The organism is Motilibacter aurantiacus, from assembly GCF_011250645.1.
Lineage (GTDB): Bacteria > Actinomycetota > Actinomycetes > Motilibacterales > Motilibacteraceae > Motilibacter_A > Motilibacter_A aurantiacus.
Map to the genome: position 1 here is coordinate 15,894 of NZ_JAANNO010000008.1, position 192,938 is coordinate 208,831.

At 74.3% G+C, this 192,938-nt stretch carries 173 protein-coding genes, 1 tRNA gene and 3 pseudogenes; 96 read left to right on the plus strand and 81 right to left on the minus strand.

All coding sequences use genetic code 11. From position 1 onward, the window contains the following. Window positions 1-190: 190 nt before the first annotated feature. Window positions 191-607 carry an ATP-binding protein gene (locus G9H72_RS14490; RefSeq protein ID WP_166172309.1) on the minus strand — a complete coding sequence of 139 codons (417 nt, stop codon included), beginning with the start codon at window positions 605-607 and terminating at the stop codon, window positions 191-193. Window positions 608-724: 117 nt separating this feature from the next. On the opposite strand from G9H72_RS14490, the gene G9H72_RS14495 reads away from it, so the two are divergent. From G9H72_RS14495 to G9H72_RS14505, 3 genes are all read left to right on the plus strand, one after another. After that, window positions 725-1,018 (plus strand): putative quinol monooxygenase, encoded by a 294-nt coding sequence (locus tag G9H72_RS14495; RefSeq protein WP_166172311.1) that lies wholly within the window; start codon window positions 725-727, stop codon window positions 1,016-1,018. Between the two features lie 7 nt (window positions 1,019-1,025). Beyond that, window positions 1,026-1,229 (plus strand): hypothetical protein, encoded by a 204-nt coding sequence (locus tag G9H72_RS14500; RefSeq protein WP_166172312.1) that lies wholly within the window; start codon window positions 1,026-1,028, stop codon window positions 1,227-1,229. Window positions 1,230-1,317: 88 nt separating this feature from the next. Continuing rightward, complete coding sequence (locus tag G9H72_RS14505) at window positions 1,318-2,118, plus strand: hypothetical protein (RefSeq protein ID WP_166172314.1); 801 nt, start codon at window positions 1,318-1,320, stop codon at window positions 2,116-2,118. Between the two features lie 6 nt (window positions 2,119-2,124). Here the strand turns inward: G9H72_RS14505 and G9H72_RS14510 are convergent, their stop codons facing one another. Beyond that, window positions 2,125-2,439: a helix-turn-helix domain-containing protein gene (locus tag G9H72_RS14510; protein WP_166172316.1), complete on the minus strand. Its 315-nt coding sequence runs from the start codon at window positions 2,437-2,439 to the stop codon at window positions 2,125-2,127. Then, on the minus strand, window positions 2,436-3,011 hold the full coding sequence (locus G9H72_RS14515; protein WP_166172318.1) for a DUF6597 domain-containing transcriptional factor: 576 nt from the start codon (window positions 3,009-3,011) through the stop codon (window positions 2,436-2,438). The genes G9H72_RS14510 and G9H72_RS14515 overlap by 4 nt, the downstream gene beginning before the upstream one ends. A gap of 34 nt (window positions 3,012-3,045) precedes the next feature. On the opposite strand from G9H72_RS14515, the gene G9H72_RS14520 reads away from it, so the two are divergent. The 4 genes from G9H72_RS14520 to G9H72_RS14535 all read left to right on the plus strand — a co-directional run bounded on the left by G9H72_RS14520 (window position 3,046) and on the right by G9H72_RS14535 (window position 8,124). Next, window positions 3,046-3,534, plus strand: coding sequence for a VOC family protein (locus G9H72_RS14520; RefSeq protein WP_166172320.1), 489 nt, complete (start codon window positions 3,046-3,048; stop codon window positions 3,532-3,534). A 28-nt stretch (window positions 3,535-3,562) separates the two neighbouring features. Further along, window positions 3,563-4,381, plus strand: a complete 819-nt coding sequence (locus G9H72_RS14525; protein WP_166172322.1) for an Fpg/Nei family DNA glycosylase — start codon at window positions 3,563-3,565, stop codon at window positions 4,379-4,381. 120 nt (window positions 4,382-4,501) lie between these two features. Further along, window positions 4,502-6,937, plus strand: a complete 2,436-nt coding sequence (locus G9H72_RS14530; protein ID WP_166172324.1) for a HelD family protein — start codon at window positions 4,502-4,504, stop codon at window positions 6,935-6,937. Between the two features lie 50 nt (window positions 6,938-6,987). After that, window positions 6,988-8,124, plus strand: coding sequence for a geranylgeranyl reductase family protein (locus G9H72_RS14535; RefSeq protein WP_166172326.1), 1,137 nt, complete (start codon window positions 6,988-6,990; stop codon window positions 8,122-8,124). Between the two features lie 54 nt (window positions 8,125-8,178). Here G9H72_RS14535 and G9H72_RS14540 read toward each other — a convergent pair whose 3' ends face one another. Together G9H72_RS14540 and G9H72_RS14545 are read right to left on the minus strand one after the other, a co-directional pair. Further along, entirely contained in the window at window positions 8,179-10,005 is a 1,827-nt protein-coding gene (locus tag G9H72_RS14540) for a family 43 glycosylhydrolase (RefSeq protein ID WP_166172328.1), read from the minus strand. A 143-nt stretch (window positions 10,006-10,148) separates the two neighbouring features. Then, on the minus strand, window positions 10,149-10,892 hold the full coding sequence (locus G9H72_RS14545; RefSeq protein ID WP_166172330.1) for an ArsR/SmtB family transcription factor: 744 nt from the start codon (window positions 10,890-10,892) through the stop codon (window positions 10,149-10,151). A 115-nt stretch (window positions 10,893-11,007) separates the two neighbouring features. Here G9H72_RS14545 and G9H72_RS14550 point away from each other — a divergent pair, with 115 nt between their 5' ends. From G9H72_RS14550 to G9H72_RS14565, 4 genes are read left to right on the plus strand one after another with little or no spacing between them, the layout of a single operon-like run. After that, window positions 11,008-12,249, plus strand: coding sequence for an MFS transporter (locus G9H72_RS14550; RefSeq protein WP_166172332.1), 1,242 nt, complete (start codon window positions 11,008-11,010; stop codon window positions 12,247-12,249). Between the two features lie 4 nt (window positions 12,250-12,253). Then, window positions 12,254-13,150 carry a S1C family serine protease gene (locus tag G9H72_RS14555; RefSeq protein ID WP_166172334.1) on the plus strand — a complete coding sequence of 299 codons (897 nt, stop codon included), beginning with the start codon at window positions 12,254-12,256 and terminating at the stop codon, window positions 13,148-13,150. A 56-nt stretch (window positions 13,151-13,206) separates the two neighbouring features. Then, window positions 13,207-14,703, plus strand: coding sequence for a glucoamylase family protein (locus G9H72_RS14560; protein WP_331272318.1), 1,497 nt, complete (start codon window positions 13,207-13,209; stop codon window positions 14,701-14,703). 58 nt (window positions 14,704-14,761) lie between these two features. Then, window positions 14,762-15,601, plus strand: coding sequence for an alpha/beta hydrolase family protein (locus tag G9H72_RS14565; protein ID WP_166172336.1), 840 nt, complete (start codon window positions 14,762-14,764; stop codon window positions 15,599-15,601). A gap of 215 nt (window positions 15,602-15,816) precedes the next feature. Here G9H72_RS14565 and G9H72_RS14570 read toward each other — a convergent pair whose 3' ends face one another. The 3 genes from G9H72_RS14570 to G9H72_RS14580 are packed head-to-tail and all read right to left on the minus strand — an operon-like array spanning window position 15,817 to window position 18,112. Then, window positions 15,817-17,082: a low temperature requirement protein A gene (locus tag G9H72_RS14570; RefSeq protein WP_166172338.1), complete on the minus strand. Its 1,266-nt coding sequence runs from the start codon at window positions 17,080-17,082 to the stop codon at window positions 15,817-15,819. After that, on the minus strand, window positions 17,079-17,771 hold the full coding sequence (locus G9H72_RS14575) for an SDR family NAD(P)-dependent oxidoreductase (RefSeq protein WP_166172340.1): 693 nt from the start codon (window positions 17,769-17,771) through the stop codon (window positions 17,079-17,081). Before G9H72_RS14575 ends, G9H72_RS14570 begins: the two co-directional genes overlap by 4 nt. A 41-nt stretch (window positions 17,772-17,812) precedes the next feature. Then, window positions 17,813-18,112, minus strand: a complete 300-nt coding sequence (locus G9H72_RS14580) for a putative quinol monooxygenase (RefSeq protein WP_331272319.1) — start codon at window positions 18,110-18,112, stop codon at window positions 17,813-17,815. Window positions 18,113-18,281: 169 nt separating this feature from the next. On the opposite strand from G9H72_RS14580, the gene G9H72_RS14585 reads away from it, so the two are divergent. Further along, window positions 18,282-18,926, plus strand: coding sequence for a TetR/AcrR family transcriptional regulator (locus tag G9H72_RS14585; protein WP_166172345.1), 645 nt, complete (start codon window positions 18,282-18,284; stop codon window positions 18,924-18,926). 163 nt (window positions 18,927-19,089) lie between these two features. On the opposite strand, the gene G9H72_RS22470 is transcribed toward G9H72_RS14585, so the two are convergent. Then, on the minus strand, window positions 19,090-19,224 hold the full coding sequence (locus tag G9H72_RS22470) for a hypothetical protein (RefSeq protein WP_269205270.1): 135 nt from the start codon (window positions 19,222-19,224) through the stop codon (window positions 19,090-19,092). Between the two features lie 460 nt (window positions 19,225-19,684). Then, on the minus strand, window positions 19,685-20,176 hold the full coding sequence (locus G9H72_RS14590) for a hypothetical protein (RefSeq protein ID WP_166172347.1): 492 nt from the start codon (window positions 20,174-20,176) through the stop codon (window positions 19,685-19,687). 259 nt (window positions 20,177-20,435) lie between these two features. Here G9H72_RS14590 and G9H72_RS14595 point away from each other — a divergent pair, with 259 nt between their 5' ends. The 6 genes from G9H72_RS14595 to G9H72_RS14620 all read left to right on the plus strand — a co-directional run bounded on the left by G9H72_RS14595 (window position 20,436) and on the right by G9H72_RS14620 (window position 28,974). Continuing rightward, a complete protein-coding gene (locus G9H72_RS14595; protein WP_166172349.1) occupies window positions 20,436-22,049 on the plus strand; it encodes a Calx-beta domain-containing protein in 1,614 nt (537 codons plus the stop codon). A 531-nt stretch (window positions 22,050-22,580) separates the two neighbouring features. Then, window positions 22,581-24,161 (plus strand): alkaline phosphatase D family protein, encoded by a 1,581-nt coding sequence (locus G9H72_RS14600; RefSeq protein ID WP_331272320.1) that lies wholly within the window; start codon window positions 22,581-22,583, stop codon window positions 24,159-24,161. Between the two features lie 195 nt (window positions 24,162-24,356). Then, window positions 24,357-26,900, plus strand: coding sequence for a nitrite reductase large subunit NirB (nirB, locus tag G9H72_RS14605; protein WP_166172351.1), 2,544 nt, complete (start codon window positions 24,357-24,359; stop codon window positions 26,898-26,900). After that, window positions 26,897-27,271, plus strand: a complete 375-nt coding sequence (gene nirD, locus G9H72_RS14610) for a nitrite reductase small subunit NirD (RefSeq protein WP_166172353.1) — start codon at window positions 26,897-26,899, stop codon at window positions 27,269-27,271. The genes nirB and nirD overlap by 4 nt, the downstream gene beginning before the upstream one ends. A 5-nt stretch (window positions 27,272-27,276) precedes the next feature. Further along, window positions 27,277-27,987, plus strand: a complete 711-nt coding sequence (locus tag G9H72_RS14615) for a sirohydrochlorin chelatase (protein ID WP_166172355.1) — start codon at window positions 27,277-27,279, stop codon at window positions 27,985-27,987. A gap of 78 nt (window positions 27,988-28,065) precedes the next feature. After that, window positions 28,066-28,974, plus strand: a complete 909-nt coding sequence (locus G9H72_RS14620) for an ATP-binding protein (RefSeq protein ID WP_166172357.1) — start codon at window positions 28,066-28,068, stop codon at window positions 28,972-28,974. A 3-nt stretch (window positions 28,975-28,977) separates the two neighbouring features. Here G9H72_RS14620 and G9H72_RS14625 read toward each other — a convergent pair whose 3' ends face one another. After that, the gene (locus tag G9H72_RS14625; RefSeq protein WP_166172359.1) at window positions 28,978-31,626 is read right to left on the minus strand and encodes a SpoIIE family protein phosphatase; all 2,649 of its coding nucleotides are present in this window, start codon (window positions 31,624-31,626) and stop codon (window positions 28,978-28,980) included. A gap of 122 nt (window positions 31,627-31,748) precedes the next feature. Here G9H72_RS14625 and G9H72_RS14630 point away from each other — a divergent pair, with 122 nt between their 5' ends. The 7 genes from G9H72_RS14630 (at window position 31,749) to G9H72_RS14660 (ending at window position 36,372) form a co-directional block, all read left to right on the plus strand. Continuing rightward, window positions 31,749-32,105: a gamma-glutamylcyclotransferase family protein gene (locus tag G9H72_RS14630; RefSeq protein WP_166172361.1), complete on the plus strand. Its 357-nt coding sequence runs from the start codon at window positions 31,749-31,751 to the stop codon at window positions 32,103-32,105. A 488-nt stretch (window positions 32,106-32,593) separates the two neighbouring features. Beyond that, window positions 32,594-32,899: a D-alanyl-D-alanine carboxypeptidase family protein gene (locus G9H72_RS14635; RefSeq protein ID WP_269205274.1), complete on the plus strand. Its 306-nt coding sequence runs from the start codon at window positions 32,594-32,596 to the stop codon at window positions 32,897-32,899. Between the two features lie 60 nt (window positions 32,900-32,959). After that, on the plus strand, window positions 32,960-33,658 hold the full coding sequence (locus tag G9H72_RS14640) for an ANTAR domain-containing protein (protein ID WP_166172363.1): 699 nt from the start codon (window positions 32,960-32,962) through the stop codon (window positions 33,656-33,658). A gap of 25 nt (window positions 33,659-33,683) precedes the next feature. Beyond that, window positions 33,684-34,151, plus strand: coding sequence for a GNAT family N-acetyltransferase (locus G9H72_RS14645; RefSeq protein ID WP_166172365.1), 468 nt, complete (start codon window positions 33,684-33,686; stop codon window positions 34,149-34,151). Further along, window positions 34,148-34,924 (plus strand): putative protein N(5)-glutamine methyltransferase, encoded by a 777-nt coding sequence (locus tag G9H72_RS14650; RefSeq protein WP_166172367.1) that lies wholly within the window; start codon window positions 34,148-34,150, stop codon window positions 34,922-34,924. Before G9H72_RS14645 ends, G9H72_RS14650 begins: the two co-directional genes overlap by 4 nt. A 22-nt stretch (window positions 34,925-34,946) precedes the next feature. After that, complete coding sequence (locus G9H72_RS14655) at window positions 34,947-35,519, plus strand: DNA-3-methyladenine glycosylase I (protein ID WP_166172369.1); 573 nt, start codon at window positions 34,947-34,949, stop codon at window positions 35,517-35,519. A gap of 187 nt (window positions 35,520-35,706) precedes the next feature. Further along, entirely contained in the window at window positions 35,707-36,372 is a 666-nt protein-coding gene (locus G9H72_RS14660; RefSeq protein WP_231127056.1) for a hypothetical protein, read from the plus strand. Between the two features lies 1 nt (window position 36,373). On the opposite strand, the gene G9H72_RS14665 is transcribed toward G9H72_RS14660, so the two are convergent. Together G9H72_RS14665 and adhE are read right to left on the minus strand one after the other, a co-directional pair. Beyond that, window positions 36,374-36,841 (minus strand): pyridoxamine 5'-phosphate oxidase family protein, encoded by a 468-nt coding sequence (locus G9H72_RS14665; RefSeq protein ID WP_196791238.1) that lies wholly within the window; start codon window positions 36,839-36,841, stop codon window positions 36,374-36,376. Window positions 36,842-36,936: 95 nt separating this feature from the next. Beyond that, entirely contained in the window at window positions 36,937-39,558 is a 2,622-nt protein-coding gene (gene adhE / locus G9H72_RS14670) for a bifunctional acetaldehyde-CoA/alcohol dehydrogenase (protein WP_331272321.1), read from the minus strand. Between the two features lie 261 nt (window positions 39,559-39,819). On the opposite strand from adhE, the gene G9H72_RS14675 reads away from it, so the two are divergent. Continuing rightward, window positions 39,820-42,312, plus strand: a complete 2,493-nt coding sequence (locus G9H72_RS14675) for a bifunctional acetate--CoA ligase family protein/GNAT family N-acetyltransferase (protein ID WP_166172373.1) — start codon at window positions 39,820-39,822, stop codon at window positions 42,310-42,312. Then, entirely contained in the window at window positions 42,309-44,108 is a 1,800-nt protein-coding gene (locus tag G9H72_RS14680) for a sensor histidine kinase (RefSeq protein ID WP_166172375.1), read from the plus strand. The genes G9H72_RS14675 and G9H72_RS14680 overlap by 4 nt, the downstream gene beginning before the upstream one ends. Here G9H72_RS14680 and G9H72_RS14685 read toward each other — a convergent pair. Next, the gene (locus tag G9H72_RS14685; protein ID WP_166172377.1) at window positions 44,068-44,985 is read right to left on the minus strand and encodes a universal stress protein; all 918 of its coding nucleotides are present in this window, start codon (window positions 44,983-44,985) and stop codon (window positions 44,068-44,070) included. The two genes, G9H72_RS14680 and G9H72_RS14685, sit on opposite strands and share 41 nt — an antisense overlap. A 315-nt stretch (window positions 44,986-45,300) precedes the next feature. Here G9H72_RS14685 and G9H72_RS14690 point away from each other — a divergent pair, with 315 nt between their 5' ends. Further along, window positions 45,301-45,441, plus strand: a complete 141-nt coding sequence (locus G9H72_RS14690; protein WP_166172379.1) for a hypothetical protein — start codon at window positions 45,301-45,303, stop codon at window positions 45,439-45,441. A gap of 27 nt (window positions 45,442-45,468) precedes the next feature. Continuing rightward, the gene (locus G9H72_RS14695) at window positions 45,469-46,155 is read left to right on the plus strand and encodes a universal stress protein (RefSeq protein WP_166172381.1); all 687 of its coding nucleotides are present in this window, start codon (window positions 45,469-45,471) and stop codon (window positions 46,153-46,155) included. A gap of 46 nt (window positions 46,156-46,201) precedes the next feature. Here G9H72_RS14695 and G9H72_RS14700 read toward each other — a convergent pair whose 3' ends face one another. Both G9H72_RS14700 and G9H72_RS14705 read right to left on the minus strand, forming a co-directional pair. Beyond that, the gene (locus G9H72_RS14700; protein ID WP_166172383.1) at window positions 46,202-46,828 is read right to left on the minus strand and encodes a response regulator; all 627 of its coding nucleotides are present in this window, start codon (window positions 46,826-46,828) and stop codon (window positions 46,202-46,204) included. Window positions 46,829-46,910: 82 nt separating this feature from the next. Then, window positions 46,911-47,099, minus strand: a complete 189-nt coding sequence (locus tag G9H72_RS14705) for a hypothetical protein (RefSeq protein ID WP_166172385.1) — start codon at window positions 47,097-47,099, stop codon at window positions 46,911-46,913. 530 nt (window positions 47,100-47,629) lie between these two features. Between G9H72_RS14705 and G9H72_RS14710 the strand changes: the two genes are divergently transcribed. The 3 genes from G9H72_RS14710 (at window position 47,630) to pflA (ending at window position 51,376) form a co-directional block, all read left to right on the plus strand. Then, window positions 47,630-48,241, plus strand: coding sequence for a hypothetical protein (locus tag G9H72_RS14710; RefSeq protein WP_231127057.1), 612 nt, complete (start codon window positions 47,630-47,632; stop codon window positions 48,239-48,241). A gap of 88 nt (window positions 48,242-48,329) precedes the next feature. Continuing rightward, window positions 48,330-50,609, plus strand: a complete 2,280-nt coding sequence (gene pflB / locus G9H72_RS14715) for a formate C-acetyltransferase (protein WP_166172387.1) — start codon at window positions 48,330-48,332, stop codon at window positions 50,607-50,609. Window positions 50,610-50,611: 2 nt separating this feature from the next. Next, window positions 50,612-51,376, plus strand: a complete 765-nt coding sequence (gene pflA, locus G9H72_RS14720) for a pyruvate formate-lyase-activating protein (RefSeq protein WP_166172389.1) — start codon at window positions 50,612-50,614, stop codon at window positions 51,374-51,376. A gap of 3 nt (window positions 51,377-51,379) precedes the next feature. On the opposite strand, the gene G9H72_RS14725 is transcribed toward pflA, so the two are convergent. Together G9H72_RS14725 and G9H72_RS14730 are read right to left on the minus strand one after the other, a co-directional pair. Further along, window positions 51,380-52,522, minus strand: coding sequence for an acyltransferase family protein (locus G9H72_RS14725; protein WP_166172391.1), 1,143 nt, complete (start codon window positions 52,520-52,522; stop codon window positions 51,380-51,382). A gap of 118 nt (window positions 52,523-52,640) precedes the next feature. Beyond that, window positions 52,641-53,048, minus strand: a complete 408-nt coding sequence (locus tag G9H72_RS14730) for a RidA family protein (RefSeq protein ID WP_166172393.1) — start codon at window positions 53,046-53,048, stop codon at window positions 52,641-52,643. Window positions 53,049-53,100: 52 nt separating this feature from the next. On the opposite strand from G9H72_RS14730, the gene G9H72_RS14735 reads away from it, so the two are divergent. Further along, window positions 53,101-53,748, plus strand: a complete 648-nt coding sequence (locus G9H72_RS14735) for a TetR/AcrR family transcriptional regulator (protein WP_196791239.1) — start codon at window positions 53,101-53,103, stop codon at window positions 53,746-53,748. On the opposite strand, the gene G9H72_RS14740 is transcribed toward G9H72_RS14735, so the two are convergent. The 4 genes from G9H72_RS14740 to G9H72_RS14755 form a co-directional block, all read right to left on the minus strand. Next, window positions 53,724-54,326: a GerMN domain-containing protein gene (locus G9H72_RS14740; RefSeq protein WP_166172395.1), complete on the minus strand. Its 603-nt coding sequence runs from the start codon at window positions 54,324-54,326 to the stop codon at window positions 53,724-53,726. The two genes, G9H72_RS14735 and G9H72_RS14740, sit on opposite strands and share 25 nt — an antisense overlap. Further along, complete coding sequence (locus G9H72_RS14745) at window positions 54,323-55,723, minus strand: sensor histidine kinase (RefSeq protein WP_166172397.1); 1,401 nt, start codon at window positions 55,721-55,723, stop codon at window positions 54,323-54,325. Before G9H72_RS14745 ends, G9H72_RS14740 begins: the two co-directional genes overlap by 4 nt. Then, on the minus strand, window positions 55,710-56,426 hold the full coding sequence (locus G9H72_RS23075; protein ID WP_166172399.1) for a response regulator transcription factor: 717 nt from the start codon (window positions 56,424-56,426) through the stop codon (window positions 55,710-55,712). Before G9H72_RS23075 ends, G9H72_RS14745 begins: the two co-directional genes overlap by 14 nt. 99 nt (window positions 56,427-56,525) lie before the next feature. After that, the gene (locus G9H72_RS14755) at window positions 56,526-57,257 is read right to left on the minus strand and encodes a cellulose binding domain-containing protein (protein ID WP_166172401.1); all 732 of its coding nucleotides are present in this window, start codon (window positions 57,255-57,257) and stop codon (window positions 56,526-56,528) included. Window positions 57,258-57,425: 168 nt separating this feature from the next. Here G9H72_RS14755 and G9H72_RS14760 point away from each other — a divergent pair, with 168 nt between their 5' ends. Continuing rightward, on the plus strand, window positions 57,426-58,562 hold the full coding sequence (locus G9H72_RS14760; protein ID WP_331272323.1) for a glycerate kinase: 1,137 nt from the start codon (window positions 57,426-57,428) through the stop codon (window positions 58,560-58,562). 1 nt (window position 58,563) lies between these two features. Here G9H72_RS14760 and G9H72_RS14765 read toward each other — a convergent pair whose 3' ends face one another. Next, window positions 58,564-59,604 (minus strand): LacI family DNA-binding transcriptional regulator, encoded by a 1,041-nt coding sequence (locus tag G9H72_RS14765; protein ID WP_166172403.1) that lies wholly within the window; start codon window positions 59,602-59,604, stop codon window positions 58,564-58,566. Window positions 59,605-59,789: 185 nt separating this feature from the next. Here G9H72_RS14765 and G9H72_RS14770 point away from each other — a divergent pair, with 185 nt between their 5' ends. From G9H72_RS14770 to G9H72_RS14815, 10 genes are all read left to right on the plus strand, one after another. Continuing rightward, complete coding sequence (locus tag G9H72_RS14770; RefSeq protein ID WP_166172405.1) at window positions 59,790-60,974, plus strand: amino acid ABC transporter substrate-binding protein; 1,185 nt, start codon at window positions 59,790-59,792, stop codon at window positions 60,972-60,974. Window positions 60,975-60,981: 7 nt separating this feature from the next. Next, the gene (locus tag G9H72_RS14775) at window positions 60,982-61,869 is read left to right on the plus strand and encodes a branched-chain amino acid ABC transporter permease (RefSeq protein ID WP_166172407.1); all 888 of its coding nucleotides are present in this window, start codon (window positions 60,982-60,984) and stop codon (window positions 61,867-61,869) included. Continuing rightward, complete coding sequence (locus G9H72_RS14780; protein ID WP_166172409.1) at window positions 61,853-62,956, plus strand: branched-chain amino acid ABC transporter permease; 1,104 nt, start codon at window positions 61,853-61,855, stop codon at window positions 62,954-62,956. The genes G9H72_RS14775 and G9H72_RS14780 overlap by 17 nt, the downstream gene beginning before the upstream one ends. Then, a complete protein-coding gene (locus G9H72_RS14785) occupies window positions 62,953-63,732 on the plus strand; it encodes an ABC transporter ATP-binding protein (protein ID WP_166172411.1) in 780 nt (259 codons plus the stop codon). Before G9H72_RS14780 ends, G9H72_RS14785 begins: the two co-directional genes overlap by 4 nt. A 49-nt stretch (window positions 63,733-63,781) precedes the next feature. Then, window positions 63,782-64,474 carry an ABC transporter ATP-binding protein gene (locus G9H72_RS14790; protein WP_166172632.1) on the plus strand — a complete coding sequence of 231 codons (693 nt, stop codon included), beginning with the start codon at window positions 63,782-63,784 and terminating at the stop codon, window positions 64,472-64,474. A gap of 8 nt (window positions 64,475-64,482) precedes the next feature. Next, window positions 64,483-65,643 (plus strand): Gfo/Idh/MocA family protein, encoded by a 1,161-nt coding sequence (locus G9H72_RS14795; RefSeq protein ID WP_196791241.1) that lies wholly within the window; start codon window positions 64,483-64,485, stop codon window positions 65,641-65,643. Next, window positions 65,640-66,821 carry a DUF993 family protein gene (locus tag G9H72_RS14800; RefSeq protein ID WP_331272324.1) on the plus strand — a complete coding sequence of 394 codons (1,182 nt, stop codon included), beginning with the start codon at window positions 65,640-65,642 and terminating at the stop codon, window positions 66,819-66,821. Before G9H72_RS14795 ends, G9H72_RS14800 begins: the two co-directional genes overlap by 4 nt. Further along, entirely contained in the window at window positions 66,818-67,729 is a 912-nt protein-coding gene (locus tag G9H72_RS14805) for a sugar phosphate isomerase/epimerase family protein (RefSeq protein ID WP_331272325.1), read from the plus strand. Before G9H72_RS14800 ends, G9H72_RS14805 begins: the two co-directional genes overlap by 4 nt. 94 nt (window positions 67,730-67,823) lie before the next feature. After that, window positions 67,824-70,178 carry a PQQ-dependent sugar dehydrogenase gene (locus tag G9H72_RS14810; RefSeq protein WP_166172413.1) on the plus strand — a complete coding sequence of 785 codons (2,355 nt, stop codon included), beginning with the start codon at window positions 67,824-67,826 and terminating at the stop codon, window positions 70,176-70,178. Window position 70,179: 1 nt separating this feature from the next. Beyond that, window positions 70,180-71,142, plus strand: coding sequence for a ThuA domain-containing protein (locus G9H72_RS14815; protein WP_166172415.1), 963 nt, complete (start codon window positions 70,180-70,182; stop codon window positions 71,140-71,142). Between the two features lie 89 nt (window positions 71,143-71,231). Here G9H72_RS14815 and G9H72_RS14820 read toward each other — a convergent pair whose 3' ends face one another. From G9H72_RS14820 to ddaH, 4 genes are all read right to left on the minus strand, one after another. Beyond that, window positions 71,232-71,927: an HAD family hydrolase gene (locus G9H72_RS14820; protein ID WP_166172417.1), complete on the minus strand. Its 696-nt coding sequence runs from the start codon at window positions 71,925-71,927 to the stop codon at window positions 71,232-71,234. Window positions 71,928-72,091: 164 nt separating this feature from the next. After that, window positions 72,092-75,193: a M12 family metallo-peptidase gene (locus G9H72_RS14825; protein WP_231127059.1), complete on the minus strand. Its 3,102-nt coding sequence runs from the start codon at window positions 75,191-75,193 to the stop codon at window positions 72,092-72,094. Between the two features lie 238 nt (window positions 75,194-75,431). Beyond that, a complete protein-coding gene (rocD, locus tag G9H72_RS14830; protein WP_331272326.1) occupies window positions 75,432-76,670 on the minus strand; it encodes an ornithine--oxo-acid transaminase in 1,239 nt (412 codons plus the stop codon). Beyond that, the gene (ddaH, locus tag G9H72_RS14835; protein WP_166172640.1) at window positions 76,667-77,443 is read right to left on the minus strand and encodes a dimethylargininase; all 777 of its coding nucleotides are present in this window, start codon (window positions 77,441-77,443) and stop codon (window positions 76,667-76,669) included. Before ddaH ends, rocD begins: the two co-directional genes overlap by 4 nt. Window positions 77,444-77,722: 279 nt before the next feature. Here ddaH and G9H72_RS14840 point away from each other — a divergent pair, with 279 nt between their 5' ends. After that, window positions 77,723-78,166, plus strand: a complete 444-nt coding sequence (locus tag G9H72_RS14840; protein ID WP_331272327.1) for an Lrp/AsnC family transcriptional regulator — start codon at window positions 77,723-77,725, stop codon at window positions 78,164-78,166. 48 nt (window positions 78,167-78,214) lie between these two features. Here the strand turns inward: G9H72_RS14840 and G9H72_RS14845 are convergent, their stop codons facing one another. The 5 genes from G9H72_RS14845 to G9H72_RS14865 form a co-directional block, all read right to left on the minus strand. Then, on the minus strand, window positions 78,215-78,607 hold the full coding sequence (locus G9H72_RS14845) for a cupin domain-containing protein (protein ID WP_166172423.1): 393 nt from the start codon (window positions 78,605-78,607) through the stop codon (window positions 78,215-78,217). Window positions 78,608-78,637: 30 nt separating this feature from the next. Continuing rightward, complete coding sequence (locus G9H72_RS14850; RefSeq protein WP_331272328.1) at window positions 78,638-79,900, minus strand: MFS transporter; 1,263 nt, start codon at window positions 79,898-79,900, stop codon at window positions 78,638-78,640. A 33-nt stretch (window positions 79,901-79,933) separates the two neighbouring features. After that, window positions 79,934-81,823 carry a putative bifunctional diguanylate cyclase/phosphodiesterase gene (locus tag G9H72_RS14855; protein ID WP_166172425.1) on the minus strand — a complete coding sequence of 630 codons (1,890 nt, stop codon included), beginning with the start codon at window positions 81,821-81,823 and terminating at the stop codon, window positions 79,934-79,936. Window positions 81,824-81,887: 64 nt separating this feature from the next. Continuing rightward, window positions 81,888-82,784, minus strand: a complete 897-nt coding sequence (locus G9H72_RS14860; RefSeq protein ID WP_166172427.1) for an LLM class flavin-dependent oxidoreductase — start codon at window positions 82,782-82,784, stop codon at window positions 81,888-81,890. A 43-nt stretch (window positions 82,785-82,827) separates the two neighbouring features. After that, the gene (locus G9H72_RS14865; RefSeq protein WP_166172429.1) at window positions 82,828-83,163 is read right to left on the minus strand and encodes an STAS domain-containing protein; all 336 of its coding nucleotides are present in this window, start codon (window positions 83,161-83,163) and stop codon (window positions 82,828-82,830) included. A 233-nt stretch (window positions 83,164-83,396) separates the two neighbouring features. Between G9H72_RS14865 and G9H72_RS14870 the strand changes: the two genes are divergently transcribed. Beyond that, a complete protein-coding gene (locus G9H72_RS14870) occupies window positions 83,397-85,271 on the plus strand; it encodes a glycoside hydrolase family 15 protein (protein ID WP_166172431.1) in 1,875 nt (624 codons plus the stop codon). Window positions 85,272-85,333: 62 nt separating this feature from the next. Here G9H72_RS14870 and G9H72_RS14875 read toward each other — a convergent pair whose 3' ends face one another. Both G9H72_RS14875 and G9H72_RS14880 read right to left on the minus strand, forming a co-directional pair. Beyond that, window positions 85,334-86,059 carry a hypothetical protein gene (locus G9H72_RS14875; RefSeq protein WP_166172433.1) on the minus strand — a complete coding sequence of 242 codons (726 nt, stop codon included), beginning with the start codon at window positions 86,057-86,059 and terminating at the stop codon, window positions 85,334-85,336. Between the two features lie 437 nt (window positions 86,060-86,496). Continuing rightward, entirely contained in the window at window positions 86,497-87,195 is a 699-nt protein-coding gene (locus G9H72_RS14880) for a DedA family protein (protein ID WP_166172435.1), read from the minus strand. A 71-nt stretch (window positions 87,196-87,266) separates the two neighbouring features. Here G9H72_RS14880 and hisC point away from each other — a divergent pair, with 71 nt between their 5' ends. After that, the gene (gene hisC, locus G9H72_RS14885) at window positions 87,267-88,379 is read left to right on the plus strand and encodes a histidinol-phosphate transaminase (protein WP_166172437.1); all 1,113 of its coding nucleotides are present in this window, start codon (window positions 87,267-87,269) and stop codon (window positions 88,377-88,379) included. A 199-nt stretch (window positions 88,380-88,578) separates the two neighbouring features. Then, window positions 88,579-89,481: a hypothetical protein gene (locus G9H72_RS14890; protein WP_166172439.1), complete on the plus strand. Its 903-nt coding sequence runs from the start codon at window positions 88,579-88,581 to the stop codon at window positions 89,479-89,481. A 37-nt stretch (window positions 89,482-89,518) separates the two neighbouring features. On the opposite strand, the gene ypfJ is transcribed toward G9H72_RS14890, so the two are convergent. Next, window positions 89,519-90,409 carry a KPN_02809 family neutral zinc metallopeptidase gene (gene ypfJ / locus G9H72_RS14895; RefSeq protein ID WP_166172441.1) on the minus strand — a complete coding sequence of 297 codons (891 nt, stop codon included), beginning with the start codon at window positions 90,407-90,409 and terminating at the stop codon, window positions 89,519-89,521. Window positions 90,410-90,633: 224 nt separating this feature from the next. Here ypfJ and pdhA point away from each other — a divergent pair, with 224 nt between their 5' ends. The 8 genes from pdhA (at window position 90,634) to G9H72_RS14935 (ending at window position 100,113) form a co-directional block, all read left to right on the plus strand. After that, complete coding sequence (gene pdhA / locus G9H72_RS14900; protein ID WP_196791242.1) at window positions 90,634-91,749, plus strand: pyruvate dehydrogenase (acetyl-transferring) E1 component subunit alpha; 1,116 nt, start codon at window positions 90,634-90,636, stop codon at window positions 91,747-91,749. Between the two features lie 47 nt (window positions 91,750-91,796). Continuing rightward, window positions 91,797-92,756: an alpha-ketoacid dehydrogenase subunit beta gene (locus tag G9H72_RS14905; protein ID WP_166172646.1), complete on the plus strand. Its 960-nt coding sequence runs from the start codon at window positions 91,797-91,799 to the stop codon at window positions 92,754-92,756. Window positions 92,757-92,774: 18 nt separating this feature from the next. Further along, window positions 92,775-94,118 carry a dihydrolipoamide acetyltransferase family protein gene (locus tag G9H72_RS14910; protein ID WP_166172648.1) on the plus strand — a complete coding sequence of 448 codons (1,344 nt, stop codon included), beginning with the start codon at window positions 92,775-92,777 and terminating at the stop codon, window positions 94,116-94,118. A gap of 156 nt (window positions 94,119-94,274) precedes the next feature. Then, on the plus strand, window positions 94,275-94,553 hold the full coding sequence (locus G9H72_RS14915; RefSeq protein ID WP_166172443.1) for a hypothetical protein: 279 nt from the start codon (window positions 94,275-94,277) through the stop codon (window positions 94,551-94,553). Window positions 94,554-94,657: 104 nt separating this feature from the next. Then, window positions 94,658-95,449 carry a carbon-nitrogen family hydrolase gene (locus G9H72_RS14920; protein ID WP_166172445.1) on the plus strand — a complete coding sequence of 264 codons (792 nt, stop codon included), beginning with the start codon at window positions 94,658-94,660 and terminating at the stop codon, window positions 95,447-95,449. 196 nt (window positions 95,450-95,645) lie between these two features. After that, on the plus strand, window positions 95,646-98,156 hold the full coding sequence (locus G9H72_RS14925) for a poly(ethylene terephthalate) hydrolase family protein (protein WP_166172447.1): 2,511 nt from the start codon (window positions 95,646-95,648) through the stop codon (window positions 98,154-98,156). Window positions 98,157-98,236: 80 nt separating this feature from the next. Beyond that, on the plus strand, window positions 98,237-99,274 hold the full coding sequence (locus G9H72_RS14930; protein WP_331272330.1) for a DNA cytosine methyltransferase: 1,038 nt from the start codon (window positions 98,237-98,239) through the stop codon (window positions 99,272-99,274). A 104-nt stretch (window positions 99,275-99,378) separates the two neighbouring features. Beyond that, entirely contained in the window at window positions 99,379-100,113 is a 735-nt protein-coding gene (locus G9H72_RS14935; RefSeq protein WP_166172449.1) for an SDR family oxidoreductase, read from the plus strand. 7 nt (window positions 100,114-100,120) lie between these two features. Here G9H72_RS14935 and G9H72_RS14940 read toward each other — a convergent pair whose 3' ends face one another. Beyond that, entirely contained in the window at window positions 100,121-100,429 is a 309-nt protein-coding gene (locus G9H72_RS14940) for an STAS domain-containing protein (protein ID WP_166172451.1), read from the minus strand. A gap of 60 nt (window positions 100,430-100,489) precedes the next feature. Further along, a complete protein-coding gene (locus G9H72_RS14945; protein WP_166172453.1) occupies window positions 100,490-101,329 on the minus strand; it encodes an SDR family oxidoreductase in 840 nt (279 codons plus the stop codon). Window positions 101,330-101,476: 147 nt separating this feature from the next. Here G9H72_RS14945 and G9H72_RS14950 point away from each other — a divergent pair, with 147 nt between their 5' ends. Then, window positions 101,477-103,306 (plus strand): NHL domain-containing thioredoxin family protein, encoded by a 1,830-nt coding sequence (locus tag G9H72_RS14950; RefSeq protein WP_166172455.1) that lies wholly within the window; start codon window positions 101,477-101,479, stop codon window positions 103,304-103,306. Window positions 103,307-103,446: 140 nt separating this feature from the next. Here the strand turns inward: G9H72_RS14950 and G9H72_RS14955 are convergent, their stop codons facing one another. Next, on the minus strand, window positions 103,447-103,770 hold the full coding sequence (locus G9H72_RS14955) for a hypothetical protein (RefSeq protein ID WP_166172457.1): 324 nt from the start codon (window positions 103,768-103,770) through the stop codon (window positions 103,447-103,449). 167 nt (window positions 103,771-103,937) lie between these two features. On the opposite strand from G9H72_RS14955, the gene G9H72_RS14960 reads away from it, so the two are divergent. Continuing rightward, a complete protein-coding gene (locus G9H72_RS14960; RefSeq protein ID WP_166172459.1) occupies window positions 103,938-105,344 on the plus strand; it encodes a GGDEF domain-containing protein in 1,407 nt (468 codons plus the stop codon). Between the two features lie 22 nt (window positions 105,345-105,366). On the opposite strand, the gene G9H72_RS14965 is transcribed toward G9H72_RS14960, so the two are convergent. From G9H72_RS14965 to G9H72_RS14980, 4 genes are all read right to left on the minus strand, one after another. Further along, a complete protein-coding gene (locus G9H72_RS14965; protein WP_166172461.1) occupies window positions 105,367-106,776 on the minus strand; it encodes an NADP-dependent succinic semialdehyde dehydrogenase in 1,410 nt (469 codons plus the stop codon). 82 nt (window positions 106,777-106,858) lie between these two features. Further along, window positions 106,859-107,134 carry a DUF6458 family protein gene (locus tag G9H72_RS14970; RefSeq protein ID WP_166172463.1) on the minus strand — a complete coding sequence of 92 codons (276 nt, stop codon included), beginning with the start codon at window positions 107,132-107,134 and terminating at the stop codon, window positions 106,859-106,861. Between the two features lie 121 nt (window positions 107,135-107,255). Beyond that, window positions 107,256-107,948: a glycerophosphodiester phosphodiesterase gene (locus G9H72_RS14975; RefSeq protein ID WP_166172465.1), complete on the minus strand. Its 693-nt coding sequence runs from the start codon at window positions 107,946-107,948 to the stop codon at window positions 107,256-107,258. Next, window positions 107,945-108,931 carry a lysylphosphatidylglycerol synthase domain-containing protein gene (locus G9H72_RS14980; RefSeq protein WP_166172467.1) on the minus strand — a complete coding sequence of 329 codons (987 nt, stop codon included), beginning with the start codon at window positions 108,929-108,931 and terminating at the stop codon, window positions 107,945-107,947. Before G9H72_RS14980 ends, G9H72_RS14975 begins: the two co-directional genes overlap by 4 nt. Before the next feature lie 153 nt (window positions 108,932-109,084). Between G9H72_RS14980 and G9H72_RS14985 the strand changes: the two genes are divergently transcribed. Then, a complete protein-coding gene (locus G9H72_RS14985) occupies window positions 109,085-109,465 on the plus strand; it encodes a response regulator (RefSeq protein WP_166172469.1) in 381 nt (126 codons plus the stop codon). 3 nt (window positions 109,466-109,468) lie between these two features. Here G9H72_RS14985 and G9H72_RS14990 read toward each other — a convergent pair whose 3' ends face one another. The 6 genes from G9H72_RS14990 to G9H72_RS15015 all read right to left on the minus strand — a co-directional run bounded on the left by G9H72_RS14990 (window position 109,469) and on the right by G9H72_RS15015 (window position 121,634). Continuing rightward, on the minus strand, window positions 109,469-109,948 hold the full coding sequence (locus tag G9H72_RS14990; RefSeq protein ID WP_331272331.1) for a very short patch repair endonuclease: 480 nt from the start codon (window positions 109,946-109,948) through the stop codon (window positions 109,469-109,471). Further along, window positions 109,932-112,040 (minus strand): ATP-binding protein, encoded by a 2,109-nt coding sequence (locus G9H72_RS23080; protein WP_166172471.1) that lies wholly within the window; start codon window positions 112,038-112,040, stop codon window positions 109,932-109,934. The genes G9H72_RS14990 and G9H72_RS23080 overlap by 17 nt, the downstream gene beginning before the upstream one ends. A 150-nt stretch (window positions 112,041-112,190) precedes the next feature. After that, window positions 112,191-114,059 (minus strand): CocE/NonD family hydrolase, encoded by a 1,869-nt coding sequence (locus tag G9H72_RS15000; protein ID WP_166172473.1) that lies wholly within the window; start codon window positions 114,057-114,059, stop codon window positions 112,191-112,193. A 288-nt stretch (window positions 114,060-114,347) separates the two neighbouring features. Further along, window positions 114,348-119,171, minus strand: coding sequence for a ThuA domain-containing protein (locus G9H72_RS15005; protein ID WP_166172475.1), 4,824 nt, complete (start codon window positions 119,169-119,171; stop codon window positions 114,348-114,350). A 360-nt stretch (window positions 119,172-119,531) separates the two neighbouring features. Continuing rightward, complete coding sequence (locus tag G9H72_RS15010) at window positions 119,532-120,755, minus strand: ROK family transcriptional regulator (protein ID WP_331272332.1); 1,224 nt, start codon at window positions 120,753-120,755, stop codon at window positions 119,532-119,534. A gap of 159 nt (window positions 120,756-120,914) precedes the next feature. Continuing rightward, window positions 120,915-121,634 carry a hypothetical protein gene (locus G9H72_RS15015; protein ID WP_166172477.1) on the minus strand — a complete coding sequence of 240 codons (720 nt, stop codon included), beginning with the start codon at window positions 121,632-121,634 and terminating at the stop codon, window positions 120,915-120,917. A 180-nt stretch (window positions 121,635-121,814) separates the two neighbouring features. Here G9H72_RS15015 and G9H72_RS15020 point away from each other — a divergent pair, with 180 nt between their 5' ends. Genes G9H72_RS15020 through cydC form a run of 4 tightly spaced genes read left to right on the plus strand, consistent with a single transcriptional unit; the run spans window position 121,815 to window position 127,671 of the window. Beyond that, entirely contained in the window at window positions 121,815-123,215 is a 1,401-nt protein-coding gene (locus tag G9H72_RS15020; RefSeq protein WP_166172479.1) for a cytochrome ubiquinol oxidase subunit I, read from the plus strand. Between the two features lie 9 nt (window positions 123,216-123,224). Continuing rightward, window positions 123,225-124,283 (plus strand): cytochrome d ubiquinol oxidase subunit II, encoded by a 1,059-nt coding sequence (gene cydB / locus G9H72_RS15025; protein WP_166172481.1) that lies wholly within the window; start codon window positions 123,225-123,227, stop codon window positions 124,281-124,283. After that, complete coding sequence (cydD, locus tag G9H72_RS15030; RefSeq protein ID WP_166172483.1) at window positions 124,280-125,941, plus strand: thiol reductant ABC exporter subunit CydD; 1,662 nt, start codon at window positions 124,280-124,282, stop codon at window positions 125,939-125,941. The genes cydB and cydD overlap by 4 nt, the downstream gene beginning before the upstream one ends. Next, window positions 125,938-127,671: a thiol reductant ABC exporter subunit CydC gene (cydC, locus tag G9H72_RS15035; protein ID WP_166172485.1), complete on the plus strand. Its 1,734-nt coding sequence runs from the start codon at window positions 125,938-125,940 to the stop codon at window positions 127,669-127,671. Before cydD ends, cydC begins: the two co-directional genes overlap by 4 nt. Before the next feature lie 36 nt (window positions 127,672-127,707). Here the strand turns inward: cydC and G9H72_RS15040 are convergent, their stop codons facing one another. Further along, entirely contained in the window at window positions 127,708-130,944 is a 3,237-nt protein-coding gene (locus tag G9H72_RS15040; RefSeq protein WP_166172487.1) for a DEAD/DEAH box helicase, read from the minus strand. Between the two features lie 47 nt (window positions 130,945-130,991). Beyond that, entirely contained in the window at window positions 130,992-131,555 is a 564-nt protein-coding gene (locus tag G9H72_RS15045) for a TetR/AcrR family transcriptional regulator (protein ID WP_166172489.1), read from the minus strand. Window positions 131,556-131,696: 141 nt separating this feature from the next. Here G9H72_RS15045 and gap point away from each other — a divergent pair, with 141 nt between their 5' ends. Beyond that, the gene (gene gap / locus G9H72_RS15050; RefSeq protein WP_166172491.1) at window positions 131,697-132,704 is read left to right on the plus strand and encodes a type I glyceraldehyde-3-phosphate dehydrogenase; all 1,008 of its coding nucleotides are present in this window, start codon (window positions 131,697-131,699) and stop codon (window positions 132,702-132,704) included. A 57-nt stretch (window positions 132,705-132,761) separates the two neighbouring features. On the opposite strand, the gene G9H72_RS15055 is transcribed toward gap, so the two are convergent. Continuing rightward, window positions 132,762-133,763 carry a DUF4917 family protein gene (locus tag G9H72_RS15055; RefSeq protein ID WP_166172493.1) on the minus strand — a complete coding sequence of 334 codons (1,002 nt, stop codon included), beginning with the start codon at window positions 133,761-133,763 and terminating at the stop codon, window positions 132,762-132,764. Between the two features lie 92 nt (window positions 133,764-133,855). Between G9H72_RS15055 and G9H72_RS15060 the strand changes: the two genes are divergently transcribed. Continuing rightward, window positions 133,856-134,716 (plus strand): NAD-dependent protein deacetylase, encoded by an 861-nt coding sequence (locus G9H72_RS15060; protein ID WP_166172656.1) that lies wholly within the window; start codon window positions 133,856-133,858, stop codon window positions 134,714-134,716. Window positions 134,717-134,883: 167 nt separating this feature from the next. Here the strand turns inward: G9H72_RS15060 and G9H72_RS15065 are convergent, their stop codons facing one another. The 3 genes from G9H72_RS15065 to G9H72_RS15075 form a co-directional block, all read right to left on the minus strand. Then, complete coding sequence (locus tag G9H72_RS15065) at window positions 134,884-135,696, minus strand: rod shape-determining protein (protein WP_166172495.1); 813 nt, start codon at window positions 135,694-135,696, stop codon at window positions 134,884-134,886. Continuing rightward, a complete protein-coding gene (locus G9H72_RS15070) occupies window positions 135,693-136,484 on the minus strand; it encodes a TraR/DksA family transcriptional regulator (protein ID WP_166172497.1) in 792 nt (263 codons plus the stop codon). Before G9H72_RS15070 ends, G9H72_RS15065 begins: the two co-directional genes overlap by 4 nt. 234 nt (window positions 136,485-136,718) lie before the next feature. Then, window positions 136,719-136,792, minus strand: a tRNA-Gly gene (locus G9H72_RS15075). Between the two features lie 115 nt (window positions 136,793-136,907). On the opposite strand from G9H72_RS15075, the gene dcd reads away from it, so the two are divergent. After that, window positions 136,908-137,495, plus strand: a complete 588-nt coding sequence (dcd, locus tag G9H72_RS15080) for a dCTP deaminase (protein WP_166172499.1) — start codon at window positions 136,908-136,910, stop codon at window positions 137,493-137,495. A 6-nt stretch (window positions 137,496-137,501) separates the two neighbouring features. Here dcd and G9H72_RS23085 read toward each other — a convergent pair whose 3' ends face one another. The 3 genes from G9H72_RS23085 to G9H72_RS15095 all read right to left on the minus strand — a co-directional run bounded on the left by G9H72_RS23085 (window position 137,502) and on the right by G9H72_RS15095 (window position 141,634). Beyond that, window positions 137,502-141,005, minus strand: a complete 3,504-nt coding sequence (locus G9H72_RS23085; RefSeq protein WP_331272334.1) for a putative bifunctional diguanylate cyclase/phosphodiesterase — start codon at window positions 141,003-141,005, stop codon at window positions 137,502-137,504. Window positions 141,006-141,075: 70 nt separating this feature from the next. After that, a complete protein-coding gene (locus G9H72_RS15090) occupies window positions 141,076-141,222 on the minus strand; it encodes a hypothetical protein (protein WP_166172503.1) in 147 nt (48 codons plus the stop codon). Window positions 141,223-141,337: 115 nt separating this feature from the next. Further along, entirely contained in the window at window positions 141,338-141,634 is a 297-nt protein-coding gene (locus G9H72_RS15095; protein ID WP_166172505.1) for a DUF4235 domain-containing protein, read from the minus strand. A gap of 161 nt (window positions 141,635-141,795) precedes the next feature. On the opposite strand from G9H72_RS15095, the gene G9H72_RS15100 reads away from it, so the two are divergent. From G9H72_RS15100 to G9H72_RS15120, 5 genes are all read left to right on the plus strand, one after another. Next, complete coding sequence (locus G9H72_RS15100) at window positions 141,796-142,743, plus strand: phosphatase PAP2 family protein (RefSeq protein ID WP_166172507.1); 948 nt, start codon at window positions 141,796-141,798, stop codon at window positions 142,741-142,743. 92 nt (window positions 142,744-142,835) lie between these two features. Continuing rightward, window positions 142,836-144,698, plus strand: coding sequence for a molecular chaperone DnaK (gene dnaK / locus G9H72_RS15105; protein WP_166172509.1), 1,863 nt, complete (start codon window positions 142,836-142,838; stop codon window positions 144,696-144,698). Next, on the plus strand, window positions 144,695-145,291 hold the full coding sequence (gene grpE / locus G9H72_RS15110) for a nucleotide exchange factor GrpE (RefSeq protein WP_331272335.1): 597 nt from the start codon (window positions 144,695-144,697) through the stop codon (window positions 145,289-145,291). Before dnaK ends, grpE begins: the two co-directional genes overlap by 4 nt. Before the next feature lie 55 nt (window positions 145,292-145,346). Then, entirely contained in the window at window positions 145,347-146,510 is a 1,164-nt protein-coding gene (gene dnaJ, locus G9H72_RS15115; RefSeq protein WP_166172511.1) for a molecular chaperone DnaJ, read from the plus strand. 4 nt (window positions 146,511-146,514) lie between these two features. Continuing rightward, complete coding sequence (locus tag G9H72_RS15120; RefSeq protein WP_166172513.1) at window positions 146,515-146,967, plus strand: heat shock protein transcriptional repressor HspR; 453 nt, start codon at window positions 146,515-146,517, stop codon at window positions 146,965-146,967. Window positions 146,968-146,988: 21 nt separating this feature from the next. Here G9H72_RS15120 and G9H72_RS15125 read toward each other — a convergent pair whose 3' ends face one another. Next, entirely contained in the window at window positions 146,989-147,636 is a 648-nt protein-coding gene (locus G9H72_RS15125) for an ACT domain-containing protein (RefSeq protein WP_166172515.1), read from the minus strand. Window positions 147,637-147,778: 142 nt separating this feature from the next. Continuing rightward, on the minus strand, window positions 147,779-148,492 hold the full coding sequence (locus G9H72_RS15130) for a DUF305 domain-containing protein (protein ID WP_166172517.1): 714 nt from the start codon (window positions 148,490-148,492) through the stop codon (window positions 147,779-147,781). Between the two features lie 211 nt (window positions 148,493-148,703). Between G9H72_RS15130 and G9H72_RS15135 the strand changes: the two are divergent. The 3 genes and pseudogenes from G9H72_RS15135 to clpB all read left to right on the plus strand — a co-directional run. Beyond that, a pseudogene (locus G9H72_RS15135) lies at window positions 148,704-150,176 on the plus strand (LVIVD repeat-containing protein); the annotation flags it as partial. A 24-nt stretch (window positions 150,177-150,200) separates the two neighbouring features. Beyond that, window positions 150,201-150,461: pseudogene (locus G9H72_RS23440) on the plus strand (FIMAH domain-containing protein); the annotation flags it as partial. Between the two features lie 245 nt (window positions 150,462-150,706). Next, window positions 150,707-153,289 (plus strand): ATP-dependent chaperone ClpB, encoded by a 2,583-nt coding sequence (gene clpB, locus G9H72_RS15140; protein WP_166172521.1) that lies wholly within the window; start codon window positions 150,707-150,709, stop codon window positions 153,287-153,289. An 85-nt stretch (window positions 153,290-153,374) separates the two neighbouring features. Here clpB and G9H72_RS15145 read toward each other — a convergent pair whose 3' ends face one another. Further along, window positions 153,375-153,929 carry a tetratricopeptide repeat protein gene (locus G9H72_RS15145; protein WP_166172523.1) on the minus strand — a complete coding sequence of 185 codons (555 nt, stop codon included), beginning with the start codon at window positions 153,927-153,929 and terminating at the stop codon, window positions 153,375-153,377. An 83-nt stretch (window positions 153,930-154,012) separates the two neighbouring features. Beyond that, window positions 154,013-154,831: a hypothetical protein gene (locus G9H72_RS15150; RefSeq protein WP_166172525.1), complete on the minus strand. Its 819-nt coding sequence runs from the start codon at window positions 154,829-154,831 to the stop codon at window positions 154,013-154,015. A gap of 95 nt (window positions 154,832-154,926) precedes the next feature. Between G9H72_RS15150 and G9H72_RS15155 the strand changes: the two genes are divergently transcribed. From G9H72_RS15155 to G9H72_RS15190, 8 genes are all read left to right on the plus strand, one after another. Continuing rightward, on the plus strand, window positions 154,927-156,375 hold the full coding sequence (locus tag G9H72_RS15155; RefSeq protein ID WP_166172527.1) for an AlkA N-terminal domain-containing protein: 1,449 nt from the start codon (window positions 154,927-154,929) through the stop codon (window positions 156,373-156,375). Next, a complete protein-coding gene (locus G9H72_RS22485) occupies window positions 156,372-156,875 on the plus strand; it encodes a methylated-DNA--[protein]-cysteine S-methyltransferase (RefSeq protein WP_166172529.1) in 504 nt (167 codons plus the stop codon). The genes G9H72_RS15155 and G9H72_RS22485 overlap by 4 nt, the downstream gene beginning before the upstream one ends. 55 nt (window positions 156,876-156,930) lie before the next feature. Further along, complete coding sequence (locus tag G9H72_RS15165) at window positions 156,931-157,545, plus strand: LysE family translocator (protein WP_166172531.1); 615 nt, start codon at window positions 156,931-156,933, stop codon at window positions 157,543-157,545. Between the two features lie 108 nt (window positions 157,546-157,653). Then, window positions 157,654-158,397, plus strand: a complete 744-nt coding sequence (locus G9H72_RS15170; RefSeq protein WP_331272337.1) for an ABC transporter ATP-binding protein — start codon at window positions 157,654-157,656, stop codon at window positions 158,395-158,397. Beyond that, complete coding sequence (locus G9H72_RS15175; protein WP_166172535.1) at window positions 158,394-159,953, plus strand: histidine kinase; 1,560 nt, start codon at window positions 158,394-158,396, stop codon at window positions 159,951-159,953. Before G9H72_RS15170 ends, G9H72_RS15175 begins: the two co-directional genes overlap by 4 nt. Beyond that, window positions 159,953-162,397: an FtsX-like permease family protein gene (locus tag G9H72_RS15180; RefSeq protein ID WP_231127061.1), complete on the plus strand. Its 2,445-nt coding sequence runs from the start codon at window positions 159,953-159,955 to the stop codon at window positions 162,395-162,397. The genes G9H72_RS15175 and G9H72_RS15180 overlap by 1 nt, the downstream gene beginning before the upstream one ends. A gap of 119 nt (window positions 162,398-162,516) precedes the next feature. Further along, the gene (locus G9H72_RS15185) at window positions 162,517-162,987 is read left to right on the plus strand and encodes a hypothetical protein (RefSeq protein ID WP_166172539.1); all 471 of its coding nucleotides are present in this window, start codon (window positions 162,517-162,519) and stop codon (window positions 162,985-162,987) included. After that, complete coding sequence (locus G9H72_RS15190; RefSeq protein ID WP_166172541.1) at window positions 162,984-163,298, plus strand: transcriptional regulator; 315 nt, start codon at window positions 162,984-162,986, stop codon at window positions 163,296-163,298. The genes G9H72_RS15185 and G9H72_RS15190 overlap by 4 nt, the downstream gene beginning before the upstream one ends. A 30-nt stretch (window positions 163,299-163,328) precedes the next feature. On the opposite strand, the gene G9H72_RS15195 is transcribed toward G9H72_RS15190, so the two are convergent. The 6 genes from G9H72_RS15195 to G9H72_RS15220 all read right to left on the minus strand — a co-directional run bounded on the left by G9H72_RS15195 (window position 163,329) and on the right by G9H72_RS15220 (window position 166,682). Further along, window positions 163,329-164,021, minus strand: coding sequence for a DUF6766 family protein (locus tag G9H72_RS15195; protein ID WP_166172543.1), 693 nt, complete (start codon window positions 164,019-164,021; stop codon window positions 163,329-163,331). 83 nt (window positions 164,022-164,104) lie between these two features. After that, window positions 164,105-164,470: a hypothetical protein gene (locus G9H72_RS15200; protein ID WP_231127062.1), complete on the minus strand. Its 366-nt coding sequence runs from the start codon at window positions 164,468-164,470 to the stop codon at window positions 164,105-164,107. Window positions 164,471-164,591: 121 nt separating this feature from the next. Continuing rightward, on the minus strand, window positions 164,592-164,963 hold the full coding sequence (locus G9H72_RS15205; RefSeq protein WP_166172545.1) for a VOC family protein: 372 nt from the start codon (window positions 164,961-164,963) through the stop codon (window positions 164,592-164,594). Between the two features lie 9 nt (window positions 164,964-164,972). Further along, window positions 164,973-165,512, minus strand: coding sequence for a G/U mismatch-specific DNA glycosylase (gene mug / locus G9H72_RS15210; RefSeq protein WP_166172547.1), 540 nt, complete (start codon window positions 165,510-165,512; stop codon window positions 164,973-164,975). After that, window positions 165,509-165,922, minus strand: a complete 414-nt coding sequence (locus tag G9H72_RS15215) for a response regulator (RefSeq protein WP_166172549.1) — start codon at window positions 165,920-165,922, stop codon at window positions 165,509-165,511. Before G9H72_RS15215 ends, mug begins: the two co-directional genes overlap by 4 nt. Before the next feature lie 76 nt (window positions 165,923-165,998). After that, on the minus strand, window positions 165,999-166,682 hold the full coding sequence (locus G9H72_RS15220; RefSeq protein ID WP_166172551.1) for a response regulator transcription factor: 684 nt from the start codon (window positions 166,680-166,682) through the stop codon (window positions 165,999-166,001). Between the two features lie 179 nt (window positions 166,683-166,861). Here G9H72_RS15220 and G9H72_RS15225 point away from each other — a divergent pair, with 179 nt between their 5' ends. Then, window positions 166,862-167,617 carry a hypothetical protein gene (locus G9H72_RS15225; protein WP_166172553.1) on the plus strand — a complete coding sequence of 252 codons (756 nt, stop codon included), beginning with the start codon at window positions 166,862-166,864 and terminating at the stop codon, window positions 167,615-167,617. Here G9H72_RS15225 and G9H72_RS15230 read toward each other — a convergent pair. Together G9H72_RS15230 and G9H72_RS15235 are read right to left on the minus strand one after the other, a co-directional pair. Beyond that, entirely contained in the window at window positions 167,577-168,713 is a 1,137-nt protein-coding gene (locus tag G9H72_RS15230) for a PP2C family protein-serine/threonine phosphatase (RefSeq protein WP_166172555.1), read from the minus strand. The two genes, G9H72_RS15225 and G9H72_RS15230, sit on opposite strands and share 41 nt — an antisense overlap. Before the next feature lie 57 nt (window positions 168,714-168,770). Next, window positions 168,771-169,934: a pyridoxal phosphate-dependent aminotransferase gene (locus G9H72_RS15235; protein WP_166172557.1), complete on the minus strand. Its 1,164-nt coding sequence runs from the start codon at window positions 169,932-169,934 to the stop codon at window positions 168,771-168,773. 38 nt (window positions 169,935-169,972) lie between these two features. On the opposite strand from G9H72_RS15235, the gene G9H72_RS15240 reads away from it, so the two are divergent. The 3 genes from G9H72_RS15240 (at window position 169,973) to G9H72_RS15250 (ending at window position 171,774) form a co-directional block, all read left to right on the plus strand. Further along, entirely contained in the window at window positions 169,973-170,725 is a 753-nt protein-coding gene (locus G9H72_RS15240) for an SDR family NAD(P)-dependent oxidoreductase (protein ID WP_166172559.1), read from the plus strand. A gap of 144 nt (window positions 170,726-170,869) precedes the next feature. After that, window positions 170,870-171,406 (plus strand): orotate phosphoribosyltransferase, encoded by a 537-nt coding sequence (gene pyrE / locus G9H72_RS15245; RefSeq protein ID WP_166172561.1) that lies wholly within the window; start codon window positions 170,870-170,872, stop codon window positions 171,404-171,406. 104 nt (window positions 171,407-171,510) lie between these two features. Further along, window positions 171,511-171,774, plus strand: coding sequence for a hypothetical protein (locus tag G9H72_RS15250; protein ID WP_166172563.1), 264 nt, complete (start codon window positions 171,511-171,513; stop codon window positions 171,772-171,774). Window positions 171,775-171,835: 61 nt separating this feature from the next. Here the strand turns inward: G9H72_RS15250 and G9H72_RS15255 are convergent, their stop codons facing one another. The 3 genes from G9H72_RS15255 to G9H72_RS15265 form a co-directional block, all read right to left on the minus strand. After that, entirely contained in the window at window positions 171,836-173,557 is a 1,722-nt protein-coding gene (locus G9H72_RS15255) for a glycosyltransferase family 39 protein (RefSeq protein WP_166172565.1), read from the minus strand. Beyond that, complete coding sequence (locus G9H72_RS15260; protein ID WP_166172567.1) at window positions 173,557-174,219, minus strand: DedA family protein; 663 nt, start codon at window positions 174,217-174,219, stop codon at window positions 173,557-173,559. The genes G9H72_RS15255 and G9H72_RS15260 overlap by 1 nt, the downstream gene beginning before the upstream one ends. 77 nt (window positions 174,220-174,296) lie before the next feature. Then, window positions 174,297-174,929: a DedA family protein gene (locus tag G9H72_RS15265; RefSeq protein WP_166172569.1), complete on the minus strand. Its 633-nt coding sequence runs from the start codon at window positions 174,927-174,929 to the stop codon at window positions 174,297-174,299. A 56-nt stretch (window positions 174,930-174,985) separates the two neighbouring features. Between G9H72_RS15265 and G9H72_RS15270 the strand changes: the two genes are divergently transcribed. Together G9H72_RS15270 and G9H72_RS15275 are read left to right on the plus strand one after the other, a co-directional pair. Continuing rightward, entirely contained in the window at window positions 174,986-175,639 is a 654-nt protein-coding gene (locus G9H72_RS15270; RefSeq protein WP_166172662.1) for a TrmH family RNA methyltransferase, read from the plus strand. Continuing rightward, window positions 175,639-176,514, plus strand: a complete 876-nt coding sequence (locus G9H72_RS15275; RefSeq protein WP_231127114.1) for a nucleoside hydrolase — start codon at window positions 175,639-175,641, stop codon at window positions 176,512-176,514. Before G9H72_RS15270 ends, G9H72_RS15275 begins: the two co-directional genes overlap by 1 nt. On the opposite strand, the gene G9H72_RS15280 is transcribed toward G9H72_RS15275, so the two are convergent. Continuing rightward, window positions 176,511-177,344 carry an aldo/keto reductase gene (locus G9H72_RS15280; RefSeq protein ID WP_331272339.1) on the minus strand — a complete coding sequence of 278 codons (834 nt, stop codon included), beginning with the start codon at window positions 177,342-177,344 and terminating at the stop codon, window positions 176,511-176,513. The genes G9H72_RS15275 and G9H72_RS15280 overlap by 4 nt on opposite strands. Before the next feature lie 108 nt (window positions 177,345-177,452). Here G9H72_RS15280 and G9H72_RS15285 point away from each other — a divergent pair, with 108 nt between their 5' ends. The 5 genes from G9H72_RS15285 (at window position 177,453) to G9H72_RS15305 (ending at window position 182,991) form a co-directional block, all read left to right on the plus strand. Next, window positions 177,453-177,719 carry a hypothetical protein gene (locus tag G9H72_RS15285; protein WP_166172573.1) on the plus strand — a complete coding sequence of 89 codons (267 nt, stop codon included), beginning with the start codon at window positions 177,453-177,455 and terminating at the stop codon, window positions 177,717-177,719. A 9-nt stretch (window positions 177,720-177,728) separates the two neighbouring features. Next, window positions 177,729-178,322, plus strand: a complete 594-nt coding sequence (locus G9H72_RS15290; protein WP_166172575.1) for a hypothetical protein — start codon at window positions 177,729-177,731, stop codon at window positions 178,320-178,322. Between the two features lie 47 nt (window positions 178,323-178,369). Continuing rightward, window positions 178,370-179,737 carry an FAD-dependent oxidoreductase gene (locus G9H72_RS15295; protein WP_166172577.1) on the plus strand — a complete coding sequence of 456 codons (1,368 nt, stop codon included), beginning with the start codon at window positions 178,370-178,372 and terminating at the stop codon, window positions 179,735-179,737. Window positions 179,738-180,323: 586 nt separating this feature from the next. Continuing rightward, the gene (locus G9H72_RS21800) at window positions 180,324-182,204 is read left to right on the plus strand and encodes a protein-arginine deiminase family protein (protein WP_166172579.1); all 1,881 of its coding nucleotides are present in this window, start codon (window positions 180,324-180,326) and stop codon (window positions 182,202-182,204) included. A gap of 169 nt (window positions 182,205-182,373) precedes the next feature. Continuing rightward, window positions 182,374-182,991 carry a fasciclin domain-containing protein gene (locus G9H72_RS15305; RefSeq protein WP_166172581.1) on the plus strand — a complete coding sequence of 206 codons (618 nt, stop codon included), beginning with the start codon at window positions 182,374-182,376 and terminating at the stop codon, window positions 182,989-182,991. 51 nt (window positions 182,992-183,042) lie between these two features. On the opposite strand, the gene G9H72_RS15310 is transcribed toward G9H72_RS15305, so the two are convergent. Genes G9H72_RS15310 through G9H72_RS15320 form a run of 3 tightly spaced genes read right to left on the minus strand, consistent with a single transcriptional unit; the run spans window position 183,043 to window position 185,852 of the window. Next, on the minus strand, window positions 183,043-184,365 hold the full coding sequence (locus G9H72_RS15310) for a hypothetical protein (RefSeq protein WP_166172583.1): 1,323 nt from the start codon (window positions 184,363-184,365) through the stop codon (window positions 183,043-183,045). Beyond that, on the minus strand, window positions 184,362-184,910 hold the full coding sequence (locus G9H72_RS15315) for a sigma-70 family RNA polymerase sigma factor (RefSeq protein WP_166172585.1): 549 nt from the start codon (window positions 184,908-184,910) through the stop codon (window positions 184,362-184,364). The genes G9H72_RS15310 and G9H72_RS15315 overlap by 4 nt, the downstream gene beginning before the upstream one ends. Window positions 184,911-184,967: 57 nt before the next feature. After that, a complete protein-coding gene (locus G9H72_RS15320; RefSeq protein WP_166172587.1) occupies window positions 184,968-185,852 on the minus strand; it encodes a PfkB family carbohydrate kinase in 885 nt (294 codons plus the stop codon). A 123-nt stretch (window positions 185,853-185,975) separates the two neighbouring features. On the opposite strand from G9H72_RS15320, the gene fbaA reads away from it, so the two are divergent. Next, window positions 185,976-187,004 carry a class II fructose-bisphosphate aldolase gene (gene fbaA, locus G9H72_RS15325; protein WP_166172589.1) on the plus strand — a complete coding sequence of 343 codons (1,029 nt, stop codon included), beginning with the start codon at window positions 185,976-185,978 and terminating at the stop codon, window positions 187,002-187,004. Window positions 187,005-187,074: 70 nt separating this feature from the next. Here fbaA and G9H72_RS15330 read toward each other — a convergent pair whose 3' ends face one another. The 3 genes from G9H72_RS15330 to G9H72_RS15340 form a co-directional block, all read right to left on the minus strand. Further along, on the minus strand, window positions 187,075-187,698 hold the full coding sequence (locus tag G9H72_RS15330) for a DsbA family oxidoreductase (protein WP_166172591.1): 624 nt from the start codon (window positions 187,696-187,698) through the stop codon (window positions 187,075-187,077). Window positions 187,699-187,828: 130 nt separating this feature from the next. After that, on the minus strand, window positions 187,829-188,635 hold the full coding sequence (locus G9H72_RS15335) for a YaaA family protein (protein WP_166172593.1): 807 nt from the start codon (window positions 188,633-188,635) through the stop codon (window positions 187,829-187,831). A gap of 5 nt (window positions 188,636-188,640) precedes the next feature. Further along, the gene (locus tag G9H72_RS15340; protein WP_166172595.1) at window positions 188,641-189,675 is read right to left on the minus strand and encodes an aldo/keto reductase; all 1,035 of its coding nucleotides are present in this window, start codon (window positions 189,673-189,675) and stop codon (window positions 188,641-188,643) included. Window positions 189,676-189,814: 139 nt separating this feature from the next. On the opposite strand from G9H72_RS15340, the gene G9H72_RS15345 reads away from it, so the two are divergent. Beyond that, the gene (locus G9H72_RS15345; protein WP_331272340.1) at window positions 189,815-190,912 is read left to right on the plus strand and encodes an S-(hydroxymethyl)mycothiol dehydrogenase; all 1,098 of its coding nucleotides are present in this window, start codon (window positions 189,815-189,817) and stop codon (window positions 190,910-190,912) included. Between the two features lie 176 nt (window positions 190,913-191,088). After that, complete coding sequence (locus tag G9H72_RS15350; protein ID WP_166172666.1) at window positions 191,089-191,715, plus strand: MBL fold metallo-hydrolase; 627 nt, start codon at window positions 191,089-191,091, stop codon at window positions 191,713-191,715. Between the two features lie 9 nt (window positions 191,716-191,724). Here G9H72_RS15350 and G9H72_RS15355 read toward each other — a convergent pair whose 3' ends face one another. Both G9H72_RS15355 and G9H72_RS15360 read right to left on the minus strand, forming a co-directional pair. Next, on the minus strand, window positions 191,725-192,660 hold the full coding sequence (locus G9H72_RS15355) for a phosphatase PAP2 family protein (protein WP_166172599.1): 936 nt from the start codon (window positions 192,658-192,660) through the stop codon (window positions 191,725-191,727). 90 nt (window positions 192,661-192,750) lie between these two features. Then, a pseudogene (locus G9H72_RS15360) lies at window positions 192,751-192,938 on the minus strand (methyl-accepting chemotaxis protein); the annotation flags it as partial.

Consider the following 192,938-nt stretch of genomic DNA (forward strand, 5'->3'; position numbering starts at 1 on the left):
CGGCACCGGCGAGATCTCCGCCAGTGTGGGGTCGGTCTCGGCGAGCGCGCGTGCGACCGCCGACGGGGTCGCTCAGGCCCAGCTCGCCGCGGAGGAGCTCACCCGGATGTCGGCCGAGCTGCAGGGCCAGGTGGCCCGCTTCACCGTCTGACCCGCGTACGCGTGCCGCTCCGGCGCCCGGGCCCTCGGCTCAGGGGCCGGAGCCGTTCGCGGCGTCGAGCTCGAACCACACGTCCTTGCCGCTGTCCGCGGAGATGTCCGAGCCCCAGCGGGTGGCCAGCGTCTCCACGAGCCACAGCCCCCGGCCGCTCTCGGCCTCGGGCGCGGCCCGGCGGGGCGCGGGCAGCGGCGCCCGCCCGGCGTCGTTCACCTCGACCCGGATGAGACCCGCCCGGCGCCGGGCGGTCACCGAGATCTGGCCCCGGCCGTGGCGTACGGCGTTGCCGGTGATCTCCGAGACCAGCAGCGCCGCGACCTCGATGACCTCCGGCGGGGTGGACCAGTCGCGCAACGTGCTGGTGAGGAAGCGACGGGCCGCGCCCGCGGACGCCGGCTCGGCGGGCAGGCGCACGCCGACGGGCGTCACGTCGGGCAGGTCGCAGCTCACGCGGTCTGGGCTACCCGGCGCTGCTCGCGCCCAACGCACCGGCTCGGGCGCCCGCTGCTGTCGACCGCGTCACACCCCCGCCCGCGGCCGTGGCGCCGTCGCGGCGAGGATGGCCGCATGTTCGCGATCGCGGTCCGCTTCGACCTGCACGACACCGCCGCCGCCGAGCGGTTCGACGAGCTCGTGGCGCTGACCGTCCCCGGCATCCGGGCCGAGGAGCCCGGGACGCTCGTCTACACCCCGCACCAGGTGCGGGACGAGCCGCTCGCCCGGCTGTTCTACGAGGTCTACCGCGACGAGCAGGCCCACGCCGCCCACGAGGCCCGCCCGGCGACGGCGGCCTTCCTCGAGCAAGTCCGCGGGCTGACCCGGCAGCTGCGGGTGGAGCTCCTGGCCGACCTGCCGTCATGATGCCGTTGTGACGGCAGAAGACGAGGTCATGCGTCGCGCGATGGCCGCGGCCGAGGAGCGCCTCGCGGCCCGCGAGCACGACGTCCAGGAGCGGCTGCACGCGCTGGCCGACCGGTTCCCCGACCCCCAGCAGGCCCACGACTCGGCGAGCGCGCTGTCGGCCCGGGCCGACCGCCACCTGGCCCGTGCCGAGGAGCTGCGCGGCGCCTGAGCCGGGCGCGACCCGTTCGGGCCTACCGGGCGCGTCCTCCGGGAGCCGATGAAGGCACCCGGGGGAATCGCTCGGAGGGGGAGACGACGTGACTGCCAGCTCGTGGGACACACCGGAGCAGGCGCTGGGCCCGGCGGCGTGGGAGGCCTTGCTCGCCGCCCGGACGGTGGACCTCGCGGTGCTCGTCGAGGTGCTGGGGGACGCGCTGCTCGAGCACGTCCGCTCGCCGATGCTGCACCGCGCGGCCGACGACGCCGTGCGCCTGCGCCTCACCGCGCTGGCCGCCGGCGGGCGGCGCCGCCGTGACGCCGCTCCGGAGGAGCTGGCCGAGCTGCGCCGCCACGCCGACGCCGCGGCGCAGAAGCTGCGGACGGCGCTGGACCGGCTGACCGACGCCCGTGGGCAGGAGATGGAGCCGGCCGCCCACGCGGTGGCGGTCCTCACCGGGGGCGAGCCGGCCGCCGCATGCGTCGCCGCCCAGGCCGCCCTGCGCACCACCGAGGTGGTGTACGTGGCGCTCGACGCGATGGGCCTGCGCGGCCTCGACCCGGTCGAGGTGCTCGCCCTGGTCCGGGCCGGCATCGCCGTCCCGCGGGCGCTCACGCTGGCCGAGCTGCTGTCGAGCCGGCGCTGGTGGCCGAAGCGGCTGCGCGAGTTCGCCCTCGCGGGCGTCGCGGCGGGCGGCGACCCCACGGCCTACGTCGCGTGCATGGACGACCTGGCGTACGCCCAGCTGTCCACCTGGCAGCAGCGGGCCGCGCTAGAGCTGCTCGGCGGCCCGGGCTCGCGCTTCGGCCTGGACGGCACCGCCGCGGCCGCCGAGGTGCGCGGCATCGAGTACGTGCCCCGCCAGCGCGTGGGCGGCACCGCGCGCGGCCTGGCCGGCTGAGCGCGCTCAGGCCGGGACGGCCGCCCGCGCCCGGCGCAGGTAGAGCCCGGGCGTGACGCCCACCGCGGCGCGGAAGTCGCGGCTGAAGTGCGCCTGGTCGTTCCACCCCAGCCGCGCGGCGAGCCCCGCCAGGTCCCGGGCCTGTCCGGCGTCGATGGCGGCGACCGCGTCCTGCAGCCGGTAGCGGGCCAGCACGGCCTTGGGCGGCACCCCGACGTACGCCGCGAAGAGCCGCTGCAGGGAGCGGACGCCCAGCCCCGCCCGGGCCGCCACCGCGTCCACCCTGACCAGCCCGGGGTCGTGCACCATCTCGGCGATCACGTCCTGGAGCAGGGCGTACGCGTCGTCGGGCTCCGGGCGAGCGGGGCGAGCGCCGCGTCGAGCACGGCGGCGCGCCCGTCGTCGGTGCCCTGCGCGAGCACCTCGCGCACGAGGCGGGCGGGGTCGAGGCCGCGTACGCCCTCGAGCCGGCGCACGGAGTCGCGGTGGGGCAGCCGGCCGCTGAAGGCCGCGAACCCGCCGGGCCGGAACTTGAACGCGCTGACACCGCCCGATCCGCGCAGGTCGACGGCGAAGCGCCGGGTGACGACGCCGTGCACGAGCGCGGCCGGCAGGTCGACGCCGAACCGGCGCGCCGTGCCGGTCTCGACCGTGAGGTTGACGCAGGGGTGGCTCAGCACCTCCGCGCGGGCGGCCCGCGGGGCGGGCAGGTCCCAGGAGACGGACCAGTACTGCTCCACGTAGGGGGCGAGCGGCTCCGACACGTCCGGCACCCGGCGCAGCCCCGCGACCGCGGCGGTCTCGTCGGGCCGCAGCACGCCCTTGCGGCTGGCGGTCCGCGCCCACGGCCCGCTGCTCATCGCGGGCCGCCCGGCGGTGTCGCGTTCGTGCAAGACGGCACCGCGGGAGTCTAGGCACAGTGCGGTCATGAGCATCGAGAACGGGAAGCCCGACGGCTACACGACCCTCACGCCGTTTCTCGTCTGCGCGCCGGCGGCGAAGGCGATCGAGTTCTACCAGCAGGTGTTCGGCGCCACCGTGGTCAACCGGATGGACGCGCCCGACGGCACGGTCCCGCACGCGGAGCTGGACTTCGGGGACGGGCGGCTGCAGCTGGGGGACCCGTCGGATCAGTTCGGCCTGGAGGCGCCGACGTCCGGCCCGGCCCGGGACCGCGTCAGCGGCTCGACCTGCATCTACGTCAGTGACGTGGACGCCGTGACCGAGAAGGCGGTGGCCGCGGGCGCCGTGCTGCGCGAGCCGCCGACGACGTTCGTGACCGGCGACCGGTTCGCCTCGGTCTACGACCCGTTCGGGCACCGCTGGGCGGTCATGACGCGGGTGGAGGACGTGAGCCCGCAGGAGGCGGAGCGCCGGCTCGCGGAGTGGGCGGCGGGTGGCGGGCTGGGCGGCTGAGGCGGGGCTTCGCACCTACACTCGCCCGGTGCCGGAGCTGCCCGAGGTCGAGTCCGCGCGGGTGGCCATCGAGCGGGCGGGCCTGGGGCGGCGCATCGTCGAGGTCGACGACAGCGACAGGTACGAGTGCCGCCCGCACCTTCCCGGCGAGATCCGGGCCGCCCTGCTCGGCCGCCGGCTGACCGCCGCCCACCGGCGCGGGAAGTCGATGTGGTGCCAGACGTCCGACGCCGGCCCCGACCTCGGCATCCACCTGGGCATGAGCGGGCGCATCCTCATCAGCGGCCCGTCCTCGGGGCAAGGGGCCGGCGAGGTCGTCGAGGGCGGTGACTACGCCGGGCCCGCGACCGGCCGGCCCGCCCTCGACGTGTGGTTCCGCTTCACCCTGGCCTTCGCCGACGGAGGAACGCTGCGGCTGCTGGACAAGCGGCGGCTGGGGCGCGTGCGCCTCGACCCCGACCTGTCGGCCCTCGGGCCGGACGCGCAGTCCGTCGACCGGGCCGAGTTCCGCGCGCGGGTCGGGAAGGGGACGGCCCCGCTGAAGGCCCGGCTGCTCGACCAGTCGGTGCTCGCCGGGGTCGGCAACCTGCTGGCCGACCAGGCGCTGTGGCAGAGCCGGCTCGCCCCGCGTCGACCGGCCGGGGCCCTGACGGCGACCGAGCTGGACCGGCTGCACGACGAGCTGCGGGCCGCCATCGACGACGCGGTCCGCAACGGCGGCGTGCACACCGGCTCGGTGGTGGCGTACCGCAAGGCCGGGCGCCACTGCCCGCGCTGCGGGACGGAGATGGCCTGCGCCACGGTCGGTGGCCGCACCACGTGGTGGTGCCCGGCCGAGCAGCGCTGAGCCCCTGCTGGACACAAGAATACCGGCAGTTCGGCGGAATTCCAAAGCATTTGCTGCAATTCGCGCAATGGCGTCACACTGCGTCCTTCCCGCAATTGTCGACGCAGAGGAAGGCGCATCGTGCTCGAGGACGAGCTCGCCGCGGAGCAGGCGCACGTGGACCGGGCGTACGCGCAGCTGGACGCCGAGCGCGCCCGCGCCGACGAGCGGGCCCGCCGGTCGTCCGCCCTCCCGGCACGCAGCGGCCCGGAGCTGCTGGACCGCGACGCGGCGCTGGCCGCGGCCCGCGCCCGGCGTGCCGCCCTCGACGCGGCCGAGGAGGGGCTCTGCTTCGGCCGCATCGACACCGTCGACGGGCGCCGACACCACATCGGCCGGGTCGGCCTGCGCGACGACCGGGACGGGGAGCCCCTGTTGCTGGACTGGCGAGCCCCGGCGGCCCGGCCGTTCTACGTCGCGACCCCTGCCGCTCCGGAGGGGGTCGTGCGCCGGCGGTCCATCGGCACGCGGCGGCGGCGCGTCATCTCCGTCAACGACGAGCTGCTGGGCCCGGGCGCTGCTGGTGCCAGGGACGAAGGGCTGGTCGGCGAGGCGGCGCTGATGGCCGCGGTGACCGCCGGCCGGTCGGGGCGGATGCGCGACATCGTCGCCACGATGCAGCGCGAGCAGGACGAGGCGGTGCGCTCCGCCGACGCGGGCGCCCTCGTCGTCCAGGGCGGGCCCGGGACCGGAAAGACGGCGGTCGCCCTGCACCGGGCCGCGTACCTGCTCTACACCCGGCCCGAGCTCGCCCGCCGCGGCGTGCTCGTCGTCGGCCCGAGCGCGGCGTTCCTCTCCTACGTGAGCGACGTCCTGCCCGGGCTCGGCGAGGCCAACGCGGTGCTCGCCACCGTGGGGGACCTGTTCCCCGGCGTCACCGCATCCTCGGACGAGCGACCCGACGTGGCCGAGGTCAAGGGCCGGCCGGCCATGGCGGACGTGGTGGCCGCCGCGGTGCGCGACCGCGAGGGTGCCCCGTCGTCGGTGACGGTCGAGCACGAGGGCGACGAGCTCTGCCTGTCGGCCGGCTTCCTGGCCGCGGCCGTCGCTGCGGCGCGGGCCACCCGGCTCCCGCACAACGAGGCGCGCGCCTGCTTCGTCCGGCGTGTGGTCGCCGAGCTGGCCGAGCAGGGCGCGCAGCTGCGCCGCCGCCGGCTCGACGCCCTCGAGGAGGGGCTGGAGGCCGAGCTCGCCTGGCTCGACCGGCTCGTCGCCGAGGACCTGGCCGGCCTGCCCGTCGTCGCCGTCGAGGAGGGCCTCACGGACGAGCCGCCGGGGCCGGACGAGCTCGCCCGGCTGGGCCGCGAGCTGCTCGCCTCCCCACGGGTGCGCGCCGCCCTGGACCGGCTCTGGCCCGTCCTCACCCCCCAGCAGCTGCTCGCGAGCCTCTTCGCGGACCGCGACCGGCTCGACACCGCTGCTGCGGCGCTGCCGGCCGCGGACCGGGCGCTGCTCGCGCGGCCTGCCGGCAGCCGCTGGACCGCGGCTGACGTGCCGCTGCTCGACGAGGCCGCCGAGCTGCTCGGGGAGGACCGGGCAGCGGCCCGGGCCCGCGCGGGCCGGGAGCACGCGCGGCAGGTGGAGTACGCGCGCGAGGTCCTGCAGATCGCCGGCTCCGGGCCGCTGGACGAGGACGACCCGGCCGTGCCGATCGGCACGGTCGACGCCGAGCAGCTCGCCGAGCGCCACGCCGAGGCGGACCTGCGCACGCCGGCCGAGCGGGCGGCGGCGGACCGCACCTGGGCGTACGGGCACGTGGTCGTCGACGAGGCGCAGGAACTCTCACCGATGGCTTGGCGACTGCTGCTGCGCCGCTGTCCCACCCGCTCGTTCACCCTCGTCGGGGACATGGCGCAGGCGCACGCCCCCGGTGCCGCCGGGACGTGGCAGGAGGCGCTGACCTCGCACTTCGGCAGCCGGTGGCGAGAGCGGCGGCTCTCGGTGAACTACCGCACCCCGCGCGAGACGATGGACGTCGCGGTACGGGTCCTGGCGCTGACCGGCGCGGAGGGGCTCGCCCCGCGCTCCATCCGCAGCTCGGGCACGCCGCCGTGGCGCCGGGAGCTGCCCGCCGCCGACCTGGCGAGGGCCGCGGCGGAGTGGGCCGCGAACGGGCCACGGCGCGGGGAGGGCCGGCGGGCCGTCGTCGGGGCGGACGGGCGGCTGGCGCAGGTCGCGGCAGCGGTCGCCCGGGCGGTGCCGGGGGCGTCCTCCGGGCCGGTGCCCGACCTGCGCGCCGAGGTGGTGGTGCTGTCCGTCGCCCAGGCCAAGGGCCTCGAGTTCGACGACGTCCTGATCGTCGACCCCGCGGCGATCCTCGAGGGGCCGCGGGGCGCCAACGACCTCTACGTCGCGCTGACGCGCACGACGGGCACGGTCGGGATCCTGCACGCGCCTCCCGTGCCGCCGGTCCTCGCGCAGGTGCGCCGCGAGGCGCGAGGCCTGGTGCGGCGGCCGGCGCGGTGCACGGCACCGCGCCGGAGGGGTGCCGGCTCTGCGGAGGGCCCTGCCGGCTGACCCACCCGTCGCGCCCCGCCCCCCGCACGGCCGCCGGATAGCCTCCCCGGATGACTAGGGCCGGCACGCAGTGGGACGTCGCGGTGGTCGGCGCCGGCCCGGCGGGGGCGACGGCCGCCTGGGCGGCGGCGACGGCCGGGGCGCGGGTCGTCCTGCTCGAGCGGAGCACGCTCCCGCGCTACAAGACCTGCGGCGGCGGCATCACCGGCACCTCCCTCCGCAGCCTCCCGGCGGGCCTGCAGCTCCCGGCCAGGGACACGATCCGCGAAGCGGTGTTCGCCCATGACGGTCACCGGGAGCGCGCCCGCAGCTTCCAGGAGCCCCTGCTGCGCATGGTCTTCCGCGACGAGCTGGACGCCGCGCTGGTCGCCGCGGCCCAGGAGGCCGGCGTCGAGCTCCGGCAGCGGACGCTGGTACGCGGCGTCGAGGAGACCGCCGCGGGCCCCGTCCTGCGCACGGACGGCGGCGACGTCCTCGCCCGCGCCGTGGTCGGCGCGGACGGCAGCGCCAGCCGCATCGGCCAGCACGTCGGCGTCGTCTGCGACCAGGTCGACCTGGGGCTCGAGGTGGAGGTCGAGGCGGGGGCCCGGGCGGAGGAGTGGGCGGGCCGCGTCCACCTGGACTGGGGCCCGGTCCCGGGGTCCTACGGCTGGGTCTTCCCGAAGGGCGACACGCTGACCGTGGGCGTCATCGCAGCGCGCGGCAGGCCCGCGGAGACCCGCGACTACCTCACGGCCTACCTGCGCCGGCTCGGGCTCGCCGCCGCGCCGGTGACCCGCGACTCCGGCCACCTCACCCGGTGCCGCGCTCCCGGGTCCCCCCTGCGGCGGGGGAGCGTCCTCGTCGCCGGGGACGCCGCGGGGCTGCTCGAGCCGTGGACCCGGGAGGGCATCTCGTTCGCCCTGCGCTCGGGCCGGCTCGCGGGGGAGGCGGCGGCGCGGCTGGCGGCGGGCGAGCCGGGCCCGGCGTACGAGGGCCTGGTCGAGGCCGAGCTCGGAGCCGAGATGGCGGCGGGGCGGCGCTGCCTGCGCCTGTTCGAGCGGCGCCCGGGGCTGGTGCACGCCGCGATCTCGCGCACCGGCCGGGGCGCCGCGGCCTTCGCGCGGATCAGCCGCGGTGAGACCACCCTCGCGCGGGCGCTCGGCCACCGCGGGGTCGCGCCGGCGGTCGGCCTGCTGGCCCGCTGACGGCACCGGCCCCGCGTCCGAGGACGCGGGGCCGGCAGCCGGAGGAGCCGGCGGTCAGCGGACGTCGACCGCGTCGATCTCGGCGTAGAACGAGACCCGGGTCAGCGTGACGGTGTTCCAGCCGCGCTTGAGCCGGACCTCGTGGTCGACGGTCGACCAGTTGCCCCAGCGCGTGTGCGGCAGCTGGACGATGCCCTCGTCGCGGCCGTTGACCGTGACCCGGTCCGTGGCCTCGATGAGGTAGCCGCCACGCTCGGAGCCGTTGGAGTACGTGATGCCGAGCGTCGTGTCGCCGGACTCTGCGGCGTGCACCCGCAGCGTCACCGAGCTGTCGTCGAAGTCGAGCCCGCCCACCACGGCACCGCCGGACGCGCTGCCGTCCGTGCGCACCCGCGCCCGGTTGATGACGCCGGACTCGGCCTCGTAGCGGGTGCCCTGCGGCGCGGCGGCCGGGACGGGCACCGGCGACGGGTCGGGCAGCGCGTCGTACACGTCCACCGAGTCGATCTCGGCGAAGTAGGTGCCGCGGGTCAGGGTGACGGTGTTCCAGCCCTGGCGCAGCTGCACGCGCTGCTCGTTCAGCTGCCAGTTGCCCCAGGTGGTGTGCCAGAAGCTGACCGTGCGGGACTGGCCGTTGACGGTCAGCCGGTCCGTCGACACGACCCGCCGGTTGCCGTCGGTCGAGCCGTTGGCGAAGCGGATGCCCAGCGTCTTCGGCCCGGCCGTGTCGGCCCACACCTGCAGCGTCACCGAGCTGTCGGCGAAGTCCATGCCGCCGACCTTGGACAGGCCGGACGCGCTGGTGTCGCCGACCGCGCGCGCGTTGGCGAGGACGCCGTCCTCGGCCTGGTAGCGCCGGGACGCGGCCTCGACCGACGGGACGCCGTTCGCGTCGTAGTTCACGTAGCTGACGTACATCGCGCGGTAGGTGTAGGTCGGGTCCCAGCCGTGGAACACGATGGCCGTACGCCCGTCGCGCCGGGTGAAGACGTCCTGGCCGCCGGGGCCGCGGACGTCGCCCTGGAAGCGGTCGCTCGTGAGCAGCTCGGTCTTGGACTTGGTGTACGGCCCGGTCAGGCTGGTCGAGGTGGCGTAGCCCGTGCGGTAGTTGCCGCCGTAGAAGTCGTTGGCCGAGTAGTACAGGTAGTACGTGCCCGCGTGCTTGACGAGCGTCGGGGCCTCGACGACGGCGCCCTCCCACGGCTGGTCGTTGCGGATCAGCGGGGTCGGCGGGCCGGTGACCGTGCGGCCGTTCGCGGCCAGCGGCTGGATGTAGAGCCGTGCCGGCAGGTTGCAGCAGTTGCCGTCGGACTTCCAGAGCAGGTAGAGCTGCCCGTTCTCGGCGTAGGTTCCGGCGTCGATCGCGCCGCCCTCCGCGGCGGGGCAGACCAGCGGCCCCTCGCCGACCGGGACGAACGGCCCGTTCGGCGACGTGGCCACCGAGACGCCGATGCACTGGCGCTGCGAGGCCCGGTCCCGGGCGGTGTAGTAGAGGGCGTACCCGCCCTCGACCTTCGCCACCTCGGGCGCCCAGACGCAGCGGTCGGTGGCGCCGCCCGGGGTGAAGCTGCACTCGCCGACCCAGGCGCCGAGCGTGGGGGCGGCGTCGGGCTGCGCGGTCCAGTTGCGCAGGTTCTTCGAGGTCTGGTGCTGGACGTTCTGGCCGTCCGAGTTGGTCGCGTAGGCGTGGTAGACGCCATCGACGAGCAGGATGTCGGGGTCGGCGAAGTTGCGGTCGATCTGCGGCTCGATCGAGAGCCGCGAGCCGTCCTCGAGCTTCGGCGCAGCGGCCGCGGACTCGACGGACACGGGTGCGATCAGCCCGAGCGCGAGCACCGCGCCCCCGATCGCGGCGCGCAGGCGGCGCGGGAAGTTGGCCACTGGGTCCCTTTCGACGGTGAAAGCTCGAACCACGCCAAGACTTGGCGAGAGGCAGGGTGCGCGTTTCGAGAAGGCAGAGTCAAGAGCTTCTCGTGAACGTTCCCACCTGCGGGCACCGCGGTGGCCTGAGCGTGTGCGCTCGGCTACGGGACGGGGCGGAACCCGGGCACCAGCACGGGCAGCCGCTCCCGGCCGCGAGCCGTGATCGTCAGCTCCCGGGAGCCGGGCCGGGTGGCCACCAGCTCCTGCGCGAGCAGGCTGGACAGGACCGCGGCCCCCAGCGCGCCCCCGAGGTGGGGTACGCGGTGGCTGCGGTCGAGGCAGGCGGTCGCTGCCTTGCGCCGCCCCGCGTCCAGCCGCCCCGCGTCCAGCCGCGCCGGCTCCACGCCGAGCTCGGCCAGCGCGCTGAGGTCACCGCCGAGGGCGAGCTCGTCGCCGGCGCCGTCCGGCTGGCCCAGCGCCCCGCGGTCGACGAGCAGCCGCAGCACCGCCACCCCGAGCCGGCCGGCGAGGTGGTCGTAGCACGTGTGGGCGATGTCGGCAGGGCCGGGCGCACGGACGCCCGGGGCGGCGCCCGCGGCATGGGCGTAGGCCGCCAGGGCCTCCAGCAGCGGCGGCAGCTGGGGGCGCCCGACCCGGTAGACCGCGTGCCGGCCGCTCCGCTCGACGCTCACCAGCCCGGCGGCCCGCAGCCGCCCGAGGTGGTTGCCCAGCCGTGACGGGCTGACCGCGAGCGCGTCGGCGAGCTGGCTGAGCGTGTGCGGCCCCTCGGCCGCGAGCAGCTGCAGTGCGGTGAGCCGCAACGGGTCCGCGAGCTCGGCGGCGAGGCCGGTCATGGCGGCGAGCACCGGGTTGCCGGGGTCGTCCCAGGGCCGCTGAGTGGTCATCCTCGCCTCCTTCCCCACAGGGTAGCCACACTTCAGAGATGGCTGAATGGTGGTTGCGGGCGGCGCCGCTGCGGTCTACCGTTACCTTTCAGGATGTCCTGAAGGGTGATCGGGTATGAGGAGCAGCGCCGACGTCGCCCTCCGGCGGCTGCTGTGGGGCCGGGCGGTGTCGGCGGTCGGGGACGGGCTCTGGTTCACCGTCTGGGCGCTCTACTTCAGCCGGGTGCTGGACCTGCCCGCTGCCGTCGTCGCGCTCGGCATGGGCGTCGCGGCCGCGGCCGGGCTGCTGGCCGCCGTCCCGCTGGGCGCGCTGGGGGACCGGCACGACCCGGCCCGCGTCCTGCTCGCGGTGACGCTGGGCCGGGCCGTCGCGATGGCGGCCTACCTCCTCGTCGAGGGGGCCGTCGCGTTCGTCGCCGTCACCAGCGCCTTCGTCGGCCTGGCCAACGGCAGCAGCGCCCTGCGCACCGCCATCGTCGCGGGCCTCGTGGCCGACAACACGGCCCGCGTGCGCGCGCTGTCGGCCCAGCGCGTCGCCCAGCACGCCGGCATCGCCGCCGGAGCCGGGCTCGGCGCCCTCGTCCTCGCCGTCGACACGCCGGGGGCGTACCGGCTGGCCGTGCTGGCCACCGCGGTCAGCCAGCTGGCCCTGGCCGCCCTGACCGCGACGCTGCCGGCGGTGCCCATCGCGGGCACCCGGCCCGTGCGGGCGCGCGTGGTGCTCGCCGACCGGCCGTACCTCGCCGTCGTGGGCGTGACCGCCGTGCTGTCGCTGTGCTGGGCGATGCTCTCGGCCGGCCTGCCGCTCTGGGTCGCCGGCTCCACCGAGCTGCCGCTCGCGCTGTCCGGGGCCGTCGTCGTGCTCAGCTCGGCCGGGATCGCGGTGCTGCAACTGCCGGCGGCCCGCCTGGTGCGTACCCCCGAGCGGTCGGCCCGGGCCGCGCTGGCGTCGGCCGTGCTGCTGGCCGCCAGCTGCCTGCTGCTCGCGTCGACCGCAGGCAGGGGCGGCCTGGTCGCCGGCGGCGTGGTCGTGGTGGCGGCGGTGCTCCACGTCGCCGGCGAGGTCGGGTACGTCGCAGCCGCCTGGAGCCTGTCGGTGGCCCTCATGCGCGAGGACGCGCGCGGGGCCTACCAGGGCGCGGCCGAGTCGGCCACGGCCGCCGTGCAGGTCGTCGGGCCGGGCTTCTTCACGCTGGCCCTGAGCGAGCTGGGCGCCGGGGGCTGGGTGCTCGCGGCGGGTGTGTTCGTCCTGGCCGGCGCGTGCGTCGGGCCGGCGACCCGGCGGGCCGTGGCGTCCGCTTCGCAGCAACCCCACAGCTGCGGCGCGGGCTCCTCGCAGCTGTCGGGCCGACCGTAGAGGCATGACCGAGAGCCCTTCTGCCAGCAGCACCTCCCCCCTCCCGACCCCCACCGTCGCAGCGCCGCGAGACGGCGCGCGCCGGCGGCTCGGCGCCCTCGCCGCCGCCGGAGCGCTCTCGCTGACCGCGCTCGTCGGGGGCACGACCGGGGCCGTCCTCGTCTCCGACCTCGGGCACCGCGACACCACGGCTGCGGTCGCCTCCCCGGCCTCCGGAGCCGCTCGGGCGACGACGGTGAGCGACACCGGCACCGCGGCGTACCCGAGCCTGGCGTCGGTGGTGGCGGCGGTGTCCCCTAGCGTCGTCTCCATCACCGTGACCTCCGGCGGGTCGACGAGCGAGGGCTCGGGCGTCGTGCTCACCACGGCCGGCGACATCCTCACCAACAACCACGTCGTCGAGTCGGCCGCGCGGGGCGGCACGATCCGGGTGCAGTTCTCCGACGGCACGAGCGCGCCGGCGACGCTCGTGGGGCGGGACGCCGACAAGGACCTCGCCGTGATCTCCGCGCAGGGCGTCTCCGGCCTGACGCCGGCGACGTTCGCCGAGGCCGACGAGACCCAGGTCGGTGACGACGTCCTCGCCATCGGCAACCCGCTCGGCCTGGAGGGCTCCGTCACGTCGGGAGTAGTGTCCGCGCTCCACCGTCAGGTCGCCGACGGCGACACCGGCAACAGTGCCCTCGACGACGCGATCCAGACCGACGCCGCCATCAACCCGGGCAACTCCGGGGGCGCGCTGGTGGACACCGAGGGCAAGGTCGTCGGCATCACCACCGCGATCGCCGCGCTCTCCGAGGACTCGGGCAACATCGGCATCGGCTTCGCGATCCCCGCGGAGACCGCGCTGACGGTGGCCGAGCAGCTGATGGGCGGCACCCCGTCCACGTCGCACATCTGAGCGGCGCCGCGCCCGCCGGCAGGGCCACTGGCCATACCGGCCCGACCCAGGGCATCGTGGGTCCCACCCACACCGCCGTGGAGGACCGCATGCGCCGGATCGCCGTGCTCGTCGCCGCTCTCGCCCTGTCCGCTGCCAGCCTCGCCGGCCCGCCGGCCGCGAGCGCGGCCCCGACCGCCGAGGAGACGCTGCGCGAGTACGCGGCCGACACCTGGGCGTCGTTCGTGGCGATGACCGACGAGGAGACGGGCCTGCCGGCCGACTCCCTCGGCGTCGACGGCACGCGCAGCGTCCAGACTTCGACCACCAACATCGGCGCGTACCTCTGGAGCACGGTGGTCGCCCGGCGGCTCCGCCTCATCAGCGAGGACGAGCTCGAGCAGCGCATCGGCGTCACGCTCTCCACGCTCGAGCGGATGGAGCGGCACACCCCGAGCGGCCAGTTCTACAACTGGTACAGCATCGAGGACGGGTCGAAGCTCACGGCCTGGCCGCCGACCGGCGCGCCGCTGACGCCGATCCTCTCCTCCGTCGACAACGGCTGGCTGGCGACCGGGCTGCGGGTGGTCCGCGGCTACTCCCGCGCACTGGCCGACCGTGCGGGCGCGCTCTACGACAGCATGGACTTCGGCTTCTACTACCGGCCGGACGTCAACCGGATCCTCTTCCACTACGCGCCGGACACCGGGGACGCGCCCTGCTGCTACGACACGATCGTCAGCGAGAGCCGCATCGCCAGCTACCTCGGCATCGCCAACGGCCAGCTCCCCCAGCGCCACTACTTCGGGGCGTGGCGCACGTTCCCGGACAGCTGCGACTGGTCCTGGCAGGAGACGAAGCCGGTGGGCTTCACCCGCACCTACTTCGGCGAGACCGTCTTCGAGGGCTCGTACCCGTACGCCGGGATGCGCGTCGTCCCCGGCTGGGGCGGCAGCGCGTTCGAGGCCCTGATGCCGGCGCTGTTCGTGCCGGAGGAGAAGTGGGGCCGCAAGAGCTGGGGGCGCAACCACCCGAACACCGTGCAGGCTCAGGTCCACCACGGGATGACCGAAGCGCAGTACGGGTACTGGGGCTTCTCCCCGGCCAACGACCCGCACGGCGGCTACCGCGAGTACGGCGTCGACGCCGTCGGCCTGAGCCCGGACGGCTACACCTCCAACAACGACAGCACGCGCGTCGACAACGGCTTCGCCGGCTGCCCGAACCGCGCGACGACGTCCAACCCGCCGCCGTCGGCGTACACCCACGGGGTCGTCACCCCGCACGCGGCGTTCCTCGGGCTGCGCTGGGACCGGGAGGCCGTGCTGGACAACCTGCAGCGGCTGCGCGAGGACTTCGACGTCTACTCCGAGTGGGGCTTCGCCGACTCGGTGGACGTGCAGGACGGCACCGTCTCGCCGTTCGTCCTCTCGCTCGACCAGGGGATCATCATGGCCGCGCTCGGCAACGAGCTCGCCAACGACGTCCTGCGGCGCGCGTTCAGCGGCGACGACATGACCGAGCGGGTGCGCCCGGTCATCGCGGTGGAGGAGTTCAGCGCGACGGAGCCGTGAGCCGCGCGCGGCGCGTCGGGCGCACTAGGGTCGAGGCTCCGCGAGCAGAGGAGCCACCGTGCCCAGGACCGGCGTGGCCGCAGGAGTCCCGTACGTCGCCGAGCCGCCCGCGACCCCGCGGCCGGACGCGCCCGTCGTGCTCGTCTGGCACCTGCTGGACTCCCCGCGCACGGAGCGTGCGATGGCCGCGGCGCTGCCGCTGGACGGGCTCGACGCCTGGCGGGTCCACCTCGGCCTGCCGCTGTGCGGCTCCCGCTCCCCGGAGGGAGGGCCGGAGGCGCTCTACGCGCTCGCCGCGCAGGACATCGTGCGCAACGTCCACCGTCCGATCGCGCTCGGCGCACTGGAGGAGCTCCCGGCCGCGTACGCCGCGCTGCGCGAGCAGCTCGGGCTCGGCGCCGGGCCGGTGGCCCTGGTCGGTGGGTCCCTGGGGGCGGCCGTGGCCCAGCTGGTGCTCCTCGAGGCGGCGCCCGCGCTGGGCTCCGACGTCGCGGCGGCCGTCCTCGTCAGCCCGGTGACCCAGTTCCGCCCGGTCATCGACGTGGCGGGCCGGATGCTCGGGTTCGACTACGTGTGGGACGAGGAGACCGCGGCCTTCGCGCAGCGGCTCGACTTCGTCGCGCGGGCCACGGAGTTCCTCGACAACGGGCAGCCCCCGGTCCGGCTGCTCGTCGGCTCCGAGGACGACCTCGAGGCGTTCCTGGCCCCGGCCGAGCGGCTGCGCGACGCGCTGCAGGTGCACTACCGGGACCCCAGCAGGGTCGAGGTCGTCACCGTGCCCGGCATGGGCCATGCGCTCGCCGAGGAGCCGGGCCTGGAGCCGGCACCGCAGACCGAGGCGGCCGCGCTGGCCGACGCCCACGCGGTCGTGTGGCTGGCGCGCTTCCTCGACGCCTAGTCCTCCACGTCTTCGCAGGGGGTCGTCGCTGGTCTGCTGCTGCTGGGCCTGCCCGTCGCGCTCATCCTTGGGCGGGTCATCCGGATTTCGAGCGCCTTGGTGCTTCTTCCTGCTCAGGCGAAGACAGGTGGCGCGGCCGGGTCGCTGCATGCCGTCGTGAAGTCAGTGAGCCATTGTCAGTAACGATCATCAACTACTGGCAAAGGCTCATTGTCTTATCTCGCTGACAGCGGAGCGACGAAGCTCCTGGTGTCGACGAGCGCCTGCCCATCATGCGCGATCCGGCGGGCATCGCGTCCTGGATCCTGCTTGTCGCCGCTCACCTCGTGCGTCGTGCCTCGGTCGACCTGGTCGCGCAGCGCCACGGCGATGAGCACCGTGACGAGCGCTGCCTCAACCAGCAGTGCGGGAAGAGAGCCGCCAAGCAGACCTAGCGCCGCACACGCGGGGATCGCCACCAACCGGGTGCATCCCAAATGACGAGTGGCACGCAGGTGCAGGGCGAGCTGCGCAAGAAGGAAGAGGACCGGTCCGGCGATGACAACGATCAGCTGTGCCCTCCCCAGGGGGTCCAGCGGGTGCGCGATCACGAGTTCGTCACCAACGGCCACCAGGATGATCCCGGCGACGATCGCGACGTGGCCATACGTGTAGATGTCCCGCGCACGACCAGTACGACCCGCCTCACCGTCGAGGGATCGCTGACTGAGTTCTCGTGTGGAGGTGAAGTACAGCCACCAGAGTGCTGCCGATCCGACGAACGCGCTGATGAAGGCCGCCACGGTTCCTGCGTCCAGGTCACGTCCGGTAGTCGTCGCCCCAGTCAGGATGATCGTCTCGCCGATGGCAGCGATCACGACGAGCCCGAATCGCTCGGTGAAGTGCTCGGTGGCGATTCGCCAAGAGCCCGCCGCCAGCCGCGGTCGGCCGGGAAGCGGAAAGAGAATGCGTGGAGCGGTGTAGTCGAGGGCGAGCGCAAGCAACCACAGCCCTGCTCTCGGGCCGCCCTCGACCAGTCCGCCGGCGATCCAGAACACGCCGGCCAGCAGGAACCAGACGAGAATGCGTCCGGCCTGCTCGCGTTCGACGCTGCCGCGGTCGGCAGCCACGAACGTGAGGAAGGCGTGGCGGCCGACCTGAATCGCGAGGTAGGCGACGGCGAAGAGGAGGCCGCGCTCGCCGAAGGCCTGCGGGACAGCGATCGCCATCAGCAGGCTTCCGAGCATGAGTGCGATCAGCAGGAGGCGGACGGGATCGGTCTCCGGGTTGAGCTCGTTAGTGGCCCACGTCGTGTAGTTCCACGACCACCACACTGCGAGCAGGACGATCGCTGCCTGGCCAGCTCCCGCCCAGGTGAGGTGGCCCAGGAGGAGATGCGAGACCTGAGTGACCGCGAAGACGAACACAAGGTCGTAGAACAGCTCCAGCGTCGCGGCGCGCTGGGTTCCAGCATCGCCTCGACGCCGGAGCCGTCCGCTCACCACGGCAGGACGCCGACCCGGTCGGTCACGGTTCCGGTCGGTGTCGCCGGTCCGAGAGTGGCGATGCGCACCGCCGCCTCGGCCCCTTCTGCGACGGTCTGCCCGACGTGACCGGTGAAGTCCGTCGCCGTCTGTCCGGGGTCGACCGCGTTGAATCGGACGTCCGGAATCGTCTTCGCGTACTGCGTCGTGAGCATGGTGACTGCGCTCTTGGAAGAGCCGTACGCCGCGAGCGTGTACTGCGACTCCACCCGGGCCGGGTCGTGTGTCAGCGTGAACGACCCCATGCCGCTGGTGACGTTGACCACCGAGGGGTCGGTCCCCTTCCGGAGCAGCGGAAGGAAGGCACGTGTGACTCGAACGAGCCCGAACACGTTGGTCGCGTACACCTCGCGCAGCTGATCCGCAGTCATGTCTTCGGGAGCTGCCACCTCACCGAGGATGCCCGCGTTGTTGATGAGGATGTCCAAGTGCCCCACCTGTGCTCGTACCCTGGCCACGGCGGCCTCGACGGACCCGTCGTCCGTCACGTCCAGCGGCACGAAGTGGGCGCCGAGGCGGTCGGCCGCTTCCTGGCCGCCGGCCGCGTCACGGGCCCCGATCCAGACGGCCTGGCCCGCTTCGATCAGGCGACGGGCGACCTCGTAGCCGAGTCCGCGGTTTCCGCCGGTGATGAGAGTTGTCGTCATTCGTCTTCTAGCCTTTCTCCGGGTTCTCGTGGCTCTTCGGTTCAGGCCGTGGGGCGAAAGGGATTCAGCAAGCGGACGCCGTCCTGGATGAACCCGTCGACCAGCTCACGCATCTCCGGCACGAGCGCCGCCATCCGCGGTGCACCGGGGTGTGCCTCCAGGAGAGCGCGGCGCTCCCAGCCCTCGGAGATCACGAACGCGCCAGGCTGGCCTGCCATCTCGTGGGCCTCGTAGTCGATGTTGCCGGCGTCGTTGCGGGACGGCGTGACGGCGGCCGTGATGAACGCCTCGAGGTCGCCTTCCCGGCCGGTTTCGGCCTTCGCGTAGCAGGGGAGGGTCACGGGCCCATCGGGGGGCGCTGTCATGGGGGTCCTTCGGTCGGAGGAGATGTACGCAGCCCTCGTTACAGCTACTACCTGTAACGGAAGTGGACGCGGAGGACCCTAGCGATGCTCCCGCGTTACAGTCAAGGCCTGTAACGCAACGGGTGTGGACCACGAGGGGACGAGGATGTCCGGCAAGCGCAGCGAAGCACAGACGCCGACGAGCACCGGCGGCCGCCCACGCGACCCGGCCATCGAGGAGGCGATCATTGAATCGACGCGGATGCTGCTCGCGACGAAGGGCTACTCGTCGATGACGATCGGCGACATCGTCGCCGATGCCGGCGTGACACGACCGACGCTGTACCGGCGCTGGCCGAACAAGTACGAGCTGGTCGTCGAAGCCCTGCAACACGGGCTGCGCAAGCAACGCGAGGCGTACCCCCCCATGGACCTCGATGACCTCACCCCACGAGAAGCGGTGGTCGAGGCGGTCCGTCGAATCGACCCGCGCTTCCACAACCCTCGCGCGATGACTCTGCACGGCAACTTCATGGCCGAAGCGGAGCGCGAGCCAAGCCTGCATGCGCAGATGAGGGAGCAGGGCAACCAGCCGCGGTGCCAGGAGCTCGCCGAGGTGCTCACCGAGCTCCAACGGAGGGGCGCCGTCCACGAGGACGTGGACGTCGACATGATCGTGAGTCTGTGTTTCGGCAGCTACTTCGCCGACTTCAATCGGTACGGTCGGGAAGTGCCAGCCGACTTCGCCGAACGCGTCGTTGCCACGTTGTGGCCCGCCATCACCGCAGAGGGCGGGCCGGCGGTCGCGTGAGCCGGTGACGAACCGCATCGCGGACGTCATCCAACGCGAGCGGTGCTCCTGCTGCAGTTCGTGCGCGCCAACGCGTCGCGATCGCCGACCTGGCCATCGACAACTCCATCAGCCTCTCCACCGCCTACCGCTGCCTGCACGAGGCCCTCGATGTGGCCGCCGGTCAGGCACCGGAGCTGGCGACGTCGTCGAGCACGCTCTCGATGCCGGCCACGAGCACCTCCTGCTCGACGGCACCCTGATTCCTACCGACCGCGTCCAGCGGAACGGGGTTGGACCGCTGGTACTCGGCGCACAAACGCCACGACGGCGACGTCCAGATCGTCTGCGACCCCGGCGGCCGCCCATCGCGGGTCTCACCGGTCGAACCTGGAGCCACCCACGGCCTCACCGCAGCACGCCGCCACGTCCTACCCGCGCTTCCCCGAGCGCGGTGCAGCGCCTGCCCGTGCTGACCGACAAGGGCTACATCGGCGCCGGCGCCGGTGTTCTAGTGCCCGTTCCGCGACCTCGGAGAGGACAGGTCCTCGATCGCGCCACTCACGGGTGGAACTCCTCCCGCAACGCTGAGCGCGCCTTCGTCGAGCACGGCATCGCGCACCCCCGAAGGTTCGCTGGCGAGCCCCAGCCCGCATCACCCTCTGCCCCTGGCGCATCTCCGCCATCGTCGCCACCGCCGGTCCGCGCATCAGGCACGAGGCTGTCGCCGTTCATGCTGGTTGCTCGCCGAGAAGGAGAGGCGACGACCCTCGCGTTGCCTAGTCGAGGATCCAGGTCGAGAGTGCATTCTCCATCGCGGTGAACTGGTAGGCGCAGATCGTGAGACACATGAGGACGAGAGCGCCGAGCGTGGCGGTCTTGCCCGGTGACCGGCTCAGACGACGGCGGGCGCCGTCCTCGCGCACCGCGAGATGCAGGACCAGCGCGAGGACTCCGAGCGCCGTCAGGGGCATCAGCGGTAGCGACACGTAGCCGGCGAGCCGGCTGATGTCACTGGTGCCGGTCAGCCACTTCGGGTCGTGTCGTCCGCTCGTCAGCTCCGAGTACGGAAGCTCGTCCAGATCGTGCGCGTAGTAGGGGGCAAGCACGCCAACCACGTAGGGCAGCACGGCCAGCGCAATCACCCCGTAGAGGAGGAGGATCACGCGTGCTGTCGGCAGCTCGCCGGGAGTCGGACGGCTTGCGATGCGGCTCTGACTCTCCGATCGCTGCGCAGATCGGCGTGCCAGCTCTTCGTGCGAGCGCCTCATGTTCCCTCCTCGTCACGGTAGGAGAGACGGGACCAGCAGCCAAGGGTTCATCTGGCGAGAACTTCGGGCCTTTGCGGTTCTCCGGCGACCTCGGCTTCAGCCGGCTGGCGCGGCCGGTCCGCTCGGCGACGCCCCGCAACCTCTATGGGCATCCTGCCCGGCCAAGGTGAGCAATCGCTGCTCAGGTGCCGCGGGCCGCCCGCGGCGAGGCTTGGGCTTGCCGCCGACAGGCGGCACACCGCCTCGGAACGGAGTTCTCATGCACACCTCGCTCATCCGCCGGCGCGCCCTCGTGCTCGCGCTGCTCGGTGCGTCCGCCGCGACCGCCGTTGGTCATGCCGCGCCCGCCTCCGCCGTCGTCCCGCCCGCTAACGACCAGTTCGCCAACGCGACGGTCCTGCCGGCGTCCGACGTGTTCAGCAGCCACTGGAACGGCGACTCGACGGGCGCGGGCCTTCAAGTCGGCGAGCCCATACACGTCGGCACAGCGCCAGGGGCTTCGGTGTGGTTCCGCTACACCGCGCCCACCACCGGCCGCGTCACCCTGGTGACCACCACCGCCTGGGACAGTGCACTCGACGTCTACACCGGCGGCACCCTGACCGCGCTGAAGCAGGTGGCCTCCGATGACGATGCGACCTTCTCAGGACAGCCGTCGAAGTCGAGCCTCGTGTCCTTCACCGTAGTCAAGGGGACGACCTACTCGATCGCGCTCTCCGGCGCGAGCTCGGCCCAGGGGGCGTACTCCCTCGCGTGGCAGTCGAACGACAACTTCGCCACTGCGGCGTCCCTGCCCACTCCCACCATGGTCGCCACGACGCTGACGCAGTTCACGTACGACGCGACCGCCGAGCCGGCCGAGCCGCAGCACGCCGGCGTGGGCGGAGGGCACACGGCGTGGTACTCGTTCACCCCCTCGTACTCGGGGCAGGTGACGGTGCGCGCCGACCGCCTGACCCACTTCGCGGACGGCGTGCTCGCCGTCTACACGGGCTCCACGCTGGACGGGCTCGTGCCGACGGCGGCGAACGACGACCGCGATACCGGCAACCGCGACCCCGCCGTCTCGTTCCCCGCCTACGCCGGGACCCGCTACTACGTCGCGGTCGACGGGTACGCCGCAAGCACAGGCAAGTTCCTGCTGTCCTACGCCCAGACGCCCATCTACGCATCGATCTGGGGCGACGCCCCTGTGACGGAGGGCGACTCCGGCAGTACGCCGGCGACGGCGTACGTGAAGCTCACGCAGGCCGCGACCGTCCCGATCACCGTGCGCTGGGCGACCAGCGACGACATCGAAGCCGGCCAGGCGACAGCGGGCCAGGACTACCAGGCAGCGTCGGGCTCGGTCGTCTTCGCCCCTGGCGAGACCACCAAGCCGATCTCGCTGTCGGTGCGTGGAGACCTCAAGACCGAGCCGTCCGAGCGCTTCCGGGTGCTGCTCACGGGTGTCAGCGGAGGAGGCGCCGAGCCCTGGGGGTCGTTGAGCTACGTGAGCATCAAGGACGATGACGTCACGCCGAAGCTCACCATCACCGCTCCTGACGTCGTGGAGGGCGACCCCGGTGAGGGGAAGGTGATGCCGTTCTCGTTCACCCTGAACCAGCCGAGCAAGGTGCCCGTCTCGGTGACGTACTACACCTGGGGTGGAAGCACCGCGGTCGAGGGCGGGGACTACCTCCCGGTTGCCGGCACGCTGACCTTCGTGCCAGGACAGACGACCAAGCGCGTGGACGTCCCCATCGTCGGTGACAACACACACGAGCTCCCCGAGACCGTCGACCTGGTGGTGACCACGATCAGCGGCGCTGTCTGGCAACACCCCGGGCGGCCGTCGGGGCTCATCCTGGACGACGACATCATCTTCGGATAGCAGTCCTCGCCGAGCGGCAGGCGCCAGCTCCATGGCGCCCGCCCGCTCGGGAGAGCGCGCTCTGAGCGCTCAGCCAGCAGGTGGGCTTTCCTCGAGCACGCAAGTGTCCTGCCTGCCACGGCCATCGCCGCAGACCCGTACCGCACGTTGCGCCAAGCCGCCGCGTCGTCCGGGTCACCCGCCGGACTGACGACGTCGCCCCAGACTGCACGAGAGATACGGAGCGGCGGCATCTATGAGACAGGCGCACGCGCGGCCGGCGGCACGAGCGCGTACGCCCCGGGGTAACGACCAAGCGCCGTCGGCGTGGCGGTCGGGACGAGCGGCAGTGATCGCGTCGCGTGGCCGGCCCCCCGGACGCACGACGCCCGGACATCCGCAGGGGTGTCCGGGCGTCGTGGGCAGCTGCGAGTAGCGCCACTCTCGCTCGTGGTGACGCCCTAGGGCCGCACCAGCCCGTCCCCGACCCGTCGCCTGCCGGTCAGCTGCCGGCCACCGCGGCGTCGGCCCCCGCCGCTTGGCTGCCGCGTCGTGACGAACACTTCCCTCTCCCGTCGGAGCCTTCTCCTGGGCGGTGCGGCCGCCGGCGCCGGCGTCGCCGCGAGCGGCCTGCTGGTCCCCGGCAGCGCGCGTGCCGTGCCCCGGCCGCGGCCCGGGCGCGTCGCGTACCCGTTCCTCCTCGGCGTCGCGTCCGGCGACCCGTACCCGGACGGCGTGGTGCTCTGGACCCGGCTCGCGGTCGACCCGCTGGCCCTGGACGGCCTCGGGGGGCTGACGGCCGCGAAGTACGACGTCGAGTTCCAGGTGGCCGAGGACGAGCGCTTCACCCGCGTCGTGCGCTTCGGCACCAAGCACGCGCGGCGCGACGCGGGCTACGCCATCCACGTCGAGCTGACGGGGCTGCCCTCGGCCCACGAGTACTTCTACCGCTTCCGCATCGACGAGCACATCTCGCCCGTCGGCCGGACGCGCACCGCGCCGGCCGCAGGCTCGACCGTCACAGCGCTGACGATGGCCTTCGCCTCGTGCTCGAACTACTCCGACGGCTACTTCACCGCCTACCGCCACCTCGCCGACGAGGACGCGGACATCGTCCTGCACCTCGGGGACTACATCTACGAGGGCGCGGGCGCCGGCTTCCGGCCGCACAGCGGCGGGCGGGAGATCTTCACGCTGGCCGACTACCGCGCGCGCTACGCGCAGTACAAGAGCGACCCTGACCTGCAGGCAGCGCACGCGGCCGCCCCCTGGGTCGCCGTGCCCGACGACCACGAGGTCGAGAACAACTACGCCGACGAGATCCCCGACGTCGACCCGCCGGGGCCGGCCTTCGTGCAGCGGCGCGCCGCGGCCTACCAGGCGTACTACGAGAACATGCCGTTCCGCCGCTCGTCCACGCCCGACGGGTCGGACATGCAGCTGTTCCGCCGGCTCGGGTGGGGCGACCTCGCGACCTTCCACATGCTCGACACCCGCCAGTTCCGCAGCGACCAGGCGTGCGGCGACGGCAACCGCGCCGGCTGCACGGCCGCCTTCGACCCCGACCGCTCGATCACGGGGGAAAAGCAGGAGCGGTGGCTGCTCGACGGCCTGCACCGCACCACGACCACGTGGGACCTGCTCGGCCAGCAGGTCTTCTTCTCGCTGCGCGACCAGACGGCGGGCGCGGTGGAGTCCTTCAGCATGGACTCCTGGGACGGGTACGTCGCGTCCCGCGAGCGCATCATGCGCGGCTTCGGCGCAGCCGGGGCGGCGAACCCGGTGGTGCTGACCGGCGACGTGCACGCCAACTACGCCAGCGACATCAAGGCCGACTGGGAGGACCCGTCGTCGCGCACGCTCGGCGTCGAGCTGGTGACGACCTCCATCACGTCCGGGGGGAACGGCTCGGACCTCAGCGCGGGCAACCGGACCGCACTGGCCGAGAACCCGCACATCCGCTTCGCCAACGCCCAGCGCGGCTACGTCCGCACCCGGATCGAGCACGGCCAGCTGCGGGCGGACTACCGCGTGGTCCAGGCGGTCCGCACGCAGGGCTCGCCGATCACCACCCGGGCGTCCTTCGTGGTGGAGGCGGGCAACCCGGGCCTGCAGCCGGTCCCCGCTCGCTGACGGCCCGCCCGGCACGCCCCGCCGGAGCCCGGGAGCCCGGCGCCCGCACCGGGCTCCCGGGCTCCCGGGCCCCCGCGGGCAGCCGCCGGCCGTGCGGGGCCTCACCCCTCGGCCGCGGGCCGAATGAGGACCACGTTGCACCGGTGAAACACGACGGGAACGGCTGCGCAAACGCCTGCGCACACCCTCCTGTGCATGTCCAGTTCGACGGTCCCCCCGCAGGGCCCCGCCCACCTCGTCGTCGTCGGCAACGGCATGGTCGGCCAGCGGCTCGTCGAGTCGCTGCGCGCCCGTGACGAGGCCGGCCGCTGGCGCGTGACCGTGCTCTGCGAGGAGCCACGGCCCGCGTACGACCGGGTCGCCCTCTCCTCGTGGTTCACCGGGGCGAGCGAGGCCGAGCTCTGCCTGGTCCCCCAGGGCTTCTACGACGGCGACCCCCTGCTCGACCTGCGCGTCGGCGAGGCGGCGACCGCCGTCGACCGCGCCGCCCGCACGGTCACGACCACGCGCGGCGACACGCTCGGCTACGACGCGCTGGTGCTCGCCACCGGGTCGTACGCCTTCGTGCCCCCCGTCGAGGGCCGGGACCTGCCGGGGGCGTTCGTCTACCGCACGATCGCCGACCTCGAGGCCATGAAGGCGCACGCCGCGGGCCGCCGGGTCGGCGCCGTGGTCGGCGGTGGGCTGCTCGGGCTGGAGGCCGCCAACGCGCTGCTCGGGCTGGGGCTCGAGACCCATGTCGTGGAGTTCGCGCCGCGCCTCATGGCCGTCCAGGTCGACGAGGGCGGCGGCGCCGTCCTGCGCCGGCACATCGAGCAGCTCGGCATCACGGTCCACACCGGCACCGCGACCGCGGCCCTGGGTGCCGGGCCGGACGGGACCATCGCCCGCATGGAGTTCGCCGGCGGCGGAGGCATCGACACCGACCTGGTCGTCTTCGCCGCCGGGGTGCGCGCCCGCGACGAGCTCGCCCGCGGGTGCGGCCTCCCGGTGGGACCGCGCGGCGGGGTGGTGGTCGACGCGGGCTGCCGGACCGAGGACCCGGCGGTGTTCGCGATCGGGGAGTGCGCCTGCGTGGACGGCGGTGTCTACGGCCTGGTCGCCCCCGGGTACGCCATGGCCGAGGCCGTCGCCGACCGGCTGCTCGGCGGTGACGCCCGGTTCCCCGGGGCGGACCTGTCCACGAAGCTCAAGCTGCTCGGCGTGGACGTCGCCAGCTTCGGTGACGCGCACGGCGTGACCGAGGGCGCGCTCGAGGTCGTGCACGCCGACCAGGTCGCAGGGACGTACAAGAAGCTCGTGCTCAGCGACGACGCGCAGACCCTGCTCGGAGGCGTCCTCGTCGGCGACGCCACGGCGTACCCGTCCCTGCGCGGGCTGGTGGGCGGGCCGCTGCCCGCGACGCCCGAGGAGCTGCTCACCGGCGGCGCCGAGCTCGCCGGCCCGACAGGCAGCGCCATCGTCTGCTCCTGCGCCGGCGTCACGGCGGGTGCCGTGCAGGAGGCGATCTGCGAAGGCGGATGCGCCGATGTGCCTTCGCTGAAGTCCTGTACGCGCGCCGGTACCGGGTGCGGGAGCTGCGTGCCGCTGCTGAAGAAGATGCTCGCGGACGCGGGCGTCCAGCAGAGCCGCGGGCTGTGCGAGCACTTCGCGGAGCTGTCGCGGGCCGACCTGTTCGACATCGTGCGTGTGCGGCAGATCCGCACCTTCTCCCAGCTCGTCCGCGAGCACGGGACCGGCCGCGGCTGCGACGTCTGCAAGCCCGTTGTCGCCTCGATCCTCGCCTCGCTCGGCAACGGGCACATCCTGGCCGGCGAGCAGGCCGCGCTGCAGGACACCAACGACCACTTCCTCGCCAACATCCAGAAGGACGGCACGTACTCGGTCGTCCCGCGGATCCCCGGTGGGGAGGTCACCCCGGACAAGCTGATCGTCATCGGCGAGGTCGCCCGCGACTTCGGGCTCTACACGAAGATCACGGGAGGCCAGCGGATCGACCTCTTCGGCGCCCGCGTCGAGCAGCTGCCGGCGATCTGGCGCAGGCTCGTGGACGCCGGCTTCGAGTCCGGGCACGCCTACGGCAAGTCGCTGCGCACGGTGAAGTCGTGCGTCGGCTCGACGTGGTGCCGGTACGGCGTGCAGGACTCGGTGCGCCTTGCGATCGACCTGGAGCTGCGCTACCGCGGGCTGCGCGCTCCGCACAAGATCAAGGCCGGGGTCTCCGGCTGCGCCCGCGAGTGCGCGGAGGCGCGGAGCAAGGACGTGGGGATCATCGCGACGGAGAAGGGCTGGAACCTCTACGTCGCCGGCAACGGCGGCTTCACACCGCGCCACGCCGAGCTGCTCCTCGCGGACCTGACCACCGACGAGCTGATCAGGTACGTCGACCGCTTCCTGATGTACTACGTGCGCACCGCCGACCGGCTGCAGCGCACGGCAGCGTGGGTGGAGTCGCTCGACGGCGGAATCGACCACCTGCGGTCGGTCGTCGTCGAGGACTCGCTGGGCATCTGCGACGAGCTCGACGCCGCCATGGCCGCGCACGTCGAGGGCTACGCCGACGAGTGGCGGGCCGCACTGGACGACCCGGAGACGCTGCGCCGGTTCGCCTCGTTCGTCAACGCGCCCGGGGAGCCGGACCGCGACATCGTCTTCGTCGTCGAGCGCGACCAGCCCCGGCCCGCGCGGCCGGAGGAGCGGGTCCTCATCGGCGGCCCCCGACTGGAGGTACGGCAGTGACCGCACAGCTCGAGGCCCACGACACCGCCGCACCGGCTGCCCAGTGGCACGCCGTGTGCCCGTACGCCCAGCTGCTGCGCGAGCGGGGAGTGGCCGCCCTGGTCCCCGGCGCCGGGCAGGTGGCCGTCTTCCGGCTCGCGGACGGGAGCGTGCACGCGGTGGGGAACCGCGACCCGTTCAGCGGCGCCAACGTCATCTCGCGCGGCATCGTCGGCAGCCGCGGCGCGGTCCCCACGGTGGCCTCCCCGATGTACAAGCAGGTCTTCGACCTGACCACCGGGCGCTGCCTCGACGATGCGGGCGCGGCGCTGCCGACGTACCCCAGCCGGGTGCACGCCGGGGTGGTCTTCGTCGCGGTGCCCGCGGGCTGACGACGATGACCGCTGCCCTGCTCGACACCTGCGCCGGCGTTCCCGTCCCCGCCGGCGCGCCGGTCGTGCTCGCCGCCCACGGCACGGAGAACGCCGACGGCCTGCGCACGGTGCACGCGATCGCGGCCCGCGTGGCGGCCCGGCTGCCGCAGCGCGAGGTGCGGGTCGCGTTCCTCGACGTGGTCGGCCCCTCCGTCGCCGACACGCTCGACGAGCTGGCCGCGCCGGCGGTCGTCGTCCCGCTGCTGCTCGCCCCGGGGTACCACGTCGACGTCGACCTGCCCGCGGTCGCGGCGGCAGCCCCGGCCCCGACGCTGTGCACCCCGCCCGTCGGGCCGGACCGCCGGCTCGTCGTCGCGGCGTGCCGGCGCCTGCAGGAAGCCGGCTGGCGGCCCGGGGACGCGGTCGTGCTCGGGGCGGCCGGCTCATCCTCGCCCCGCTCCGCGGCCGCGACGGCTCGCGCGGTGGCCTGGACGGCAGAGCTCACCGGCGGCCCGGTCGTCCCGGCGTACGCGTCCGCGCAGCGCCCGACGCCCGCGGAGGCGGTCGCCCGGCTGCGCTCGGAGGGCGCGCGCCGGGTGGCGGTCGTGACGTACCTGCTCGCCGCCGGGTTCTTCGCCGGCCGGATGCGGGAGGCGGGCGCCGACCTGGTGAGCGCCCCGATCGGGGACGCTCCCGAGGTGGCCGAGACGGTGCTCGACCGACTGGCGGCGTGACGCCCGCCCGTCGCGGGTACCCCTGGACCGGCGGGCGAGACACGTCCGCGCTCCGGGTCGGCGAACGGGGGGTTCCGGGTGGCGCAGGTCCTCGCCGCCCCGATCGTGGCGCTCGACCCGGTCGGGGCACCGACGGCGTACGTCCCCCGCGCCGGTAGCGCGCCCGCGGTGCTCGCCGCGGAGCCGAACGCGTTCCTGCCCCATCGGGCACGGGCCTTCGCCTGCCGGGCCTGCCGGGCCTGGGGACTGCCGGAGCCCGCCGACGCCGCCGGGCTGGTCGCGGACGAGCTCGTGGCCAACGCCGTCGTCCACGCCCGCACCTTCGTCGAGCTGCACGTGAGCCGGCGCGGCGAGTGGCTGGTCGTCGCCGTGCACGATCGGGACCCGGCCTTCCGCCCCTCCTGGTGGGACTGCTCGGCCGAGGACGGCCACCGGGAGCCCCGTGGCGCCCGCTACGGGCTCTGCATCGTGCGCGGCACCGCCGCCCACGTCGGGGCCTACCCCCACCGCGACGGCGGGAAGGTGGTGTGGGCCGCGCTGCCCGGCGGCGACCAGCGGGCGCCGGCCATCGACCTGACGGCCCCCTCCCTCGGCGACGGCGCCGTCGTCGGCACGGCCGTCCGGCGCACGCTCTCCGTCGCCGGCCTCGGCCGCACGGCGCGCGGCTGGCGGCTCGAGCTGCAGCTCGGCTGGCGGGCGCAGGACCCCGACCGCGCCGACCTCACGCTGCGCCCCACACCGGCCCATCCCACGCTCGGGCAGCGGCACTGGCAGGCACCGCTCGAGCTGCTCGCGGCCGGGCTGACCCGGCCGGCCGCCCACGACGGCCTGCGCGTGCGCCCGGAGCCCGGCGGCGGGGTCCTGCTGGAGCTGGGCAGCGGGCCGGGCGACTCGGTCCGCGCCGCCGCCGACCGGCTGCGCGAGTTCGTCGACGCGGTGGACGCCGTGCGCTCCGGGGCGGCCCTGCACGCGCCCGCCCGGCGCTGACCGTCAGGCGTCGCGCACGGGAGGGCCGGCCTCGGCCTCCAGCCCCGGCTCCGGCGCGACGTTCGGCGGCAGCCGGTTCGGCCCCGCCTCCACCGGCCGCGGCCGGTCCTGCGGGTGCAGCCGCACCGCGACCAGCGCCACGTCGTCCTCCGGGCGCTCGGGCAGCATGCGGGCGAGCACCCGGTCGCAGAGCTCGTCGAGCGTCGGTGACTCCGTGGCCAGCTCGGCGAGGGTGTCGCGGAGCAGGGAGAGCCCGTCGTCCAGGCTCTGCCCGCGCCGCTCGACCAGCCCGTCGGTGTAGAGCAGGACGGTCGCCCGGCGGCCCAGCAGCACGTCGGACTCCTCGCGCTCGATGTCCGGCGCGATCCCGAGCAGCAGGTCCGCCTGGGCCCCGCTCAGGGTCGTGACGGAGCCGTCCGCCGCGATGACCATGGGCGGCGGGTGCCCGGCGTTGGACCAGCGCAGGTGGGTGACGCCGCGGAAGCGCTCGTCGGGCGTCTGCTCGAGGCGGGCGACGACCGCGGTCGCCGTGGTGCCGACCTGCAGCGTCTGCATCACCCGGTCCACCCGGCGCAGCACCTCCGCCGGCCCCGCGCCGGAGTCCGCCGCGATGCCGCGCAGCAGGGTGCGTACCTGGCCCATGGCGGCCGCGGCGGCCACGTCGTGGCCGATGACGTCGCCGATGACGAGCACGGTCGCGCCGTCCGGCTGCAGGAACGAGTCGTACCAGTCGCCGCCGACCTGCGCGGCCTCGGTGGCGGGCGAGTAGCGCACGACCACCTGCACGTGGTCCGGCTCGGGCGGGTCGGTGAACATCGAGACCTGCAGGCCCTCGGCCAGGTCGCGCTGCTGGCGGTAGAGCCGCGCGTTGTCCAGCGCGAGGCCGGCCCGGGAGGCGACGTCCTTGGCCGTCTCGATGTCCGACGCGCGCAGCGGGCTCCGCTCGACGCCGTTGCACAGGGTCAGCAGCCCGACCGTGCGGCCGCGCCCGCGCAGCGGCAGCACCACGGCCGACTCCGGGCGCAGGACGTCGACGAGGTCGCGGGCCTCGCCGGGCTCGAGGACGGCGCGCAGCTTGGCCGCCGCGTCGGACGGGACGCTCACGGCCCGTCCGGTCCGCAGGGCCTGGGCCAGGAACGAGCGGTCCGTGAGCGCGGTGAGCCGGGTCTGGGCGTAGCGCGCCACCACCGCACGCAGCTCGGGGTCGGCGTGCCAGGAGCCGACGTCCTGCAGGCCCTGCCAGGTGCCGGCCCGCTCGTCGTCGTCGGCCAGGGTCACGATGCACCAGTCGCCGAGGGCGGGCACGACGAGCTGGGTGAGCCGGGTGACCGCCTCGTCGGCGTCGAGCGTCTCGGCGAGCGCCGCCGTCACCTCGGCGAGGAGCTGGAGCCGCCGGCCGGTGTCGCGGGCCTGCTCGGCGGCGGTCCGCCGCTCGGTCACGTCGTGGAAGTAGACCGCGAGCCCGTCCGGGCCGGGCCACGCCCGCACCTCGTACCAGGCGTCCAGCGGCGCGGGGTAGTACGCCTCGAAGCTCGTGAGCTGCCCGCTCTCCATGGCGCCGCGGTAGTGCGTCTCGAAGTCGGAGCCGAGCGCGGCCGGGAACAGCTCCCACACGTTCCCGCCGAGCAGCTCCTCGCGCGGGCGCCCGAGCAGGGTCTCGGCCTGGGAGTTGACGTAGGTGAACCGCCAGTCCCGGTCGAGGGAGAAGAACGCGGCCGTCATGGCCTCGAGGACCCGGCGGACGCGCGCCTCGCCCTCCTGCAGGCTCGTCGTGTCGTACGCCGCCCCGAGCACGCGCACGGTCCGGCCGCGCTCGTCCTGCAGCGCCCGGCCGCGGGCGGCGACCCAGCGGGTCTCGTGGTCGGGCAGCAGGATGCGGTACTCCGCCTCGTAGCTCCCGCCGGTGGCGATCGCGGTCTCCAGCGCGTGGGTGACGCGCGGGAGGTCCTCGGGATGGAGCCGGGCGTTGAACCCCTCGATCGAGCGGTCGAAGGTCTCCCGGTCGTAGCCGAACAGCTCGATCAGCCGGTCGTCCCAGGTGAGCACGCCGGTGGTGAGGTCCCAGTCGAACGTGCCGATGCCCGCCGCGTCGATGGCGAGCTCGGACATGACCCGCGTCGCCTCGTACTCCTCGGTGAGCGCGGCGAGCTCGAGCTCGGTCCGGGCCGAGTCGGCCAGCTGCGCGAGCAGGCGCACGTCCGACGCCGACCAGTGCCGGGGCTCGGGCTCGAACACGCACAGCGCCCCGATGGCCCGCCCGTCGGTGGCGCGCACGGGCACGCCGAGGTAGGCGCCGACCACCCCCTCGCGCACGGCGGGCAGCGCGGCGACGCGCTTGTCGGCGCGGGCGTCCGTGACCACGAGCGCCTCGTCGGCCTCCACGGTGAGCGCGCACACCGCTTCGGCGAGCGGGACCTCGCTGCCGGTCGAGATGCCCGCCGGGAGCCCGACGCCGCCCCGGATGACCTGCCGGTCGGAGACCACCGACACGTGCGCGCTGGCCGCGCGCAGCAGGGACGCCGCCAGCGCCGCCAGCCGGTCCAGGGAGGAGCTCGCCGTGACGGCCGGCAGGGCCGCGCCGGCCGCGGGCCGTGGCTCACCGCCGGGAGGAGCCTGCCGCTCGTCGTCGCCGCCGGTGGGACGGTTCGCCACACAACTCCTCGGGCCTGGTCGGGCCGGGGCGAGGACCCGCGGCCCGGCCCCCAATTGTGCCCTGCGGACGGGCCTACGGGCTACTGCCCTGCGGGCGCCCGGGGGGCTCGCGGCCCGGCAGGATGGCCGGCATGACCGAGCGGCTCTTCTCCTACGGCACCCTGCAGGACCCGGCCGTGCAGCGGGCGACCTTCGGCCGCGAGCTCGCGACGGCCCCGGCGGTGCTGCCGGGCTTCCGGACCGGGCTGCTGCGCATCACCAACCCCGAGGTCGTCCGCACCAGCGGGTCGGCCGAGCACCCCGTCCTGCTGCCCAGCACCGGCCCGGCCGACGAGGTCGTCGGCAGCGTGCTGGAGCTCACGGCGGAGGAGCTCGCCGCCGCCGACGCGTACGAGGCGGCCGACTACGTGCGCGCCGCGGTGACCCTGCGCTCCGGCGACAGCGCGTGGGCCTACCTGGCGCGGGACGGGGTGGCCTGACCGGTCGGGCCCGGCGCCTCGCCGGCTCCACAGCCGGTCCGCGGCGGTCGTGTCGACCGCGCGGCCGGCGACGCCGGGCGTCGGGCCCGGACCGCCCGGGACCACGTCGACGACGCGGCCGCCGCTCGACGCCCCGTGCCGCTTCGGGCCCCTGAGGCCTACCTCCGGGCCCCTGCAGCGGCCCCCAGGTGGGGCTGGCGGTCCGGAAGAGGGACGCGCCGGAGCCGCCGAGCCGAAACGCTTCCCTCCTACAATCCCTACTGCTGTGGTCGGGGACGGGGGATATGACCGGGTCACCCGAGCGCACGTGGACCTGCTGCGCACCTGCAGCACGATCTGTCGCTGACGCCCGCCCCGTCCGGCGCGTCGCTCGAGCACCTGCCTCTTCGCGTCCCGCCGCACCACGGTGCGCCGGGCGCGCCCTCCGTGCACTACTGCACCGCGATTCCGCAATTCGCTTCCTCATGCTTCGGAGTCCCTGATGGCTGCTGACCTCCGGCTGGCGCAGCGCACGTCACCAGCGGCGGCTGTTCGACCGGGCGGTCGCGCAGTACGGGTCGCGGGAGGCGGCCAGCCGGTGGGTCCTGCCGCCGGACGACTCCGCCCACGTGCGCGGGCAGGCGGTCGACGTGGGGCCGGCGGAGGGCATGGCCTGGCTGGAGGAGCGCGGGGCGGCGTACGGGCTCTGCCGGCGCTACGCCAACGAGCCCTGGCACTTCGAGCCGCTCACCGAGCCGGGCGGGACGTGCCCGGCCCTCGAGCCGTACTCCGTCCCCTCGGGCGGCCCGGGCTGACCGGCAGGTGTCGCCCGCGCGTCCGGGGGAACCTCCGCGGGGGACCGGGAGGGAGGCGACGTGGCGTCGACGTACGAGGTGCTGCACGAGCTCGCGACGATCGTGCTCGCCGACGAGCCGCTCGCGGACGTGCTGGGACGGGTGACGGCGCTGGCGCGCGACGCGATCCCACCCGCCGAGGACGTCTCGATGACGCTCGTCGAAGGGGACCGGGCCTACACGGCCGCCCACACGGGCCAGCTCTCGCTCGACGCGGACGAGCTGCAGTACGAGAACGGCTACGGCCCCTGCATGGACGCCGGCCGGGGCGGCCTGACGCTGCTGATCTCGGACATGACCGCGGAGCAGCGCTGGCCGGCGTACACCCCCGCAGCCGCGGAGCGCGGCGTGGGCAGCTCGCTGTCGGTCCCGCTCCCCCTGCAGGCCACCGTGATCGGCGCCATCAACATCTACTCGACGAAGGCCCACTCCTTCGACGACCCGCAGGTGGCGCTCCTCGGCGAGGAGGTCGCCCGGTACGCCGCCGTGGCCGTCGCCAACGCGAAGTCCTACGCGAACGCCCGGGCCGAGGCCGCGCAGATGGCGCAGGCCATGTCGTCCCGTGCGGTGATCGAGCAGGCGAAGGGGGTCGTCATGGCCACGCGGCACGTCAGCGCGGACGACGCCTTCGCGCTGCTCATCGAGGCCTCGCAGCGGACCAACCGCAAGCTGCGTGAGATCGCGCGGGACATCACCGAGAGCGCGGCACGGCGGCGGTAGCGGTCGGTAGGGCAGGCTGCCCACCATGGCAGCAACCCTGCGCGAGGCGCTACCGGCAGACGTCCCCGAGCTCGCGGAGCTCGCCGCCCGCTTCTACGCGGAGGAGGGCTTCGGCACGTCGGCCGAGGAGCTCCGGCGTAACGCCGAGGTGCTGGTCGTCGACCCGACCGTCCACACCGTGCTCGCCCTGGACGAGGCGGGCCACCCGGTCGGCTTCGCGATGACGTGGCTCCTGTTCGGCCTCGAGCAGGGCAGGTACGTCGAGCTGGGCGACCTCTACCTGCAACCCGCAGCGCGCGGGACCGGTGCCGGGCGGGCGCTCGTGGAGGACGCACTGGCCTGGGGGGCCCGCAACGGGGCGGGGTCGGCGTACCTCCACGTCGACGACGAGGGTGCCCGTCGTCACGGCCTGCCGGCGTTCTACTCCCACCTCGGCTTCACCGACGCAGGGCGGCGGGTCTGGAGGCAGGAGCTGCCGGGCGCGGGGCGGTGACCCTGACCCCGCCCGCCGCCCTGGCCCGTCGGCTGCGGGAGGCCGGATGCGTGTTCGCGGAGGACGAGGCGGGATTGCTCCTCGCCGCCGCGGACGACGTCGCCGCGCTCGAGCGGATGGTCGAGCAGCGCGCCGCAGGCCGGCCGCTGGAGCAGATCCTCGGCTGGGCCGAGTTCCGCGGCCTGCGGGTGCGCGTGGAGCCGGGCGTGTTCGTGCCGCGGCGGCGCAGCTCGCTGCTGGTCGCGCTCGCCGCCCGCCGGCTCGCGCCCGGCGACGTCGTGGTCGACGTGTGCTGCGGGTCGGGGGCGCTCGGCCTCGCGCTGGCGGCTGCGGTGCCCGGCCTTCGGGTGTACGCCGTCGACAACGACCCCGCAGCCGTCCGCTGCGCGCGGCGCAACCTCGACGTCGTCGGTGGCACCGTCCTGCAGGGCTCGTTGCTGGGCCCGCTGCCGACGTCCCTGCGGGGGCAGGTCTCCGCCGTCGTCGCGGTCCCGCCGTACGTGCCGAGCGCCGAGATCGCGCTGATGCCGGCCGAGGCACGTGACCACGAGCCCCGTGCCGCACTGGACGGCGGCGTGGACGGGCTGGACGTGATGCGCGCGCTGGCCGCCGAGGTGGGCCCCTGGCTGGCTGCCGACGGCCACGTGCTGGTGGAGGTGGCCGCGCACCAGGCGCAGGCCGTCGCGGCGCAGCTCGGCGCGGTCGGGCTGGGGGCGGGCGTCGAGTCCGACGACGAGTCCGGCGCGACGGCCGTGGTGGCCCGCCGCCGCTGAGGCAGGTCACTAGGCTGCGGCCATGCCACGCCGCTGCGCATGGGCCGAGAGCTCGGGCCTCATGCGCGAGTACCACGACACCGAGTGGGGCGTGCCCTCGCACGACGACCGCTACCTCTTCGAGCTCCTCGTCCTGGAGGGCGCGCAGGCGGGCCTGTCGTGGTCGACGATCCTCGCCAAGCGCGAGCGCTACCGCCAGGTGCTCGACGGGTTCGACCCCGAGCGGATCGCGGCGTACGACGCGGACAAGCAGCAGGAGCTGCTGGCCGACCCGGGCATCGTCCGGAACCGGCTGAAGGTCGCGTCGTTGCCCGGCAACGCGGCGGCCTTCCTGGCGGTTGGGGAATCCCACGGCAGCTTCGCCGCGTACCTCTGGAACTGGGTGGACGGCAGGCCGGTCGTCAACGCGCCGCCCGGCCTCGGTGACGTACCGGCTCGCACGGAGCTCTCGGACCGGCTGAGCAAGGACCTCAAGAAGCGTGGCTTCCGCTTCGTCGGGAGCACGATCGTCTACGCGTACCTGCAGGCGGTCGGCGTCGTGGACGACCACGTCGTGGGGTGCGAGGCGCGTGGGGCGCAGCCCGCCGTGGGCTGACCCCGGCCCGCCGAGGCTCCGGCGGTGCCCCCGGTGACATCCCTCCACACGGTCGCGTCATGCAGAAGGTCCGAGTTCGTTGCGGTTTGGCAGCCGCCCCGCAAGGCACAAGGTAGGCGCTGCGTGATTTCGTCCGCAGCCGACAAGGCGCCCTCCACGGCGCACGTGCCTGCCCTCAGGAGGACCCATGGCCCAGCAGCACCGCACCGAGCGCGACGTCCCCCGCGTCACCACCACCGAAGGCTCCACCGGCGGCTCCTACGCTGTCGACAAGGGCCTTCCGGGCCACGCCCGCGACCGGCTCGAGGTCCAGCACGAGCGGTTCGGCGGCATCAACTGGGTGCCCGCCTTCTTCGGCTGGCTCTCGGCCAACGGCCTCGCCGTACTGCTCATCGCCCTGCTCTCGGCCGCGGGCGTAGCCGTCGGGCTGACCAAGGGGCTCCCGGGAGCTGACGAGGCCGGGGACGTCGCCTCCAGCAACGCCGGCACCATCGGGATCGGCGGCGGCATCGCCGTGCTCGTCCTGTTCGCGATCGCCTACTTCGCCGGCGGCTACGTTGCGGGCCGCATGTCGCGGTTTGACGGTGCCCGTCAGGGCGTCGCCGTCTGGGTGATCGGGCTCGTCGTCGTCGTCGCGCTGGCGCTGGCCGGAGTGGCGTTCGGCGCGAAGTACAACGTGCTCTCGCAGCTGAACCTCCCGCGCATCCCGGTCGACGAGGGCACCGCCACCACCGGTGGTGTCATCGCTCTGGTCGCGGTGCTCCTGGTCACCCTGGCCGCGGCGGTCCTCGGCGGCAAGCTGGGCGAGCGCTACCACCGCAAGGTCGACCGCGCCGCCTACTCGGTGGACTGACTCACTCCGCCGCCGCCCGCGCGCGTGCCGCGGGCGGCGGCCAGCTGCCGTCGGTGGCCCGGCGGAAGCGCCGGCCCGTGACCGTCGTCGGCACGATCCGCACGAAACGCTCCTTCGGCCCGGCCTGCCAGGGGAACAGGGGCAGCGAGAACGTCGCGCCCAGCTCCTCGAGGCTGCGCACCTCCTGCGCCCGGCCCTTGACGACCACGCTCCAGGCCACGCCCCGGCCTGCGTCGTAGCCGTCGGCCTCGTACGCGACGGCGGGCGCGACCGTCACGGCGGCGAGCTTGCTCCCCTGCGCGGTGCGGAAGACGACCGACCCGCCGTCGACCACGTGGTTGACCGGGAAGATGTCGGGCTCGCCGGCGACCGAGACCGCCAGCCGGCCCACGTCGGCCGCGCGCAGCAGCGCCCAGCACTCGTGCGCCTGCAGGGTCTCCACGCCGTCGTCCCCGTCGTTCGTCACCATGGGTCGAGGGTTGCGCGTTCCGCGTTCGCGCGCCAGGGAGGAAGGTCCCTTCCAGGCCAGCGCGGCCCGCCGCCTGTACGGGCGGGCACGCGGTGCTAGCCCGCGTACGCCGCCCGCATGATCGCCCGCATGTCCTCGAGCATCGGCATCCGCGGGTTCGCCGGCGCGCACTGGTCCTCGTACGCGTTCATCGCCTGACGGGGCAGCGCTGCCACGAACTCGCGCTCGTCGACGCCGGCCTCGCGGAACGACGCCTCGATCCCCGCCGCCGCGCGCAGCTCCTCGATCGCCCGGGCGTACGACTCGACGCCCTCCTCGGGGGTGGCCGCGGGCAGGCCGAGCGCCCGGGCGATCTCCTGGAAGCGCTGTGGCGCCCGGTAGTCCTCGTACTTCGGCCAGCCCGTGAGCTTGGCCGGCACGGTCCCGTTGTAGCGCACGACGTGCGGCAGCAGGATGGCGTTGGCGCGCCCGTGCGCGATGTGGAACGTCGCGCCCAGCGTGTGCGCCATCGCGTGCACGATCCCGAGGAAGGCGTTGCCGAACGCCATGCCGGCGATCGTGCCAGCGTTGTGCATCTTCTCCCGCGCGTCCGCGTCGTTCGCCCCGTTCTGCACAGCCCGCTCGAGGTTGGCGAAGATCAGCTTGATCGCATGCAGTGCGAGGCCGTCGGTGAAATCGCTGGCGTAGACGGAGACGTACGCCTCGGTGGCGTGGGTCAGGGCGTCGAACCCGCTGTCGGCGGTGACCTCCGCCGGCATCGAGGCCGTCAGCACGGGGTCGACGATCGCGACGCTCGGGGTCAGGGCGTAGTCGGCGAGCGGGTACTTCTTGCCCGTGGCGGTGTCCGTGATGACGGCGAAGGGCGTGACCTCTGCACCTGTTCCCGACGTCGTCGGGATGCACACGAGGCGAGCCCGCTCGCCGAGGCGGGGGAAGGTGAAGGCGCGCTTGCGGATGTCGAAGAACTTCTCCCGCATGTCGCCGAAGGCGACGTCGGGGTGCTCGTAGAGCAGCCACATGACCTTCGCGGCGTCCATGGGGGAGCCGCCGCCCAGCGCGAGGATCGTGTCGGGTGCGAACTCGCGCATGAGCGTGGCGCCCCGCTGCACCGTCTCCAGGCTCGGCTCCGGCTCGACGCTGTCGATGATCTGCAGCGCGACCGGCTCCCGCCGCCGCTGCAGCACCCGGTTCAGCCTGTCCACGAAGCCGAGCCGCGTCATCGTCGCGTCGGTCACGATCGTCACCCGGGAGATGTCTGGCATGTCGGCGAGGTAGCGGATGGCGTGCGGCTCGAAGTAGGTGCGCGCCGGGACCTTGAACCACTGCATGTTGTTGGTGCGCCGGCCGACCCGCTTGATGTTGAGCAGGTTCCCCGCCGAGACGTTGTTCGACACCGAGTTCGAGCCGTAGCTGCCGCAGCCGAGGGTCAGCGACGGGAGGAAGGCCTTGTACATGTCGCCGATCCCTCCCTGGGACGCCGGCGAGTTCCAGATGACCCGCACCGCCTTGACCCGCCTGCCGAAGGCCTCCGCGAGCTCGGCGTCCTCGGTGTGGATGACCGCGCTGTGCCCGAGGCCGTCGAACTCGACCATGGCGGCGGCCAGGTCCAGGCCGTGGGCACGGCCCTCGGCCCGCAGCACTGCGAGCACCGGGGACAGCTTCTCCCGGGTGAGCGGCTCGTCCGGGCCGACCGAGTCGACCTCGGCGAGCAGCACCGACGTGTCGGCCGGCACCGCGAAGCCGGCCATCTGCGCGATCCTCGCTGCCGGCTGGCCCACCACGTCGGCGTTGAGCCGCGCGCCGCCACAGTTCGCGCTGTGTGCGGTGGTGCCGAAGACGAGCTCCTCGAGCATCCGCTTCTCCTCGGGGCTGACCCGGTACGCGTGCAGCCGGGCGAACTCCTGCAGCGCCGCCTCGTAGATGTCCGCGTCGAGGATGACGGCCTGCTCCGACGCACACACCATCCCGTTGTCGAAGCACTTGGACAGGACGATGTCGTTGACGGCGCGGCGCAGCTTCGCCGTGCGCTCCACGTAGGCCGGGACGTTGCCCGCCCCGACCCCGAGCGCCGGCTTGCCCGCGGAGTAGGCGGCCTTGACCATGGCGTTCCCGCCGGTCGCGAGGATCACCGAGACGCCCGGATGGCGCATCAGCGCGTGGGTCGCCTCCAGCGACGGCTCCTCGACCCACTGGATGCAGTTCTCCGGGGCCCCGGCGGCGACGGCTGCTTCCCGTACCGCCAGTGCGGCGGCGGTGCTGCTGCGCTGCGCCGAGGGGTGGAACGCGAAGACGACGGGGTTGCGAGTCTTCAGCGCGATCAAGGACTTGAAGATGACGGTGGAGGTGGGGTTGGTGACGGGCGTGACGCCCGCCACGACGCCGACCGGCTCGGCGATCTCGACGATGCCGTCGATCTCGTCGCGGCGGACGACGCCGACGGTCCGGAGACCGGCGATGCTGTGCGTCACGTGCTCGCACGCGAAGATGTTCTTGACCGCCTTGTCCTCGAACACGCCGCGCCCCGTCTCCTCGACTGCCAGCAGGGCCAGCTCCGTGTGCTTGCCGAGTGCGGCCACGGAGGCCTTCGCGACGATGTGGTCGACCTGCTCCTGGGTGAAGGAGCCGTAGTCGTCGAGCGCCTTCAACGCGTTCGTCACGAGCTCGCCGACGGCCACGGTGACCGGCAGTGGGACAGTGGTGGTCGTCTGCTGCGACACAGGGGGCTCCCCCGGTAGGGCTTCATCCGGCACCGGGAAAGCTATTGAGGGCAGGAGGCGCGACGTAGGGCCCGAAGTCCCGTCCCTGCGGGCGGCATGCCGGCGTCCCGCTGGTCGCCACGATCGACGGGCCCGCCCTGCCTCGGCAGCACCGGCTGCATCGCACGGGCAGCAGGACAGGCCCTTGGTCCCTGGGCGGGCGGCCGTGCCGTCACGCACTCTCGACCGCATGGCACCCACGGACGTGCTCGGGGAACGGCGGTGACCGTGCTCACCACGCGCCCGCCGGCAGGCGGGGGGCGCGGTGTGTCGGTGGTGCGCGCCGACGGGCGCCTCGTGCGCATCCGCCCTGCCGCTCGTGCGGACCGCTCCGCGCTGCTCGCCCTGCACGCCGACGCGTCCGATCGCAGCAACTACCTGCGCTTCTTCACCGCGGGGCGCGGGGCTTCGGCCGCGTACGTCGACCTGCTGCTCGGCACCCGGGAGCCGGACGGCCAGGCGCTCGTCGCCGTCGAGGGCGACGCGCTCATCGGGGTGGCCGGTTGGGTGCGCGAGGGAGCCGACGAGGCCGAGGTCGCCCTGCTCGTCAGCGACGCCCGCCAGCGCCTCGGCATCGGCACGCTGCTGCTCGAGCACCTTGCCGCGGACGCACGCGCCCACGGGGTCCGCCGCTTCGTGGCCGAGACCCTCGCGGAGAACGTCGCGATGCTGCGGGTGTTCGACGACCTCGGCTTCGCCGTCACCCGCGAGGTCGACCAGGAGAGCGTCCACGTCACCTGCAGCGTCCTGCCGGACGAGTCGACGATCGCGGCCGTCGACGAGCGGGAGCGGAGGGCCGGGGTGCGGAGCCTGGCGCCGGTCATGGCGCCGCGCTCCGTGGTCGTCGTCGGCGCGGGACGGCGCCCGGGCTCGGTCGGCAACGAGCTGCTGCGCTGCGTCACCGAAGCAGGCTTCACAGGTGACGTGTACGCCGTGGGCCGCGCGGACGGCGACCTGCACGGTGTCCGGGTCCACCACGACGTACGGGACCTCCCGGTCGCCCCTGACCTGGCGGTCGTCGCGGTTCCCGCCCCCGCAGTGCCGGAGGCCCTGCAGGCGTGCGGGGAACGCGGTGTCCGTGCAGCCGTCATCGTGTCGGCGGGGTTCGCGGAGACCGGTGCCGACGGGGCCGAGGCCCAGGCCGAGCTCGTCGCGATCGCGCGGCACCACGGGATGCGCGTCGTCGGGCCGAACTGCCTCGGGGTGCTGAGCACCGATCCGGCCGTCCGGCTCCACGCCGTTCCCGGGCGGCTGCCGGGGCTGCAGGGCACGCTCGCGCTCGGCTCCCAGTCCGGGGCGCTGGGCTCCGCACTGCTCCACGCCGCGGCCCGTGCCGGGGTGGGGGTTTCGAGCTTCGTCTCGGTCGGCAACAAGGCCGACGTCAGCGGGAACGACCTGCTGCTCTACTGGGAGCAGGACCAACGGACCGCCGTGATCGGGCTCTACCTCGAGTCCTTCGGCAACCCGCGCAAGTTCGCCCGCATCGCGCGCCGCGTCTCCCGGCACAAGCCGGTGCTCGCCCTCAAGTCCGGGCGCACCGCCGCGGGACGGCGGGCCGGCTCCTCGCACACGGCGGCGGCCGCTGCCTCCGACGCCGTCGTCGACGCCCTCTTCCGGCAGGCGGGCGTGCTCCGCATGGACACGGTGGAGGACCTGCTCGACAGCGCTCGCGTGCTCGCCGGGCAGCCCCTCCCGCGCGGGCGCAGGGTCGCGGTCCTCGGCAACGCCGGCGGCCCGGGGGTGCTCGCCGCCGACGCGGCCTCCGCTGCCGGGCTCGCGGTCGCGGAGCTCTCGGTGGACGCGCAGTCCCGGCTGCTCGCGGACGTGCCGAAGGCCGTGTCCACGATGAACCCGGTCGACCTCGGCGCGGCCGCGTCCCCCGCCGCCGTCGCCGCCGGCCTGCGGGCGCTCCTGCGCTGCGACGAGGTCGACGCCGTGCTCGTGGTGGTCGCCGAGACGCTCGAGCACGTCACGGACGACGTCACGGCCGCGGTGGCCGCCGCGGGAGCGCAGGCCGACAAGCCCGTGCTGCTCGTGGCCCTCGCGGCCCCCGCGGGATCGATCCCCCTTCCCGATGCCGGGAGCGGAAGGTTCCTGCCCGTCTTCGGCTTCCCGGAGCCGGCCGCGCGTGCGCTCGCGACGGCCGCGGCGTACGCCGACGTCCGCAGCCGCCCGGTGGGGCGGGTGCGCGCGCCGGCTGTGCAGGCCGCGCCCGTCCGGGCGCTGGTCGCGGCGGTGCTCGAGGAGTGCCCGGACGGGCGGTGGCTGTCGCCGCCGGAGGTGGAGGAGGTGCTGGCGGCGTACGGGATCCTCGGGTGCCGGCAGCGGGAGGCGCCCGCGCCTGAGTCGTCCGTGACCGTGGGCGCCGCGCAGGACCCGCAGTTCGGCCCGGTGGTGACGGCCGGTCGCGTCGGCCGGCTCGCCGACCGGGCGTTCCGGCTGGTGCCGCTCACCCGCGAGGACGCCGCGCGCATGCTCGACGAGCTGCGGCCGCCGGGGCTGCCGGGCGATCTCGACGCGCCGGCCGTCTCCCGGCCCGCCCTCGCCGCCCTCGTCTGCCGAGTCGCCGCGCTGGTCGACGCCCATCCCGAGGTCGCGGAGCTCGACCTGGGCCGGGTGGCGCACCGCGGCAACGACCTCGTGGTGGGGGATGCCGCGCTGCGCGTGGCGCCGGCGCGGCTGCCCGACGTCGCGGTTCGCCGCCTGCAGGGATGACGGCGGCGGACGAGCCCGCGCCTAGCATCGGGCGCGTGGACGAGCCTTCTGAGCGCCGGCGGCTTCCCGCGCTGTCGACGGTGGACCTGGAGGACCTGCTCGGCGAGCTGCGTGACCGGGCGTTCGCCGTCCGGGCCGAGCAGCGGCGGATGCGGGCTCTGCTCGACGCGGTCGTCGCGGTCGGCGCCGACCTGGACCTCCGGTCGGTGCTCCAGTCGATCGTGGAGACTGCCTGCGACCTGGCGGGGGCGCGCTACGGCGCGCTCGGCGTCATCGGGCCGGACCGCAGCCTCGTCGAGTTCGTGACGCACGGCATCGACGAGGCCGAGCACCGGCTGATCGGGCCGCTGCCGCGTGGACGCGGTGTCCTCGGCCTGCTGATCGAGCGCCCGGAGCCGCTACGGCTCGACGACATCAGCCGCCACGCCGAGTCGTACGGGTTCCCGGCCAACCACCCGCCGATGAGGTCCTTCCTGGGCGTGCCGCTCCGGGTGGGGGAGGAGGTCTTCGGCAACCTCTACCTCGCCGAGAAGCTCGACGCCGACCACTTCACGCAGGTGGACGAGGAGGTGGTCGTCGCGCTGGCGGCGGCGGCCGGCACCGCGGTGGACAAGGCCCGGCTGTACGAGCTCAGCCGCCGGCGGGAGCGCTGGCTGGCCGCCGCCGCGGAGATCACGGCCGCACTGCTCAGCTCTGCGCCGCGCAACGACGCGCTGCTCCTCGTCGCCCGACGTGCCCGCGAGGTGGGTGAGATCGACGCCGCAGCCATCCTGCTGCCCCACGAGGACGGGCTTCTCGTCGAGGTGGCCGACGGGACCGGGGCCGAGGTGCTCGACGGCGCCCAGCTCGAGCTGTCCGGGGCGCTGGCCACGGTCATGGCCGGCGGGGCACCGGTCGCGGTGACGGGCGGAGCGCACGCGGGAGAGGTCCTGCGCCCCGCCGACGGCCCGCGTCCGGGCTGGCCCGACTTCGCCGACCTGCTCGTCGTCCCCATGCGGGTCGGCGGCACGACCGTCGGGGCGATGGTCCTCGGCCGGCTGCCCGGCAGTTCCGCCACTCTCGTGGCGGACAGCGAGGTGGTCATGGCGGCCGGCTTCGCCGAGCAGGCGGCGCTGGCGCTCGAGCTGGCCCGCGGCCAGGCCGACCGGGCCCGGCTCGCGGTCTACGAGGACCGCGACCGGATCGCGCGTGACCTGCACGACCTGGTGGTCCAGCGCGTCTTCGCCGTCGGGCTCTCGCTGGGGCCGTTGACGAAGGAGGACAGCCCCCTGCCTGCGCAGGAGCGGGCGCGCCGGGCCCGGCAGGCGGTCGACGACCTCGCCGCCACGTCCGCGGAGATCCGCAGCACCATCCACCGCCTGCACAGCCGGCCGGGGGAGGGCGACCTGCACGCGGACGTGGAGGCGGCGGTCGCCGCCGCCTCCAGCCTGCTCGGCTTCATGCCGCGGCTCGCCGTCGAGGGCGATCTGGACGAGGTCGACGACGAGGTCGTCGGCGACCTGCTGGCCGTCCTGCGCGAGGCGCTGTCGAACGCGGCGCGGCACGCCGGGGCCGGCGCGGTGGACGTGGTCCTGAGCGTGACACCGCCCGGCGAGGCGGGCCGGCAGTTGCGGCTGGAAGTTCTCGACGACGGGCGCGGCATCGGCCGGCCGGCGCGCGTGAGCGGGCTGGCCAACATGCGGACGCGCGCCGAGGCCCACGGCGGGGCCTTCGACGCGCGACCGCGTACGGGCCTCGGGCCCGACGGCAGAGCGGTCACGGGGACCCGGGTGGCCTGGACGGTGCCGCTTCCCTGACCGGACGGACGACCGCGACCGGGCAGTCGGCGTGCTGGACGGCGGCCGCGGACACCGAGCCGAGCAGCACCCGGGACAGGCCGTGGCGCCCGTGCGATCCCACGACGAGCAGTTGGGCGCAGGACGCTGCCGTCAGCAGAGCCTCGGCCGGGTGGCCGGCCTGCACCACGCGCTCCACCTCGACCTCCGGGTGCTTCTCCTGCCATCCGGTCAGCGCCTGCTCCAGCGACGTCCTGGCGGCCTGCTCCAGGTCCTGCGCGCTCGGGCCGACGACCGCCCAGGCGCCGTACTGGTAGGCCTCGTGCGGCTGCCACGCCTGCACCACGCGCAACGGCACGCGGCGCAGCGCCGCCTCCTCGACGGCGAAGGCGACCGCCTCCTCCGCGGACGGCGAGCCGTCCACGCCCACCACGACCGGTCCCCGGCGGACGACGCCCCTGCCACGGACGACGACGACGGGGCACCGCGCCTGCTGGGCGACGTGCTGCCCGACCGAGCCGACGAGCACCCGGGCGAGCGCCGACCGGCCGGTCGAGCCGACGACGAGCACCGTGCCGTCCCGTCCCGCCTGGAGGAGCGCGTCCACGGGATAGCCGTCGCACACCCGTGTCGTCACCGGCAGCGGCGGGTGTGCCGCTGTCAGCCGTGCGGCGAGTCGAGCCAGTCCCGTCGTGGCCGCATCCTCGAGGCGGCGCAGGTCGTCGGCGGGAAGCGCCCACGCCGCGGCCGCCGACAGCACCTGGCGGACCGGCTCGGCGTGGAGCAGGTGCAGGCCGATCCCGCGCCGGTCGGCGAGAGCGGCCGCCCACTCCGCGGCGCGCTCGCTCTCGTGGGAGAAGTCGACCCCGACGACCACGGTCCCGTGCTGATGGCTCATCCAGGCCTCCTGGACGTACGAAGCGGATAGTGCGAATGCGGTTTCAGGACGATGCGCGCGACGGGATCAGCAGCGCGCGGCCGCCTCCGTCGCCCGGGCGAGCCGATGGGCGAGGGCGACGTTGAGCGCTGCCGCCACGGTCGCCCACACGAGAAGCGCGTTTCCTGTCATGACCATCTCCTACGGTTCGACCTGAGACCCAGCGTCGCCCTGCCCGGCGTACGACGCAGGTGCCGGAGGGCAGCTCCGTGCGGGACCAAGTCCCCTGGTGCCGGGCCTGCGGTGCAGCGAGCGTGGTGGCGGAGGTGGTCGCGCATGACGTACGACGCGGTGACGAGAGCTTCGCGGACAGGCCTGGAGGCCGGTGCGCGAGCGGACCGCGTCGAGCAGGCCGGCCGGAGCGGCCGCACGCCGAACCCGGGCCAGGCCCGCGTCACCCTGTCGGCGCAGGCCTGAGAGGGATGCCTAACGGCGCTCGTGGGCGTGGACAGCTCGCACAAGGCCGAGCAGGCCGCGTACTGGGCGGCCGAGCACGTGCGGCCGTGCGGCGGAGACGTGCGGCTGCTGTCGGCACTGCCGGCCCGGGCCCGCGTCGTCGGCCCGGTGCTGGTCCCGCCCGCCTACGCCCCGCACGAGGCCGAGCAGGCGGCCCGCGAGCTGCTGCTGCCCGTGCAACGGCAGGTGGCCCGGATGGCTCCGGACGTTCCGGTGCAGCTCGCCTTCAGCCCTGCGTCTCCTGCCGATGCCTGGGCCGGGCCGCCGGCGACGCCGACATCGTGGTCCTCGGCCCCCACGCAGCAGGCGCGGTCGAGCGGCTTCTCGGGGGGCTCGGTCAGCCGTCACCTCGCCGGCCGGCTGCGCACCCCCGTCGTCGCGGGCAGGCGCGGCGGCGGACGCCGCGGCCCCGTGGTCGTCGGCATCGACGGCTCCGCCGGCTCGCGCGCGGCCGCGCTGTTCGCGGGGCAGGAGGCAGCCCTGCGCGGCGTGGGACTGGTGGCGGCCCGGGTGTGGGCGCCGAGCCGTCGAACGGACGGCGCCGATGCCGCCTTCTGCGACGAGGTCGACCTGGCCCGCGAGGCCGAGGCCCTCGTCGCCCTCGACGCCGGGACCGTGCTCGTGCGCTCGCTTCACCCGCAGCTCCCCCTCGCTCTGGTGCCGCCCGCGGCCTGAGCGGGCGGCAGCCGGGCGGCGCCGGTGCGGGGGGCGTACGCGTACGTCAGCGCTCGAGCTTGGTCGCCAGGATCGCGACCTGCGTGCGCCGCTCCATCCCGAGCTTGGCCAGCAGGCTCGTGACGTAGTTCTTGACGGTCTTCTCCGAGAGGAACATCTGCTCGGCGATCTGCCGGTTCGTCAGCCCCTCGCCGATCAGCTCCAGCACCCGGCGCTCCTGGTCGGTCAGGCCGGCGAGCCGCTTGTCCTCGCGCTTGCCCTCGCGTACCCGCGCCAGCACGCGCGCGGTGACGGCCGGGTCGAGGAGGGACTGGCCGGCACCGACCCGGCGGATCGCGTCCAGCAGGTCGTCGCCGGAGATGTCCTTGAGGACGTATCCGGCCGCGCCGGCCATGATCGCCGCGAAGATGGCCTCCTCGTCGTCGAAGGACGTCAGGATGAGGGCGCGCAGCTCCGGCAGCCGTGAGCGGGCCTCACGGCAGACGTCGACGCCCGAGCCGTCGGGCAGGCGCGCGTCGAGGACCGCGACGTCGGGCTTCAGCGCGGGCAGCCTCCGGATCGCCTCCTGAGCCGATGCGGACTCCCCGATCACCTCGATGTCGGGCTCGCCCTCGAGCAGCTCGCGGATACCGCGCCGGACGATCTCGTGGTCGTCCAGAAGGAAAACCCGCATGGTCAGCCCTCCAGGAACCCGGTTCGTCAGCTGTCGTCGAGCATAGGCGGGCGGGGCGTCGTGCCGTCCGCGCCCGAGCGCGTCAGGTGCGCCTGCGCAGGCGCAGCGGCGGTGCCAGCGCCTCGCGCGTCGGGGCGAGCGCGACCACCCCGCAGCGGTCCCGGGCGACCCAGCGCGGGTTCCCGGCGACCTGCTCCCGGTCCAGCGCGAGCCGCCCGGGTGGGGCGGCCCACCGGGTCGCCGAGAGGCGTGGTGCTGCACGTTCGGTCATCGGGCTGCTCCGCTTCGTCGGCTCGCCGTCGACGCTACGGCCGGCACGGCGCACGCCGAAGGGACCTACGTCCCGACGGTTCCGCCGCAGGTCCCTCGGCCGAGCAGGCGGTCAGGCGCCGAGGCGGTGCCCGTCCCGCGGCGGTGGGCACGGTCTCCGGCCGGAGCTGAGCACGGGCGGCGCCGGTCAGACCGACGCCGTCGTCGGACAGCTGCAGGTAGTCCAGGTAGTCCAGGTAGTCCCGCAGCAGCGACGGGCCCGTGAGGAACGAGGGCACCGACCGGCCGTCGCCGCTCCTCCTCGAGGTGCCGGGGGCGGCCCTGCTGCCGCCTCCTGCTGCTCGGCCGACGGTGCGCCCCGGCCCCTGCCGGGCAGAAGGAGGCCGACGTCCCGACCTGCGGTCGACGGGCGACGCGGTCGCAAGGGCGCTCGTGACGACAGGACGTACGTCCCCCGCGGGAGGGACGTTCCCCTCGATGGCACCCGGCCCCAGCCGAGCAACGCTGGGGTCATCGAGAGGGAGGTGCCAGATGGCCACCAAGGAGTTCGGGACGCAGGGCCGGCCCGCTGTGGACGGCATCAGCGCCGAGCGGGCAGCCGAGGCCCCGCGTGGAGCGATCGTCACGCACACGGCGACCAGGGCGCTCGCGGTCACGCGGGTCGCGACCGGGTTCGTCTTCCTGTGGGCGTTCGCCGACAAGGCGTTCGGGCTGCGGTACTCGACCGGTGCGGGCAGGGCGTGGGTCGAGGGCGGCTCGCCCACCGAGGGGTTCCTGTCGGGTGTGCACGTCGGCCCGTTCGCCGCGGCGTTCCGCGCGATGGCCGGCAACCCGGTCGTGGACTGGCTGTTCATGCTCGGGCTGCTGGGGATCGGCGTCGCGCTCGTCGCCGGCGTGGCCATGCGGGTCGCCGCCGCCTCGGGCGCGCTGATGATGGCGTTCATGTGGGCGGCGGAGTGGCCGCTGGCCCGGTTCGACGAGGCCGGCGAGCTGACCCGGTCGAGCAACCCGCTGGTGGACTACCACGTCGTCTACGCCCTCGTGCTGATCGTGCTGGCGGCCACGTACGCCGGGACCACCTGGGGCCTGGGCAAGCGGTGGGCACGGCTGCCGATCGTGCAGCGCAACCGCTGGCTCCTCTAGCTCCGGAAGGCCCAGGACGGCCTGAGGCGCCCGGCTCTCCCGGCCGGGCGCCTGACCCCCTCTCCCCGATCCAGGCAAGGAGCGCGTCATGTCCGTCACCACCAGCCGGCCGCTGGTCCCCACGCCGCTGCGCGACCCGGCGGAGCCCTGGCGGGGCTTCGCGACGGGCACCTGGCGCGAAGGCATCGACGTCCGGGACTTCGTCCAGCGCAACTACACGCCCTACACCGGGGACGGCGGCTTCCTCGCCGGCCCCACGGCCCGGACCAAGGGGATCTGGGCGACGCTGGAAGCGCTCTTCACCGAGGAGCGCAGGCGCGGCATCCACGACGCCGACGTGACCACTCCGTCGTCGATCACGAGCCACGCGCCCGGCTACATCGACCGGGACAACGAGATCGTGGTCGGCCTGCAGACCGACGCCCCGCTCAAGCGGGCCATCATGCCCAAGGGGGGCCTGCGCATGGTGGAGACCGGGCTGGCGGCCTACGGGATGGAGCTCGACCCGCTGGTGCGCGAGGTCTTCGCCAAGCACGCCAAGACGCACAACGCCGGCGTGTTCGACGCCTACACCCCCGGAATCCTGAAGGCCCGCAAGGCCGGGATCATCACCGGGCTGCCCGATGCGTACGGCCGCGGCCGCATCATCGGCGACTACCGGCGCGTCCCGCTCTACGGCGTCGACCGGCTGGTGGCGGCCAAGCGCGCGGAGAAGGCCCGCCTGGACAAGCTCGAGGCCACCGAGCCGACGATCCGGCTGCGGGAGGAGCTGTCGGAGCAGATCCGCGCGCTCGGCGAGCTCGTCGAGATGGCGCGGTCGTACGGGTACGACGTGAGCCGTCCCGCGCAGGACGCCCGCGAGGCCGTGCAGTGGCTCTACTTCGCCTACCTGGCGGCGACGAAGGAGCAGAACGGCGCGGCCATGTCGCTGGGCCGGACCTCGACCTTCCTGGACGTCTACCTGCAGCGTGACCTCGCCGAGGGCCGGCTCACCGAGACGCGGGCCCAGGAGCTGATCGACGACTTCGTCATCAAGCTGCGCATCATCCGCTTCCTGCGCACCCCGGAGTACGACGAGCTCTTCTCCGGAGACCCGACCTGGGTCACCGAGACGATCGGGGGGATCGGCGAGGACGGCCGGCCCCTGGTGACGCGGACGTCGTTCCGCTTCCTGCAGACGCTCTACAACCTGGGCCCGGCGCCGGAGCCGAACCTCACGGTGCTCTGGTCCCCGCAGCTGCCCGAGGGGTTCAAGCGGTTCTGCGCGCGGGTGTCGGTGGACACGAGCTCGATCCAGTACGAGTCCGACGAGCTGCTGCGGCCGCGGTTCGGTGACGACACGGCCATCGCGTGCTGCGTCTCCCCGATGAAGGTCGGCAAGCAGATGCAGTTCTTCGGCGCGCGGGCGAACCTCGCGAAGGCCCTGCTCTACGCCATCAACGGAGGGCGTGACGAGCTGAGCGGCGAGCAGGTCGGCCCGGCCTTCCCGCCGATCACCGACAACTACCTGTTCGCCGACGAGCTCGAGTGGCGGCTCGAGCTGATGATGGGCTGGCTGGCCCGGACGTACGTCGACGCGCTCAACACCATCCACTACATGCACGACAAGTACGCGTACGAGCGGCTGGAGATGGCGCTGCACGACGTGGACGTCGAGCGGACGATGGCGTGCGGCATCGCGGGGCTGTCGGTCGCGGCCGACTCCCTCTCGGCGGTGAGGCACGCGCGGGTGAGGGTGCTGCGTGACGAGCGCGGGCTGGCGACGGGCTTCGAGGTCGAGGGGGAGTACCCGGCGTTCGGGAACAACGACGACGCCGTCGACTCCATCGCGGTCGGGCTGGTGGAGACCTTCATGGCGAAGCTGCGCGAGCACCCGACGTACCGCGGCGCGCGGCACACCCAGTCGGTCCTGACGATCACGTCGAACGTGGTCTACGGGAAGAAGACCGGGTCCACCCCGGACGGCCGGCTGGCCGGGGAGCCTTTCGCCCCGGGCGCCAACCCGATGAACGGGCGCGACCGGCACGGCGTGGTGCCGGCGGCGATGTCGGTGGCGAAGCTGCCGTTCGCGGCGGCCGAGGACGGCATCTCCCTCACGATCACGATCGCGCCCACCGGCCTCGGCACGACGGCCGACGAGCGGGCCGAGAACCTCGCGGGGGTCCTCGACGGCTACGTCGGCACCGGCGGCTACCACATGAACGTCAACGTGCTGAAGCGCGAGACGCTGCTGGACGCGATGGAGCACCCGGAGCTCTACCCGAGCCTGACCATCCGGGTGTCGGGCTACGCCGTCAACTTCGTCCGGCTGACCCGCGAGCAGCAGCGCGACGTCATCAACCGGACCTTCCACGAGAAGCTGGTGTGAGGATGGCTGTCCGTGCCGACGCGACCCCTGTCGAGCCAGCAGTGGGCTTCGTGCACTCGTGGGACGTCGTGACCGGCGCGGACGGCCCCGGCACCCGGCTGACCTTCTTCCTCGCGGGGTGCCCCTTGCGCTGCGCCTACTGCCACAACCCGGACACCTGGCAGATGCGGCGGGGAACCCGCACCGGGGTGGCGGAGGCGATGACCCGGGTGACGTCGTACGCGCCCTTCCTGCGGGCGGCGCGCGGAGGGGTCACCGCGAGCGGTGGGGAGCCCTTGCTGCAAGCGCGTTTCGTGGAAACGCTCTTCAGGCAATGCCGTGACGCGGGCCTGCACACCGCCCTCGACACGAGCGGCTACCTCGGTGCCCGCGCCTCGGACGCGCTGCTCGCCGACACGAGCCTCGTCCTCCTCGACGTGAAGTCCTGGGACCCGGCGCTGTACCGGCAGGTCACCGGCACCGGTGAGGTCGCGCCGACGCTCGCGTTCGGGCACCGGCTCGCGGCTCTCGGTGTCCCGGTCTGGCTGCGCTACGTCTTCGTGCCCGGCCTGACCGGGGACTTCGAGGACGTCGGGCAGATCGCGGACTACGCCGCCGGCCTCGGGAACGTGGAGCGGGTCGACGTGCTGCCCTTCCACTCGATGGGCGCGGCGAAGTACGAGGCGCTCGGCATCCCCTACCCCTGCGCCGAGATGCGCCCGCCGACGGCCGAGGAGGTCGAGGCGGTCAAGGAGGTCTTCCGGGCGCGTGAGCTGGTGGCGCCGTAGCGGTCAGGGCAGGGCCTGCGGCTCCGGGGCCGCCGCAGCGGGCGCCGCTCCGGCAGGAGGCAGCGAGCGGGCGACGCGGGCCTGGCGGAGGCGCTCGACCGGTCGGTCGACGGCCACCAGCAGCGCCGCGCTCACCACCAGCGTGCCTGCGATGGTCACCAGTGCGACCGCGGTGCCGCCGTCCGGCAGGTGCGGGACGCGCAGGACGACCGTGAGCACCAACAGGTGCGAGATGTAGATCGGGTAGGAGAGCTCGCCGATGGCGCGGTCCACCCGCGAGCTCCGGAACGCCGCGAAGAGCAGCGGCACCAGGAGGACGACGGCGCTCAGGTAGGCCCAACGCTGGAAGGGCACGTCCGCCGAGCCGTACCCGAGCGTGAGCAGGATGACCGCGACGAGCGCCGCCGTGCCCTGGCGCGGCGTGACCCGGGAGCCGGAGCGCTCGTACGCCCGGTGCCCGAGCACCCCCAGCAGGAAGAACCCGAGCTCCGCCGGGAAGAAGCGGTAGTTCCACAGGTGGCTGTCCAGGCCGACGAGCGGCAGGGACGCGCGCAGCAGCAGGCTCCCGCCCACGAGGGCGACGAGCGGCGGCGTCCGCAGCCGGGCCAGCCACGGTGCGAGGGCGTAGAAGCAGAGCTCGAGGCTCAGCGACCACGCCTGCGGGACGAGGAGGAACTCGTGGCCGGCGACCTGCCCGGCCGGCGCGGCAGAGCGCGTGAGGCCCAGCAGCCCGGTGGCCGGCTCGAGGACCGACCACGTCACGATCTCCTGGCCGACGATGAAGAGGTTCGTCAGCACGAGCAGCGCCATGCTCGACGGCGAGAGGTCGCCCCCGGAGTCGGCCCATGCCCATGCGGGCGGGTCGGGACGGGTGGTGAGGGCCAGCCGGACGAGCAGCGTCCCGGCCAGGACCACGAGGTAGACCGGGAAGAGCCGGAGCAGCCGCGCGGCCAGGAAGACACGGAGGCGGTTCCACTGCCCGGGGACGGCCGCGTACTTCCGGGTCAGCACGAGCGACATGTAGAAGCCGGAGATGACGAAGAAGGCCTCGACCGCCACGTCCCCGGCCGGCAGGGCGAGCCCGGGGACCGGGTGCGTGTGACCTACGACGACCGCGAGCGCGAGCAACGTGCGGAGCAGGCCCATGGGATTCCTCGACGTGCGTGGCGGACGCGGCAGGGCCGGTACGCCGGCTCGACCGGCACCCTATGGTCAAGGAGCCACTCACTGCTGCGCTTGTGGAGATCCCGCGCGCCCCCTGCCGTCAGGGCAGCACGGCGACCGCGTCCACCTCGACGAGCAGGTCCGGCTCGCCGAGCGTGACGACACCGAGCAGGGTCACCGGCTTGGTCGGGTCGCCGCCCATCCGGGCAGCGGCCCGCGACACCCCCTCGCCCAGGGCCGCGAGCTTGTCCTCGCTCCAGTCGACGACGTAGACGGTCAGCTTCGCGACGTCGGCGAACGACCCGCCGACCGCGCGCAGGGCGGTGTCGACGTTGACGTACGCCTGCTCCACCTGAGCCGCGAGGTCCCCCTCGCCGACGCGGGAGCCGTCCGCCGCCCGGGCCACCTGCCCGGACAGGTAGACCGTGCGCGTGCCCGTCGCCACTGCCAGCTGGCGGTAGAGCTCGGGCTTCGGCAGGCCATCGGGGTTGAGCAGCTCGACGGGCATGGCGTCCTCCTCGATCGACAATCGAATAGCAACGCTATGTATAATGCCCGTCATGCCTCGTCGTCCAGACCCGCAGCTGCGGGCGGAGCTGGTCGAGCGCGCTGCACGCATGCTCACCGCCCGCGAGCCGGTGACGCTGCGGACGCTCGTGGCCGGCACGGGGGCCTCGACGATGGCGGTCTACACCCACTTCGGCGGCATGCCCGGGCTCTGGTCCGCGGTCCGCCAGGAGGGCTTCGGCCGGCTCGCATCGCGGCTGGATGGCGTCAAGCGCACCCGCGACCCCGTACGCGACCTCGCAGCGCTGGGGGCGGCGTACGCGACGAACGCACTCGAGTTCCCCCATCTCTACCGGGCGATGTTCGACGCCGCCGCCGAGCTGGAGGACTCGGGCGCCGCGGGCGCGACGTTCGGGCAGCTGGTCGGCTGCGCCGAGCGCGCCCGCACGCAGGGCCGTTTCCACGAGGCGGTCGAGCCGCGGGACGTCGCCACCCGGCAGTGGCTGTTCGGCCACGGCGTCGTCAGCCTCGTGCTGACAGGGGTGCTGCCGGCCGAGGCCCTCGCGGCGCACGTCCCACCGACGCTCGTCGCGCTGTTCGTCGCGGCGGGTGACGCCGAGGAGCAGTGCCGGGCCTCCGTACGCCGCGGCTGGGCGACGTTCGCGCCGCCTCCGCGCTACCCGCCGGCTCCGGCGGCGTAGTCCGACGCGGTGAGCGCCCGGTCCACCAGTGACCCGTCGGGCAGCGGCGCGGAGAGCGGGGAGCCGTCACGGGTGAGCACGACGCGCTCGGCGCCGCGCAGGGACGTGACCGTGAAGACGATCTGCGCGACGGCGAGCGGCCCCTGGTCCACGTCGGGGCCGCGCAGCTCGCCGGACAGGTCGACGGTCGCCACCCCCTCCCGCACGGCGCTGACCCGCAGCGCCACCCCCGGAGGGAGCGCGGTCCCGATGCCGCGCTGCAGCTGGGGCGCTGTCGGGCCGGAGGCCAGGGCGGCGAGCAACTGGTCGAGCTGGTCGAGGCCGGTCCCGCTGCGCGCCGGCGCCGCCGTCGGCTCGAGCCGCCCGTCGCGCACGAAGTAGACCGCCGGCCCGCCGGCGAGGCGCTCGCCGGACGCGGCCGGGCCCCCGCCCGGGAGGGGGGAGGCCAGCAGGCCGTACGGCACGGCCTCCGGGTCGACGTACGTCGGGGCGCGTCCCTCCCGGACCCCGCAGCCGGCGAGCGTGACGGCGGCCAGCACGGCGCCCGCCACGACCGCGCCCGCGGCCCTCCTGGTCACGGGGCGGCCAGGGGAAGGGCCACGACGAAGCGCGCGCCGCCGGCCGGGCTCTCGCAGCACCGCACCGTGCCGTGGTGCGCCGCCACGGTCTCCGCGACGAGCGCGAGGCCGAGCCCTGTGCCGCCGCTGGATGCGCGCGGGCCGCCCCCGGTCGCGAAGCGCTCGAAGACGCGCTCCCGGTCGGCGGGGGCGACCCCAGGGCCTGCGTCGTCGACGGTCAGCACGATGCGCTCCTCGTCCCGGCGGAGGGTCACGGCCGTGGCCCCGCCCCCGTGCCGGTCGGCGTTGTCGAGCAGGTTCGCCGCCAGCCGCGCGAGCCGCAGCTTGTCGCCGCGCACCCGCAGCGGGCCCGCCGGCGCGTCGAGCAGGCCCTGCGGGCGCCCGGACTCACGCAGGACGTGCCGGAGCAGGTCTCCGAGGTCCAGCAGCTGGCCGTCGGCGACGGCGTCGCGCGGATCGGCGTCGGCACGGGCCAGCTCCAGCAGCCCTTCGAGCAGCCGCTGGAACCGGCCGAGCTCCGCGTGGGCGAGGTCGAGGGCCTCCCGCCGGCGCTCGGGCGGGCCGTCGTTGCGCGCCTCGAGCAGCTCCACGCTGGCCGCGAGCGTGGTGAGCGGCGAGCGCAGCTCGTGGCTGACGTCCGCGGCGAAGCGGGCGTCGCGCTCGATCCGCTCCTGCAGCCGCCCGACCATGGCGTTGGAGGCGGTGACGATCCCGCTCAACGCCGGGTCGGACGTGGCCGGGAACCGGCGCCCGAGGTCCCCGGCGCCGATCGCGGCCGCGGTCGCCCGCATCGGCTCGAGCGGGCGCAGCGCCCGCCGCCCCAGCCACCGTCCGAGGAGGGCGCCCAGCACGCCGGCGACGAGGGTGCCGGCAGCGAGGAGCGTCGCGAGGACCCGCAACGTCCCTTGCAGCTCCTCCAGCGGTGCGATCTCGTAGACCGTGGCGTCCACGGCGGGGACGGGAACGGCCACGACCAGGGCCAGCTCGTCGTCCACCCGGGCCGGCAGGTACGCCGGGCTGCGCAGCCCCCCGGCCGGCCGCAGGGCGGCGGGCACCGCGTCGGCGTCCAGGGTGAACGACGAGGAGTACCACTCGTCCCCCCGGCGCAGCAGCACGGCCGTCGCCCCCTGCGGGTCCAGGGCGTCGAGCGCGTCGGCGGGCGAGGTGCCGGCGGTGCCGAGCTCGGAGCGGAGGAACCGGGCGTCGAGGTACGCCTGGCGCAGGGCCGCGTCCTGGCGCTGCGCGGTCAGCACCTGCCGGGCGATGAGGTACGTCGCGACCGCGAAGACCGCGCAGACGAGGACGGCCCCGCCGGCGACGGCCGCCCCGACCCGGCCGCGCAGGCCGGCGAGCAGCGCCCCGCGCCGGGGCGCGGGGGCCTGGTCAGGCGGTGACAAGGCGGTAGCCCAGCCCGCGCTCGGTGACCACGTAGCGCGGGCTGGCCGGGACGGGCTCGATCTTGAGCCGGAGCCTGCGCACGTGGACGTCGACCAGCCGCTCGTCGCCGTAGAACCCGTGCTCCCAGACACGCGCGAGCAGGTCCTGCCGGCTCACGACGCGGCCGCCGGCGTCCGCGAGCTCGCAGAGCAGCCGGAACTCGGTGGTCGTGAGGTGCACCCGCAGCTCGCCGCGGCGCAGGACGCCCTCCTCCGGGGAGAGCACGAGCTCGTCGGCGCCGTCGATCACGACCACGGGCGGTGGGCCGGCCGGGGCAGGGGCACCGGGGCGGGCCTGCCGGCTCAGCCGGCGGCGGAGGGCGCGCAGCCGTGCGACCACCTCGCGCACCATGAACGGCTTGGGCACGTAGTCGTCCGCCCCCGCCTCGAGCCCCGCGATGACGTCGTCGGTGCCGGTGCGCGCGCTGATCACCACGATCGGGATGTCGCTGAACCCGCGGACCGAGCGGATGCAGGCCAGCCCGTCCATGCCGCCCAGCATGACGTCGACGATCATGAACTCGGTCGGGTCGGTGCGCATCATGCCCACCGCCGCCTCCCCCGTCGCCGCCTCGTGGACGGAGTAGCCCTCGTCCTCGAGCCCCATGCGGAGCACGGCGCGGATGTTGTCGTCGTCCTCGACGACGAGCACGGTGCCGGTCACGGGCCGATTGTCCCAAGCCCGGGCGACCGACGGCACACCGAAGGTGCCGACGTGCGAACGAACGTCGGCACCTTCGGCGAAGAGCGCTTCAACGAACGGTCAGAGGAGGCCGTTCAGCATCGTGCGGGCGAAGCTCTGCAGCTCCGTGCGGGCGCCCGCGGTGATGTCCTCCTGGCCGCGCTTGTAGGTGAACTGCTTGAGGAACTGGCGCAGGTGGTAGATCTCGAGCTTCTGGTTGTCCCGCGCCTCGTCGCGCTGGATCTGCTGCACCCGGTTGCGGACCGACTTCAGCAGCCCGTCGCGCAGGTCGCCGGACGCGGCGTAGCCCTCGACCATCTGGCTGAGGGTGCCCGCCAGCCCGGTGCTCGCCCGGCCCCTGGAGGCCGTCTCGCCGCAGGCGGTCCCGCTCAGCGTGACGCTCGTCGGGTTGCCGCTGACCCCGTTGGCGATGAAGCCGATCGTCAGCTGCTTGCCCGGCTGGATCGTCTGGTTGAAGTGCAGCGGCTTGGCCGTCACGGTCGAGCCGCTCTGCGTCCAGTCCGCGCTCCACAGCTTGGCCACCTGCTGCCCCGAGCCGGAGAAGGTGAACTGGAGCGTCCAGTCGGTGATGGGCGCGGTGCCGGTGTTCCAGAACCGGATTGTCGAGGTGAAGCCGGTGCTGCGGCCCTTCCACGAGCCGTTCAGCGTGTACGTGGCCTTGCACGAGTCCACCGTCGTCGTCGCCGCCGGCTTGTTGCTCGCGGCGTGCGCGGGGGCGGCGAGGCCACCCGCCAGCGCGACCGCCGCCACGCCCGCGAGCGCCACCGGCGCCAGTCGCTGTCGCGAAATCACGTTCGTCACACCTCCCGTTGAATGACGACAGGCTCGTCGCCGGGTCCATTGCTATCGACAGGCGTGCGACGGGGTCCATGACGGCGGCGTGACAAATCAGCGGGCGAAGGGGACACACCGGAGGGTCGTGGAGCATCTCGGCGTCACCCGTTCTGGTTTGCTGGTCCCGTGAGCCGCAGCCCGCGCGTCGTGCTCGCCCCCGACAAGTTCAAGGGCTCGGCGACGGCCGATGAGGTCGCCGCCGCGCTGCGTCGGGGGCTGCTGGCCCGCCTGCCCGGCCTCGACGTGGTGGACGCTCCCGTGGCCGACGGTGGTGACGGCACGCTGGCCGCGGCGCTGCGGGCCGGCTGGGAGCGGGTGCCCGTCACGGTGCCCGGCCCGACGGGCGAGCCGGTCGTCACCGCGTACGCCCGTGCGGGGGGCACCGCGATCGTCGAGCTCGCGGACGCCTGCGGCCTCGCCCGGCTGCCCGGCGGCGCCCCGCGCCCGCTGACCGCGAGCACGGCCGGGGCCGGCCTGGTGGTGCGGGCCGCGCTCGACGCCGGCTGCCGCCGGGTCGTCCTCGGTATCGGCGGCAGCGCGAGCACCGACGGGGGCGCCGGCCTCCTGCAGGCCCTGGGCGCCCGCCTGCTGGACGCCTCGGGCCACGAGCTCGGCCCGGGCGGCGCCGCCCTGGCCGGGCTCGACCGGCTGGACCTGAGCAGCCTGCACCCTGGGCTCGTGACGGCGGAGGTGGTCGTCGCCTGCGACGTCGACAACCCGCTGACCGGTCCGGCCGGTGCCGCCGTGGTCTACGGGCCGCAGAAGGGCGCCTCGGCGGCCGACGTCGAGCTCCTCGACGGCGCGCTCACCCGGTGGGCGGACGTGGTGTCCGCGGCCACCGGGAGCGACGTGCGCGGAGCGCCGGGGGCGGGCGCCGCGGGTGGTGTGGGGTACGCGGCCGTCGCGCTGCTCGGTGCGGCGCTCCGCCCCGGGGTCGAGCTGGTGCTCGAGCTCGTCGGCTTCGCCGACCGGGTGGAGGGCGCCGGGCTGGTCGTCGTGGGCGAGGGGTCGCTCGACGAGCAGACGCTGCACGGCAAGGCGGTGATGGGCGTCACCGCCGCCGCGCGGCGGGCCGGCGCCCGCGTGGTCGGGGTGTGCGGGAGGCGGTCGCTGGGCGACGACCTGCTGCGCGCGGCGGGCGTCGAGGCGGCGTACGCGCTGACCGACCTCGAGCCCGACGTCGCCGTCTGCATAGCCGACGCCCCACGTCTGCTGGCCCTGCTCGGCGAGCGCCTCGTCGACGACGGCCTCGTGCCCGGCTGACTCAGCCGCGGTGGCCCGGCGGCGGGGCGGTGGAGTCGCGCACGACCAGCTCGTGCCCGCTCGACCGTCGCCGCGGGCGTGACGACGGCGGCTTCAGGGCCATCGCCAGAGCCAGCTCGCCCAGCTGGGTCATGTGCAGCCGGACCGTCGTGAGGCCGGGCGCGAGGTCTGCGGCGACCGCGATGTCGTCGATCCCCACGACGGACACGTCCGCCGGCACCGAGACGCCGCGCGCCCGCAGCGTCGAGAGGACGCCGATGGCCATCACGTCGTTGAGGGCCAGGACGGCCGTGGTTCCCGGGTGCTCGTCCAGGATCTGCTCGGCGGCCTCCCGGCCCCCGTCCCGCGTGAAGGCGGAGTGGACGACCGGGACGTCCTCCGGCGCGAGGCCGTGCCGGGCGCAGGCGGTACGGACCCCGGCGACCCGGTCCTCCACCGTCGTCAGCATGGGGGCGCCGGCGGCCACGGCGATCCGCCGGTGCCCGAGCGAGAGCACGTGCTCGGCGATCGCGTCGCCGGCGGCGACGTTGGCGGGGAGCACGGCGTCGGTGCGCAGGAAGTGCCGTCCGATGACGGCGGCGCGGCCGCCCGCTGCCTGGAACGCCCGCAGCTCCCGGTCCGCCTCCGCCTGCAGGTTGGGGTCGACGTAGCCCGAGCCGGCGATCAGCACGGCCTGGGTGCCGTGGGCGAGCAGGGTCCGGATCTGGGAGAGCTCGGTGAGGGGGTCACGCCCGGAGTGGCAGATCTGCACCGTGAGCCCGCGGGCGGTGGCGAGGTGCACCACACCGCTGGCGATCTCGGAGAAGTACGGGTCACCGATCTCGTGCACGATGAGGCCGACGATGGAGGTCGACCCCCCGGCGAGCGTCCGGGCGTGCACGTTGACGACGTAGCCGAGGTCGGTGGCGACCTGGCGGACGTGGGCGGCGACCGCCTCGCTGACGCCGTCCTGCCCCCGCAGCGAGCGTGACGCCGTCGCGATGGAGACGCCCGCGCGCTCGGCCACGTCGATCAGCCGCGTGCTGGCGCCCGACCGTGGCATCGCGCCCACCTCCGAAATTCGTCCGATTCGCCGGGCCGTGTCCCTTGCCCGCACCGACGGGCCGTCCTAGTGTACGAGCGCGCTACGAAAGCGCTTACGTACCTCGACGACGAGGAGCTACGCGTATGCAGTCGAGCCGTTCCCGCCTGCGCATCGCAGCGGGTGTTGGGATCTGCGCCCTCCTGATGAGCGCCTGTTCGGCCGTGGACAACGCATCGTCCGACGAGTCCGACGCAGGGGGCGGCGACACGACCGAGCCGATCACCATCGGGGTCTCGCTCCCGCTGACCGGCGACTTCTCCGAGCCGGGCAAGGGGGTGCAGCGCGGCTACGAGGCCTGGGCGAAGATCGTCAACGACTCCGGAGGCCTGCTCGGGCGCCAGGTCGAGCTGAAGGTCCTGGACGACCAGTCGAACGCCGACCGGGTCGTCGCCGACTACGAGTCCCTCATCGCCCAGGACGAGGTGGACCTGGTCTTCGGGCCCTTCTCCACCCGCCTCGTCGTGCCCTCCGCCCGCGTGGCGAAGGAGTACGGGATGCTCTTCGTCGAGCCGGCCGGCGCCGCGGCGGAGGTCTTCGAACAGGGCTTCGACAACCTCTTCTACGCGGCGCCCGCGGTCGCGAACGACCACTACAACTACCTCGCCGAGCACATCCTCGCGATGCCGGAGGGCCAACGCCCGAAGACGGTCGCGTACGCGGCGATGGACGACCCGTTCGCGCAGGGCACGGCGTACGGGTTGAAGGAGAAGCTCGAGGCGGGCGGCATCAGGACGGTCGCGGACGAGGTCTACCCGCCCAACACCACGGACTTCAGCAGCATCGCGGCCAAGATCGCGGACGCGAAGGCCGACATGCTGGTCGGCGGCTCGCAGTACCAGGACGCCGTCAACCTCATCGTCGCACTGCAGCAGCTGGACTACCAGCCGAAGATGGCGGCATTCTCGACCGCGCCGACGAATCCCGAGTTCTCGAAGGCGATCGGCGAGAAGACCGAGGGAATCCTGTCCCCCACCGGTTACACCACCAAGGCCGACTACCCGAGCAACGTCGAGTTCGTGGAGAAGTACACCGCGCAATTCGGGAACCCTCCTTCGGAGGACGAGGCGAACGCCTACACCACCGGGCAGGTCGTGGCGGCGGCGGTGGAGGCCGTGGGCTGCGCAGAGCAGGGTGACTGCCAGCAGCGTCTCATCGACTGGCTGCGCGACAACACGGTCGAGACGGTCGTCGGGCCGCTGTCGTGGGACGAGGTCGGCCGGCCGGAGGCCGCCCACCTGATCCAGCAGTACGTCGACGGGGAGATCCAGATCGTCCTCCCGGAGGACCAGAAGGAAGCCGACTTCCTGTTCCCGAAGCCGGCGTGGTGACGCCCCCGTGACCTCCCCGCAGCTGGTCTTCCAGAGCTTGGTCCTGGGCGTCCTGCTGGGCGGCCTGTACGCCCTGCTCGCCGCAGGCCTCACGCTCTACTTCGGGGTGATGCGGGTGGTGATGATCGCGCACTCCGCGTTCCTCATCCTCGCGGCCTACCTCGCGTGGTGGTTCAACGACAGGACCGGGCTGGACCCGCTGCTCTCGCTCGCGTTGACCGTCCCGCTCTTCTTCGTGGCCGGCGTCCTCATGCAGCGTCTGCTGATCCGGCGGCTCAGCCCGGTCACCCTCACCATGATGTCGGTGCTGCTCACCTTCGCCGTGGCGCTGGTCATCGAGGGCCTGCTCGGCTACGTGTTCAGCGGCACGCAGCGCCGCATCCAGCTCGGCTACAGCGGGTCGAGCCTGGAGCTCTTCGGGGCGCGGGTCGCGGTCGTGAAGCTCATCGCGTTCGGCCTGGCAGCCGCCGCGCTGCTCGGGCTCTACCTGCTGCTCAAGCGGAGCAGGCTGGGCCAGGCGCTGCGGGCGACGATCCAGCACCGCGACGCCGCCGCGCTGGTCGGCATCGACACCGACCGCGTGGCGGGCTACGGCTTCGGGCTCGGCCTCGCGACGGCGGCCGTCGGCGGCACAGCGCTGGCGCTCGACTCCACGATCTACCCGTCCCTGCACTGGCACTGGATCGGGCCGCTCATGGCCATCATCGTCGTGGGCGGGCTGGGGAGCATCCCCGGCGCGGCGATCGCCGCGATGGCGCTCGGGATCCTGCAGAGCCTGCTGCAGCTCGAGATGGGCACCACGTGGGCGCAGACCGTCTTCTACGTCGCGCTCTTCGCGACCCTCATGGTCCGTCCCCAGGGATTCTTCGGAGGACGCCTTGCGCAGCGTTTCTGACCCCTCCGCGCTGCGGGCCGCCCGCTGGGGTCTGCTCCTCGCCGCCGCGGCGCTCGTCTTCACCTTCCCCGTCCTGGCCCCGAACGCGTACATCCTCTCGGCCGGCGTGGTCGTCGCGAACTACGCCGTGCTGGCGACGTCGTGGAACTTCATGGGCGGGTTCACCGGCTACATCTCGCTGGGGCACGCGGCGTACTTCGGGCTCGGGGCGTACGGCACCGGGCTGCTCGTCACCAAGGCGGACGTGCCGAGCTTCGGCGCGCTCGTGCTCGCCGCGGCATCGGTCGCGGTCCTCGCGGTCCCCATCGGGATCGCTGCGCTGCGCGTGCGCGGCGCGTCCTTCGTCATCGTCTCCATCGCGCTGGTGCTCATCCTGCTCCTGGTCTTCCAGAGCTGGGCGTCCTTCACCGGCGGGTCCAACGGCCTGAACGTGCCGCGGCCCTTCCCCGGCCTGCTGCGCCCCGAGCACCACCTGGTCTTCTACTACCTGTTCGCGGCCCTGCTCTGCCTGGCGCTGCTGACCTGGTGGGCCATCGACCGCTCCCGCTTCGGGATGGGGCTGAAGGCGATCCGCGAGGACGAGGACAAGGCCCAGTCGTTGGGCGTGCCCACCTTCGCCTACAAGCTGGTGGCGTTCGTCGTCTCCGCGACGTTCACCGCGCTGGGGGGCGGGCTCTACGCGCTCTGGTTCGGCGACCTCGACCCCATCTTCCAGTTCTCCATCCTCGTCGGGTCCTACATGGTGCTCATGGCGCTGCTGGGCGGCATCCGCAACCTGTTCGGCCCGGTCGTCGGAGCGGTGGTCGTCGGCTCCGCGCTCGAGTACTTCAAGCTCGAGTTCGGCGACACGCAGTTCCACCTCGTCGCGGCCGGCCTGCTGCTCGCGCTCGTCGTGCTCTTCATGCCCGACGGCATGCTGCCGTTCCTCGGCGACCTGCTGCGCCGGCTGGGGCCCGGCCAGAGCTCGATCCGCGAGGTGACGGCCGAGGAGCTGCTCGCGCAGGACTCCGGACGGGAGGGCATGCCCGGGCAGCCGGGCCCGGCCGAAGGGCAGCGCACCGCAGCCCGCTCGGAGGCGGCCCGATGAGCGCCGGGCAGCTCGCCTCCGCGGCCGCCGGGGCCGGCGCGGTCGAGCCGGGGCTGGCGACGACCGGGCTGACGAAGAGCTACGGCGGGGTCTGCGCGGTGAACGACGCGTCGGTGACCTTCCACCACGGCCGGGTCAACGCCCTCATCGGGCCGAACGGCTCGGGCAAGACGACGTTCTTCAATTGCGTGACCGGGATGATCCGCCCGGACACGGGCCGGGTGACGTACCGCGGCAAGGAGATCACCGGCTGGGCGCCGCACCGGGTCGCCGCCGCCGGCATCGGGCGCAGCTTCCAGCTCTGCCGGGTCTTCCCGCGGATGACGGCGCTGGAGAACGTCCTCGTGGCGGCGCGGGCCCGCACCCTGCGCACGCTGCTGTCCGGCGCGTACGACCGCGAGCTCGTCGACCGCGCCCGCGGCTGGCTGGCGCGCGTCGGGCTGGACCACGTGGAGGGCCTGGAGGCCCGCAACCTGTCCTACGGGCAGCAGAAGCTGCTCGAGCTCGCCGGCGTGCTCATGGCGGACCCCGAGACGATCCTGCTCGACGAGCCCGCCGGCGGCGTGAACCCGGCGCTCATCGGCCGCATCGGCACCCTCGTCCGCGAGCTCAACGCCGAGGGCAAGACCTTCCTCATCGTCGAGCACAACATGGAGATGGTGATGAGCCTGTCCGACCACGTCGTCGTGTTCGACCGCGGGCGGCCGATCGCCGAGGGGCCGCCCTGGTCCGTGCAGGCGGACCCACGCGTGCTGGAGGCCTACCTTGGCGTCTGAGTACCTCCTCGAGCTGGTCGACGTCCAGGCCGGCTACGGCAGGGCGGCCATGGTGCTGCGCGGGCTGACGGTACGGGTCCCGCCCGCGTCCGTGGTCTGCCTCGTCGGCCCCAACGGCGCCGGCAAGTCCACCGTCCTCAAGGTCGCCAGCGGGCTGCTGAAGCCGCGGTCCGGTCGCGTCGTCGTCGACGGGGTGGACGTGACCGGCCAGGGCCCGCAGCAGATGCTGCGCTCGGGGATGGCCCACGTGCTGCAGGGGCACAGCGTCTTCCGCGAGATGACCGTGGCGGAGAACGTCATGCTCGGGGCCTACAGCGTGCGGGACCGATCGGTCGTCGCCGAGCGCGTGACGGCCGTCCAGCGCCTCTTCCCGGTGGTGGGCGAGCGCTGGGACGCCCTGGCGGGGCTGCTGTCCGGCGGCCAGCAGAAGCAGGTGGAGTTCGCCCGGTCCCTGATGGTGAGCCCGAAGGTCGTGCTCCTCGACGAGCCGTCCATGGGGCTGGACCCGAAGACGACGACAACGGTCTTCGAGCAGGTGGCCCGCATGCGCGAGGCGGGCGTCGCCGTCCTCATCGTGGAGCAGAACGCCCGGCGGGCACTGGAGACGGCCGACATCGGCTGCGTGCTCGACCTGGGCCGGGTGCATCTGTCCGGGCCGGCGCCGGACCTCCTCGCCGACCGGCGGCTCGGCGAGATCTACCTGGGTGGGCGTCCCGTGACGACCGTCCCCGACGAGAGGTGAGCAGTCCGATGGCACAGCGCACGGTGCGCATCATCATGAACGGCGTCACGGGTCGCATGGGCTACCGGCAGCACCTGCTGCGGTCGATCCTGGCGATCCGGGACGACGGCGGGGTCCTCCTGCCCGACGGCTCCCGGCTGCAGGTCGAGCCGGTTCTCGTGGGGCGGCGGGCCGACCGCTTGGCCGCGATCGCCGACCTGCACGGGGTCGCGGAGTTCTCGACGGACCTGGACGCAGTGCTGGCCGACGACACGGCCGCCGTCTACTTCGACGCGCAGGTCACCAGCGAGCGGACCAAGGCCATCCTCAAGGCCGCTGCGGCGGGCAAGCACGTCTACACCGAGAAGCCCATCGCGGAGACGGTCGCCGAAGGCCTCGAGCTCGTGGACGCCGCCGACTCGGCCGGCATCATCTCCGGGGTCGTCCACGACAAGCTCTACCTCCCGGGCCTGCGCAAGCTCAAGAAGCTGATCGACGCGGGGTTCTTCGGGCGGATCCTCTCGGTGCGCGGCGAGTTCGGCTACTGGGTCTTCGAGGGCGACCTCGAGCCGGCCCAGCGGCCGAGCTGGAACTACCGGGCCGACCAGGGCGGCGGCATGGTCCTGGACATGTTCTGCCACTGGAACTACGTGCTGGAGAACCTCTTCGGCGCCGTCGAGGCGGTCACCGCGAGAGCCGTCACCCACATCCCGCGCCGGTGGGACGAGCAGGGCGAGTCCTACGAGGCCACCGCGGACGACGCGGCCTACGGCATCTTCGAGCTCTCCGGCGGAGTCATCGCGCAGATCAACTCCTCGTGGGCCGTGCGCGTGGACCGCAGCGAGCTGGTGGAGTTCCAGGTCGACGGGACGCACGGGTCCGCTGTCGCCGGGCTCTTCGGCTGCAGGGTCCAACCGCGCGTGCTGACCCCGAAACCGGTATGGAACCCGGACCTGCCGACGACCGAGGACTTCCGCAGCCAGTGGCAGCAGGTCCCCGACAACGAGGTCTTCGGCAACGGCTTCCGCGCCCAGTGGGAGCAGTTCCTGAGCGACGTCGACGCCGGGCGCCCCCATCCCTACGACTTCCGGGCGGGTGTACGCGGGCTGCAGCTCGTCGAGGCCGGGCTGCGCTCCTCCGCCGAGGGCGTGCGGGTCCCCATGGCGACGGCCGGCACGGTGGCCCCGTGACGCAGGCGGCGGTCCGCCACCGCGGCGGGACCGTCCAGCTGCCGGGGACGTCCGGGTGGAGGGCCGTGGCACTGCGCGAGCCCCGGGCCTGGCCCGAGCACCCGGGCGGCTTCCGGGAGCGGGTCGCGTTCGCTGCGGCCCACGTCGTCGCCGACCCGCTCGGGGAGAACGTGCCCGGCGCGCCGGCCGTGGTCGACTGGGAGTCGACACTCGCGTTCCGCCGGCACCTGTTCCGCTACGGGCTGGGCCTGGCGGAGGCGATGGACACCGCGCAGCGCGGGATGGGGCTGGACTGGGCCGCCGTCCGCGAGCTGGTGCGCCGGAGCAGCGGGCAGGCGCTGGCGCTCGGCGCGCGCATCGCGGCCGGGGCGGGGACGGACCACCGGCCCGACCTGCGGACGCTCGACGACGTCGCCGAGGCCTACGCGGAGCAGGTCGAGTTCGTCGCCTCGACCGGCGCGCAGGTCATCGTGATGGCCTCCCGCCAGCTGGCAGCGCTCGCCGCCACCCCCGACGACTACCGCCGGGTCTACGACCGTGTCGTCCCGCTCGCCGGGTCGCCGGTGATCCTGCACTGGCTCGGCGAGATGTTCGACCCCGCACTGCGCGGCTACTGGGCCGGGGCCGACGTCGCGGCCGCGACCGCGGCGTTCCTCGGGCTCGTCCACGACCACGCCGAGCACGTCGACGGGGTCAAGGTCTCCCTGCTCGACGCGGGCCACGAGCGACGGCTACGCGCGGCCCTGCCGCCCGGGGTACGGCTCTACACCGGCGACGACTTCAACTACCCCGAGCTCATCCGCGGGGACGGGACGCACTCCTCCGACGCGCTGCTCGGCGCGTTCGCCGCGGTGGCGCCCGCGGCGGGCGCGGCACTCGCCGCGCTGGACGCGGGTGACGGTGCGACGTACGACGCGGAGATGACGTCGACGCTGCCGCTGTCCCGGCACCTGTTCCAGGCCCCGACCTACTACTACAAGACAGGAATCGCATTCCTGTCGTGGGTCTCCGGTCACCAGCCCGGCTTCACGATGGTGGGCGGCCTGCAGTCGGCCCGCTCGATCACCCACCTCGCGCGCGCCTTCGAGCTGGCGAACGAGGCACAGCTCCTGCCCGACCCCGATCTCGCCGCGGAGCGGGTCACCCTCCTGCTGCGGACGGCGGGGGCGGTCCCGTGACGGGCCTGGCCGCCGAGGTCGAGTCGGACGTCCCTGGTGGCGCGCCCGCCCGCGTGTCCACGCCGCAGCCGGGGGACGCCCGCCTGGGCCGGCTGTCGCTGAACCAGCGCACCACCGCGAGATGGAGCCTGCGGGAGGCGCTGGACGGCGCGCGCGCGGCGGGGCTGCCCGCGGTCGGGCTCTGGCGCGAGCCGGTGGCGGAGGTCGGCCTGGGGCGGGCGGCCCGCTGGGTGCGCGAGTCCGGGCTGCGCGTCTCCTCGCTGTGCCGGGGTGGGTTCTTCACGGCGAGCGACGGGGCCGGCCGGGCCGCGGCGGTCGCTGCGAACCGGGCCGCGATCGACGAGGCGGCGGAGCTGGGCGCGCGCACCCTGGTGCTCGTGCCGGGCGGGCTGCCGCCGGGGGACCGCGACCTGGCCGCGGCCCGCGCGCGCGTGGCGGAGGCGGTCGCGACGCTGGTGCCGTACGCTCGCGAGCGCGGCGTCGTGCTGGGCATCGAGCCGATGAACCCCGTCTACGCCGCGGACCGCGGGGTCGTCTCCACCCTGGCGCAGGCTCTCGAGCTCGCCGCGCCGCACGCACCGGACGAGGTCGGCGTCGTCGTCGACACGTTCCACCTGTGGTGGGAGCCAGGCGTGCACGCCCTGCTGGAGTCCTCCGGCGAGCGCATCGTCAGCTACCAGGTCTGCGACTGGGTGACCCCGCTGCCGGCCGACACGCTGCTGGCGCGCGGGATGATGGGCGACGGCCACGTCGACTTCGCGTCCTTCACGACGGCCGTGGCCCGCTCGGGCTACTCGGGGGACGTGGAGGTCGAGATCTTCAACGCCGACGTCTGGGCGGCGCCCGGCGACCGGGTCCTGGCCACCATGGCCCGCCGGTACGTCGAGCTGGTCGAGCCCTACCTCTGAGCCCCCAACGCCATTGACTTTACGGGAAACACGCGCGTAACTTCCGCGTAAGCGCTTACGCACACCACATCACTCTCTCCGAACGGTGGGTGCAATGAGGAAGCCCAAACACCTGATCCCGGCTGCGGCCGTCGCGGCGGCAGCCCTTCTCGTGCCGGTCACCGCGGCGTCGAGCGGCGCGGCCCCGGACGTGTCGGCGGCGGCGAGCGTCGTCCTGACGGACCCGGTCCCGGAGGAGGCGGCCGCGCCGCGCCTCGGGCTCGTCGTCGAGGAGTTCGCGCAGTTCCCGAAGTCCGAGCCGGTGCCGGCGCCGACCGACGTCCGGCTGATGCGGCACGCGCGTATCAACAACCTCGCGGAGGTCCGCGACGGCTCGGGCCGGCTGTACGTCCCCGACCTCAACGGCTCGCTCTACATGCTCGACGACGACGGTGAGCCATGGGAGTACCTCGACGTCCGCGAGGCGGTCGGGGCCGACTTCTTCTCCGGCCGCGGCCTCGGCCAGGGCTTCGGCTTCGCCGCCTTCCATCCCGCCTTCGGGGCGAACGGGCTCTTCTACACCGTCCACACGGAGGCCTTCGGGGCACTGACGACCAAGACCCCGGACCTGACGCCGCAGCGGGGGACGATCTTCCACGGCGTCATCACCGAGTGGAGGGCCACCGACCCGGCCGCCGACGTCTTCAGCGGCACCCGGCGCGAGGTGCTCCGCCTCGGCTTCGGGGGCCAGATCCACGGCATCCAGCAGATCGACTTCAACCCCAACGCCACCCCACGTGACGACGACTACGGCCTGCTCTACATCGCCGCCGGCGACGGCGGGCTGGGCGCGGCCGTGGGCAACGACGACCCGCAGGACCTCGCCGTGCCGCACGGGAAGATCCTGCGTGTCGACCCGCTCGGCCGGGACAGCGCGAACGGCCGGTACGGCATCCCCGCCGCCAACCCGTTCGTCGGGCAGGCGGGCGCCCTGGGCGAGATCTTCGCCATCGGCATGCGCGACCCGCACCGGTTCAGCTGGGACCCGGGCGGCAGGAAGCGCATGTTCATGGGCCACATCGGCGAGAAGGACCTCGAGGCCGTGTACGACGTGCGTGCCGGCGACGACCTCGGCTGGCCGCAGCGCGAGGGGCCGTTCCGCTACGACAAGACCGACCGCTGCAACCTCTACAGCCTGCCCGAGGACGACGAGTCCTACGGCTTCACCTACCCGGTCGCCGCGTACGACCACGACCCGCCGCCCGGCTACTCCTGCACCGCGGACGTCGGCCATGCGGTCAGCGGCGGCTACGTCTACCGGGGGAAGAAGCTCGGCAAGCTGGGCGGGACGTACATCTTCGGCGACCTCGTCGACGGCCGGATCTTCTACACCGAGGAAGCGAAGATGGTGCGCGGCAGCGGGGAGCTGGCGCCGATGCACGAGCTCGCCGTGTTCACGACGGACGGGCGCGAGACGTCCATGCCGATCCTCGCCGGCGACAACCGCGTGGACCTGCGGTTCGGCCGGGACGCGGAGGGCGAGCTCTACCTGATCGCGAAGGCCAACGGGAAGGTGTGGAAGGTCGTCGGCGTCCAGCGCCTCGAGCGCGACGCGGTGGTGCACCCGAACGTCGCGCGTGACCTGCAGGCGTATTACGACTTCGAGCACCCCGTCGCCGGTGACTCGGCGAAGGAGGACGACCAGGGGCTGTCCGGCACGGACATCGCCCTGGTCAACGGGGGCGACGACATGCGCATGCGCGACGGTGCCTTCCGCGCGAGCCGGAACTCCCTGCAGGTGCAGCAGGCCGACCCGGCCGCGGGACGGGGGGCCTGGAAGGCCGGCGTCTACTCGCCCACCGGCGTCCCCTCGCTGCGCGCCTTCAACGCGGTGCAGAGCACCACGGTCATGGGATGGTTCAAGATGACCGGCGAGGGGCCGAGCCCGAACACCAACACCCCGAACCCGGACGACTACTACAACGCCATCGGCCTGGCAGGCGTGCTGACCGGCAACTCCGACGGTCATGCGGTCCGCGCGCTGCTCGAGCTCATCGACGTCAACGGCACCCTGCGGCTGGTCGCGCTGGGGCGCCGGGTCGACACCGGGGCGTCGAGGACCTACGCGGCGAACGCTGATTGGCGAACCCTGCTCCCGCAGGGCGAGTGGGTCCACCTGGCCGCGACGTTCGACTTCGACTCCGGGGCGATGGCCCTCTACCGCAACGGCAAGCCGATCCCCGGGTCCTACACCGCGGCGGGCAACCCGTGGCAGGGGACCGGCCCGCGGCCGTACCTCACCTCGCCGACCGACCCGCGCGGCATCAAGATCGGGGGCAGCTTCCCGCAGGACCTGTCCGAGCGGAACCCGTGCAACTGCCGGATGGACAGCCTGATGTTCCTCGACCGGGCCCTCACCAAGGTCGAGGTGGGCCAGCAGTACCGCCGCATGACCGAGTACGGGCGCTGACATGGGCAGGCGGTCGACGGCGGGGATGCTCGCCACCGCGTGCGCCCTGCTCGGGGCACTGCTCGTGGGGCTTCCGGGGCCGTCCTCGGCGGACGGGAGCCACGAGCGCTGGGGAAGGGACGACGACGAGGTCGCCGACTACGGCGTCTGCCGGGGGACGGACCCCAGGTGCTACCACGAGTGGCCGACACCGTTCCGCGCCGACGGCGTGTGGAAGGTGCTGGTCTACAGCCGGACGGGCGTGTCCCGGCACGCCCACCTCGGCCCTCTCCTCGGGCCGGGCAAGAACCCCCCGCTGGTCGAGGGCAACGTCGCCCAGCGCCGGGTGATCCAGTGGGGGCAGAAGCACGGCTTCTCGGTCGACTGGACCGAGGACGTCACCCAGCTCGACTCGCCGGGGAGGCTGTTGCCGTACGACGCGGTGGTCTTCCTCAGCAACTCCCGCGACATCCTCGACGACGCGGCGCAGACCGGCCTGATGCAGTACGTGCGCGCCGGCGGCGGGTTCGTGGCCATCCACAACACCCTCGGCGCGGAGTACCACTGGCCGTGGTTCCAGGGGCTGCTGGGCGGAGCGAACTTCTACGACCACGGCCCGAACCGCCCCGGGCTGGTGCGTACCGTCAACCGCCGTGACGTGTCCACGTCGGCGCTCCCGCGGGAGTGGCGCTTCACGGACGAGTGGTACAACCTCGTCCCCGAGCCGTCGGACGTGCGCGTCCTGCTGCAGATGGACGAGGCCTCGGCCGGCAACGCCGTGGGTTTCAACGGCCACCCGGGGATGGGCCGCGACCACCCCGTCTCCTGGTGCCAGTACTACGACGGCGGCCGTTCCTGGGTGACGTCCCTCGGCCACGACGTCGCGGCCTGGACGGACACCCCGCTCGAGGGCGACCCGTTCTTCGAGGAGCACGTCGTCAACGGCATCCTGAGCGCGATGGGGGCACGCCCCTTCTGCCGTTGAGCTGACCCTCCCGCGCCCACCCCTCTGCCCCCCGCCTCGGGGGTGGGAGAGGGGTGGGTGGAGGGTGAGGAGCGGCCGCTGGGTGGGGGTCAGAAGAGGCCGAGCAGCTCGGGGAAGCGCGCGACCTCGTGGAACCGCGCCGGCAGCGGGTCCGGCAGGTCGGCGTGCTCCAGGGCCCAGGTGCTGGCGTTCGGGACGAAGACCGCGCCGAAGCCGGCGGCCAGGGCGGGGTTGACGTCGGACTTGACCGAGTTGCCGATCATCCAGCTGCGGGCCGGGTCGAGCCCTTCGGCGGCGGCGAGCGCGGCGTACGCCTCGGGGTCCTTCTCCGGCACGACGACCGCGCGACGGAAGTAGCCGGCGAGCCCGGAGGCGTCGATCTTGCGCTGCTGCTCCTCGACCGCGCCCTTGGTGAGCAGCAGCAGGTCGTGCCGGCGACCGAGTGTCGCCAGCGTGCTCTCGACCTCCGGGATCAGCTCGACCTGGCCCGAGCGGAGGCGCTGGACGAAGGCCTCGATCGAGGCGCGGGCCGCGTCGTCGGCGGGGCGCTCCGAGAGCTTCTCGAAGCAGTCGTGCAGGCTGCGCAGGAAGACCGAGCTGCCGTAGCCGTGGGCCGTCGAGTTGGCCCGCTCGATGTCCTGCAGGATCGTGCGGATCGCCGTCGGCTCGAGCGTGGGATGGGCCATCCACGCGATGAAGTCGTCGATGGCGCGCTCGAAGAGGACGTTGTTCTCCCACAACGTGTCGTCGGCGTCGAAGACGAGGTGCTGTCGGTCCACGGTCATCGCGGCCCGGATGGTGCGCTGGTCATGATCCCGACGCTAGCCGCGGCGGCTGGAGGCGTCAGCCGGTTTTCCCGCCCCTGCGCGGACTCTCGCGCCGGGGGCGGCAGGCCGCGCGGCCCCCGCACCCGGGACGGGTACGGGGGCCGCGACGGTGCAGCGGGCGGTCAGAGGCCGGCGAGGGCCCCGTCGACCGCCGTCAGCAGCGCGGTGCGCGCCGCCGCCGTCACCTTGCCGGGTGCGGCCGCCTCGACCTGCGCGCGCAGCGCCTGCAGGGCGGCCGTGGCGCCCGCCGTGTCACCGGCGTCCACCTCGCCCCACGCGTCGAGCACGGCCGCGAGGTACGCCCGGGCCACCGACGGTGCGACGCCACCGGCACGCGCCTGCTCGCCGACCGCCGAGAGCAACGCGAACAGCCCCGGCTCCGGCGAGACCCACGGGGCCAGCAGCGTGGTCAGCTGCGTCAGCCCGCCCTGCAACAGCTTGCTGGGGGAGGCGGTGTAGAGCACGGCCTGCAGCTCGCGCAGGCGCTGCGTGGCCGTCGCGCTGTCGCCGCTCGCGTCCGCCACCTGCGCGGCGAGCAGCAGCTCCCGCACGTCCCGGCCGAGGCTGGCGGCCAGGTCGCCGGAGCCCACGAGCGCGTCGAGGGTCGACGCGACGGTGGCCAGCGACGCCCGCACGGTGAAGTCGGCGTCGTTGACGTCGAAGAAGATGTTGCCGACGGCCTCGACCTTGACCCGGGCCTGCGTGGTTCCGACCGCCGGAAGCGCGACCGACGCGGAGCCGTCGTTCGGCGTGGACTCCGCCAGGACGTACGGGAAGGTGGCCCCGCCGTCCACGGAGAGGCTGATCCGGACGTCCGTGGCGTTGATCGGGGCGCCCGCCGTGCCGGCGACGTCCCAGGTCACCGGGAGGGCGTTCTCGTAGTTCACCGGCGCCGCGGTGGCCTGCGAGGTGACCAGGAAGGGGCCGGTGCCGGGCGCCAGGTTGACGGTGGTGTCCTGACTCGCGCTTCCGGTGACCTGATCACGAGCCGTGAGCCGGAAGTGCATGGGCGTCGTGTAGACCGGCGTCGGCAGGAACTCGGAGAAGCACTCGACGATGGCGAGGTCGACCGGCGGCGGCGTCGCGTTGTTGGGCGGCAGCGGCGGTGCCGGTGGGCAGGCCCCGGTCCTGGCGTTGGTGTTGTTCGCCAGGATCTGCGCCATGTCCGGGAAGACCCGGGTCGGGTCGGTCGTCGCGATGTTCTGCCCGGGCGAGTGGTAGAGCAGCGTGTTGGCCGGGGTGACGTTGGCGCGGGTGCCGAACGTCCGGAACAGCGGGCCGTTGCGCTTGATGTTGTTGACCAGCGAGGTGCCCGTGGTCACCGCGGGGGTGGTCGGCGTCGCGGGGGTCACGCCGATGTCCATCTGCTCCCAGAGGAAGATCGGCTGCTGGCCGTCGGCGTCCGTGGCGTCGCCGGTCAGCACGAACGGGGTCTGGTAGGGGATGGTGAACTCGCTGCCCGCGACGGTGACGACCGGCGGCGTGTTGCCGGTCGGGGTGATCGTCCAGCCCTTGTTGTCGGCCGGGCCGCCCTTCGCCGTCTCGCCGACGAAGCCGGAGGACCCGGGCAGGAACGCGATCCCGATCTGCTCGACGTTCACCCCGGCGAGCGTGCCGGTGAAGGTCACCTGGAACCCGGTGTCGTTGAAGGTGCCGTTCGCGAACCCGGCGACGGTCGCGACGCCGCCCGCCGGCCAGCCCGGCGAGGACTCCAGCGCCTCCTTGATCCCCGCGGCGCTGTAGTTGACGCCGCGGACGATCGGCGCTGTCGGCTGGCCGTTCACGATCAGCTGGAACGCGTCGTTGCCGTCGGTGTCGAAGTCGCGCAGCGAGACGGTCTGCACCTCGTTGAGCGGCGCCAGGTCACGGGTGACGTAGCCGGTGATCTGCTCCTGGCTGAACGCGTGGAAGTACGGGTCGCTGTGCGGCTGCAGGTCGTCCTGCCAGCAGATGCCGGCGTACGCCATGATCGAGGAGCCGGAGCCCGGCTCCACCGACGCATTGACCGAGCGGTTGCCCGCGGAGCAGTTGCGCTGCACGCCGTTGAAGGTGTGGCTGCCGGAGAACTGGTGGCCCATCTCGTGGGCCACGTAGTCGATGGCCATGTAGTCACCGACCGGGTTCGGCAGGCCGGTGCAGCCGTTGGCCTTCACGTTCGCGCCCACGCCGGCGCTCGCGACGCCGCCGCCGCTGAGCCCCAGCGCGATGTGGCCGATGTCGTAGTTGCTGGCGCCGACGAGCTGCCCGATGACGATGCGGTTCCGGTTGAGCAGGGTGCCGTTGCACGTCGTCACCGTCGTGTAGCACGGCGCCGCGCCACAGGGCCCGTTCGCGCCGGTCGTCTGCGCGGCGGTGTTGAAGTTGAGCACGTCGTTCTGCGCGATGAGCACCAGGCGGATCGACAGGTCGTCCTCGTAGACCTGGTTCACCCGGTTCATGAGCGTGACCTTCGCGGAGGTGACGTTCGCGGCGCCGAAGTAGTTTGCGTACGACGGGTCCGTCACGAGCGCCAGCCGGTACGTCCGCAGCACCGACCCGATGCTCGGCCCGGCGCTCGCCTCGACGTCGGCCGCCCCGACGACGGCCGCCGCGGAGGCCAGCCCCGCGCCGTCCCGCTCGATGAAGGTTCCGGGCGCGGGCTCGGGCAGGTCCCGGCCGAAGTAGCTGATGTAGAGGCTCTGGTCGTTCTTGTAGTACGGGTCGACGTACCAGGCGCCCTCGTCGCTGCGCACGGAGGCGTGGAAGCCGAGCGAGGTGAGGTCGGCGTGCACGGTCGCCGTCGGGTCGTCCACACCGACGCCGTTGTAGGTCTTGATCCCCGGGTGCTTCGCGGCGAGCCCCGGCTCCATCATCGAGTACTCGTTGATCGTGAAACGTGCGAAGCTCCCGTCGGGTGTGGGGAGCACGAGGACCGACCCGGTGATCGACGGCCCCTCGGCGGGCGCGGCGTCGAGGACGGTGGAGATGCCGGCCCGGTCGAGCGTGACGGCGTTGAACTCCTCGGGCTCGAGGGCCGCCGGCTTCCCCTCGTACGTCGCGGCCGGCGAGTCGGAGACGTCCTTCCACACGCTCCTGGCGGTCGTCGCCGCATCGGCGCTGGTGCCGGGAAGCGGCAGCATCGCGCCCGCGACCACGGCCGCGATCGCGGGCACGGCGAGCCGGAGCCCGCGCGTCCGGAGCCCCCGACCCTGCAACGCGTCCGGTCGCCCTGTCCCACGTGTCATGGGCAGATCCCTTCGGCTCGGGGAGGCCGACCGGCGCGTGCTCCGCCGACGGAAGACCCCCCGGGATGTGGGCACGGCTGGATCCAGCCGTGCGGCGAGCACGCTAGATTCCGCGCCGCTCGTCCCGCAGCCTCTGGTGGTTTCAAAGGCGTTAACTCTTCGCGGTTGAACGGTCGCAGGCTAGCCGCATCCTGCGGGCGACAAAAGGGACCCCGTCGGACATGTCGCGGGATGGCCGCTAGGACGCCCGGGCGCGGCCGACCTCGTCGATCACCACGCGCAGCTGCTCCACCGCCCAGTCGAGCTCGTGCGGCTCGACCACGAGCGGCGGGGCCAGCCGGATGGTGGAGCCGTGGGTGTCCTTGGCCAGGACGCCGCGTTCGGCGAGCCGCAGGCAGACCTCCTTGCCCGTGCCGAGCCGGGGGTCGATGTCGACCCCCGCCCAGAGCCCGAGACTGCGTACCCCGACGACGCCGTGCCCGACCAGCGCGTCGAGCCGCTCGCGCATCCGGGCGCCCAGTGCAGCCGCGCGCTCCTGGTAGTAGCCGGTCGCCAGCAGGCGCACGACCGCGAGGCCGACGGCGGACGCCAGCGGGTTGCCGCCGAAGGTCGAGCCGTGCTCACCCGGGTGCAGCACATTGAGCACCTCGTCGTCGGCCACGACGGCGGACACGGGCAGGATGCCGCCGCCCAGCGCCTTCCCGAGCAGGTAGACGTCCGGCACGACGCCGAAGTGCTGGCAGGCGAAGGTCCTGCCGGTCCGGGCGAGCCCGGACTGCACCTCGTCCGCGACGAGCAGCGCGCCGGCCCGGTCGCAGAGGGCGCGGGCGGCCTGCAGATAGCCGGCGGGCGGGATGACGACGCCCGCCTCGCCCTGCACCGGCTCCAGCAGCACGGCGGCGGTGTCGGCGTCGATCGCGGCGCCGAGCGCGGCCGCGTCGCCGTACGGCACCCGCCGGAACCCGGGCGTGTAGGGCCCGAAGCCGGTCCGCGCTGCCGGGTCGTCGGAGAAGCTGACGATGCTGATCGTCCGGCCGTGGAAGTTCCCGCCGGCCACGACGACGTTCGCGGCGTCCTGCGGGACCCCCTTCACCTCGTACGCCCACTTGCGCGCGACCTTGATGCCGCTCTCCACGGCCTCCGCGCCGGTGTTCATCGGCAGGACCTTGTCCTTGCCGGCGAGCGCCGCGAGCTCGGTGACGAACGGCGCGAGCCGGTCGCTGTGGAAGGCCCGGCTCACGAGGGTGACCCGGTCGAGCTGCGCCTTCGCGGCCGCGACGAGCTCGGGATGGCGATGGCCGAAGTTGACGGCGGAGTACGCGGCGAGGCAGTCGAGGTAGCGGCGGCCCTCCACGTCCGTGACCCAGGCGCCCTCCGCCTCCGCCACGACGACCGGAAGTGGGGAGTAGTTGTGCGCCGCGTGCGCGTCGGCGAGGGCGATGTGCTCGGCGGAGCGTGCCTCCCGCGCGGCCGTCACGACCGCACCTCCAGGGTGCAGCACTTGACCCCGCCGCCGCCCTTCAGCAGCTCGGACAGGTCGACGGGCACGGGGTCGAAGCCACGCTCGCGCAGCGCCGCCACCAGTCCGGTGGCGGCGGCGGCCAGCACCACGTGCCGGCCGTCGGAGACCGCGTTGAGCCCGAGGACGGCCGCGTCCCGCTCATCGGCGATGAGCGCATCAGGGAAGAGTGATTCCAGAACCTGCCGACTGCTCCGGCTGAACGCTGCGGGCAGGTACGCGACGGTGGAGTCGTCGAGCACTGCCAGCGCGGTGTCGAGGTGGTAGAAGCGGGGGTCGACCAGCTCGAGCGACACCACCCGGCGACCGAAGAAGCCCTGCACCTCCGCGTGCGCGGCGGGCGACGTGCGGAAGCCGGTGCCGGCAAGGATCAGGCCGCCGACGACGAGGAAGTCGCCCTCGCCCTCGTTGAGGTGCTCCGGCTCGCGCGCCCCCTCCAGCCCGGCACGGACGAGCCACTCGAGGTATGCCGGCCCCTCGGCCGCGCGCTCGGCGTGGACGAACCGGGCCCCCAGCGCGCGGCCGCCGACCACGAGCCCGCCGTTGGCCGCGTACACCATGTCCGGCAGGCCCGGGACGGGGTCGATCACCTCGACCGCGTGGCCCAGCTCGAGGTAGGTGCAGCGCAGCGCGTCCCACTGCCGCCGGGCGAGCCCGACGTCCACCCCGGTCCCGGGCCGCATCCAGGGGTTGATCGCGTACGCGACGGTGAAATGGTCCGGCGGGCACATCAGGTAGCGCCGGCGGGTGGCGGTGCGGCCGCCGCGGCCCGCCTGCGCGGGGATGCGGAGCCCGGCAACGGCGCCGGCACCGGGGCCGCCCGTCAGGTCGCTGGTCGTCACGGCGCTCCTCGTGCGGGTGGCATCGGCCGCGCCGGGTGGCCCGGGCGGCGCGTGCTCCGAGGCTAGGGCCGCGCATGGTGGCCCACAATGACGATTCGCGCCCGTTGCGGCAGCGGAACGTTGCGCAGTCCCGGCGAAGAGCGTCGATCTCTTGCACGAGGAGGCACGGTGACGGTTGACCGGACGGACGAGGAGATCCTCGGCGCGCTGCAGCGGAACGGCCGGGCGAGCTACGCCGAGGTCGGCCAGCAGGTCGGCCTCTCGGCGCCGGCGGTCAAGCGCCGGGTCGACCGGCTGCGCGCCGACGGGGTGATCCGTGGCTTCACCGCCCTCGTGGACCCAGCGGTGCTGGGGTGGGCCACCGAGGCGTACGTCGAGGTCTTCTGCGCGGGCAACGTCTCCCCGGACGGGCTGCGCAGGACGTTGGAGAGCATCCCCGAGGTCGTCGACGCCTGCACCGTCACCGGCGAGGCGGACGCGCTCGTGCACCTGCGCGCCGGCGACATCCGGCACATGGAGACCGTGCTGGAGCGGGTGCGGCGCGACCGGCGGGTCGACCACACCAGGAGCGTCATCGTGCTCTCGCGGCTGGTGGAGCGGGCCGCGCCCTGAGACGACGGACGGGCGGCCCGCCGCGGGCCGCCCGTCGTGACGCCGAGGTCAGGAGGTCGGCGGCTCGTCCTTGCCCGACTCCTCCGCCTCGTCGGCCTCCTCCTTGGTGTGGTGGACGGCCTTGGCGGCGTGCTCCGGCGGCCCGTAGACCGTGTACAGCACGAGCGGGTTGGGGCCGGTGTTGACGAAGTTGTGCTTCGTCCCGGCCGGGACGGCGACGAGGTCGCCCGGCTCGACCTTCTTCTTCTGCCCGCCCACGCGCGCCTCGCCGACCCCGCTGACGAAGGTGAGCACCTGGTCGGTGTCCTCGTGCACCTCCTCGCCGATCTCGCCGTCCGGCGGGATCGTCATGATGACGAGCTGGCTGTGCTTGCCCGTCCACAGCACGCGCCGGAAGTCGGCGCTCTTCTCGGCGACTGTCGCGATCGTGAAGTGCTCCATGGCCTGTGCCGTCCCCCGCAGCGGGCCAGGTCATTCCGGCAGCGGCCGTGATCTTGCCGGTGGGCCCGCGGTCAGCGCCGCGCGCCGCGCGCGCACCCCCGGGGCCAGCGCCAGCATCCCGGCGCCCACGAGCACGCCCGTGACCAGGCAGCCGCCCCACAGCGCCGGCTCGCCGAGCCCGGTGAAGACCGCGGTGCCGACGAGGGGCGCGGTGAGGGCCGCCGCCCCGAACATCGTCCCGAACAGCCCCTGGTAGCGGCCGCGCGCGGCCGTCGGCGCCAGCTCGGAGATGATCGCCAGCCCCGCTCCCCCCGTCCCGATCTCGCCCACCGTCCACACCAGGACCGTCGCGGCGTACCCGGCGCCGGAGTCGGCGAGCGCGGTGGCGCCGATGCCGACGCCGATGACCACCGAGGCCCCGCCGAGCACCAGGAGCCGGTCCTGGCGGGCCAGCCAGCGCAGCAGCAGCGGCTGCAGGACGACGATCCCGACGCCGTTGAGCGCGATGACCGTGCCGTACGCCCGGGGCGAGAGCCCGTCCTCGATCATCGCCAGGGGCAGCGTGACGTAGCCCTGCATGTAGACCGTGGACTGCAGCAGCGTCAGCGCGCAGAGGGCCACGAGCAGCGGGTCGCGCAGCGCGGTGCCGTACCCGCCGGCGCCCGGGGCGCCACCCGTGCCCGGCCCGGGCCGGTCCGCCGGGACCCCGCGCCACACCACCAGGGCGAAGACCGCGCAGGTCGCCGCGTCCAGGGCGAACACCAGGGCGTACCCGCGGGTCGCCAGCCACCCGGCGAGCACGCCGGCGATCGAGAAGCCCAGGTTGATCGCCCAGAACAGCAACGAGTACGCGAGGGCGCGGTCCGGGGGCGCGACGAGGTCGGCGACGAGCGCGCTCGCGGCCGGACGGTGGAGGTCGGCGCAGACCCCCACGAGCAGCGCCGCCGCGAGCAGGGCCGGGAGGCCTCTCGCCGCCCCGAGCAGGGCGAGGCTTCCCGCGCTCGCGAGCAGCCCGCCGACGAGCACCCGCCGGCGCCCGAGCCGGTCGGTGAGCGAGCCTCCGACGATCTGCGAGACGGAGGCGCCGGCGCCCAGGCAGGTCAGGACCAGGCCGGCGCGCGGAGCCGACAGGTCGCGGGCCGTCGTCAGGTAGAAGAGCAGGAACGGCTGGACGGAGAGGCCGATCCGGTTGATGAGCGTGCCGGCCCAGAGGACCCAGAACGGCCGGGGCAGCGCCCGCAGGCCACTGCCCGCTCCCGGCCCCGCTGCGACGCCTGCCGCACTGTGTGCCACCGGGCAACCATCGAGGGAGGCGGGCCCCGGCGGCTACCCGATTTCGGTCATGGCGGTGCGGGACGACGGCCAGGCGTCGAGCCGGGCCTCCAGCTCCGCGGCGGGCAGCGGAGGGGCGTACAGGTAGCCCTGCGCGCGCGGCACCCCGAGCGCGACCAGCGCGTCGGCGACCTGCCGGGTCTCCACTCCCTCCGCCACGACGTCCAGGCCGAGCTCGTCGGCGAGGGCGACGACGGCGCGCACGATCGCGAGGTCGGCGCGGTCCTCGGCCAGGCCGGTGATGAAGCTGCGGTCGATCTTGAGCGTCTGCACCGGCAGCTGCTTGAGCCGCCCGAGCGAGGAGTAGCCGGTGCCGAAGTCGTCCACGAGCACGCGCATCCCCAGGTCGACCAGGTGGCGCAGGGTCGTCACGGCGGCCTCGCTGACGAGCGTCGTCTCGGTGACCTCGACGTGCAGCAGGCGGGTGGGGACGCCCGCCTGCTCCAGGCGCTGCGCGAGCCGCCGGGCGTAGCCGTGCTGGGCGAGCACCGAGCCCGGCAGGTTGACCGCGACCGCCAGCCCGCGTCCTGCCGTGAGCCACCGGGCGGCCTGCTCGCAGGCGAGCCGCAGGATCTCGTCGGTGAGGTCGCCGATCAGCCCGGACCGCTCCGCGAGCGCGACGAAGTCGGCGGGGGACTGCGGCCCGCGCGTCGGCGACGTCCAGCGGGCGAGCGCCTCGACACTGCGTACGGTCCCGGTGGCCAGGTGCACGACCGGCTGGTAGGCCAGCCTGATCTGGCCCTGCGCGATCGCGGCCCGCAGCTCGTTCACCGCGCGCAGCCGGGTGGTCGGGTCCTCGTCGAGCCGGGGGTCGTAGACCGCCCAGCCCGTGGACTCACGCTTGGCGCGGTACATCGCCTGGTCGGCGTGGCGCAGCAGCGTGTGCGCGTCGAGCCCGTGGTCCGGGGCGAGCGCGGCGCCGACGCTCCCGCCGAGCGACACCGGCCCGAACGGGGTCTCGTACGTCCCGTGCAGCACGTCGCTGACCCGGCCGGTGAGGTCGCGGAGCTCCTCGCGGCTCCGCGGCGCGGCCAGGCAGACCGCGAACTCGTCACCGCCCAGCCGGGCGACGGTGTCGCGCGGGTCCAGCGGCGTGCGCAGCCGCGGGGCGACCTGGCGCAGGACGTCGTCGCCGACGTGGTGCCCGAGCGAGTCGTTGACGTCCTTGAAGCCGTTGAGGTCCAGCAGGAGCAGCCCGACCGGCCCTGCCTGCGCCGCCAGCGCGGCGTTGAGCCGCTCGCGCAGCAGCTCGCGGCCGGGCAGGCCGGTCAGGGCGTCGTGAGTGGCCCGCAGCTGGAGCTCGTGCTCGACCCGCGCCCGGGCCACGACGGCGGCCACCACGTTCGCCACCGACTGCAGGAAGTGCAGGTCGTCCGGGCCGAAGGCGTCCGGGGAGCTGCTGTGGCTGACGAGGGCGCCCCACGGGCCGTCGTCGCCGGCCACGACGACGGCCGCGCTGCTCCGGATGCCGAGCGCGTCCATCGTGGCCCGCGCCGGCGCCGGCAGCGCCTCGGTGCTGCGGACCAGGAGCGGCTCCCCGCCGCGGATGACCTGGGTGGCCGGGCCGCCGGCCGCCGGCGCGGGGTCGCCCGGGCGCCGGTCCCAGCCGTACGTCGCGGCGAACACCTGCGAGCCGTCCGGGCGACGCTCCACCAGGTTCACGATGCACAGGTCGAGGGTGGTCGCCACGGCGCGCACCGCCTCGTCCAGCACGGCCCGGGTGTCCCGGCTCGCCAGCGCCGACTGCCCGAGGGCCGACACCACCGCCTGCTGGCGCTCCCTGGCGCGCAGCCGCTCGGTGAGCTCGACCCGGTCGCTGCGGCGCCCGTGCCCGGCGAGAGCGCGGGCGGCACCGCGTACGAGCCCGCGCGGTCCCGTCCTCATGCCCCCTCCATCGGCCGGGGCTGAGCGATCCTGCGCGGTTGTGCCGGACGGCCGCGCGCGCCGCTCAGAAGCGGCCGGCCGCCAGATCCGGCAGCGCGCCGGCCACCTGCTCGAGGACGCGCAGGTCGCCGGCGTACGGCTCGTCCGGGCGCGGCCAGTGCAGGGCCAGGTCGGTCATCCCCAGCGCGGCGTAGCGGCCGGCCAGGTCGCGGAACGCCTCCAGCGAGGCGAGCGGGCGCTCGGGCGTGGAGCCCGTCAGCAGGATGCGGTCGATCGAGGCCGGGTCGCGCCCCTGCGCCTGCATCGCCTCGTCGAGCCGCCGCCCCTGCTCGCGGACGGTGGCCTCGCACTCGGCCGGCGTCATCTCGGCGGCCCGCTTGGGGTCGCCGTACGTCACCCAGGCCTGCCCGTGGCGGGCGGCCAGCTGCATGCCGCGCGGGCCGGTCGCGGCCACCGCGAACGGCAGCCGCGGCTGCTGGACGCAGCCGGGGTAGGTGCGCACCTCCTCGCCGGCGAAGTGCTTGCCGCGGTAGGAGGACGCGGGCTCGGTGAGGAAGCGGTCGAGCGCCTCCACGAACTCGGCGAAACGGTCCGCGCGCTCGCGCGGGGGCAACGGCGGCGTGCCCAGCACGGTCGCGTCGAAGCTGGTCGCCCCCGCCCCGAGCCCGACCGTCACCCGGCCGCCGGAGACGTCGTCGAGCGCGACCAGGTCCTTGGCGAACGTCGCCGGATGGCGGAAGTTGGGCGACGCGACGAGGGTGCCCAACCGGATCCGGTCCGTGACGCAGGCGGCCGCGGTGAGCGTCGGCACGGCGGCCATCCACGTCGAGTCGCGGAAGGAGCGCCACGACATGTGGTCGTACGTCCAGGCCGAGGCGAAGCCGAGCTCCTCGGCGCGGCGCCAGAGCGGCTCCGCGACGGGCCAGCGGAACTCCGGCAGCAGGACGACTCCGACGCGCATGTGCCGTTGCTACCAGACCCGAGGACAGGACAGGGCGTCGCCCTCAGACCGGCGGGCAGCCCGCGGCGCGCGGTGGGCGGTCGACGAGGCCGCGCATGCCCAGCCCGGCCAGCGCGCACTTGACCTGCGGGGAGGGGTCGACCAGGCGCGGCCGCCGGCAGCGGCCCCACGCCGCACGCTGCAGCCGCATCAGCCAGGCGACGCCCGCCGCGTCGATGGCGGTGACCCCGCGCAGGTCGAGCTCCACCCCGAGGACCGTCTCCGAGGCCAGCGCCTCGGCCACCTCGGTCAGCCGGTCGCGGGCAGTGCCGTCGAGCTCACCCACCACGCTCAACCGGGCCGTACCGCCGTGTGCTGCGAGGATCGCGCTCGCTGCCACTGCCCTCACCTCCCGTGCCCTTCTCGTGCCCTTGCGGGCGGTTGTGGCGAGCGGCGGGAGCCGCTGTCCCGGGACCTGCTACCCAGGCAGGAAATGCTTACGCACCGCGACTGATTTGTCACCGAAGTAACTCGTGCGGGTGAACGCGGAACGGGCACGACCGGTGACCGCGGCCGGGGTGCGAGATCGCTAAACGGGTGTAGCGAAGGGCTTTCGCGGGGGATGGACGTTCCATGACCAGCGGGCCTCCGACCGGCGCAAAGTCCACGTCCTCCCCGTTCCCGCCCATCGCGGACTACGGATTCCTGTCCGACGGGGAGGTGACGGCCCTCGTCGCCCCCGGCGGGAGCGTCGAGTGGATGGGCGTGCCGCGGATGGACTCGCCCAGCGTCTTCGGGGCGATCCTGGGCCGGCACGCGGGGGAGTTCCGCGTCGCGCCCGCCGAGCGCCGCGTGCCCGACTCCCGGCGCTATCTGCCCGGGACGATGATCCTGGAGACGAGCTGGGGAACGGCCACCGGCTGGCTCATCGTCCGCGACGTCCTCCTCATGGGGCCCTGGCGCCACCGGGACCACCGGTCCGACACGCACCAGCGGCCGCCGACCGACTACGACGCCGAGAACATCCTGCTCCGCACCATCCGCTGCGCCTCCGGGGAGGTGCAGGTGGTGATGGACTGCGAGCCGATCCCGGAGTACGGCCTGGCCCACGTGCGCTGGGAGTACGCCGGCGAGGGCTACACGCAGGGAGTCGCGCGGTCGCCGGGCAGCGACGTCGAGCTGACCCTGACCTCCGACATGAACCTCGGGTTCGAGGGCGGCCGGGCCACCGCGCGCACGCTGCTCAAGGAGGGCGAGCAGCGCTTCGTGGCGCTGTCGTGGGGCGACGCGGACCCGCCGCGGACCTTCGACGACGCGTACCGGCGGCTGACGTGGACCGCTCACCACTGGCAGCACTGGCTGGCCCGCGGGACGTTCCCCGACCACCCCTGGCGCAGCTTCCTCCAGCGCAGCGCGCTGACCCTCAAGGGGCTGACGTACGCCCCGACCGGCGCGATCATCGCCGCCTCCACGACGTCGCTGCCGGAGACGCCGCAGGGCACCCGGAACTACGACTACCGCTACACCTGGGTCCGCGACTCGACCTTCGCGCTCTGGGGGCTCTACACCCTCGGCTTCGACTGGGAGGCCATCGACTTCTTCGCGTTCGTCATGGACGTGTCGGAGCGCTACGGCGGGCTGCAGATCATGTACGGCATCGGCGGCGAGAACGAGCTCGAGGAGCGCGTCCTCGACCACCTGCCGGGGTACGACGGCGCCCGCCCCGTACGCGTCGGCAACGCGGCGCACGACCAGCGCCAGCACGACGTCTGGGGCGCCGTGCTCGACTCGGTCTACCTGCACAACAAGGTCCACCAGCACCTCGACGAGCGGGTCTGGCCCCTGCTGCAGAACCTCACCGCCGCTGCCCTCGCGCACTGGCGCGAGCCGGACGCCGGCATCTGGGAGGTACGCGGCCAGCTGCAGCACTTCACGTCCTCGAAGATCATGTGCTGGGTCGCGCTCGACCGCGGCGCCCGGCTGGCCCGGATGCTCGGGGAGACGGCCAAGGCGGTCGAGTGGGAGCGGGAGGCCGAGCAGATCCGGCAGGACGTGCTCGAGCACGGCGTCGACGAGCGCGGCGTCCTCACCCAGGCGTACGGCACGGACGCCCTCGACGCCTCCGTGCTGCTCGCGCCGCTGGTGCGCTTCCTGCCGCCGGACGACCCGCGCATCAAGGCGACCGTGCTCGCGATCGCCGACGAGCTGACGGTCGACGACCTCGTGCTGCGCTATCGGGTCGAGGAGACCGACGACGGGTTCACCGGTGAGGAGGGCACCTTCACGATCTGCTCGTTCTGGCTGGTGTCGGCGCTGGTCGAGATCGGCGAGGTCGCCCGGGGCCGGCAGCTCTGCGAGAAGCTGCTCTCGCTGGCCGGGCCGCTCCAGCTCTACGCCGAGGAGATCGACCCGCACACCGGCAAGCACCTGGGCAACTTCCCGCAGGCGTTCACGCACCTGGCGCTGATCAACGCGGTGATGCACGTGATCCGCGCGGAGGCGGCGTAGGGGGCCCTGCTGACACTCCTCATCCGGCCACCTCGGCCCCTGAGCTCCACCTCGGAACGGCTTCAGGGGCCAAGAAGTGGAGCTACGGGGTCCGTGGAGGGGGGCGGCATTCTCCGGGCGCGCGTGACGGCCGCGTCGACCTTCCGTCGGAGCCTGGCGTCGTCGTGCAGGGTGGCCCAGTCGAAGCGCACCACCACCCGGCCGGCGTCCTCGAGGTCCTGCTGTCGTCGTCGCTCGGCCATCAGGACGTCCGCCGGTGCGCGGCCGCGCAGAAAGGCGGGGTCGGCGTACTTGACCTGCCCGTCGAACTCGCCGACGACGAGCCCGTCGATGAGGAAGTCGACGCGGTGGACCGTGCCGCTCAGCCCGGCGATCTGCACCTGGAGGTCCACCTCGTAGCCGAGGGAGACGAGGCGTACGCGGGCGAGCGACTCCCCGGGCGACTCGGCACGCCCGTCGGCGAACTCGACCACGTGCCGAGCGGCACGAACACCGGGCCAGCGCGCCATCGCCACGAGCTCGGACTGCAGCACGTCCCGGGTGACCAGGCCGTGCCGGAGTGCGACGTCCGCTGCCGCCACCGCGTCGTCGAACGCGCCGGACCGGGCCAGGTCGAGGACCGTGCGTGCGGCCGTCGTGCGTCGCAGGCCGTCACGGCCCACCTCGACGTGATGGCCCGGCAGCGGTGACCGCACCAGTCCCAGTCCGGGGCGGTCGCGGTGCGCGCCTGTCGGCGCGCTGATCTCCACCCGCTCCGGAGGGCGCAGCAGCGGCAGGCCGAGCAGCACGGCGGCCGACGTGTGACTCGCACACGCGGCGCCGCGCTTCGACAGCAGCGCGGCGGCGATGCGCAGCAGCCCGTACTCGCCGTCGGCGTCGACCGCCTCCGCGACGGCACGCTCGGCGTAGACGCCGCGTGCGTACGAGCGCCAGGCTCCGCACCGGCGAGCGTGCTGGGCCTCTGCCCTCGTGTAGCCGGCCGACTAGGCGTCCTCGGTCGAGAAGACGTCGCCCTGTGCCGCAGCGAGCGCACGCAGTCGAGGGGTCATGGCCGGAGTGTGCGGCGGTGGGCGTGCCGTCGGGGCCTGCACGCGTGAGCTGTGGACGACGGCGGTGCGCTGATCGGCGCCTGTGCACGACCTCGGGCCCCTGGGAGCCACCTGGGACCCCTCGGAGGAGGTCCGAGGTAGGGCTGCCGATGAAGAAGTGACTCCGGCAGCAGCCCCTACCGTGACGCCCGCACCTTGCGCACCTTCCGCACGACGCCGGCCCCGACGAGCAGCACGACGGCCGCGATGACCACGTAGTCGATGAGGTCGGCGTACTTGGACACCTCGTGCCAGCGCTGGCCGAGGGCGTAGCCCACCCCGACGAGGAGCGAGTTCCACACGGCGCTGCCGACGAAGGTCAGCACGCTGAACCGGACGACCCCCATGCGCGCGGTCCCGGCGGGCACCGACACCAGGCTGCGCACCCCGGGCACCAGCCGCCCGAGCAGCACGCTGGAGTCGCCGTGCTTCTGGAACCACAGGACCGAGCGGTCGACGTCCTCGGGCTCGGTGAGCGGCACGAGCGCGAGCACGCGGCGCGCGCGGGCGGGGCCGAGGCCGCGGGCCAGGGCGTACAGGACGAGCGAGCCGACGAGCGAGCCGATGGACGCGGCGACGACCACGGCGACCAGGCCGAACTCGCCGCGCGAGGCGAGGAAGCCGGCCAGCGGGAGGACGACCTCGCTGGGGATGGGGGGCACGACCGTCTCGAGCGCGGTCAGCAGGGCGATGCCGACGGGCCCGGCGGCGGAGATGACGTCGCTGGCCCAGCCGGTGAGGCCGCCGAGCTCGGCGGCCGCGTTCCCGGACGCGGGGGACGCGAGGGGATCGAAGCTGGCCCGGTGGGCCGGAACGGTCACGGTCGCGGCGTACATCTCGGCATCCTCCCCTGCGGCCTTCCGGGACAGCCGCCCCGGCCCGGCCGCGCGATCTCTAGGCTCTCGGGGTGAGCAACGCAGGAGCACCCCGTTCTGGTCACGGCCCCCGCCTGCGGCCGTCGGTGAGCAGCCTCCCGGCGTACGTCCCGGGGCGCCCCGCGTCGACACCGGACGGCCGCCCGGCCTACAAGCTGTCGAGCAACGAGAACCCCTACCCCCCGCTGCCCTCGGTGCAGGCGGTGCTCGCCGACGCACTCTCCGGGATCAACAGATATCCGGACATGGGGGCCAGTGGGCTGACCGCCGCGCTCGCGGCCCGGCTCGACGTGCCCGCCGAGTGCGTCGCGACCGGGACGGGGAGCGTCGGCGTGCTGCAGCAGTTCGTGCAGATCGCGGCCGGGCCGGGGGACGAGGTCGTCCACGCGTGGCGCTCGTTCGAGGCGTACCCGATCATCGTCCAGATCGGCGGCGCGACGGGTGTGCCGGTCCCGCTGACCCGTGACGAGCGGCACGACCTGGACGCGATGGCGGCCGCGCTGACCGAGCGGACCCGGCTGGTCCTGCTCTGCACCCCCAACAACCCGACCGGGACGGCGCTGCGCCAGGCCGACGTCGACGCCTTCCTCGACCGCGTCCCGGCCGACGTGCTGGTGGTGATCGACGAGGCGTACCTCGAGTTCAACCGCGACCCGGAGGCCGTCGACGGGCTGGCGACGTGGCGGGCGCGGCCGAACGTCGCGCTGCTGCGCACGTTCTCCAAGGCCTACGGCCTGGCCGGCCTGCGGGTGGGGTACGCCGTGGCGCACCCGCCGGTCGCCGCTGCGCTGCGGGCGACGGCCGTCCCGTTCGGGGTGAGCGGGCCGGCCCAGGTCGCGGCGGTGGCGAGCCTGGCCGCCGAGGACGAGCTGCGCGTACGCGTCGACGCGCTGGTCGCCGAGCGCGAGCGGGTGGTGGCCGCGCTGCGCGCGCAGGGGTGGGACGTCCCGCAGACGCAGGCGAACTTCGTCTGGCTGCGGCTGGGCGAGGCGACGACCGAGTTCGCGGAGCGGTGCGAGGCCGCCGGCGTGGTGGTCCGTCCGTTCCGCGGCGACGGGGCCCGGGTGACGGTCGGCGAGCCGGAGGCGAACGACCTGTTCCTGGCGGTCGCGGGCGACGTGGCGCGGGGCGGCGTGTCCATTTGATCTTGCGTGACCGTCATCCTACGCTGCGTGACTCGAACGGCCGTCTCCCGACGGGCTAGCCCGAACGGCTGGCCGGTCTGGGCCGACCGGATGAAACAACTGGGCCCAAAGGCTCAAGCCGACCGGATCAGCGCCGAGGATGTCGGGGAACGGTGGCCCGCCCACGGCCGGCCGCTCGACCGCGGGAAGGGGGTTACCAGTGGTCCATGCACGACGTCGGGAGTCGAGCCGGATCGCGGGTACGACCGCGGCCCTCGCCGGGGTCAGCGCCGGCGCCCTGGCCGTCCTCGCCCTTCTCGGCTCGGCCCGGCTCGAGCTGTCCACCGATGACGCGGTCGTGGCCGTGGCGGCCGCGCCCGCTCCTCCGGTCGTCGTCTCCGGTGCCGCACCCGCCGGCCCGCGGCGCGCCCAGCCCGGAGCCACGGAGCGCGGCGGCGAGGTCGCCGAGGGCCTGGTGCCCGGCTCGACCCCCACCCTGCCCGGCGGCCTGCCCGCAGCCGAGAGGCCCGCAGGAACCGGTCCCGTGGCTCCCCCGACCACCGGTGACCTGCCGGTCGCGCTGCCCGACGCCGGTGCCGTGCCGCCCGAGAGCACTCCGGCCGACGTCTCGCCCTCGCCGCTCGTGCCGGCCGGGTCCGGCGCGCCGAGCCCGCGGGCGACCCCGGCCTACGGCCCGCGTCCCCCGAAGCCGTCCCCGTCACCGGCCCCCGCCGCGCCCACGCCCGGCACGTCGCCTGCCCCCGCTCCCAGCGGGACTCCCACATCCGGCAGCGGCACCCCGGCCCCGACGGCCACGCCGGCTCCCCGGGGCACGCCCTCCTCGCCGACCCCGTCGCCGTCGCCCTCCCCCACTTCCGGCGGCACCGCGAGCCCGGCGCCGACCCCCACCACGTCGTCCGGCGTGACGGAGCCCGGCGCGGACGAGCCCGGCACGACGGACCCCGGCACGGACGAGCACGACGCGACGCAGCCCGGCGCGACGCAGCCCGTCGAGGTGCCGGGCGACGGGCCCTTCAGGGAGCTCGGGCCGCAGCCGGCCGCCGACGCGCCCCGAGGCGACGCGACCGACGCACCCCGAGGCGACGCGACCGACGCGAACTGACGCCGACCGACGCCGACCGAACCCGCGGGCGCCCGGGTCAGACCGACGACTCCCCGAACGTGTCGCACTGCCCGACCGTGGCGGACTCGAACCCGCGCAGGAACCACGTCTGCCGCTGCTGCGCGGACCCGTGCGTGAAGGTGTCCGGCTGCACGTAGCCCTGCGCCTGCTCCTGCAGCACGTCGTCGCCCACCGACTGCGCGGCCCGCAGTCCCTCCTCGAGGTCGCCGGGCTCGAGCAGCTGGCGCTCGGCCGTCGAGGCGCCCCACACCCCGGCCAGGCAGTCGGCCTGCAGCTCGGTCCGCACCGACAGCTCGTTGCTGTCGTCGGGGTTGCGCGCGGACAGCTGCGCGACGGCGTCGGAGACACCGCGAAGGTTCTGCACGTGGTGGCCGAACTCGTGGGCGATGACGTACGCCTGGGCGAAGTCGCCGGGGGCCCCGAAGCGTGTCTGCAGCTCCCGGAAGAAGGACAGGTCCAGGTAGACCTGCCGGTCCGCCGGGCAGTAGAACGGCCCGGTCGCGGCGCTGGCCCGGCCGCAGCCCGTCGTCACGACCTCCTGGAAGATCACCAGCCGCGTCCGGTCGTAGCTCTGGCCCGCCGCCGCGAACGACCGCTCCCAGTAGTCCTGCACGTCGTCGACGACGAAGCGCAGGAAGTCGACGAGGTCCTCGTCGTTGGAGGGCGCGACGCCCCGGTCCACGCCCGCGACGCGCGCGTTCTGCCCCATGGGGTCGAGCCCGTTGCCGAGGTTGCCGAACCCGCCCCCGCCGCCGGTGAAGGCGAAGATCAGCGCGATGACGACCCCGACGATGCCGAGGCCGCCGCCGCCGAGGGCCACCGGGAGACCGACGCCGGACCTGCCCCTCGAGCCCGCGGGGGCGAAGACCACCTCGTTGGCGTCGGGGGACCCGTTGTCGGTACGCATGGGGGAGCAGATGCCCAGCCCTGCCCGCTTCTCACCTTCCCGGGCGGCCGGACGGCCGCGTCGTGCGGGTACGGCTCGCCCAGGCCGGTAGCCTGGCGGGCGCGCCCGAGCCGAGAGACGGCAGGAGAACGGGCGGCCGGCGCCGGACTTCGCCTCGACCGCTCCTTGCTCCGAGGGCGCACCGCCGCGACGCGGGGCGGGGTCGAGGGCGCAGGGGAGCTTCGTTGGAACAGGTCGCCAGCGTGTGGGACGGGGCCGAGGTCGGCCCGGAGGCGGTCCAGCTGCTGACCCCGCAGGGGCGGCGCGTCGAGCACCCCTCCTTCGCCGTCGACGTCTCCGTGCAGGACCTGCGCGGGCTCTACCGCGACCTCGTCCTCGCCCGCCGCCTCGACACCGAGGCGACCGCGCTGCAGCGCCAGGGCGAGCTGGGGCTCTGGCCCCCGGCACTGGGCCAGGAGGCCGCGCAGATCGGCTCCGGCCGGGCCCTGACCGCCGCGGACCACGCCTTCCCCACCTACCGCGAGCACGGCGTGGCGCTGGTCCGCGGGGTCGGCCCGCTCGAGCTGCTGCGGATGTTCCGCGGGGTGGACCACGGCGGGTGGGACCCGGTCGCGACCGGCTTCCACCTCTACACGATCGTCATCGGGGCGCAGACCCTGCACGCGACGGGCTACGCCATGGGGCTGCAGCGCGACGGCCGGGTCGGCGACGACGGCAGCGCGGTCCTGGCCTACCTCGGCGACGGGGCGACCAGCGAGGGCGCCGTCAGCGAGGCGTTCGTGTGGGCGGCGGCCATGAACGCCCCGGTCGTCTTCTTCTGCCAGAACAACGGCTGGGCGATCTCGGAGCCGACCGCGAAGCAGACGCGCATCCCGCTCTACCAGCGCGCCCGCGGCTTCGGCTTCCCTGGCATCCGGGTCGACGGCAACGACGTCCTCGCCGTGCTCGCGGTCACCAGGGCGGCCCTCGCCCGCGCCCGTGAGGGCGGCGGGCCGGTGCTCGTCGAGGCCGTGACGTACCGGATGGGGGCGCACACCACCTCCGACGACCCGACGCGCTACCGGGACCCGGACGAGGTGGCCGCGTGGAAGGCGCGTGACCCCATCGCCCGCGTGGCCGCGCTCCTCGGCCGGGAGGACCCCGGGCTCGCGGAGGTCGTGGCCGAGGTGGAGCGGGAGGCGGGCGAGCTCGCCGAGCGGGTACGCCACGGCGTCCGCGCGATGCCCGACCCCGGCCCGCTGGACATGTACGACTCGGTCTACGCCGAGCCCAACGTGGCGCTCGCCCGCGAGCGCGACGAGCACGCGGCGTACCTCGCGTCCTTCGAGGAGGTGTCGTGACGGTCGCGCGACGGGCGCCCTCCGAGGGGGCGAGCGCCCCGGTCACCATGGCGCGGGCCATCGGCATGGGCCTGCGCCGCGCGCTCGAGGACGACCCGAAGACGCTCGTCATGGGTGAGGACGTGGGCCAGCTCGGGGGCGTCTTCCGCGTCACAGACGGGCTGCTCAAGGACTTCGGCGAGGCGCGCGTGATCGACACGCCCCTCGGCGAGGCCGGCATCATCGGCACCGCGGTGGGCCTCGCGCTTCGGGGCTACCGGCCCGTGTGCGAGATCCAGTTCGACGGCTTCGTCTACCCGGCGTTCGACCAGATCGTCAGCTCGCTGGCCAAGCTGCACGCCCGCTCGCGCGGGTCCCTCACCGTCCCGGTCGTCATCCGCATCCCGTTCGGCGGCGGCATCGGCGCGGTCGAGCACCACAGCGAGTCGCCCGAGGCCTACTTCACCCATACACCGGGCCTGCGGGTCGTCTCCCCGGCGACCCCGAACGACGCGTACTGGATGATCCAGCAGGCGATCTCCTGCGCCGACCCGGTCGTCTTCCTCGAGCCCAAGCGCCGCTACTGGGAGAAGTCCGAGCTGGACATCGAGTCCGAGCCGCTACCCATGGGTGCAGCGCGATTGGTGCTTCCGGGTTCGCAGGTGACGATCGCCGCCTACGGCCCGACCGTGCGGACCGCGCTGGACGCCGCCGCGACCGCCCGCGAGGAGGGGCTCAGCCTCGAGGTGATCGACCTGCGCTCGCTGTCGCCGCTCGACGTCGACGCGGTGGAGGCCTCCGTGCGGCGGACCGGCCGTCTCGTCGTCGTGCACGAGGCGGTCGTCGCCCACGGGGTGGGCGCCGAGCTGGCCGCGCAGATCACCGAACGCTGCTTCCACTCCCTGGAGGCGCCCGTGCTGCGGGTCGGCGGGGCGGCGGTCCCGTACCCTCCCGCCCGCGTGGAGGAGCATTACCTGCCCGACGTCGACCGCCTGCTGCACGCGGTCGACCGGGCGCTCGCGTACTAGGAGGCGCAGTTGTTGCGGATGGAGCGCCACTTCGCGCTGCCCGACGTCGGGGAGGGCCTGACCGAGGCGGAGATCGTCTCGTGGCGGGTCAAGGCCGGCGACACGGTCGCGGTCAACGACGTGGTCGTGGAGATCGAGACGGCCAAGTCGCTGGTGGAGCTGCCCTCCCCGTACGCCGGCCGCGTCACCGGCCTGCTGGTGGAGGAGGGCGCCACGGTGCCGGTGGGGACGCCGCTCCTCGTCGTCACCACCGAGGTGGCCGAGCCCTCCGAGGGCCCGGCGGGGGTGCCGGCACCGGGGGCGACGGAGCTCGCGGGGACGGCGGATGCGCTTGCCGCGGAGCCCGTTCTCGTCGGCTACGGCACCTCCTCGGCCACCGCGACCCGCCGCCGTCGGCGGCCGGCGGCGCCCGTCCCCGCGCCGACCGCGCCCGTGCCTCCGCCGGCTCCTGCCGCTGCGGCGCCGCTCGCGAAGCCGCCCGTGCGCCGGCTGGCCCGGGACCTCGGCGTGGACCTGCGCGCCGTCACCCCCACCGGCCCCGGCGGCACCGTGACCCGGGAGGACGTCGAGCACGCGTCGGCGGCCTCGCTCGCGCCCCCGCTCGGCGCCGCCTCAGCGGCTCCGCTCAACGCCAACGCGGCCGCGGACGCCGACGAGCAGCGCATCCCGGTCCGCGGGGTGCGGCGGTCCACGGCGGAGGCGATGGTCCGCAGCGCGTTCACCGCGCCGCACGTGACGGTCTTCCAGACCGTCGACGTCACGCTGACCATGGAGCTGCTGGACCGGCTGAAGGCCCGTCCCGAGCTGTCGGACGTGCGCGTCACGCCGCTGGTGCTCGTCGCGCGGGCGCTGCTGCTGGCGATCCGCCGCAACCCGGCCATCAACGCCACGTGGGACGACCCCGCGCAGGAGATCGTCGTCAAGCGGCGGGTCAACCTCGGGATCGCGGCGGCCACGCCGCGCGGCCTGCTGGTCCCGAACGTCAAGGACGCCGACGCGATGGGCCTGCCCGAGCTCGCCCGCGCGCTGCAGGACCTGACGGTGAAGGCCCGGGACGGCCGGATGCAGCCTGCGGACATGCAGGGCGGCACGATCACGATCACCAACGTGGGGGTCTTCGGCATCGACACGGGGACGCCCATCCTCAACCCCGGTGAGGCGGCGATCCTGGCCCTCGGGGCGATCCGCTGGCGGCCGTGGGTCGTCGGGTCCGGGGAGGACCGGCGCATCGAGCCGCGCCGCGTCGTGGAGCTGGCCGTCTCCTTCGACCACCGCATGGTCGACGGCGAGCTGGGCGCGCGGTTCCTCGCCGACGTGGCGGCGGTGCTGGCCGACCCGGACGTGGCGCTGGTCTGGTCGTGAGACGTCGTGGGACGTCGTCAGCGGTCCTGAGCCGACCGACCCGTTCGGGGCCGGTTCGGGGCCGGTTCGGGGCCGGTTCGGGGCTATGGGGCGCGCGCGACGCCGCGATGATGCACTCTGGACGTTGTCGGGGGAGCGCTCTCGGAAGGGGTCCTGGTGCGAGCAACGTCGCCGTCCACCACACCGACCGGCCGGGCCGGGCTGAGCCGGGCCGCCACGGCGGTGCGCAACCACCTCCCCCAGGTGCACGGCACCCGCTGCCGGCTCTGCGGGTTCGAGGTCCCGGCGCTCGACCTCGACCTCGACGACCAGATGGCGTGGTTCGAGAGCTGTGAGGGCAAGCCGTGCCCCCGCTGCACCGGCATCGCGTACGCGCTGCTGGCCGGCGTCCTCGTGCTCGTCCGGGCGCGCCGCCGGCTCTCCGTGCCCGCCTGACGCCTCGCCCACCGCCCGCGCCGCCCACGTCCCGTCCGCGCCGCCTGCGCCGCGCTCCCGCGCGGCGTCCGCCGTGCCGGGCCCGGGTGCGGCAGGCTGAGCGCGTGCGTGCAGCTCTGATCCAGCTCGACGGCTCACTCGACGCCCCGCTCGCGGAGCGGGTCGAGCGCGTGGCCGGCCTCGTCCGCGCCCAGCGCGGCGCCGACCTCGTCGTCCTGCCGGAGCTGTGGGCGCACGGAGCGTGGGCCACGGGCTCCTGGGCAGGAGCGGCCGAGCCGCTGGAGGGGGCCGTCCTCGCGGCGCTGCGGCAGGCGGCGGCCGACACCGGCTGCGTGCTGCACGGCGGCTCGATGCTCGAGCGCGCCCCCGACGGCAGCGTCTACAACACCTCGGTCGTGCTCGGGCCGGACGGCGCGCTGCTCGCGGCGTACCGCAAGATCCACCGCTTCGGCTTCGACGGCGGGGAGGCCGCGGTGCTGGCGGCCGGGGACCAGGTGGTCGGCGTGGACGCGCTGGGCTGCCGCCTCGGGCTCGCCACCTGCTACGACCTGCGCTTCCCGGAGCTGTTCCGGCTGCTCGTCGACGACGGGGCGCAGGCGTTCGTCGTGGCGGCGTCCTGGCCGGCCCGGCGGCGCGAGCACTGGCAGCTGCTGGCCCGGGCGCGGGCGGTGGAGGACCAGGCGTACGTCCTCGCGTGCGGGCAGTCCGGCGTGCAGGACGGGGTCGAGCTCGCCGGGCACAGCGCGGTGATCGACCCGTGGGGGCGGGTCGTGGCCGAGGCCGGCCCCGACGAGCAGGTGCTCACGGTCGACGTGGACCTCGGGGACGTCGCCCGCGTACGGGCCGAGTTCCCGGTGCTCCGCGATCGTCGGCTGACGCCCGGCTCGCGGGTCTAGGACCGGGTTCCACCCGGCTGGTGTGAGTCTGCCCACCCGCCGGTGTTTCCGTCGTATTGCCTGAACGTGACTTCTTCGTTGGCCCTGTTAAGGCTGATGTTCTCGGCCTCTGTTCGGCCATTCGGGCGAACTACTGTGCCGACGGCCCATCCGGCGTAGGCCGGTTTCGACGGTGGGCACATGAGAGGACTCAGACATGCAGTGGACTTCGCGCGCCCGCAAGCGGGCCGCATCCGGTGCCCTGGCCGTCGGGCTGGGGATCGCCGGGGTCGTCGCGTTGCCGACGACGTTCGCCACCTCCGTCAACGCCGCGCCGACGCTGCCCAGCGACGGCACGTGGGACGTCACCGCGACGCCCACCGGCTACAAGGTCACGCTGACCCTCGACTCCGAGGTCCCGGTCCGTGACGCACTGACCGAGCTCGCCGTCGACGGCCGCGTGATCGGCGAGGCGAAGCAGTCCCTCGACGGCAAGACCCTCACCGTCGAGACGACCGACAAGAGCGTCGCCGACGCCACGTCGGTGCAGCTCGCCTTCAGCGGCTCCATCCCCTCGGTCGAGTCCGCGGCCTCCACCGCCAAGCTGCGGAGCCTGCGGGTGGCCCCCGAGTCGCAGTCGAGCGCCGTCGCCGCCGCCGCGACGATCGCCGACGACCCGGCGACGCCCGGTGCCTACACCGTCAAGCGCGCCGACTACAGCCTCGGCGAGAGCGTCTGGGCGCTTCCCGGCCTCTTCCCGGCCGCCAAGCCCGTCGAGGACAAGGCCGCGGTCTACCTGCCCGACGGCGCTCCCGGCGCCCGTCCCCTCGTGGTCTTCCTCCACGGGCGGCACTCGGCCTGCTACAACGCCACGACGCGCGGCACCAACAACGCCGTGTGGCCCTGCCCCGCCACGCACCCGCTGCCGATCGACAGCTACAAGGGCTACGACGAGACCGCTGAGGCGCTCGCCAGCCACGGCTACGTCGTGGTCTCCATCAGCGCGAACGGGATCAACTCCCAGGACGCGAACTTCAGCGACGACGCCGGCACCGCAGCGCGCGGCCAGCTCGTGATGAAGCACCTGGACCAGCTGGCCCGCTGGAACGACAACAAGGGCGACAAGGCCCAGCGCGCGGTCTTCGCCGGCCGGATCGACTTCGACAACGTCGGCCTCATGGGCCACTCGCGCGGCGGTGAGGGGGTCGTCGAGGCGGCGCTGCAGAACGCCGAGCTGCACAAGCCCTACAACATCCGCGCCGTGCTGCCGCTCGCGCCGATCGACTTCGCCCGCGAGACGCTGCCGGACGTGCCGATGGCGATCATCCTCCCCTACTGCGACGGCGACGTCTCCAACCAGCAGGGCCAGCACTACTACGACGACTCGCGCTACGCGAACAAGGACGACGTGCTGCGCACGTCGCTGATGGTCCTCGGCACCGACCACAACTTCTTCAACACCGAGTGGACCCCCGCGACCTCGGTCGCACCGTCCTCCGACGACTGGGGCGCCTCCACCGACTCGGTCTGCGGCTCGGCCGCGCCGAACACCACCCGCCTCTCGCCCGCGCTGCAGCGCGCGGTCGGCACCGCGTACATGGCCGGCTTCTTCCGCTTGGTCCAGGGTGGGGAGAACCAGTTCCTCCCGCTCTTCGACGGCACGAACGGCACGGTGCCCTCCACCGCCGGCGCCACCGTCTACACGCAGGCCCAGGCCCCCGGGTCGCAGCGCCTGGACGTCGCGCCGCTCGAGGCCCCGTCCTCGAACGTCATCGTGAGCGGCTTCACGACGCAGGCCTACTGCTACAACACGAGCAACCGGATCCTGCAGGGCACCAACGGCGTCCCGTGCTTCACCCCGACGCAGACCTCGCGCGCCCCCCACTGGACCTCGGCGTCCTACGCGCCGTTCGTGCCGATCTCCCCGGTGTTCAAGGCCACGTGGACGACGACCGGCACGACGCCGCCGAACGCCTCGCTCTTCGCGTCGCTGCCGGCTGGCTCGTTCGACGTCAGCGGGTACGCCGCGCTGTCGTTCCGCGCGGCCAAGGAGGAGACGCAGACCGGTGACGTCGACCTCAACGTCACGCTGATCGACGGCTCCGGCAAGACGCAGTCGACGACGGTCGCGTCCAACAGCAGCGCGCTGATCTCCTTCCCCGCCTCGACCAACACCACCAACGGCGTGAGCCTGACGCCGAAGACGTGGATGCAGACGGCCCGGCTCCCGCTGTCGTTGTTCAACTCGCTGGACCTGAAGGACATCCGGCAGGTCCGCATCACCCCGGCGACGCTGACCGGTGGCGTGTACCTCTCGGACATCGCCTTCGACACCCCCGGTGTCGGCGCCGGTGGCCCGACCGAGCTGCCCCACGCCAGCCTCGCCGACGTGACGGTCCCCGAGGGCAACGCCCCCGGCTACGCCACCATGAGGATCACGCTGGACGACAAGCTCGAGGCTCCGGCGAGCCTCTGGGTGACCTCGAACAGCACGGCCTCCACCGCCCAGGTGGACCCGATCGCCATCCCGGTCCTCCTGCCCGAGGGCTCGCGCGGCACGACCGTGCAGATCCCGCTCCGCGGCAACACGGTGGCGAGCGGCACGGCGACGAACCCGCTGCCGACGACTGCGCTGAAGGTCATTCTGGCCAACGGCAAGGGCGTCGTCTTCAGCGACCAGTTCGCGCTGCTCAACATCGTCGAGGACGACCCGCGCCCGGCGAGCTGACGCCCGTCCACGACTGAAGATCTCGCACAGGGCCGGTGGGGCAACTCCCCACCGGCCCTGTCGCGTGTCAGCATGGCCCCGTGCCGCCCGAGCTGCCCTTCGTCGACCTCTTCGCCGGCGCGGGCGGGCTGTCGCTCGGGCTGTCGGCCGCGGGCCTCGCGCCGATCGCCGCGGCGGAGATGCACGGCGACGCGCTCGCGACCTACGTCGCCGCACACGAGAAGTACGAGCCGGGGTCCGCGCTGCAGGTGTTCGAGGGTGACCTCGCTCGGCACCCGCTGCGCTCCTTGCGCGGCGAGGTGGCAGTCGTGGCCGGCGGCCCGCCCTGCCAGCCCTACAGCACGGGCGGCTTGCGACGAGGGATCGGCGATGCACGTGACGGGCTTCCGCTGTTCGTCCGCGCCGTGCGCGAGGCCCGCCCGGAGGCCTTCCTGCTGGAGAACGTGCCGGGCCTCGCCTCCGGCGCGCAGCGCCCCAGGCTCGACGCCGTCGTCGGCGAGCTCACGGCCCTCGGCTACCGGGTGGACTGGCGGCTGCTCCGCGCGGCGGACTTCGGCGTCTGCCAGCGCCGGCAACGGCTACTCGTGGTGGGCACCCGGCGCGGACGGTTCGCATGGCCCGAGCCCACGCACGGGCCGGGCCGCCCGCTGCCCTACGTGCGGGCGGGCGAGCTGCTCGACCCCGAGCGGCCGGTCGGCGAGCCCAACCCGGCGCTGGTGACGTACGCGAAGACCCCCGACCTGCGCCCGAGCCCGTGGGACGGCCATCTCTGGAACGGCGGCGGGCGGCCGATCGACCCCGACGGGCTCGTCCCCACCCTGCTGGCGTCAATGGGCGGGAACAAGACCCCCTGGCTCGACGGCGGCCGGGTCGTGCCGACGTACCACGCCCACCTGCTCGCGGGAGGCGCGCCGCGGTCGGGACGGGTCGACGGCGCGCGCCGCATCACCGCCGAGGAGGCCGCGCTGGTGCAGGGGTTCCCCCCGGACATGCCCTGGGTCGGCCCGCGCTCCTCGAGGTACCGCCAGGTGGGCAACGCGGTGCCCGTCCGGCTGGCCGAGGCCGTCGGGCTGGCGCTCCGCGCGCAGCTGACGGGCACGGCCACGCGGGTGGCCTGAGGGAGGGAGTCGGAGTCCCCGGACGGGCGGGCCTCCCCGGCGGAGCGGGGCCGCCCGCAGGCTCGACCGTGCAAGCACGCAGACGACGAAGGAGAGGCAGCACGATGGCAGCAGAGCGCGTGGCGGTCGTCACCGGAGGCTCGCGGGGCATCGGCCGGGCGGTCGCGGCGAAGCTGGGCTCGCAGGGGTACGCGGTCGTGGTCGGCTACACCGCGCAGCAGGCACGGGCCGAGGAAGCCGTCGCCGAGGTCGTCGCAGCCGGCGGGCAGGCCGTCGCGGTGCAGGCCGACGTCGCGGACGAGCGCGCGGTGGCCGCGATGTTCGAGACCGCGGAGGCCGAGTTCGGCGGTGTCGACGTGGTCGTGAACGCGGCGGGCCGCATGTACCTCGCCCCGGTCGCCGAGCTCGACCTCGACCTGGTCGACGCCATGCACCGGACCAACATCCGCGGCACCCTCGTGGTGTCCCGGGAGGCCGCGCGACGCGTGCGCCCGGGCGGGGCGATCGTGAACTTCTCCACCACCCAGGTGGTGCTGCAGTTCCCGACCTACGGCGCGTACGCCGCGAGCAAGGGCGCGGTCGAGGCGATGACGCTGTCGCTCGCCCGTGACCTGCGCGGACGTGACGTCACGGCGAACACGGTGGCGCCCGGGGCGACGGCCACCGACATGTTCCTGGACGGCAAGTCCGACGAGCTCGTGGAGCGGCTGTCGAAGCAGGCGCCGCTTGAGCGGCTCGGTCAGCCGGAGGACGTCGCCGAGGTGGTCGCCTTCCTCGCCTCGCCCGCGGGCCACTGGGTGAACGGGCAGGTGGTCCGGGCCAACGGCGGGCTGGGCTGAGGCGCCCTCAGTCCACCAGCTCGAACACCCGGTCCATGCCCGAGATGTGGAAGAGCCTCACCAGCTCGGGGTTGGCGTTGCCGAGCACCAGGCGACCGCCGGACTCCGTAACCCGGTGCCGGGCCGCGACGAGCACGCCGAGCGCCGTCGAGTCGACGAAGGGCACGTCGGCGAGGTCGACGAGGATGTCCGAGCAGCCGTCCCCGATCAGGCCGAGCAGCTCCACGCGCAGCTCGGGCGCGCTGGCCAGGTCCACGTCGCCGACCGGCGCGACGACCGTCCGGCCGCCCGGCTCGTGCTGCACCCGCAGTTCCATGTCGCTCCTTGCGCGTCCGCCGGGGGGCGACGCGCACGTCGCCCCCGGCCCTTGCGTCGGTCAGAGGATCGGGCGGCCGCCGGTGACGGCGACACGGGCGCCGGACACGTAGCTGGCCTCGTCCGAGGCCAGCATCACGTAGACCGGCGCGAGCTCGGCCGGCTGCCCAGGGCGGCCGAGGGGGGTGTCGGAGCCGAACTGCTCGACCTTCTCCTCGGGCATGGTCGACGGGATCAACGGCGTCCAGACCGGCCCGGGGGCGACGCTGTTGGCCCGGATGCCGCGCTCGCCGAGCAGCTGGGCGAGGCTGGCCGTCATGTTGGCGATGCCGGCCTTCGTCATCGCGTACGGCAGCAGGGTCGGGCTCGGGTTGTCCGAGTTCACCGAGGAGCTGCCGATGATGGACGCACCCGGCTTCATGTGCGGGAGCGCGGCCTTGACCAGGTGGAAGTAGGCGCTGAGATTGATCGCGAGGGTGCGGTCCCACTCCTCGTCGGGGATCTCCTCGACCGTCTCGTGGGTCATCTGGAAGGCGGCGTTGCTCACGAGCACGTCGATCCGGTCGAACTCCTCGACCGCCTTCGCGATCACCGCCCGGCAGTGGGCCGGGTCGGCGAGGTCACCGGGGACGAGGACGGCCTTGCGCCCGGCCTTCTCGACCCACTGCGCGGTGTCCTTCGCGTCCTCGTGCTCGTCGAGGTAGGAGATCAGCACGTCGGCGCCCTCGCGCGCGTACGCGATGGCGACGGCCTTGCCGATCCCGCTGTCCGCGCCGGTGATGACCGCCGCCTTGCCGGCGAGCCGGCCGGAGCCGCGGTAGCTCTCCTCGCCGTGGTCGGCCTTCGGCGTGAGCTCTGCCTCGGTGCCCGGTGGGGTCTGCTGCTGCGGGGGGTGCGACATCTGGGCTCCTCCTGCGGGCGATCGAGCGCCCGTCCTTCGTACGGGACGAATCCGTGCAACCCTGGCTACCCCGCCCTGACCCGGCTATCCCGACCGTGGCCCACGCCACCCGGGAAGCTTCCGGCGGCCGCCGTGTTGACTGGTGTCATGGGAACGACGGGACGGGCTCGCGTACGCGCGCCGGAGCTGGTGGGCCGCGGCGGCTGGTTGAACACGGGCGGCGAGCCGCTCACCCTGACCGGGCTGCGCGGCAAGGTCGTCCTGCTCGACTTCTGGACCTTCTGCTGCATCAACTGCCTGCACGTGATCGACGAGCTGCGCGAGGTCGAGGAGCGCTGGTCCGACGTGCTCGTCACGGTCGGCGTGCACTCGCCGAAGTTCGTGCACGAGGCCGACCACGCGGCCGTCGTCGCCGCGGTCGAGCGCTACGACGTCGCCCACCCCGTGCTCGACGACCCCGACCTCACGACGTGGCAGAACTACGCGGTCCGGGCCTGGCCGACGCTCGTCCTGGTCGACCCCGAGGGCTACGTGGTCGCGCAGTTCGCCGGCGAGGGCCACGCCCACGCGCTGGACCGGGTGATCGCCGAGGTCGTCGCCGAGCACGGAGCCAAGGGCACCCTGCACCGCGGCACCGGCCCGTACGTCCCCCCGCCGCCGCGGGCGGGGGACTTCAGCTTCCCCGGCAAGGCCGTCCGGCTGCCCGAGCGGCTCGGCGGCGGCTTCCTCGTCTCCGACTCCGGCCACCACTCCCTGGTGGTCCTCGACGAGACGGCGCAGAAGGTCGTCCGGCGCATCGGGTCGGGGGCGCGGGGACTGCTCGACGGCGACGAGCACATGGCACGGTTCGCCGAGCCACAGGGCGTGGCGCTGCTGCCCGCGGAGGTGGCGGCCGAGGCCGGCTACGACGTCGTCGTCGCCGACACGGTCAACCACACGCTGCGCGGGGTGCGGCTGGAGACCGGTCAGGTGCAGACGCTTGCCGGAAGCGGCCGTCAGTGGATGCAGGGTTCCGGTACCACCGATCTGTCGAGCCCCTGGGACGTCGCCTGGTTCGACGGCAAGGTCTGGATCGCGATGGCCGGCATCCACCAGCTGTGGACGTACGACCCGCGCAGCCGTGCGGTCGCCGTCGTCGCGGGCACGACCAACGAGGGTCTCGTCGACGGGCCGGCGCACGAGGCGTGGTTCGCCCAGACCTCGGGGCTCGCGGCCGACGGTGACACGCTCTGGCTGGCGGACTCGGAGACCTCGTCGCTGCGGCGGGTGCGCGCCGACGGCAGCGGGGCGTACGTCGTGGAGACGGTGGTCGGCAAGGGGCTGTTCGACTTCGGGCACCGCGACGGCCCGGTCGACGAGGCGCTGCTGCAGCACCCGCTCGGCGTCACCGTGCTGGCCGACGGGTCGGTGCTCGTCAGCGATACCTACAACGGCGCGCTGCGCCACGTGGACGTCTCCGCCGGGACCGTGGCCACGGTCGCCACCGGGCTGGCCGAGCCGTCCGACGCGGTCCGGGCCGACGGGGACTCGGTCCTCGTGGTCGAGTCGGCGGGGCACCGGCTCTCCTGGGTACGCCTCACCGGCGCCGCGTCCGTCGAGGGCTTCGCGTCGCGCACGCAGCGGCCGACGACCGACGTCGCGCCGGGGCCGCTGCGCCTGGAGGTCGTGTTCGACCCGCCGCCGGGCCAGCACCTGGACGAGCGGTGGGGGCCGGCCACCCGGTTGGTCGTGTCGTCGACGCCGCCGGGCCTGCTGCGCTCGGGCGAGGGGCGCGACACCGGCCTCGTCCGCGAGCTGGAGCTGGACCCCGCCGCTGGCGACGGGGTGCTGCACGTGGCCGCCATGGCCGCCTCTTGCGACGACGAGGGCGGCGAGAACGCGGCCTGCCACGTCCACCAGCAGGACTGGGGGGTCCCGGTGCGGCTGGTCGCCGGCGCCCCTGCCGAGCTCACGCTCGTGCTCTCCGGCAACGCCTGACCTGCCCCGCGACCGCGCAGCCCCGCTCCTGCTGCCTGCTCGCGCTGATCACGCACCACGCCGAGTTGTCCACAGCCGGGACGAACGTCTGTGGACTCTCGGCCGCGTCGTGCGAGATCAGCGCGAAGGGGAGGTGGGGGTCAGGCGCGGTCGTCCCGGAAGCGGTGCGGAGCGACGTGCCGGCGGACAGGCGGCGCGAGCAGCGGCACGAGGGCCAGCAGGTACGCCCCCACCAGCGCCAGTGAGCGCAGCGTCGGCGCCTGCAGGACGAACAGCAGCGCGCCCAGGGCGCAGAAGGCGCACGTCAGCGCCCAGGCCGCCTGGCTGCCGCGCAGGATCAGCCAGGCGAGCATCCCGGCCAGCGCCAGGCTGGTGACCACGCCGGACACGTCGTCGCCTGGGTAGTCGGTGAGCGCGGTCTGCAGCACCACGCCGGCGAACGACAGCGCCACCGCGGTCTTCACGGGGAAGGGCGCGTCCTGCGCGAGCGGCGGGGGCGCCGGGCCGTCTATCGTCCGAGCATACGGTCGACCCCGTCCGGTGAACCGCAGCGACAGCGCACGGGTTCGGCTTCAGCACCGCCCCCTCCGGCCGATGGTTCGGCGGTACTAGAAGGGGGTGGACGGTGGGCATGAGCACCGGCCGGTTCGGCAAGGCCTGGAGCGGGCGCGCCGCCGCCGGAGCCGCCATGGTGGTGGTCGCGGTCCAGCTCCTCCCGCTCCCGCTCGCGGTCCGCAACCTCACCTACTACGCGGTGGCGCTCGCCTGCCTGCGTGCCGCGTGGCGGCCGGCCATCGCCCTGCCCACCCGCTACCGCCTGGTCCTCGCCGCCCCCTTCGCCGTCTTCGCCGCCGGCGAGACCCTCGACATCGGCGGAGACTTCGTCGGCCACCCGCTCCCGCTGTCCGGGCTGCTGAGCGCCTTCTGGCTCCCGGCGTACGCCCTCATGGGCGCGCTGGGGCTGCGCGCGCTCGCCTCCCGGCGGCACCGTGACGGGCTCGGGCCACTGCTCGACGCCCTCATCGTCAGCGTCGGGGTCAGCGTGCTGCTCCTCGGCTGGGTCGACGAGGGCGGCGGCGTGCAGCTCTTCTCAACCGGCACGTTCTGGGGCGTGTACGACGCGGTGCTCGTCGGCGTCGCCTGCGGCCTGCTCCCCGGGCTGCGCGGGCAGCCGCCTGCGGCCTGGATGCTGCTCGGCGCGTTCGTCGCGAACCTCGTGGCCGACGTCGTGGCCTACGAGCTGGTCTCCGTGCCGCACGCGGAGGAGGTGAGCAACGCGCTCTGGGCGCTGTTCTACGTCCTGCTCATCGGCACGCTGCGCTCGCCCTCCCTGCGCCCGGCGGTCGCCCGCATCGGCCTGACCCGGGCTCCCGGGCCGCTGCGCATCGCCCTGCTCGGCGTGGCCCTGCTCGCGCCCACCGCACTGCTGCTGATGGAGGAGCACGAGCCGATCGCGGACATCGGGCTCGTCGTCGTGAGCTCCGTGCTGCTGACCGGGCTGATCATGGCCCGGCTCGGCCTGCTGCTGCGCACGGTCTCGCTCGCGGCCCGCGAGCTCGAGACCGAGGTACGCCGCGACCCGCTCACCGACCTGCCCAACCGCCGCTCCTGGGACTTCACCCTCGCGCGGGCGATCGCGTCGGCCCAGCCGTTCTGCGTCGCGATCCTCGACCTCGACGCCTTCAAGGCCTACAACGACCGGCTGGGGCACCAGGCCGGCGACGAGCTGCTCTGCGCCACGGCCTTCGCCTGGTCCGGGCGGCTGCGCAAGGGCGAGGTCGTCGCGCGCTGGGGCGGGGAGGAGTTCGCGCTCCTCGTGCCCGGCGGGCTGGACTCCGCGCAGGAGCGGGTGGAGGACGTGCGCCGCGCGGTGCCGTTCGGGGCGACCTGCTCGGCGGGCCTGACCGCCTGGGCCCCGGGGGAGACGCCGGACGTGCTGCTCGAGCGGGCCGACGAGGCGCTGTACGCCGCCAAGCGCGGCGGCCGGGACCGACTCGTCATCGCCTCTCCCCCGCACGCCCAGGCTCTCGCGCGCTAGGGCCGGGCGCGCGGGGCCTGCCTCACTCGGTCTTCGTGGAGGCGTCGCCCGCGGACGAGTCCCCGACCCACACGGTCTTGGCGTTGCAGAAGGCCCGGATGCCCTGCGCGCTGAGCTCCCGGCCGTACCCGGAGCGCTTGACGCCCCCGAAGGGCAGCTCGGGGAAGGACGTGACCATCCCGTTGACGAAGACCATGCCCGCCTCGAACCCGTCGACGAAGAGCTCCTGGTCGCGGGGGTCGTCGGCCCAGACGTTGGCGCCGAGGCCGAAGGGGCTGTCGTTGGCCAGGCGGAGCGCCTCCTCGGCCGACTCGGCCGCGTGGATGGTCGCCACCGGCCCGAACGCCTCCTCCGCCCACAGGCGCATCTCCGGCGTGACCCGGTCGACCGCGGTCGCGGGGTAGAACGCGCCCGGCCCCTCGGGCACCTCGCCTCCGCAGAGCACCCGGGCGCCGCGGGACCTCGCGTCCTGCACCATCTCGTGCAGCTCGTCGCGACCCTGCACGCTGTAGAGCGGCCCCAGCTGCGTCGACTCCTCGAGCGGGTCGCCCGCACGGAGCGCCTCCATGCCCTCGACGAACCGGCGGACGAACTCGTCGTAGACGTCGACGTGCACGATGAAGCGCTTGGCCGCGATGCAGCTCTGGCCGTTGTTCTGACAACGCGCCGTGACCCCGACCTCCGCCGCTCGGGCCACGTCCGCCGACGGGAGCACCACGAACGGGTCGCTGCCGCCGAGCTCCAGCACGGTCGGCTTGATCTCGTCCCCCGAGATCGACGCCACCGAGCGGCCCGCCGGCTCGCTCCCGGTCAACGTCGCGGCGGCGACCCGCGGGTCACGCAGGATCTGCTCGACCTGCTTCGACGGGACGAGCAGGGCCTGGAAGGCGCCTTCAGGAAAGCCTGCTTCACGAGCGACCCGCTCCAGGCGCAGCGCGGTGCGCGGCACGTTGGAGGAGTGCTTCAGCAGCCCGGCGTTGCCCGCCATGAGCGCCGGAGCCATGAAGCGGACCACCTGCCAGAGCGGGAAGTTCCACGGCATGACGGCGAGGACGACACCGAGCGGCTGATAGCGGGTGTAGGCGCGCGTGGCCCCGACCGCGGGCGCGTCGAGCTCCTCGTCCGCGAGGAAGCGCTCGGCGTTGCCGGCGTAGAAGCGCATGCCCTTGGCGCACTTGGCCACCTCGGCCTTCGCGGCCGTGATGGGCTTGCCCATCTCGAGCACCATGTCGCGTGCGATCTCGTCGGCGTCGCGGTCGAGCACGTCGGCCGCCGCCCGCAGCCACTCCGCCCGCCGGCTGAGGCTCGTGCGCCGCAGCTGCGCGTGCGCCGCCGCCGCCCGGGCGACCCGCTCCTCGACCTGCGCGCCGTCGTGCTCCTCGAAGGTCTCGAGGACCTCGCCCGTCGCCGGGTTGGTCACCGCGATGGCCATGCTGCCCGCCTCCTGCTCGCTCGACTGCCCTGCACATGCGGAGGGCCGGCCCCCGGAGCGGGAGCCGGCCCTTCCGGCCCGGTCAGTAGCGCGGGGCGCCGTCGTCGTAGACCCGGCGCTCCTCGACCACGGGAGCGCGGTCGCGGTAGACCGTGCGGTCGACGGCCACGTCGTCACGGGCGACCAGCCGGCGGCGCGGCCCGAAGAACGCGAACGTCAGGATGAGCCCGAGAACGCCGGCCGCGACGAGGATCCATCCCACGACGGGGACGTCCACGCCGGCGATGGACTGGTCCTGCACGGCCAGGGCCAGGATGAGCCCCGCGGCGATGAGAAAGATGCTTGCGCCGATTCCCACTGCTGCCTCCGGTGTCGGCGGCCGGCGAACGTCCGGCCGCGCTCCTGGGATGCTGGGTACCCGGCTCGCACCTGCCTGACACGGCGGATCCGTCGCCCGTCCGGGTCGGTCGCGCTGCGTGTCAGGCCGGTCGCCGGGCGAGGAGCGTGCGCAGGACGTCCAGCTCGTCGCTGATGACGCCGGTGGCGCCCACCGCGAGCACCTCCTCCAGCGCCGCGGCCGTGTTCACCGGCCAGGTCAGGACGGCCTGCAGCGTGCGGTGCAGCTCGTCCGTCAACGGGCGGGTGAGCAGCGAGCGGTGGATCGACGCGCCGTACGCCGTCCGCGACCCCACCGCCGCACCGTCCGCCACCCGGGCCCGCAGCGCGGCGAGCTCCCGGGGCGTGCGCGCGGAGAGCAGGATCTGGGCGTACGGCAGGGCGGCGAAGGGCTCCAGGGCCGGCCAGTGCCGGCCGCAGACGAGGACGTCGCGGTCGGCGGCCAGCTCGTGCACGCTGCGGGCGACCTCGTGCCCGACGGCCGTCCCGGTCCCCTTGAGGTCCAGCATGAGCCGGGTGCCCGGCCCCGCGACGCGCAGCGCGGCCGCCACGACCTCGGCGAGCTCCAGGCGCGGCTTCCAGCCCCGGTGCACCCGCCAGCCGTCCCAGAGGATCGGGAGCCGGCCCGCGGTGCGCGCGTGGCGCACCTCGAGCCGGCCGCGCCAGCTGTGCACGTCGAGCTCGATGACGTCGACGCCGAGCTCGGCCGCCTGCTGCAGCGCGGCGAGCTGGTTGCCGGCGCGGTGCGCGACCGCGAGCGGGAGGCGTGGGCTCACGCGGCCGCGGGCGCGCAGGTGAGGCACTGGGGGAGGGAGACCTGGTGCTCGGCGCACACGAGCGCGCGGAGGCGGGCGCGGCCGGCGGCCACGCGCCGGGCGAGGAAGCTGGCGCCGCCGAACGCGACCCCCGGCACCCAGGCGAGCAGCGCCTTCAGCGCGACGGCACCGATGGCGGCCGCCCACGGCAGCCCGAGCGCAACCAGACCGACGGCCAGCGCGCCGTCCTTCGGGCTGGCACCCTGCGGGCCGGGGAGCACGCCCGCGAGCTGGCTGGCCCCGAAGACACCCGCCAGCGCGAGCGGGCTGACGGACTCTCCCACGGCGAGGACCGTACCCAGGAGCATGGCGACCACGCACGCCTGGTAGCCGAACGAGTACGCGAACGCGATCGCGAGCCGCCGCTTGCCGGGCAGGGACGGCGCGATGCGTGCCTTGATCCCGGGACGGAGCCGGAGCACGACCAGGGCGAGCACGAGGATGCCGGCCGCGACGGAGCCGAACGTGACGGCGAGGTGCAGCGGGAGCGCGGCCCCGGCGGCGAGCGCGAACGCGGCGACCCCGATCGAGCCCACGAGGCGGTCGGCGGCGACCTCGGCCACCGCGGCGGCTCGGCGCTCGCCCTGCTGCTCGAGCCGGCGCACCCGCCAGATGTCGGCGCCGGCGTGGCCGGGGGTGCAGAGGCCGAGCAGCTCGGCCTCGGCGTATGTGCGCAGGAACCAGCGGCGGCCGGGGCGGGCGGCCGACAGGGCGTGCCAGCGCAGCGGGCAGAAGACGTACTTGCCGAGCACGAAGGCGGCCAGGCCCAGCAGCGCCGGCAGCGGCGCGGCGGACGGCAGGTGCGTCACCCCGGAGGCCGAGGCCGCGACGCCGGCGAGCAGGACGCTGATGGTGGCGAGGCGGCGCAGCCGCGCCGACCCGGCCGCAGCGCGGAGGGGCGTCGCGACGAAGCCGGGGAGGGCAGGCCGGAGGGCGCTCAGCATGCCTTCGTTGTCGTCCGGCCGCGGGCTCTGCCTGAGGCGCCCGAGCGGGTGTCTTCTAGACCCATGTGGGCTCTCAAGGACCTCTCGCGGTCGGACGACTCTCCTGGTGCACGCGGCGATCCGCGCGCATCGCACACGCAGTGGGAGGCACCGGTGGCACGGATCCTGGTCGTTGACGACGATGACGACATCCGCGGGCTCGTCGCCATGCGGCTCAAGGCCGCCGGGCACCGGGTCGTCGCGGTGTCCGACGGTGCGCGCGCGCTCGATCTCGTCGACGAGCGGGGTATACCCGAGGTCGCCGTCCTTGATGTGACGATGCCCGGCATGGACGGCTTCCAGCTCCTGCAGACGCTGCGCGAGCGCAGTGGCCGGGACGTCAAGGCCGTCTTCCTCAGCGCCCGCGTCCAGGAGGAGGACGTCGCCCGCGGCCGGGCGGCCGGCGCCACGTACCTCACCAAGCCGTTCATCGCCTCCGCGCTGCTCTCGGCCGTCGAGCGGGCGGTGCCGGGCGAGACGGCCGACAGCTGGTGAGCCTCAGCCGTCGCTGACGGCCACACGCCGGGACCCGACCGTCCCGCGGACCCGCTCCGCGACGACGGCCGGGTCCTCGTGCTCCCAGGCGCGCAGCGCGACCCAGCCCGCCGCCGCCAGCCGGGCGTCGGTGTCGGCGTCCCGGCGGCGGTTGCGCTCGAGCTTGGCGGTCCAGTAGTCCGCGTTCGTCCGCGGCTCCCGGCTGTGCTCGGGGCAGCCGTGCCACCGGCAGCCGTCGACGAAGACGGCCACCCGTGCGCGCGCGAAGACCAGGTCGGCCCGCCGGCGTACGCCCTCCAGCGGCAGCGGCGCGTCCACCCGGTAGCGCAGCCCCAGCGCGTGACAGGCCCGGCGCACGGCGAGCTCCGGCCGGGTGTCGCGCCGGCGGTTGCCCTGCATGCTGGCGCGGACGGCCGGGCTGCTCGCCGGGGGGGCCGGCGGAAGGACGGGCCACCCGTCGCCGGGGTCAGGAGGCGGCGGCACCGGCCCATTGTGCGGCGGCGGCGGAGGCCGGGACGAGCGGCAGCCGGACCACGACCGAGGTCCCCACCCCCGGGGTCGAGCTCAGCGCCACGGAGCCGCCGTGCGCGTCCAGCACCCCGCGGACGACCGCCAGCCCCAGGCCGGTGCCCTGGATCGCGTCCTGCTCGGCCGCCCGGGCGCGGAAGAAGGGCGTGAAGAGCGCCTGCTGCTCGTGCTCGGCGATGCCCACGCCCGTGTCGGCGACCGTCAGCACCGCCTCGTCGGCCGCGACCCCGACGGACACCGTGACCGCGCCGCCGGAGAGCGTGAACTTCACCGCGTTGGAGAGCAGGTTGGACACGACGAGCTCGAGCTGTGCCGTGTCCGCCAGGACGCGTGCGCCGTGGCCGGGCAGGTCGGTGGAGACCGAGATGCCGCGCTGGGCGGCCAGCGGGACGATCGAGCGCACGCCGTCGCCGACCAGCTGGCCGAGGTCGACGGCGTCGCGCTGGTTGCCGAGCGCCGCCGAGTCGATGCGCGACAGGGTGAGCAGGTTGTCGACGAGGCCGCGCAGGCGGTGGGTCGCCCGGGTCATGGCGTCGCGCGCGGACGTCGCCACCTCCTCCGGCGGGTCCTCGTCGAGCAGCTCCAGGTAGCCCAGCAGGCTGGTCAGCGGCGTGCGGAACTCGTGGGAGACGGTCGCGATGAACTCGGCCTTGATCCGGTCGAGCTCCTGCAGCCGCGCGACCAGCCGTTCCTTGCCCTCGAGGTCCTCGCGGAGCAGCCGCTCGGCCTCCAGCCGGTGGGTGACGTCGCGGAGGAAGGCGTTGAGCTCGAGCCCGTCGCCCTCGCCCGTCGCCCACAGCACCAGCTCGATGGGGACCTCGCGGCCGTCCCGGGTCAGCGCGGGCAGCTCGAGCGGTCGGCCCATCTTGTCGCCCACGCCGGTCGCGACGTAGCGAGCCATGCCGACGTCGTGAGCCGCACGCAACCGCTCCGGCACGATCAGCTCGGACATCCGGGCGCCGATCGCCTCCTCCCGCGACCAGCCGAGCAGCTCCTCGGCGCGCCGGTTCCAGCCAGTGACCCTTCCGGCGGCGTCGGTGCTGACGAACGCGTCCCCCGCCGAGTGGAGCAGCCGGCGCAGCCGTTCCTCGCGGGCCCGCAGGTCCTGCCCGGCTCGCTCGCGCTCCACCACCCGGCCGAGCGCGATGCCCGCCTGGCCGAGCAGCTCGGTGAGCTCGGCGGCGGGCGGGCGCGCGTCGTCGGTGACCAGCTCCAGGACGCCGACGACCTCGTCGTCCACCAGGACAGGGAAGGCGTACGCGGACACGACGTCGCCGGGCGTGCGCGGGGCCGCGTCGCACCCGTCGAGCCAGGCCGCCACGCCGTCGGCGAGCACGAGGCCGGGCAGGCCGGTCTCCTCGAAGGGCCGGGACGTGCCCGCGGGCAGCAGCCGCCCGCCGTGCCAGGTGCGCACGGGCGTGAGCGTGCTCGCGCGCGGGTCGACCGCGTACGCGGCGCCGCCGGTCCAGCCGCCGCGCTCGCAGAGCACGGACAGCGCGGCGCCGAACGCGTGCCGGGAGTCGCGCGCCGTGTTGGCGGCGGCGGCCACGGCGGCGAGGACCCCGGACGAGCGGACGCTGCGCCGGCGCTCGAGCACGTGCTCGACCTGCCGGGCCACGAGCGCGAGCGCCGCGAGGCGGTCGGGGCCGAGCTCGCGCGGCGACCGGTCCACGACGAGGAGGGCGCCGAGGCGCGACCCGCTGGAGGAGGTCACCGGCCAGGCGGCGAAGCAACGGATGGGGAGCTCTCGGAAGGCGGGGTGGTCCTGGTAGCGCGGGTCGGCCGCCGCGTCCGCCAGCACCAGCTCGCCGTCGGCCACGGCCTCGGCCGTGAGCGCGGCCACGCACGCGGAGCCTGCGACCGCGGGCCCGGTCTGCGCCTTGACCCACTGGCGGTCCGCGTCGACGAAGGTGATCGCCGCGCCCTCGGTGCCCGCGATGCCGGCCGCGAGGCGGGCCAGGTCGTCGAACTCGGGCTCGGGGGACGTGTCGACGACGGCGTACGCGCGCAGCGCGGCCAGGCGACGGCGCTCCTCCCGGGAGTTCACGGCGAGAGCATCGGCGGGGCCCCCGCACGACCGGAGCACCCGAACAGGTGCCGGGGGGAACAGGGCAGCGGACGACCTGGGGACGCAGGCCGGGCCGGGGCCCCGAAGGAGCCCCGGCCCGGCCGGACAGGTGCAGACCTGCGCGAAGTGCTACTTGGCGATGCCCGCAGCCTTGGCGGCGGCGGCCCCGCCCACGACCGGCAGCTCGAGGCGGTTGTCCCGCGGGTCGAGGGTGACGACCGAGCCGAGCGCGTCGCCGGCGACACCCCAGTTGGCGTCGCTGCCGGAGACGATCACGGCGAGCCGGTGGCCCTTGGCGAAGATGTAGTCCTCGGGCTGCAGCTTGATCTCGACGCTGCGCGGCTGGTTGGGCGTGAGGTTGCGCGCGCGCTCCAGGGACTGGATGTTGAGCGCGTCCTGGATGCCGCGGGTCACGAGCTCCTGCGGCGTCTCGATGAGCCGCTCGGCCATGTGGAAGTAGCAGCCGTCGTCGGCCGCGGAGCTCTCGCCCCAGCAGTCGAACGTGGTCAGGGTCTGCGCACCGTCACCGGTCGTCGAGAGGCGCGTGCCCGTCCCGAGGTCGACCAGGAAGGCCGAGAAGTTCGTGTCGGTGCTGTTGACCTTGACACGCAGCGAGACGGTGGCCGTGCCGGAGAAGTGCAGGTCGTCCGCGAGCGGCTCGGTCATGTAGACGAGGCGGTTGGGGTTGGGCGTCGTCAGGTTGCCGGTGATGCTCGCGGCGGTCGGGTTGTTCGCCGGCGGCTGCTCCGGCAGGCGCGCCTCGGTGTAGCTCTTGCTGACGCCGGCCTTCGACCGGTGCAGCGCGATGCCGCCGACCGCCGTGGTGTTCGGCTGCAGGTAGAGGCTGGTCTTCGCCGCGCCCGGCTGCGGCCAGTCGGCGGCGGTGACCCAGTTGAGCGGGGTCTGCTCGATGTCGGCGATCGGCTCGTCCAGGATGCCGTTCTCGACGCCCTGCAGCTCGTGGTCGAACCAGCGGTGCAGGGTGTTCACCCAGTCGTTGCGGCGGATGTCGAACGGGTCGACGTGGCCGACCTGGGAGATCCAGATCTTGCGCGTGACGTCGTTCTCGGCGAGGTCGTACCACCACTCGGAGAACTGGCTGCCGCGGACGTTGTGGTCGTTGATGCCGTGGTAGACGAAGACCGAGGCCTTCACCTTCGAGGCGTCCGGCCGGTAGTCGCGTGCGGCCCAGTAGGGCGTGTAGTCGCCGGTCTCGTCGCCGTCGTTCTCGTTGAGCCAGGTGCGGGTCGGGGCGCAGTAGGCCCGGCGGCTCGGCGTCGTGACGGTGTTCGCCAGCGACGAGGGGTAGTTCGTGTTGTGCCGCAGGCCGCCGGTACGCGAGTACTCGTACCAGCTGGAGATCGCCGAGATCGGGACGATCGTCGAGAGGCCCTCGATCCCGGTCGCGGCCGCGGCGTTGGCCAGGGTGCCGTCGTAGGACTTGCCGATCATGCCGGTCCTGCCGTTGTGCCAGCCGGCCGAGACGGCGGTGCCGTCGGCGTAGCGGCCGGCACGGCGGCCGTTCAGCCAGTCGATCGTCGCGAGCGCGGCCGCGGTGTCGCTCGGGCCACCGGTCAGGACGCAGCCGTTGGAGCTCGCGGTGCCGATCATGTCGCTGAGGACCACGGCGTAGCCGCGCGGCACGAAGTAGTTGTCGTAGAAGAGCGGCCACTTGTCGAGCAGGCCGTCCCCGTCGGAGTCGACCTTGCACTCGCCCTCGTTGCCGCGGCAGGAGGTGACGTAGTACGGGCTGGCGTCCATGATGACCGGGACCTTGAGCCCGTCGGCGGTCGCCTTCGGACGCATGATGTCGAACGCAGCGACGTCCTTCTTGCCGTCGTTGTCCGTGTCGACGTCCGTGTCGACGAACACCCGCTCGCGGATGGCGTCGGCGTAGCCGAACACCGGTGCGGTGACGCCGTTCGAGATCACGATGCCGGGGTTCGGCTCGGCCTGTGCGGCCGTGGCCAAGGTCGGCAGCAGCGACAGCGCTGCCACCGGGACGAGCATTCTGCTCAGCCGTCTTGCGCCCATGGGGCGGGTCCTCCTGCTGTCTGCGGTGGTGCACCGAACGGTGCCCGCCGCTGTCCTACACAGCGCAGAGGTGAAGGGGAAGGGAAGTAGCAGTGTCGTAACAGAACTTCCGACAGATGTCGGGCAGGCCGTCTCGCATCCTGGACGAACGTGCGTCGGGGCCCGCTCCCGGAGGAGCGGGCCCCGACGGGCTGTCGACGGGGTGCGGCCGGCCTCAGTCGGCGCCGGCCGCACCCCGGGGCTCGGGCTCCCTTACGGGGCCGTCACCCCCTGGCCGTTGAAGCGCAGCCAGTTGAGGGTGAACAGGTTGCCCGTCGGCTGGCCGGCAGCACCGGTCGCCTTGAAGACGAGGAAGACCTGGTTCGCCCCCGCACCGGTCAGGCTCGCGGGCAGGGCGACGTTCTGCGTGTTCATGGTGTTGTTGCCGGTGTTGAGCACCGGGATCGTCGCCGCCAGGGTGCCGGTGGGCGAGCCGAGGCGGACCTCGATGTTCGCCCGGGTCGTGCCCGCGGGAGCCGCGGGGTTGGTGCCCGCGACGCGCAGGTCGACCGACGTCATGTTGGCGAAGTTGAGCGGCTCCGACAGCGTGAGGTAGTCGCCGTTGTCGATGCTCTGGACGGCGACGTTCTGCGAGACGCCGACCGGGCTCGGGTCGTTGACGAACGTCACGTTCGTCCCCGACGTCTGCCAGGTCTCGGCCTCCTGGAAGCGCTGCTGGATCTGCACCTGGCCGGTGCCGGTCAGGCCGCCGTTGTCGGTGTACGACGCGCTGAACGCGCCGAACAGGTGACCACCGGCGTGGTCGGCCTGCGCCGTCGTCGTCTGGTAGACGCCGGAGCAGCCGGTGAAGGACCCCTCCCCGTGCCCGTGCGTGTCGTGCCCGAGCACGAAGGTCACCTGGACACGGCTGCAGTCGACGGCGCCGTCCTCCGGGTCGGTCACCGTGACCGACCAGGCGACGCGGTCACCGAAGGAGAAGAAACCGCCGTTGGTCGGGGTCGTGACCGTCACGGTGGGTGCGGTGTTGCCGACGACCACGGTGACCGTCGTGGTGCCGCTCTGGCCCGCCGAGTTGGTGACGGTGAGCCGTGCCGCACGCGTGCCGTTCGTCGTGTACGTGAACGACGGGTTGGCCTCGGTCGAGTCGGTCGTCCCGTTCCCGTCGAAGTCCCACGCGTAGGTCAGCACGCCGCCGGTCGGCTCGGTCGAGCCGGCGCTGGAGAACTGGACCGTCAGCGGGGAGCTGCCGGAGGAGGGGGTGGCCGACGCGACCGCGGTCGGAGCCCGCTGGCCCTTGTACTCGAAGCGCACGAGCTTCGCGTCCGGGTTGGCCCGGAAGAAGCCGTCGCCGTAGGTCAGGAGGTACAGGCTGCCGTCCGGCCCGAACTCCATGTCCATGACGTTGTCGCAGAGGAACGGCTGCGTCGGCGACGCCGTCTCACCGCACGGCAGCGTCGTGTTGATCTTCAGCACGTTGCCCTGGGCGTCGAGCGACACCTCGCGCATCCAGTCACGCGCGAACTCGCCGATGAAGAACTTCCGGTCGAAGTACTCCGGGAACTTCGTCGGGCTCGCCAGGTCGGGGTCGTAGTTGTACGGAGCCGCGCCCTGCGGGCCGACGCCACCGGTCCCGAGCTCGGGGAAGAGCTGCGGGCAGCGCGTCGTGCCGGAGCCGTTGTAGTACGCCAGGCAGGGGGTGCCCAGCGGGTTGGCGGCGTTGTTGTCCTGGTACGAGTACCAGATCTGCGGGTTGGTGATCCGCGGGGTGGTCACCCGACCGGTGTTCCAGATCGACTCGTTGTCCGGTCCCTGCGTCGTGCGACCGCAGTTGTGCTGCTGCGGCGGGTTGTCCAGCGGGGTGGAGGTGTTGAAGTTCCACCGGTAGTACGGGAGGTCCGTCCGGTAGCAGAGCGGCCAGCCGTAGTTCGCCGGCGCACGCACGACCTCGACGCGACCCGTGCCCGCCGGGCCACGGAAGTTCTCCGGGACCTGGGAGTCGGGCGAGTAGTCGGTGATGTACGCGACGTCGAACTTGTCGAGCGTGATGCGGAACGGGTTGCGGAAGCCCATCGCGTAGATCTCGGGACGGGTCTGGTTCGTCGTGTCCGCGGACTCGGGGAAGAGGTTGCCCGCGGGGCTGGTGTAGCTGCCGTCCTCGTTGACCTTGATGCGCAGCGCCTTGCCGCGCAGGTCGTTGGTGTTGAGCGAGGAGCGGCGGGCGTCGACGAAAGGCGCCTGGAACCAGTTGCCCTGCTGCGTCGTGGCGACGGGCGCGGTCGGGGCGGTCGTGCCGGTCGTGGTCAGTGCGCTGGCGTCCGCCGTGATCTGCGGGACGTCCGTCATCGTGTACTGGCCACGGAAGTTGATCGTGAGGTTGCCGGTGCTCGCGTTGGGGTTGGTCCCCGTGCCGGTGACCGCGACGTCTCCGGGCTCCACGTTGCTGAGCGCCTCGAGGGCGGCGAGGACCGCGGCGGGGGCGGCGTTGTACGCGATCGGAGCGGTGGTCTGGCCGTTGAACGTGATGGTGAAGGTGCCACCGGTGGCGTTCAGCGAGCGGACCGTCTGGCTCTCGTTCGTCTTCATGTCGTTGAACGGGCCGAAGCCCCCGGAGTTGCCGGCACCCGCAGGGGTGTCGTCACCGGTCACGAGCCAGAGGTTGTTCTGGGAGTCGAAGTCGATGTCACCGGCGACGTGGCAGCACGCCCCGCGGTTGACCTCGACCTTCATGATCTTCTGCTCCGACGCGAGGTCGAGGCTGGCCGGGGTGCTTCCGCTGGCCTCGACGAGCTTGAAGCGGCTGAGCTGGAAGTAGCCCTGCCACACGTCCCACGCGTCGCGCGAGGCGGCGGTGTTCGGCGCGGCACCGCTCGGCGTACGGCCGGTGGCCGGGTCACCGAAGGGCTTGCCGGTGATCTCGGAGACGCCCTCCATCTGGACCGGCGCGTAGTAGAGGTAGACCCACTTGTTCTGGGCGAAGTTGTTGTCCACCTCGGGGCCGTACATGCCGTCCTCGTTGACGGTGTACTGCGGGATGTTCGCGATGACGGTGTTCGTGCCGGCCTTGGGGTCGATCAGGCGGACGCGGCCCTCGCGCGAGGTCTCGAGGACACGGCCGTCGGGCAGCACGTCGAAGCCGATCGGCTCGCCGAGCTGGGTGGTGTCGTTCTGGTTGCTGGCGAGCACCGTCTGGGTGTAGTTGGACACGACCGTGGCGCCGCAGTCACCGAGGCCGCCGGTCGCCCAGGAGAGCGCACCACCGAGCGAGCTGATGAAGAACTGGTTGGCGTAGGCGGCGGAGCTCAGGCCGAGGCCGGTGTAGAGCGAGCGGCCGCCCTGGAAGTCCTGGCACCACATGATCGGGTGGTCGATGCCCATCGTGCCGCCACCGGCGGTCAGCGTGGACTCGTCCAGCGTCGCGAGGACGTGCTGCTTGCCCCGGACGTTGGCCTGGAAGTTGTACCAGGGCTCGTTGAACTTCGTGCCGGTCTGGTTGACCGAGGTGGTGGTGCCGAGGCTGTGGTTCCACCGCTCCGGCAGGCCGGCCGAGGCCGGGTGGACGCGGTCCACGGCCTTGACGACGCCCGGGCCCGACGGGGTCATGCCCGCCGCGCGGGTGCCGAGCAGGTTGGTGAAGAACTGCCAGTCGGTCTCGGTCTCGACGGCCGAGCCCACGCCCACGAAGCCGCCGCCGGCGCGGATGAACGCCTCGAACGCGGCCTGCTGGGCGTCGTCGAGGACGTCACCGGAGGTGTTGAGGAAGACCACCGCGTCGTACGGCTCCAGGCCGTCGGCGGTGAAGCGCCGCGCGTCCTGCGTCACGTCGACCTCGAACCCGAGCTGGGTGCCGAGGGTGGTGAGCGCCTCCTGGCCGGCCGAGGAGGTGCCGGGGTACTTGGCGCCGGCCTGCTTGGTGAAGGCGAGGACCTTGAACTCCGTGGCGTCGCGCGCCTGCAGGGTCGCGATCAGGTCGCGCGCCATGTCGACGAGCTCGTTGCGGAGCGCGATGTCGTCCTCGTCGCCCTTGATCTGGTTCTCCGCGCGAGCGATGAACTGCTCGAGGAACGCGATCGCCCGGGTCTCGGAGCCCTCGGTGTAGGCGGTGCGCGCCCGGCTCAGCCGGTCGGAGATGCTCGCCGAGGCGGCGCCGGCGAGGTCACCGGAGGTCGTCGCCGCGTTCACGCGGTCGGTGAGCTCGCGGAAGGACGTGCAGTTGCCCTCCGCCACGCCCGCGGTCCACTCGATGCCGCCGAGGATGTTCTTGAGGAAGCGCGGGTCCTCGTAAGAGGCCTCGGTGTGGCCCATGCCCTGGTAGAAGGACCGGCCGCCCTCGAAGTTCTGGCACCACGAGATGGGGTGGTCGTTGCCCATCCGCTGGTTGTTGTTGACGTACGTCGCCTCGGTCAGCGTCTGGAGCACGTGGACGCCGGGGCGGGGGTTCACGTTGAAGTTGTAGAGCTCGTCGGTGCGCGCCCAGACCGGCGGCAGGTGCTGCGTCGAGGGGTGGGTGAGGTCCTCGGTGCGCACCTGGACCGGGGTCGTGCCCGGGGGGTGGCTGGCGAAGCGCGCGCCGCCGCCGGTGAGCTGGCCGTACCACGGCACGGTGTGCATGGTGTCGGTCGCGGCGTGGATGCCCACATAGCCGCCGCCGGCTCGGATGTAGCCCTGCATGGCGGCCGTCTCCGACGCGTTGAGCAGCGTCGGCGTCGCCGGGTTGAGGGAGTTCGTGCCGTCGACCGTCGAGATGAAGATCAACGTCTTGTACTGCGCGAGGTTCGCCGCCGTGGTGAACGGCGTCGTCTCGAGCTTGGTCGCGCCCGGGACGGAAGCAGCGGTCTGCTGCGGGTCGAACACGTCGACGGTGAAGCCGTTGGCGCGCCCGAGCGCGATGACCGCGCGGGTGCCCTCGTCGATGCTGGAGTGGCGGAAGCCCAGCGTCTTGCCGACCACGAGAACCTTGTACTCGTCGGCGGCTGCCGCCGACGAGGTGAACGCGGAAGCGGTGACCGCTCCCACTGCCGGCACGACCATCGCCGTGCCGACTGTCGCCGTGACCAGGCGACGTAGGACTTGTCTCATGCACTGCCCCCTCTGCTGCGGGTCGACCTCAATGTCGACGCTGCGCTCTGTTGCCTGCCAGGCCTCCCCACGGGCCGACACGTGGATGTCGACGGCTCCGGGCAGGCGGAAGTCACCGACCCTCGCGGCATGCCGCGGGCCCGGAAGGCTTCCGGCTGACCCCCCGATTTAGGTCGGGAGGACAGCCGAATCAAACGCACCCGACGCGCTGCCGTCAATAGCCCGGTCCGAAACGCAACACAGGTGGGACCTGCCGACCGCCATGACATCGATTTCGCGTCGTAAGGCAACAGATATGTGAGGCAACGATAAGGCGGGGCAACTAAAAGTGCGGACTGCGCGACGGCGCGAGCGCGGCGTTCAGACCGAGGCGGGGGAGCGGCTCGGGGCGTTGGCGACCGCCGGCACGGTCGTGGGGTCGGCCAGGACGCTCTCGAGCGCGACGTGGGCGCCGCCGCGGGCGGCCGCGGAGAACCCGAGAGTGGACAGCACGACCTTGCACCGGGTGGTGTCGGGGTCCACGACGCGGGCGCGGAGGCTGTCGATCATGTCCTCGAGGAAGAAGTCGCCGAGCATGGCGAAGTAGCCGCCGAGCATGATCAGCTCGGGGTCGAAGAGGTTCACCAGCACCGAGGCGCCGGTCCCCAGGTCGGTGCCGATCTGTCGCAGGGCGGCCAGCGTGCGCTCGTGGCCCTCCTCGGCGCGGCGCCGCAGCTCGGTGAGGCGGTCCTCGACGTCCCGGGCCGGGTCGCGCACGGGGTCCTTTGGCCCGGCTGCCATGCGCAGCAGCGCGGCGAGGCCGACGGTCGTCTCCCAGCAGCCGCGCCGGCCGCACCCGCAGCGCTGGGTGCCCGCGCCCAGCGGCATGTGCCCGACCTCGCCGCTGAGCCCTGCGCTGCCGCGCAGCAGGCGGCCGTCGCTGATGACGCCGGCGCCGACGCCCACCTCACCGGTCAGGTAGACGAGGTTGTTGACCCCGGCGCCCTCCCCGGCCACGTGCTCGGCGAGGGCGGAGAGATTGGCGTCGTTGTCGACCCGGATCGGGTACGGAGGGCCGCCGAGCCGCTCGGCGACCGCGGAGGCCATCGGCATGTCGCGCCAGCCGAAGTTGGGCGCGAAGCGCAGGGTGCCGGTCGCGACGTCCACCAGCGCGGGGACGGCGACGGTCACGCCGGCCGGCGAGCTGCCCGCCGCCTCGGCCGCCGCGACCGCACGCGCCACCAGGTCGGCCGTCGCGTCCAGCACGGCCTCGGCCCCCAGGGCCGGCACGTCCAGGGGCACCCGCTCGTCCGCGACCACCCGGCCGGCGAGGTCGACGATGAGCGCGGTCATGTAGTCGACGTTGACCTCGATGCCGATGCCGCAGACCCGGCGGCCGTCGAGCTCGATGACCTGTCCCGGCCGGCCCACGGCGCCGAGCCGCTCGATCTGGCCCTCGCGCAGCAGCCCGCGCTCGACCAGCTCGGCCACCAGGCTGGACACCGTGGCCTTGTTCAGCCCGGTCTCGTCCGCCACCCGCGCCCGGGTCCGCGGCCCCTCGTCACGGAACCGGCGCAGCACGAGCGAGAGGTTGCTGCGCCGCACGAGGGCAGAGTCGGCCGGAGTCGCGGCGCCGGGGCCAGCCGACGGCCACCCTCCGGGTCCGTACACCACGAGCGACCTCCCAACCACCGGCGTGGGGACGGGGGCACGCCGGGGCTCCTTCGGGCAGACGCTACTGCAGCCCTCCGGGTTCCGTGCGCCCTACTCGCCGTCCCCGGCGGGCGCGTCGACCTCGCGCATCTCGTTCGTGATGTCCGCCTCGGAGCCGCTGGCGGGAAGGAAGAAGTGCTGGTGGCCGAGGCCGGCGTCGATGGTCACGAGGTCGAGCTGCTGGGCGCCCGCGGACCAGAGGCGGGCGGCCGCGTCGCGCTGCTCGACGGCGAGGGCGGCCAGGCCGTCGCGCTCTGCCCCCGTCGCGGCCGCGCCGGCGGCGTAGGTGCGCAGGGCGAGGTCGAACTGGCGTGAGGCCGAGGAGAAGGCCTCGTACGCCACGTTGTAGCCCGTCGTGCCGTTGGGCTCGGCAGCGAAGCCCTCGGCGAGCCGGGAGGCCTCCTGCCGCCACTTGTCCAGCGTCGCCGCGTCGGCCCAGCTGGGGTCGCCACCGCCCACGGGCAGGACCGCGGCGATCTCGCGCAGCAGCGGGAGGTAGTCCTTCTGCGCTGCCGACACCGTGTCGAGCAGCTCCTTGGCCTGGGCGCTCGCCTGCTCCTTCTGCTCGGCGCTCAGCTGGGCCGCGATGGCCTCGATCGACCCCTCGGCCGGGCCGTCCGGCTTGCCCACGGCGTAGCCGATCCAGGCGCTCATGGCGATGACCAGCGCCGCGAGAACGGCCACGAAGGTCGCGCGCGGGGCCGCACTCCGCTCCTGCACCGGCTGCGGGCGGACGGGACGCGGGCTGGACGGGGTGGTACGCGTTGCCATGGAGCGCTCTCCTTCGAGCTCTGCCGGTCTTCCGGTCGTGCGGGCCCCATCCTCCCCCGGGCGGCCCGGCCGCGTCAGCGGCTTCGCTGGCAAACGCGCGCCGGCCCGGTGACCCCGGTCCCGCCGCCGGGTGACCAAGGTCCCTGGCCGGCCCCGGCCCGATCACGGAGCCTGCTTGCCGTGGACGCACTCGATCTTGCCCGCTGGCAGTTCGGAATCACGACGGTCTACCACTTCCTCTTCGTCCCCCTGACGATCGGGCTGTCGGTTCTCGTCGCCGGGCTGCAGACGGCGTGGCACCGGACCGGCAAGGAGCACTACCTCCGGGCGACCAAGTTCTGGGGGAAGCTCTTCCTGATCAACTTCGCCATCGGGGTCGCGACCGGGATCGTGCAGGAGTTCCAGTTCGGCATGGCCTGGAGCGACTACTCGCGCTTCGTCGGCGACGTGTTCGGTGCACCGCTCGCGATGGAGGCCCTGCTCGCGTTCTTCCTCGAGTCGACCTTCCTCGGGCTCTGGATCTTCGGCTGGGACCGGCTGCCCCAGCGGGTGCACCTGGCGACGATCTGGCTCGCCGCGATCGGGACCTGGCTCTCCGCCGCCTTCATCCTCGCCGCGAACTCCTGGATGCAGCACCCGGTGGGGTACGCGGTCGACCCCGAGACGGGCAAGGCCCGGCTCACGGACATCGTGGCCGTGCTGACGAACTCGACGTTCCTCGCGGCGTACCCGCACACGATCACGGCGTCGCTCGTGACCGGTGGCGCCTTCATGATCGGGGTCAGCGCCTGGCACCTGGCCCGCCGGCGGGACGTCGACGTCTTCTCCCCCTGCCTGCGGCTCGCCCTCGTCGTGACGCTCGTGGGCTCCGTCGGGGTCGCCGTCAGCGGTGACGTCCAGGCCAAGGTCATGACCGAGCAGCAGCCGATGAAGATGGCCGCGGCCGAGGCCCTCTACCAGACCTCGGAGCCGGCGTCGTTCTCGGTCCTCACGATCGGCACCCCGGACGGCTCCGAGGAGCTGTGGAGCTGGCGGGTCCCCCACGTGCTGTCGTTCATGGCCACGGGCGACCCGGACGGCGAGGTCGAGGGCATCGACGACGTCCAGGCCGCGATGGTGCAGCGGTACGGCCCCGGCGACTACCGGCCCAACGTCCCCGTCACCTACTGGGCCTTCCGCTACATGATGGGCTTCGGCGCCCTGTCGGCCGTGCTCGCCGGGGCGCTGCTGTGGCTGACCCGTCGTCGGCGGCTGCCGACGAACACGTGGGTGTGGCGGACCGCCGTGCTGTCCATCGGGTTCCCCTTCGCGGCCAACTCCGCGGGCTGGGTCTTCACGGAGATGGGCCGGCAGCCGTGGTCGGTCTTCGGGGTGCTGCGGACCGAGGACAGCGTCTCGCCGTCCATGTCCACGGCCACGGTGGCGACCAGCCTCGCCGTCTTCACCCTGCTCTACGGCGCGCTCGCCGTCATCGAGCTCGGCCTGCTCACGAAGTACGCCAAGGCCGGCCCGCCGCAGCTGCACCACGACGACCCGACCGCCGCCGAGGACGACGAGCCCGTTCTCGCGTTCGCCTACTGAGGCCGAGAGATGACGCTGCCCGACTTCTGGTTCCTGCTGATCGCCGTCCTGTGGGCCGGCTACTTCGTGCTCGAGGCCTTCGACTTCGGCGTGGGCGCCCTGCTCCCGTTCCTGGCCGAGGACGACGTTGACCGCCGCGTGGTGGTCAACACCATCGGCCCGGTCTGGGACGGCAACGAGGTGTGGCTGCTCACCGCCGGTGGCGCGACGTTCGCCGCCTTCCCGGACTGGTACGCCACGCTCTTCAGCGGGTTCTACCTGCCGCTCCTGGCGATCCTGGTCGCGCTCATCGTGCGCGGGGTGGCCTTCGAGTACCGCGGCAAGGTCGACTCCGACCGCTGGCGGCGCGGCTGGGACCGGTGCATTTTTTGGGGAAGCGTGGTTCCTGCATTCCTCTGGGGGGTGGCGTTCGCCAACATCGTGCGCGGAGTCCCCCTCGACCGCGACCACGAGCTCACCGGCTCGGTGCTGGGCCTGCTCAACCCGTACGCCCTGCTCGGCGGGGTCACCACGCTCAGCGTGTTCGTGCTGCACGGTGCGGTCTTCCTCGCGCTGCGCACCACGGACGAGCTGCGCGTGCGGGCGCGCCGCACCGCCCGGTCGACCGGTGCCGTCGCCGTGCCCGCCGCTGCGGCCTTCCTGCTCTGGTCGTTGCTGCAGCGCGGGGACGCCGTCGCCGTGGTGCTGGCGGTGGTAGCGGCGGCGGCGCTCGTCGCGGCGCTGGCCGCCAACGAGGGCGGGCGGGAGGGCTGGGCGTTCACGCTGACCGCCACGACCGTCCTCGCGACGACCGCGTGCCTGTTCGTCGCGCTGTTCCCCGCCGTCATGCCCTCCTCGGGCGACCCGGCGGGCACGCTCACGGTCGTGAACGCGGCCTCGGGGGCGTACACGCTGACGATCATGTCCTGGGCGGCGGTGCTGTTCACCCCTGTCGTGCTGGCCTACCAGGGCTGGACCTACTGGGTGTTCCGCAAGCGCGTCACACGGGGTGCCATCCCCGCGCCGGCCGGCCTCGTGCCGGCGCCCCGCCGGGGCGGCTCGCCCCGCGCGACGGCGGGCCGGCCGTGAAGCCGGTCGACCCGCGGTTGCTGCGCCGGGTGGGCGCCGCCCGGCGCTTCGTCGCCCTGTGCGTCGCCCTCGGGCTGGCCGGGACCGCCCTGATCCTCGGGCAGGCCGTCCTGCTCGCCGACGTCCTCGCCGACGTGATGAGCGACGGCGCCGGCCTCGCTCACGTCCGTGGCTCCCTCGGGCTGCTCTGCCTCGGGCTCCTCGCCCGGGCCGTGCTCGCGTGGGGCGGCGAGGTCGCCGCGGCCCGGGCCGGCGCGGCCGTCCGCTCCGAGCTGCGCCGGGACCTGCTCCGGCACGCGCTCGCGCTGGGCCCGGGGTGGCTGTCCGGGCAGCGCACCGGCGAGCTCACGACGCTCGCCGGACGAGGGCTCGACGCGCTGGACCCGTACTTCGCCCGCTACGTCCCGCAGCTGGTGCTCGCCGCCGTCGTCCCGCTGGCCGTCGGGGTCAGGGCCCTGTCGGTGGACCTCACCACCGCGGCCGTCATCGGGCTCACCGTGCCGCTCGTCCCCGTCTTCATGGTGCTCGTCGGGCTCGCGACGCAGCGCAGCAACGAGCGGCGGTGGAAGGCGCTGTCCACACTGGGCGGGCACTTCCTCGACACGGTGACCGGGCTCCCCGTCCTCAAGGCGTTCGGCCGCTCGCGCGCGCAGGCCGGCCTCGTCCGCCCGGCGACCGACCGCTACCGGCGTGAGGCGATGGCCACCCTGCGGGTGGCGTTCCTCAGCTCGCTCGTCCTGGAGCTGCTGTCGACCCTGTCTGTCGCCATGGTCGCGGTCCTCGTCGGCGTCCGACTGGTCGACGGGAGCCTGGATCTGCGAACCGGGCTTCTGGTGCTGCTGCTGGCCCCGGAGGCCTACCTTCCGCTGCGCCGGGTGGGGGAGCACTACCACGCGAGCGTCGAGGGGATGGCCGCCGCGCAGCGGGCCTGCGACCTGCTCGCCGAGCCGCTGCCGGCGCGGGGCAGCCACCGTGACGTGCCCGATCCCCGGGAGGCGCCGGTCGCCCTGCGCGGGGTCTCGCTCCGCCACCCGGGGGCGGAGTCGGACGTGCTGACGGGGCTGGACCTCACGCTCGTCCCCGGCACGGTGACCGCGCTGGTCGGCCCGAGCGGCGCCGGCAAGTCCACCGTGCTGTCCGCGGTTCTCGGCCTGCTGCCGTGCCGGCAGGGCGCGGTCACCGTCGGCGGGAGCGACCTCGCCGACGTCGACCGGGAGGCGTGGTGGGAGCGGGTCGCCTGGGTCCCCCAGCGGGCCCGGCTCGTGACCGGCACCGTCGCGCAGAACCTGCGGCTCGCGAAGCCGGGCGCGACCGACGCCGAGCTCGCGGAGGCCGCGGCGCTCGCGCTGCTCGACGTACCCCTCGACGCACAGGTCGGGGAGCGCGGCGAGCAGGTCTCGGGCGGCCAGCGGCGCCGTGTCGCGCTCGCCCGCGCGCTGCTGCGCGACGCCTCGCTCGTCGTGCTGGACGAGCCGACCGAGGGGCTGGACGCGGTGACGGAGGCCGACGTCGTGCGGGTCCTGCGGCGCCTGCGCCACCGGGAGCGGCCGGCCACGGTCCTGCTCGTGACCCACCGGCCCGCGCTGCTGGCGCTCTGCGACTCGGTGCACCACCTCGGCGCCCCGGTACGCCGCCCTGCCGCGCAGCTGGCCGCATGAGCGCCTCGCCGCTGGCCCAGGTGGCCCTGGCACCGCTGCGCCGGCCGACGGCCCTGCGGCTGCTGCTCGCCGCCGCGGCCGGGACGGGCGGGCTGCTGGCGGGCGTGGGGCTGACCGCCGCCTCGGCCTGGCTGATCGCGCGGGCCGCCGAGCAGCCGCCCATCCTCGCCCTCGAGGTCGCGGTCGTCTCCGTGCGGGCCTTCGGGCTCGCGCGCGCGGCTCTGCGCTACGCCGAGCGGCTGGTCGCGCACGACGCCGCCTTCCGGCTGCTCGGCGACCTGCGCGTGGCGGTGTACGCCGGGCTCGAGCGCGTCGCGCCCGCCGGCGTCGCCGCGTTCCGGCGTGGCGACCTGCTCCGCCGCCTCGTCGACGACGTGGACGCGGTCCAGGACCTCTGGCTGCGCGTCGTCCTCCCCGCGGCCGCAGCCCTCGCCGCCGGCACGGCCGGGGTGGCCCTCGCGACAGCCCTGCTGCCGGGGGCGGGGGCTGCGCTGCTCGCCGCCGTGGCGCTGGCCGGCCTGGTCGTGCCCGCCGTCACGGCGTGGGCGTCGACGGCCCGGGAGCGGCGCAGCGCTGCGGACCGCGGGGCGCTCGCCGCCGCGTACGCCGAGGTGCTCGACGCCGCGCCGGACCTGCTCGTGCTGGGGGCGGCCCCGGCGCGGCTGGAGGCGGTCGAGCGGCTCGACGCGGCGGTCGCGGACGCGGACCGGCGCTCGGCAGGCCTCGCGGGCCTGGGTGCAGCCCTGTCCGTCGTGGCCGTCGGCATCGGCACCGTCGGGGCGCTGCTCGTCGGGGTCCCCGCCGTGCGGTCCGGGCGGCTCGAGCCCGTGCTCCTCGTCGTCCTGGCCCTGCTGCCCGTCGCGGTGGTCGAGGCGGTCGGTGGGCTGCCGGCGGTCGCCCAGCGGCTGGGTGCGGTCCGCGCGGCGGCGGCCCGGGTCAGCCCGTTCCTCGCGCCCGCCGCGCCCGCGCCGATCGCGCCTCCCGCCCCCGCGCGGGACCGCCCGGTGCGCCTGCAGGGGCTCGTCGCACGTTGGCCCGGGGCGGCCGGGCCGGTGCTCGACGGGGTGGACCTCGAGCTCGTGCCCGGTCGGGCGGTGGCGCTGACCGGGGCGAGCGGCGCGGGCAAGAGCACGCTCGTCGCGGTCCTGCTCGGCTTCCTGGCCCCCGAGGCGGGACGGCTGGCCGTCGGGGACGTCGACCTGCCTGCGGGCGGCGAGGGCGTGCGCGACCTCGTCGCCTGGTGCGGGCAGGAGGCGACGCTCTTCCACACCTCGGTCCGGCAGAACCTGCTCGTCGGCCGCGCCGGCGCGCAGGACGAGGAGCTCTGGGAGGTGCTGCGGGCCGTGCGCCTCGACACCCTCGTCGCGGCCCTGCCGCGCGGCCTCGACACGGTCGTCGGCGAGGACGGGGCCCGCCTCTCGGGCGGCGAGCGGCAGCGGATGTGCCTCGCGCGGGCGCTGCTGCGCGACGCGCCCGTGCTCGTGCTCGACGAGCCGACCGCGCACGTCGACGAGGCGCTCGCGGCGGAACTGCTGGCCGACCTGCTCGCGGCGCTCGAGGCCGAGCGCGCGGCCGGCCGCCCGCGCGCCCTGCTGTTGGTGACGCACCGGCTGCGCGGGCTCGAGCTGCTCGACGAGGCGTACGAGCTCGTGGACGGGCGGCTGGTCCGGGGGACCGGTGCGCAGGGGCGGCCGGAGGGCGCTGCTGCCGTCAGCGGGGCGGTGCCCTGACGGGGGCCCGGTGACAGCACCGCGCCGAGGCGGGCCTCAGGCGAACAGGCCCCGGATGTCCTCGGCCGACAGCGGCGCCGACATCATCGCGTCGTCGTCGACCACCCGGTCGAACAGCGACTGCTTGCGCGCCTTGAGCGCCATGACCTTCTCCTCGATCGTCCCGGCCGCGACGAGGCGGTAGACCATGACGGTCTTGTCCTGGCCGATGCGGTGCGCCCGGTCGACGGCCTGGGCCTCGGCCGCAGGGTTCCACCAGGGGTCGAGCACGAAGCAGTAGTCCGCCTCGGTGAGGTTGAGCCCGGCCCCGCCGGCCTTGAGGCTGATGAGGAACACGGGGGCGTCGCCGGTCTTGAACTCCTCGATGCGCTCGGCCCGCTTGCGGGTGCGGCCGTCGAGGTAGCTGTAGCGGACGCCCTCCCGGTCGAGCCGGTCGCGGACGAGCTTGAGGAACCCGGTGAACTGGCTGAAGACCAGCGCCCGGTGGCCCTCTCCGATGACCTCCTGCAGCGTCTCGACGAAGACCTCCAGCTTGCTGGCCGGCACACCGGCGTAGGCCGCGTCGACCAGCTCGGGCGCGAGGCTGAGCTGGCGGAGCAAGGTGAGCGAGCGCAGGATCTCGAACCGGTTGCGGTTCACGTCGTCGAGCAGGCCGAGCACCTTGCGCCGCTCGCGCTGCAGGTGCGCCTGGTAGACGCGCTGGTGCTTGGGGTCGAGCACGACCTCGAGCACCTGCTCCTGCTTCGGCGGGAGCTCGGTGACGACCTGCTCCTTCGTGCGCCGCAGCATCAACGGGCGTACGCGCCGCCGTAGCCGCGGGAGCAGATCGGGCCCCTCTCCCCGCTCGATCGGCCGGCGGTACTCCTCGGAGAACCGCTGCGGGCTCGGGAACAGCCCGGGGGCGACGATGGACAGCAGGGACCACAGGTCCATCAGGCTGTTCTCCAGCGGCGTGCCGGTCACCGCGAGCTTGAACGCGGCGGGCAGCCGACGGGCGCACTGGTAGGTCTTCGCCTGGTGGTTCTTCACGAACTGCGCCTCGTCGAGCACCAGCCCGGCCCACTCCCGGCCGACGTAGGACTCGGCGTCGATGCGGAAGAGCGCGTAGGACGTGATGACCAGGTCCGCGCCGGCGACGTCCTCGGCCAGCGGCGTGCCGCGCCGGCGGGTGGTCTCGGTGACCGCCCGGACGACCAGGCCGGGCGCGAAGCGGGCCGCCTCCCGCTCCCAGTTGCCGACCACGCTGGTCGGCGCGACGACGAGGAAGGGCCCGGGCAGGCCGCCCGCCTCGCGGGCGTGGCAGATCAGCGCCAGCGTCTGCACGGTCTTGCCGAGCCCCATGTCGTCGGCGAGGATGCCGCCCAGCCCGGACCGCCAGAGCAGCGCGAGCCAGGAGAACCCCTCGCGCTGGTACGGCCGCAGCTCGGCGGCGAAGCCGCCCGGGTCCGGCGGGGGCACGACCCGGTTGACGGCGAGCAGGCCCTCCACCGCGGCCGCCCACCGAGCGCTCTGCTGCGCGACCACCCCGAGCTCGAGCAGCTCCTCCCAGAGGCCGGCCTGCGCCATGGTGACCCGCAGGCCCCTGGCGGCCGGGTCCTGCAGGCTGCGGGCCTCGTCGATGAGCCGGCGCAGCGTCTCCAGCTCGGGCCGGTCCAGGGGCAGGTAGAGGCCGCTCGGCAGCACCAGGTGGGACCGCTGCTCGGCCAGTGCGCGGAACAGCGCGTCGAAAGGCACCTGCTGGCCCTCCACCGAGACCGTCACCCCGAGGTCGAACCAGTCCGAGCTGTCCGGCACGTCGGCGGTGGTCAGCGAGACGACGGGGGCCTCCTGCGCCTGACGGTAGTCCGGCACCTCGCCCACGACGGTGACGTCGACGCCGTCGAGCCCGCGCACGCCCGGCAGCACCCGTGTCGTGAACTCGACCGCCTGCATGCCGCCGAGCAGCCGGCGCTCGCCGACGTACGGCCGTGCCGGCCCGAGGGCGTCGAGCAGCCGCTGCTCCTCCTCGGCGTCCCGCAGCGCGCCGCTGTCGCCGGCCGTCGCGTCGAGCGGGACGTCGAGCGGCTCGCCGCCCACGCGGTAGCGGAAGGCCCAGGCGAGCTCGACGGAGAGCCCGGAGTACGTCGCCGTCAGCGCTAGCACCGGCGGCAGGAGCTCCGGCGGTGTGACGCTGCCGTCCGCAGCGGTGACCGCCACGACGCGGCGGAGCGCGGGGTAGTACGCGGTGAAGAACCTCGCCAGCTCGTCCTCGGGGATGCGCAGCGGCGAGCCGGCGCGCAGCAGCGGCACGACGCGGTCGTCCGGCCGTTCGGCCAGCGGGGACAGCACGAGGGCGGGCGGCTCGGCGCCGTCGCCGCCCGCGAGCAGCTCGATGACCCGCGGCTCGGTGGTGAAGACGCCGAAGGGCGACTCCCCGATGAGGTGCACGTCGTCGGCCTCCACCACCGCGTCCCCGGAGCGCAGCACCGGGCGCAGCGAGACGCTGCCGTCCGGGCGGCGGCGCAGGTCGAGCGCCACCGTGGCCGGCGCGCCCACGGCGACCCGCTGCTGCTTGCCGAGGACGAGCTCGACGCCGACGGCGACGGCCCGGTCCAGGTGGTGCCAGAGGGCCGCCCCGAGCTCGTCGGCGTGCACGGACTCGGGGCCGTAGGAGTAGTAGGAGCGGGGCGCGGCGCCGGAGGCGCTGACGATCTCCTGCATCACCCGGCGGTGCGCCGGGAGGTGATCGCTCCTCCCGTACGCCGACTGCAGGTCGCGCCACGCCGTGCCGGTCCGTACCCATCCGCCCTTGGCGCCGCGGGCCACGGCCCTCAGCCGCAGCCGGGGCGCGCCGGGTGCGGCGCCGTAGCCCGGCGGTGAGCCCACCACCTCGAACTGCAGGCCCAGCGGCACTCCCGGCCGCCCCTGCCCGGCCCCGTCCGGCCGCGTCAGGGCGGCCAGCTGCGACTCCCATGCGCTGCGGGGAGGGGCCTGCGGGGGCGGGGCCGCCTCGGCCCGCGCCGCGAGGACGACGGCTGCGGCGTGCTTGCAGTTGGCGCCGACCGGACACGAGCAGGCGGCTCGCCACGCCCGCGTCCCGACCGGTGTGATCACCACCCGGTAGGGGGTCGGGCGGGTGCCCTGCACCGAGGCGGTCACCAGCCGGCCCTGCGGGTCGACAGCCAGCTCGCAGACCCGTCCCTGCCGGAGGTAGGCCTGCCCGGCGGACAGGGCGCTGGGGCCGACGAGCCGCCGCAGGGCGTCGTCGCTCAGGTCGTCCAGCCCGCCCGGCACCGCACGAGTCTAGGTGCGCGCGCCGACAGCTCCGGGGCCTCGTGGGGTCAGGGGTGCAGGCCGCGCAGGAGGGCGAGCGCGCCGTCCACGGCCCGGGCGAAGTCCTCGGGGTCGCCGGACGCCCGCGCCAGGACGTAGCCGCCCTGCACCACGGCGGTCAGCGTCGCCGCCAGCTGCTCCGGGTCGACCGTGTCCGGCAGCTCGCCGGCCGCGACGGCCTCGGCCAGGACGTCGGCGTAGCGGCCGCGGACCCAGCGGAAGGCCTCGTCGATCGGCGCACGCAACGTGTCGCTGGCCACGACGTCCGGGTCGTGCGTCATGCGCCCCACCCGGCAGCCGCGCAGTACGTCGCGCTCCCGGGTGAGGTTCGCGGTGATCCGCTCCATGGGCGTGCCCGGCCCGCTGAGCGCGGCCTCCGTCCCGGCGCTGAGGTCGCGGGCGGTCCGCTCCAGCGCGGTCGCGGCGAGGTCGGCCTTGCCGCTGAAGTGGTGGTACATGCTGCCCTGCCCGGCGCCGGCGCGCTCCTGCACGGCGCGCGGGCTGGTGCCGACGTAGCCGCGTTCCCAGAGCAGTTCCTGCATCGCCTCGACCAGACGCGTGCGCGTGTCCACGACTCGAACGTACCTCCGGGTACACGCTCCGGCGCTCCCGTGGCGGCCGCGACCCGGCCGGTGGTGGGAAGCTGCTCGCGTTCCGTGCGTACTAGTAGGTACAGTGCTCGGCGTAGGCAGACCTCAAGCCCTGGAGGCTTCGTGCGCATCGCCATCAACGGGTTCGGCCGCATCGGCCGCAGCTTCCTCCGCTCGACCCTCGCCCGCTACTCCGACGACGCCCCGTTCGAGATCGTGGCGGTGAACGATCTGACGGCCCCGGCGACCCTCGCCCACCTGCTCCGCTACGACACCGCGTTCGGCCCGCTCGCCCAAGCGGTCGACCTCGTCGACGACGTCCTCGTCGTCGGCGGGCACAAGATCCGGGTGCTCGCCGAGCGCGACCCGGCGGCGCTGCCCTGGCGCGAGCTCGGCGTCGACCTCGTCGTGGAGTCGACCGGGGTGTTCACGGACGCGGCGAAGGCCCGGGCCCACCTCGACGCCGGCGCGCGCAAGGTCGTCGTCTCGGCGCCGGCGACCGGAGAGGACCTCACGCTGGCGTACGGCATCAACTCCGACGCGTACGACCCGGAGCGGCACTCGATCGTGTCGAACGCATCGTGCACCACGAACAGCCTTGCGCCGCTGGCGAAGGTGCTCAACGACGCGATCGGCATCGAGTCCGGCCTCATGACGACCGTGCACGCGTACACCCAGGACCAGAACCTGCAGGACGGGCCGCACAAGGACCTGCGCCGGGCGCGGGCCGCGGCGCACAACATCGTCCCCACGAGCAGCGGCGCCGCGAAGGCCATCGGTCTCGTGCTCCCCGAGCTCAACGGGCGTCTGGCCGGGTTCGCGGTGCGCGTGCCGGTGCTCACCGGCTCGCTCACCGACCTGACGGTCACCGTCTCCCGTCCCACGACCGTCGAGGAGGTCAACGCCGCCTTCCGCGCCGCGGCGGACGGCCCGCTCGCCGGGATCCTGCGCTACAACGAGGCGCCCCTGGTGTCCAGCGACATCGTCGGCGACCCGTCCTCGACCATCTTCGACGCGCCGCTGACCAACGTCGCCGGCACGACGGTGAAGGTGCTCGGCTGGTACGACAACGAGTGGGGCTTCTCCAACCGGCTCGTGGACACGGTGCAGCTGGTGGGCGCCGGGCTCTGACGAAGCGCACTTCGGCGAAGCGGCCTGCGGTGGACGTGCTGCCGCGGGCCGCGTGCGTCAGCTCCCGGGGGTGAGCGCCCACTCCGGGCTCGTCAGCGGGTGCGTGGCCACGTCGAAGAACACCAGGTCCTCCCGCCCGCCCAGCCGGGCGATGAGCGCCGCCTTCGCCGCCACGACCTCGCCGGGCCGGCCCCGGCGCACCCCGACCGCGACGCGCTCCCGGTGACGCAGGGCCTCCACGACGTGCTCGTCAGCGGGGCTCAGGCTGGTGCCGAGGACCGCCACGGGGGAGCGGTCGTCGCGCAGGGCCAGGAAGGCGCGCCGCAGGTAGCGGGACCGGGCGATGGTCTCCTGCTTCTGCAGCGCCCCGCCCTCGCTGACGAAGAGCGGCTGGCGGCCGGGGTGGGCGGCGTACATCGCGGGCAGGTCGCGGAGCAGGTTGCCCTCACCGGACGTCCACTTGCCGACGTCCCCGGTGGCGCTGTCCTGCCACAGGTGCAGCGCGCCGTGGACGAACCAGAGCGCGGTCCACCCGGGGCGCTGCGGCTCGTCGGGGTCGAACGGGTCCGGCGGGCCGAAGAAGTCCTGCACCGTCAGGCTCCCGGTGACGTCGCGCTTCTCCAGGATGCTCCAGTAGACGAGCAGGTCGTAGTTGAGGGTGAAGACGCGTTCGTACGTCTCGATCTCCCGCCCGATCGCGGTGCACGTCGTCGAGGGCAGCCGGGAGCGCGGGACGTGCACACGGTGCACGGCGTCGAGCAGGCCGCGGCGTACCTCGGTGTAGAGAGCGGACACGGCCGACGAGTCCTGGCCGAGGGCGGTCAGCAGGGCACGGGCGCGCCAGAGCGTGTCCAGCACGCCCTCGAAGTCGGTCGTGCCCAGCGCCCGGAACGCCTGCTGCGCCGCGGGGGACAGCGCGGCCCGCTCGTAGAGCGTGGCGTAGCGGAAGTCGGGCCAGACGTTGATGCTCACCCCGTTGCCGAGCAGGAGGGCAGGCCACTCCGCCTCCTGGCGCACCTCGTCCCACCTGAGCAGACCGGGCGTCACCGTGTCGGGCATCCCGCACCTCCTGTCGCGGCGTCGGGTCGACCCTGCCAGCCGCCGCCGACAGCGCGCACCTCGCTCGGCTGACGCACCATGGAACCGTGGAGCTGGATCGGAACGACAGCGCGCTCGACGCGCTCTCCTGCCTGGTCTCCGACGGCGAGGTCGTGGTCCTGAGCGGAGCGGGCCTCTCGACGGAGTCGGGCATCCCGGACTACCGGGGGCCGTCGGGCGTCGCCCGCCTGCACACACCGATGACCTACCAGACGTTCACCCGGGACGAGCAGGCCCGGCGCCGCTACTGGGCGCGCAGCTACCTCGGCTGGCGCCAGGTCGCGGCCGCGGTGCCGAACGACGGGCACCGCGCCGTGGCCCGGCTCGAGGAGCTCGGCCTGCTGGCGGGCATCGTGACGCAGAACGTCGACGGCCTGCACCAGGCGGCGGGGGCGCGGTCGGTGCTCGAGCTGCACGGCAGCCTCGGGGCGGTCGTCTGCCTGGACTGCGGGCGCTCCAGCTCACGGCTCGACCTGGACGCCCGGCTGCGGGACGCCAACCCGGGCTGGCGGCCGGCGTCCGGGCCGGTGAACCCGGACGGGGACGTCGACCTCGACGACGCCGAGCTCGAAGGGTTCGTGGCCGTCCCGTGCGAGGTGTGCGGGGGGACGCTCAAGCCCGACGTCGTGTTCTTCGGCGAGGCCGTCCCGCCGGCCCGCGTCGCCGCCTCGTACGCCCTGGTCGAGCGGGCCGGGCTGCTGCTCGTCCTCGGGTCGTCCCTCACGGTCATGTCCGGGTTCCGGTTCGTGCTGCGGGCCGCGAAGCTCGGCGTCCCGGTCGCGATCGTGAACGCGGGGCCGACCCGGGGGGACGCGCACGCCCGGGTGCGCATCGACGCCCCGCTCGGGCAGGTGCTGCGGGAGCTGGTGGGCGCGGTCCCGGCCCCCGCCCTGGCGGCACCGGCCGGCCGCTGACCTCGCGGGCGTCCCCTGCGGACGGGCCTGGGCGAGCCCGGAGGCCGAGCGCGGATCCCGGATGTACGGGGGACCAGGACCGTCGCAGTGTGCGGGCGGGAGCCTGCGGGAGCTGCGGACCCGGGTGCCGGCGCCGGCCGCGGTCGACCGGCGCCGGCGGAACGCCCTCAGCCGGCGGCGACGCCGGCCCGCATGCAGCACGACAGGCCCGCGACCACCGCTCGGCGCGGCGCCGGGCACACCTGCACCGGAGCCCCCCAGCTGCCGGCGAGGGACGGGGCGAGGCCGGGGAGCAGCGCCCCGCCGCCGACCAGCCGGACCGGCCGGGCGGCCAGGTCCCCGGCGAGGGTGTCCGGCACGCGCTGCAGCACCGACCGCATCGCGTGCACGACGCGGGGCGTCACGTGGCGCGGGTCGTCCAGGTAGTCGCGGGCTCCCACGCGTACGGCCGCCTGCGCCACGACCGCGCCGTCGGCGACGGCTCCCACCTCGATGATCCCCGCGCCCACGTCGCAGACCAGCCCCGGCGAGGAGTCGCTGACGTCCACCCCGCCGCCGATGGCGCCCGCCAGCACGCTGTCCACCGGCACGACCTGCGCGCCGGTCGCCGACGACACGACCCCGGCCAGCACGGTCGCGTCGTACGGCCCCGCGACCGACGGGACGCACACCGCCACCGCGCCGGCATCGTGCCCGTCGCGGTCCAGCAGCAGCCGGAGGAACTGCACGCACAGCACCGGGTCCGTGATGCGCGCCCGGCGGACCGGCCACGCCAGCTTGTGCGGTCCGTCGACCGCCGCCTGCCACGCCGCCCAGCCTGCCGCCGTCGGCGTGCCGGAGCCGTCGAGCGCGACGACGGTCGGCTCGTCCAGGACCAGCTCGCCGTCCGCCGTGGCCAGGAGCGTCCGGGCCGTTCCGAGGTCCAGCGCGAGGTCGGAGCCGGCGCGCCTGCGCCTGAGGGCGCCGAGCACCGGGCTCACCGCCCCGCGGCGTCGCGTCGCGCGCAGTCCACGCAGCCGGGCGGGTACGGACGCAGCTCCAGCCGCGGCGCCGGGATGCGCGCCGAGCAGGAGACGCAGACGCCGTACGTGCCGGCGGCCATGCGCGCGAGGGCGGCCTCGATCTCGCGCAGGACGCTGCGTACGGAGTCCAGGTGTGCGGCGAGGACGAGGTCGCCCGCGGCGGGCTCCGCGCCCTGGGCGGCGAGCTGCTCGCGGCGCTCGGCACGGCACCGCTCGAGCTCGACGCGGAGCTCGGCCAGCTGCGCCGGGGTCAGCGGGTCGGCGGCCGGGGTACGTCGTGCGTCCACGCGAGGGGTGGCCGAAGAGATCGACATGGGCGTGCTCCAAAGGCTGGAAAAGGAAAACGCGCCGCAGGTGCGGCGCGTCCGGTGGTGTCCGTCTGGCTCGCGGGGGAGCCGGGGTGCCACCGGAGGAGCGCGCCCACGCTGCGGGCCGGCCGACCGGGAGAGGGCTCGTCGTCCCGGCGGGCAGGACGCGGGCAGGAGCAGCAGGAGCAGGACACCGGCCGCGAGCGGCACGGCCGGGGCGGTGCCCTCGAGGTGCTCGCGGGCAGCGGAGAGCCGGGCCGCCGGGGCGCGCTCGACGTGCGCGGCGTCGAGGACGGGCGCGTCCGACGCGCGCGACACGTCCCCGGTAGGGCGGGCGTCGGCGGCGCCGGAGGTGGACTGCGGGGCGAGGGCCAGCACGACGAGCACGGCGAGGACGAGCGCCCCCACCTGCTGCGCCCGCACGGCCCGCCGCTCCATGCGAGCCGACCGTAGCCCCGAACCGGGAGAAATGCGAACGACCTCCGCCGCCGTCAGGGGCTTCCTACCGGCGAGGCGTGCCTCCTACCCGGCAGAACGGGCTGGAGGCGCGACGCCGTGGCCGGAGGAAGGCGCGAGCGCAGGCCCGGACAGCACGAAGCCCCCACGACGGCGCCGTCGGTCCGGCGACGCGCAGGGGCTCGGGGAAGCACTCGGGGAAGAACTCGAGTGGAGTGGAGCGGGTGACGGGAATCGAACCCGCACTGTCAGCTTGGGAAGCTGATGTTCTGCCATTGAACTACACCCGCGTGCGCATACCCCGGAGCCGGAGCCCCAGGGACGAGCGGAGCCAGCATAGCCGCTAGCGTGCCCGCGTACGGAAGCACGGGCCCGAGCGGCCACCCCGAGCCCCGAGGAGGCGCAGTGATCCTGTCCGACGGGACCATCCGCCGCCTGCTCGCCGAGGGGCGGCTGGTCATCGACCCCATCGACCCGGCCCAGGTCCAGCCGGCCAGCGTCGACGTACGCCTCGGCGCCGAGTTCCTCGTCTTCCGCAACCACACCGCCGAGGTCATCGACCCGTACGAGAAGCGCGACGACCTCATGGAGAAGGTGCGGGTGCCCGAGGGCCAGCCGTTCGTGCTGCACCCGGGGGAGTTCGTGCTGGGCACGACGCTGGAGGCGATCGGCCTGCCCGACGACCTCGTCGCCCGGGTCGAGGGCAAGAGCAGCCTGGGGCGGCTCGGGCTGCTGATCCACGCCACCGCGGGCTTCGTCGACCCCGGCTGGACGCGCGGCCAGATCACCCTCGAGCTGTCCAACGTCGCGACGTTGCCGATCAAGCTCTGGCCGGGGATGCGGATCGGCCAGCTGTCGTTCCACTGCCTGGACGCGCCGGCCGAGCGGCCGTACGGACACCCCGACCTCGGCTCGAAGTACGTCGGACAGCGCGGGCCGGTGGCCTCGCAGTACCAGCAGAACAGGCACGGCGCCGGGCAGCCGGAGGGCTGACGGGGCTCAGCCGGCCGGCAGGGCGAACGGCTCCGGCCACACCTCCGCCGCGGGCACGGGCCGCCGCAGCAGGTAGCCCTGGGCCGAGTCGCAGCCCAGCGCGCGGACGACGGCCAGCTGCTCGGGCAGCTCCACGCCCTCGGCGGTGGACTCGAGGCCGAGCCCGTGGGCGAGCGCGATGGTCGCGGCCACGACGCGGCGCGCGCCCTCGTCGTGGTGGGCCTGCTGGACGAACTGCCGGTCGATCTTCAGGCTGTGCGGGGAGAGGCTGCCCAGGTGGGCCAGGGACGAGTGCCCGGTCCCGAAGTCGTCGACCTCGAGGCCCACCCCGAGCGCCGCCAGCGCGTCGAGGTGCAGCGCGGAGGCGGCCGGGTCCCGCATGAGCGTGTTCTCCGAGATCTCGACCGAGAGCGCGGAGCCCGGCAGGCCGTGCGCCCGGAGGGCGGCCTCGACCCGGTCGACCAGGCCGCTGCTCAGCTGGGCCGGGGAGACGTTGACGAAGACCGGCTGGGCGTGGCCCGCGGAACGCCAGGCGGCGGCCTGGGCGCAGGCCGCGTCCAGCACCCACTCGCCCAGCTGCACGATGAGCCCGGACTCCTCGGCTGCGGACAGGAAGGCGGCCGGCTCCACGATGCGGCCGTCCTGCCGCCAGCGCACGAGCGCCTCGCACCCGCGCAGCTCCGCGTCGCGCAGCCCGACCACGGGCTGGTAGCGCAGCTCGAGGTCGCCCACCGTGACCGCTCGACGCAGGGACTGGGTGAGGTCGAGGACGCGGCGCGCCCGGTCGGTCCGGACGGTGTCGTGCCGGGCGAGCCGGGCCCGGCCTCCCTCCTTCGCGTCGAGCAGGGCCCCGTCGGCGCGCGCGAGCAGGTCGCTGGCGTCGGTGCCCGGCTCGGCGACGGCCAGCCCGACGCTGGCCGACTGCACGACCTCCCGGCCGTGCACCAGGACCGGCCGCTCGAGGCTGTCCAGGATCCGCAGCGCGATGTGCTCGGCGTCCTCCGGCCGGGGCAGGTCCTCGCAGAGCAGCACGAACTCGTCCCCGCCGTAGCGCGCCAGCGTGTCGCCGGGGCGGACGACACTGCTGAGCCGGTGGGTGACCTGGCGGAGCAGCTCGTCGCCGAACGGGTGGCCGTGGGTGTCGTTCGCCGCCTTGAAGTGGTCGAGGTCGAGGAAGAGCACGGCCAGGGTGGCCGGGTGCCGTTGCGCCCGGGCGACCGCGTGGTTGACCCGGTCCAGGAGCAGGGACCGGTTCGGCAGCCCGGTGAGCGGGTCGTGCGTCGCCCGGTGGGCGGCGTCCCGCTCGGCGGCCCGCCGCTCGGTGACGTCGTCGTAGGTCAGGATCGCCCCGCCTCCCGCACGCGGCACCGCACGGCAGTGGTACCACCGCTCGACGCCGTTCCGCGGCCGCATCACGTCCGACTCGTACGCGCTCTGGCGCCCCGCGAGCAGCTCCTCCACCGCCGCCGCCAGCGCTGCGAGCGAGGGGCTGACGTACTCGACGGCGACGCGGCGCAGCAGCGTGGGGTAGTGCCAGCCGGACTCCTCGCGCAGCTGCTCGATGCCCGGGTCGTCGGCCGTCGTCTCCGACCACCACCGGTTGACCCGCTCCATCCGGCCCCCGCCGTCGAGGACGACGAGGCCGACGGGCAGCGCGTCGATGATCTCGGCGATGTGCCCCACGCTGTCGGCCAGCGCCGCCTCGGTGGCGCGGTGCTCGGTGACCTCGCGCCGCATGTCCTGCAGCAGCTGCGCGTTGTCCAGGTGCACGGCGACGCGCTGGGCGAGGACGTGCAGGAAGCGCTGCTCCTCCTCCGAGTACGGCGCCCGCCGGTCGCTGCGCCACACCCCCATCGCGCCCCAGACCCGGTCCCGCCCGGCCAGGCGCTCGGCGATGAAGTGCATCCCCTCGGTGTCGGGGATCCTCGTCCCGAAGCGGCCGGCGCCGCTGCGGACCTCGGCGGGGGAGAGGAAGTTCGCCAGGACCGTGCCCTCGTCGAGCGCACGGCGCAGCAGGAGCGGCGGCACGTCGTCGGGCTGGATGCGCAGCTCCCGGCGCACCTCCTCGCGGATCCGCGCATCCCAGTGCGCCAGCGACAGGGCGCGCAACCGCAAGCCGCCGTCCGGGTCCACCAGCGCGACCGCGCAGGCCTCCCCGAGGACGTCGCCGATCGCGCGCGCCACGTCCTCGGCTATGGCCACCGGGTCTCCGCCCGAGCGCGCCAGGCTCTCGGAGATCTCGGCGCCCGCCTCCTGGCGCACCACCGCGGCCTCGAGCGCGGCCTCGACCCGGCGGCGGTCCTCGATCTCCCGGCGTGCGGTGAACAGCAGCCGTGCGTTGTCCAGCTGGAGCCCGACGCGCTCGCCCAGCACCCGCAGGCTCTCGAGGTCGGCCTCGGAGAACGGCACCCGGTCCTGGCCCCGCAGGACGAAGACGGCGCCGACGGGGCCCTGCCGCCCCTCCAGCCGTCGGGTGAGCAGCCAGAGCGGAGCCATGCCCTGCAGCAGGGGCGCGGCCTCGGGGCCGACCAGCCCGGCGATCTCGGCGTCCGTCACGAGGGTCAGCCAGAGCTCGCCCTCCTCCATGGTGCGCTGGACGGCGCCACCCGGCACGACCCCGTGCGCCTGCGCCGCCCGATGGTCGAGGATCCGTTGCAGCGCGTGCTGCATGGTGGGGTCGGGGTGGGCCACGCCGATGTGCACCGGGATACGGCCCGACGGGTCGAGCACGACGACGGCGGCCGGGTCGCCGAACACGGCGGAGGCGGTGCCCGCCACCGCGCGCGCCGCGCTGCGCAGGTCGTCCGCCGCCTCGGCCAGCCGGTCCGGCGCGGCCGCCAGCAGGCCCTCCCGCTGCAGCGCGCTCTCGTGGGCCTGCAGCGCGGCCGGCTTGCCTGCTCCGCCCGGGCTTCGCCCGCCGCGGCGCGCGTTCTCCAGCGCCAGCGCCAGGCCGCTCGCCGCCGCCCCGGCGAGGGCCGGGCCCAGGGAGCCCGGGTGCTCGTCGCGGTGGCCTGCCGGCTGCGGGGCCGGGAGCGGCTCGACGAGCGCGATCGCGCCCAGGGAGCGCACGCCGACGCGCAGGGCGGCGGTGACCACGCGCGACTGCCGCAGAGCCGGCGGCACGGCGGCTTCGGGGTCGCCCGCCGGCGCCCCGAGGGCCTGCAGCGCCTCCTCCCCGACGAGCTCGCGAGGTGTCGACTGGGCTTGGGCGAGCGCCGGTGCGCCGGTCGCGGCGGTCCCCGCCGCTCGGGCCCACCGGGTCAGCGTCGCCGTCACCTCCGGGTCGGGGTGCCAGGCCCCCACGTCCGGGGAGGACGTGCCGCTCCACACGACGCACCCGCAGCGCGAGCCCAGGGCCTCGGCCACGGTCGCCGCCAGGCGATGCACGGGGCGGGCGGCTTCGGCTGGGTCGCTGAGCCGGCCGAGCACGTGCAGCAGGACGTCGCCCGCGGTGGGACGCGGTGCGGTCGGCCCACCGGTGCGCTGCCCCGGCTCGTCCACGGCCCTCACGGCAAACCCCCGGCTCCTCGCTTGCGCCAAGGCTGGGACTCCACGGCCACGTTGGCAAGCCCCCGACGCGCTACACCGCGAGGTTCACGAGCCAGCGCAGCACCGGCACGAGGATGTGCGGAGCGGCGATCACGAGCAGCAGGCCGGCGACCACCCCGGCGAGAACGCGGGTGGCGAGCCCCGGGCCACCGTCGGGGCCCCGCAGGCTGCGCAGCACGCGACGAGCGTACGCACAAACGACCGCCCGCGCTCGCCGTCACCGCGGCGGGCGCAGTGGGGCGGAACGGGGTGGGGCGGGTGGGGTGCGGCCGTCCCGCGCGGCCGCGCGCAGCTCAGCTGCTGGCGTCCTGCAGGTCCGACGGCGTGTAGCCGGTCGCCTTGCGCCAGACCACGGTCGCCTGCCGGGTCGCGACCAGCCGGGTGAGGCCGATCACCGCGCCGGAGATGAGCGCCCAGCCGACCGCCTCCTGCCACGAGACGTCCGGGTCCTCGGGGTTGACGGGGGGCTCGTTGCCCGTGATCGCCTTCCAGGCGCCGGTGACGGACTTGCGGCCCACCCATGCCGCGGCGATGGCGGAGAGCGCGGTGAGGGCCTTGAACCCCACCCCGCCGGATCCCTGACTGCCCATGGGCCCTCGTCCTCTCCCGCGTCTGTCACGTCGCCGGGCGCCGGCCCGGTCCCGGACCGGAGCGTGCCCCCGGCCCTCCGTGACCATGCCCGGCACCCTAGCCGGGCCCCGTTCGCGAGAACCGGGGGCGTGCCGTCCACCCGGCCTGCCACGCTGGGCGGATGCAGCCCGCTCCGCCGTCCGGCCCGTCGGCGCCGTCCGGCCCGATCCGGCCGACCGGTTCGCCGGGCCGCGCCCGGGCCGGCCGCCGGGACCTGCGGGCCCTGCTCGGGCTGGCCGCCGGCTGCTTCGCCGCGGTGCTCGGTGTCTGGGCCTTCTTCGGGCGTACCCGCCGCGGGATGATGGCCGACTCCTACGGCGTGGGCGGCGCCGCCTCGTTCAAGGCGCGCTTCGCCGACCAGCTGTCGGTCCCGCTCGACGCGGTCTCGGTCCCGTCGCTGCTCGTCGCCGCGGCCCTGCTCGCCGCGGTCGGGCTCGCCCGCCGGCGGCCGTGGCTCGCTGCCGCCGCGGTCGCGGTCCAGCTCGGCGGGCCGGTGCTCACCGCGGGCCTGAAGCAGCTGCTCGCGCGCGACGTCGACAGCGGATGGGTGCACACGCTGCCGAGCGGCCACACCACGGTGGCCACGGCGTCCGCGCTGGCCGCGGTCCTGCTCACGGCCGAGCGCTGGCGGGCCGCGGTCGCCGGGCTCGGGGCCTGCTTCGCCGTCGCGGTGGGGGTCGCCTCGGTGGGGATCCAGGCGCACATGCCCAGTGACGTGGCCGCCGCCTACGCGAGCACGCTCGGCTGGGGGCTGCTCGTCGTGGCCGCCCTCGCCGCGTACGCCCCCCAGGAGCTGCCGGAGCGCGCGGCCGGCGCGCGGCTCTACCGCCAGGTGCTGGTGCTCGGCTCGCTGGCCGCCCTGCTGGGGGCCTTCGGCCTGCTCGTGCTGGCCCGACTGGTCGCCGCTCCCCCTCGGGTCGTCGGGGACCTGTTCGACATCGCCTTCGCGGGAGCGGCCTGCGGGGTGGCCGCCGGCGCGCTGGCCGTGCTCGCCCTGTGGCTGGGAGTCGTGGGGCGGGTCCGCAGCCGACGGGACGGGGGCCGCGAGCACCGCTCGCAACAAAGTTGAGCCGTCGGGAATCAACTCGGTTTGACGGCCGTTGTCACGGGCAGCCACCATGAGCCGCATCGGCTCAACCCGAACTTCCCGGAGGTATCCCCATGGCCCGCGCGGTCGGCATCGACCTCGGTACGACCAACTCGGTCGTCTCGGTCCTCGAGGGCGGCGAGCCCACCGTCATCGCCAACGCCGAGGGCGCCCGTACGACGCCGTCGGTCGTGGCCTTCGCCAAGAACGGCGAGGTGCTCGTGGGCGAGGTGGCCAAGCGCCAGGCGGTCACCAACCCCGACCGCACCATCCGCTCGGTCAAGCGCCACGTCGGCACCAATTGGACCGTCGAGATCGACGGCAAGAAGTACACCCCGCAGGAGATCAGCGCGCGCGTGCTGCAGAAGCTCAAGCGCGACGCGGAGTCCTACCTCGGCGAGCCCGTCACCGACGCGGTCATCACGGTCCCGGCGTACTTCAACGACGCCCAGCGCCAGGCCACGAAGGAGGCCGGCGAGATCGCGGGCCTCAACGTCCTGCGCATCGTCAACGAGCCCACGGCGGCCGCGCTCGCGTACGGCCTGGACAAGGGCGAGAAGGACCAGACGATCCTCGTCTTCGACCTCGGCGGCGGCACGTTCGACGTGTCCCTGCTCGAGATCGGCGAGGGCGTCGTCGAGGTCAAGGCCACCTCGGGCGACAACCACCTCGGTGGCGACGACTGGGACCAGCGGATCGTCGACTGGCTGGTGGAGAAGTTCAAGGCTGCGCACGGCGCCGACCTGTCCAAGGACAAGATGGCGATGCAGCGCATCCGCGAGGCCGCGGAGAAGGCCAAGATCGAGCTCTCGAGCCAGCAGCAGACCTCGATCAACCTGCCCTACATCACCGTCGACGCCGAGCGGAACCCGCTCTTCCTCGACGAGACGCTGTCGCGCGCGGAGTTCCAGCGCATCACCTCGGACCTGCTCGAGCGCACCAAGGTGCCGTTCCGCAACGTGCTGCGCGACGCGGGCGTGCCGGTCGACAAGATCGACCACGTCGTGCTCGTCGGCGGCTCGACCCGCATGCCGGCGGTCGTCGACGTCGTGAAGGAGCTGACCGGGGGGCGCGAGCCCAACAAGGGCGTGAACCCGGACGAGGTCGTCGCCGTCGGCGCCACGCTGCAGGCCGGCGTGCTCAAGGGCGAGGTCAAGGACGTCCTGCTGCTCGACGTCACCCCGCTGTCCCTCGGCATCGAGACCAAGGGCGGCATCATGACCAAGCTCATCGAGCGCAACACGACGATCCCGACCAAGCGCTCGGAGATCTTCACGACCGCTGACGACAACCAGCCGTCGGTGCAGATCCAGGTCTACCAGGGCGAGCGCGAGATGGCCTCGCTCAACAAGCGGCTCGGGATGTTCGAGCTGACCGGTCTCCCGCCGGCGCCGCGCGGCGTGCCGCAGATCGAGGTCACCTTCGACATCGACGCGAACGGCATCGTCAACGTCCACGCCAAGGACCTCGGCACCGGTCGCGAGCAGCGCATGACCATCACCGGCGGCTCGGCCCTCCCCAAGGAGGACATCGAGCGCATGGTGAAGGACGCCGAGGCCCACGCCGAGGAGGACCGCAAGCGCCGCGAGGAGGCCGAGGTCCGCAACACGGCCGAGTCGCTCGTCTACCAGACGGAGAAGTTCCTCACCGACAACGCGGACAAGGTCCCGGCGGACGCCAAGGCCGAGGTCGAGGACGCCGTGGGCGCGCTGAAGTCCGCGCTCGGGGGCACCGACACCGAGGCGATCAAGTCGGCCACCGACCGGGTCGCGCAGTCGAGCCAGAAGCTCGGTTCGGCCATGTACGCCAACGCCCAGGGTGCCGGTGAGGCCGGCCCGGGTGCCGCGGCGGGCGGCTTCGGCGGCGGTGCCACGGCCGGCGGCGCCAACGACGACGTGGTGGACGCCGAGATCGTCGACGAGGACGAGCAGAAGTGAGCGACGCGCACCTCGAGAGCGAGGCCCCGGAGCCGGTCGTCCGCGACAAGCGGCGGATCGACCCCGAGACCGGAGCGGTCCGGGAGCAGGCCGAGCAGCCTGCTCCCGCCGCCCCGGCGGCGGGCGCGGCGGAGGCCCCGGCCGCGGGCACCTCGGGCAGCGACGTCGAGCAGCAGCTGGCCGAGCGCACGGCCGACCTGCAGCGGCTGACGGCGGAGTACGCCAACTACCGCAAGCGGGTGGACCGCGACCGGGAGGCCGTCCGCGAGGCCGCGCTGGCCAACGTGCTCACCAGCTTCCTGCCGGTGCTGGACGACATCGACCGCGCGCGCAGCCACGGTGAGCTGGTCGGCGGCTTCAAGGCCGTCGCCGACTCGCTGGCCGCGGTCATCGACAAGCTCGGGCTGACGCGCTTCGGCGAGCCCGGCGAGCCGTTCGACCCGACGGTGCACGAGGCCCTCATGCACGAGTACTCCGCCGACGTGACCGAGGCGACCTGCGTGACCGTGCTGCAGCCGGGCTTCCGGATCGGCGAGCGCATCGTCCGCCCCGCGCGGGTGGCGGTGGCTGAGCCGGCCGGCTCAGCCGAATAACGAAGCACCATCCGCGAATCGGAAGTCAGATGACACTGAGGGGAGGGGACGCCGGGTGAGCACCAAGGACTTCCTGGAGAAGGACTACTACAAGGCGCTCGGTGTCTCCAAGGACGCGTCCGCCGACGAGATCAAGAAGTCCTACCGCAAGCTGGCCCGGCAGTACCACCCTGACGCCAACAAGGGTGACGCCGCGTCCGAGGAGCGGTTCAAGGAGATCTCCGAGGCGTACGACGTCCTGTCCGACGCCAAGCGGCGCAAGGAGTACGACGACGCCCGCTCGTTGTTCGGCTCCGGCGCGGGCCGGTTCCGGTCGGCCGGCGGGCCGGGCGGGGTCAGCTTCGACATCGGCGACATCTTCGGCGGCGCCGCCGCCGGTGGCGCGCAGGGCGGGCTGGGTGACGTCCTCGGCGGGCTGTTCGGCGGCGTGCGCCGGCCGGGCGGCCCGCGCCGGGGCGCCGATGTCGAGTCCGAGGTGAGCATCTCGTTCCTCGAGAGCATCGACGGGCGCACCGTCGCGCTGCGCAAGAGCAGCGAGAAGCCCTGCCAGGAGTGCAACGGGACGGGCGGGCGCAACGGCAGCATGCCGCGTACCTGCCCGGAGTGCGAGGGCACCGGCCGCACCAGCGTCGGGGGCGGCTCCGGTTTCGCCTTCGCCGAGCCCTGCCGCAACTGCAAGGGCCGGGGGCTCGTCGTGGACGACCCGTGCCCGAACTGCCACGGCAGCGGGCGCGCGCAGGGCAGCGAGGTGCTCAACGTCCGGATTCCCGCCGGGGTCAAGGACGGGCAGCGCATCCGGCTCAAGGGCAAGGGCGCTCCCGGTGAGCGCGGGGGCCCGGCCGGCGACCTGTACGTCACGGTGCACGTCGCCCCGCACCCGGTCTTCGGACGTTCGGGTGACGACCTCACGGTGACCGTGCCCGTCTCGTTCCCCGAGGCAGCGCTCGGCACCGAGCTGAAGGTGCCGACCCTGGGCGGCAACCCCGTCACGCTCCGGCTCCCCGCCGGAACGGCCAACGGGCGCACGATGCGGGCGCGCGGCAAGGGCGCGACCCGCAAGGACGGCACCCGTGGCGACCTGCTCGTCACCGTGCAGGTCGCGGTGCCCGCGAAGCTGTCGGCCAAGGCCAAGGCGGCCCTCGAGGCGTACGCCGAGGCGACGGCCGGTGACGACCCGCGGGCCGGCTTCTACGAAGCGGCCCGCAGCGACAGGGGGTAGGTGAATGAGCCAGCTGCCCTTCGACGACGACGCGCCGGTCTACGTCATCTCGATCGCGGCGCAGCTGTCCGGGCTCCACCCACAGACACTGCGCCAGTACGACCGGCTCGGCATCGTCTCGCCGGGCCGGTCGTCGGGGCGCGGCCGCCGCTACTCCGCGCGCGACATCGCCGCCCTGCGGGAGGTGCAGCGCCTGACCACCGACGGGGTCAACCTCGCCGGGGTCAAGCGCATCCTCGAGCTCGAGCTGCAGGTGGGCGCGCTGCAGGCCCGCGTCGCGGAGCTGAGCGCGGAGCTCGAAGCGGTCGCCGCACGCGTGGAGAGCTCGGCCCGCCAGGCCGCGGCCGACGCGGCCCGGCAGGCGGCCGCCGAGGCCGCGCGTGCCGCCCGCCGCGACCTCGTCCCGTTCAACCGGGACGGCGCGGCGATCGTGGTGTGGCGGCCGGAGCCGCGCTGAGGCCCGGGCCGGCCAGCGGGCTCAGGCCGGGAGCGCGAGCGGGCTCGCCACCGCCATCATCGCCACCAGCTCGCTGACCCGTCGGAACGTGCTCAGCTCCAGCGGGTGGAAGACGGGCTCGGACCGGGCGACGAGCACGGTGACCTCGCCGGGGAACGGCGCCCCCAGCATCGTCACCTCGTCCTCCTGGCCGAACCCGCGCGGCTGCACGCGCCCGGCCCGCGCCGGAGCGGTGTCGACCTCGGACAGCTCGACCTCCGGAGCCCCGGGGCTGCAGTAGACCATCCGGGCGGAGTCGCCGGTGCCGAGGATCGCGCAGGCCCAGTCGGCGGCGAACACGGCCGGCGCCATGTCCGTGAAGGTCTCCACGGCTCGCTCGGGCTGGCGCAGCGCGTGCTCGAGCAGGTCGAGCTCGAGGTGGCTGCCGGGGCTGGTCGTGGACGGCCGCAGCGAGAGCAGCGCGATCGCCGGGTCGCGCTCCAGCCGCTCCCGCAGCCGGCTCTCCGCTCCGGAGGCCAGGCTGATGCGGAAGTCGTCGATCGCGCGGCCGCTCTCGCGGCCGAGCACCTGCACGCCGACGATGTCACCGCCGCAGGAGCCCATGAGGTCGGCCACCCGGGCGAGCGCGCCGGGGCGGTCGGGCAGCACGACGCGTACGTCGAAGAGCATGGCGTTCCCCTGTCCGGCGTCCCCGTGCCGCGAGCGGCCGGCGTTCGGCCCGGCCGGTGACGCGCAGTGACAGTGTGCGCCGTCCTGGTTGCCGAGCTGGGTCGCTGCCGTTGCCTTTCGATGAAGCGCCCGCCCGGCCGGGTCAGAGCTCGGCGAGCAGGTCGTTCATCCGGTTGATCTCGCCCTGCTGGGTCACGCCGACCTCGCTGGCCATCTCGTTCATCTTGACCTCGCCCGGCGTGTCGCCCCACTCGTCGATCATGGTGAGAGCGCCCTGGTGGTGCCGGATCATCATCTGGAGGAACAGCTTGTCGAAGGCCGTCCCCTCGGCGGCCTCGAGCGCCTCGAGCTCCTCCTCCGTGGCCATCCCCGCCATCTGCAGCGCCCCGGAGCCACCGGAGTGGTGGCCGTGCCCGTGCTCCCTCCAGTCGGCGGGCGGCACCTCCTGGCCGCGCTCCTGCAGGTAGGCCTGGAAGAGCTCGATCTCCGGCTCCTGCTCGGCCTCGATGCGCGCCGCCATCGCCTTGACCTTGGGGCTCTGCGCCCGGTCCGGGGCCAGCCGGCTCATCTCCAGAGCCTGGGCATGGTGCGGGATCATCATCGAGGCGAACTCGATGTCGGCGGTGCTCCACGTGTCCGGGGCGATGGAGGGCGAGCCCGTCGTGTTCGGCTCGCCCGGTCGTCCGGGCTGGATCGCCGGCGGGCCGCTGGGGGCGGCTGCGGCGGGGGTCGGCTGGGCTGCCGTCGCCTCCGGGCCGTCGTCGGACGTGCAGCCCGAGAGCAGGGCCACGGTGAGCAGACCGGTGCCGAGCGCGGTGGCGCCGCAGCGAGGACGGGGATGATGTCCGCGGAGCATGGCGCACATCTTGACTGATGAACGCGCTGTGCGCAGGCGACCACGACACTTGCCCCGGGCGATCAGTTCCCTGCGTTACGAAGTTGTAATGGTCGGAAACGCCGATTTTTCACGCGGGGGGTGTCGCTGCGGTGATGTCTTCGCCAGGATGCGTGGCACGTCACGCCCGACCCCGGGCGGAACGCGCTCGTATCCCGACCGAGGAGACCGTATGGAGCCCAGAACGGCCCGCACTAGCCGGCGCCGCGTAGCAGCGATTTTCGGGGGAGCTGTGCTGACCGCCGGCCTGGTCGCGACCCCGTTCTCGGGTGCCTACGCGGACGACCCGCCCATGGGGCCGGTCGCGCCGAACGAGGTCGCGAAGACGGCCAACATCGAGCACCTGGCGAACTCGCCGAAGCCCGACCAGTTCGCCTCGACCGCCGCGCTCAACAGCGACCTGGCCTTCCAGGGCAACTACGCGTTCTCCGGCAACTACAACGGCTTCGCGGTCTACGACATCAGCGACCCGGCCGCGCCCGAGCGCGTGACGACGGTCGTCTGCCCGGGCTCGCAGAACGACATCTCGGTCTACGGGGACCTGCTCTTCCTCTCCACCGACTCGCCGCGCACGAACGACTCGTGCGAGAGCGCGGGCAGCAGCCAGAACAACGCTGCCTCGTGGGAGGGCATCAAGATCTTCGACATCAGCGATGTCGAGAACCCGCAGTACATCAAGTCGATCCGCACCGACTGCGGCTCGCACACCCACACGCTCGCGGCGTCGAAGGACCTCGCCTCGGTCTACGTGTACGTCTCCTCGTACTCCCCGAGCGCGAGCGCGGCCTACTGCAAGCCCCCGCACGACAAGATCTCGGTCATCAAGGTCCCGCTCGACGCGCCGACCTCGGCCGCGATCGTCAGCACGCCGGTGCTGTTCCCGGACGGCGGCAACCCCGGCAAGGCGCGCAACCCCGCCGACCCGACCAGCAACTCGGTCAGCGCCACGAGCGGCTGCCACGACCTGACGACGTTCCCCTCGCGTGACGTCATGGCCGGTGCCTGCATGGGCGACGGCGCGATCTTCGACATCTCGAACCGCGAGGCGCCGACGCTGATCGACGTCGTCCGCGACGACGTGAACTTCAGCTTCTGGCACTCGGCCACGTTCAACAACACCGGCAACAAGGTCGTCTTCACCGACGAGCTCGGCGGCGGCGGCCAGGCCACCTGCGACTACGACCCGAACCACGGCCTGGTCAAGGGTGCCGACGCGATCTACGACATCGTCGGCGGCAGCGACCTGCAGTTCCGCAGCTACTTCAAGATCCCGCGCATCCAGCAGGAGACCGAGAACTGCGTCGCCCACAACGGCTCGCTGATCCCGGTCAAGGGCAAGGACATCATGGTCCAGGCGTGGTACCAGGGCGGCCTGTCGGTGTGGGACTTCACCGACTCGGCGAACCCGAAGGAGATCGCCTGGTTCGACCGTGGCCCGGACATCCGTGGCACGAACCCGACGACGGGCCAGCCGATCGCGGTGACCGGCGGCAACTGGTCGACCTACTGGTACAACGGCCACATCTTCTCGAACGAGATCCAGCGCGGCTTCGACTCGTTCAAGCTGACGGACGCGCTCTTCGCCGACGCGGCCAAGGTCAAGTCGACCGAGCTCAACGTCCAGATGCAGCAGCTCTACACCGAGGCCCTCTCGTTCCAGAGCCTCTACGACATGGTCGACGGCTACGTCGCCTCCGGCAACGTCACCGCCTCGGCGTCGGCGTCGCTGAAGGACCGCCTCGCCAAGGTCGACGCGGCCGCCGCCAAGGGCAGCGAGGCGCAGTCGATCAGCTACCTCCAGTCGTTCATCGCCAAGGCGAAGAACCAGATCAAGGGCGACGCGGCCGACCTGGCCGCCCGCGACGCTCTGGTCGCCGCCGCCACGATGTACGTCGAGGACCTCACCGCCGCGGACTACTACGAGCGGTGAGCCGGCGGTCGGCGCTGTCGGTCACTGACTGACGAAGCCTGACGCAGCGTCGCGAAGGCCCGGTCCCCTCCAGGGGGCCGGGCCTTCGTGCGTCCGGATGGGCGGCACGGACCGCGGGCTGCGCGAGCCGACGGGCGGGTATCCCGCAGCGGCGCGGGAAGCTAGAGTTGAGCGGAACAGACTCAAGGTTCCTGCGGTTGTACTCGCCAACAGCCCCGACGCTTCGAGGAGCGACAACGCCCGCGATGGACACGAACAAGCTCACCACCCGCACCCAGGAGGCGCTGACCGAGGCCGTGCGCCGCGCGTCAGGCGCCGGGAACGCCCAGGTCGAGCCGGTCCACCTGCTGCTCGGCCTGCTCGGCCAGGCCGACAGCGCGGTCGGGCCGCTGCTCGAGGCCGTCGGCGCGGACCGCGACGCCCTGCGCGCGCGGGCCGAGGAGGTCGCCTCCCGGCTGCCCAGTGCCAGCGGCGACACCGTCAGCGCGCCGCAGCTCGCCCGTCCCGCCTACGCCGCGCTGACCGCGGCGGGCAACCACGCCCGCGAGCTCGGCGACGAGTACGTCTCCACCGAGCACCTGCTCGTCGGGCTCGCCGAGTCCGGCGGCCCGGTCACGGGCCTGCTGCGCGAGGCCGGCGCCACGCCCGAGGCGCTCCTCGCCTCCTTCGAGAAGGCCCGGGGCGCGGCCCGCGTCACGTCGCCGGACCCGGAGGGCACCTACCAGGCGCTGGAGAAGTACGGCGTCGACCTGACCGCCCGCGCCCGCGCCGGCGAGCTCGACCCGGTCATCGGCCGCGACGCCGAGATCCGGCGCGTCGTGCAGGTGCTCTCCCGGCGGACCAAGAACAACCCGGTCCTCATCGGCGAGCCCGGCGTCGGCAAGACGGCGGTCGTGGAGGGGCTGGCCCAGCGGATCGTGGCCGGCGACGTGCCGGAGTCCCTGCGCGGCAAGACCCTCGTCGCGCTCGACCTCGGCGCCATGGTCGCGGGCGCGAAGTACCGGGGCGAGTTCGAGGAGCGGCTCAAGGCCGTCCTCAACGAGATCAAGGAGTCCGAGGGGCGCGTCGTCACCTTCATCGACGAGCTGCACACCGTGGTCGGTGCCGGCGCGAGCGGCGAGGGCGCGATGGACGCGGGCAACATGCTCAAGCCGATGCTGGCCCGTGGCGAGCTGCGCATGGTCGGCGCGACGACGCTGGACGAGTTCCGCGAGCGCATCGAGAAGGACCCCGCGCTGGAGCGCCGCTTCCAGCAGGTCTTCGTCGGCGAGCCGTCGGTCGAGGACACCATCGGCATCCTGCGTGGCCTGCGGGGCCGCTACGAGGCGCACCACAAGGTCGTCATCAGCGATGCGGCGCTCGTCGCCGCGGCCACGCTGTCCGACCGCTACATCACCTCGCGCTTCCTGCCGGACAAGGCGATCGACCTCGTCGACGAGGCCGCCTCCCGGCTGCGCATGGAGATCGACAGCAAGCCCGTCGAGATCGACGAGCTGCAGCGTGCCGTCGACCGCATGCGGATGGAGGAGATGGCGCTCGAGCGCGAGGACGACCCCGCGTCGCAGGAGCGTCTGGAGGTGCTGCGCCGGCGGCTGGCCGACGAGAACGAGCGGCTGACCGCGCTCAACGCGCGCTGGGAGCAGGAGAAGTCGGGGCTCAACCGGGTGGGCGGGCTCAAGGAGAGGCTCGACGACCTGCGTGGCCAGGCCGAGCGCGCGCAGCGCGACGGCGACTTCGAGACGGCGTCGCGGCTGATGTACGCCGAGATCCCCGCGTTGGAGAAGGAGATCGCCGCCGCCGCGGAGTCGCAGGAGTCGCGCGAGGCGATGGTGAAGGAGGAGGTCGGCCCGGACGACGTGGCCGACGTCGTGGCGGCGTGGACCGGCATCCCCGCCGGCCGGCTGCTCGAGGGCGAGACGGCGAAGCTGCTCCGCATGGAGGACGAGCTCGGCCGCCGGCTCATCGGGCAGAAGGCCGCGGTCCGGGCGGTCTCCGACGCCGTACGCCGTGCCCGGGCCGGCATCTCCGACCCGGACCGCCCGACCGGCTCGTTCCTCTTCCTCGGCCCCACCGGGGTGGGCAAGACCGAGCTGGCCAAGGCGCTGGCGGACTTCCTCTTCGACGACGAGCGGGCGATGGTCCGCATCGATATGAGCGAGTACTCCGAGAAGCACTCGGTGGCCCGGCTCGTCGGTGCCCCTCCGGGCTACGTCGGCTACGAGGAGGGCGGCCAGCTCACCGAGGCGGTGCGTCGGCGGCCGTACTCCGTCGTGCTCCTCGACGAGGTGGAGAAGGCGCACCCGGAGGTCTTCGACGTCCTGCTGCAGGTGCTCGACGACGGGCGGCTCACCGACGGGCAGGGCCGCACGGTCGACTTCCGCAACGTGATCCTCGTGCTCACGTCGAACCTCGGCTCGGTCTACCTCGTGGATTCCACGATGGACGATTCAGCGAAGCGCGATGCGGTGATGGGCGTCGTCCGGTCGACGTTCAAGCCCGAGTTCCTCAACCGGCTCGACGACGTCGTGATCTTCGAGCCGCTGGGCACCGAGGAGCTGAGCCGGATCGTCGAGATCCAGGTCCGCGCCCTCGCGCGGCGGCTGGAGTCGCGCCGGCTCGAGCTCGAGGTGACCGATGCGGCCCGCGAGTGGCTGGCGCTGTCGGGCTACGACCCGGTCTACGGCGCGCGCCCGCTGCGGCGGCTCGTCCAGTCCGCGATCGGGGACTCGCTCGCGCGGGCGCTGCTCGGCGGGGACATCCGCGACGGCGACAAGGTCGTGGTCGACCTCGAGCCGGGCAAAGGCGGGCTCACGGTCGCCCGCGGCTGACGGCTCCGACGACGTCGAGGCCCGCCGCGCGACATCCCGGTGTGGGCGCCGCGGGCCCCGCTCGTCGCTGCGGGCGGGGCTCGCGTCACTGCTCCGAGGAGCCGGCCGCCATCCGGTCGTAGTCGTCCTCGACGAAGCCCTGCCGCAGCCGGGCGGCCCGCCGCAGCCGGAGCAGCCGGGCCACCGCCACCGGGTCGGCGCGGTCCGTGCGCAGCGCAGCCAGCGCGCCGGCGGTCAGCCAGCGGATCGCCTCCCGGTCCAGCCCCGCGGCCATGAACGTCGCCCCGAGCGCCTCGTGGCCGGCCAGGTCGCGCGGGCGCAGCTGCCACAGCTCCTGCAGCAGGTCGGCGGCCTCCTCGTTGCGCTGGGCCTGCAGCAGCGCCCGGGCCAGGTGGAAGCGGAGCTCCGCGGGCGCGTCGGGCTCGGCAGCACCACGCCGGAGCCACTCGACCGCCGAGTCGGGACGGCCGTCGAGCATCTCGAAGTCGGCCACGGTGGCGTAGAGGCCGGCCCGGTCGACGCCGGCGACGTCGTCGCCGCCCTCCTCCAGCTGGCGCTTGGCCTGCTCCACCCGGGCCTGCAGCGCCGGGTCGGCCGCCAGGGCGCGGATGCGTTGCTCGAGGTCGTCCGGGAGAGTCACGCCGCCAACCTACGCGCGCCCGCAGGCGCGCCGCCCGCTGGACCTCGCCACGAAGCGGGCGGGCGCACGCCCGCCCCCTCCGCCTAGCCCAGCAGCTTCGCCGTCCGCTTCGCCGCCTTGCGCACGCCGCCGCGCTCGTCCAGCCAGCCGCCGACGAGCCCGACGACCGGGACCTTGCCGAGCGCACGGAAGGGCAGCGCGCCGCGCGGTCGCTCGTCGAACATCCCCTGCACGGCGAGGAACGTCTTGCCCAGCCGCCACAGCGTGCGGGCCGCGCGCTTGACCGGGTGCGGGCGGTCGGCGGGCTCCTCGGGCACCTCGCGCTCGAGGGCCTCGAGCTCCTCGGCGGCGTCGAGCTGGGCCAGCGGCTCGACGGCCGTGCCGTCGTCGACCACCATCAGCGCGCCGCCCTCGCCCGCGCGGCGCCGGCTCCACCGCCCCACCGCGTCCGCGCAGTGCCCGCGCTCGACGCGCCGGTCGAACAGCACGCGCCCGAGCAACGGGACCCAGTCGTCGGGGTCCTCGAGGCCGTGCTCGCGGGCGACCGCGCAGATCGCGAGCCCCTGCGCGGACGCCCCGAACGCCGCCTGCACGGGCAGCCGGTCCGCGGCCGCCCCGAAGAACCGTGGCGTCGCGGCGACGAAGCCGGCCACCACGGCGATCCGGTCCACCCACCACTCGGCGCGCTCGTCCACCGGCAGGGTCGGCCAGCGGTCCGACCCCGGCGGGGTGCCGCCGAGCACCGCGCGCGCGGCCCGGTCCCCCACCCGGCCCGGCAGGGACGAACGCGGCTCGCCGCCGCCCCAGCCCAGCCAGCGCTCGGGGTCGTCCAGCACCCGCGAGACCAGCCCGGCGTACGTCGACAGGGTCTCGCAGAGGCTCTCGTCGCTCAACTGGGGCACGGAGTCGATTCTGCCGTGGCCGCCGTCCCGCAAACGCCACGGCCGTGTCCGAAACCCGCCAGTCGGCGGGTCCGGGCGCGTGTCAGGCTGGTCCGGTGCTGGACGACGTCGACCGCTGCTACCGGGCCGTGCAGGCCCGGGACGTCCGCTTCGACGGCATCTTCTTCACGGCGGTGACGACGACGGGGATCTACTGCCGGCCGTCCTGCCCGGCGACGACCCCGAAGCCGTCCAACGTGCGCTTCTTCCGCACGGCCGCGGCTGCCCAGCGCGGCGGCTTCCGCGCCTGCAAGCGCTGCCGTCCGGACGTCTCGCCCGGCTCCCCCGAATGGGACGTGCGGGCCGACGTGGTGGGCCGGGCGATGCGGCTGATCGACGACGGCGTCGTGGAGCGCGAGGGCGTGCCGGGCCTGGCGGCGCGGCTGGGCTACAGCGAGCGGCACCTCAACCGCACGCTCGTCGCCGAGCTCGGGGCCGGGCCGCTCGCCCTGGCCCGGGCGCGCCGCGCACAGGCCGCCCGCACGCTGATCGAGACGACCGACCTCGGATTCGCTGATGTCGCCTTCGCCTCCGGCTTCTCCAGCGTCCGGCAGTTCAACGACACCGTGCGCGAGGTCTTCGACCTGACCCCGTCGCAGCTGCGTGCCCGGCTCACGGCACGCCCCGCGTCCGGGCGGCTGATGCTCCGGCTCGCGGTGCGCCGCCCGTTCGACGGGGACGCGCTGCTGGCCTTCCTCGGCCGGCGGGCGGTGCGGGGTGTGGAGGAGGTCGTCGACGGCTCCTACCGCCGCTCGCTGCGGCTGCCGTACGGCCCCGGGGTCGTCACGCTGACGCCCGGCCCCGATGCCGTGGCGGCCGAGCTCCGGCTCTGCGACGTGCGCGACGCCATGACCGCTGTCTCCCGCTGCCGGCGGGCGCTCGACCTCGACGCCGACCCGGTCGCGGTGGCCGACGTGCTCGGAGCCGACCCGCTGCTGGCCCCGCTCGTGAGCGCCCACCCGGGCCTGCGCGTGCCCGGCACCGTCGACCCGGCCGAGATCGCGGTCCGGGCGGTGCTCGGCCAGCAGGTCTCGGTCGCTGCGGCGCGCACGGCCGCGGGGCGGCTGGTCGAGGCGTACGGCGAGCCGCTGGCCGAGCCGCTCGGCGGCGTGACGCACCTGTTCCCCGCGGCGGACGTGCTGGCCGGGGTCGACCCGGCCGCCCTGCCGATGTCCACGGCGCGCGGTCGGGCCGTCACCTCGGTGTCGGCGGCGATCGCCGCGGGCGACGTGGTGCTCGGCCCGGGCGCCGACCGCGAGGCGGCCGAGAAGGCGCTGCTCGACGTGCCCGGGGTCGGCCCCTGGACCGCGAGCTACATCGCCCTGCGGGCGCTCGGCGACCCGGACGTCTTCCTGGCCGGCGACCTCGGCGTTCGCCGCGCGCTCGAGCGCCTGGGGGGGCCGGTCGCGCCGGGCGACATGGCGGCCCGCGCGCACGGCTGGCGGCCCTGGCGGTCGTACGCCGTCATGCACCTGTGGAACAGCGAAGGGACGTTCAGCGGATGACAACTCCTGACCGCACGGTCGCGTGGGCCGTCCTCGACAGCCCGATCGAACAGCTGCTGCTGACCACCGACGGGGTCGGGCTGAGCCGGGTCTGGTTCGCGCCGTTCGACCACGTCGAGCTGCGGCCCGAGGCGCGGGACGACCACCACCCGGTGCTGGCGGTGGCGCGCCGCCAGCTCGACGAGTACTTCGCGGGCGAGCGGCGCACGTTCGACGTCCCGCTCTCGCCCGGGGGCACCCCGTTCCAGAACCAGGTGTGGGACGCCCTGCGCGCCATCCCGTACGGCGAGACGGCGAGCTACGTCGAGGTCGCGCGGGCGATCGGCCGTCCTACGGCGTCGCGGGCCGTCGGCGCGGCCAACGGGCGCAACCCCATCGCGGTGATCGTCCCGTGCCACCGCGTCATCGGCAGCAACGGGCTGCTCGTCGGGTACGCCGGTGGCGCGGCCCGCAAGCGGCGGCTGCTCGACCTCGAGACGGGGGCGCTGCAGCTCGGGTGACAGCGGGCGCCCGGCTCACTAGGGTCGCCCTGATCGGAGCCTGCGAGGAGCCCCCGTGAGCATCGCCTTCCTGCTGACCACGCTCGTCGTCGTCGCCACGCCCGGGACCGGCGCCCTCTACACGATCGCCGCCGGGCTCGCCCGCGGGCCGCGGGCCAGCATCGTGGCCGCGGCGGGCTGCACCCTCGGCGTCGTGCCGCACATGGTCGCGGCGATCACCGGGCTGGCCGCGCTGCTGCACGCCTCGGCGGTGGCCTTCTCCGTCATCAAGTACCTCGGCGTCGGCTACCTGCTCTACCTCGCCTGGCAGACCTGGCGCGACCGCACACCGCTGCACGTCGAGGAGGGCCGTCCGGCGCCCGCCGCGGACCGGGCGGTGATCCGGCAGGCGGTGCTCATCAACGTGCTCAACCCCAAGCTCACCGTCTTCTTCTTCGCCTTCCTGCCGCAGTTCGTGCCGGCCGGCGAGCCCGGGGGCTGGCTGCGCATGACCGGGCTCAGCCTCGTCTTCATGGCGGTGACCTTCGTGGTGTTCGCCGGCTACGGGCTCTTCGCCGCCGCCGTCCGCTCCCGCGTGCTCGCCCGGCCGCGGATCGTCGCCTGGATGCGGCGCACCTTCGCCGCGACGTACGTCGCCCTCGCCGGCCGGCTGGCGCTGCAGCAGCGGTAGCCGACGGGAGGCCTGCACCCCCCGTCGGGGTGGTGCTGGCATGCCTGTGCGGGGCACCTGTGGAGATTGGCCGCCGACAGGGCGCGCGCGTCCCTAGGGTGTGGCGCCGTGGCGGACCTAGCGACCCCGGCCGCGGAGAGCGCTCCGCCGGCTCCGGCCCTCGGCGCGGCCCTCGACGTGCGCGGCGTGCGCAAGACGTACGACCCGGACACCGCGCCCGTGCGGGCCCTGCGCGGCGTCGACCTGCGGGTGGCGCACGGCGAGTTCGTCGCGCTCATGGGCCCGTCGGGGTGCGGGAAGTCGACGCTGCTGCACGTCGCCGCGGGGCTCGAGCCCGCCGACGAGGGATCGGTGCTGCTGGCGGGCGAGGAGATCACCGGCCTCGGCGAGAGCGCCCTGGCCCGGGCACGCCGTCAGCACGTCGGCCTCGTCTTCCAGTTCTTCCACCTGCTCGAAGGCATGAGCGTGGCCGAGAACGTCGCGCTCGCGGCGCTGACCGCGGGGTGCGGCCGGCGCGAGGCGCAGGCCCGCGCGGCCGAGCTGCTCGACCTGCTCGGCCTGCTGGACAAGGCGCGCAAGGCGCCGGGGGCGCTGTCCGGCGGCCAGCGCCAGCGGCTGGCCATCGCCCGGGCCCTGGCCAACCGCCCCACCGTGCTGCTCGCCGACGAGCCGACCGGCGCGCTCGACTCGGCCGGCGCGGCCGAGATCCTCGACCTGTTCACCCGGCTGCACGCGGCCGGGCAGAGCATCCTGCTCGTCACCCACAGCGCGGAGGTGGCCGCCGGGGCGCAGCGGGTGGTGCACATGCGCGACGGGCGGGCCGCCGGGGCCGAGCACGTGGGGGCCGGATGAGCGGCGCGCTGCCCGCTCGCCGGCAGCGGCTGCTGTTGCTGGCCGCGGCGGGCGCGGTCGCGGCCGTCCTCGGGCTGGACGCCCTCGCGGTCCGCGCGCTGAGCGACACGCACGCCGGGGTCACCGAGGCCGTCCTCGCCGTCCTGGCCCTCGTGCCCGCCGCGCTCGCGGCCGCGCCCGGGCCGCGGGTGCGCCGGGCCGCCGGGCCCGTCCTGGGCGCCGCCGCGTACGCGGTGGGAGTGGGGACGGCGGTGCTGCTCGCCCTGGCGGCGATGCTGCTCCTGCTCGGGCGGCTGCCGGCCGACCGCGAGCACGGCCTGGTCGCTCCCGCTGCCGCGGGGGCGGCAGCGGGCGCGGCCGTCGCGGTGCCGCTCACCCGGCGCGCCACCAGGGCGGCCGGGCGCGCCCTCCTCGGGGTGCGGCGCTCCCCGGACGAGGTGCTGCGGGCGTTCGGTGACCGGGCCACCCAGGGCGTCCCGGTCGAGGAGCTGCTCGACCAGCTGGCCTCGTCACTGCGGCGCACGCTGTCGCTGGACGTGGTCGAGGTATGGGCGGGCGACGGCACCCGGCTGGAGCGGACGCTGCGCCTCCCGGACGACGGGACGGCCGTCGCGCCGCTGGACGAGGCGGAGCTCGCCCTGCTGGCCCGCGCCGGCGTGGCGGGCGAGGCCTGGCTCCGGCTCTGGATCCCGCGCCTGCTCGACGGCCGGGAGGGCCAGCAGGTCCGGCTCACGCCCGCGACACACGCCGGGGCGGTCCTGGGCCTGGTCGTCGCGGGCCGGTCGGTGCACGGGCCGCGGCTGGGCGAGGCGGAGGAGCGGGTTCTTGCCGACGTCGGGCGGCGGCTCGGCGTCGTCCTGCGCAACCGCGTCCTGGACTCGGCGCTGCGCGAGACGCTGGCGGACCTGCGCGAGGCCAACGCCGACCTGCGCCGCAGCCGCGCCCGGCTGGTCTCGGCGGCCGACGCCGAGCGCCGGCGGATCGAGCGCGACCTGCACGACGGCGCCCAGCAGCACCTCGTCGCGCTCGCGGTGACGCTCGGGCTCGCCCGCGACCTGGTGACCGACGACCCGGCCGCCGCGGTCGAGCTGCTCGACGAGGCCGCGGCGGACGCGCGGGCCACGGTGCAGCAGGTGCGCGACCTGGCCCACGGCATCTACCCGCCGCTGCTCGTCGAGGCCGGGCTGTCCCAGGCCCTGCCCGCCGCAGCGGCCCGCGCCCGGCAGCCCGTGGCGGTGCAGGCGAGCGTCGGCCGCTACGCCGCGGGCGTCGAGGAGGCGGTCTACTTCTGCTGCCTGGAGGCGCTGCAGAACGCGGCGAAGCACGCGCCGGCGGCCCCCGTCACGCTCCGGGTCTGGCAGGAGCAGGACGAGCTCTGCTTCGAGGTGCGCGACGCGGGCCCCGGCTTCGACGCGGCCACCGTCCGCCCGGGCGCGGGCTTCGAGAACATGGCCGACCGGCTCGGCGCGATCGGCGGCCGGGTCACGTGGACGTCCGCGCCGGGTGCGGGCACCTGCGTCAGCGGCCGCGTGCGGCCCGCCCTGCGGGCGGCGTGATGGCGGCCGGGGCGGCGGGCCGCTCGTCCGGCGGGAGGCCCGGCGGGAGCGCGCGGTCCGGGCGGACCGCGGACGGCCGGCGGACCGCGGACGGCCGCCGGGCGTGCCGCACCGCGTGGGGCGCGGTCCTCGTCGTGGGGCGGGTGGAGCTTCGGCGGCGCTGGGCCGCCGTCGTCCTGCTCGGCCTCGTCGCCGGCCTGGCGGGCGCCGTCGTGGTCGGCTCGGTCGCGCTCGCGGCGCGCACCTCCTCGGCCTACTCCCGGCTCGTCGCGGCCAGCTCGGCCGAGGACGCGCGCGTCATGGTCCTCGACCCGTCCCAGGTGCCCGCCGTCACCGCGCTGCCGCAGGTGCAGGCCGCCTGGACGAGCCTCGTCACCGTCGGCAAGCTCGGCTCCGAGGACCTGGTCTACGTCTCGATCTCGTCCGGGCAGCCGCGTCCGCCGGGGCTGATCACGCCCGTCCCGGTGCAGGGGCGGATGCCCGCCGACACCGCCGTCGACGAGGTGGCGGTCGACGAGCGGTTCGCCCGCGAGATGGGCGTCTCGGTCGGCGACGTCCTGGACTACACGCTGCTGACGGTCGAGGAGATCTACGACTTCGACCAGGGATTCGGCGAGCCCGACGGGCCGCGGCTGCAGCTGCGCGTCGTCGGCGTCGTCCGCATGGCCGGCCCGACCGGCCAGGGCGTGGGGCCGTGGTTCGCGAGCCCGGCCTACGCCGAGAGGTACGCCGGCTTCTCGCCCGGCTCGACGCTGCTGCTGCGGCTGCACAACGGCTACGCCGACGCCGCCGCCCTCACGGCCGGGCTCGACGCGCTCTCGGCGGACCCGCCGCCGGGGGCCGAGGAGTTCGGCCCGCTGCGCGCGGCCTTCGCCGAGCAGGACGGCGACCCGCGGGTGCGGGCGGCTCGCCACGCGGCCGGCATCGCGCTCGGCGCGTTCGCCGCGGTGACCGCCCTGGCCGGGCTGTTCGCGGTCGGGCAGGCGCTGGCCCGGCACCACGCCGCCGGGACGGTCGACCAGCGGACCGAGGCCACCCTCGGGCTCACCACGGTCGAGCGGGTCCTCGCGCGGCTGCTGCCGGCGTCACTGGGGGCGGGGGTGGCCGGTGCCGCGGCCGTGGCCGGCGGGCTGCTCGCGGGCCGGCTGGAGCCGCTGGGCGCGCTGCGCTGGGTGGAGCCGGACCCGGGATGGCGCCCCGACGTCCCGGTCACCGTCACGGGCGGGCTGCTGACCGCCGGGACGTTCCTCGTCCTCAGCGCGGTGTCGGCCCTGCGCGCGGGCCGCGCCCGGGCGGACGCGCCGGAGACGCCTGTGCGCGGGGTCGCCCGGCTGCCCGGCGGGCCGGCCGCGGCGGTCGGGGTCGCGTTCGCGTTCAGCCGGGGGCGGGGCCGGAGCGCCGTCCCGGTGCGCACGACCCTGGTCGGCGCGGTGCTGGGAGTCTGCGGTGTCGTCGCCGCCACGACGTTCACGGCCAGCCTCGAGCGGCTGGACACGAGCCCGCACCGCTACGGCTGGCCCGCCGACTTCGCCTACGTGGACGCCAAGCCGGACGTGATGGCCGAGCTCGCCGCCGACCCGCGGGTGGGCGCGCTGTCGCTCGACGGCGACGCGAGCGTGCGCGCGGGCGGCACGCTGCTGACCGCGCACGCCGCCGAGCAGCGCAAGGGCAGCTTCCGGTGGGAGGTGCTGGCCGGCCGCATGCCGACGGCGGACGACGAGGTGGCGCTGGGCCCCCGCCTGGCCGAGCGGCTCGGGCTCGGGCTGGGCGACCGGCTCGAGCTCACCCCGCCCGAGGGCGCGCCGCGGTCCCTGACCGTGGTGGGCACGGTCCTGCTCCCGGTCGTCAACGCCGAGCCGCTCGGCAGCACGCTCGCGCTGACGCTGCCCGCCCTGCGGGACCTCGCCGACGGGGTGCCCACGATGTCCGCTCTCGTGCGGGCCGCCGACCGGGACGGCGTCGACGAGCTCTACGACGCGTACAAGTCGCGCCTCGAGCTCGGCCGGGCCAAGCAGCCCGAGGAGGTCGTCAACGTCACCGGCATGCTCGCCCTGCCGCGCGTGCTGGCGGCGTTCCTCGCCGCGCTGGCCGCCGCGGCCCTCGCCCACGGGCTCGGGCTGCTGGCCCGGCGCCGGGCGCCCGACGTGGGCACGTTGCGGGCGCTCGGCTTCACTCCCGCGCAGGTCGCCGTCTCGTTCGTCGTCACCGCGGTCACGACGGTCGCGGTCGCCCTGGCGGTCGGCGTGCCGCTGGGCCTCGGGCTGGGGCGGCTGCTGTGGCACGAGACCGCCGCGGCGATCGGGGTTGCGACCGACGTGGACGTCCCGGGCGACACCCTGCTGGCGCTGGTGCCCGCGGCCGTCGCGCTGGCCGTCGCCGTCGCGCTGCTGCCGTCGTGGCGCGCGGCGCGGGTGCGTCCGGCCCGGGTGCTGCGGGCCGACTGACCGAGCGCCGCGGCCCTGTGGGGCGCGGCTGTCCCGTCGCTGCGCGGGACCGTCACTTGCCAGAGTGGAAAGGCACTGGTTCACTTTCCACAACGGAAAGACGGGGACGAGGGGGACCGGTGAGCACCGACGACACGACGCCGAGCCCGGCCGAGGCGGCCGAGATGCTGCGGGCGGCCACGGCCACGCGGACGAGCGTGGGACGCCGTGCAGCGGCGCCGGCCTGGTACTACCCGGCGCTGGGGCTGCTGCTCGCGGCGATGATGGCAGCCGCCGCGACCCACGACGACCGGCTGCTGACGCCGGCGGCGCTGCTGGCGGCTGTGGGTTCGGGGGCGCTCGTGGCGGTGCACCGGGCCCGCGCCGGGCTGTGGGTGGCGTCGGGGGTCCGCGGTGGGCGTGCGCGGCGCCTGGAGAGCGGGATCCTCGCCGGGCTGGTCGTCCTCGGCGGCGTCCCGGCGCTGCTGGACGCCGCCGCCGGGCAGCGTTGGCCGTGGCTCGTCGCCGCCGTGGTGACCGTGCCGTTCTGCGCCGTCATGGGCCGGGCGTGGGAGAAGGCCTACCGCGAGGACCTGGAGAGCGGCCGATGAGCGCCACGACGGCGCCAGCCCTCGACCCGGTCATCCACCCGTTGCTGCGGTTCCGGTTCTGCGCGGCGCTGGCCGGGACCGGCGTCGGCGGGACGGTCGAGTTCGTCGTGCTGAGGGACGCGCTGGACGTCTCCGACTCGCAGTTGAGCAAGATCGCCGCCGTGCTCAAGGAGGCCGGCTACGTCACCGTCTCCAAGCAGGCTGCCGACGGGCGCCGGCGGACCTGGCTCTCGCTCACGGGGGCCGGCCGGCGGGCGTACGGAGGGCACGTCGCGGCACTCCGGGAGATCGCGGCGACGACCGGCGCCTGACCCCCGCAAGGCCCCGGCGGTGCACCGCGCTCAGCCCTCGATCCCCGTCGACGCGTGCGCCGCGCCCACCGGCTTCGACTGCGACGACCCGCGCTGGCGCAGGAAGATCGCCAGGACCGCGAACGACCCCACGGCCAGCAGCTCGGACTGCCAGTTCTGCAGGGTGCGGCTCCAGAAGTCGGCCCCGAGCACGTAGCCGCCCCAGCTGACCGGCGGGGCGAGGTCGCGCAGCTGCTCCTCGTTGTACGCCGACCACCCGGCGACGGACTGGCCCGCCCACGAGGCGAGGAAGATCAGCGCCATCACCACGCCGAGCGAGCGGGAGAAGAGCTGGGCCCGCCAGCCGCCGGCGCGCGCCCACGCCGGCGAGTCGTCCTCGATGTACGCGCCGAGCTGCTGCTCCTCGTCGGACTCCGGGCCTTCCTTGCCGGGCTCCTTGGACTCGGGGGAGCCGCGCTGGATCAGCCATACGGTGCCGAAGAGGAAGAGGAAGAACTGCAGGTACTCCGACTGCCAGTTCTCCAGCACGTCGGCGCCGAAGCTCGCCGTCGTCACGTAGTGCAGCAACGAGACGGGGTCCAGCTCGGCCTGGCGGAGCTCGTTGTTCTCCTGGGCCCAGCCGGCCAGCGCCTGCAGGACCAGCGTGATCAGGAAGAGCAACCCGAACGCGATCGAGAGCGAATTGTCACGCAGGAATCCGCGTTCCTGCTTCTGGTCGCTCATCGCTGGGCCACGCCCAGCGCGGTGAAGTAGACGAGGCCCGCGACGATCGCCGCGACGTAGGCGTAGAACACGGCACGCACCGGTCAGCCCCCCTTCACCGTGCAGTCGTAGGGCAGGCCCGGTCGCTCGGTGCACCCGGCGGCGGCCACCCGCCAGCCGTCGTCGAAGCGGGACAGGAAGTACGTGTCGTGCTCGAGCCGCACCCGGGCCTGCCCGTCGAACACGTCGACACCGACTGCGGCTCCGGCCTCGTTGAGCTCGGCGTCGGTCACGGCGGCAGGGCACTCCTGCCCCGCGTCCTGCTCGAGCTCGTCCGCCGTCGACGGCGCGAGCACCGCGCAGGCGGCGGCGCCGTCCTGCTCCTGCAGCGCACGTGCGAACTGGGTTGCCGCTGTCTCTGCCGCCTCCGCGCGGGCACCGGCACACCCCGCGCACGCAAGGCCCGTCAAGACGAGGCCTGCGACCGTTCTCCGCATCACGATCTTCGGGCTACCCGTTCCCGGCCGGGCTACGCCGACCCGCCCCGGCGCGGCGCTCGCCCCCGGCCCGAGGCGCGACGCGAGGCGCGGCTCAGCCGGCCTCCTGCGCCGGCCGCCCCAGCACGCAGAACTCGTTGCCCTCGGGGTCGGCGAGCACCGTCCAGCTGGCGTCCTCCGGCTGGCCGACGTCGGCCCGGGTGGCGCCGAGCGCGAGGAGGCGGGCGACCTCCTCCTGCACGGGGACGCCGTCGGCACGCAGGTCCAGGTGGAGCCGGTTCTTGACCGACTTCGGCTCGGGCACGTGGATCACGTCGATCCCCGGCCCCCGCCCGTCGGGCGGGCCGAGGCTCACGATGTCCTCCTGCTCCTCGACGACCTCCATGCCGAGGGCCTCGATCCAGAAGCGGGAGACGAGCCCGATGTCGTGGGCGTCGATGGCGATGACGGCGATGACACTGGTCATGACGACGTCCTACCCCGCGAGCTCGCGCAGCTCTGCGAACTTCTCGGCCAGGGCCGCCGGCGTGTAGTGCGCGTTCAGCCCGCTCGGGTTCGGCAGCACCCAGACCGCGGTGCCGCCGATGCCCTCCGGCTGGAGCCCGAGAGCAGCGCGGGGCTGCCCGAAGGCCGCCCGGTACGCGGTGATGCCGAGCACGGCCAGCGTGGCCGGCGCGAGCGCCCGGACCTTCGCCGTGAGCGCGGCGCCCCCCGTCACCAGCTCCTCCCGCGTCAGCTCGGCCGCGGTGGCGGTCGCGCGGTCGACCACGTTGGTGATGCCGAGCCCGAGGGGGAGCAGCGCGGCCTGCTCGGCCGGGGCGTACAGGCGGGGGGTGAAGCCCGACCGGTGCAGCGCGGGCCAGAACCGGTTGCCCGGGCGGGCGAAGTGGAAGCCGGTGAACGCGGTGTAGAGGCCGGGGTTGATGCCGCAGAACAGGACCCGCAGCCCGGGCGCCGCGACGTCGGGCAGCGTCCTGCCCACGCACTCCAGCAGCTGTTCCGGGGTCGGCCTCACGCGGGCGCGTGCTCGTCCCACAGCCGGCGCAGCAGCTCGGGGCGCAGCTCCTCCTTGTGGACGTACGCCGCTGCCCCGCTCGCGTCCGAGCCCGGCGGCAGGTCCGCCCGGTCGTACGTCGAGCACAGGAAGACGACGGTGTCCGGGAAGCCGGCGCGGATCCGCCGGCTCGCCTCCACCCCGCTGATGCCCGGCATGCGGATGTCCATCAGCACCAGCTGGGGGCGCAGCGCCCGCACCAGCGCGTAGGCCTCCTCGCCGTCGACCGCCTCGCCCACGAGCGCGAACCCGGCCGCCCGCCGCAGCACCCCCGCGGCGGCGAGCCGGAAGGGGCGCTGGTCGTCGACGACCAGGACCGAGACGTCGCCCGGCGGCGGGCCGGCCGGCAGGGCCTCGGGTGGCGCGGTCATGTCCCCATCCTGCTCGTCGGGCCGCCGTGCGGCCAGGGTGCGGACGCCCGGCCCGACGGTGGTGCCAGCTTCCCCGTCAGCGCCCGGACGCGCGGCTCGGCACCCCGCCGAGATAGACCAGAACGGCGCTCACCCGCCGGTTGAGGTCCCGCTCCTCGGTCAGCCCGAGCTTGGAGAAGATCGAGTTGGTGTGCTTCTCGATGGCCCGCTCCGACAGCACCAGCGAGGCTGCGATCGAGGCGTTGCTCTTGCCCTGAGCCATCTCCCCGAGCACCTCGAGCTCGCGCGGGGTCAGCGTGTGCAGCGGCGACTTCTCCGGCGCCCGGCTCGCCGTGACCAGCCGCTCGACGACGGTGGGGTCGATGACCGAGCCGCCGGAGGCGACTGCCCGGACCGCGGCCGTCAGCTCACCGACGTCCGCGACCCGCTCCTTGAGCAGGTACGCCCGCCCGCTCGACCCGCCCTCCAGCAGCCGCAGCGCGTAGGCCGCGTCCGCGTGCTGGCTGAGCAGCACCACCCCGGTCTGCGGCTGCTCGGCGCGCAGCGTCGCAGCGACCTGGATGCCCTCGTCGGTGCCGGTCGGGGGCATGCGGATGTCCGACACGACGACGTCGGGCTTCTCCCGCGCCACCAGCTCGAGCAGGGACGGCATGTCGGTGGCGGTCCCCACGAGCTCGAGCCCCTCGTCGAGCGCGATGAGCCGGGTCAGGCCCTGGCGCAGGAGCGCGTTGTCCTCGGCGAGCACCACTCGGATCGGCATCCGGACACCGTAGGCGAGGCAGCCCGGGATGGGGGGCGTACTCCCCACACCGTCCCCACCGGCCACCATCCCGCCACGTCGGCCGGTCAGCACCGTCGCCCCCGCACCGGGCCGGGCGGGACGGTGGTCGCGTCGCCGGCCGACCGGCGAGCCCGCCCCTTCGTCCCCGGGAGCCCCTCGTGAACTCGCTCGGCAGCCTCGACACCGGCCGCATCGTCACCGTCACCGCGCAGCCCGCCGCGCCGGGCACCGCGGAGCCCGGCGGCTACGCCGGCCCCCGCCGCAGCGTCTGGGCCTGGTCCGGCGTGCTGGCGGGGGTGACCGGGGCGGTGGCGACGGCGTTCACCTTCACCGACCCGCCCGAGTCGGCGGTCCGCAGCGGCCCGGAGGCCGTGTACGCCGCGCTCGAGGGGCGCGGCCTGGTCCAGGCCGGGGCCTCGCTCGGGTTCGTCGCCGTCACCGCGCTCGTCGTCTTCGCCGCCGGCTTCGTGCGCCACGTCGAGGCCCGGCTGCCCGGCCACTCGCTCGTCCCCGCGGTGCTGCGCACGGCCTTCTCCGGCGCGGTCGGCGCGCTGATCCTCGCGTTCTCGTTCAAGGCGATGCTCGCCGGTGGGATGCCGGGCGGCGTCGACGGGAGCTTCACGACCGAGGAGGACGTGTCCGTGCTCGCGCTGCTCGTGAGCCAGGGCCAGTGGGTCGGCTGGATCGGCGTCGCGATCGCGATGGGGGCCAGCGCGTACGCCGCCCTCCGGCTGCGTGCCCTGCCGCGCTGGACCGGGGCCGTCGGCGGGCTGTTCGGCCTCTTCGTCGCCGGCTTCGTCCTGGTGCTGTGCCTGCCGTACTCCGCCGGCGTCGTCGCCCCGGTGTGGCTCGTGCTGGTCAGCCTCGCGCTGATCAGCTCGCCCGCGGCTCAGCGGCAGCCCGGGCCGCGGTGACCCTGGAGCCGGGCCGCAGGGTCGCGACCTCGCGTCGCCGGCCGGTGTGGGCCGGGTCGTACTCGACGAGCAGCAGCGCGAGGTCGTCGCCGAAGCGCCCCGCGACGGAGCCGCGCAGGGCCGTCAGCACCTCGTCCAGCGCATCCTCGAAGACGGCCGTCCCGAGGGTGGCCGTGAGCTCCTCCAACGGGACGAACCCCCCTCGCCGCGACCGCGCCTCGATCAGCCCGTCGGTGTAGAAGAGCAGGCGGTCGCCCGGCTCCAGCTGCAGGCGGAGCGGCTGCGGCGCCGGCCCGAGGCCGAAGGGCACGTCGGGGGACGCGGGCTCGAGGAGGCGGGGCGGCTGCCCTGCCCGCACGAGCAGCGGCGGGGGGTGCGCGCAGTTCACCAGCTCGAGCAGCCCGGCCGGGGACACGTCGGCCAGGGCGGCGGTCACGAAGTCCTCGTCGCCCAGGTCGTGCACCAGCCGCCGGTCGATCTGGGCGACGGCCTCCTGCAGGCCCGCGCCGCTCACGCACGCGTCGCGGAAGGACCGCAGGGTCGAGGCCGCCAGCTGCACGGCGGTCAGCCCCTTGCCGCGCACGTCGCCCACGATCAGCCGGGTGCTCGACGCGGTCTCCACCAGGTCGATCAGGTCCCCGCCGATGGCCGCCTCGTCGCTCGCGGACCGGTACGCCGACGCGACGGCCAGCGGGCCGGAGACGGTGGGGAGCGGGGCGAGCACCGCCTTCTGCGCCACCTCGGCCACCCGGGTGAGCTTGGCCAGGCGCTGCTCCCGGGCCTCCCGCACGTGCGCGACCCACGGCGCGCTCACCGCGGAGAGCAGCACGGCGCCGACCCGGATCGTGCCCACCAGCCCGTCCACCGCGTCCAGCAGGGTGATCGTGAGGGCGCAGAGGACCGCGAGCGCGCCGATCAGCGCGGTGCGCCGGGCGGGCAGCAGTGCGCCGGCGAGGAACGGTGGCACCGCGTAGGTGCCGGTGAAGTTGTGGGCCTGCCCGACCGCCACGTCGGCCGTCGCCAGGAGCCCCAGGAGCCCCAGGCAGAGCGCGCTCCAGCTCGTGCCCGTCGGGATCGGTGGACCGGTCCGGCGCATCACCTAGGTGTTGACCGATTTCTCCGGGGTCAACCCTTCGCGACGTCTCCGCTCCCGTCAGCGAAGCGCGCGCAACCGCTCCACGGCGAGGTCGAGCACCTCGTCCCGCTTGCAGAACGCCCAGCGCACCAGGTGCCGGCCGCGTTCGGGGTCGGCGTAGAACACCTGGCTCGGGATCGCGACCACCCCGCACCGGCGGGGCAGCTCGCGGCAGAGCTGCAGGCCGTCGTCGAACCCCAGCGGGCGGATGTCCGTCGTCGCGAAGTACGTCCCCGCCGGCGCGTGCACCGCGAACCCGACCTCGCGCAGGCCCGCGCAGAGCCGGTCGCGCTTGGCCTGCAGCGCGTCCCGCAGCTGGTGCAGCGGGGCGTCGCCGAGCCGGAGCGCGGCGGCGACGGCCGGCTGGAACGGCGCGCCGGACACGTACGTCAGGAACTGCTTGGCCGTCCGGACCGCCGTCACGAGCTCCCCCGGCCCGGTCACCCAGCCGATCTTCCAGCCCGTGAACGAGTAGGACTTGCCGGCCGACGAGACCGACACGGTCCGCTCGCGCATCCCGGGGAAGGTGGCGAGGGGGACGTGCTCGCGGCCGTCGAACACCAGGTGCTCGTAGACCTCGTCGGTCAGCACGAGCAGGTCCCGCTCCACCGCGAGCTCGGCGACCGCCTGCAGCTCGGCCCGCGAGAGCACGGCTCCCGTCGGGTTGTGCGGGGAGTTGATCAGCAGCAGGCGGGTGCGCGGCGTCACGGCCGCCCGCAGCGCGTCGAGGTCGAGGGCGCACTCCGGCAGCTCCAGGGTCACCGGCACCAGCCGGCCGCCGGCCAGGGCGACGCCGGCGGCGTAGGAGTCGTAGAACGGCTCCAGCGCCACGACCTCGTCCCCGGGGTCGACGAGGGCCAGCAGGGTGGCGGCCAGCGCCTCGGTCGCGCCGGTCGTGACGAGCACCTCGGTGTCCGGGTCCCAGCACAGCCCGTAGCAGCGCTCCTGGTGCTCGGCGATCGCCTGCCGCAGCTCGGGGTCGCCGGTGCCGGGCGGGTACTGGTTGACGCCCGCCCGGATCGCCGCGACCGCCGCCTCCGCGACCTCCGGCGGGCCGTCGGTGTCCGGGAAGCCCTGGCCGAGGTTGACCGAGCCCGTCTCGACCGCGAGCCGCGACATCTCGGCGAAGATCGTGGTGCCGAGGCCGGAGAGCCGGTCGGCGAGCAGGGGACGGCGGGGCACGGGAGGCAGCCTCTCAGGCTCCTGACAGGCTCGGGGCCATGGACGTCGCACTCGTCACCGGCGCCACGGCCGGCATCGGCTTCGCGTACGCCCGGGCGCTCGCCGTCCGCGGTGCCGGGCTCGTCCTCGTCGCGCGGGACGGCGAGCGGCTGGCCCGGCGCGCCGGTGAGCTGCGCTCGGCGTACGGGGTGACGGTCGACGTGCTGCCGGCCGACCTGGCGACGCCGGAGGGGCTGCGCGCGGTCGAGGACCGGCTGTCGGCCCCGGCCCGGCCGGTGCGCTGGCTGGTCAACAACGCCGGCTTCGGGCTCGGCCGCCCGTTCGGCGAGGCGGAGCTCTGCGAGGAGGACCGGCTGCTCGACGTGCTCGTCCGGGCGCCGCTGCACCTGACCCGGGCCGCGGTCCCGGGCATGGTCGAGCGCGGCGACGGGGTGGTCGTCAACGTCTCCAGCGTGGCCGGCTTCGTCCCCCGGGGGACCTACGCGGCGGCCAAGGCGTGGGTCACCAGCTTCACGGTCGGCCTGCACGGCGAGCTGGCCGGGACCGGGGTGCGGGCGCAGGCGCTCTGCCCGGGGTGGACGCGCACCGAGTTCCACGACCGGGCCGACCTGGACATGGGGTGGGTGCCGCGCTCGATGTGGCTCTCGGCCGAGCGAGTCGTGGAGGGGTCGCTGAGCGACCTCGCCCGCGGGCGGGTGGTGAGCGTGCCGGGGTGGCGCTACAAGCCGCTGCCCGCGCTGGCCCGGGCGCTGCCGCCGGCGCTGCTGGCGCGGGTGGCCGCCCGCAGGTGAGGCGGCAGGCGCACATCGGCCCCGGTGGCCCCACCTCGGACCGGCTGCAGGGGGCCGGAGGTGGTGCCCAGGGGGCCGAGGCCCCGGGTGGACGAGACCTGGCGCGCGGCCACGAGCCGCAGCACCGGTGGCTAGGCTCGCCCCGTGGGTGATCGAGAGCTGCTGCTCCAGCAGATCCAGGGCAAGGCGGTCGTGCACGGCCGCGTCGTGCTGAGCAGCGGCAAGGAGGCCGACTACTACGTGGACCTGCGCCGCGTGACGCTCGACGGCGAGGCCGCGCCGCTGGTCGGCGCCGTGATGCTCGACCTCACGTCCCACCTGGACTACGACGCCGTCGGGGGGCTGACCCTCGGCGCGGACCCGGTGGGCACCGCGATGCTGCACGCGGCGGCGGGCCGCGGACGGCGGCTCGACGCGTTCGTGGTCCGCAAGGCCGAGAAGGCGCACGGCCTGCAGCGCCGCATCGAGGGGCCGGACGTCGCGGGCCGCCGGGTGCTGGCCGTCGAGGACACCTCCACGACCGGCGGCTCGGTCCTCACCGCGGTCGACGCCCTCCAGGAGGCCGGCGCGACCGTCGTCGGCGTCGCCGTGATCGTCGAGCGCGGGGCGCGCCCGGCGGTGCAGGAGCGCGGGCTGGAGTACCTCGCCGCGTACGAGCTGTCCGACCTCGGCCTCGGCTGAGGTCGACCGCCGCCCGCCGGGGTAGCGTCACGACGCCGCGCCCGGCGACGGGAGCGGCGCCGTACCGACCGAGCCGCCGCACCACGAGAGCCAAGGAGAGACGCATGAGCCTGTGGGTCACCACCCAGAAGGGCAACCTCGTCAACATCGACCAGTGCATCAGCGTCTTCGTGGACTACGTCGAGGGCACCGATCTGCCGTACGCCGTCCGCGCCGACGTGGTCGCCGGCCCGGCCAACCCGCTGATGGGCATCGCGCGGTTCGCCGACGAGGCGAGCGCCCGCGCGGCGGTCGACGCCATCCGCTCCCGGGTCGACGGCTCGACCTCGCGCCCGCTCGACTTCCGGGACGACCCGACCACCTGGTAGCTCTCCGAGGGCTGCGGCCCCGGCCCCGGGGTGCGGCGCCCGGCCCGGGCTCCGGGGGAGGTCAGCGAGCGGCCCGCGCCGCGGCCGCGCTGCCCTCGGCGACGTACACCCGCAGGGTCCCCTCCGACCACGCCTCGACCCAGCCGTCGGTGTCGCGCGGCAGGGTGGCGTACGGCTGCTCCACGCCGTCCGGCCCGGGCCGCGGCCGCAGCCCGGTGGGGCCGTAGCGGTCGTCCACCACGAGCACGTCGTCGGCCGGGTGGTCGGCGGCCACGACCCACTCGTGCGCGGTGCGCGGCCGCGGCGTCTCGGTCTGGTCCCAGGGCTCGGGCAGCGGGTCGATCCGCCCGTCCCACACGACGTCCCCGCCGACCGGCTCGTAGCGGTAGTAGTCCAGCGTCCGGGCCAGCCGCTGGTCGATGATCACGCCGCGGGACCGGACGTCCACGAGGAAGCCGCGCAGCCGGTCCCAGGTCGGCTCCTCCGGCCGGGTGTCACGCGCCGCCGTGACGGTCGGGGCGGCGTACGCCACGAGGGCCGCGACCGCCAGCGCCCCGACGATCCCGGCTCGCACGGCCGGCCGGGGCACCCACCGCAGCAGCGCCCCCGCGCCGAGGGTGAGGGCCGCGGCGGCTCCCACCGCGGCGGCCGGCAGCAGCGGGATCCAGTAGCGGGCGAAGTAGAGCCGCAGCGAGGGCGTGTCGGGCTGCAGCACGCCGCCCATGAGCGTCAGGCAGAGCCAGAAGCAGCCCACCCACAGGGCGGGCACCGCGAGGTCGCGCCCCCGGCCCAGCAGCGGCCCGACGAGCAGGCCGGCGACTGCGAGCCCGGCGGCGGCCACCACCAGCGCGCCGTACGCGGCGGCGGGCACGGTCGCGCCCGGCCCCGTCCAGCCGGTGAGGGCGTGCCAGAGCCCGAGCCACGCGTCCGAGCGGGTCGAGGCCTCGGGCAGCTCCTGCCCGTGCGCCGACGCCTCGGTCAGCCGGGCCAGCGGGCTGCCGTAGACGTACGCGCCGTTGGCCAGCTCGAGCGCCAGGCAGGCGGCGGCGGGGGTGGCGACGTACGCCCAGCGCCGCCACGGCAGCCTCTGCAGCACGCCGGCGGCCAGGAACGCGGGGAAGGCGAAGACGGCGTACTCCTTGCAGAGGTACGCCCAGCCCAGCGCGAGCCCGGACGCTGCGAGCAGCGCGGCCCCGGGGCCGGGGCGCCACCCGGCCTGCCCGCGCGCGCGGCGCGCGCCGGCCACCAGCAGCGCGAAGGCCAGCGTGAGGAACGCCGCGGACGGCACGTCCGGGAGCAGCAGCCACGAGGTCAGGTAGTCGTCGGTGTCGACGAGGACCGGGCAGGCCGCGACGGCGCCCGCGGCGAGCACTGCGGCGGGGCGGCCGCCGAGCAGCCGGCCGAGGGCGTACGTCGCCACGACGAGCAGGACGCCGCAGGCGACGGGCCAGGCGTAGAACGAGGCCTGCCCCTGCCCGAGGGCCTCCTGGGCGAGCCGGGCCGGGACCAGCGAGCCCAGCCGCATCGCGTGGTGGATCGGCTCACCGACGTCGGGCCAGTCGCGGGCGAACTGGTAGACCTCGGTCGCGTCGCCCCAGTGCGGCGCAGGGCGGGTGCGCCACTGCAGCCACAGGTGGCCGACGGCCACCGCGGTGACGAGCGCCGCATCGGCGAGGGCGCCGCGCCGGGTACGCCCCGGTGCGGCGTGCCGTGCCGGTGTGCGGGCCTGCTTGCGGGCCGACCGCTGGCCGCTCGTCGCGACGGGCTCGGCGGTCGCCGTCACTACGGCAGCTCCGCCGACACCTTCCGCCGGGCGCGGTAGGCCTCGACAACCATCGGGATGACCGACACGACGACGATGAGGATGATCGCTGCCTCGATGTGCTCCCGGATGAACGCGATGTCCCCGAGCGCGAAGCCGAGCGCGGTGATGCCGGCCGCCCAGACGATGCCGCCCACGGTGGACACGGCGACGTAGGACCGGGTGTCCATGCGCCCGACGCCGGCCATGACGGTGATGAAGGTGCGCACGATCGGGACGAAGCGGGCGAGGAAGATCGCCTTGACGCCGTACTTCTCGAAGAACTCGTGCGTCTTGGCCACGTGCTTGGGCTTGAAGACGCGGGACTCGGGCTTGTCGAAGATCGCCGGGCCGGCCCGCCACCCGATCGCGTAGCCCACGAGGTTGCCGATCACCGCCGAGATCGCCAGCGCCAGGCACGCCACCCACAGCGGGGTGTCGATGCTGCCGCTCGCGATGAAGACGCCGGTCATGAACAGCAGGGAGTCACCGGGGAGGAAGAACCCGATGAGCAGGCCGCACTCGGCGAAGATGACGAGGACGACGGCGAGGAACGCGTAGGCGCCGAACGTCTCGACCACGTTCGTGGGGTCGAGCCAGTCGGGTCCGAGGGCGACGGTGTCGACGGCGGAGGCGGCTAGCACGGTCCGAGGCTACCGGCCCGTCCCGGCCCGGGACGCCTTCTCGCTCGCCGCGGAGGATGCCGTGGGTCACCCGCGGGTCATGCCTCGGCGCCGGGCCGGCGCCGCTTGCCCCGCCGGCTGCGCACGCCCGCGACGACCGCCACGACGACCGAGGCCGCGACGAAGAACGCGCCCACCGCGATGGCCGCGTCGCGTACCCAGGGCACCGAGGACGCGACGTAGCCGAGCAGCACGAGCCCGGAGCCCCAGGTCAGCGCCCCGACCACGTTGGCGGCCAGGAAGCGCGGATAGGGCATGCGGGAGGCGCCCGCGAGGATCGGGGTGAAGGTCCGGACCCACGGGATCCAGCGCGCGATGATCACGGCCAGCGCCCCGTAGCGGGCGTAGAACTGCTCGGCGCGTTCCAGGTGCTTGGCGTCCAGCCGGCCCTTCGCGACCTTCTTGTCCAGCCAGGGCCGGCCGAGGCGGTAGCCGGTCGCGTAGCCCACCGCGTCGCCGGTCACCGCGGCGACCGCGACTCCGATGGCGAGGACCGGCATCGAGACCCCCGAGCCCGGGTCGCCGGACACCAGGCCGGCGCCGAAGAGCAGCGAGTCCCCGGGCAGCAGGAAGCCGATGAGCAGCCCGGACTCGACGAAGACGAAGCCGAAGACGATGAGGTAGACGGCTGCGGCACCGAGGCCGCCGAGCTCGGGGGACAGCGACTCCACCGTCCGAACCCTAGGGTGGTCCCGTGGCGGACGCGCTCCCGGAGGACCCGGCGCCGATGTCCGAGGGCGGCGTGCGCGTCGGGCTCGAGCCGTCCCTGGCCGGTGCCGTCGGGGTGGGGCCGCACCCGCTGCCCTGGCCGGACGACCCGCGGCTCGACCCCGAGCTGCTGGCCGGGGGGGACCGACGCAACGTGGTCGACCGCTACCGCTACTGGAGCGTCGACGCGGTGGTCGCGGACCTCGACGCCCGCCGGCACGACTTCCACGTCGCGATCGAGAACTGGCACTCGGACTTCAACATCGGGACGGTCGTCCGCAACGCCAACGCCTTCCTCGCGAAGGAGGTCCACGTCGTCGGCAACCGGCGGTGGAACCGGCGCGGGGCGATGGTCACCGATCGTTATCAGCACGTACGCCACCACCCGACCGTCGAGGGCCTGCTGGAGTGGGCGGCGGCCGAGGGGCTGGCCGTGGTCGGCATCGACAACCTGCCGGGGTCGGTCCCGCTCGAGGGGGCCGAGCTGCCGCGCCGGTGCGTGCTGCTCTTCGGCCAGGAGGGGCCGGGCCTCTCCGAGCCGGCGCGGGCCGCGTGCGACGTGGTTTGCTCGATCGCGATGTACGGCTCGACCCGCTCGATCAACGCCGGCGTCGCGTCCGGGATCGCGATGCACGCGTGGGTGCGCCGGCACGTGCTCGGACTGCCGACGTGATGATCGTCGACACCGACGGCGGCTCCGACGACGCGGTGGCGCTGCTGCTCGCGCTCGCCGGCGGCGCGGTCGAGGCTGTCACCACCGTCGCGGGCAACGTCCCGGTGGGCCAGGCCACCGTCAACGTCCTGCGCACGCTCGACGCGCTGGGCAGCTCCGTCCCGGTGTACGCCGGCGCCACCGCCCCGCTGACGCGTCCGTGGGAGCGTGGCAGCTGCACGCACGGCTCCGACGGGCTGGGCGACGCCGGGCTGCCCCCGCCCGTGCGCGCTCCGACGCCGGGCTCCGCCGTGGGCGCCCTGCTGGCCTCCGCCGCAGGCGGGACGCTCCTCACCCTCGGCCCGTTGACCAACGTCGCGCTCGCGCTGGGCCGCGACCCCCGGCTGCTCGAGAAGTTCCACGCCGTCGTCTGCATGCTCGGCCGCAGCGACGGCGCGGAGTTCAACGCGTACGCGGACCCCGAGGCGGCGGCGGCCGTGCTCGCCGCGTCGGGCCCGCCGCGCGTGCTCCTCGGCAAGGACGTCTCCGAGCGCGACGGGCTCCTCTCCTGGGCGGACCGGGAGCGGCTCGCCGCACTGCAGACGGCCGAGGCCGACGTCGTGCTGCGGGTGACGGCCCGCGCCGCGCAGCAGGCACACCGGGAGGGGCGGGACGGGCACGACCTGCCCGACGCGCTCGCGACGGCGGTGGCGCTCGACCCGACGCTCCTGCTCGCCCACGAGGCGCAGCGCGTGGGGGTCGGCACCACCGAGCGGGACCGCGGCCGGCTGGCGCCGGCCGAGGGGCCGGTGCCCGCCCGCGTGGTCACCGCGGCCGACGGCCCGGGCTTCCGGCGCCGCCTGCTCGCGGCCTGCGGCGCCGGCCGGTCGGCCTAGTGCCCGAACGTGTCCGAGTCGAAGACACCGACGTCGCCGGTGTCGAGCGCCGAGACGGCCGCCACGTCCGCAGGCTCCAGCGACCAGTCGAAGATCTCGAGGTTCTGCCGGATCCGCTCGGGCCTGGACGACTTCGCCACCGTGGTGACGCCGATCTCCATGAGCCATCGGAGCACGATCTGGCCGGGCGAGCGGCCGTACTTCTCGGCGAGCGAGGAGAGTAGCGGCTGGCCGAGGACGTCGGCGCCGGTGCCGCCGAGGGGGGACCACGCCTGGGTCACGATGCCGTGCTCGGCGTGGTACGCCCGGTCGGCCTCGCGGACCAGCAGCGGGTGGAGCTGGACCTGGTTGACGTCAGGCGTCACCCCGGTCTCGGCGAGGATGCGGTCCAGGTGCGCGGGCTTGAAGTTCGAGGTGCCGACGGCCTTGACCCGGCCCTCCTCGAGCAGCTTCGCCAGGCCCTGCCAGGCGGCGACGTACCTGTCCTGGCCCGGGTTCGGCCAGTGGACCATCAGCATGTCGACGTAGTCGAGCCCGAGGCGGTCGAGGCTCGCGGCGAGCGCCTCGGCGGCCAGGTCGACGCCGTGCCACTTCTTGTTGAGCTTGGTGGTGACGAAGAGCTCCTCGCGCGGCACGCCGGCGGCGCGGATCCCGCGGCCGACGCCCTCCTCGTTGCCGTAGTCCTCGGCCGTGTCGACCAGCCGGTAGCCGGTCTCGAGCGCCGCGGCCACGGCGGCCTCGGTGGCGGCGTTGTCCATGGGCGAGGTGCCGAGGCCGAGCCGGGGCATCGTCGCGCCGTGGGCCAGGGGAACGGTGGGTGCAGTCGTCACCCGGCCATTGTCGGCCCCGCCCCGTGGTGCGCGGCTCGCAGGTTGCCCTCAGCAACTCTGAAGCTCGCTCACAGGCTCCTCCCAGCTGGCGACCCGAGGCTGACGGCCATGACACGACAGGCCACGACACGACAGGCCACGACACGACAGGCCACGACACGGACGAAGGCGGCGCCGCTCGCCGTGCCGTCCTGCGCGAACGAGCCCAAGCTCTCCCGGGCGAACGCGGCGGTCGCGGCGAACCGGGAGACCGACAGCACGCGGCGGCTGCACGAGGCGTACCGGTGCGGGATCTGCCTGCTCCCCAGCGGGACCGCCGCCTGGCACGTACGCCCCGCGCGCCGGCTCCTGGGGCTGCTGCCCCGACGCGCCTAGCCTGCCTGCGTGGGTCTCGACCAAGCGGTGGTGCTGGCGGCGTACGACCGGCTCCGGCGCGAGCAGGGGCCGCCCGCGCCGGGCTGGACGGCCGAGGCCGACGAGGAGACGGTCCTGCTCCTGCCGCCGCCGGGTGAGCCAGGCGCGACAGTGGTCTGGTCCCGGCTGGACGGCCGCACGGCCGACGCGGCCATCGCCCGGCAGGCCGCCGCGGCGCGGCGCCGGGGCGGCGGCCTCGAGTGGAAGCACCACGACCACGACGAGCCACGCGACCTGCCGGGCCGGCTGCTGGCGGCGGGCTTCGTGCCGGAGCCGGCCGAGACGCTCGTCGCCGCCGGCTTGGCGGCCCTGGTCGCCGCCACCGCGGGTCTCGGTCCTCCCGCGGGTGTGCGGCTGCGCGAGCTCGACGACGGCGACGCGGAAGCCGTCGTCGAGCTCGCCGCGATCGTCCGGGGTGACGACCGACGGTGGCTGGTCGACGCCGTGCTGGCCGAGCGGGTCGCTGAGGCCGACGACGCCTCCCCAAGCTCGCGCCCGGTGCTCGAGCGGCTCGGGTTCGTGCCGCTGGCGGCCACGACGCCGTACGCCGTCGAGCCGGAGTGACGGGCCCGCCCGCATCGGCACCGCCCGTCGGGGGGTAGGAGCCCGGCATGGGCACGCGAGTGGTGGTGGTCGGGGGAGACGCGGCGGGCATGAGCGCTGCCGCGCAGGCCAAGCGGCTGGACCCGGAGCTGGACGTCGTCGTCCTCGAGCGCGGTCGGCACACGTCCTACAGCGCCTGCGGTATCCCCTACTGGGTCGCGGGCGACGTCGACGACGTGGCGCAGCTCGTGGCGCGTACCCCCGGGGAGCACCGGCGGCGGGGGATCGACGTCCGAATGGGGACGGAGGCCGTCGAGCTCGACGTCGACAAGGGCGAGGTGGTGACGCGGGACGTCGGCTCCGGCGCCGGGAGCCGCATCGGGTACGACCACCTGGTCCTCGCGACCGGCGCCGTCCCGCTGCGCCCGCCCGTCCCCGGCATCGACGCGCCCGGGGTGTTCGGCGTCCAGACGCTCGACGACGGCGAGGCCATCCTCGACGCGCTGCAGACCAGGAGGCCGCGCCGGGCGGTGGTCGTGGGCGGCGGCTACGTCGGCGTCGAGATGGCCGAGGCCATGGTCCGGCGCGGCCTCGACGTGACGGTCGTCGACCTGGCCCCCGAGCCGATGTCGACGCTCGACCCGGACATGGGCGCCCTCGTGCACAAGGCCATGGAGGGGCTGGGCATCGACGTGCGCACCTCCACGGCGGTACGCGGGGTCGCCCTCGGCACCGACGGGCGGGCGCGCGCCGTGGTGACGGACGACGGGGAGCTGGCGGCCGACGTCGTGGTGCTCGGGACCGGCGTACGCCCCAACACCGCGCTCGCGAAGGCGGCGGGCCTGCCGCTCGGGCGCTTCTCCGGGCTGACGGTCGACCTGCAGATGCGCGTGTGCGGGCGGGAGAACGTCTGGGCCGCCGGTGACTGCGTCGAGTCGCTCGGGCTGGTGAGCGGCGCACGCATCCACGTCGCGCTCGGCACCCACGCCAACAAGCAGGGGCGCGTCGTCGGCACGAACCTCGGTGGCGGCTACGCGACGTTCCCCGGCGTGGTGGGCACCGCCGTGAGCAAGGTGTGCGACCTCCAGATCGCCCGCACCGGGCTTCGGGAGTTCGAGTGCGACGAGGTCGGCTTCTCCTGGCTCACGGTCGTCGTGGACTCGACGACGGCTGCGGGCTACCACCCGGAGGCGCAGCCGATCACGGTGAAGCTGATCGCCGAGCGGCGTACGGGACGGCTGCTCGGCGCGCAGATCGTCGGCAAGGAGGGAGCGGCCAAGCGCATCGACGCCTGCGCGGTCGCGCTGTGGAACCGGATGACGGTCGAGGAGATGACGGCGCTCGACCTCGGGTACGCCCCGCCCTTCTCGCCCGCGTGGGACCCGGTGCTCATCGCCGCGCGCAAGGCCGCCGACCTGGTCGACAGCTCACGCTGACCCGCGCCTCGCCCGGCCGCTTCGCTCCTCCAGGCCGCGCGCCGCTCATCCGGCCGGGGGAGCGAGGCGGCGTGCGCAGGAGCGAGGTATCAGGAGCGCCCGCCGTGTCTCTGCTCAAGCGGCGCGGGCTGCGGCCCGATGCTTTCGCGGAGTGTCCGTGCCCGAGCGAGGAGGCAGGACGGCAGCCGATCGACGAGGAGTGGACGAGATGCGCAAGATCCTGGACTGGGCCGCCCGTATGGGCTCGACCGTCACCGCCGGCCCCGCGTGCTCCGGCCCGCGGATGCAGGGCTACCCCGTGGCGCGGGGGCCGCGCTGAGCCTGCCGCACGACCTGTCGCCGAAGCCGCGCAGACCGCCGTTCCCCGACGGCCGGGAGGCGCGGCTTCCGTGTGCCTGAGGAACCCTTCTCGTCGCGGGTTCCCCGGCGCGCCGAGACGATCCTCACGGGGCCGCGGAGGTGCTTTACACGCCGGGAACGCCGGCTTCGCGCGGAGGAAACCCTGTCGCACCAGGCTCCGGCCACCCCGAGCCTGCAGCTCCCCCGACTGCTCGGGCCTCTTCGCTGAACTCCCGGAGGCCTCCTCGTGCATGCCCGCAAACGGACCAGGTCCCACCTCGCGGTGGTCGCGCTCGGCAGCGCCTTGGCCGTCGCGCTCCCGCTGGCGCCCGCGCCGGCCAACGCCGCGGTGACCGCAGGCCTGACGGCCGACACGAACCGCGACGGCGTGCTGAGCGTCCTCGACGACTCGCTCGAGGACCGGTTCACCCAGGCCCGAGGCGCGATCCTGCTGGCCAACATCGACGACGACCTGGTGCGCTGCCCCAAGATCAAGGTCGACGGCACCCAGCTCACCGACCTCGAGCTCGAGGCGTGCAACGACGCCGCGGACGACGTCGTGAACGGCGCGGACGACGTCCTCGACCTCGCCAAGCTGGCGGTGGCCCCCGCGCCCGGCGCGAGCACGGCCACCGTCACCGTCAACGCCGCGGCCGCCGGCAAGGTGCGGCTCTTCGTCAAGCGCGGCGAGTCGGCGGCGGACTGGGCCGCGCTGCCCGCCGACGGCAGGCTGACCGCCGCCGAGGCGGAGGCCGGCGCCACCCTGGGCGTCGAGGCGCGCGACATCATCCGCGACCCGAAGGCCTGGGACGGCACCGTCGACGTGACGCTCACCGTCCAGGGCGGCGGCACGACGGCGTCCGACGTGGTCCGGTTGCGCGTGGCGCCGCTGCTCTTCGTGACCGACACCATGAAGGTCGACAAGCTCATGGTGGCCGACTACGAGACCTCGATCTACCAGGGCCGCCCCGTCACCGCTGCCCCTCCGGGCGGCGTCGTGCCCTTCCGCGAGGACATGCGCAAGGGGCTGGCGAAGATCGGCGTCGAGGCGCCGCTCTACCTGCTCCCGGCCGCCCACGGGCGGAACTCCTCGTTCGACAAGTGGACGCAGGACATCATGGAGCCGGGCTACATGTCGATGCCGACCGCGGGCGGCGAGGAGCACCGCATGCGCGTCTACGTGCGCGCACCATCCCGCAACACCGCCGCCGACCGTGACGTGAACCCGTACCGCAGCACCGGTCGCACGATCTTCACCGTGCTGCGCGGCAAGGACGTCGCCGGCGTCCAGCACTACGACCCGGCCTACCAGCCGGGCTCGATGAACACGTTCGGCTCGACCGGGAACTACGGCTCGGTGCCGCCGTACTCGCACAACGGCAAGCACTACCCGACCGGCCGCAAGCTCTTCGGCGCCGAGAAGGACTTCACGGCCGACCCCGCGTACAACGCCATGCTCGCGAGCCAGGGGTACCAGAAGCCGATCGTGCTCGACACCAGCTGGCTCAGCGTCGGCCACGTCGACGAGTTCCTGTCGTTCACCGTCTCGGACAGCCCGCGTGGCTGGTCGCTGATCGCCGCGGACCCGATGCTCGCCGAGAACATGCTCCGGGACCTCGTCGCCAAGGGCCTCGGGGACCAGAACATCGCCCAGGCGGGCCTTCCCGGCTCGAACCTGCCGACGATGACGGTGAAGGAGGCGCTGAAGGACGAGCGGCTGCGGGACGGCGCGCACGTCGCGAAGCGCGGCATCAACGCGGCGCTGAAGATCCTCAAGAAGGAGATCGGCCTCACCGACGCCGAGATCGTGCGGGTGCCGGTGTTCTACCGCTCCAACACCGCCCCGGCGCGCAACGCGCAGCGGCTCGGTGCGTACCTCCCGGACGCCGCCAACGGCATCGGCACCGGCGAGAAGGTGTGGTTCTCCCCGCGCCAGCACGGCCCGACGAAGGGCGGCAAGGACGTCTTCGAGGACGTCACGGAGAAGGCGCTGGCGAAGGTCGGCGTCGAGGTCCACTGGGTCGAGGACTGGCAGTACGCCCACTCCGGAAGCGGTGAGATCCACTGCGTCTCGAACGTCGAGCGCGACCTCACCGCCACGGTCCCCTGGTGGACCGAGACTTCCTGAACTGAGGTTCCCTGAAGCAACGGGCCGCTGTCGGTACGTCGGCAGCGGCCCGTTGCCGTGCCGCCGCACGCCTGGCGGCACGCGGGCTCGGGATGCGCTCCGACGGATCCGGTCGTACGTTGCTCAAGCAGGCGAATCGCTTCCCGTCAACGATCGGAAGGAACGACTCATGCGTGCTTCAGGCAACGCCCTCCGCCTCCTGGCCGCGGTCCCCGCGGTCGCGCTCGCCGCGGTCATGGCCCCGGCCCCCGCCCAGGCCGCGGACCGCTCCCTCGCGACGGTGCTGACGTCGGACGGCAACACGTTCGACCGCAACGCGGCCGACTTCGACGTGCTCACCGAGGCCGTCCTCGCCGTGCTCGAGGCCAAGCCGAACTCTCCGGTGAAGGCGCTGACCCAGGCGGGCACGGCCCTGACGGCGTTCGCGCCCAACGACCGGGCCTTCCGCTCGCTCGTCACCGACCTCACCGGCAAGCGCGTGCCCGCGGAGAAGCAGGTCTTCGCCGCGGTGGCCGGGCTGGGCATCGACACCGTCGAGACAGTGCTGCTCTACCACGTCGTGCCCGGCGCGGCGCTGGCCTCGCCGAAGGTGCTCGCCTCCGACGGCGCGACCCTCACCACGGCCCAGGGCGGCTCCCTCATCGTCCGCGTGGAGGGGAGCTCGGTGACCCTTCGCGACCAGGACCCGGACGACACCAACCCGGTCGTGGCCGCCGTCGACGTGAACAAGGGCAACCGGCAGATCGCGCACGTGATCGACCGGGTGCTGCGGCCCGCCGACCTGTAGACCCCGCTCCGGGTCGCGGTCCGCAGGACCGCGGCCCGGCATCGGCGGGGCTCAGCCGTAGTCCTCGCCCCAGGCGGTGCGGCTCTCGAGCAGGTCGTCGATGTCGGCCGGGGAGCCACCTCCGGGCAGGTCGTAGGAGTCGACCATGGTCTGCTCGGCCGGCACCCACCAGCGGCGCCAGGTGAAACTGGTGCCGTCGGCGCACTCCGTCTCCCAAGCCCAGTACTCCGCGGGCTTCCCGCCGACGGTTCGGTCGCCGGAGTCGACGAGAGTCCGCCCGGTGGTGCCGGCTTCGCGGGCCGTCGTGAACTGCGCCCCCGCCAGTCGGTTGCATCCACTGGGGATGTCGTGACGGAGCTTCTGCGGGGTCGGCACGTAGCCAAGCACCGACTCCGGGTCCGGAGTGACGGCGCCGCCCTGGCTCGGGACGCCGCCCTCGCCGGTGAAGAAGGCCTTCCCGCGCACGAGCACACCGTCGACCGGGCAGGTCTGGATACGGTCGATCGGGCCCGGGCCGACGCAGTCCGCCGCCCGTGAGAAGTCGGTCCAGTCCAGCGGGACCGTGAGGGTCAGGCCGTTGCCCTGGGTGGGGACGTTCATCGTGGTCGGCTCGGCGGCATCCTCGATCCGCGCGGCCCGCGCCGCGGCGACCGCGTCGGGCTCGGCGGCGTCGGCCCGCAGCACCAGGTCCGTGTCCTCGAAGTGCCATTCGACGTAGGCCTTGCCGTCCGGGCACTCCAACCGGGAGCGCTCCGCGGGCCGGGAGCCGACCTGGTCGGGCCCTTCGCCGACCCGTTCCGGTGTACGGATCTCCTGGCCCGGCGTGGGCTGCTCGTCCATGCACAGCCACGCCGTCGACATCTGCGAGCTGTCGAACTGAATGTAGCCGTTCGACCCGGCTGCCGACTCCGCGGTCAGCCGGAGGACGACGACGCCGCCGTCGCATCGTCCGCCGCCCCGCGTCCCCGGTGCGTGCAGGCATGCGGCATCGACGTAGTCGGGAGCGATGTCAGGCAGCAGGTCGGCGCCGCTCGCCGCGGGCGACGGAGTCGTGCCGCTGCCGTACGGCTCGGCCACCCAGCCCGCGGGCACGTCGACCGTGACCCCCGCGAACGTCAGCGGTGTGTCCCACGCCCGGGGATCAGGCGAGGCCGACCCGCTCGCCCCCGGCTCTGGCGCGGCCACCTCGTGTGCCCCGTACGTCACGCCGCCGGCGATCACCCCCAGCAGCGCGGCGGCCACGGCCGGCGCGATCCAGCGGGGTGCGGGGCGCGGGGGAACGGCGGCGGGCACGAGGTCGCCGCCGCGTACCGACTCGGCCCGGGCGGCGAGGGCGGCCCGCAGCCGCCGCTCCGTAGGGGTCTCCTCGCTCATCGCTTCGCCTCCAGGGCTTTCTCGACCGCGTCGAGGGCGCGGCTGGCCGTGGACTTCACGGCGCCGCGGGAGATGCCCAGCGTCTCGGCGATCCCGGCCTCGTCGAGGCCGGACCAGTAGCGCAGCACCAGCACCTCGCGCTGCCTCGGGGCCAGGGCGCGGACGGCATCGAGCACTTCGCGGTGCTCCTCGGCGAGCACCGCCCTCGCCTCGGGGGAGTCGCCGGGCGGCTCGTGCGGCGGGACGTACCCGCGGGCCGTCCGCCGCCGCCGCAGCGCGGAGCGGGAGGCGTTGACGACCGAGACGCGCAGGTACGCCAGGGCCCGGTCTGGGTCGGGGAGCAGCCGCCGCGACCGGGCGTGCAGCCCGGCGAAGGCGTCCTGCACGACGTCCTGCGCGGTCTCGAGGTCGTCGACCAGGAGCAGCGCGAGCCGGACGAGCCCCAGCCGGTGCGCGGCGTACAGCTCGGGCAGCGTGGCCGGCGCGTCGTCGCCGTCGTCCCCCTCGTCGCGCGCGTGCTGCGCCGCCTCGCCGCCCTGCGTCATCGGCCTCCCCCTCGTCACACCCTGCAAGACACCCGGGGGCCGCGCAGGTTGCGCCGGTCAGCGGGGAAGCTGCGCCAGCCACGCCCGCTGGCCGGCCACCGAGACGCGCAGTGACGCCGTACGCGCCGCCAGCCCGAGCGCGTCGACGAACGCGTCCCCGCGCGCCACGGCATAGGCGAGCGCGCCGTGGAACGCGTCGCCGGCGCCGAGGGTGTCGCGCACCTCGACGGCGGGCGGCTGCACGGTGCCCGACCCTGCGGGCGAGACCCAGCGGACCGGGCCGCCCGCGTGCGTGACCGCGACGAAGGGGACGCCGCGCTCGCGCAGGCCGGCGACGGTCGCCTCCTCGTCGCCGGCGCCGGGGGTGCGGAACGCCGCGGAGCAGGCGGCGATGTCCACGAGCGGCAGCAGATCCTCGAGCACGTCCTTCCAGCTGCCGGCGTCGAGCACGACGGGCACCCCCGCGTCCCGGGCCGCACGCGCGGCCGTGAGGGCGGGCTCGGGGTGATGGCCGTCGAGCAGCAGGACCGCGCTCTCCCGCGCGAGCCGGGCCAGGCCGGGCGGCGCGCCGACCCGCTGGTGGGAGGCGCCGAGCGACACCACCGCCCGCTCGCCGGTCGCGTCGGCCACGAGCACGGTCGCCACGGCGGGCGGCTCCTCGATCGCGGGGGTGGCGTCGCGCACGTCCACCCCGTGCGCCGCCAGGTCGGCGTGCGCCTGGGCGGCGAGCGGATGGGCCCCCAGCGCGGTCGCGAGGACGGGGCTGCCGCCGAGTGCGGCGTACGTCACGGCGGCGTTGGCGGCGGGGCCTCCCGCGGCCAGCTCCTGGGAGAGCGCGACGACCTTCTCGTCGGCGGCGGGCACGTGCTCCACCCGGTAGACGGCGTCTAGGGTGGCGAGCCCCACGAAGAGGCCCCGGAGCCCGGAATCGGCAGGCTGCATGCGCGGCAGCATCGCACCCTGCCCGAGCCGGCGCGTGCCCGTGGGAGACTGAGGCCGAGCACGTCCGGCTCCCGCCCGCTCGGGAGCCCCCCGAACCAGCCCGAATCAGTGCGAGGTAGCCCAATGCCCATCGCGACCCCTGAGGTCTACGCCGAGATGCTCGACAAGGCGAAGGCCGGCGCCTTCGCCTACCCGGCGATCAACGTCACGTCCTCCTCCACGCTCAACGCGACGCTGCGCGGCTTCGCCGAGGCGGGCTCGGACGGCATCATCCAGGTCTCGACGGGCGGCGCGGAGTACGCGTCCGGCTCGAACATCAAGGACATGGTCACCGGCGCGGTGGCGCTGGCCGAGTACGCGCACGTCGTGGCCGCGAAGTACGACATCAACGTCGCGCTCCACACCGACCACTGCCAGAAGGAGAAGCTGGACACCTACGTCCGGCCGCTGCTGGCGATCTCCCAGGAGCGCGTCGACAAGGGCCAGAACCCGCTCTTCCAGTCGCACATGTGGGACGGCTCGGCCGTCGAGCTGCACGAGAACGTCGACATCGCCGAGGACCTGCTGGCCGCCTGCGCCAAGGCCAACGTCGTCCTCGAGATGGAGATCGGCGTCGTCGGTGGCGAGGAGGACGGCGTCGTCGGCGAGATCAACGAGAAGCTGTACTCGACCCCCGAGGACGCGCTGCTCGTCGCCGAGCGCCTCGGCACCGGCGAGAAGGGCAAGTACCTGCTCGCCGCCACCTTCGGCAACGTGCACGGCGTCTACAAGCCGGGCCACGTGAAGCTGCGCCCGTCGGTCCTCAAGGACCTGCAGGACGCGGTCGGCGCGAAGATCGGCAAGGACTCGCCGTTCCAGTTCGTCTTCCACGGCGGCTCGGGCTCGCTGCTCGAGGAGATCCGCGAGACGCTCGACTACGGCTGCGTGAAGATGAACATCGACACGGACACGCAGTACGCCTACTCGCGCCCGATCGCCGACCACTTCTTCAAGAACTACGACGGCGTCCTCAAGGTCGACGGCGGCATCGGCAGCAAGAAGGCCTACGACCCGCGCACCTACCTCAAGGCCGCCGAGGGTGGCCTGGCCGCCCGCGTCGTCGAGGCGTGCGAGGCGCTCCGCTCGACCGGCACGTCGCTGTCGCAGAGCTGACGCACCCCCGCTGACACGGAGCCGCCCGGGAGCACCTGCTCCCGGGCGGCTCCGCCCGTCTGCTCAGGGCCTACTGCGCGGTCTCCCTGGCCACCTGCTCGAGCACCCGCAGGAACGTGGCCGGGTCCTGAGCGCCCTGCACGGCGTACTTGCGGTCGACGACGTACGTCGGGACGGCCGTGATGCCGATGTCGCGCGCCGCCGCCAGCTCCTCCTGGACCTCGGCGGCCCCCTCGTCGCTCGCGAGGTACGCCTCCACCGCCGATCGGTCGAGCCCGGCCTCCGCCGCGACGTTGGCCAGCGTCTCGTGGTCGCCGACGTCGCGGCCCTCGGTGAAGTAGGCCCGCAGCAGCCGCTCCTTGAGGTCGGGCTGCACGCCCTGCCGCCGGGCGTACGCGATCAGCCGGTGCGCGTCGAGCGTGTTCACGGCGAGCGCGTCGGCCATCCGGAAGTCCAGCCCCTCGGCGGCCGCCAGCTCGGTGACGTGCGCCTGCATCTCCTCGACGCGGTCGCCGAACTTCGCCCGCAGGTGCTCGTCGAGCGGGCGGGCGGAGTCCGGGGCGGACGGGTCGAGCACGAACGCGTGGTACTCGACCTCGACGTCCCCGTCGAACGCCTCCAGCGCCTTCTCCAGCCGGCGCTTGCCGATGTAGCACCAGGGGCAGGCAACGTCGGACCACACGTCGATCTTCATGCAGAGGTCAACCACGTCGCGGCGCCCGCTTCTTCCCGGCGCCCGCCCGCGGCGTCCCCGTCCCCAGAGGCGTCCCTGCCGCAGGTCCAGCGCCGGGTTGTGACCCGCTGCCGACCGGACGTGGCGCCGGTCAGGACACCGGCACCCACGGCGGCATGACCACGTCCAGCGCCGGTACCGACCCCTGCGTGCGCCGCGTCTCCACGTCCCACCCCAGGGCCGCCGCGGCCTCGCCCACGTCGTCCGCCGACGAGACGGCCGCCCCCTTGCCCAGGCGCTCGACCAGCTCGCGCGCGAGCAGGCCCTTGCCGTGCTTGGACGGGTACGACACCACCCGCGGCGGCCCGGACGGGCGCTTCGTGAGCAGTCGCACGGGGAGCACCTGGTGGCGCAGCGGGCCGGTCGGCGCCCACATGCCCGCGTAGTCGGTGGAGCGCAGGTCCACCGCGAACCCCTTGCCCACGAGCACGGGCATCACCTCGCGCAGCGCGGCCCGCCACACCGGGGTCAGGGCGCCGAGCTCGGGCAGCACCGACGCCACGGGCACCCGGTACGCGGGCACGAGGTCGCCGCCGGCCACGACGCCGAACAGCCCGGAGAACACCAGGGCCGACTCCTCGGCCGCCGCCCGCCCGGCCGCCGACAGGGTGGCCGGGTCCAGCGCGGCGTACACGACACCGGTGTAGCGGTCCAGCGCGGGCATCGTCGGGGACTTCGCGGCCTCCCGGTTGGCGGCGAGGGACTCGGCGACGACGGCCGGCGGCAGCTTGAACGCCGCGGCCGCGGCCGCCCCGTCGCCGCGCGCGGTCCGCGCGACGGCGGTGAGCACCCGCTTGCGGACGGCGGCGAGCTTCGGGGCCACGAGGGCACGGGCGTCGACCGGGCCGTGGTCGCCGCCCGCGGCCTTGCCCTCGCTCGGTGGGAGCAGGATGCGCACGTCGCTCAGCGTCCGCCGTCGACCGTGCGGCTGCGCTGCTCGATGCCGAGCTCGCCGTACGGGTAGTCGCCGACGCCGAGGTCGCTGACGGCGTCCAGCCGCGCGGTCTCCTCGGCCGACAGCACGACGTCGGCCGCCGCGAGGTTGTCCTCGAGCTGGTCCATCGTCCGCGCGCCGAGCAGCACGGACGAGACGGCCGGGCGGTCGCGTACCCAGGCCAGGGCGACCTGCGCCATCGACGAGCCGCGCCCCTTCGCCACCTCCTCGACGGCCTCCACGACGTCCCACGTCCGGTCGCGGGTGCTGCGCCGGTCGTACCCCTCCATGCCGCGGTCGGGCTTCTCCCCGAGCCGGGTCTGCCCGGAGGGCCGGGCGTCGCGGGTGTACTTGCCGGTCAGCCAGCCGCCGCCGAGCGGGGACCACGGGAGCAGCCCCAGGCCGTTCTCGACGCAAGCCGGCACGATCTCCCACTCGATCTCACGGACCAGCAGGCTGTACTGCGGCTGGAGCGTCACGAGCTTCGCCCAGCCGCGGACGTCGATCAGGTCGCACGCCTTCTGCAGCTGCCAGCCGGTGAAGTTCGACAGCCCGGGGTACTCGATCTTGCCCGCCGTCACGGCGTCGTCGAGGAAGCGCAGCGTCTCCTCCAGCGGGGTCAGCGGGTCCCAGGAGTGCAGCTGGTAGAGGTCGACATGGTCCACCCCGAGCCGGCGCAGCGAGTCGTCCAGCGCGCGGCGCAGGTGCCGGCGGGAGAGCCCGAGGTCGTTCGGCCCCGTTCCCATGGGGAAGCGCCCCTTGGTGGCGAGCACGACCCGGTCGGTGACCTCGGAGGGCCGGGACGCGAGCCAGCGGCCGATGATCTGCTCGGACGCGCCGGCGGAGTAGACGTCGGCCGTGTCGATGAGCGTGCCGCCGGCCTCCACGAACCGGTCCAGCTGCGCGTGCGCCACTGCCTCGTCGGACTCGTGCCCGAAGGTCATCGTGCCGAGCGCGAACGCCGAGACGACGGCTCCGCTGCCGCCGAGCGTGCGGTACTCCATGGGGGCGACTCCTGCCGGACGGGAGGGGGCGATTGTCCCGCCTCTACCCGCCCGGGCCGCCGGCAGCCCGCTCCTGCGGGTCGGCCGCACCGCCGCACCGCTAACCTCACAGGCACCGACACCGGCCGGGAGGGCAGCTGTGAGCAGTGCGCAGGAGCAGCGCGTCAAGGGCGTGGTCGCCCGCGAGAAGGGCGCGCCCGTCTCGCTGGAGACCATCGTGGTGCCGGCACCGGGGCCGGGTGAGGCGCGGGTGAAGGTGCAGGCGTGCGGCGTCTGCCACACCGACCTGCACTACCAGCAGGGCGCCATCAGCGACGACTTCCCGTTCCTGCTCGGCCACGAGGCGGCGGGCGTCGTGGAGTCCGTCGGCGAGGGCGTGACGGAGGTCGCTCCCGGCGACTACGTCGTCCTCAACTGGCGCGCCGTCTGCGGCGAGTGCCGGGCCTGCCTGCGCGGGCGTCCCTGGTACTGCTTCAACACGCACAACGCCACGCAGAAGATGACGCTGGAGGACGGCACCGAGTTGAGCCCGGCGCTCGGCATCGGCGCGTTCGCCGAGCTCACCCTGGTCGCCGCCGGCCAGTGCACGAAGGTCGACCCGGCGGCCCCGCCGGAGGTCGCCGGCCTGCTCGGCTGCGGTGTCATGGCCGGCATCGGCGCCGCGATCAACACCGGCGGCGTCACGCGGGGCGACAGCGTCGCCGTGATCGGCTGCGGTGGGGTGGGCGACGCGGCGATCGCCGGGGCGTACCTCGCCGGCGCGCGCCGGATCATCGCGGTCGACATCGACGACCGCAAGCTCGAGAAGGTCCGGGAGTTTGGGGCCACGCACACGGTCAACTCCAAGCAGGCCGACCCGGTCGAGGCGGTCCGTGAGCTGACCGACGGGTTCGGCGCGGACGTGGTGGTCGAGGCGGTGGGCCGGCCCGAGACGTACGCCCAGGCGTTCTACGCCCGTGACCTGGCCGGCACCGTGGTCCTGGTCGGCGTGCCCAGCCCGGAGATGACGCTCGAGCTGCCGCTGCTCGACGTGTTCGGCCGCGGCGGGTCGCTCAAGTCCTCCTGGTACGGCGACTGCCTGCCCTCGCGCGACTTCCCGATGCTCGTCGACCTCTTCCTGCAGGGCCGGCTGCCGCTGGACAAGTTCGTGACGGAGAAGATCGGCATCGGCGACGTCGAGGCCGCTTTCGCGAAAATGCATTCCGGTGACGTGCTTCGCTCGGTGGTGGTGCTCTGATGGCGGGCCTGTCCAAGCGCAGCGCCGGTGGCGACGTCCCCGAGGAGGAGATCGCCCTCGCGGCGGCGGGCGCGGAGGAGCAGGTCGACGAGCCCGCTCCGGGCGAGGGGTTCGTCGACGAGCCCCAGGTCGAGGTCGGCACGGACGAGGGCGTCGTCGCGTCCTACCCCGGCGGGCTGCGCGTGGAGCGCGTGATCACCTCCGGCACCTTCGACCTCGACGGCGGCAGCTGGCAGGTCGACAACAACGTCTGGCTCGTGGGCAACGACGAGGAGGTCCTCGTCATCGACGCCGCGCACGACGCGGAGAAGATCCTCGCCGCGATCGGCGACCGCGACGTCGTGGCCGTCGTCTGCACGCACGGCCACAACGACCACGTCAACGCCGCCGTCGAGATCGCCGCGGAGAAGGAGTGCGAGATCGCGCTCCACCCGAAGGACGACATGCTCTGGCACGAGGAGTACGGCGACGACCTGCGTTGGGACATCGACCTGGTCGACGGCGGCGCGCTCCACGTGGCCGACCTCGACATCGACGTCATCCACACCCCGGGCCACTCGCCGGGCGCCGTGTGCCTCTACGCCCGCGACATCGACGTCCTCTTCACCGGTGACACGCTCTTCAACGGCGGCCCGGGCGCGACCGGGCGCAAGTACTCCGACTTCGACCAGATCCTGCGGTCGATCAAGCGCCGGCTGCTGACGCTGCCCGAGGACACCCGCGTGCTCACGGGCCACGGCGACGAGACCTCGATCGAGGCCGAGGCGCCGGGCTACGAGGAGTGGGTCGCCCGCGGGCACTGACCCGGCGGCTCAGACGCGCTGCCGCGACCGGCGCCCCGCCTCGTCGATCAGGGTCACCACGGCGAGCCACAGCGCCATCGCGAGCAGCCCCACGGCGACGATCGCCGCGGCGCCCCCGGCGTACGCGAGGTTGCGCCGGTACTCCCCGAGCGGGCCGGGCACGCGGTCGGCCGTCATCACGATGGCCACCGCGGCCCCGGCCGCCACGGGGACGGCGCACGAGCCGAGGAAGAGCCCGACGACCCGGTGCGCCCGGTCGGGGGCGCCGCGCCCGGGCGCCGGCGGGGAGAAGGCGACGACCACCGCGGCGAGCAGCGCGCCCCAGCCGAGCACGACGGGGTACGCCGCGATCGCGTCGCTGGGCCGGTGCCAGTTGGCGGCGAGCGTCGCCACGCCGGTGACCACGGCGTACGCGCAGCCGACGAGCGCGACCAGCGGCCGCAGCCGTCGCGGGGCCACGAGCACTGCCGCGGCGGCGACGGACGCCGCGACCGTGGTGTGCCCGCTGGGCAGGGTGTTCTCCGGGTAGCCGCTGCCGCCGAAGTCGGGGCGGGTCAGCCACTCCTTCTTGAGCAGTTGCGTCGTGACGTTCGCGCCCGCGACGAGGGCTCCGGCGACGAGGGCCGAGCGCCACCGGCCGCGCAGCAGCCCGATGGCGGCGATCACCAGCACCGCGACGGCCAGCGCGGCGACCGAGACGACGTCCAGCACCTGGGTCACGCGCGGGAGCAGCCGGTCCCGGCCGAGGTCGGTCCCGCCGAGCGCCGCGGCCTCGACGAGCTGGCCGGTCTGGCTGCCGACGAACACCCGGTACGTCGCGGCGACCGCCAGGGCGCACGCGACGGCGAGCCCCAGCAGCAGCGCGACCGTGACCGGCCGTCCGTAGCGCCGCCGTGGTGCCGGGGGCGCGGACGGCAGGACCGTGGGCTCGGCGGGGGCGCTCATGCCCTCATTGTCCCCGCTGCGCCGAAACGGCCCCGAACGTGCGTCCGCCCCGGGCACCGAGGTGGCCGGGGCGGACGGGACGCGCAGGGATCAGTAGCGGAAGCGGACGATCTGCGACTGCAGGGTCGCCGCCATGGAGTTGAGCTCGTTGGCCGAGCGCTGGGCCTCGCTGACCGCCTCGGCGGTCCCGGCGGCGGCGCCGGCGACACCGCTGACGTTCGCGGTGATCTCGTTGGTGGCCGCGGCGGCCTCGGCGACGTTGCGGGCCATCTCGGAGG

What these genes read in the sequence shown, in the direction of transcription:
- G9H72_RS15220 (WP_166172551.1), bottom strand. Translation starts at nt 166,682, where the DNA reads ATGCCGATCCGAGTGGTGCTCGCCGAGGACAACGCGCTCCTGCGCCAG.
- G9H72_RS15195 (WP_166172543.1), bottom strand. Translation starts at nt 164,021, where the DNA reads ATGAGCGACCAGAAGCAGGAACGCGGATTCCTGCGTGACAATTCGCTC.
- G9H72_RS15315 (WP_166172585.1), bottom strand. Translation starts at nt 184,910, where the DNA reads ATGACGCAGGGCGGCGAGGCGGCGCAGCACGCGCGCGACGAGGGGGAC.
- G9H72_RS15240 (WP_166172559.1), top strand. Translation starts at nt 169,973, where the DNA reads ATGGACGTCGCACTCGTCACCGGCGCCACGGCCGGCATCGGCTTCGCG.
- G9H72_RS15180 (WP_231127061.1), top strand. Translation starts at nt 159,953, where the DNA reads ATGGCGGCCGGGGCGGCGGGCCGCTCGTCCGGCGGGAGGCCCGGCGGG.
- G9H72_RS14555 (WP_166172334.1), top strand. Translation starts at nt 12,254, where the DNA reads ATGACCGAGAGCCCTTCTGCCAGCAGCACCTCCCCCCTCCCGACCCCC.
- G9H72_RS14585 (WP_166172345.1), top strand. Translation starts at nt 18,282, where the DNA reads ATGTCCGGCAAGCGCAGCGAAGCACAGACGCCGACGAGCACCGGCGGC.
- nirB (WP_166172351.1), top strand. Translation starts at nt 24,357, where the DNA reads ATGTCCAGTTCGACGGTCCCCCCGCAGGGCCCCGCCCACCTCGTCGTC.
- cydC (WP_166172485.1), top strand. Translation starts at nt 125,938, where the DNA reads ATGAGCGCCTCGCCGCTGGCCCAGGTGGCCCTGGCACCGCTGCGCCGG.
- G9H72_RS14765 (WP_166172403.1), bottom strand. Translation starts at nt 59,604, where the DNA reads ATGCCACGGTCGGGCGCCAGCACGCGGCTGATCGACGTGGCCGAGCGC.
- G9H72_RS14855 (WP_166172425.1), bottom strand. Translation starts at nt 81,823, where the DNA reads ATGAGGACGGGACCGCGCGGGCTCGTACGCGGTGCCGCCCGCGCTCTC.
- G9H72_RS15230 (WP_166172555.1), bottom strand. Translation starts at nt 168,713, where the DNA reads ATGCGCCGGACCGGTCCACCGATCCCGACGGGCACGAGCTGGAGCGCG.
- G9H72_RS14935 (WP_166172449.1), top strand. Translation starts at nt 99,379, where the DNA reads ATGGCAGCAGAGCGCGTGGCGGTCGTCACCGGAGGCTCGCGGGGCATC.
- G9H72_RS14965 (WP_166172461.1), bottom strand. Translation starts at nt 106,776, where the DNA reads ATGGCCATCGCGGTGACCAACCCGGCGACGGGCGAGGTCCTCGAGACC.
- cydB (WP_166172481.1), top strand. Translation starts at nt 123,225, where the DNA reads ATGACGCTGCCCGACTTCTGGTTCCTGCTGATCGCCGTCCTGTGGGCC.
- G9H72_RS14770 (WP_166172405.1), top strand. Translation starts at nt 59,790, where the DNA reads ATGAGCGCCTGTTCGGCCGTGGACAACGCATCGTCCGACGAGTCCGAC.
- G9H72_RS14795 (WP_196791241.1), top strand. Translation starts at nt 64,483, where the DNA reads ATGGCACAGCGCACGGTGCGCATCATCATGAACGGCGTCACGGGTCGC.
- G9H72_RS14960 (WP_166172459.1), top strand. Translation starts at nt 103,938, where the DNA reads ATGAGCACCGGCCGGTTCGGCAAGGCCTGGAGCGGGCGCGCCGCCGCC.
- G9H72_RS14880 (WP_166172435.1), bottom strand. Translation starts at nt 87,195, where the DNA reads ATGTACGCCGCGACCGTGACCGTTCCGGCCCACCGGGCCAGCTTCGAT.
- G9H72_RS15120 (WP_166172513.1), top strand. Translation starts at nt 146,515, where the DNA reads ATGAGCCAGCTGCCCTTCGACGACGACGCGCCGGTCTACGTCATCTCG.
- G9H72_RS15005 (WP_166172475.1), bottom strand. Translation starts at nt 119,171, where the DNA reads ATGAGACAAGTCCTACGTCGCCTGGTCACGGCGACAGTCGGCACGGCG.
- G9H72_RS14710 (WP_231127057.1), top strand. Translation starts at nt 47,630, where the DNA reads ATGGCCACCAAGGAGTTCGGGACGCAGGGCCGGCCCGCTGTGGACGGC.
- G9H72_RS14950 (WP_166172455.1), top strand. Translation starts at nt 101,477, where the DNA reads ATGGGAACGACGGGACGGGCTCGCGTACGCGCGCCGGAGCTGGTGGGC.
- G9H72_RS15340 (WP_166172595.1), bottom strand. Translation starts at nt 189,675, where the DNA reads ATGGAGTACCGCACGCTCGGCGGCAGCGGAGCCGTCGTCTCGGCGTTC.
- ypfJ (WP_166172441.1), bottom strand. Translation starts at nt 90,409, where the DNA reads ATGCGTACCGACAACGGGTCCCCCGACGCCAACGAGGTGGTCTTCGCC.
- G9H72_RS14655 (WP_166172369.1), top strand. Translation starts at nt 34,947, where the DNA reads ATGCCACGCCGCTGCGCATGGGCCGAGAGCTCGGGCCTCATGCGCGAG.
- G9H72_RS14545 (WP_166172330.1), bottom strand. Translation starts at nt 10,892, where the DNA reads ATGACCACTCAGCGGCCCTGGGACGACCCCGGCAACCCGGTGCTCGCC.
- G9H72_RS22485 (WP_166172529.1), top strand. Translation starts at nt 156,372, where the DNA reads ATGACAACTCCTGACCGCACGGTCGCGTGGGCCGTCCTCGACAGCCCG.
- G9H72_RS14825 (WP_231127059.1), bottom strand. Translation starts at nt 75,193, where the DNA reads ATGACACGTGGGACAGGGCGACCGGACGCGTTGCAGGGTCGGGGGCTC.
- G9H72_RS15125 (WP_166172515.1), bottom strand. Translation starts at nt 147,636, where the DNA reads ATGCTCTTCGACGTACGCGTCGTGCTGCCCGACCGCCCCGGCGCGCTC.
- G9H72_RS14615 (WP_166172355.1), top strand. Translation starts at nt 27,277, where the DNA reads ATGACCGCTGCCCTGCTCGACACCTGCGCCGGCGTTCCCGTCCCCGCC.
- G9H72_RS14815 (WP_166172415.1), top strand. Translation starts at nt 70,180, where the DNA reads ATGGGCAGGCGGTCGACGGCGGGGATGCTCGCCACCGCGTGCGCCCTG.
- fbaA (WP_166172589.1), top strand. Translation starts at nt 185,976, where the DNA reads ATGCCCATCGCGACCCCTGAGGTCTACGCCGAGATGCTCGACAAGGCG.
- G9H72_RS14660 (WP_231127056.1), top strand. Translation starts at nt 35,707, where the DNA reads ATGGCCCAGCAGCACCGCACCGAGCGCGACGTCCCCCGCGTCACCACC.
- pflA (WP_166172389.1), top strand. Translation starts at nt 50,612, where the DNA reads ATGGCTGTCCGTGCCGACGCGACCCCTGTCGAGCCAGCAGTGGGCTTC.
- G9H72_RS14725 (WP_166172391.1), bottom strand. Translation starts at nt 52,522, where the DNA reads ATGGGCCTGCTCCGCACGTTGCTCGCGCTCGCGGTCGTCGTAGGTCAC.
- G9H72_RS14940 (WP_166172451.1), bottom strand. Translation starts at nt 100,429, where the DNA reads ATGGAACTGCGGGTGCAGCACGAGCCGGGCGGCCGGACGGTCGTCGCG.
- G9H72_RS15015 (WP_166172477.1), bottom strand. Translation starts at nt 121,634, where the DNA reads ATGGCAACGCGTACCACCCCGTCCAGCCCGCGTCCCGTCCGCCCGCAG.
- G9H72_RS14550 (WP_166172332.1), top strand. Translation starts at nt 11,008, where the DNA reads ATGAGGAGCAGCGCCGACGTCGCCCTCCGGCGGCTGCTGTGGGGCCGG.
- G9H72_RS14520 (WP_166172320.1), top strand. Translation starts at nt 3,046, where the DNA reads ATGAGCATCGAGAACGGGAAGCCCGACGGCTACACGACCCTCACGCCG.
- G9H72_RS14905 (WP_166172646.1), top strand. Translation starts at nt 91,797, where the DNA reads ATGGCGCGGGCCATCGGCATGGGCCTGCGCCGCGCGCTCGAGGACGAC.
- G9H72_RS14790 (WP_166172632.1), top strand. Translation starts at nt 63,782, where the DNA reads ATGGTGCTGCGCGGGCTGACGGTACGGGTCCCGCCCGCGTCCGTGGTC.
- G9H72_RS15330 (WP_166172591.1), bottom strand. Translation starts at nt 187,698, where the DNA reads ATGAAGATCGACGTGTGGTCCGACGTTGCCTGCCCCTGGTGCTACATC.
- G9H72_RS14645 (WP_166172365.1), top strand. Translation starts at nt 33,684, where the DNA reads ATGGCAGCAACCCTGCGCGAGGCGCTACCGGCAGACGTCCCCGAGCTC.
- G9H72_RS14630 (WP_166172361.1), top strand. Translation starts at nt 31,749, where the DNA reads ATGGCCGGCATGACCGAGCGGCTCTTCTCCTACGGCACCCTGCAGGAC.
- G9H72_RS15305 (WP_166172581.1), top strand. Translation starts at nt 182,374, where the DNA reads ATGCGTGCTTCAGGCAACGCCCTCCGCCTCCTGGCCGCGGTCCCCGCG.
- G9H72_RS15355 (WP_166172599.1), bottom strand. Translation starts at nt 192,660, where the DNA reads ATGAGCGCCCCCGCCGAGCCCACGGTCCTGCCGTCCGCGCCCCCGGCA.
- G9H72_RS14870 (WP_166172431.1), top strand. Translation starts at nt 83,397, where the DNA reads ATGACCAGCGGGCCTCCGACCGGCGCAAAGTCCACGTCCTCCCCGTTC.
- G9H72_RS14700 (WP_166172383.1), bottom strand. Translation starts at nt 46,828, where the DNA reads ATGCGGGTTTTCCTTCTGGACGACCACGAGATCGTCCGGCGCGGTATC.
- G9H72_RS15095 (WP_166172505.1), bottom strand. Translation starts at nt 141,634, where the DNA reads ATGGGCAGTCAGGGATCCGGCGGGGTGGGGTTCAAGGCCCTCACCGCG.
- G9H72_RS14910 (WP_166172648.1), top strand. Translation starts at nt 92,775, where the DNA reads ATGGAGCGCCACTTCGCGCTGCCCGACGTCGGGGAGGGCCTGACCGAG.
- G9H72_RS15215 (WP_166172549.1), bottom strand. Translation starts at nt 165,922, where the DNA reads ATGACCGCGCCACCCGAGGCCCTGCCGGCCGGCCCGCCGCCGGGCGAC.
- G9H72_RS14535 (WP_166172326.1), top strand. Translation starts at nt 6,988, where the DNA reads ATGACTAGGGCCGGCACGCAGTGGGACGTCGCGGTGGTCGGCGCCGGC.
- G9H72_RS15100 (WP_166172507.1), top strand. Translation starts at nt 141,796, where the DNA reads ATGCAGCCCGCTCCGCCGTCCGGCCCGTCGGCGCCGTCCGGCCCGATC.
- dnaK (WP_166172509.1), top strand. Translation starts at nt 142,836, where the DNA reads ATGGCCCGCGCGGTCGGCATCGACCTCGGTACGACCAACTCGGTCGTC.
- G9H72_RS15055 (WP_166172493.1), bottom strand. Translation starts at nt 133,763, where the DNA reads ATGCCCGACACGGTGACGCCCGGTCTGCTCAGGTGGGACGAGGTGCGC.
- G9H72_RS14860 (WP_166172427.1), bottom strand. Translation starts at nt 82,784, where the DNA reads ATGCGCGTCGGAGTCGTCCTGCTGCCGGAGTTCCGCTGGCCCGTCGCG.
- G9H72_RS14575 (WP_166172340.1), bottom strand. Translation starts at nt 17,771, where the DNA reads ATGACGACAACTCTCATCACCGGCGGAAACCGCGGACTCGGCTACGAG.
- G9H72_RS14730 (WP_166172393.1), bottom strand. Translation starts at nt 53,048, where the DNA reads ATGCCCGTCGAGCTGCTCAACCCCGATGGCCTGCCGAAGCCCGAGCTC.
- G9H72_RS14685 (WP_166172377.1), bottom strand. Translation starts at nt 44,985, where the DNA reads ATGAGCCATCAGCACGGGACCGTGGTCGTCGGGGTCGACTTCTCCCAC.
- G9H72_RS15130 (WP_166172517.1), bottom strand. Translation starts at nt 148,492, where the DNA reads ATGCTCCGCGGACATCATCCCCGTCCTCGCTGCGGCGCCACCGCGCTC.
- G9H72_RS15250 (WP_166172563.1), top strand. Translation starts at nt 171,511, where the DNA reads ATGAGCCTGTGGGTCACCACCCAGAAGGGCAACCTCGTCAACATCGAC.
- G9H72_RS14820 (WP_166172417.1), bottom strand. Translation starts at nt 71,927, where the DNA reads ATGACCGTGGACCGACAGCACCTCGTCTTCGACGCCGACGACACGTTG.
- G9H72_RS15320 (WP_166172587.1), bottom strand. Translation starts at nt 185,852, where the DNA reads ATGCAGCCTGCCGATTCCGGGCTCCGGGGCCTCTTCGTGGGGCTCGCC.
- G9H72_RS14665 (WP_196791238.1), bottom strand. Translation starts at nt 36,841, where the DNA reads ATGGTGACGAACGACGGGGACGACGGCGTGGAGACCCTGCAGGCGCAC.
- G9H72_RS14495 (WP_166172311.1), top strand. Translation starts at nt 725, where the DNA reads ATGTTCGCGATCGCGGTCCGCTTCGACCTGCACGACACCGCCGCCGCC.
- G9H72_RS15070 (WP_166172497.1), bottom strand. Translation starts at nt 136,484, where the DNA reads ATGGAGCGGCGGGCCGTGCGGGCGCAGCAGGTGGGGGCGCTCGTCCTC.
- G9H72_RS14810 (WP_166172413.1), top strand. Translation starts at nt 67,824, where the DNA reads ATGAGGAAGCCCAAACACCTGATCCCGGCTGCGGCCGTCGCGGCGGCA.
- G9H72_RS14595 (WP_166172349.1), top strand. Translation starts at nt 20,436, where the DNA reads ATGCACACCTCGCTCATCCGCCGGCGCGCCCTCGTGCTCGCGCTGCTC.
- G9H72_RS14680 (WP_166172375.1), top strand. Translation starts at nt 42,309, where the DNA reads ATGACGGCGGCGGACGAGCCCGCGCCTAGCATCGGGCGCGTGGACGAG.
- G9H72_RS14945 (WP_166172453.1), bottom strand. Translation starts at nt 101,329, where the DNA reads ATGTCGCACCCCCCGCAGCAGCAGACCCCACCGGGCACCGAGGCAGAG.
- G9H72_RS15270 (WP_166172662.1), top strand. Translation starts at nt 174,986, where the DNA reads ATGTCCGAGGGCGGCGTGCGCGTCGGGCTCGAGCCGTCCCTGGCCGGT.
- ddaH (WP_166172640.1), bottom strand. Translation starts at nt 77,443, where the DNA reads ATGTGCCCGCCGGACCATTTCACCGTCGCGTACGCGATCAACCCCTGG.
- G9H72_RS14925 (WP_166172447.1), top strand. Translation starts at nt 95,646, where the DNA reads ATGCAGTGGACTTCGCGCGCCCGCAAGCGGGCCGCATCCGGTGCCCTG.
- G9H72_RS14735 (WP_196791239.1), top strand. Translation starts at nt 53,101, where the DNA reads ATGCCTCGTCGTCCAGACCCGCAGCTGCGGGCGGAGCTGGTCGAGCGC.
- clpB (WP_166172521.1), top strand. Translation starts at nt 150,707, where the DNA reads ATGGACACGAACAAGCTCACCACCCGCACCCAGGAGGCGCTGACCGAG.
- G9H72_RS14845 (WP_166172423.1), bottom strand. Translation starts at nt 78,607, where the DNA reads ATGGAGCACTTCACGATCGCGACAGTCGCCGAGAAGAGCGCCGACTTC.
- G9H72_RS14785 (WP_166172411.1), top strand. Translation starts at nt 62,953, where the DNA reads ATGAGCGCCGGGCAGCTCGCCTCCGCGGCCGCCGGGGCCGGCGCGGTC.
- G9H72_RS15295 (WP_166172577.1), top strand. Translation starts at nt 178,370, where the DNA reads ATGGGCACGCGAGTGGTGGTGGTCGGGGGAGACGCGGCGGGCATGAGC.
- G9H72_RS15310 (WP_166172583.1), bottom strand. Translation starts at nt 184,365, where the DNA reads ATGAGCGAGGAGACCCCTACGGAGCGGCGGCTGCGGGCCGCCCTCGCC.
- G9H72_RS15285 (WP_166172573.1), top strand. Translation starts at nt 177,453, where the DNA reads ATGACACGACAGGCCACGACACGACAGGCCACGACACGACAGGCCACG.
- G9H72_RS15205 (WP_166172545.1), bottom strand. Translation starts at nt 164,963, where the DNA reads ATGACCAGTGTCATCGCCGTCATCGCCATCGACGCCCACGACATCGGG.
- pflB (WP_166172387.1), top strand. Translation starts at nt 48,330, where the DNA reads ATGTCCGTCACCACCAGCCGGCCGCTGGTCCCCACGCCGCTGCGCGAC.
- G9H72_RS14705 (WP_166172385.1), bottom strand. Translation starts at nt 47,099, where the DNA reads ATGACCGAACGTGCAGCACCACGCCTCTCGGCGACCCGGTGGGCCGCC.
- G9H72_RS14980 (WP_166172467.1), bottom strand. Translation starts at nt 108,931, where the DNA reads ATGCTGAGCGCCCTCCGGCCTGCCCTCCCCGGCTTCGTCGCGACGCCC.
- G9H72_RS15275 (WP_231127114.1), top strand. Translation starts at nt 175,639, where the DNA reads ATGATCGTCGACACCGACGGCGGCTCCGACGACGCGGTGGCGCTGCTG.
- G9H72_RS14590 (WP_166172347.1), bottom strand. Translation starts at nt 20,176, where the DNA reads ATGAGGCGCTCGCACGAAGAGCTGGCACGCCGATCTGCGCAGCGATCG.
- G9H72_RS15175 (WP_166172535.1), top strand. Translation starts at nt 158,394, where the DNA reads ATGAGCGGCGCGCTGCCCGCTCGCCGGCAGCGGCTGCTGTTGCTGGCC.
- G9H72_RS14690 (WP_166172379.1), top strand. Translation starts at nt 45,301, where the DNA reads ATGACGTACGACGCGGTGACGAGAGCTTCGCGGACAGGCCTGGAGGCC.
- G9H72_RS15190 (WP_166172541.1), top strand. Translation starts at nt 162,984, where the DNA reads ATGAGCGCCACGACGGCGCCAGCCCTCGACCCGGTCATCCACCCGTTG.